220 protein-coding genes and 1 pseudogene (2 of these 221 cut by a window edge) are annotated in these 230686 nt (G+C 68.5%); 92 read left to right on the top strand and 129 right to left on the bottom strand.

The window, feature by feature from the left end:
- Positions 1–1019 carry the 5' portion of an ATP-binding protein gene (locus ACY466_RS08900; protein WP_463252194.1) on the bottom strand. 337 nt of this gene lie to the left of the window's left edge, so only the first 1019 of its 1356 coding nucleotides appear in the window; its start codon is at positions 1017–1019; its stop codon lies off the left edge, out of view.
- Between the two features lie 151 nt (positions 1020–1170).
- Here ACY466_RS08900 and ACY466_RS08895 point away from each other — a divergent pair, with 151 nt between their 5' ends.
- A complete protein-coding gene (locus ACY466_RS08895) occupies positions 1171–2430 on the top strand; it encodes a PspC domain-containing protein (protein ID WP_463251748.1) in 1260 nt (419 codons plus the stop codon).
- Positions 2423–2644, top strand: coding sequence for a hypothetical protein (locus tag ACY466_RS08890; RefSeq protein WP_463251746.1), 222 nt, complete (start codon positions 2423–2425; stop codon positions 2642–2644). Before ACY466_RS08895 ends, ACY466_RS08890 begins: the two co-directional genes overlap by 8 nt.
- 15 nt (positions 2645–2659) lie before the next feature.
- Here ACY466_RS08890 and guaA read toward each other — a convergent pair whose 3' ends face one another.
- The 4 genes from guaA to guaB form a co-directional block, all read right to left on the bottom strand.
- Positions 2660–4231: a glutamine-hydrolyzing GMP synthase gene (gene guaA, locus ACY466_RS08885; RefSeq protein ID WP_463252193.1), complete on the bottom strand. Its 1572-nt coding sequence runs from the start codon at positions 4229–4231 to the stop codon at positions 2660–2662.
- Between the two features lie 73 nt (positions 4232–4304).
- On the bottom strand, positions 4305–6062 hold the full coding sequence (locus ACY466_RS08880; RefSeq protein WP_463251744.1) for an FAD-dependent oxidoreductase: 1758 nt from the start codon (positions 6060–6062) through the stop codon (positions 4305–4307).
- 117 nt (positions 6063–6179) lie between these two features.
- Entirely contained in the window at positions 6180–7319 is a 1140-nt protein-coding gene (locus tag ACY466_RS08875) for a GuaB3 family IMP dehydrogenase-related protein (protein WP_463251742.1), read from the bottom strand.
- A gap of 40 nt (positions 7320–7359) precedes the next feature.
- On the bottom strand, positions 7360–8916 hold the full coding sequence (guaB, locus tag ACY466_RS08870; RefSeq protein WP_463251740.1) for an IMP dehydrogenase: 1557 nt from the start codon (positions 8914–8916) through the stop codon (positions 7360–7362).
- Between the two features lie 226 nt (positions 8917–9142).
- Here guaB and ACY466_RS08865 point away from each other — a divergent pair, with 226 nt between their 5' ends.
- Positions 9143–9547 (top strand): DUF5319 domain-containing protein, encoded by a 405-nt coding sequence (locus ACY466_RS08865; RefSeq protein WP_463251738.1) that lies wholly within the window; start codon positions 9143–9145, stop codon positions 9545–9547.
- A gap of 151 nt (positions 9548–9698) precedes the next feature.
- Here ACY466_RS08865 and ACY466_RS08860 read toward each other — a convergent pair whose 3' ends face one another.
- The 3 genes from ACY466_RS08860 to ACY466_RS08850 all read right to left on the bottom strand — a co-directional run bounded on the left by ACY466_RS08860 (position 9699) and on the right by ACY466_RS08850 (position 12192).
- Complete coding sequence (locus ACY466_RS08860) at positions 9699–10718, bottom strand: anti-sigma-D factor RsdA (RefSeq protein ID WP_463251736.1); 1020 nt, start codon at positions 10716–10718, stop codon at positions 9699–9701.
- Positions 10711–11289: a sigma-70 family RNA polymerase sigma factor gene (locus ACY466_RS08855; RefSeq protein ID WP_463251734.1), complete on the bottom strand. Its 579-nt coding sequence runs from the start codon at positions 11287–11289 to the stop codon at positions 10711–10713. Before ACY466_RS08855 ends, ACY466_RS08860 begins: the two co-directional genes overlap by 8 nt.
- Before the next feature lie 129 nt (positions 11290–11418).
- Positions 11419–12192, bottom strand: a complete 774-nt coding sequence (locus ACY466_RS08850) for a hypothetical protein (protein WP_463251732.1) — start codon at positions 12190–12192, stop codon at positions 11419–11421.
- 317 nt (positions 12193–12509) lie between these two features.
- On the opposite strand from ACY466_RS08850, the gene ACY466_RS08845 reads away from it, so the two are divergent.
- Positions 12510–12803 carry a WhiB family transcriptional regulator gene (locus ACY466_RS08845; protein WP_463251730.1) on the top strand — a complete coding sequence of 98 codons (294 nt, stop codon included), beginning with the start codon at positions 12510–12512 and terminating at the stop codon, positions 12801–12803.
- Positions 12804–12896: 93 nt separating this feature from the next.
- On the opposite strand, the gene groL is transcribed toward ACY466_RS08845, so the two are convergent.
- Both groL and groES read right to left on the bottom strand, forming a co-directional pair.
- Complete coding sequence (gene groL, locus ACY466_RS08840) at positions 12897–14510, bottom strand: chaperonin GroEL (protein WP_463251728.1); 1614 nt, start codon at positions 14508–14510, stop codon at positions 12897–12899.
- Between the two features lie 88 nt (positions 14511–14598).
- The gene (groES, locus tag ACY466_RS08835; protein WP_027503792.1) at positions 14599–14898 is read right to left on the bottom strand and encodes a co-chaperone GroES; all 300 of its coding nucleotides are present in this window, start codon (positions 14896–14898) and stop codon (positions 14599–14601) included.
- Positions 14899–15404: 506 nt separating this feature from the next.
- Here groES and ACY466_RS08830 point away from each other — a divergent pair.
- On the top strand, positions 15405–17027 hold the full coding sequence (locus ACY466_RS08830) for an Hsp70 family protein (RefSeq protein ID WP_463251726.1): 1623 nt from the start codon (positions 15405–15407) through the stop codon (positions 17025–17027).
- A 69-nt stretch (positions 17028–17096) separates the two neighbouring features.
- Here the strand turns inward: ACY466_RS08830 and tsaD are convergent, their stop codons facing one another.
- From tsaD to ACY466_RS08795, 7 genes are all read right to left on the bottom strand, one after another.
- Positions 17097–18143: a tRNA (adenosine(37)-N6)-threonylcarbamoyltransferase complex transferase subunit TsaD gene (gene tsaD, locus ACY466_RS08825; RefSeq protein WP_463251724.1), complete on the bottom strand. Its 1047-nt coding sequence runs from the start codon at positions 18141–18143 to the stop codon at positions 17097–17099.
- Positions 18140–18628 (bottom strand): ribosomal protein S18-alanine N-acetyltransferase, encoded by a 489-nt coding sequence (gene rimI, locus ACY466_RS08820; protein ID WP_463251722.1) that lies wholly within the window; start codon positions 18626–18628, stop codon positions 18140–18142. Before rimI ends, tsaD begins: the two co-directional genes overlap by 4 nt.
- Positions 18625–19269 carry a tRNA (adenosine(37)-N6)-threonylcarbamoyltransferase complex dimerization subunit type 1 TsaB gene (gene tsaB / locus ACY466_RS08815; RefSeq protein ID WP_463251720.1) on the bottom strand — a complete coding sequence of 215 codons (645 nt, stop codon included), beginning with the start codon at positions 19267–19269 and terminating at the stop codon, positions 18625–18627. The genes rimI and tsaB overlap by 4 nt, the downstream gene beginning before the upstream one ends.
- Positions 19270–19280: 11 nt before the next feature.
- A complete protein-coding gene (tsaE, locus tag ACY466_RS08810) occupies positions 19281–19727 on the bottom strand; it encodes a tRNA (adenosine(37)-N6)-threonylcarbamoyltransferase complex ATPase subunit type 1 TsaE (RefSeq protein ID WP_463252192.1) in 447 nt (148 codons plus the stop codon).
- Between the two features lies 1 nt (position 19728).
- Entirely contained in the window at positions 19729–20802 is a 1074-nt protein-coding gene (locus ACY466_RS08805; protein ID WP_463251718.1) for an alpha/beta fold hydrolase, read from the bottom strand.
- Positions 20799–21956: an alanine racemase gene (alr, locus tag ACY466_RS08800; RefSeq protein ID WP_463252191.1), complete on the bottom strand. Its 1158-nt coding sequence runs from the start codon at positions 21954–21956 to the stop codon at positions 20799–20801. The genes ACY466_RS08805 and alr overlap by 4 nt, the downstream gene beginning before the upstream one ends.
- An 80-nt stretch (positions 21957–22036) precedes the next feature.
- Positions 22037–23479 carry an NAD(P)H-hydrate dehydratase gene (locus ACY466_RS08795; RefSeq protein WP_463251716.1) on the bottom strand — a complete coding sequence of 481 codons (1443 nt, stop codon included), beginning with the start codon at positions 23477–23479 and terminating at the stop codon, positions 22037–22039.
- 23 nt (positions 23480–23502) lie between these two features.
- Here ACY466_RS08795 and ACY466_RS08790 point away from each other — a divergent pair, with 23 nt between their 5' ends.
- Positions 23503–23856: a cupredoxin domain-containing protein gene (locus ACY466_RS08790; RefSeq protein WP_463251714.1), complete on the top strand. Its 354-nt coding sequence runs from the start codon at positions 23503–23505 to the stop codon at positions 23854–23856.
- A 19-nt stretch (positions 23857–23875) separates the two neighbouring features.
- On the opposite strand, the gene glmS is transcribed toward ACY466_RS08790, so the two are convergent.
- Positions 23876–25738 (bottom strand): glutamine--fructose-6-phosphate transaminase (isomerizing), encoded by a 1863-nt coding sequence (gene glmS, locus ACY466_RS08785; protein ID WP_463251712.1) that lies wholly within the window; start codon positions 25736–25738, stop codon positions 23876–23878.
- Positions 25739–25788: 50 nt separating this feature from the next.
- Between glmS and ACY466_RS08780 the strand changes: the two genes are divergently transcribed.
- A complete protein-coding gene (locus tag ACY466_RS08780; RefSeq protein WP_463251710.1) occupies positions 25789–26655 on the top strand; it encodes a dienelactone hydrolase family protein in 867 nt (288 codons plus the stop codon).
- On the opposite strand, the gene ACY466_RS08775 is transcribed toward ACY466_RS08780, so the two are convergent.
- The 3 genes from ACY466_RS08775 to ACY466_RS08765 are packed head-to-tail and all read right to left on the bottom strand — an operon-like array spanning position 26628 to position 29106.
- The gene (locus tag ACY466_RS08775) at positions 26628–26924 is read right to left on the bottom strand and encodes a hypothetical protein (RefSeq protein ID WP_463251708.1); all 297 of its coding nucleotides are present in this window, start codon (positions 26922–26924) and stop codon (positions 26628–26630) included. The genes ACY466_RS08780 and ACY466_RS08775 overlap by 28 nt on opposite strands.
- Complete coding sequence (locus ACY466_RS08770) at positions 26921–28777, bottom strand: hypothetical protein (RefSeq protein WP_463251706.1); 1857 nt, start codon at positions 28775–28777, stop codon at positions 26921–26923. Before ACY466_RS08770 ends, ACY466_RS08775 begins: the two co-directional genes overlap by 4 nt.
- Complete coding sequence (locus ACY466_RS08765) at positions 28774–29106, bottom strand: hypothetical protein (protein WP_463251704.1); 333 nt, start codon at positions 29104–29106, stop codon at positions 28774–28776. Before ACY466_RS08765 ends, ACY466_RS08770 begins: the two co-directional genes overlap by 4 nt.
- A gap of 173 nt (positions 29107–29279) precedes the next feature.
- On the opposite strand from ACY466_RS08765, the gene ACY466_RS08760 reads away from it, so the two are divergent.
- Positions 29280–30320 (top strand): LLM class F420-dependent oxidoreductase, encoded by a 1041-nt coding sequence (locus ACY466_RS08760; protein WP_463251702.1) that lies wholly within the window; start codon positions 29280–29282, stop codon positions 30318–30320.
- On the opposite strand, the gene glmM is transcribed toward ACY466_RS08760, so the two are convergent.
- The 8 genes from glmM to eccCa form a co-directional block, all read right to left on the bottom strand.
- Complete coding sequence (gene glmM, locus ACY466_RS08755) at positions 30301–31650, bottom strand: phosphoglucosamine mutase (protein WP_463251700.1); 1350 nt, start codon at positions 31648–31650, stop codon at positions 30301–30303. The two genes, ACY466_RS08760 and glmM, sit on opposite strands and share 20 nt — an antisense overlap.
- A gap of 124 nt (positions 31651–31774) precedes the next feature.
- Entirely contained in the window at positions 31775–32263 is a 489-nt protein-coding gene (rpsI, locus tag ACY466_RS08750) for a 30S ribosomal protein S9 (protein ID WP_463252190.1), read from the bottom strand.
- A gap of 50 nt (positions 32264–32313) precedes the next feature.
- Positions 32314–32757 carry a 50S ribosomal protein L13 gene (rplM, locus tag ACY466_RS08745; protein WP_463251698.1) on the bottom strand — a complete coding sequence of 148 codons (444 nt, stop codon included), beginning with the start codon at positions 32755–32757 and terminating at the stop codon, positions 32314–32316.
- 174 nt (positions 32758–32931) lie between these two features.
- Positions 32932–33303: a TraR/DksA family transcriptional regulator gene (locus ACY466_RS08740; protein WP_463252189.1), complete on the bottom strand. Its 372-nt coding sequence runs from the start codon at positions 33301–33303 to the stop codon at positions 32932–32934.
- 178 nt (positions 33304–33481) lie between these two features.
- On the bottom strand, positions 33482–33760 hold the full coding sequence (locus tag ACY466_RS08735) for a WXG100 family type VII secretion target (protein ID WP_463251696.1): 279 nt from the start codon (positions 33758–33760) through the stop codon (positions 33482–33484).
- A 104-nt stretch (positions 33761–33864) separates the two neighbouring features.
- Complete coding sequence (locus ACY466_RS08730) at positions 33865–34167, bottom strand: WXG100 family type VII secretion target (protein ID WP_463251694.1); 303 nt, start codon at positions 34165–34167, stop codon at positions 33865–33867.
- A 138-nt stretch (positions 34168–34305) separates the two neighbouring features.
- On the bottom strand, positions 34306–35790 hold the full coding sequence (locus tag ACY466_RS08725; protein WP_463251692.1) for a type VII secretion-associated protein: 1485 nt from the start codon (positions 35788–35790) through the stop codon (positions 34306–34308).
- A complete protein-coding gene (eccCa, locus tag ACY466_RS08720) occupies positions 35787–39707 on the bottom strand; it encodes a type VII secretion protein EccCa (protein ID WP_463251690.1) in 3921 nt (1306 codons plus the stop codon). Before eccCa ends, ACY466_RS08725 begins: the two co-directional genes overlap by 4 nt.
- A gap of 325 nt (positions 39708–40032) precedes the next feature.
- On the opposite strand from eccCa, the gene eccD reads away from it, so the two are divergent.
- Both eccD and mycP read left to right on the top strand, forming a co-directional pair.
- Entirely contained in the window at positions 40033–41550 is a 1518-nt protein-coding gene (gene eccD / locus ACY466_RS08715; protein ID WP_463251688.1) for a type VII secretion integral membrane protein EccD, read from the top strand.
- Between the two features lie 53 nt (positions 41551–41603).
- A complete protein-coding gene (gene mycP, locus ACY466_RS08710) occupies positions 41604–42962 on the top strand; it encodes a type VII secretion-associated serine protease mycosin (RefSeq protein ID WP_463251684.1) in 1359 nt (452 codons plus the stop codon).
- Here mycP and eccB read toward each other — a convergent pair.
- Entirely contained in the window at positions 42926–44368 is a 1443-nt protein-coding gene (gene eccB, locus ACY466_RS08705) for a type VII secretion protein EccB (protein WP_463251682.1), read from the bottom strand. The two genes, mycP and eccB, sit on opposite strands and share 37 nt — an antisense overlap.
- Before the next feature lie 173 nt (positions 44369–44541).
- On the opposite strand from eccB, the gene ACY466_RS08700 reads away from it, so the two are divergent.
- Positions 44542–46131, top strand: a complete 1590-nt coding sequence (locus tag ACY466_RS08700) for a type VII secretion protein EccE (RefSeq protein WP_463251680.1) — start codon at positions 44542–44544, stop codon at positions 46129–46131.
- Here the strand turns inward: ACY466_RS08700 and ACY466_RS08695 are convergent.
- Together ACY466_RS08695 and ACY466_RS08690 are read right to left on the bottom strand one after the other, a co-directional pair.
- Positions 46119–46670: an NADPH-dependent FMN reductase gene (locus ACY466_RS08695; RefSeq protein ID WP_463251678.1), complete on the bottom strand. Its 552-nt coding sequence runs from the start codon at positions 46668–46670 to the stop codon at positions 46119–46121. The genes ACY466_RS08700 and ACY466_RS08695 overlap by 13 nt on opposite strands.
- Positions 46671–46680: 10 nt before the next feature.
- Positions 46681–47196 carry a winged helix-turn-helix transcriptional regulator gene (locus ACY466_RS08690; protein WP_463251676.1) on the bottom strand — a complete coding sequence of 172 codons (516 nt, stop codon included), beginning with the start codon at positions 47194–47196 and terminating at the stop codon, positions 46681–46683.
- Positions 47197–47277: 81 nt separating this feature from the next.
- On the opposite strand from ACY466_RS08690, the gene ACY466_RS08685 reads away from it, so the two are divergent.
- Complete coding sequence (locus ACY466_RS08685; protein WP_463251674.1) at positions 47278–48639, top strand: MFS transporter; 1362 nt, start codon at positions 47278–47280, stop codon at positions 48637–48639.
- Between the two features lie 12 nt (positions 48640–48651).
- Here ACY466_RS08685 and truA read toward each other — a convergent pair whose 3' ends face one another.
- The 8 genes from truA to infA all read right to left on the bottom strand — a co-directional run bounded on the left by truA (position 48652) and on the right by infA (position 53470).
- Entirely contained in the window at positions 48652–49500 is an 849-nt protein-coding gene (truA, locus tag ACY466_RS08680; protein ID WP_463252188.1) for a tRNA pseudouridine(38-40) synthase TruA, read from the bottom strand.
- Positions 49501–49634: 134 nt separating this feature from the next.
- Complete coding sequence (gene rplQ, locus ACY466_RS08675; RefSeq protein WP_463251672.1) at positions 49635–50225, bottom strand: 50S ribosomal protein L17; 591 nt, start codon at positions 50223–50225, stop codon at positions 49635–49637.
- 45 nt (positions 50226–50270) lie between these two features.
- On the bottom strand, positions 50271–51332 hold the full coding sequence (locus ACY466_RS08670; RefSeq protein WP_463251670.1) for a DNA-directed RNA polymerase subunit alpha: 1062 nt from the start codon (positions 51330–51332) through the stop codon (positions 50271–50273).
- Between the two features lie 113 nt (positions 51333–51445).
- Entirely contained in the window at positions 51446–52051 is a 606-nt protein-coding gene (rpsD, locus tag ACY466_RS08665; RefSeq protein WP_463251668.1) for a 30S ribosomal protein S4, read from the bottom strand.
- A 19-nt stretch (positions 52052–52070) separates the two neighbouring features.
- The gene (gene rpsK, locus ACY466_RS08660; RefSeq protein WP_463251666.1) at positions 52071–52484 is read right to left on the bottom strand and encodes a 30S ribosomal protein S11; all 414 of its coding nucleotides are present in this window, start codon (positions 52482–52484) and stop codon (positions 52071–52073) included.
- Positions 52484–52858 carry a 30S ribosomal protein S13 gene (gene rpsM, locus ACY466_RS08655; protein WP_463251664.1) on the bottom strand — a complete coding sequence of 125 codons (375 nt, stop codon included), beginning with the start codon at positions 52856–52858 and terminating at the stop codon, positions 52484–52486. Before rpsM ends, rpsK begins: the two co-directional genes overlap by 1 nt.
- Before the next feature lie 180 nt (positions 52859–53038).
- The gene (gene rpmJ / locus ACY466_RS08650; protein WP_013127970.1) at positions 53039–53152 is read right to left on the bottom strand and encodes a 50S ribosomal protein L36; all 114 of its coding nucleotides are present in this window, start codon (positions 53150–53152) and stop codon (positions 53039–53041) included.
- A 96-nt stretch (positions 53153–53248) separates the two neighbouring features.
- Positions 53249–53470 carry a translation initiation factor IF-1 gene (infA, locus tag ACY466_RS08645; RefSeq protein ID WP_005140011.1) on the bottom strand — a complete coding sequence of 74 codons (222 nt, stop codon included), beginning with the start codon at positions 53468–53470 and terminating at the stop codon, positions 53249–53251.
- Between the two features lie 259 nt (positions 53471–53729).
- On the opposite strand from infA, the gene ACY466_RS08640 reads away from it, so the two are divergent.
- From ACY466_RS08640 to ACY466_RS08620, 5 genes are all read left to right on the top strand, one after another.
- The gene (locus ACY466_RS08640) at positions 53730–54464 is read left to right on the top strand and encodes a hypothetical protein (RefSeq protein ID WP_463251662.1); all 735 of its coding nucleotides are present in this window, start codon (positions 53730–53732) and stop codon (positions 54462–54464) included.
- Between the two features lie 76 nt (positions 54465–54540).
- Positions 54541–55536, top strand: a complete 996-nt coding sequence (locus ACY466_RS08635; RefSeq protein WP_463252187.1) for an ABC transporter ATP-binding protein — start codon at positions 54541–54543, stop codon at positions 55534–55536.
- On the top strand, positions 55533–56321 hold the full coding sequence (locus tag ACY466_RS08630) for an ABC transporter permease (protein ID WP_463251660.1): 789 nt from the start codon (positions 55533–55535) through the stop codon (positions 56319–56321). The genes ACY466_RS08635 and ACY466_RS08630 overlap by 4 nt, the downstream gene beginning before the upstream one ends.
- Positions 56322–56333: 12 nt before the next feature.
- Positions 56334–60188 (top strand): ABC transporter ATP-binding protein, encoded by a 3855-nt coding sequence (locus tag ACY466_RS08625; protein ID WP_463252186.1) that lies wholly within the window; start codon positions 56334–56336, stop codon positions 60186–60188.
- A 127-nt stretch (positions 60189–60315) separates the two neighbouring features.
- Positions 60316–64143 carry a multifunctional oxoglutarate decarboxylase/oxoglutarate dehydrogenase thiamine pyrophosphate-binding subunit/dihydrolipoyllysine-residue succinyltransferase subunit gene (locus tag ACY466_RS08620; protein WP_463251658.1) on the top strand — a complete coding sequence of 1276 codons (3828 nt, stop codon included), beginning with the start codon at positions 60316–60318 and terminating at the stop codon, positions 64141–64143.
- A gap of 155 nt (positions 64144–64298) precedes the next feature.
- On the opposite strand, the gene ACY466_RS08615 is transcribed toward ACY466_RS08620, so the two are convergent.
- On the bottom strand, positions 64299–65330 hold the full coding sequence (locus ACY466_RS08615; RefSeq protein WP_463251656.1) for a beta-ketoacyl-ACP synthase III: 1032 nt from the start codon (positions 65328–65330) through the stop codon (positions 64299–64301).
- A gap of 55 nt (positions 65331–65385) precedes the next feature.
- Positions 65386–66060, bottom strand: coding sequence for a TetR/AcrR family transcriptional regulator (locus ACY466_RS08610; protein ID WP_463251654.1), 675 nt, complete (start codon positions 66058–66060; stop codon positions 65386–65388).
- A gap of 76 nt (positions 66061–66136) precedes the next feature.
- Between ACY466_RS08610 and ACY466_RS08605 the strand changes: the two genes are divergently transcribed.
- Genes ACY466_RS08605 through ACY466_RS08595 form a run of 3 tightly spaced genes read left to right on the top strand, consistent with a single transcriptional unit; the run spans position 66137 to position 69479 of the window.
- Positions 66137–67726, top strand: coding sequence for a flavin-containing monooxygenase (locus ACY466_RS08605; RefSeq protein ID WP_463251652.1), 1590 nt, complete (start codon positions 66137–66139; stop codon positions 67724–67726).
- Complete coding sequence (locus ACY466_RS08600) at positions 67723–68556, top strand: SDR family NAD(P)-dependent oxidoreductase (RefSeq protein ID WP_463251650.1); 834 nt, start codon at positions 67723–67725, stop codon at positions 68554–68556. The genes ACY466_RS08605 and ACY466_RS08600 overlap by 4 nt, the downstream gene beginning before the upstream one ends.
- An 8-nt stretch (positions 68557–68564) precedes the next feature.
- Positions 68565–69479: an alpha/beta hydrolase gene (locus tag ACY466_RS08595; protein ID WP_463251648.1), complete on the top strand. Its 915-nt coding sequence runs from the start codon at positions 68565–68567 to the stop codon at positions 69477–69479.
- A 94-nt stretch (positions 69480–69573) separates the two neighbouring features.
- On the opposite strand, the gene ACY466_RS08590 is transcribed toward ACY466_RS08595, so the two are convergent.
- Positions 69574–70419, bottom strand: coding sequence for a glycine betaine ABC transporter substrate-binding protein (locus ACY466_RS08590; RefSeq protein ID WP_463251646.1), 846 nt, complete (start codon positions 70417–70419; stop codon positions 69574–69576).
- A 165-nt stretch (positions 70420–70584) separates the two neighbouring features.
- Here ACY466_RS08590 and ACY466_RS08585 point away from each other — a divergent pair, with 165 nt between their 5' ends.
- From ACY466_RS08585 to ACY466_RS08570, 4 genes are read left to right on the top strand one after another with little or no spacing between them, the layout of a single operon-like run.
- Positions 70585–71511 carry an ABC transporter substrate-binding protein gene (locus tag ACY466_RS08585; RefSeq protein ID WP_463252185.1) on the top strand — a complete coding sequence of 309 codons (927 nt, stop codon included), beginning with the start codon at positions 70585–70587 and terminating at the stop codon, positions 71509–71511.
- A complete protein-coding gene (locus ACY466_RS08580; RefSeq protein ID WP_463251644.1) occupies positions 71508–72650 on the top strand; it encodes an ABC transporter ATP-binding protein in 1143 nt (380 codons plus the stop codon). Before ACY466_RS08585 ends, ACY466_RS08580 begins: the two co-directional genes overlap by 4 nt.
- Positions 72650–73333: an ABC transporter permease gene (locus ACY466_RS08575; RefSeq protein WP_463251642.1), complete on the top strand. Its 684-nt coding sequence runs from the start codon at positions 72650–72652 to the stop codon at positions 73331–73333. The genes ACY466_RS08580 and ACY466_RS08575 overlap by 1 nt, the downstream gene beginning before the upstream one ends.
- A complete protein-coding gene (locus tag ACY466_RS08570) occupies positions 73330–74022 on the top strand; it encodes an ABC transporter permease (protein WP_463251640.1) in 693 nt (230 codons plus the stop codon). The genes ACY466_RS08575 and ACY466_RS08570 overlap by 4 nt, the downstream gene beginning before the upstream one ends.
- A 7-nt stretch (positions 74023–74029) precedes the next feature.
- Here ACY466_RS08570 and ACY466_RS08565 read toward each other — a convergent pair whose 3' ends face one another.
- The 4 genes from ACY466_RS08565 to ACY466_RS08550 form a co-directional block, all read right to left on the bottom strand.
- Positions 74030–75178: an NAD(P)-dependent malic enzyme gene (locus tag ACY466_RS08565; RefSeq protein ID WP_463252184.1), complete on the bottom strand. Its 1149-nt coding sequence runs from the start codon at positions 75176–75178 to the stop codon at positions 74030–74032.
- Between the two features lie 265 nt (positions 75179–75443).
- On the bottom strand, positions 75444–75701 hold the full coding sequence (locus ACY466_RS08560) for a hypothetical protein (RefSeq protein WP_463251638.1): 258 nt from the start codon (positions 75699–75701) through the stop codon (positions 75444–75446).
- Positions 75698–76597 (bottom strand): PHP domain-containing protein, encoded by a 900-nt coding sequence (locus ACY466_RS08555; protein ID WP_463251636.1) that lies wholly within the window; start codon positions 76595–76597, stop codon positions 75698–75700. The genes ACY466_RS08560 and ACY466_RS08555 overlap by 4 nt, the downstream gene beginning before the upstream one ends.
- A 37-nt stretch (positions 76598–76634) precedes the next feature.
- On the bottom strand, positions 76635–77225 hold the full coding sequence (locus ACY466_RS08550; RefSeq protein ID WP_463251634.1) for a suppressor of fused domain protein: 591 nt from the start codon (positions 77223–77225) through the stop codon (positions 76635–76637).
- Between the two features lie 40 nt (positions 77226–77265).
- Here ACY466_RS08550 and ACY466_RS08545 point away from each other — a divergent pair, with 40 nt between their 5' ends.
- Both ACY466_RS08545 and ACY466_RS08540 read left to right on the top strand, forming a co-directional pair.
- Positions 77266–77985, top strand: coding sequence for a metallophosphoesterase family protein (locus ACY466_RS08545; RefSeq protein WP_463251632.1), 720 nt, complete (start codon positions 77266–77268; stop codon positions 77983–77985).
- Positions 77975–78823: a chromosome partitioning protein ParB gene (locus ACY466_RS08540; protein WP_463251630.1), complete on the top strand. Its 849-nt coding sequence runs from the start codon at positions 77975–77977 to the stop codon at positions 78821–78823. Before ACY466_RS08545 ends, ACY466_RS08540 begins: the two co-directional genes overlap by 11 nt.
- 33 nt (positions 78824–78856) lie before the next feature.
- Here the strand turns inward: ACY466_RS08540 and ACY466_RS08535 are convergent, their stop codons facing one another.
- From ACY466_RS08535 to ACY466_RS08510, 6 genes are all read right to left on the bottom strand, one after another.
- Positions 78857–80020, bottom strand: a complete 1164-nt coding sequence (locus ACY466_RS08535; protein WP_463251628.1) for an ABC transporter ATP-binding protein — start codon at positions 80018–80020, stop codon at positions 78857–78859.
- A 4-nt stretch (positions 80021–80024) separates the two neighbouring features.
- The gene (locus tag ACY466_RS08530; protein WP_463251626.1) at positions 80025–80855 is read right to left on the bottom strand and encodes a carbohydrate ABC transporter permease; all 831 of its coding nucleotides are present in this window, start codon (positions 80853–80855) and stop codon (positions 80025–80027) included.
- Between the two features lie 3 nt (positions 80856–80858).
- Positions 80859–81803 (bottom strand): carbohydrate ABC transporter permease, encoded by a 945-nt coding sequence (locus tag ACY466_RS08525; RefSeq protein WP_463251624.1) that lies wholly within the window; start codon positions 81801–81803, stop codon positions 80859–80861.
- Positions 81800–83173 (bottom strand): extracellular solute-binding protein, encoded by a 1374-nt coding sequence (locus ACY466_RS08520; protein WP_463251622.1) that lies wholly within the window; start codon positions 83171–83173, stop codon positions 81800–81802. The genes ACY466_RS08525 and ACY466_RS08520 overlap by 4 nt, the downstream gene beginning before the upstream one ends.
- A gap of 212 nt (positions 83174–83385) precedes the next feature.
- Positions 83386–83877 carry a YflT domain-containing protein gene (locus ACY466_RS08515; RefSeq protein ID WP_463251619.1) on the bottom strand — a complete coding sequence of 164 codons (492 nt, stop codon included), beginning with the start codon at positions 83875–83877 and terminating at the stop codon, positions 83386–83388.
- Positions 83878–83928: 51 nt separating this feature from the next.
- On the bottom strand, positions 83929–84888 hold the full coding sequence (locus tag ACY466_RS08510; RefSeq protein WP_463251617.1) for an HpcH/HpaI aldolase/citrate lyase family protein: 960 nt from the start codon (positions 84886–84888) through the stop codon (positions 83929–83931).
- Between the two features lie 57 nt (positions 84889–84945).
- Between ACY466_RS08510 and ACY466_RS08505 the strand changes: the two genes are divergently transcribed.
- From ACY466_RS08505 to ACY466_RS08485, 5 genes are all read left to right on the top strand, one after another.
- Entirely contained in the window at positions 84946–86223 is a 1278-nt protein-coding gene (locus tag ACY466_RS08505) for a magnesium transporter MgtE N-terminal domain-containing protein (protein ID WP_463251615.1), read from the top strand.
- Complete coding sequence (locus ACY466_RS08500; RefSeq protein ID WP_463251612.1) at positions 86216–86818, top strand: DUF1003 domain-containing protein; 603 nt, start codon at positions 86216–86218, stop codon at positions 86816–86818. Before ACY466_RS08505 ends, ACY466_RS08500 begins: the two co-directional genes overlap by 8 nt.
- Before the next feature lie 65 nt (positions 86819–86883).
- The gene (locus tag ACY466_RS08495) at positions 86884–87981 is read left to right on the top strand and encodes a lytic transglycosylase domain-containing protein (protein ID WP_463251610.1); all 1098 of its coding nucleotides are present in this window, start codon (positions 86884–86886) and stop codon (positions 87979–87981) included.
- Between the two features lie 169 nt (positions 87982–88150).
- A complete protein-coding gene (locus ACY466_RS08490) occupies positions 88151–89002 on the top strand; it encodes a lytic transglycosylase domain-containing protein (protein ID WP_463251608.1) in 852 nt (283 codons plus the stop codon).
- Between the two features lie 26 nt (positions 89003–89028).
- Positions 89029–90165 carry an Mrp/NBP35 family ATP-binding protein gene (locus ACY466_RS08485; protein ID WP_463251606.1) on the top strand — a complete coding sequence of 379 codons (1137 nt, stop codon included), beginning with the start codon at positions 89029–89031 and terminating at the stop codon, positions 90163–90165.
- A gap of 41 nt (positions 90166–90206) precedes the next feature.
- Here ACY466_RS08485 and tatB read toward each other — a convergent pair whose 3' ends face one another.
- The 4 genes from tatB to sigE all read right to left on the bottom strand — a co-directional run bounded on the left by tatB (position 90207) and on the right by sigE (position 93408).
- Positions 90207–90647, bottom strand: coding sequence for a Sec-independent protein translocase protein TatB (tatB, locus tag ACY466_RS08480; RefSeq protein ID WP_463251604.1), 441 nt, complete (start codon positions 90645–90647; stop codon positions 90207–90209).
- A 21-nt stretch (positions 90648–90668) separates the two neighbouring features.
- Positions 90669–92186, bottom strand: a complete 1518-nt coding sequence (locus ACY466_RS08475) for a S1C family serine protease (RefSeq protein WP_463251602.1) — start codon at positions 92184–92186, stop codon at positions 90669–90671.
- A gap of 49 nt (positions 92187–92235) precedes the next feature.
- Positions 92236–92592, bottom strand: coding sequence for a hypothetical protein (locus ACY466_RS08470; RefSeq protein ID WP_463251600.1), 357 nt, complete (start codon positions 92590–92592; stop codon positions 92236–92238).
- Between the two features lie 159 nt (positions 92593–92751).
- On the bottom strand, positions 92752–93408 hold the full coding sequence (gene sigE / locus ACY466_RS08465; protein ID WP_463251598.1) for an RNA polymerase sigma factor SigE: 657 nt from the start codon (positions 93406–93408) through the stop codon (positions 92752–92754).
- A gap of 200 nt (positions 93409–93608) precedes the next feature.
- Between sigE and ACY466_RS08460 the strand changes: the two genes are divergently transcribed.
- Positions 93609–94226, top strand: coding sequence for an O-methyltransferase (locus ACY466_RS08460; RefSeq protein WP_463252183.1), 618 nt, complete (start codon positions 93609–93611; stop codon positions 94224–94226).
- Positions 94227–94239: 13 nt separating this feature from the next.
- Here the strand turns inward: ACY466_RS08460 and glgC are convergent, their stop codons facing one another.
- On the bottom strand, positions 94240–95454 hold the full coding sequence (gene glgC, locus ACY466_RS08455; protein ID WP_463251596.1) for a glucose-1-phosphate adenylyltransferase: 1215 nt from the start codon (positions 95452–95454) through the stop codon (positions 94240–94242).
- A gap of 77 nt (positions 95455–95531) precedes the next feature.
- Here glgC and glgA point away from each other — a divergent pair, with 77 nt between their 5' ends.
- A complete protein-coding gene (glgA, locus tag ACY466_RS08450; protein WP_463251594.1) occupies positions 95532–96695 on the top strand; it encodes a glycogen synthase in 1164 nt (387 codons plus the stop codon).
- Here glgA and ACY466_RS08445 read toward each other — a convergent pair.
- From ACY466_RS08445 to dapE, 10 genes are all read right to left on the bottom strand, one after another.
- Positions 96674–97546, bottom strand: a complete 873-nt coding sequence (locus ACY466_RS08445) for a putative RNA methyltransferase (protein WP_463251592.1) — start codon at positions 97544–97546, stop codon at positions 96674–96676. The two genes, glgA and ACY466_RS08445, sit on opposite strands and share 22 nt — an antisense overlap.
- A gap of 88 nt (positions 97547–97634) precedes the next feature.
- Complete coding sequence (locus ACY466_RS08440; protein ID WP_084346353.1) at positions 97635–97802, bottom strand: DUF3117 domain-containing protein; 168 nt, start codon at positions 97800–97802, stop codon at positions 97635–97637.
- A gap of 155 nt (positions 97803–97957) precedes the next feature.
- Positions 97958–98539 carry a DNA-3-methyladenine glycosylase I gene (locus tag ACY466_RS08435; RefSeq protein ID WP_463251589.1) on the bottom strand — a complete coding sequence of 194 codons (582 nt, stop codon included), beginning with the start codon at positions 98537–98539 and terminating at the stop codon, positions 97958–97960.
- Positions 98536–98940, bottom strand: coding sequence for a DivIVA domain-containing protein (locus ACY466_RS08430; RefSeq protein WP_463251587.1), 405 nt, complete (start codon positions 98938–98940; stop codon positions 98536–98538). The genes ACY466_RS08435 and ACY466_RS08430 overlap by 4 nt, the downstream gene beginning before the upstream one ends.
- A 40-nt stretch (positions 98941–98980) precedes the next feature.
- Entirely contained in the window at positions 98981–99916 is a 936-nt protein-coding gene (locus ACY466_RS08425) for a glucosyl-3-phosphoglycerate synthase (RefSeq protein WP_463252182.1), read from the bottom strand.
- An 11-nt stretch (positions 99917–99927) separates the two neighbouring features.
- Positions 99928–100824: a dihydropteroate synthase gene (gene folP, locus ACY466_RS08420; protein WP_463251585.1), complete on the bottom strand. Its 897-nt coding sequence runs from the start codon at positions 100822–100824 to the stop codon at positions 99928–99930.
- 69 nt (positions 100825–100893) lie between these two features.
- Entirely contained in the window at positions 100894–102669 is a 1776-nt protein-coding gene (locus ACY466_RS08415) for a long-chain-acyl-CoA synthetase (protein ID WP_463251583.1), read from the bottom strand.
- Between the two features lie 146 nt (positions 102670–102815).
- On the bottom strand, positions 102816–103355 hold the full coding sequence (locus ACY466_RS08410; RefSeq protein ID WP_463251581.1) for an LOG family protein: 540 nt from the start codon (positions 103353–103355) through the stop codon (positions 102816–102818).
- Positions 103352–104104: an LOG family protein gene (locus ACY466_RS08405; protein ID WP_463251579.1), complete on the bottom strand. Its 753-nt coding sequence runs from the start codon at positions 104102–104104 to the stop codon at positions 103352–103354. The genes ACY466_RS08410 and ACY466_RS08405 overlap by 4 nt, the downstream gene beginning before the upstream one ends.
- Before the next feature lie 15 nt (positions 104105–104119).
- The gene (dapE, locus tag ACY466_RS08400; protein ID WP_463251577.1) at positions 104120–105217 is read right to left on the bottom strand and encodes a succinyl-diaminopimelate desuccinylase; all 1098 of its coding nucleotides are present in this window, start codon (positions 105215–105217) and stop codon (positions 104120–104122) included.
- 75 nt (positions 105218–105292) lie between these two features.
- Between dapE and dapD the strand changes: the two genes are divergently transcribed.
- The 5 genes from dapD to ACY466_RS08375 all read left to right on the top strand — a co-directional run bounded on the left by dapD (position 105293) and on the right by ACY466_RS08375 (position 112279).
- A complete protein-coding gene (gene dapD, locus ACY466_RS08395) occupies positions 105293–106243 on the top strand; it encodes a 2,3,4,5-tetrahydropyridine-2,6-dicarboxylate N-succinyltransferase (protein WP_463251575.1) in 951 nt (316 codons plus the stop codon).
- A gap of 84 nt (positions 106244–106327) precedes the next feature.
- On the top strand, positions 106328–106942 hold the full coding sequence (locus ACY466_RS08390; protein ID WP_463251573.1) for a TetR/AcrR family transcriptional regulator: 615 nt from the start codon (positions 106328–106330) through the stop codon (positions 106940–106942).
- On the top strand, positions 106939–108570 hold the full coding sequence (locus tag ACY466_RS08385; protein WP_463251571.1) for an acyl-CoA dehydrogenase family protein: 1632 nt from the start codon (positions 106939–106941) through the stop codon (positions 108568–108570). The genes ACY466_RS08390 and ACY466_RS08385 overlap by 4 nt, the downstream gene beginning before the upstream one ends.
- 105 nt (positions 108571–108675) lie before the next feature.
- The gene (locus ACY466_RS08380) at positions 108676–110469 is read left to right on the top strand and encodes an ABC transporter ATP-binding protein (protein WP_463251570.1); all 1794 of its coding nucleotides are present in this window, start codon (positions 108676–108678) and stop codon (positions 110467–110469) included.
- Complete coding sequence (locus ACY466_RS08375) at positions 110462–112279, top strand: ABC transporter ATP-binding protein (protein WP_463251568.1); 1818 nt, start codon at positions 110462–110464, stop codon at positions 112277–112279. Before ACY466_RS08380 ends, ACY466_RS08375 begins: the two co-directional genes overlap by 8 nt.
- 521 nt (positions 112280–112800) lie before the next feature.
- On the opposite strand, the gene ACY466_RS08370 is transcribed toward ACY466_RS08375, so the two are convergent.
- The 9 genes from ACY466_RS08370 to ACY466_RS08330 are packed head-to-tail and all read right to left on the bottom strand — an operon-like array spanning position 112801 to position 122180.
- The gene (locus ACY466_RS08370; protein WP_463251565.1) at positions 112801–113976 is read right to left on the bottom strand and encodes a lipase family alpha/beta hydrolase; all 1176 of its coding nucleotides are present in this window, start codon (positions 113974–113976) and stop codon (positions 112801–112803) included.
- Between the two features lie 56 nt (positions 113977–114032).
- Positions 114033–115049 (bottom strand): NADP-dependent oxidoreductase, encoded by a 1017-nt coding sequence (locus tag ACY466_RS08365; protein ID WP_463251563.1) that lies wholly within the window; start codon positions 115047–115049, stop codon positions 114033–114035.
- A 31-nt stretch (positions 115050–115080) separates the two neighbouring features.
- The gene (locus ACY466_RS08360) at positions 115081–116478 is read right to left on the bottom strand and encodes an acyl-CoA synthetase (RefSeq protein ID WP_463251561.1); all 1398 of its coding nucleotides are present in this window, start codon (positions 116476–116478) and stop codon (positions 115081–115083) included.
- A gap of 42 nt (positions 116479–116520) precedes the next feature.
- Positions 116521–116754: a hypothetical protein gene (locus tag ACY466_RS08355; RefSeq protein ID WP_463251559.1), complete on the bottom strand. Its 234-nt coding sequence runs from the start codon at positions 116752–116754 to the stop codon at positions 116521–116523.
- A gap of 55 nt (positions 116755–116809) precedes the next feature.
- Positions 116810–117349, bottom strand: coding sequence for a DUF6584 family protein (locus ACY466_RS08350; protein ID WP_463251556.1), 540 nt, complete (start codon positions 117347–117349; stop codon positions 116810–116812).
- A 4-nt stretch (positions 117350–117353) separates the two neighbouring features.
- Complete coding sequence (gene dapC / locus ACY466_RS08345) at positions 117354–118442, bottom strand: succinyldiaminopimelate transaminase (protein WP_463252181.1); 1089 nt, start codon at positions 118440–118442, stop codon at positions 117354–117356.
- Between the two features lie 23 nt (positions 118443–118465).
- Positions 118466–118789, bottom strand: a complete 324-nt coding sequence (gene fdxA, locus ACY466_RS08340) for a ferredoxin (RefSeq protein ID WP_463251554.1) — start codon at positions 118787–118789, stop codon at positions 118466–118468.
- A gap of 11 nt (positions 118790–118800) precedes the next feature.
- Positions 118801–119601 (bottom strand): hypothetical protein, encoded by an 801-nt coding sequence (locus tag ACY466_RS08335; RefSeq protein ID WP_463251552.1) that lies wholly within the window; start codon positions 119599–119601, stop codon positions 118801–118803.
- Positions 119598–122180, bottom strand: a complete 2583-nt coding sequence (locus ACY466_RS08330; RefSeq protein WP_463252180.1) for a bifunctional FO biosynthesis protein CofGH — start codon at positions 122178–122180, stop codon at positions 119598–119600. The genes ACY466_RS08335 and ACY466_RS08330 overlap by 4 nt, the downstream gene beginning before the upstream one ends.
- Before the next feature lie 94 nt (positions 122181–122274).
- Between ACY466_RS08330 and ACY466_RS08325 the strand changes: the two genes are divergently transcribed.
- The 3 genes from ACY466_RS08325 (at position 122275) to ACY466_RS08315 (ending at position 125110) form a co-directional block, all read left to right on the top strand.
- Positions 122275–122820 (top strand): PH domain-containing protein, encoded by a 546-nt coding sequence (locus ACY466_RS08325; protein WP_463251550.1) that lies wholly within the window; start codon positions 122275–122277, stop codon positions 122818–122820.
- Between the two features lie 80 nt (positions 122821–122900).
- Positions 122901–124349 carry a PH domain-containing protein gene (locus tag ACY466_RS08320; RefSeq protein WP_463252179.1) on the top strand — a complete coding sequence of 483 codons (1449 nt, stop codon included), beginning with the start codon at positions 122901–122903 and terminating at the stop codon, positions 124347–124349.
- Positions 124346–125110, top strand: coding sequence for a uracil-DNA glycosylase (locus ACY466_RS08315; protein ID WP_463251548.1), 765 nt, complete (start codon positions 124346–124348; stop codon positions 125108–125110). Before ACY466_RS08320 ends, ACY466_RS08315 begins: the two co-directional genes overlap by 4 nt.
- On the opposite strand, the gene ACY466_RS08310 is transcribed toward ACY466_RS08315, so the two are convergent.
- From ACY466_RS08310 to typA, 5 genes are all read right to left on the bottom strand, one after another.
- The gene (locus tag ACY466_RS08310) at positions 125107–125526 is read right to left on the bottom strand and encodes a hypothetical protein (RefSeq protein ID WP_463251546.1); all 420 of its coding nucleotides are present in this window, start codon (positions 125524–125526) and stop codon (positions 125107–125109) included. The two genes, ACY466_RS08315 and ACY466_RS08310, sit on opposite strands and share 4 nt — an antisense overlap.
- An 11-nt stretch (positions 125527–125537) precedes the next feature.
- A complete protein-coding gene (locus ACY466_RS08305; protein WP_463251544.1) occupies positions 125538–125690 on the bottom strand; it encodes a hypothetical protein in 153 nt (50 codons plus the stop codon).
- Between the two features lie 151 nt (positions 125691–125841).
- Positions 125842–126699, bottom strand: coding sequence for an N-acetyl-1-D-myo-inositol-2-amino-2-deoxy-alpha-D-glucopyranoside deacetylase (gene mshB, locus ACY466_RS08300; protein WP_463251542.1), 858 nt, complete (start codon positions 126697–126699; stop codon positions 125842–125844).
- Positions 126696–128441 (bottom strand): ABC transporter family substrate-binding protein, encoded by a 1746-nt coding sequence (locus ACY466_RS08295; RefSeq protein ID WP_463252178.1) that lies wholly within the window; start codon positions 128439–128441, stop codon positions 126696–126698. Before ACY466_RS08295 ends, mshB begins: the two co-directional genes overlap by 4 nt.
- Positions 128442–128529: 88 nt before the next feature.
- Positions 128530–130461, bottom strand: a complete 1932-nt coding sequence (gene typA, locus ACY466_RS08290) for a translational GTPase TypA (RefSeq protein WP_463251540.1) — start codon at positions 130459–130461, stop codon at positions 128530–128532.
- A 188-nt stretch (positions 130462–130649) separates the two neighbouring features.
- On the opposite strand from typA, the gene ACY466_RS08285 reads away from it, so the two are divergent.
- The gene (locus ACY466_RS08285; RefSeq protein ID WP_463251537.1) at positions 130650–130826 is read left to right on the top strand and encodes a hypothetical protein; all 177 of its coding nucleotides are present in this window, start codon (positions 130650–130652) and stop codon (positions 130824–130826) included.
- Between the two features lie 22 nt (positions 130827–130848).
- Here the strand turns inward: ACY466_RS08285 and ACY466_RS08280 are convergent, their stop codons facing one another.
- A complete protein-coding gene (locus tag ACY466_RS08280; RefSeq protein ID WP_463251534.1) occupies positions 130849–131232 on the bottom strand; it encodes a (deoxy)nucleoside triphosphate pyrophosphohydrolase in 384 nt (127 codons plus the stop codon).
- A 47-nt stretch (positions 131233–131279) separates the two neighbouring features.
- On the opposite strand from ACY466_RS08280, the gene ACY466_RS08275 reads away from it, so the two are divergent.
- Positions 131280–131582: a 4a-hydroxytetrahydrobiopterin dehydratase gene (locus ACY466_RS08275; protein WP_463251531.1), complete on the top strand. Its 303-nt coding sequence runs from the start codon at positions 131280–131282 to the stop codon at positions 131580–131582.
- Here the strand turns inward: ACY466_RS08275 and ACY466_RS08270 are convergent.
- Positions 131569–132870 carry a mannosyltransferase gene (locus tag ACY466_RS08270; protein ID WP_463251528.1) on the bottom strand — a complete coding sequence of 434 codons (1302 nt, stop codon included), beginning with the start codon at positions 132868–132870 and terminating at the stop codon, positions 131569–131571. The genes ACY466_RS08275 and ACY466_RS08270 overlap by 14 nt on opposite strands.
- Positions 132871–133192: 322 nt before the next feature.
- Here ACY466_RS08270 and ACY466_RS08265 point away from each other — a divergent pair, with 322 nt between their 5' ends.
- Entirely contained in the window at positions 133193–133987 is a 795-nt protein-coding gene (locus ACY466_RS08265) for an Rv1157c family protein (protein WP_463251526.1), read from the top strand.
- A gap of 324 nt (positions 133988–134311) precedes the next feature.
- Here the strand turns inward: ACY466_RS08265 and ACY466_RS08260 are convergent.
- From ACY466_RS08260 to ACY466_RS08200, 13 genes and pseudogenes are all read right to left on the bottom strand, one after another.
- A pseudogene (locus tag ACY466_RS08260) lies at positions 134312–135028 on the bottom strand (DUF1906 domain-containing protein); the annotation flags it as partial.
- Between the two features lie 201 nt (positions 135029–135229).
- Positions 135230–135997: a site-2 protease family protein gene (locus tag ACY466_RS08255; RefSeq protein ID WP_463251524.1), complete on the bottom strand. Its 768-nt coding sequence runs from the start codon at positions 135995–135997 to the stop codon at positions 135230–135232.
- Between the two features lie 2 nt (positions 135998–135999).
- A complete protein-coding gene (locus ACY466_RS08250; protein ID WP_463251522.1) occupies positions 136000–136848 on the bottom strand; it encodes a WS/DGAT domain-containing protein in 849 nt (282 codons plus the stop codon).
- Positions 136766–137356, bottom strand: coding sequence for a wax ester/triacylglycerol synthase domain-containing protein (locus tag ACY466_RS08245; protein WP_463251520.1), 591 nt, complete (start codon positions 137354–137356; stop codon positions 136766–136768). Before ACY466_RS08245 ends, ACY466_RS08250 begins: the two co-directional genes overlap by 83 nt.
- Positions 137353–139497 (bottom strand): molybdopterin-dependent oxidoreductase, encoded by a 2145-nt coding sequence (locus tag ACY466_RS08240; RefSeq protein WP_463251518.1) that lies wholly within the window; start codon positions 139495–139497, stop codon positions 137353–137355. Before ACY466_RS08240 ends, ACY466_RS08245 begins: the two co-directional genes overlap by 4 nt.
- Positions 139498–139519: 22 nt before the next feature.
- On the bottom strand, positions 139520–139885 hold the full coding sequence (locus ACY466_RS08235) for a VOC family protein (protein ID WP_463251516.1): 366 nt from the start codon (positions 139883–139885) through the stop codon (positions 139520–139522).
- Positions 139886–139919: 34 nt separating this feature from the next.
- Complete coding sequence (locus ACY466_RS08230) at positions 139920–140501, bottom strand: class I SAM-dependent methyltransferase (protein WP_463251514.1); 582 nt, start codon at positions 140499–140501, stop codon at positions 139920–139922.
- Positions 140498–140782, bottom strand: a complete 285-nt coding sequence (locus tag ACY466_RS08225) for a hypothetical protein (protein WP_463251511.1) — start codon at positions 140780–140782, stop codon at positions 140498–140500. The genes ACY466_RS08230 and ACY466_RS08225 overlap by 4 nt, the downstream gene beginning before the upstream one ends.
- 21 nt (positions 140783–140803) lie before the next feature.
- Positions 140804–142099 carry a glycerate kinase family protein gene (locus tag ACY466_RS08220; RefSeq protein WP_463251509.1) on the bottom strand — a complete coding sequence of 432 codons (1296 nt, stop codon included), beginning with the start codon at positions 142097–142099 and terminating at the stop codon, positions 140804–140806.
- Positions 142100–142127: 28 nt separating this feature from the next.
- Complete coding sequence (locus ACY466_RS08215; RefSeq protein WP_463251507.1) at positions 142128–143729, bottom strand: SLC13 family permease; 1602 nt, start codon at positions 143727–143729, stop codon at positions 142128–142130.
- Positions 143726–144382 (bottom strand): response regulator transcription factor, encoded by a 657-nt coding sequence (locus ACY466_RS08210; protein ID WP_463251505.1) that lies wholly within the window; start codon positions 144380–144382, stop codon positions 143726–143728. Before ACY466_RS08210 ends, ACY466_RS08215 begins: the two co-directional genes overlap by 4 nt.
- A complete protein-coding gene (locus ACY466_RS08205) occupies positions 144379–145842 on the bottom strand; it encodes a sensor histidine kinase (protein ID WP_463251501.1) in 1464 nt (487 codons plus the stop codon). The genes ACY466_RS08210 and ACY466_RS08205 overlap by 4 nt, the downstream gene beginning before the upstream one ends.
- The gene (locus ACY466_RS08200) at positions 145835–146167 is read right to left on the bottom strand and encodes a hypothetical protein (RefSeq protein ID WP_463251499.1); all 333 of its coding nucleotides are present in this window, start codon (positions 146165–146167) and stop codon (positions 145835–145837) included. The genes ACY466_RS08205 and ACY466_RS08200 overlap by 8 nt, the downstream gene beginning before the upstream one ends.
- A 101-nt stretch (positions 146168–146268) precedes the next feature.
- On the opposite strand from ACY466_RS08200, the gene ACY466_RS08195 reads away from it, so the two are divergent.
- Entirely contained in the window at positions 146269–147450 is a 1182-nt protein-coding gene (locus ACY466_RS08195) for a lipase family protein (protein ID WP_463251497.1), read from the top strand.
- 3 nt (positions 147451–147453) lie between these two features.
- Here the strand turns inward: ACY466_RS08195 and ACY466_RS08190 are convergent, their stop codons facing one another.
- Positions 147454–149379, bottom strand: a complete 1926-nt coding sequence (locus ACY466_RS08190) for an alpha-amylase family protein (RefSeq protein ID WP_463251494.1) — start codon at positions 149377–149379, stop codon at positions 147454–147456.
- Between the two features lie 117 nt (positions 149380–149496).
- Here ACY466_RS08190 and ACY466_RS08185 point away from each other — a divergent pair, with 117 nt between their 5' ends.
- Both ACY466_RS08185 and ACY466_RS08180 read left to right on the top strand, forming a co-directional pair.
- Positions 149497–150516: an LLM class flavin-dependent oxidoreductase gene (locus tag ACY466_RS08185; protein ID WP_463251491.1), complete on the top strand. Its 1020-nt coding sequence runs from the start codon at positions 149497–149499 to the stop codon at positions 150514–150516.
- Positions 150517–150598: 82 nt separating this feature from the next.
- Positions 150599–150799, top strand: a complete 201-nt coding sequence (locus tag ACY466_RS08180) for an SDR family oxidoreductase (RefSeq protein WP_463251489.1) — start codon at positions 150599–150601, stop codon at positions 150797–150799.
- A 7-nt stretch (positions 150800–150806) separates the two neighbouring features.
- Here ACY466_RS08180 and ychF read toward each other — a convergent pair whose 3' ends face one another.
- Positions 150807–151886: a redox-regulated ATPase YchF gene (gene ychF / locus ACY466_RS08175; protein ID WP_463251487.1), complete on the bottom strand. Its 1080-nt coding sequence runs from the start codon at positions 151884–151886 to the stop codon at positions 150807–150809.
- Between the two features lie 182 nt (positions 151887–152068).
- Here ychF and ACY466_RS08170 point away from each other — a divergent pair, with 182 nt between their 5' ends.
- The 4 genes from ACY466_RS08170 to ACY466_RS08155 all read left to right on the top strand — a co-directional run bounded on the left by ACY466_RS08170 (position 152069) and on the right by ACY466_RS08155 (position 156955).
- Positions 152069–154354 (top strand): carbon starvation CstA family protein, encoded by a 2286-nt coding sequence (locus ACY466_RS08170; protein ID WP_463251485.1) that lies wholly within the window; start codon positions 152069–152071, stop codon positions 154352–154354.
- A gap of 13 nt (positions 154355–154367) precedes the next feature.
- Positions 154368–154547: a YbdD/YjiX family protein gene (locus ACY466_RS08165; protein WP_463252177.1), complete on the top strand. Its 180-nt coding sequence runs from the start codon at positions 154368–154370 to the stop codon at positions 154545–154547.
- 25 nt (positions 154548–154572) lie between these two features.
- Entirely contained in the window at positions 154573–155481 is a 909-nt protein-coding gene (locus ACY466_RS08160; RefSeq protein ID WP_463251482.1) for a DNA-3-methyladenine glycosylase family protein, read from the top strand.
- 124 nt (positions 155482–155605) lie between these two features.
- Complete coding sequence (locus tag ACY466_RS08155) at positions 155606–156955, top strand: AI-2E family transporter (RefSeq protein WP_463251479.1); 1350 nt, start codon at positions 155606–155608, stop codon at positions 156953–156955.
- Between the two features lie 20 nt (positions 156956–156975).
- On the opposite strand, the gene ACY466_RS08150 is transcribed toward ACY466_RS08155, so the two are convergent.
- Together ACY466_RS08150 and ACY466_RS08145 are read right to left on the bottom strand one after the other, a co-directional pair.
- Positions 156976–159957: an AAA family ATPase gene (locus tag ACY466_RS08150; RefSeq protein ID WP_463251476.1), complete on the bottom strand. Its 2982-nt coding sequence runs from the start codon at positions 159955–159957 to the stop codon at positions 156976–156978.
- Positions 159954–161138: an exonuclease SbcCD subunit D gene (locus tag ACY466_RS08145; RefSeq protein ID WP_463251473.1), complete on the bottom strand. Its 1185-nt coding sequence runs from the start codon at positions 161136–161138 to the stop codon at positions 159954–159956. The genes ACY466_RS08150 and ACY466_RS08145 overlap by 4 nt, the downstream gene beginning before the upstream one ends.
- Before the next feature lie 98 nt (positions 161139–161236).
- Here ACY466_RS08145 and ACY466_RS08140 point away from each other — a divergent pair, with 98 nt between their 5' ends.
- Both ACY466_RS08140 and ACY466_RS08135 read left to right on the top strand, forming a co-directional pair.
- Complete coding sequence (locus ACY466_RS08140; protein ID WP_463251471.1) at positions 161237–162370, top strand: DNA recombination protein RmuC; 1134 nt, start codon at positions 161237–161239, stop codon at positions 162368–162370.
- A gap of 67 nt (positions 162371–162437) precedes the next feature.
- Positions 162438–163487, top strand: coding sequence for a DUF6542 domain-containing protein (locus tag ACY466_RS08135; RefSeq protein ID WP_463251469.1), 1050 nt, complete (start codon positions 162438–162440; stop codon positions 163485–163487).
- Here ACY466_RS08135 and ACY466_RS08130 read toward each other — a convergent pair whose 3' ends face one another.
- Positions 163488–164537, bottom strand: a complete 1050-nt coding sequence (locus ACY466_RS08130) for a 4-hydroxy-3-methylbut-2-enyl diphosphate reductase (RefSeq protein ID WP_463251467.1) — start codon at positions 164535–164537, stop codon at positions 163488–163490.
- Positions 164538–164626: 89 nt separating this feature from the next.
- On the opposite strand from ACY466_RS08130, the gene ACY466_RS08125 reads away from it, so the two are divergent.
- The 3 genes from ACY466_RS08125 (at position 164627) to ACY466_RS08115 (ending at position 166753) form a co-directional block, all read left to right on the top strand.
- The gene (locus tag ACY466_RS08125) at positions 164627–165220 is read left to right on the top strand and encodes a lipid droplet-associated protein (protein WP_463251465.1); all 594 of its coding nucleotides are present in this window, start codon (positions 164627–164629) and stop codon (positions 165218–165220) included.
- Positions 165217–166464 carry an exodeoxyribonuclease VII large subunit gene (gene xseA, locus ACY466_RS08120; protein ID WP_463251463.1) on the top strand — a complete coding sequence of 416 codons (1248 nt, stop codon included), beginning with the start codon at positions 165217–165219 and terminating at the stop codon, positions 166462–166464. Before ACY466_RS08125 ends, xseA begins: the two co-directional genes overlap by 4 nt.
- A gap of 79 nt (positions 166465–166543) precedes the next feature.
- On the top strand, positions 166544–166753 hold the full coding sequence (locus ACY466_RS08115; protein WP_463251461.1) for an exodeoxyribonuclease VII small subunit: 210 nt from the start codon (positions 166544–166546) through the stop codon (positions 166751–166753).
- Between the two features lie 3 nt (positions 166754–166756).
- On the opposite strand, the gene ACY466_RS08110 is transcribed toward ACY466_RS08115, so the two are convergent.
- The gene (locus tag ACY466_RS08110; RefSeq protein WP_463251458.1) at positions 166757–167332 is read right to left on the bottom strand and encodes a DUF4245 domain-containing protein; all 576 of its coding nucleotides are present in this window, start codon (positions 167330–167332) and stop codon (positions 166757–166759) included.
- 209 nt (positions 167333–167541) lie between these two features.
- Between ACY466_RS08110 and glpX the strand changes: the two genes are divergently transcribed.
- Together glpX and ACY466_RS08100 are read left to right on the top strand one after the other, a co-directional pair.
- Positions 167542–168576 carry a class II fructose-bisphosphatase gene (gene glpX, locus ACY466_RS08105; protein WP_463251456.1) on the top strand — a complete coding sequence of 345 codons (1035 nt, stop codon included), beginning with the start codon at positions 167542–167544 and terminating at the stop codon, positions 168574–168576.
- A gap of 50 nt (positions 168577–168626) precedes the next feature.
- A complete protein-coding gene (locus ACY466_RS08100; protein WP_463251454.1) occupies positions 168627–170027 on the top strand; it encodes a class II fumarate hydratase in 1401 nt (466 codons plus the stop codon).
- Between the two features lie 120 nt (positions 170028–170147).
- Here ACY466_RS08100 and ACY466_RS08095 read toward each other — a convergent pair whose 3' ends face one another.
- Both ACY466_RS08095 and ACY466_RS08090 read right to left on the bottom strand, forming a co-directional pair.
- Positions 170148–171011: an acyl-ACP desaturase gene (locus ACY466_RS08095; RefSeq protein WP_463251451.1), complete on the bottom strand. Its 864-nt coding sequence runs from the start codon at positions 171009–171011 to the stop codon at positions 170148–170150.
- Between the two features lie 156 nt (positions 171012–171167).
- Positions 171168–172493 carry a PhoH family protein gene (locus ACY466_RS08090; RefSeq protein ID WP_463251448.1) on the bottom strand — a complete coding sequence of 442 codons (1326 nt, stop codon included), beginning with the start codon at positions 172491–172493 and terminating at the stop codon, positions 171168–171170.
- A gap of 302 nt (positions 172494–172795) precedes the next feature.
- Between ACY466_RS08090 and ACY466_RS08085 the strand changes: the two genes are divergently transcribed.
- Positions 172796–173620 (top strand): alpha/beta hydrolase, encoded by an 825-nt coding sequence (locus ACY466_RS08085; RefSeq protein ID WP_463251446.1) that lies wholly within the window; start codon positions 172796–172798, stop codon positions 173618–173620.
- Here ACY466_RS08085 and ACY466_RS08080 read toward each other — a convergent pair.
- Genes ACY466_RS08080 through ACY466_RS08070 form a run of 3 tightly spaced genes read right to left on the bottom strand, consistent with a single transcriptional unit; the run spans position 173604 to position 176963 of the window.
- Positions 173604–174401 carry a carbon-nitrogen hydrolase family protein gene (locus ACY466_RS08080; protein WP_463251443.1) on the bottom strand — a complete coding sequence of 266 codons (798 nt, stop codon included), beginning with the start codon at positions 174399–174401 and terminating at the stop codon, positions 173604–173606. The genes ACY466_RS08085 and ACY466_RS08080 overlap by 17 nt on opposite strands.
- Positions 174402–174407: 6 nt before the next feature.
- Positions 174408–175712 (bottom strand): serine hydroxymethyltransferase, encoded by a 1305-nt coding sequence (glyA, locus tag ACY466_RS08075; RefSeq protein WP_463251441.1) that lies wholly within the window; start codon positions 175710–175712, stop codon positions 174408–174410.
- Between the two features lie 57 nt (positions 175713–175769).
- Positions 175770–176963, bottom strand: a complete 1194-nt coding sequence (locus tag ACY466_RS08070; protein ID WP_463251439.1) for a DUF885 domain-containing protein — start codon at positions 176961–176963, stop codon at positions 175770–175772.
- A gap of 107 nt (positions 176964–177070) precedes the next feature.
- Here ACY466_RS08070 and coaA point away from each other — a divergent pair, with 107 nt between their 5' ends.
- Entirely contained in the window at positions 177071–178003 is a 933-nt protein-coding gene (gene coaA, locus ACY466_RS08065; protein ID WP_463251437.1) for a type I pantothenate kinase, read from the top strand.
- A gap of 41 nt (positions 178004–178044) precedes the next feature.
- Here the strand turns inward: coaA and ACY466_RS08060 are convergent, their stop codons facing one another.
- The gene (locus tag ACY466_RS08060) at positions 178045–178812 is read right to left on the bottom strand and encodes an isoprenyl transferase (RefSeq protein WP_463251436.1); all 768 of its coding nucleotides are present in this window, start codon (positions 178810–178812) and stop codon (positions 178045–178047) included.
- Between the two features lie 167 nt (positions 178813–178979).
- On the opposite strand from ACY466_RS08060, the gene ACY466_RS08055 reads away from it, so the two are divergent.
- Positions 178980–180587 (top strand): phytoene desaturase family protein, encoded by a 1608-nt coding sequence (locus ACY466_RS08055; protein WP_463251434.1) that lies wholly within the window; start codon positions 178980–178982, stop codon positions 180585–180587.
- 32 nt (positions 180588–180619) lie between these two features.
- Complete coding sequence (gene trhA, locus ACY466_RS08050; protein WP_463251432.1) at positions 180620–181285, top strand: PAQR family membrane homeostasis protein TrhA; 666 nt, start codon at positions 180620–180622, stop codon at positions 181283–181285.
- Positions 181286–181312: 27 nt separating this feature from the next.
- Here trhA and ACY466_RS08045 read toward each other — a convergent pair whose 3' ends face one another.
- Together ACY466_RS08045 and mca are read right to left on the bottom strand one after the other, a co-directional pair.
- On the bottom strand, positions 181313–181582 hold the full coding sequence (locus tag ACY466_RS08045; RefSeq protein ID WP_463251429.1) for a hypothetical protein: 270 nt from the start codon (positions 181580–181582) through the stop codon (positions 181313–181315).
- Positions 181579–182451 (bottom strand): mycothiol conjugate amidase Mca, encoded by an 873-nt coding sequence (gene mca / locus ACY466_RS08040; protein ID WP_463251425.1) that lies wholly within the window; start codon positions 182449–182451, stop codon positions 181579–181581. The genes ACY466_RS08045 and mca overlap by 4 nt, the downstream gene beginning before the upstream one ends.
- A gap of 157 nt (positions 182452–182608) precedes the next feature.
- Between mca and ACY466_RS08035 the strand changes: the two genes are divergently transcribed.
- The 3 genes from ACY466_RS08035 to ACY466_RS08025 all read left to right on the top strand — a co-directional run bounded on the left by ACY466_RS08035 (position 182609) and on the right by ACY466_RS08025 (position 184582).
- Entirely contained in the window at positions 182609–183061 is a 453-nt protein-coding gene (locus ACY466_RS08035) for a DUF4307 domain-containing protein (protein WP_463251423.1), read from the top strand.
- A 157-nt stretch (positions 183062–183218) separates the two neighbouring features.
- Complete coding sequence (greA, locus tag ACY466_RS08030) at positions 183219–183713, top strand: transcription elongation factor GreA (protein WP_463251421.1); 495 nt, start codon at positions 183219–183221, stop codon at positions 183711–183713.
- Between the two features lie 167 nt (positions 183714–183880).
- Positions 183881–184582 (top strand): FAD:protein FMN transferase, encoded by a 702-nt coding sequence (locus ACY466_RS08025; protein WP_463251419.1) that lies wholly within the window; start codon positions 183881–183883, stop codon positions 184580–184582.
- 85 nt (positions 184583–184667) lie between these two features.
- Here ACY466_RS08025 and ilvA read toward each other — a convergent pair whose 3' ends face one another.
- Genes ilvA through ACY466_RS08010 form a run of 3 tightly spaced genes read right to left on the bottom strand, consistent with a single transcriptional unit; the run spans position 184668 to position 188507 of the window.
- Positions 184668–185885, bottom strand: coding sequence for a threonine ammonia-lyase (gene ilvA, locus ACY466_RS08020; RefSeq protein WP_463251416.1), 1218 nt, complete (start codon positions 185883–185885; stop codon positions 184668–184670).
- Positions 185886–185913: 28 nt separating this feature from the next.
- The gene (locus tag ACY466_RS08015) at positions 185914–187086 is read right to left on the bottom strand and encodes a cystathionine gamma-synthase (RefSeq protein ID WP_463251414.1); all 1173 of its coding nucleotides are present in this window, start codon (positions 187084–187086) and stop codon (positions 185914–185916) included.
- Positions 187087–187121: 35 nt separating this feature from the next.
- Positions 187122–188507: a cystathionine beta-synthase gene (locus ACY466_RS08010; RefSeq protein ID WP_463251411.1), complete on the bottom strand. Its 1386-nt coding sequence runs from the start codon at positions 188505–188507 to the stop codon at positions 187122–187124.
- A gap of 63 nt (positions 188508–188570) precedes the next feature.
- Between ACY466_RS08010 and ACY466_RS08005 the strand changes: the two genes are divergently transcribed.
- Positions 188571–189527: an SGNH/GDSL hydrolase family protein gene (locus ACY466_RS08005; protein WP_463251409.1), complete on the top strand. Its 957-nt coding sequence runs from the start codon at positions 188571–188573 to the stop codon at positions 189525–189527.
- An 80-nt stretch (positions 189528–189607) separates the two neighbouring features.
- A complete protein-coding gene (locus ACY466_RS08000; protein ID WP_463251406.1) occupies positions 189608–190825 on the top strand; it encodes an acetyl-CoA C-acetyltransferase in 1218 nt (405 codons plus the stop codon).
- A 64-nt stretch (positions 190826–190889) separates the two neighbouring features.
- On the opposite strand, the gene ACY466_RS07995 is transcribed toward ACY466_RS08000, so the two are convergent.
- A complete protein-coding gene (locus ACY466_RS07995) occupies positions 190890–191738 on the bottom strand; it encodes a Bax inhibitor-1/YccA family protein (protein ID WP_463251404.1) in 849 nt (282 codons plus the stop codon).
- A 204-nt stretch (positions 191739–191942) separates the two neighbouring features.
- On the opposite strand from ACY466_RS07995, the gene ACY466_RS07990 reads away from it, so the two are divergent.
- Positions 191943–192368, top strand: a complete 426-nt coding sequence (locus ACY466_RS07990; RefSeq protein ID WP_463251402.1) for a hypothetical protein — start codon at positions 191943–191945, stop codon at positions 192366–192368.
- 28 nt (positions 192369–192396) lie between these two features.
- Here ACY466_RS07990 and ACY466_RS07985 read toward each other — a convergent pair whose 3' ends face one another.
- Complete coding sequence (locus tag ACY466_RS07985) at positions 192397–193548, bottom strand: class I SAM-dependent methyltransferase (RefSeq protein WP_463251400.1); 1152 nt, start codon at positions 193546–193548, stop codon at positions 192397–192399.
- A 71-nt stretch (positions 193549–193619) separates the two neighbouring features.
- Here ACY466_RS07985 and ACY466_RS07980 point away from each other — a divergent pair, with 71 nt between their 5' ends.
- From ACY466_RS07980 to ACY466_RS07940, 9 genes are all read left to right on the top strand, one after another.
- Positions 193620–194621, top strand: a complete 1002-nt coding sequence (locus tag ACY466_RS07980) for an NAD-dependent epimerase/dehydratase family protein (protein ID WP_463251398.1) — start codon at positions 193620–193622, stop codon at positions 194619–194621.
- Between the two features lie 98 nt (positions 194622–194719).
- The gene (locus ACY466_RS07975; RefSeq protein WP_463251396.1) at positions 194720–195310 is read left to right on the top strand and encodes a biotin transporter BioY; all 591 of its coding nucleotides are present in this window, start codon (positions 194720–194722) and stop codon (positions 195308–195310) included.
- Positions 195307–196434, top strand: coding sequence for a thiolase family protein (locus ACY466_RS07970; protein WP_463251394.1), 1128 nt, complete (start codon positions 195307–195309; stop codon positions 196432–196434). Before ACY466_RS07975 ends, ACY466_RS07970 begins: the two co-directional genes overlap by 4 nt.
- Positions 196431–197111 (top strand): energy-coupling factor ABC transporter ATP-binding protein, encoded by a 681-nt coding sequence (locus ACY466_RS07965; RefSeq protein ID WP_463251391.1) that lies wholly within the window; start codon positions 196431–196433, stop codon positions 197109–197111. The genes ACY466_RS07970 and ACY466_RS07965 overlap by 4 nt, the downstream gene beginning before the upstream one ends.
- On the top strand, positions 197108–197791 hold the full coding sequence (locus ACY466_RS07960; protein ID WP_463251388.1) for an energy-coupling factor transporter transmembrane component T family protein: 684 nt from the start codon (positions 197108–197110) through the stop codon (positions 197789–197791). Before ACY466_RS07965 ends, ACY466_RS07960 begins: the two co-directional genes overlap by 4 nt.
- Positions 197788–199200, top strand: a complete 1413-nt coding sequence (locus ACY466_RS07955; protein WP_463251386.1) for an AMP-binding protein — start codon at positions 197788–197790, stop codon at positions 199198–199200. The genes ACY466_RS07960 and ACY466_RS07955 overlap by 4 nt, the downstream gene beginning before the upstream one ends.
- Positions 199201–199361: 161 nt before the next feature.
- Positions 199362–200369, top strand: a complete 1008-nt coding sequence (locus ACY466_RS07950; RefSeq protein ID WP_463251384.1) for a substrate-binding domain-containing protein — start codon at positions 199362–199364, stop codon at positions 200367–200369.
- A 137-nt stretch (positions 200370–200506) separates the two neighbouring features.
- Positions 200507–201151 carry a class I SAM-dependent methyltransferase gene (locus tag ACY466_RS07945; RefSeq protein WP_463252176.1) on the top strand — a complete coding sequence of 215 codons (645 nt, stop codon included), beginning with the start codon at positions 200507–200509 and terminating at the stop codon, positions 201149–201151.
- 122 nt (positions 201152–201273) lie between these two features.
- Positions 201274–202926, top strand: a complete 1653-nt coding sequence (locus tag ACY466_RS07940) for an SLC13 family permease (protein ID WP_463252175.1) — start codon at positions 201274–201276, stop codon at positions 202924–202926.
- A 52-nt stretch (positions 202927–202978) separates the two neighbouring features.
- Here ACY466_RS07940 and ACY466_RS07935 read toward each other — a convergent pair whose 3' ends face one another.
- A complete protein-coding gene (locus ACY466_RS07935; protein ID WP_463251381.1) occupies positions 202979–203806 on the bottom strand; it encodes a PIG-L family deacetylase in 828 nt (275 codons plus the stop codon).
- 94 nt (positions 203807–203900) lie between these two features.
- On the opposite strand from ACY466_RS07935, the gene ACY466_RS07930 reads away from it, so the two are divergent.
- The 4 genes from ACY466_RS07930 (at position 203901) to nadE (ending at position 207156) form a co-directional block, all read left to right on the top strand.
- On the top strand, positions 203901–204275 hold the full coding sequence (locus ACY466_RS07930; protein WP_463251379.1) for an STAS domain-containing protein: 375 nt from the start codon (positions 203901–203903) through the stop codon (positions 204273–204275).
- Positions 204276–204370: 95 nt separating this feature from the next.
- On the top strand, positions 204371–204841 hold the full coding sequence (locus tag ACY466_RS07925) for an ATP-binding protein (protein ID WP_463251377.1): 471 nt from the start codon (positions 204371–204373) through the stop codon (positions 204839–204841).
- Positions 204842–204937: 96 nt separating this feature from the next.
- Entirely contained in the window at positions 204938–206281 is a 1344-nt protein-coding gene (locus ACY466_RS07920; RefSeq protein WP_463252174.1) for a PP2C family protein-serine/threonine phosphatase, read from the top strand.
- A gap of 50 nt (positions 206282–206331) precedes the next feature.
- Positions 206332–207156, top strand: coding sequence for an ammonia-dependent NAD(+) synthetase (nadE, locus tag ACY466_RS07915; protein ID WP_463251375.1), 825 nt, complete (start codon positions 206332–206334; stop codon positions 207154–207156).
- Between the two features lie 67 nt (positions 207157–207223).
- Here the strand turns inward: nadE and ACY466_RS07910 are convergent, their stop codons facing one another.
- A complete protein-coding gene (locus tag ACY466_RS07910; RefSeq protein WP_463251373.1) occupies positions 207224–208201 on the bottom strand; it encodes a ferritin-like domain-containing protein in 978 nt (325 codons plus the stop codon).
- A 153-nt stretch (positions 208202–208354) separates the two neighbouring features.
- On the bottom strand, positions 208355–208819 hold the full coding sequence (locus ACY466_RS07905; RefSeq protein ID WP_463251371.1) for an NUDIX domain-containing protein: 465 nt from the start codon (positions 208817–208819) through the stop codon (positions 208355–208357).
- A gap of 486 nt (positions 208820–209305) precedes the next feature.
- Between ACY466_RS07905 and ACY466_RS07900 the strand changes: the two genes are divergently transcribed.
- The 5 genes from ACY466_RS07900 to ACY466_RS07880 are packed head-to-tail and all read left to right on the top strand — an operon-like array spanning position 209306 to position 213670.
- Complete coding sequence (locus ACY466_RS07900) at positions 209306–209563, top strand: BatC protein (protein WP_463251369.1); 258 nt, start codon at positions 209306–209308, stop codon at positions 209561–209563.
- A complete protein-coding gene (locus ACY466_RS07895) occupies positions 209560–210870 on the top strand; it encodes a cupin domain-containing protein (RefSeq protein WP_463251367.1) in 1311 nt (436 codons plus the stop codon). Before ACY466_RS07900 ends, ACY466_RS07895 begins: the two co-directional genes overlap by 4 nt.
- Entirely contained in the window at positions 210858–211457 is a 600-nt protein-coding gene (idi, locus tag ACY466_RS07890) for an isopentenyl-diphosphate Delta-isomerase (protein ID WP_463251365.1), read from the top strand. The genes ACY466_RS07895 and idi overlap by 13 nt, the downstream gene beginning before the upstream one ends.
- Positions 211458–211514: 57 nt before the next feature.
- On the top strand, positions 211515–213212 hold the full coding sequence (locus ACY466_RS07885; protein ID WP_463251363.1) for a phospholipase D family protein: 1698 nt from the start codon (positions 211515–211517) through the stop codon (positions 213210–213212).
- Between the two features lie 35 nt (positions 213213–213247).
- Positions 213248–213670, top strand: coding sequence for a ChaB family protein (locus tag ACY466_RS07880; RefSeq protein ID WP_463251360.1), 423 nt, complete (start codon positions 213248–213250; stop codon positions 213668–213670).
- A 25-nt stretch (positions 213671–213695) separates the two neighbouring features.
- Here the strand turns inward: ACY466_RS07880 and ACY466_RS07875 are convergent, their stop codons facing one another.
- Together ACY466_RS07875 and ACY466_RS07870 are read right to left on the bottom strand one after the other, a co-directional pair.
- Entirely contained in the window at positions 213696–214889 is a 1194-nt protein-coding gene (locus ACY466_RS07875) for an acyl-CoA dehydrogenase family protein (protein ID WP_463251357.1), read from the bottom strand.
- 94 nt (positions 214890–214983) lie between these two features.
- Positions 214984–215694: a hypothetical protein gene (locus ACY466_RS07870; RefSeq protein ID WP_463251355.1), complete on the bottom strand. Its 711-nt coding sequence runs from the start codon at positions 215692–215694 to the stop codon at positions 214984–214986.
- 345 nt (positions 215695–216039) lie between these two features.
- On the opposite strand from ACY466_RS07870, the gene ACY466_RS07865 reads away from it, so the two are divergent.
- On the top strand, positions 216040–216654 hold the full coding sequence (locus ACY466_RS07865) for a sugar O-acetyltransferase (protein WP_463251353.1): 615 nt from the start codon (positions 216040–216042) through the stop codon (positions 216652–216654).
- A gap of 65 nt (positions 216655–216719) precedes the next feature.
- On the opposite strand, the gene ACY466_RS07860 is transcribed toward ACY466_RS07865, so the two are convergent.
- From ACY466_RS07860 to ACY466_RS07840, 5 genes are all read right to left on the bottom strand, one after another.
- Positions 216720–218204 (bottom strand): FAD-dependent oxidoreductase, encoded by a 1485-nt coding sequence (locus ACY466_RS07860; RefSeq protein ID WP_463251350.1) that lies wholly within the window; start codon positions 218202–218204, stop codon positions 216720–216722.
- A 16-nt stretch (positions 218205–218220) separates the two neighbouring features.
- Positions 218221–219135, bottom strand: coding sequence for an AurF N-oxygenase family protein (locus tag ACY466_RS07855; protein ID WP_463251347.1), 915 nt, complete (start codon positions 219133–219135; stop codon positions 218221–218223).
- 138 nt (positions 219136–219273) lie between these two features.
- Positions 219274–219972: a TetR/AcrR family transcriptional regulator gene (locus ACY466_RS07850; RefSeq protein ID WP_463251345.1), complete on the bottom strand. Its 699-nt coding sequence runs from the start codon at positions 219970–219972 to the stop codon at positions 219274–219276.
- Positions 219973–220035: 63 nt separating this feature from the next.
- Complete coding sequence (locus ACY466_RS07845) at positions 220036–220959, bottom strand: GGDEF domain-containing protein (protein ID WP_463251343.1); 924 nt, start codon at positions 220957–220959, stop codon at positions 220036–220038.
- Between the two features lie 330 nt (positions 220960–221289).
- On the bottom strand, positions 221290–222432 hold the full coding sequence (locus tag ACY466_RS07840) for an acyl-CoA dehydrogenase family protein (RefSeq protein WP_463251341.1): 1143 nt from the start codon (positions 222430–222432) through the stop codon (positions 221290–221292).
- Positions 222433–222522: 90 nt separating this feature from the next.
- On the opposite strand from ACY466_RS07840, the gene ACY466_RS07835 reads away from it, so the two are divergent.
- Positions 222523–223134: a TetR/AcrR family transcriptional regulator gene (locus ACY466_RS07835; RefSeq protein WP_463251339.1), complete on the top strand. Its 612-nt coding sequence runs from the start codon at positions 222523–222525 to the stop codon at positions 223132–223134.
- Here ACY466_RS07835 and ACY466_RS07830 read toward each other — a convergent pair.
- Entirely contained in the window at positions 223131–223328 is a 198-nt protein-coding gene (locus ACY466_RS07830) for a hypothetical protein (RefSeq protein ID WP_463251337.1), read from the bottom strand. The two genes, ACY466_RS07835 and ACY466_RS07830, sit on opposite strands and share 4 nt — an antisense overlap.
- Before the next feature lie 58 nt (positions 223329–223386).
- Between ACY466_RS07830 and ACY466_RS07825 the strand changes: the two genes are divergently transcribed.
- A complete protein-coding gene (locus ACY466_RS07825) occupies positions 223387–224178 on the top strand; it encodes an IclR family transcriptional regulator (protein WP_463251335.1) in 792 nt (263 codons plus the stop codon).
- Positions 224179–224183: 5 nt separating this feature from the next.
- On the opposite strand, the gene ACY466_RS07820 is transcribed toward ACY466_RS07825, so the two are convergent.
- A complete protein-coding gene (locus ACY466_RS07820; protein WP_463251333.1) occupies positions 224184–225392 on the bottom strand; it encodes a lipase family protein in 1209 nt (402 codons plus the stop codon).
- Between the two features lie 311 nt (positions 225393–225703).
- Between ACY466_RS07820 and ACY466_RS07815 the strand changes: the two genes are divergently transcribed.
- Together ACY466_RS07815 and ACY466_RS07810 are read left to right on the top strand one after the other, a co-directional pair.
- Positions 225704–228001, top strand: coding sequence for a transketolase-like TK C-terminal-containing protein (locus ACY466_RS07815; protein WP_463252173.1), 2298 nt, complete (start codon positions 225704–225706; stop codon positions 227999–228001).
- Positions 228002–228121: 120 nt separating this feature from the next.
- Entirely contained in the window at positions 228122–229366 is a 1245-nt protein-coding gene (locus ACY466_RS07810; protein WP_463251331.1) for a lipase family protein, read from the top strand.
- A gap of 66 nt (positions 229367–229432) precedes the next feature.
- On the opposite strand, the gene ACY466_RS07805 is transcribed toward ACY466_RS07810, so the two are convergent.
- Positions 229433–229924, bottom strand: a complete 492-nt coding sequence (locus tag ACY466_RS07805) for an SRPBCC family protein (RefSeq protein WP_463251329.1) — start codon at positions 229922–229924, stop codon at positions 229433–229435.
- A 215-nt stretch (positions 229925–230139) separates the two neighbouring features.
- Between ACY466_RS07805 and ACY466_RS07800 the strand changes: the two genes are divergently transcribed.
- A protein-coding gene (locus ACY466_RS07800; RefSeq protein WP_463251326.1) for an ABC-F family ATP-binding cassette domain-containing protein crosses the window boundary here: on the top strand, positions 230140–230686 show its beginning. It continues 1049 nt past the right edge of the window; only the first 547 of its 1596 coding nucleotides appear in the window; the start codon lies at positions 230140–230142; its stop codon lies off the right edge, out of view.

Here is a 230686-nt window from a genome sequence, read left to right as displayed (position 1 = left end):
TCCCGGGTCGCCCCCAGCAGTGCGGTGGCGGCCTCGCGACTCAACCCGGACGTCCGAGGCGACTCGTCCAGGGCCACGTCCCCCACCGTCACGGGGTCGACGGTCACGCCGTAATGGTCCTCGACCTCGCCCGCGATGGTGGCCAGTGCGCGCGTCAACGATGCGTGATCGGCGTCGCCGCCGCCGAACAGCCATCGCCGCAGTTCCCTTTCCTGGCTTCGGGCCAGGCGGGCGACGGCGGCGGAATCGGTGGACTGCTTCTGGATCAGGGCGAGAGTCTGCAGCACCGAATCGTGCAGATGCGAGGCGATGTCCTCGCGCTCCTCGTTGCGCACTCGGGCGGCACGCTCGTCACCGAGAGCTCGCCACAGCCGCATCCACAACGGAACGGTCAGCAACACGGCGCCGATCACGGTCACCACGACGGCCAGGAGGGAGGACTGCAGCGCCCGCATGTCGACGCGCGACAACACCACCACGAACAACCCGATCACCACGAGCGTCACGCCGGCGACGATGCGCGCCCAGCCCAGTACCGTCGCCCGGCCGGCGGGCCTGCTGGTGAGGCGAGCGCCCGACGCACCGAGACCGGACTCGGCCGAATCGACCCCGGCCGTGTCGAACTCGCGCCACACCAGCGTCGCACCGATCGCCACGACGACCAGCGGAACGATCACCGAGGAGGGACTGCCCGTCAGTCCCCATCCCAGCGCGATGGCGGCGCCGACGCCGATCGCGGCCAGACCGATGGCCCGACGGCGCTCGGTTCCCTCGGCCTTGCGGACGTCCGACCCCGCCGGGGTGAAGATCCACAGAAGCCCGTAGGCCGCGATACCCGCTCCGGCCATGGCGGAGAGAATCGCGAAGACGAGCCGCACGCGGAAGACCTCGACCTGGAGATGGTCCGCGATGCCGCCGGCCACTCCGCCGACGATCCGACCGCCGGACCGACGATGCAGAACCGGGGTCGGGAAAGCGGGCGCCGCCTTCTCGGACGGAACCGACACGGAGGCGGGCAGGGTGGACACCGCTCGATCCTGACACGGACGACGCCCGCGCGGTATCGGGGTTCACCCCCATCTTGCCGACACCGGCCGGCTGCCCGGACACCGCGAAGATCAGGGTCCAGCCCTGATGTGTCCCCGGCCGGGCACGAGCAGAGTGGGCGCCATGAGCACAACCAACGCCACCGTCCAGCTCTCCGACATCTGGCGCACCCGTCCACTCCGGCTCCCCGACCAGGGTCCCGGAGCGGGCGTCGCGGCCGGTATCGGCTTCCGCTACGGCGTCGATCCGGTCCTCGTCCGCGTCGCCTTCGTGGTGTCCACCGTCTTCGGCGGCGCCGGACTCCTGCTGTACCTGTTGGGCTGGTTCGCGTTCACCCGCGTCGGCGATCAGGTCTCCCCCGCCGAGTCGATGATGGGCCATGGTCAGAGCTCACTGTCCAGCACAGGCCGCACCTGGCTGCTGATCGCTCTGCTCGTCGCGGTGGCCGGCTCCGGTCCCGTCGGATTGGGTACGGGGGGTTCGGGTCTCGTGTCGATGGGGCTCATGCTCGCCGGGTGGTACCTACTGCACCGTCGCACTCCGGAGCCGCCGACGATCGCCGCCGGCCCCGCCACCACCACGCTCGCATCGGTACCGCCCGCCTGGAGCCCGTACACGACCCTGCCCGAGCGGTACACACCGGACACACCCACCGTCGATCTGACGAAGAGCAGTTCCCAGCACGCGCCGGAACCGGCGCGGCCGCCCGCATGGGACCCGCTCGGGGTCGCCCCGTTCGCGTGGGACCTGCCCTCGCCGCCGTCGCCCGCACCGGTCCCACCACCGGCGTCGCCGCGGAACTCCAGTCGGTTGACGACCACCGTCATCGGACTCGCGATCATCGCCGCCGCCGTGGCGGCGATGATCGGCCACAAGACGGGCAGTTCGTTCTTCGATCCCACCCGCATCGCGGCGATCGCTCTCGCGGTGGTGGGCGTGGGTCTGCTGATCGGCGCCTTTCTCCGCCGCGGCTACGGACTGCTGGTGGTCGCCGCGCCGCTTGCCGGATTCGTCGTCGTGAGCTCGCCGATCATCGTCTCCGATCCACCCTCGAGCTCGTTCGGCAACGTCGAGGCCGCTCCGACCGTGCTCACGGAACGGGTAACGCCCTACAGCGCCGACCTGGGCAACATCGACCTCGATCTGCGGGGGCTGGAACTCGACGACGATCGGTGGATCACCCTGGATCTGTTCGCGGGCAACGTCGACATCACTCTGCCCCCGGATCTGGACGTGATCGCACACTGCACCGCCGACCTCGGAAACGTGACGTGCCCCAACGAGGGTGGCGTCGACGGCGGGTCCGACGGCATGAACGGCGGCCCCGTACTCACCATCGACGCTCGCACATCACTCGGAAACGTGGAGGTTTCTCGTGGCTGACCGATCCGATCGCGCCCGCGGCTTTCCCTCGATCCCCCTGCTGCTCGCCGGCCTCGCCGCGTCGGGACTGTCGGCCCTCGCGCTGCTGGGCGTCGACCTCACCGCACTGTTGAGCGGCGACGGAGCGGGATGGTTCCTGATGATCCCGGCCATCGTCGTCGGCGTCCTGCTCTTGCTGATCCCGGGGCGCTCGCGCCGCCGCCGCACCGATTGACGGTGCGGCCGCGGCTCATTCCCACTCGATGGTGCCCGGGGGCTTGCTCGTGACGTCCAGGACGACACGATTGACCTCGGGCACCTCGTTCGTGACCCGGGTCGAAATGCGTTCCAGGACGTCGTAGGGCAGACGTGTCCAGTCCGCCGTCATGGCGTCCTCGCTGGAGACGGGACGCAGCACGATCGGGTGCCCGTAGGTACGCCCGTCACCTTGGACGCCGACGCTGCGCACATCGGCCAGCAGCACCACCGGACACTGCCAGATCTGCGCGTCGAGCCCGGCCATCGTGAGTTCCTCTCGGACGATGGAGTCCGCGTGGCGCAGGGTGCGGAGGCGTTCACCGTCGACCGCGCCGATGATGCGGATCGCCAGACCGGGACCGGGGAACGGCTGGCGCCCCACGATGTCCTCGGGGAGACCGAGTTCGCGGCCCACCGCACGCACCTCGTCCTTGAACAGAAGCCGGAGCGGCTCGACGAGAGCGAACTGCAGATCGTCCGGGAGTCCGCCGACGTTGTGGTGACTCTTGATGTTGGCCGTGCCGCTGCCGCCACCGGACTCCACCACGTCCGGGTACAGCGTGCCCTGGACCAGGAATTCGACCGTGTTGCCCTCGGCAGCCGTCTCGCCCAGCACCTCGGACACCGCACCTTCGAAGGAGCGGATGAACTCGCGCCCGATGATCTTGCGCTTGGTCTCCGGATCGGTCACGCCGTCGAGTTCGCGGAGGAACGTCTCCGTGGCCTCGACGGTGACCAGCCGAGCACCGGTCGCCGCGACGAAGTCCTGCTGGACCTGCTCCCGCTCCCCGGCGCGCAGCAGACCGTGATCGACGAACACGCACGTCAATCGATCGCCGATGGCGCGCTGCACCAATGCGGCCGCCACGGCGGAGTCCACTCCACCCGACAGTCCGCAGATGGCCTGGCCGTCACCGACCTGCTCGCGGATTCGGTCGACGAGAGCGTCGGCGATGTTCGCGGCCGTCCAGGTGGGGGCGATCCCGGCGATGTCGTGAAGGAAGCGCGAGAGGATGTGCTGGCCGTGCGGAGAGTGCAGTACCTCCGGGTGGTACTGGACACCGGCCAGGCGTCGGGCGCGGTTCTCGAATGCGGCGACGGGAGCCCCGGCACTGGACGCGACGACCTCGAATCCCTCGGGGGCCTCGGTGACGGCGTCACCGTGACTCATCCACACCGGCTGGGTCGCCGGAAGTCCGTCGTGCAGCGAGCCGCCGGAGACCGACAGTTCCGTGCGTCCGTATTCGCGAGTCCCGGTGTGACTGACGGTCCCGCCCAGCGCGCCCGCCATGGCCTGGAAGCCGTAGCAGATACCGAACACGGGAACGTCGAGATCGAACAGTGCCGGATCGAGCGCCGGGGCACCGTCCGAGTACACGCTCGACGGACCGCCGGACAGGACGATCGCGGCGGGGCGCCGTTCCGCCATCTCCGACACGGTCATCGTGTGGGGTACGACCTCGGAGAACACCCGCGCCTCGCGCACCCGACGGGCGATCAGCTGGGCGTACTGGGCGCCGAAGTCGACCACCAGTACGGGATTCTGCTGGGTCGGATCGGGCAGCGAGGAGTCGGTCACGCGCACAGTCTAATGACGCCGACCGAGGCGAATCCCCGGGTGGTCGCGGGCCGTCGTCTCACGCGGGAGCGGACGGCGCCAACGACCTTCCCGACGACGTGATGTCCACGATCGGCAACACGAGTGCACCGGGAGCATGGGCAGGAACCACCGGGCTGCGCGGCGCGATGGGCTCGAGCCGCACGTAGTCCTCCCCCTGCGCCGGACGCCGGTCCAGCTCCCCCTTGTTGGGCCACAGCGACGCGGCCCGCTCGGCCTGGGCGCTGATGGTCAACGACGGGTTCACCCCGAGGTTCGCCGAGACGGACGACCCGTCGACGATGCTCAGCGTCGGGTACCCGTGCACTCGCTGGTACGGGTCGATCACTCCGTGCTCGGGGTCGGAGGAGATCACGCAGCCACCGAGGAAGTGTGCGGTGAGGGGGACGTTGAAGACCTCGCCCCAGGTACCTCCCGCGATGCCGTCGATCTTCTTCGCGATCCGCCGGGTCGCCTCGTTGCCCGCCGGAATCCACGTCGGGTTCGGCTGCCCGTGCCCTTGCTTCGAGGTGACGCGGCGGCCGAACGGACCCCGCTTGGTGTACGTGGTGATCGAGTTGTCGAGGTTCTGCATGACGAGCGCGATGATGGTTCGCTCGCTCCACCTGCTCGTGTTGAGCATGCGCAGGAACTTCGCCGGGTTCTTCACCACCAGCGCCAGGAACTTCAGCCACCGCGGCATCCGGCCGCCGCCGTCGGTCATGAGCGTCTGCAGCAGCCCCATGGCGTTGGATCCCTTGCCGTAGCGGCAGGGCTCGATGTGTGTGTCCGCCGTCGGATGGAACGACGACGTGATCGCGACACCGCGCGTGAGGTCCATCGACGGATCGACCTTCAGGCGACCCGCGCCGACGATCGATTCGGAGTTGGTACGCGTGAGCTCGCCCAACTTCGGCGACAGCCGTGGCAGCGATCCGGTGTCCTTGAGCTTGTGCAGCAGCTGCTGAGTGCCCCAGGTTCCGGCCGCCAACACCACGTTCGACGCCCGGAACGTCTTGCGTCCCTTGCCGATCCAGGCACCGGTGCGCTCGGTCGCGACCTCCCAGCTGCCGTCGGCCCGCGGGGTCAGATCGGTGACCGTGGTCATGGGCACGATCTCGACGCCCGCGCGCTCGGCGAGGCCGAGGTAGTTCTTGAGCAGCGTGTTCTTGGCGCCGTGTCGGCACCCCGTCATGCACTCACCGCACTCGATGCAGCCGGTCCGATCCGGTCCGACGCCACCGAAGTACGGGTCCTTCACCGTCTCACCCGGCTCGGCTCCGAAGAACACCCCGACCGGGGTCTGGATGAACGTGTCCCCCACACCCATGTCCTCGGCGACGGACTTCATCACGTCGTCCGCAGGCGTCATGTGCGGGTTCTGCACCACCCCGAGCATCTTCTGCGCCTGCTCGTAGAACGGGGTGAGCTCGCTGTGCCAGTCGGTGATGTGCTTCCACTGCTTGTCCTCGAAGAACGACAGCGGCGGCTGGTACAGCGTGTTCGCGTAGTTCAGCGAACCGCCGCCGACGCCCGATCCCGCCAGGATCAGGCAGTCGCGCAGGAGGTGGACGCGCTGGATTCCGAAGCATCCGAGCTTGGGCGCCCAGAGGAACTTCTTGAGGTCCCAGCTGGTCTTGGCGAACTCGGCGTCCTCGAATCGGCGACCCGCTTCGAGGACTCCGACGCGGTACCCCTTCTCCACGAGGCGCAGCGCGGTGACACTGCCACCGAACCCGGACCCCACGACGAGGACGTCCCAATCGAGTCCGTCCCCGTTCACCCGCTTGCCGCTCATGCACGCCTCCGCTCGTAAAGCACACCGTCGATTGTGACTGCGACCACCAGATTACCGTACGTGTAACAAGCAGTGACAGGAAAACGACGGGTGCCCTACCGACGGAGACTCACGTTCTCAGCCGCGGATGTTGAGGCCCACCTTCTGGAACTCCTTGAGGTCCGAGTATCCGGCCTTGGCCATGGAGCGTCGCAGACCACCGACCAGATCCAACGAACCGAAGGGATCGTTCGACGGGCCGGTCAGCACGCGGTCGAGGCTCGGCCGCTCGCCGAACGAGACGGGAAGCAGCGCGCCGCGCGGCATGGACGGATGCGCCGCGGCCGACGGCCAGTACCACCCGCGCCCGGGCGCCTCCGCCGCGAGCGCCAACGGCGCACCCAACACCACGGCGTCGGCGCCGCACGCGATCGCCTTCGCGAGGTGACCCGACGTCGTGATGTCGCCGTCCGCCAGAACGTGCACGTAACGGCCGCCGGTCTCGTCGAGGTAGTCCCGACGCGCGGCCGCGGCGTCGGCGATGGCCGTCGCCATCGGAACCCCGATACCGAGAACCTCGCCGGTGGTGGTCGCACCCTCGGTGGAGCCGTAGCCCACGATCACGCCCGCTGCTCCGGTGCGCATCAGGTGCAGCGCCGTCCGGTGATCGCTCACGCCGCCGGCCACCACGGGCACGTCGAGCTCGGCGATGAACGTCTTGAGGTTCAGCGGCTCCGCGCCGGCGACCGCCACGTGCTCGGCGCTGATGATGGTGCCCTGGACCACGAGCAGATCGACACCGGCGGCCACGAGCGCCGGGGTCAACGACCGCGCACTCTGCGGACTCACCCGCACCGCCACGGTGACTCCGGCGTCACGCACCTGCGCGACGGCGGCGGCGAGCAGATCCGGTTGCATCGGTGCCGCGTGCAGCTTCTGCAGGAACTCCACCGGGGCGTCGGCATCGACGTCGGACTCGGCGATGTGCACCAACTGCTCGATCTTCGACCCGACATCCGCGTGCCGGGCCCACAGGCCCAGGCCGTTGATCACGCCGAGGCCGCCCCGTTTACCCAGCTCGATGGCGAACGACGGTGACACCAGGGCATCCGTGGGATGCGCGAGGATCGGGACGTCGAACCGGTACGCGTCGAGCTGCCATGCCGTCGACACCTCCTTCGACGAGCGAGTGCGTCGGGACGGGACGATGTCGACGTCCGCGAGTTCGTAGGTTCGACGGGCCGTTCGGCCCATGCCAATTTCCACCAGGTCGCGCACGCGCGTCCTCTCTTTCGGTTCGTGTGACGGGACGGGCGACTCAGCGAACGGTGTAGTTCGGTGCCTCGACGGTCATCGTGATGTCGTGCGGATGGCTTTCCTTGAGTCCGGCCGAGGTGATCTGGACGAACTGCGCTTCCTGCAGGTCCTCCACGCTCGTCGACCCCGTGTAGCCCATCGCGGCGCGAAGACCACCGGTGAGCTGGTGGATGACCTGCGACAGCGGACCCCGGAACGGCACTCGACCCTCGATACCCTCGGGAACCAGCTTGTCCTCGGCGAGCACGTCGTCCTGGAAGTAACGGTCCTTCGAGAAGGACTTGGCCGCCCCCCGGCCCTGCATCGCACCCAGCGAACCCATGCCGCGGTAGCTCTTGAACTGCTTGCCGCCCACCAGGATCAGCTCCCCCGGAGATTCTGCGGTACCGGCCAGCAACGACCCGAGCATCGCCGTCGACGCCCCGGCCGCCAGCGCCTTCGCGATGTCACCGGAGAACTGCAGTCCACCGTCGGCGATCACCGGGACCCCGGCCGGCTTGCACACGGCGACGGCTTCCATGATGGCGGTGATCTGCGGGGCTCCGACCCCGGCGACCACGCGCGTGGTGCAGATGGATCCGGGCCCGACGCCCACCTTCACGCCGTCGGCACCGGCCTCGACCAGCGCTCGGGCCCCGGATCGGGTCGCGATGTTGCCGCCGATGACCTGGACCCGGTCCCCGACCTCACCCTTGACCTTGCGGACCATCTCGAGCACTTGCGAGTTGTGACCGTGGGCGGTGTCGACGACGAGGACGTCGACGCCGGCGTCGGCGAGGGACATCGCGCGCGACCAGGCGTCGTCACCCACACCGACCGCCGCTCCGACGAGCAGACGGCCGTCCCGGTCCTTGGTGGCCAGGGGGTGCTGCTCGGTCTTCACGAAATCCTTGACGGTGATGAGGCCGGTCAGGGCGCCCTGTCCGTCGACGATCGGCAATTTCTCGATCTTGTGGCGCCGCAGCAGGCCCAGTGCCGCGTCGGCGGTGACGCCCTCACGCGCGGTGACCAGCGGAGCCTTGGTCATGATCTCGGAGACCCGTCGGTTCTGATCGACCTCGAAGCGCATGTCGCGGTTGGTGATGATGCCGACGAGTGCGCCGGTCTCGTCCGTGACCGGAAGGCCCGAGATCCGGAACTTCGCACACATCGCGTCGACCTCGGCGAGAGTGTCCGACGGCTTGCAGGTGACCGGGTTCGTGACCATCCCCGCCTCGGAACGCTTGACCACCTCGACCTGCGCGGCCTGATCCTGCGCCGACAGGTTCCGATGCAGCACACCCATACCCCCGGCGCGCGCCATGGCGATCGCCATCCGCGCCTCGGTGACGGTGTCCATCGCGCTGGACACCAGCGGGACCCGGAGGCGGATGTCGCGGGTCAACTGGCTCGAGGTGTCGACCGTGCTGGGAATCAGATCCGACGCGGCCGGAATCAGGAGAACGTCGTCGAAGGTCAGACCGAGCATCGCGACCTTGTTCGGGTCGTCGCCGCCGGTGCGTACACGGCCGCCGACCTCGTCGCTGTCGTGGACGCCGGAACGGTCTGGGTTACTCATACGAAAGGGGCCCTCCTGAGCTGGTGAAACACCATCGAAACGAACGTTGGTGAGGTGAAGCCGATCCGTTGCGCTCGGACTCGTGAGTGCGTACGGACGCGATCACGGCAGTGTCGCCACGTGCACGAATCCTTCCGGGCGCTCGCGGTACATGGTATCGGCTGCGCAGAACGATCGATGCACGTACCGCTGGCGCAGACCGCCCATCGCTGCGTACCGTGGAGCCGTGCGCGATCAACTGCCTCCAGGTCTGCCGCCGGATCCCTTCGCCGGTGACCCCGCCGACCCCTCGGCCGCTCTCGACGCCATCGAGCCGGGCCAGCCTCTCGACCCGCAGGAACGGCTCGCGGTCGAGGAGGACCTCGCCGATCTCGCGGTCTACGAGGCGCTCCTCGCGCACCGCGGCGTCCGCGGACTCGTGGTGTGCTGCGAGGACTGCCAGCAAGACCACTACCACGACTGGGACATGCTGCGCGCGAATCTCCTGCAGCTCCTCGTCGACGGCACGGTCCGCCCGCACGAGCCCGCCTTCGATCCCATTCCGGACGCGTACGTCACGTGGGACTACTGCCGTGGTTACGCGGACGCATCGATGAACGACGCGCTGCACGCCGACGGTTACGACGCCTGAGCCGTCCCCTTCGAACGGCCTTCCGCCGACCGAACCTGCGATAGAACGAAACTTCGATAGAACCGCACAGACACCACCGACGCCCGCCGAATCATTCGGCGGGCGTCGGTGTGATCTGTTGTGGCGGGTCAGTTGCCGCCGTCCGGCTGTGTCAGTTGGAGCCGTCCGGCAGCGGTAGCGGCACCGACAGAGTGGGGGTCGACGCCGGAACACGCAGAATGGTGAGCGGAGACCCGGTCGTCGTCGGAGCCGGTGTGGTCGGCACCGTCTGCTCGGGCGGGAAGAATGGCGGCAATTGCAGATCGGTCGGCAACTGCAGGGTCGTCGGCAGCGGCCACGACGGGATCACGGGAGGCGCAACCGGAGGTACCTCGGGAAGCGAAGGAATCACGTCACCCGGTACGGACGGCACCGTGGGCACGACGGGAGCCCGGGTCGGCGCCGTCGAGGTGGGCGCCGGGGGTGCGGGCGGGGGCGGAGGAGGCGTCAACCGCGAGAGCTCCGAGCTCAGCCGGGCCCACCAGCTCTCGATCTGTGCACGCTGCTCCTCGTCGCGAATGGCGGGAGCGCGCTCGGCGGCCTGCGCCAGACGCGTCGTCGCCACCTGTGCGTCGCCGCGGGCCAGGGCGGCCTCGACCTCTTCGAGTGCGTTCGTCGTGTCGACTCGAGCCACGGTCGAGTCGGCCTGCTGGGTGAACACGACCTCCTTGACCTTCCAGAGCGGATCGCCCGGCACGGCGCTGTAGGAGAACGCGGTCATGCCGCCGATGACGAACGCCACGGCCGCAGCGGCGCCGGCGACCGGGCGCAGCAGGCGTAACCGGTTACGGGTGCGCCGGCGATGCAGCTCGTCGGCCGCGATGACGGCCTCGACGGCGGCGGCGACCTCGTCCAGATCGGGACGCTCGGGGAGCGGCGCAGCCATCAGTTCACTGCGCCAGTCGGCCAACAGCCCGGCCAGGAGGTATTCGTCGTCGCTGTCCGTCGACACGGGTCCGTCGCCGGCGATCGCGTCGATGAGCGCGTCGTCACGGCGCACGGCCATGATGTCGACCGGATCCATCGCGTCCTCGTGGTCCGCGTCACCCGAGTGATCTCGGCGATCCGCGCGACCGGCGTCGGCGTAGGGGTCGGCGCGGCGTGCGTCGTCACGATCGAAGTCCCTAGCCATATTTGTCACCTGCTCCCGTTACTACTGTCTTCAATTTGGCGATCGCCCGGTGTTGCGCCACACGAACGGCTCCCGCCGTACTACCCACCACCGCGGCAGTTTCCTCGGCCGACAGCCCGGCAACCAACCGGAGAACGAGGATCTCGCGGTGCTTGTCGGAAAGAGTGGACAGCAGTTCCGTCATGCGACGTCCTGCCTCGGAATCGAGGGCCCGTTGCTCGGGCCCTTGGTCCGTGGACATGACATCCGGTACATCGGCCATCGGATCGGATTTGTTACGGGAGGAGCTGCGATGGGCGTCGGCCACCTTGTGGGACGCGATTCCGTAGACGAACGCCATGAAGGGCCGGCCTTGGTCCTCGTAACGCGGGAGCGCCGTCATGACCGCGATGCACACTTCCTGGGCCACGTCGTCGGCACTCGTCTGCCCGCGCTCACCCGCACCGACACGGGCTCTGCAGTAACGAACCACGGCGGGACGAATGGTCTCGAGAACGGTCGAGAGCGCACCCCGGTCACCGCGAGCAGCGGCCGCGACAGCGGAGTCCAACCCCTCACCCGTGACACTCATCGTCAGTGCGTTTCCCCGCTCGCGAACGGCCCACCCCGGCTTCGGGCGCGCTTCCACCGACCGGCGGAACGTGTCAAGGATAGTCGGGTCGGGCGTTCACCCGGTCCAGACCGTCCGGTCCGGCCGGTTCTACGTCCGAAATATCCCGCCTCGTTGCCGAATCGCAACCTCGGCACGCCCCCTTCGGTCGGCGGCATCGGTGACACCGACGGCGTCGGCCACCGCTGCGGCCGCCCAGGCGAGTGGGAGGAACCCGTGATTCTCGCACTCGTCCAGGACGTCCACCGACAGGGTTCGGGCCCGAGCGGCGTGGCCCGACACGAGATGAGCCGCGGCGAGGACCAGATCGGACTTGAGGAGATGACGCGCAGAAGACGTCGCCGCCGCCTGTTCGACCGCGGCGGTGGCGAACAGGACCGCCGCCGAGCCGTCGCCTCCCGCCATCGCGATCTCCGCGGCGACCCAGTTGATACGAATCGCCGACCGATCGAATCCGTCCGCTCCCCCGGACCCCGGTCGCCTCGCCGCTCGGGCGCGCTCGAGCAGGACGGCGGCCCGTTCCAGTCGCATCGGACCGATCGAATCGGCCGCGAGTCCCACCAGGGCGTCCGTGACCGCGTCGACCGATCGCGGTGAGTGGTGCGGACCGAGTCCGATGGTCGTCAGCGCGCGCCCGTCCGCGACCGACGCCGACGCGTGTCGACCCAACTGGCGCAGCAACGACGCCTCCAACGACCACGCGAGCGACCGCACGGCGGTATCGGAACAGTGACGCAACGAGCGTGCTCCGGTGAACGCAGCGGCATATCGACCGGTGGCGCCGTCACCGACGGCGCGATGCCACCGACCGACCGACGTCGGGTTCGGGTCGAGAGAGGCATCGAGGACGTCGGGATCGGCCATGGGGAAACACGGTAGACGTCGGTAGTTTTCCGCAATGTAACAATCGGTTCGAACCGCTCGATTCGACCGTGAAGTTTCGCATTCTTGACGGGTGTGTGACGGCCCGGTTACCGAACACGGCGAATCGACCCGTTTCACCACAACTATGACACCTGAGTTAAATAACTGCAGGTCGAACTATGTATCTCACCACGAATTCGGTCTATTGACTGGTCTTCCGGCACCGCTCTACCGTGAAACCCAGTTCGTGAAGCCCACCGGAAAACCACCCGAGCCAGCACGAACGTGCCGCATGCGGAGAGTCGTAGGAGTACACAATGCCCCAGCCGAATCACCTTCCCGGTCCCAATGCCGACATCTGGGATTGGCAGATGCACGGATCCTGCCGCGGCGTCGATTCCGCCATGTTCTTCCATCCCGACGGTGAACGCGGCCGGGCCCGCGCCCAGCGCGAGCTGAAGGCGAAGGAGATGTGCCGCGCCTGCCCGGTCCTCGCCCAGTGCCGCAGCCATGCCCTCGCAGTGTGCGAGCCGTACGGCATCTGGGGCGGGATGTCGGAGACGGAACGCGAGGCCTTCGCACGACGAAACCGTCGACGCCTGGCGTCGTGAGAGACGAACGAGGGCCCCACCGGACGTACCGGTGGGGCCCTCGTTCGTGGGTGGAGAAGGCTCGGCGCCGAGCAGGGTCAGCGCCGAGTGCGATCAGTGGCTGTGGCCGTGACCGTGTCCCTCGTCCTCCGCCTCTTCGGGCTTGTCGACGATGGTCGATTCCGTCGTGAGAATCATCTTCGCGACGGAAGCCGCGTTGACCACTGCGGATCGGGTGACCTTGACCGGATCGATGACACCCTCGGCGACGAGGTCCCCGTAGGTGAGCGTCGCCGCGTTGAATCCGGTGTTGTCGTCGGCCTCGACCAGCTTTCCGACGACGACGCTGCCCTCGACACCGGCGTTGGTCGCGATCCAGAACATCGGGGCACGCAGCGCGATACGCACGGCCTCGACGCCGATGGCCTCGTCGCCGGTGAGCCCCAGGTTGTCCTTCAGTCCACGGCTGGCGTGGACCAGGGCGGCTCCACCTCCGGACACGATGCCTTCCTCGACGGCCGCCTTGGCCGCGTTGACCGCATCCTCCACGCGAAACTTTCGCTCCTTGAGGTCGGTCTCCGTGGCGGCACCGACGCGAATGACCGCGACGCCGCCGGCCAACTTGGCGAGCCGCTCCTCGAGCTTCTCGCGGTCCCAGTCGGAGTCCGTCGCGTCGATCTCACGGCGCAGCTGTCCGACCCGATCGGAGATGGCCTCCGACGTTCCCGCACCCTCGACGATCGTCGTGTTGTCCTTGGTGACGACCACACGACGTGCACTACCGAGCAGGTCCAGCGTCGCCTCGCGCAACGTCAGGCCGATGTCCGAGTTGATGACCGTGGCTCCGGTGACGACGGCGAGGTCCTCGAGGAACGCCTTGCGACGATCGCCGAAGAACGGTGCCTTGACCGCCACGGCCTTGACCGTCTTGCGGATCGAGTTGACCACGAGGGTCGACAGTGCTTCGCCTTCGATGTCCTCGGCGATGATCAGAACGGGCTTGCCCGCCTCCGCGATCTTCTCGAGCAGCGGCAGGAAGTCGGGCAGCGAGCTGATCTTGTCGCGGAACAACAGGACCTGTGCGTCCTCGAGTACCGCTTCCTGGGTGTCGGTGTCCGTCACGAAGTACGGCGAGAGGTAGCCCTTGTCGAACTGGACGCCCTCGGTGACCACCAACTCGGAGACGAGCGAGCTCGACTCCTCCACGGTGACGACGCCGTCGGTGCCCACGCGGGTCAGCGCTTCGCCGACCATCTCGCCGATGATCTCGTCTCGCGACGACACGGTGGCGACCTGGGCGATGGACTTCTGTCCCTCGACCGGCACCGCTGCGGCCAGCAGGGCCTCCGTCACGTGATCGACGGCCTTGGAGATGCCGGCACCGAGCGCAATGGGGTTCGCACCTGCGGCGACGTTCTTCAGGCCGACCTTGACCAAGGCCTGGGCGAGCACGGTGGCCGTGGTGGTGCCGTCGCCGGCGACGTCGTTGGTCTTGGTGGCGACGCTCTTCACCAGCTGCGCGCCGAGGTTCTCGAAGGGGTCCTCGAGGTCGATCTCACGCGCGATGGACACGCCGTCGTTGGTGACGGTCGGGCCACCGAAGGCCTTGGCCAGCACCACGTGGCGACCGCGTGGGCCGAGGGTGACCTTGACGGCGTCGGCCAGCTGATCGACACCGCGCTCGAGGCTGCGTCGGGCTGTCTCGTTGAATTCGATTTGCTTTGACATGTGGCTTCGCAGAGCTCCTGGTTGGACGGCAGAAACGCACTCCGCCCCGGGTCCTCAGTCGAAGACGCCGGGGCGGAACACGTAGGGCTTACTTGGAGATGACTGCCAGCACGTCGCGTGCGGACAGGATCAAGTACTCCTCGCCGGCGTACTTGATCTCGGTGCCGCCGTACTTGCTGTAAATGACGGTGTCACCTTCTTTGACATCGACGGGAATGCGATTCCCCTTGTCGGTCACGCGGCCTTCGCCGACTGCGACCACGGTGCCCTCTTGGGGCTTCTCCTTGGCCGTGTCGGGGATGACCAGACCGGAGGCGGTCGTCGTCTCGGCCTCTACGGCCTGGACGAGGATCTTGTCCTCGAGCGGCTTGATGTTCACGCCTGCCACGATGAGCCCTCCACTTTCACGAATTGTCGGGCCGAGGCTCGTCCTCGGCACCTGATTGTTCTGTTCCGTACTGGTGTTTCAGGTACCTGGTGCTTATGTACCTGATGTGTACCTGATGGTGCATGTCGTGCCGGTGATGCTGGGACATCCGATCCGCTTCCCGTCGTCGCGGGTGCCGGGAGGCCGACCGGGTATCTCACTGGCACTCTATACGTGCGAGTGCCAGCACTCAACCGCCACGGCTGCGAGAGTTTTCGCCGTGTCCCGACAGCCCACCCGATCGTCCATCCGGCGGCATCCGCAACACGGAATCGACCGTCGAGCCGGGCGACGGCAGAACAGGCCCATGGTTTCCGAGAAATTGTCGCCGCCGAACGCACTGGTAGAGGCAGCATCCACTGCCGTTGCTGTCCGCGACGACGCGAAGGCAGGCGATATTTCGCGCCGCTATAGGTAACATTCGGATAACGCCACGACGTACCGGACAGTCCGAAAGGGGGCACACGATGAGTGAGAGGACCACCGGCGAGCAGAATGCTGCGCCGCCCACGGTCTCCATCGGCGTGTCCGCCGGCTCCGAAGTCGCCTGTTGCGCGGTTCTCACCACGGCGTCGGACGGCACCGAGACCTTCGACTACCGCACGATCACGTCCGACGGAGGTCGTGTCGACACCGGCGAGATGGTCGCCACCTCGCTCGATCTCGCGGCCGAGCACCTCCTCGACCCGAGCGATTCCGCCTCGACGCTGCATCCGCAGCGGCACATCGCGGTCGCCTACCGAGCCGAGGGACGCTCTCGATCCATCCTGACCGCGGCACGCCGTCGAGGGTTGGCGCTCGAATCGGCCGACCTGCTGTCCGAGACCGACGCCGCCCTGTGGTGGTTGCGCCACACCGGTGAGGTCGCCCGCTACTCGACCGTCGCCATCGTCGACATCGGTGCCGCGGGCACCAGCGTGAGTGTGGTCGACCAGGTCGACGGAACCGAGTTCTCCTCCATCCGCACCGATGCCGTCGGCGGTGTCGCGCTGGATCGCAGCCTGCTCGCGTCGCTCAGCCCTCGCCTGCCGGCAGCCAAGGCGAGCGACCGCGTACTGCTCGCAGCACGGCTTCGCACCGCGAAAGAGCAACTCTCCCTGCGGGACCGCGTCACCGTCGACCTCGCGGGCGACGACACCCTGACCGTGACGCGGGCGGAGTTCGACACGGCCGCGGCGAACGCCGCCGCCGCGCTCGGCGCAGCGGTGCGGCACGCCGTCGCCGCTTCCGGCCGCACCCCCGACGCCGTTGCGGTGGTCGGAGGCGGAGCGCACGTGCCCGTTCTGATCGCCGCCGTCCGCCGAGCAGTGCCGGCGACGCTCATCGTGGCCGACGAACCGGACTCCGCCGTCGCCAAGGGAGCAGCTCTCGCCGCCCGAGCGTCGGCGCGGCCGATACCCGGCTCGGTACGCACGTCCGGTGCCGCCGTCGGTGTCGGTGTGCGCACCGTCGGCCTCGTCGCTGCGGCCTGCACGGCCATGGCCGTCGTTCTCGCGTACGGCGTTCAGGCCCTGGTGCCCGAGCGCAGCGGAGACGTCTCCCCCACCTCGAGCGACGTGACGGTGATGGACGTGCCGTCACCGCCGGCGCCGACAGCACCCGAACTCACGGGCGGCTGGGGTGAGGCCGGCGACTGGGCCGCGACACGCGGACCGGCCGAGCCACCCGAGGTGCGGACCTGGTCGACACCGGGCCGTTCCCCCGAAGCCTCGACACCGACCTGGACTCCTCCGGCTCTCCCGGTCGCGCCCTCGACGTCCGACGTGGCGCCCGAACCGGCCGAGCCGACTCCGAGCCTTCGTCCGGCTCCGGACCTCCCGACGATCGTCCTACCGCCGCTGCCGACCGTGCCGCCGTGGTTCCCGGAGTTGCCCGAGGGCCCGCCGGTCGGCGAGACGCCGAACCCGGAGACGACGACCGATCCGGCGACCCCCGGGGAGGGAACCACGCCGCAGCCCTCCGAGCCCGCCCTGCCGTCGTCGGAACCCCTACCGGGGGTGGCCCCGACGCCCACCACGAGCGCCGAGGAGTCGACGGACGGTGGGATCGACGGCGCCGCCTCCCGATCCGCGCCGACCCCCACGGGCTGACCCCCCACCGGCTGATTCCTGCGGGCCGACCCCTGCGGACCGACCGGAAGCCTTCGCCCCGCGAAGGTGTCAGCTCACCTGGCTGACGGAGACCGGCAGTCCGGGATCGGTGGCGGCGGTCAGCGCGGACGGTTCGGCCCCACCGGCCGCGATGTGCGCTCCCAGCGTCGCGATCATGACGCCGTTGTCGGTGCACCGTCGCGGCGTCGGAACGCGCAGCGTGATGCCGGCTTCGGCGCACCGTTCCTCGGCGAGGGATCGGATCCGCGAGTTCGCGGTCGCGCCACCGCCGAGTACCAACGTACGAACGTCGTGATCGCGGGCTGCACGCACGGCCTTCATGGTCAACACATCGGCCACGGCCTCCTGGAAGGACGCGGCCACATCGGCCACCACCATCTCGGTTCCCGCGCGTCGTGCGGACTCGACGTGGCGTGCGACCGCGGTCTTGAGCCCGGAGAACGAGAAGTCGTACCGCGCGTCGCGCGGACCGGTCATCCCGCGCGGAAACGCGATCGCGGTCGGGTCACCCTGCGCGGCAAGAGCATCGAGCACCGGTCCGCCCGGATATCCGAGACCGAGCAGGCGAGCGACCTTGTCGAACGCCTCGCCCGCGGCGTCGTCCACGGTGCTTCCCAACTCGACCAGAGGTTCCGCGAGGTCGGTGACCTGCAGCAGGTGCGTGTGACCGCCCGAGACGAGCAAGGCGATGCATTCCGGCATCGGACCGTGTTCGAGCGTGTCCACCGCGACGTGGCCACCCAGGTGATTGACGGCGTAGAACGGCACGTCCCATGCCGCTGCGTAGGCCTTGGCGGCGGCCACACCCACGAGCAGAGCGCCGGCCAGTCCGGGCCCGATGGTGACGGCGATGGCGTCCGGCCGGGACACCCCGGCCGCCGCGAGGGCACGGCGCATGGTCGGAACCATCGCCTCCAGGTGCGCACGGGACGCGATCTCGGGAACCACGCCACCGAAGCGGGCATGCTCGTCGACGCTCGACGCCACCTCGTCGGCCAGCATCTCGCACGTTCCGGCGCTCGGACCGTTCTCGTGGTAGCGAACGATCCCCACCCCGGTCTCGTCACACGAACTCTCGATCCCCATGACGATCATCGCTCTGCCACCTTCGGCGTCGTGGGAGCGGCGTCTCGACGCATCGTGAACGCGTCCGCGCCGCTCGGTTGGTAATACCTCTTCCGCGTCCCCACCACCTCGAACCCCTCGCGGAGGTAGAGCTCGATCGCCGCCTCGTTGTCCGTGCGTACCTCCAGGAACACCGGGCCACCGTGGGCGTCGGACTCGGCCAGCATCGCGGAGAGCAGCACGGCCCCGATTCCGCGTCGCTGCCGGGCCGGGTCCACCCCGATGGTGTGGACCTCCGACTCGGTGTTCGGCGCGGAGCCCAGCAGCGCGATGCCCGCGTACCCGGCGACGGTGCCGTCGTCGTCGCGCACCACGAAGTAGCGGGAGTGCGGCGCGGTGACCTCGGCGACGAAGGCCGACGCGGGCCACGGTCCGTCGGTGGGGAACAGCAACGTCTCGAGGTCCGCGCACCGTTCGGCGTCGGTGACGCGCATGGGCTCGGCTCGCGGTGTCATCGAACCCGGTCCGCCGTGGCGACGGCGTCGGGTCGGCGCAAGTACTGCGGAATCATCTCCGCCGGCGGGTCTCCGCGTCGCACCGCGTCGGCGGCCACTGACACGAGCGACACCGGGGACGGGCTCTCGATCGGCTCGACCGGTAGGTCGACCATGTCGACGTGGGATGCGGATCCGGCCACCACCTCGCAGTCGCGTACGTCGACGTCCGACGGGGCGCTCACGTGTGGGCCGTCGATGCAGCTGCCGTCCCGGAAGCGGGCCCAGTACACCTCTCGTCGTCGCGCGTCGGTGAGGACGAGCACCGGCCGGTCACCCGGAACCGACGCGGCGATCGCGTCCAGGCTGCCCACCGGGTACACCGGGATGCCGAGAGCGTCACCGAAGGCGGCCGCGGTCACCATGCCGACGCGCAACCCGGTGAAGGGTCCGGGCCCGTTCCCCACCACGACGGCGTCGAGATCGGCGGGCGTGACGTCGCCCTCGGCAAGGCATTCCAGGATGTTGGGGGTCAGCACCTCCGCGTGCAGACGCGGATCGACGGTGACGCGCGTGGCCACCGACTCCGGTGCGGCCTCGGTCAACCGGACGAGTCCGGCGGTGACCGCGGGGGTGGAGGTGTCGATCGCGAGAACAAGCACGGGCATCGAGGCTACTCGCCTTCCGGAATCCACTTCCACGACGCGGTCCGGACGTCCGACTCCGGTTCGCGTCGCAGCCGCACCAGCAAGTGACGCTCGACGAGGCCGTTCACCAGGTCCTCACCCCACTCGACGACCACCACGGAATCGGTGAGTTCGGTGTCGAGGTCGAGCGCGTCGAGCTCGTCGAGGGGCGAGGCGCCGGTGCCCAGGCCCAGGCGGTAGGCATCGACGTGAACCAGTCCCACGGTCGACTGCCCCGGCCGGTGTGTACGCGCGATGACGAACGTCGGCGAGCTCACCCGGCCGATCACCCCGAGGCCGCGGGCGATGCCTTTGGTGAGCGTGGTCTTTCCGGCGCCGAGCGGACCGTCGAGCACGATCACGTCGCCCGCGGACACCTCCGCCGCCAGTCGTTCACCGAGGCGCTCGGTGTCCTCGGCGGTGGACAGCACCATCTCAGCCAACGGTCCTCCTCGCCGGGTCGGCAGGACGCCGCCCCGACCGTGCTCGGGTCACCAGTCTGTCGATCGCGTCGTTCACCGCGTCCGGGAATTCGAGCTGCACCAGGTGTCCACCGTTGCGCACGCGGACCATCTCGCTGTTCGGGAGGTGGTCCGCGAGCTCCACGGACTTCCCGAACGGAATCACCCAGTCGTCGTCACCGCACAGCACCAGGGTCGGCACATCCGCGATCACGGGTAGAGCCTCGAGTTCGTCGTGGATCTCCAGGGCCTCGAGGAAGTTGACCATGGTCACTACCGAGGTGTCGTGAATCATCTTCTCCGCGAACGAGACCAACGCCGGCGAGACCTCGGTACCGAAGGACGCGGCCCGCAGAACCGGCGCGATGATCGATCGCGCGACGCCTCGACCGAGCTGAACGGCGCCGGGCGCGGTACGCACCGCGAGCCGAAACCCGTCCACGACGGGATTGCGGAGGTTGCGGCCCAGTCCGGAGGTCGCGAGACCCGCCGCGGTCGTCGAGAGCAGGGCCAGGCCCGCGACGCGTTCGGCCACCGCGTCGGGGAACTGCCGACAGGCGGACAGGAGCGTCATCCCGCCCATCGAGTGACCGACGACGATCAGCGGCCCCGTGGGCGCGACCGCACGGACGACGGTCGCGAGATCGGCGCCGAGCTGCTCGATGGTGCAGTCCTGCGGTGCGGACTCCCCGGAGCGGCCGTGGCCACGCTGGTCGTAGAACACCATGCGGACCTCGTCACCCCACCGGCGGGCGAGCTCGCGTCGCTGATAGTGCCAGCACTCCATGCGAAGGCAGTAGCCGTGCACGAAGATCACGGTCGTCGGAGCGGTGCGGGGACCGACTTCGCGTACCGCGAGCGGCAGTCCATCGTTCGTGGTCACGATACTTCCGCGATCGCTGTCCATGAGGCCGTAATCCTCGACGCGCCACGTCGTCGACGCCGGTGCGGCGACGCGGCGACGCACCGCCGCCATGCCCGCCACCGCGGCCACGGCGGCCGCGGATGCGAGTCCACCGGTCAGCCCGGCCAGCCGCGCGGGGATCATCCGACCACCCCGACCGTCGTTCGCACGACCCGTCCCCGAATGCCGGTGACCACCTCGTAGGTGATCGTGTCGAGGGCGTCGGCCCATTCCTGGACGTGGGACTCACCGTGATCGCCCGGACCGAAGAACCAGGCGTCGTCGCCCTCGTCCACGTCCGTGTCGGCGCCCAGATCGACCACCACCTGGTCCATGCTGACGCGCCCCACCCCGGGGCGACGCACCCCCCGAATCGCGACGGAGAAGCGGTTCTTCAGGTGGCGAGAGATCCCGTCGGCGTACCCGACGGGGATCAGGGCGACGGTGGTGTCCGTCGCCGCCGTCCACTCGTGCCCGTAGGACACGCTCTCCCCCGCCGCGACTCGCTTCACCAGCGCCACGGTGCCGCGGAGAGTCATCGCCGGGCGGAGCCCGAAGGTGCCCCGCTGCGGAGCGGGCGAGAGTCCGTACAGGGCGATGCCGGGCCGCACGAGATCGTAGGCCAACTCCGGATGCAGCAGCGCCGCAGCGGAATTGGCCAGATGGCGGACCTGCGGCGGGACACCCGCGCGGACCATGGTCGCCGTCGCGGCCTCGAACCGCCGGCGCTGGAGATCGGTGTACGGATCCGCGGGCTCGTCCGCGGACGCGAGGTGAGAGAACAGTCCGTGGACGTGGAGGGTGCCGGCGCGCTGCTGCCGCGCGAGAGCGTCGACGGACGCCTCCCACTCGGCCGGACCGACACCGCCACGATTCATCCCCGTGTCCACCTTCACCGACACGACCGCCGGGGTCCCCGCCCGACGGGCGGCCGCGGCGACCTCGTCGATCTGGCGGGGCGAACACACCGCGATCTCGACGTCGGCCGCGAGAGCCGCCGCGTAGTCCGTGCCGGGAGCGTTCAGCCAGCTCAGCACGGGCGCCGAGATCCCCGCCGCCCGCAGGGCGAGCCCCTCGGACACGGTGGCGACACCCAGCGACGTCGCACCGGCGTCGAGCGCGGTGCGGGCAACGGCAACGGCGCCGTGGTTGTACCCGTCGGCCTTGACGACGGCCATGAGCCCGGCGGAGCCCGCGGCCTCGGCAAGAATGCGGGTGTTGTGCGCGACGGCACCGAGATCGACGACGGCCTCCGCCTGGGGGCGGGTCCGGGGAGGAGCCTCCGTGGCCACATCCATTCCCTCCGGTGCACCGTTCACCGCTGCCATTGTGCCATTCGGGCCGTCGATCGAACCCGACACCCGCGACCGACGCGGACTCACGGGCGGCCCCGAGCGGCCGCGGCCCGCAGGTCGGCGATCGCGGCGGGAACCGCTGCGAGGAGCGGCGAGGCCGAGATCGGTGCGCCGACGACATCGTCGCGAGTGGCCGCGAGCAGGGCCGCGCGCGAGTGAGCTCGCGCCGCGGCGGCCGCCGCCGAACGCGGCTCGAGGCCCGCCGCCAGCAGCGCACCGAGCATCCCGGACAGCACGTCGCCGGACCCCGCCGTGGACGACCACGACGATCCGGCGTCGTCGATGCTCACCCGGCCGTCGGGATCGGCGATCACGGTCGCGCGCCCCTTCAGCAACACCGTCACGTTCCATCGCGCCGCGAGTTCGCGAACCGACCGCACTCGGTCCGAGCCCGGCCCCTCACCGGTGAGCCGAGCGAACTCCCCCGCGTGCGGTGTCAGCACCGTCGGGGCCTCGCGCCCGGTCAGCAGATCCGGTTGCTCGGCGAGGACGGTCAGCGCATCGGCATCGATCAGCACCGGCACCGGCATGGCGAGCGCGGCCCGAAGCCGTTCCACCGCATCGTCGTCCGTGCCGAATCCCGGACCCACCACCCAGGCCTGCACCCGTCCGGTGCCCTCGACGGTGCGCGAGGTGACCACCTCCGGGGCGTGCGCGAGCACGTCGCTGCCTCCGGTCCCGACGTACCGAACCATGCCGGAGGTCGCCGCCACCGCTGCGCCCGTGCAGAGCACCGCGGCACCCGGATAGCGTGCGCTGCCGGCGATCACCCCGACGACACCCTGCGAGTACTTGTCGTCCGCGGGCCCCGGCACGGGCCACCGGGCGCCGACCTCCTCGTCGTCGACGCTGTCGAGGTCGGATCGAACCGACCCGAGACCGATGTCGACGAGGTGGACCTCCCCGCACCACGACCCCGCGAGAACGTGCACCGGCTTCAGCGCTCCGAACGTGACGGTCAGCGCGGCCCGGACGGCCGGTCCGTCGACCGCGCCCGTGTCCGGATCGACACCGGAGGGTAGATCCACCGCCACGATCGGGGCGTCGACGGTGGCCACCAGCGCAGCAGCGGCGGCGCGCAGCGGCCCACGGGCCGAGAGTCCGACGATCCCGTCGAGCACCAGGTCACACGAATCGAGCCTCGAGCGCACCCGACCTCCGGCGGACCGAAACGCCGCGAGCGCGGCGGGGTGCGCGCGGTCGGGGGTCAGCAGAACCGCCGTCACCTCCACGCCGCGTCGGCGCAGAGCGGCCCCGGCGAACAGGGCGTCGCCGCCGTTGTCACCGGATCCGACCATCAGACCGACGCGCCGGCCGACGGTCGCTCCGGTGCGGCGGAGCAACTCCCGTGCGGTCACCACGGCGACGCCGTGTGCGGCGCGCTTCATGACGGCGTACTCGGGCGCGGACGACACGACGGGCGCCTCGGCGGCGCGGACCTCGGCTGCGGTCAGGAAGTAGCGCATCTCGACGACGGTAGCGTGGAGCCATGGTTCGACGCTTCTCCTCCGCGGCACTCGTTGCCCTGTCCGCTCTGGCCCTCACCGCCTGCTCCACCACCGACGAGCCGGCGGCGGTCGCGCCCACCGGGCCGAACGTGGTGACCGTCGCCGACATGGCGTACTCGCCCGCCGCACTGACGATCGAGGCCGGCGAGACCGTCACGTGGTTCTTCGACGACACCGTGCAGCACGACGTGGTGGGTCTCGACGACGCGTCGTCGCTGCTGAACTCGTCCCTGATGACGACGGGCGAGTACAGCCAGACCTTCGACGAGCCCGGCACCTACGAGTACGTGTGCACCATTCACCCCAACATGACGGGGACCGTGACGGTGCTGTAGTCGGAGGGCGACGCCGGGGTCACTCGACCGTGACGGACTTCGCCAGGTTGCGAGGCTTGTCCACGTCGTAACCGCGCGCCTGCGCCACCTCTGCCGCGAACACTTGCAGTGGAACGGTGGAGAGCAGCGGCTGCAACAACGTGGGTGCGGCGGGGATCTCGATGAGGTGGTCGGCGAACGGACGCACCGTCTCGTCTCCCTCCTCCGCGATCACCACGGTCCGGGCGCCGCGTGCCTGGATCTCGCGAATGTTGCTGAGCAGCTTCGAATGCAGGACCGCGCGGCCCTTGGGTGAGGGCATCACGACGATGACGGGGAGGTCGTCCTCGATGAGCGCGATCGGACCGTGCTTGAGTTCACCGGCGGCGAAACCCTCCGCGTGCATGTACGCCAGCTCCTTGAGCTTGAGCGCACCTTCCAGCGCGACCGGGTACCCCACGTGGCGGCCGAGGAAGAGCACCGTCGGTGACGTCGCGAGCTCCCTCGCGAGAGCGCGTACCGGCTCCACCGTCTCGAGCACCTTGGCCACCAGCGCCGGCATCGCCTCGAGGTCCGCGTACTCGCGGGCCACCTCGTCCGGGTACTTGGTCCCTCGGGCCTGCGCGAGCGCCAGACCGACCAGATAATTGGCCGTCACCTGCGCCAGGAACGCCTTGGTCGACGCGACGCCGATCTCCGGTCCCGCGCGGGTGTAGAGGACGGCGTCGGCTTCGCGCGGGATCTGCGAGCCGTTGGTGTTGCAGACGGCCAGTACGCGCGCCTTCTGCTCCTTGGCGTGACGGACGGCTTCGAGGGTGTCCGCGGTCTCCCCGGATTGCGAGATCGCCACCACCAGTGTCGATCGGTCCAGCACCGGGTCTCGATAACGGAACTCGCTGGCCAACTCCACCTCGACGGGGAGCCGGGTCCAGTGTTCGATCGCGTACTTGGCCAGCAGTCCCGAGTGGTAGGCGCTGCCGCAGGCCACCACGAACACCTTGTCGACGTCACGCAGTTCCTGATCCGACAGCCGCTGCTCGTCGAGGACGATGCGACCGTTGGTGAAGTGGCCGAGCAGAGTGTCCGCCACGGCGGCGGGCTGCTCCTGGATCTCCTTGAGCATGAAGTAGTCGTGGCCGCCCTTCTCGGCGGCGGCGAGATCCCAGTCGATCCGGAACGGTCGGCCCTCGGCCTCGGAACCGTCGAAGTTCATGACGCGGTAGCTGTCGGCCGTGATGACCACCACCTGGTCCTGACCCAGTTCGACGGCGTCGCGGGTGTGCTCGATGAAGGCGGCGACGTCCGAACCGAGGAACATCTCACCCTCGCCGACACCGATCACCAGGGGCGTCGATCGCCGGGCCGCAACGATGGTGCCGGGGTGATCGACGTGGGTGAACACCAGGGTGAAGGCACCCTCTAGTCGTCGCAGCACCGACAGGGCGCTGGCTTCGAAATCACCGGCCGTGGGCCCTTCGGCGTAGGCGGCGGACACCAGATGGACCGCGACCTCGGTGTCGGTGTCGGAATGGAACTCCGTTCCCGCGTTCTCGAGCTCCGCGCGCAGCGGTCCGAAGTTCTCGATGATGCCGTTGTGGACCACGGCGACCGTGTCGGCGGCATTGCGGTGCGGGTGGGCGTTCCGGTCGGTCGGACGGCCGTGGGTCGCCCACCGTGTGTGTCCGATCCCGCTGGTACCGACGAAGGTGTCGCGACCCAGATCGTCGAGTTCGGCCTCGAGGTTCGACAGTTTTCCGGCCTTGCGCTCGACGGCCATCGACCCCGCGCCGTCCAGGATCGCGATCCCCGCCGAGTCGTACCCCCGGTATTCCATCCGTCGCAGCGCTTCCACCACGACGGGCAGCGCTGGACGATGACCGACGTACCCGACGATTCCACACATGGGCGACAGCCTACTGGGGTGAGCCTCGCCTTTCCGATACGGTCTAGAGCGTGCCGAAGCCCCAGAAGCTGCTCGCTCAGCTCACCAAAGCAGGTCCCCACAAGGTTCTCCGTGGAGACCTCGCTCTCGCCGGTGTGCCTGGTGTGATCTACACCCCCAGCGAAGGCCTCGGGCTTCCCGCCATCGCGTTCGCCCACGGATGGATGACGGGGGTCGAGCACTACGCGTCGACCCTGCGGCACCTCGCCTCCTGGGGAATCGTGGTGGTCGCACCGAACACGCAGCGTGGCCCGGTCCCGTCCCATACCGCCCTCGCCAGCGACGTGCTCGTCTCTCTCGACGTGGCCACCGGCGTCCGACTGGGAGTGGGCGACATCAGTGTCGATCCTGCGCGTCTCGGGGTGGTGGGGCACGCGATGGGCGGCGGAGTGGCCGTCATCGCGGCGGCCCAGCGGCCCTCCATCGCCGCTGTGAGCGCCCTTTACCCGGCCCCGACGGCACCCCGCGCCTACGACGCCGGTATCGCCGAGTCGGTCACCGCGCCCGCTCTGGTCATCGCCAGCCCTACCGAGTTGACCTCACTCACCGCGGACGGATTGGCCCTGGCCGGCGCGCTCGGCGGATCCACGGTGGTGCGCGCGGTCGACAAGTCCGTGAGCGACGGCATCGTCGAGGGGCGGAAGATCCTCGGTTTCCTCGGCGTCGGCAATGCGCAGCCGAAGACTCGCAAGTACGTCCGCGCGGTGCTGACCGGCTTCCTGCTGCATCGGCTCACCGACGACGACACCTACGCGGAGTTCTCCGACCCCGCCACCGCGCTCAAGGGCAGTCACGTCGTCGACCCGTCCGAGCCCGACGCAGATGCTCCGTCGAACGGCAGCGGGATCCGTCAGATCAGCCAGCTGCTGGGTCGCTGACGACGTTCTGTTTCCTCGACGCCGCTCGCGGCATGCGGCGCCGACTCGTCGAGCTCCTCGTGTACGGCGACGGGTTCGTCCGGGTCGGTGACCGACCGCATGACTCTGCCCGCCGAGAAGCGCCGGTACTCCGGCACCCGCACGTGTCGAGCGGCGTCGGCGGTCCGCGCGATTTCGGCATCGGCGAGGCGCCGACGTATGCGCTGCGTCGCCCGACGGTGGTCGGTCACGATGGCGTCGATGATCTCGGCGACGTTGCGTCCGTTCACAACGGACCGGCCTCGGCCATCTCGGGTGCGGGCTCGAGCGGCTCGGCCGGTTCGGGCGTAAGGGGTTCGGGCGCAGGGGGTTCGGGCTCTGCTGCTGCCGGCGCCTGATCGCCGAGCGGACGCTCCACGTACGCGGTCGACGGTCCCCCGGTCGCGGGCGGCGGAACCGTGGGAACACACTCCGGTGAGGTGGAATCGGCGGTGTCGGCCGTATTCGAACCGATCTCCGGACCGGGCGGATCCACCTGATCGACGGGTGGGCCCTCGGGCGACGGTTCGGCAGGAATTTGTCGGGCAGGAGTCGGTTCGGTGGCAATCGGTTCGGTGGCAATCGGTTCGGTGGGAATCGCTGCCGCGGGAGTCGCTTCGGCGGGAGTCGGTTCGACCGGCCCGTTGTCGTTGCCTCCCGGTGAAACCTCGTGTATCTCCGGCAGCCCGTGGGTTCCGAGACGAATCTCGAAAGTTCTGGAGTGCCCGCCGGCCTCGGTATCGATCTCGACGGTGCCGTCCGACGCCACGTCCATCCGTAATCGCGTGTCGCCGAGAGCGGCCTCGATGTGGCCCGACTGTCCTGATCCGGCACGAACCTCGTCGGCACGGACTTCGTCGGCACGAACGTCGTCGGCGCAGACGTCGGGGCCCTGCGTAGCGGGCGGTGAGGCGGCAGAGTCGTCGAAGGCGGCAGGACCGACACCCACGGGTGATGTCCGGTGTCGCTGGTCGAGCGCAACACGCACGGCCTCGGCGACGACCTCGGCCAGAGCGGACCTACGGGTCGACACAGTCTCTGGCGCGCACGGGGCATCCGACGGCGGAGAGACGGTCGTCGCGGCTGGGTCGGTCGGTAGGGCGGGGTGCAGCGGATAACTGGGGTGCAGCGGCGAATCGGAGTGCAGCGGCAGCGCTGTCGTCGGCCGTACCGTCTGCGAGACAGGAGCGTCCGGGGCCGTTGTGTGCGGGTTGCTCTCCGCTGCCGATTCCAGCACGCCTGCGGGCCGCGTCGTCGCTGCCGCGTCGGTGTCGCATCCGCAGTCGGCCGGGCCCGGGTAGGGGTCCGTCGGGACATCGTCGACCGTGGCGCCCATCGCACGGAAGATTTCGGACACTGCGGAATCGGTTGCTGCGCAAAGCTCATCGAATCGGGTGATCCGCTCGGTGACCGTCGGGACGAACACCGTCTCCAACCACGAGCGGCACTCGGCGGCCACGCGGTCGGAGATCACTCGCACATCGGACGTCGACGGCCTCGCCGCAAGAAGAGCATCGCCCAACCCGGGAAAAACCGTCGCCAGGGTGAGCAGGTCACCCTCGCCCCACTCTCGAAGGTTCGACGTCGCTGCGGACACGATGGCCGCGACCTGTTCGGCGTCGCGTCCACCGACGTCGGACCGTGCGAAATCCGCCGCCGTTTTCACCTTGTCCGTCACCACCGCTCGCAAGGCGGGCGCCCCCGCCTCCACCGCCGTGGCCGCGGCCTCCATCCGCTCGACGTCGCCGCCGCACCGATCGAGTTGCGCATCCATGGTCGCCAACGCAGCGTCGGCTGCCGGCCCGCCCCAGCTCGCCGCGACATCGGTCCGGCAAACCGTCTGCGCATCGAGTTCCTCGCGAAGCCCGTTCGCAGCCTGCCGAAGACGAACCGCATCGTCCTCGAGCGCACGGAGATCCAGTCCACGCTGCTGATCGTGCAGGGCGCACAGCTCGTCGTACGTTCGGCTCGGCGGCGTCCCGGTCCGCTCGAGCAAGGGCAGGAAGGCCGCGAAGAACGTCAGTCCGCGAGCGCCGAAATCCAACAGGTCGTCGACCGAATCGGTGTCGGGTGTGGAGGCATCGGAGCCGAGGCCGGAGGTCACGACGGGCCCTCGCCCGCTGCGGTCAACCCCGAGGCGGACACGACATCCGTTGCGAGGGACTCCTCGACGCTGCGCCGGATCGCGGACACGGTGGCTCGACTCGCGGCCGACCACCCGTCGAGGGCACGCGTCACGCCGTCGATACCGTCTGCCAACGCTGCGGCCTCGGTCCGATAGTTGCGTCCCGCCAGATCCGGGCCGAAAGCTCGGCTCGCGACCGCGGCAGAGGCCGAGTGCACCCGCTCCGACGACGACCGGAGGCCGTCCACCGCTCTCCGTACCGCGTCGGCGTCCAGCGTCGTGCCCCCACCCGCACCGTCCCCACTCACCGCGCCCCCTTCGTCGACGTCGGAAGCATTGGACGCACCCGCCTCGCCGAGCGTTCCGCTCCGACCGCCATCCGTGCGTGTCTGTGATCACCGCTAGCGGTAACGTCCGCAGTAGCGTCCGCACCACACATAGACACCGACACCGTCGGCACCACACAACCCCAGGGAGCATCGTGCGCATCGGTATGCAGCTGAACTATTCGGGTGGTTTCACCGAAACGGTGGAGGAGGTCGGTGCCCTCGAGAAGGCGGGCATGGACATCGCTTTCGTCCCCGAGGCGTACTCGTTCGACGCCGTGAGCCAACTCGGTTTTCTCGCGGCCAAGACCTCCACGATCCAGCTCGCGTCGGGCATCTTTCAGATCTACACGCGCACACCGTCACTGCTCGCGATGACTGCGGCGGGTCTGGACTTCGTCTCCGAGGGCCGATTCGTCATGGGCATCGGCGCCTCCGGCCCGCAGGTCATCGAGGGGTTCCACGGAGTCAAGTACGACGCTCCGCTGGGACGCACGCGGGAGATCGTCGACATCTGCCGCCAGGTCTGGCGCCGCGAGAAGGTCCAGTACGAGGGGAAGTACTACCAGATTCCGCTTCCCGCGGACAAGGGGACCGGACTCGGCAAGCCCCTGAAGCTCATCAATCACCCTGTGCGCGAGAAGATCCCGATCGTCATCGCGTCGCTAGGGCCCAAGAACGTGGCCTTGACCGCGGAGATCGCCGAGGGCTGGGAGCCCATCTTCTTCCACCCGGAGAAGGCGGAATCGGTGTGGGGCGAGTCCTTGGCGGCCGGCAAGGCCAAGCGTGACCCGTCGCTCGGCGACCTCGAGGTGTACGCGAGCCCGGTCGTGGCCATCGGTGACGACGCCGACCAGTTCCTCCCGCACATCAAGCCGCAGCTGGCCCTCTACATCGGAGGCATGGGCGCGAAGGGCAAGAACTTCTACAACGATCTCGCGGTGCGCTACGGCTACGAGGAAGAGGCCGAGAAGATCCAGGACCTGTACCTGGGCGGCAACAAGGAGGACGCCGTCGCCGCCGTGCCGGACGAGCTGGTGCGCGCGATCTCGCTGATCGGTACCGAGAGCTTCGTCAAGGAACGCCTCACCGCGTTCGAGGCGGCAGGCGTCACGGCCCTCAACATCCACCCGATCGCGGGCGACACCGCGGGTCGAGTGGCTCAGGTGGAGAAGCTCAAGTCGCTGATGAGCTGACCGTTCGGGCGGCGCCGACCATGTCCGCGATGTGGTCGGCGAGCCGCCGAGCGGTCTCCTGCTCCCCCGCCTCGACCATGACGCGGACCAGCTGCTCGGTACCGGACGGGCGGAGCAGGACTCGACCGTTGTCGCCGAGTTCCGCCTGAGCCTGCTCGACCGCCTCGATCACGGCGGGAGCAGACGTCGCCAGCTCTTTGTCGTCGACCCGTACGTTCACCAGCACCTGCGGCAACGTCCGCATGACGGAGGCGAGATCGCGCAGCGTGGAGCCGGTCTCCGCCATTCGAACCATCAATCTGAGTCCGGTGAGGACTCCATCGCCCGTCGGCCCGAACGACGGGAGCACGATGTGCCCGGATTGCTCCCCGCCCAGACCGAACCGGTGAGCACGCAGTTCCTCGAGCACGTACCGATCCCCGACTGCCGTGGTGCGTACCGTGATTCCGGCCGCGCGCATCGCGATGTGCAGGCCGAGGTTGCTCATCACGGTGGCAACGAGCGTGTCGTCCGCCAGTTCGCCGGCGTCTTTCATGGCGACGGCCAGCACGGTCATGATGGCGTCACCGTCCACGATCGAGCCGGTGTGATCGACGGCCAGACAGCGGTCGGCGTCACCGTCGTGCGCAAGACCCAGATCGGCGCCGTGCTCGAGAACCGCGGCCTGAAGAACGTCGAGGTGGGTCGATCCGCAGGCGTGGTTGATGTTGAGACCGTCGGGCTCGGCGTTGATGGCGATGACGGTCGCTCCCGCAGCCCGGTAGGCGTCGGGCCCGGGAACGGACGCCGCGCCGTGTGCGCAGTCGACGACCACCGTGATGCCGTCGAGCCGCGTCGTGACAGCGGTCGCGAGATGGGCTTCGTAGCGGGAGAGTGCATCCGCGGCGACACGAACTCGGCCGATTCCGGCCCCCACGGGTCCCGTGGCGGGAGCATCGAGCAGGGCTTCGATGCGGTCTTCCTGGTCGTCGCCCAACTTGTGCCCACCGGCGGCGAAGAATTTGATGCCGTTGTCGGGCATCTCGTTGTGCGAAGCCGAGATCATCACCCCGAGATCGGCGCCGTACGCACCGGTGAGGTGGGCGATGGCGGGCGTCGGAAGCACACCCGCCACCAGCACGTCCATGCCGGCGGACGACAGGCCGGCCACGACCGCGGCTTCGAGCATCTCGCCGCTGGCGCGCGGATCCCGGCCGACCACGGCGAACGGGCGGTCGGCGTCGGACCGCAACACCGACGCGGCTGCGCGCGACAGTCGCAGTGCGAGATCCGCCGTGACGTCGCGGTTGGCGAGGCCTCGAACTCCGTCGGTACCGAACAGACGTGCCATGAATTCCTCTTTCGAACGCGGTCGAGACGCGCCGGGGCGGCGTGGCCACCCGGCAGAACGAAAACAGGCGTTCGCGGCGGCCTGTGAGGACCAGCCGGAACGCCTGCTTCCGATGAACTTCAGGTCAACGCTTCGAGTACTGCGATGCCTTACGTGCCTTCTTCAGACCGTACTTCTTGCGCTCCACGGCACGCGGGTCACGCGTGAGGAAGCCGGCCTTCTTGAGGGCGGGACGATCGTCCGGGGTCGCCTCGATGAGCGCGCGGGCGATGGCCAGGCGCAACGCACCGGCCTGTCCCGACGGGCCACCACCGTGCAGCAGGCCGACGATGTCGAAGCTGTCGGCGCGCTCGACGGTCACGAACGGCGACTTGATGAGCTGCTGGTGCACCTTGTTGGGGAAGTAGTCCTCGAGGGTGCGGCCGTTGAGCTTGAAGTCTCCGGTGCCGGGGGTGAGCCGCACGCGAACGACGGCTTCCTTACGACGTCCGACCGTGGTGATCGGGCGGTCGATGTAGACGGCGGGACGCGCGGCGGCTTCGATCTCCGACGCCACCTCGGGGTCTTCGACGGACACGAACTCGTCCGAGGCGATCTCCACGGACTCACCGATGGACTGAGTCTCTTCACCGGTCTCGGTCACGACGTTGTCTTCGGGTGAAGTCACTGGGACACCTGCTTGATCTCGTACGGCACGGGCTGCTGAGCCGCGTGGGGGTGATCGGGGCCTGCGTAGACCTTGAGCTTGCCGGCGATGGCGTTGCCCAGCTTGGTCTTGGGGATCATGCCCTTGATGGCCTTCTCCACGACGCGGTCGGGGTTCTTGTCGAGAACCTCACCGATGCTGCGCGCGCGGAGACCACCGGGGAAGCCGGAGTGGTGGTAGTGGAACTTGTCGGTCCGCTTGTTGCCACTGATCGCCACCTTCTCGGCGTTGATGACGACAACGAAGTCCCCACCGTCGAGGTTGGGGGAATACGTGGGCTTGTGCTTGCCGCGGAGCAGCGTTGCTGCCTGCACGGCGAGGCGGCCGAGAACGACGTCGGTGGCGTCGATCACGTGCCAGGTCCGGGTGACATCCCCGGCTTTTTGGCTGTACGTGGACACAGAACTTCCTTGTCTCATCGCTGATTTTGCTGGCCAGGCGAACCGTGAAGCCCCTCGGCGGCCAGTGGGGACCCGAGGGACTCGTCTATCGGTCGTGCATGACGACTCGATGTACCGAACGCCAACGGGATACGTTACCGCCCCCGGCAACCGCAGGTCAAAAGCGGTGCTCGGTCATCGCCTCGCCGACGTGCAGGTGATGCACCGACGGGCAGTCGGCAGGGCCTCGAGCCGGGGCTCGCCGATGGCTCGGCCGCACCGCTCGCACCGGCCGTACGTTCCGTCCTCGATCCGTTGCTCCGCGGCGTCGAGCTCGTCCAGTTCGTCGCGAGCGTCCCGCGACATGGACGCCACGGCCGCGCGCTCGAAGGCGATGGTCGACCCCTCGGGATCGTGCTCGTCGTCGTCGGTGGTCCACCGGGAGCCCTCCACGATGGCGTCGTGCTGGGCACCGAGCGAGGCGATGCGACGGAGAGTCGCGGTTCGCGCGTCGACGAGGGCCGCGCGAGCCGTGTGCAGTTCGGCCGGCGTGAGCGGGGTCCACATGCCTGCGCCGGACGCTGCAGTCCGGGACGGTGTCGATGGACGATCGGTCACGGTGCCTCACCCCTTCTCCTCGCACCATCCTCCCCTCCGAGCAACAGGAACGCACGGACACCCGACGGGCTCTCCTCCCGTCGGGTGTCCGTGCGTTCGCGCCGTCCTGCGGCGACCACTCATGGGATCAGGCGAACATCCCCCGGTTGGCGGCCTCCCGCGCCTGCATGTCGGCGTTTCCCTGGCCCACCGCGTTGCCGACCGACTCCAACACCTGATTCAGCTCGAGCGCTGCGGTGTCCCATTGCCGCTGCTTGTCCTGGTAGGACTCCGACGCCGCACCCTCCCAGTCGGCGACGAGCGGAGCGATGATCTGCTTCAGCTCGTCGAGCTTGCCGTTGAGCGTTGCTTGCTTGGCGTCGATCTGAGCGGTCATCTGATCGATCGCTCCGAATACGTACCTCATGCGAAACACCTTTCTGGTGATGTGGATTCGTCGAAGACGAGATGAGCAATGCCTCGAAAGTCTCTGTGCGATAGTCGATCCTGATCGACCGCACGCGGGCCGAACTACAGGGACAGCGCGCCGCCCGCCGCACCGACCGCGCGGGTGTTGTCGTCGTCCGCCGCGCCGTACGCCGTGCCGCTCGACTTGATCGAGTCACCGATGGAACCGAGGGCGACCTGCAGCTTGTTCGCGCTGGTGTCCCAACGGTTCATCACGTTCTGGAACGCCACGGCGGCCGCTCCCTCCCAGCTGCCACCGACCGCGTGAACGTCACCGCGCAGCTGATCCAGCAGTCCCTTGATCTCCATGGTCAAACCGTCGACCTTGCTCGCGGTGACCTGCATGGTCTCGACGGTCGTCTTCATCTGTGACATGTGATTCGATACCCCCTCGGTACGTACCGTCGCCGGTTCCGGCGACGAAGAGTGCGATCGCGGTGCGATTCCCCCGCACATACTTGGACGCAACGACCCGAGCGCAGGTTCCGTGAGCTGAGCACCTGTTCACCCGAACTCGACGGTCGCCAACACCGCCGCGCACAGCTCCGTCATTCGGTCCGCCATCTCGACGGCACTCTGGCACCCCACACTCGTCTGCAACCTGTCGGTGACCAGGACGCTCCAGTGCACCGTGGATCCGTCGACAGGCCGCTCGACGTAGGACATGGACTCGTGGCCGGCCACGATGTTTCCGATTCTCAGGTCGGAGAATCGCTCGGACTGTTCTCCGTCGACCCGACTCCGCACCGTGTCGATCACGTCCGGCGTGGTCACGCCGGCGCCGAGTTCGCGACTCACCAGAACCACCCGCATTCTCGACCCGTCGTCCGGACGCAGCAGTACGCGTTCCTCTCCCGGCTCCACGTGCCACTGCGGCGGCACCGTCAGCGAGAGCGTTCCGACGCTGAACCTCTGTCCGACCTCGGCCTCCGGGCCCGGTTCGATCTCGGTGTCCGTCCCTGTGACCTCGTCCTCATCGGCGACCACCGCTTCCTGCGCCCGCGGAGGTGCCGTCGACGGGATCGTCGGACCGAACGCCACGAGCGCGGCCCCGATCGCCACGGCCGCGACGAACACGGCTCCGACGGCCACCCCGGCGCCACGCCCGACGCGACGGCGGCGTGGAGCGGCCTCCAGATTCATCCGGCCGAGCCAGGCTGCCGACCGAACCGGCTCGCCGCCGAGGGTCGCCGGCGCCGGTGCCCACCCGTGGTCCTCGACTTCGGGTGCCGGCCGGTCGGCCGGCGTGGACGATGCGATCGACACGAGCTCCTCGTCGGTCACGACCGTCACCGGCATGTCGACCACCTGCCGCACACCCGTCGTGGACACGGTCTCCTCCGGGCCGTGCATCACCACCCGTCGCGGCAGCATGGTGGGTTCCGACTCACCTATCGAGGACGCGATCCGGTCGAGCAACGCGCCGGGATCGCGGTCGACTCCGGCGATCACCGGGTCGAGCAACCGACATGTCATCGGTGTGACCGTGCGACCGGCGACCAGGAGATCGGTGACGGTCACCCGGCCCTCGGTGCGATCGATGACCATGACGCTTTCGTCCGTCGGAGCCGACGTCACAGCAGCAGAATCGACCCGAACGGCGACCTCTGCCGACGACACCACGGTCACATCGGCGGCGATCTCGGTGCCCGCCGCCCTGAGCACCCCGCGACGGGTCGCGCCCCAGTGCGGCGGGCAGAGAACGACCACCTCCGACGGGTCGATGCCCGCCGCCCGGACGGACTCCGAGAGGAACGCAGCAAGCAAAGTCACCGTGTCGACTTCCGAATCGAGCCCACACTCCACCGACTCGTCGTCGATGTGGCGCATCACGTCGACCGGGCCCACGCAACCGGCAACCTGCCGAGCCGCGGATCCGCACAGAACGTCGCCGTCCACGGCGACCACGAAAGTCGGGGTCTCGTACACCCGGCCGTCCACCCCGCTCAGGACGGAGCCAGGGGTGAGGTGCACCCAGACCGCAGTCACGATTCCTCGATTCGCGCAACCTGGACCAGCACGGACGTACCCCGGCCGACCAGTTGACCCCGCCCCGAGGGCTGCTCGGTAGGACGGACGTTGCCGAGGAGTACGCCCTCGTCTCGATTTCCACTCATGACGAGGCCGGGTGACGTCAGATCCCGCAGCCGTCCGAGAACCGGCTCGTACATCGCCCGAGCCGCGCCTCCGCACCGCCGCGCGACGACCAGGTGGACTCCCACATCCCGCGCCTGGGACAAGACGTCGAGGAGTTCGGTGAGCGGATTACCGGTGGGCGTCACGACCAGGTCGTAATCGTCGACCACGACGAACACCTCGGGACCCGTCCACCACGACCGAGCGGCCAGTTGGGCACGCGTGGTGTCCGGTCCCGGTCGCCGTGCTCGCAGTCGTGCGCCGAGTTCCGTCGTCAGAGCGGCGGCGCCCGTCGAATCGGACGCGTAACCCGCAAGATGGTCGGGCGGCACGGAGTCGAACATCGTGCGGCGGTAATCGATCAGAACGATCTTGGCCGCCGACGGCGCGTTCGTGTCGACGATTCCGGCGCAGATCAGCCTCAGGAGGTTGGTCTTGCCGCACCCGCTGTCGCCGAGTACGACGAAGTGGGGAAAATCGTCGAAGTCGACGAACACCGGTCCCATCTCCAGTTCGTCGACTCCGATCGGTACGGCCAGGCGTCGGGGTGGGCGCCCCGCCATCGCGGTCAGAGCGGCCCGGTCGAGTCGCGTCGGTAGCAACTCGATCGGTCGTGCCGGCGGCGTGGCGCACCGATCCGCGACGGCACGGACGGCGGCCTGCGTTCCCGCTGCGAGGTCGTCCATCGAACGGACCCCGTCCGTCCGTGGGAGTGCCACCAGCAAGTGAAGGCCGTCGCGGGTGATTCCCCGGCCCGGCCGTCCCTCGGGGACCGATCCTGCGCGCAGTCGGCCGGCCTCCGAATCGGATGGATCACCCAGTCGCAGCTCGACTCTGGAGACCAGCAGGTCCTTCAGGGCAGGTCGGATGTCGGCCCAGCGGCCGGCCCCGAGCACGACGTGGACGCCATAGGACAAACCGGTGGCCGCGAGTTGCGCGACCGACGTCTCCAGCGCGTCGAATTCGGCCCGGAACGCCGCCCAACCATCGATGACGAGAAAGACGTCCGCTGTCTCCCCCGTGAGTACTGCCGGACCGTCGACGTTTCGAGACCTGCGCTGACGGACCTGTGTCATCGAGTGCAGGCCTGTCGACTGGAACAGTCGCTCGCGACGGCGCACGAGGGCCGTCATCTCGGCCACGGTTCGACGGACGCGGTCGACCTCACCGCGCGCGGCGACGGTTCCGACGTGCGGAAGGCCCGACAGCGTCGACAACGAACCGCCACCGAAATCCAGGCAGTAGAAGGCGACCTCCGTCGGCGCGTGCGCAGTGGCCAGAGACAGTACGAACGTCCGCAGTGCCGTCGACTTCCCCGATTGCGGCCCTCCGACGACCGCGACGTTTCCGCTGGACCCGGTCAGATCGAGTACGAGAGGATCTCGGCGTTGATCGTAGGGGCGATCGATCAGTGCGACGACTGCGGTCAGCGCACTCGTGGACGGCGCGGCGTTCCGCTGCACCTCGTCCAACGGAACAGCGCCGTCGAGCGGGGGAAGCCATACACGGTGGGCCGCGGTTCCCTGTCCGTGCAGTCGATCGACCACGGCGTCGAGGACGGTGCTCACCTCGCCCGCGGACTCCCCGTACCCGGACACGTCGGCAGCCGGTGCCGGCGCGCGGTCCCGGTCCGACTCGTGGCCCCGGCGTCGATCGACGACGATCCCACTCGTGAAGGGACGCACCGACGCTCGGGCGACGTCGGCGGTAGCAGCACCCGCCGACCTCACCGACACCGGTGACCACCGGCCGGAGACGTACGCGGTGGAGAACCGAACGATCTCGGTCGAGTCCGTCTTGAGGTACCCCCCGCCCGGGGTGCCCGGGAGGTGGTACGCGTCGGTGACTCCGAGGACGGACCGAGACTCACCGGCCGAGAACGTCTTGAGACCGATGCGATACGACAGATGACTGTCCAGTCCGCGCAGCCGACCTTCGTCCAGGCGTTGGCTGGCCAGAAGGAGATGGATGTGCAGCGACCGACCCAGACGGCCGATGGCGACGAACAGGTCGGCGAATTCCGGATACTGGCTCAACAGTTCGGAGAACTCGTCGACCACCACGAACAGGGCCGGTAGCGGGGGTAGCAACGCCCCACCCTCACGCGCCCGCGCGTAATCGGAGACGTTGGCGAAGTTGCCGGAGGCGCGAAGTAGTTCCTGACGTCGGTTCATCTCCCCCGCGAGCGCATCGCGCATCCGCTCGACCATCGACGCTTCGTCGGCGAGGTTGGTGATGACCGCGGCGACATGAGGGGCCCGCTCGAGTCCGAGGAACGTGGCGCCGCCCTTGAAATCGACGAGGACCAGATTCAGCACCTCGGGGGCATGCGTCGTGACGAGGCCCAGAACGAGGGTTCGCAACAATTCGGACTTGCCGGATCCCGTTGCACCGATACACAATCCGTGCGGACCCATGCCGCCTTCCGCGGCTTCCTTCAGGTCGATCTCCACGACGTGCCCGTCCGCACTCCACCCGATCGGAACCCTCAGGCGTGATCGACCCACACGAACGGTCCAATTTCGAGCGGCGTCCAGATCCGCCGGGTCGCACATGCCCGGAAGACGGTGCCAGGCGTCGGACACCACGACCTCTCCTCCCCCGTCTCCGCGACGAGAGTCGCTGTCGAAGGGGGCGAGTGCCCTCGCACACGACGACGCCGTTCTCGACGACATGTGGTCGGCGGTGCCGAACATCTCGACGCCGACCGAACTCCTGGCACCGAGCCTCGATCCGTCGACGACCAACCCCAGCCCCGTGTCCTCGGCGCGCGCACCGAGGACACCCAGCAGATCGACGACGGTGACCGACTCCAGATTCGACCAGGACTCGACGGAGGCGGCGTCGTGCACTTCTCCGTCGAGAACCACCACCAGGTGTGGTCCCCCTCCGGATCCGTTGCGCACGAACGGTCCTCGTTCGGCGAGAAGGTGGCCGGCGGACGTGTTCGCGTCGGACACCGAGGCGTAACTCATGCGCCCCCACCCCGCCGCGTCGACATCGCCGGCGTGGCGGTGGTGCGGCAACCATTTCACCCAGTCCCAGTCCGCCGCCACATCCGCACCGCGAACCACGATCAGCCGAAGATCCGCCGGATGGTGGAACATGCACAGCTGCAGCACCATCGAACGTACGAGCGCCCGTACGGTGAGCGCGGGACCGTCGACCGTGACACTGGAGAACGCCCGAAGCGACACCGCCGTGGGAAGGTCCGGCACGATGGAGTGTGTTCGCACGAAGGCCCGGAGCGAGAGCGCCGAGACCGGGTCGAGCGAGTCGACCGGACCGGTTTCCGGCGAAACCAGACGCGTCGCCAATCGCTGGTCCCCGGTGCCGACCCGCACGTGCGCGAAATCCGCGTCGCTCGTTCGGCGTTCCCACATGCGATCCGTTCCGGCCGATGCCGCGAGGTCGTCGGGTGCGGGGTGTGCGAAGCGCATCGCCGAACGTTGTGCCCGCGCCGTTGCCGCGACGTCGCGACGCACGCGGTCGAGGTACGCCAGATAGTCGGATCGGCTCTCCTCCAATTCGGCGCTGCGTGCACCTCCACTGCGCCCGCCCCCGGCGAACATGCCGAGCATCGACACCATCATCATGGCCGGGAACAGCAGCGTCATGGGGTTGGTGGCGGCACCCGAAGTCACCAGGAGCACAACCATTCCCACCATTGCCACCACCATGACCAGCGGCAACATCTTGAGCAACGGGTTGCCCGGCACCACGCGTGGAACTTCCGGCGGCGCCTCGATGTCGATATCGCCTGCGGGCACCCTCGGTGCCTCCGGCCGCGGTCGCGCGGCGAACACCTCCAGGTGCCGTATCGACGATCCGGTCGAATCGATGTCTGCGGTCACTGCTCTACCCCCGTAGCGCTCGCCGCCCCGTTCGGCGAGATGGTCGAGACGCTAGCGCGCCCCACCGACGCGGTGGAAGACCCCGGCCAATGAACCCGGGGATGAACGATCGGACCCGTTCCGTGTCGATGCACGCGACCGACACCGGTCGCAGTGCTGCCCTATAGTGCTGTCAGCACTGGCTCGGGGGAGCGAGTGATCGGGCCGGCGAGATCCGGCCGGGAGTTCGGGGGGACTTTCCATGAGTGTGACGACACCGGGGTCGACCGGGGCCGCCGAGACATCAGGATCCAGCGAGAACGAGTCGGCTCGACGTCGAATCGCGGAGGGGACCGTTCGGCTCACCGTCGTGGCCGAGAACGCCGAAGTCGATCTCGCCTTGCCGATCGGGCTGCCGCTCCTCGCACTGCTGCCCTCCATCGCTGCCGTGATCCGGGACCGTCCACCGACGGAGTTCGCGGACGAGCGACACTCGCCGCAACCGTCCGTGGGCCTCTACTCGGTCGTCGGCGAACCGTACGACCCACGAATGTCTCTCGCCGAGCACGGTGTTCGAGAGGGAGCGATCCTGCTGCTGCGAGAACGTGACGAGGCTCCTGCTCCACCGTTGTTCGACGACGTCGCGATCGCCGTCGCCGGTGTCGACGACACTCCGACGTGGAGCAGCGGTTCCGCTCGCACGGCCGCCTGCGGGACGGTGACAGCCGCCTCTGCCGCCACCGCCGTGGTCCTGGTGGTGGCGGGAGGGATCGGCGCGGCAATCGTGGCCGCGGGACTCGCGCTCGTGCTGATCGTGTCCGGTTGTGTGGCCGGGTCACTCACCGTCGCGGACGACGTCGCGACGTCCGTACGAGTGAGCGCGGTGGTCACCGCATTCGCCACCGGCTGGCTGCTGGTACCCGGCGGCGACCTGGCCGCGAATGCGGTTCTGGGCTTCGGCGCGGCCGCCACCGCATCCGTGGTCTGCTCAGCCTTCGCCTCCGGGGTGGGCCGGCGCTGGTTCACCGCTGTCACCTCCGTGGCTCTGATGATGTGTGTCGCGTCCGCGGTTCGCGCACTGACGTCGGTGCCTGTGCACTACATCGGAGCGGTGGCCGCCTGCCTGTGTGTCGTCGCCTTCACGTGGGCTCCGCGACTGTCCGCGGCTCGAGCCGGAATCCGGGTTCCGCCGGTTCCGTTGGCGGATGCTGCCGATTCGCTCGACCGCCCGGGTCGACCGGGCCGCCTCGCTGCACCGTCGTCCGCAACGCGCGCAGCCGCGTGGGAGTCCGCCCTCGCCGACTTCGACGTCGTTCAGGAGAGAGCACGGGCCGCGCAGAACTATCTGACCGGATACTTCGCGGCACTGTCCGTCGTCGGTGCCGTGGGGGCGACCGTGTGCGCGATTCCGCTCGGCGGTGCGGCGGTCGATGCGGTGCGGCTGGTGTTCGCTCTGCTCGTGACCGTCGTGCTGTGTCAACGCGCCCGCATGCACACCGATCGTGTTCGGGTTGCCACCGGCGTGGTGTGCGGCGCGGGCTCGGCGATCACCCTCGTCGTCGCCTCGGGTCTGTCTCGGCCCGACCTGTGGCCTCTGTGGGCAAGCATAGGAGTGGCTACAGCGTTGGTCGCGGTACTCGTAGGGTCGATCGCACCGCATGTGACGTTCTCGCCCGTCGTCCGGCGAACGGGTGAACTGGCCGAGTACGCCGCCATCGTGAGCATCCTGCCCCTGGCGTGCGTGATCGTCGGAGCGTTGACCCTGGTTCGCGAACTGTGAAGCGGCACAATGCCCTCCGAATTCTGTGGGTAATCGCGGCAACGTTCGTGGCAATGGCTCCCGGTGCTGCGGCACAGCCACTCGTCGACCCCGCGGCGTTGCCTGCGCAGTCACGTCCCTCCCCTCCCGAACCGACCGAACAGCGAACGGAGTGCGCCCGGCCCGCTCCCACACCGGCTCCGACCGCGATACCTCTCGAACTCCGGCAACTTCGATTCGCGGACGTGTGGCCGCTCACCCGAGGGGCCGGTCAACTGGTCGCGATCATCGACACCGGAGTCACCCCGCACCCACTCCTTCCGAATCTCGTCGCGGGCGGTGACTACGTGTCCACCGGGGACGGACTGGACGATTGCGACGCCCACGGGACCGTCGTCGCCGGTCTCGTTGCCGGGCAGGCCTCTCCCGCTTCCGGTTTCGCGGGAGGCGCGCCCGATGCGTCGATCCTCTCGATCCGGCAGTCCAGCAGCGCGTTCGCTGCGGCCGACACCGCGGAAGTCGACGAGGTGGGCGCGGTCACCTCGGTCGGATACGGAGACGTCGACACCCTGGCTGCCGCGGTCCGCACGGCCGCCGACTCCGGCGCAACGGTCATCAACATCTCCGAGGTCGCGTGCGGACCCGCCGTCGCCGGAGACGACGCGTCCCTCGGAGACCGTGCTCTCGGCGCGGCCGTACGGTACGCCGCGGTGGACCGCGACGTCGTCGTGGTCGCCGCCGCAGGAAATCTCGACGGGCGTCGGTGCCGGGAGCAGAACCCCGTGTCGCACGGCGTGAGTACGAGGTGGTCGACCGCCGTGTCCACGGTCGCCTCCCCGGCGTGGTTCGACGACCTCGTCCTGACGGTTGCCTCACTCGATCCGGACGGCCGTCCGTCGTCGTTCGGACTTGCCGGACCGTGGGTCGACGTCGCTGCGCCGGGCACCGACCTCACCTCGACGAGCTCCTCGGGAACCGGCATGTCGTCCGGAGTGTTCGACACGGAGGGGCGAGTGTCGCCGTACAGCGGCACCAGTTTCGCCACTCCGCTCGTCTCGGCGACGGCCGCTCTGATCCGAGCACGATTCCCCGACATGTCCGCCCGTGACGTCGTCGCGCGTATCGAGAGGACCGCCCACTCCCCGGCCGGCGGGTGGAACAGTGCCGTGGGGTTCGGCGGTATCGACCCGGTGGCCGCCGTCACCGGCACCGCGTTCGCGAGCGCGGCGGGGACCGGGCCGGTCTCACTGGGCGACAGACCCGTGGCGGTCACGGTCGATCGCGGACCGGGACGACTCGCGATCGCCGCCGCGATCGCCCTGATCGCTGTGGCCACCGTGATCTCCGGGGGTGCCGCGGTGCATCGCACCCGTCGTCGAGGCGTCGTCGGCAGGGCTCAGGGTGTACCGACGTCGGACATCAGGCCGTCGTGAGTCCGGCGAGCAGCGTCGACGGTCAGGACGGGACCTTCCGGGAGCAGGCCGAGCACCGGCCACGGTGCGCGCTCCGCCTCGCCGGCTCCGAGGGCATCCAGACCGTCGGTCTCCGGCACTCCGTACCGAACGCCGACGTCGTCCACCAGAAAATGGGAATCTCGGCGCACGTCGGCGATCGACATTCCGGTCGTGACCACGTGGAGCATCGTTCCCGGAGGCGCCGCGAACGCATCGAGAGCCTCGCCGCCGCCGTCGGCCCCGGCGAGACGCACCGGAGGACGGTCCACCGCACCCGGAACTCCGGCACCGAGGGTGACGCGCACGTCGACCCGACCCTCGGTGTCGGAGGCCCACGTCGCGCAGGTCACCGACCCGTCGACGCCGCCGAGTACCCGCATGGGTCGCTCCGGAAATGTCGAGACCGCAAGAGGCGCGGCGGTTTCCGGCGCACGCGCCACCACATCGGGTGCGATCGAGTCCACCCCGACCCGTCCCGCGGAATCACTGAACCTCAGCAACTGCGCGGTGGCCGCGCCGATGGATTGAACACCGTCCCGCAGGGCGACGTAATGCTCGCTGCGGTCACCCAGATCGACGGTGACCACCGACCCCACCGGCCGACCGCCGAGATCGTAGTCGGTGGCCGATCCGGCCCCCTCGACGAACGGCGCCGTGACCGCGGGCACCTCCGGAACGGCATCGAACACTCCGGCGCTCACCGGAACGGGCTCCTCACCGTCGATGCCCAGCGCCCGCGTCACCACCGTGTCCGTGAGATCGACCTGCGCTCGCGTTCCGCCGTACACCAGATACGTTGCCTCGGAACGGGTCCACAGCAAGGCCTCGTCATCACCGAGAACCCGGTGCCCGGTCTCGGGCACACCCGACACGTCCGCCACGGGCTCCACGACCACCGTCGTCGAGGGACCTTCCGACTCGCCCGTGTCGGCGTCGCACACCGACCACGACCGACCTCCGCCACGGACGTACGGCAGGGCGCGTGGCGCGCCGTCGATCCCGACGGCGGTACCGCGCGGATACCGGGCGAGCTCCTCCTCCGAGACCATGACCGGATCGTCGGGTCGGCCGACGAACAGCCGAGCGGACGCCAACCCCGGCACCGGACGAAGGACGCCCTCCTCGACCACGAACATCGCGCCGGACTTCTCGTCGGCCACGATGCTCGCATCCCCGACCGTGGTGGCCGGACGCACGAACGCCAGAACCGCACATCCCGCGAGCACGATCGACGCGACCAGCACACCGATCATCGACGCGCGGAACCGCGACCGCAACGGGTCGGACTTCAGGCACGTATCCCGGTGCACCAGTGCGTGATCGAGCCGGCGCACCAGGTACCGATGGGCACCCACCTGCCACCGCGTCGTCGGTGTCCACCCCATGACTCCCCCTGCCGACGACGTCCGCCACGACCCCCCAGCCGTGAACAGCGAACGCCTCCTCGTGGGGGCACAGTACCGCCGAATCCGCGATGCGGCCCCCTCCGGTCGATCGGAGTCCGCGCGTGAGCGGCCGTGATCGTCGACGGCGCGTTCCCGCCACGGTGTCGGCGATCGTGACTGCACAGGCGATCGCGATCGTCGTTTTCGGGGTCCTCGTCCGGACTCCGGCGGGTTCGGTGATCGCTGCGGCCGCGGCGGTGGGCGCCTTCGTCGTCTCGGTGGTTCCCGTCGGAGGTCGCACGCTCCCCCGATGGCTGGTCCATCTGTCTCCGCGGCTGCGATCCGACCCCTACCGTGACCTCCCGCGGGCAGTGTTGTCGTGTCCCCGCGCTCGCCGCGACACCGGCTTCGTCTGGGACGGTGCGCGATTGTCGGCCGGTGTGGACGTCGTGGTCGCCGTGCAGACCGGATGGACCACGGTCGATTCGTCGGGTTCGCGGCCCGACGCGGTGGTGCCGCTTCCCGATCTCGTCGAGGCTCTGCTCGTTCGATCGGACGCCGCGACCACTCTGGACGTGTGTACGGTCGGTTTCCGACCGATACCCGGCTCGCCGGCCGCGGACGCCTACCTCGACCTGGCAGGCCCACTCGTCGGCACAGCCGTTCGGCGCACGAGGCTGATCGTGTCCGTGGACGCGTGCGACGTGACCCGCGCGGCCCGACGACGAGGCGGGGGAATGCCCGGTGCGATGCGCGTTCTCGTGAGCCGACTCGACCGTGTCGAACGGGTACTTCGCGACGCCGGTCTCGGATGCGAGAGGCTCACGCCCGATCACCTCCGATGCGTCGACGTCGATGTCACGCAGGGTTATCCCCCGGCGGGGTCCATCCAGTCGCGGCGTCACTTCACCCTCGGGCCACATCGTTGGTCGGCCTGGGCCGTTCCGGCCACCCGGATGTCGCCGTCCACCACCGACGGTGTCTGGGCCGAGTCCGCGGCTTCCACCGCGACGACCCTGCGGGTGACGGTCGAGCCCGGACGAGGAGCCACCGTGGGTTACGCCTTCGCCCTGGAGAACTCGGCCGAGGACCGCTGCACCGTCTCCGGGGCGGTCCGGTCGCGAGGAAGCAGGCGTGGGTTCGGACTGTTTCTGCCGTCGATGGTGGCGGCGACACCCGACCCGCTCGGAACGGCAACGGTGTCGATGGACGAGCTCTCTCGCTTCGTCGGGCCCGTCGCCGGGTGCGGCCAATTGGTGGGAGTGGACGGCGACGGCGCTGCCGTGGCCGCCCGTTTGTTCGGCCCCGGAGCCGGCACGGTCCACGTTCGAGGCGAACTGTACGTGGCTCGGCAGGTCGTGTTCCGAGCCATCGCCACCGGCGCTCGGGTCCTGATCGCGACGGACCGTCCGCAGGGGTGGCACGGTGTGGTCGGTGCGGCCGGCCCGGCGCACTGTGCACTCGCACCGCCCGGGGCGATGATCGACCGGCACCACCCACCCGACATCGTGGTGGTCGACCACGCCGAGAGGCACCGACCCGACCCCGACGTGACCACGATGTTCGTCACAGCGCCGGAGCAACCGTCTCCCGTGGTCGACGTCGATGTGAGCCTGGACCAACTCGGCGGGTCCGGCGAACATGTCGTACTCAGCACAGGCGGTTCGTCCATCGATCTGACGTTGGTGACGACCGGGGCGGAATCCGCCGTTCTGGGACGGCCCGGTCCGCTCCCCGTTCGGGGCCGTCGTCAGCCGGGGTAGGCAGGGGCGGACGCCGTGGCATCGACCCACCACCGCAGCTGCGCGAGCATGCGAGCCGCACCGTCGTGTGCAGGGCCGTCGCTGGTGTGTCCCCGATCGTCGAAACTCTTGCGGACGCGGGCGAACATCACCGCGTCGCGCACCGTGACCATGTGCAGCTCGGCCGCGACCTGCCGCAGTTGTTCCACCGCGCGTACACCCCCGGCGAGTCCGCCGTAGGACACGAATCCCAGTGCCTTACCTCGCCATTCGTACTTCGCGCCGTCGAGAGCGAGCTTGAGCGAGGCCGGGTAGCCGTGGTTGTACTCCGGGGTCACCACGACGAAGGCGTCGGCGTCGGCGATCTGTGTGCGGTAGCGCTCGGTCGCATCGTTCTCCGAGAGGTCCGGCGGGAGATCGATCGAGGCGAGATCCAGCAACCGAACGTCGAATTCGCTCTGCCCGCGTGCGACGGCCTCGAACCAGCGGGCGACCACCTCGCCGATACGCCCGGAGCGCACACTGCCGACGATCACGAGGAGTACCGGGGAGGAGGTCATGGTGCCGACCCTAACGAATGGGATCGAGCAAGCGGCGCGGAGAGCGAAGGGCGGCCGACACCACGTTCGAGCGAGGCGGCCCGGACGTTCCCGGTCCCGGTCGCATCTCGACGTCTCTCACGCCCGGGACAAGGTCGCACGACGGGCACGCTCCGGTCTCGGTGAGCAGCGTGGCGCACCGATGGTGGCGATATTCGCGGCGCGGGCCGCCGTCGGCGGGCCGCATGGACTCGCCCCACCGCATCAACGCGTACATCGCCGGCCACAACCCCTCCAACGCCGCCGTCGGCAGGTACTCCTCTCGCCCACCGGCGGGACGACGCTCGAGCAAGCCGTACTCCACGAGAGCGGTCAACCGTTGCGTCAGCACGGCTTTGGACAGTCCGAGGTGCTGGTGGAAGTCGGTGAAGCGGCGAACGCCGAAGAACGAGTCGCGGACGATCAGCATCGTCCACCGTTCGCCGACCAGTTCCAGTGCGCGGGCGAGCGAACACTCCTGCTGGTGGTAGTCCGTACCGAGCGCCATGGACCGATACTACCCGAATGGTCTGTTGACCGAACCGAAAGATTCCGGTTACAGTCCGAGCACCGTATTCGAGGGAGACCCATGACCACCGCGACCACCCCGGCCCTGTCGTCACGACCTCTGGTGATCACCTCGCTGGGCACGCTCGTCGCCCTGGCTGCGTTCACCGCGCCACTGGCCACCATCACCAGTACGGCGGCCGATTTCGGTAGTGACACCGCCGGCACCACATGGATCCTCAGCTCGATGAGCATCGGACTCAGCGCGGCGCTGCTCGTGTCGGGTGCACTCGCCGACGACATCGGACGGCGACGCACCTTCGCCATCGGGCTGGCACTGCTGGCGCTGGGTTCGGCGGCCGGCGCGATCGCCCCGTCGACCTTGGTCTTCGTGATCTCGCGTATCGCGCAGGGCATCGGCGCCGGCGCCGTGATCGCCGCCAGCCTCGGGATCAATGCCGCCGCATACCCCCCGGGTCCACGGCGAGCCCACGCCAGCGGAATGTGGGGAGCGGCTCTCGGCGCCGGCATCACCGTCGGACCGTTCCTCACCGCCGGTCTCGACCGCGTCACCACCTGGCGCGACGCCTACTGGGTCCTGGGAGTCGCCGCGGCCGTGCTGGCGATCGCTGCGCGCGTCGCTCTTCCCGAATCGCGGTCCGACGCACCGCGCGGTATCGATCTGCTCGGGGCTCTCACGCTGTCCACCGGTCTCGCCGCCGTTCTCGCCGCACTCGTCGAAGGTCGAACCGGTTGGCTGCAGCCCGTCACACTGGTGCTGTTCGGCGTCGGGATCGTTCTGTTGGCGGCGTTCGTCGTCGTCGAACGCCGCTCGTCGGCACCGATGCTCGACCTCGCGTTGCTGCGCCGACCCGCCTTCGCCGCCGCGACGGTCGCCGCACTCGCCACCGGCGCGGGCATCATCGCGCTGATGTCGTTCCTGCCAGGGTTCCTCGGCCGTGCCTACGGTCTCGACGGATGGGACAGCGCCTGCCTCCTCGTCCTGTGGTCGGCGACGTCGGTGATCACGTCCTTGCTCGCGCGCCGCATCTCCGACCGGATCAGCGGTCGAGTCCAGCTCGCCGCTGCCCTTTCCGGAGTCGCAGCGGGGCAGTTGCTCATGCTCGGCATGGCGGAATCCTCATCGGTCGTGCGGTTGCTTCCGGGGCTGCTGGTGGCCGGCATCGCCAGCGGAGTTCTCAACGCCGCCCTGGCTCGGGAAGCGGTGGCCAGCGTTCCGCCCGGTCGCGCGAGCATGGGCAGCGGCGCCAACAACACCGCTCGATATCTCGGCTCCGCCGTCGGCGTCACCGTGGTGGCCGTCGTCGCGTCACCCGTGGGCGGCGGCCCGTTCGACGGATGGAATCACGCCGTTCTGGTCGCCGCGGGGGTGTCGCTGGTGGGCGCGGCCGTGGTGGCGACCACGTTGCTCGGCCGCGACTGAGGGTTCACCGCGTCAGTCGCCGCAGCAACCGGAAGCTTCGGGCGCCGACCGGGTCGCCCGCGTCGCCAGGTTGCGCGAACCCAGTTCCTCGTCCGCGGGGTAATCGACCCGTGTCAAGGACAATCCGTGCGCGGGCGCCACGGTGATCGCACTCGACCGCTCCGTGTTCGACAACAGCCCTCGCACCCACTCGGAGTCGCGGCGGCCCTCCCCCACGGCCAACAGCGCTCCGACCAGTGACCGCACCATGGACCAGCAGAAGGCGTCGGCGCTCACGTGCGCGGTCAGCGCGGAACCGTCTGTCGTCCACTCGAACCGCTGCAGGTCGCGCACCGTCGTCGCGCCGTCGCGTCGTTTGCAGAACGCAGCGAAATCGTGCAAACCGATCAACACTCGCGACGCCTCGCGCATCGCCGCGACGTCCAGGGGCCGTGACCACGGAACCACCTCGCGGGCCCGCAAGGGTTCGACGCCGAACGGGGCCGTCGACAGGCGGTACTCGTAGTGTCGACGAAGCGCGGAGAAGCGCGCGTCGAACTCCGCGGGGGCCGGTGATACCCGAAGAACTCGGACGTCCGCGGGCAGAAAGCGCGCCAACCGTCGGACCAGGAGATCGGCACTCGCCGGGCGCTCCGGGTGATGCGGGTCGATGCGGCTCATCGCACTCACCGGCACGTCGACGTGCGCCACCTGGCCGGCGGCGTGCACTCCGGCATCGGTCCGACCGGCCACGGTCAGCTCGAGCGGGGTACCGAAGATCGCCGACAGTCGGTGTTCGAGTTCCCCGCAGACCGTTCGCTGATCGCGCTGACGCGCCCAGCCGGAGAAATCGGTCCCGTCGTAGGCGACGTCGAGACGCAGTCGAACGACATCGGAGGAGCCATGTGACAGTCGAACGACGTCGGAGGAGCCGTCTGACAGACGGACGAGCCCGCCACCCTCGATCGGGGTGACGGGCTCGTTCGTCGAATTCGTGCTGTTCAGGACACGAGTCCTTACTTCTTGTCTTCGACCTCGTCGGCGTTGGCCGCGTGTGCGTCCTCCGCCTCGATGCCCTCGACGACGGCGTCCGCGTTCTCGACCTCGGCGTCGGTCGCATCGGCCTTGACCTCGGCGACGACGTTCTGGTCGGCTGCGGCCTCGTCGGCGGCGGTCTCGTCGTTGGTCGCGGCAGGCGCCGTCTGCGATGCCTGCACACGACGTGCGCGATCCGCCTCGGAGGTCACCGTCTGCTCTCGAACGAGCTCGATGATCGCCTGAGGTGCATTGTCACCCTTGCGGGGGATGGTCTTGATGATGCGCGTGTAGCCACCCGGACGCTCGGCGAAGTGCGGGCCGATCTCGGCGAACAGGGTGTGAACGACGTCCTTGTTGCGGATGTCCTTCATGACCTCACGACGGTGAGCCAGCGAACCGGCCTTGGCGTGGGTGATGAGCTTCTCCGCGTACGGACGCAGACGCTTGGCCTTCGACTCGGTGGTGGTGATCCGGCCGTGCTCGAAGAGCGCGGTGGCCAGGTTGGCCAGAATCGCTTTCTGGTGCGACGCCGAACCGCCGAGACGGCGACCCTTGGTGGGCTTGGGCATGTCAAATTCTCCTGATTAGGTGCTCGTGACGCGGTGAGGCGTGCGTCAGAGCTGTTCGGTCTCGGCGTAGTCCTGCTCGGCGCTGTCCGGTTCCCCTGCGGCGCTGTCGGTGTCGCTCCACGTTCCGGTGGCGGCGTCGTAACCGGCAACGGTGCTCGGATCGAACGTCGCGGGGCTGTCCTTCAACGAGAGGCCGAGCGAGTGCAGCTTGACCTTGACCTCGTCGATGGACTTCTGTCCGAAGTTGCGGATGTCCAGCAGATCCGACTCGGTGCGGCCGACCAGCTCGCCGACTGTGTGAACACCCTCGCGCTTGAGGCAGTTGTAGGACCGGACGGTGAGGTCCAGATCCTCGATCGGCAGACCGAAGGAAGCGATGTGATCGGCCTCGGCGGGTGAGGGTCCGATCTCGATGCCTTCTGCTTCGACGTTCAGCTCACGGGCGAGGCCGAAGAGCTCAACCAGGGTCTTGCCCGCCGAGGCGAGCGCATCCCGCGCGGTGATGGAGTTCTTGGTCTCCACGTCGAGAACGAGCCGATCGAAGTCGGTGCGCTGCTCGACGCGGGTGGCCTCCACCTTGTAGGTGACCTTCAGAACGGGCGAGTAGATCGAGTCGACCGGAATGCGGCCGATCTCGGCACCGGATGCCTTGTTCTGCACGGCCGGCACGTATCCGCGGCCACGCTCGACGACGAGCTCGATCTCGAGCTTGCCCTTGTCGTTCAGGGTCGCGATGTGCAGATCGGGGTTGTTCACCGTGACGCCCGCCGGGGGCACGATGTCGCCTGCGGTCACAGTGCCGGGGCCCTGCTTGCGGACGTACATGGTGACCGGCTCGTCCTCTTCGGAGCTCACGACGAGGCCCTTGAGGTTCAGGATGATGTCGGTGACGTCTTCCTTGACTCCGGGGACCGTGGTGAATTCGTGGAGAACGCCGTCGATGCGGATGCTGGTGACAGCAGCGCCGGGGATCGACGAGAGCAGGGTACGACGGAGCGAGTTGCCGAGGGTGTACCCGAAGCCAGGCTCGAGGGGCTCGATGACGAACTTCGAGCGGTTGTCAGCGATGACCTCTTCGGTCAGCGTGGGTCGCTGAGAAATGAGCATTGATTGTCCTCCTGTAGGAACGTCCGCTATTTGACGCTCGCGATGGGGCGGTCAACGCCCCGTGCGCCTCGCGCACACCGGAGGGTGTGAACGAGGCGCACGGAGCCGCTGGCCTACTTCGAGTAGTACTCGACGATGAGCTGTTCGGTGAGCGCGATGTCGATCTGCGCGCGCTCCGGCTCCTGGTGGACCAGGATGCGAAGGCGGTTGGGAACGACCTGCAGCCACCCGGGCACGGGGCGATCGCCCTGGGTTTCGCGTGCGATCTCGAACGGCAGCGTGCTCAGCGACTTCTGCTTGACGTCGATGATGTCGTACTGCGAGACGCGGTAGCTGGGGATGTCGACCTTCTTGTTGTTGACCAAGAAGTGGCCGTGCGTGACCAGCTGACGGGCCTGCCGACGCGTACGAGCGAGGCCCGCGCGGTAGACGACGTTGTCGAGACGCGTCTCGAGGATGCGCAACAGGTTCTCACCCGTCTTGCCCTTGAGGCGGTTCGCTTCCTTGTAGTACAGCGAGAACTGCTTCTCCATGACGCCGTAGGTGAAGCGAGCCTTCTGCTTCTCCTGCAGCTGGAGCAGGTACTCGCTCTCCTTGATCCGCGCGCGGCCGTGCTGGCCGGGCGGGTAGGGGCGACGCTCGAAAGCCTGATCGCCTCCGACGAGGTCGACGCGCAGTCGACGCGACTTGCGGGTGATGGGTCCGGTATAACGAGCCATTTTCTAGTTTTCCTTCCCGCTAGACGCGACGGCGCTTGGGCGGACGGCAGCCGTTGTGCGGCTGGGGGGTGACATCGGAGATGGTGCCGACCTCGAGGCCTGCCGCCTGAAGCGAACGAATCGCGGTCTCGCGGCCGGAGCCGGGACCCTTCACGAAGACGTCGACCTTCTTCACACCGTGCTCCTGCGCCTTACGGGCAGCGGACTCGGCGGCGAGCTGGGCAGCGAACGGAGTCGACTTGCGCGAGCCCTTGAAGCCGACGTGTCCCGAGGACGCCCAGGAGATGACGTTCCCGGACGGGTCGGTGATCGACACGATCGTGTTGTTGAACGTGCTCTTGATGTGGGCGGATCCGTGCGGGACGTTCTTCTTGTCCCTGCGACGCGTCTTCTGCGTCTTCTTCGGACCGGCGGTGCGTGACTTGGGGGGCATTACTTCGCCTTCTTCTTGCCGGCAATGGTGCGCTTCGGTCCCTTGCGGGTGCGCGCATTGGTCTTCGTGCGCTGTCCACGTACGGGCAGACCACGACGGTGGCGAAGGCCCTGGTAGCAGCCGATCTCGATCTTGCGACGGATGTCGGCCTGCACCTCGCGGCGCAGGTCACCCTCGACCTTCAGCGACTCCTCGATGTACTCGCGGAGCTTCGTCAGGTCTTCGTCCGTGAGGTCCTTGCTTCGCAGGTCGGGGCTGACGCCCGTCGCCGCGAGGATCTCGTGGGAGCGGGTACGGCCGACGCCGTAGATGTAGGTGAGTGCGATCTCCATGCGCTTCTCGCGCGGAAGATCCACACCGGCTAGACGTGCCATGTGGCGGTTCCTTCATTCGTGCGGAGGTCTGCTCCCAGTCCGTCCCCGTAGGCGTCTTCACGTTCTTCGTGGGGCCCCGGCCTCCGCGGCCGAGGGTGTACTGCCCGCGTGTGGGCAGCTGGTGCTGGGAGGTCTTCTTCTGGCATGTGCAGCCAAGTAGATCTTCGAGAAAAGGGGTGATCAGCCCTGACGCTGCTTGTGACGCAGGTTGTCGCAGATCACCATGACCCGGCCGTTGCGGCGGATCACTTTGCACTTCTCGCAGATCGGCTTGACGCTGGGGTTGACCTTCACGTCTGTTCGATCTCCTGGTCGTGTTCGCGGGCTGCATCTCTCGACGCGACCTGCGGACATGGATGAACCCCGGCCCGTGAGAGCCGGGGACGAGTGCTACTTGTAGCGGTAGACGATCCGTCCGCGAGTCAGGTCGTAGGGAGACAGCTCGACCACGACGCGATCCTCGGGAAGGATGCGGATGTAGTGCTGCCGCATCTTGCCGCTGATGTGGGCGAGCACCTTGTGACCGTTCTCCAGCTCGATGCGAAACATCGCATTGGGCAGGGGTTCGACTACTCGGCCCTCGACCTCGATTGCGCCGTCCTTCTTTGCCATATCCTCCGCGATCCCGGCTCGTCACACCTGATTGACTTCTCGTGTACCACTTGCAGTCGACGCTGCGCGTACTGCTCCGCAGCGCATCGAGGCACGCCGAAACGCACCGACGTTCCATGATACCGGGTCGGGTCGACCAGTCCAAATGACGGTCGAGGCTCCACGACGGTAGAACGGACAGCGACCGCGGCGCATCCGAATCGCACGACACCGACCTTCCATCGCACGACAGTTGTTTCCGACCCGAGGAGAACCCCACATGGCCGCCGATTCCGGACGCATCGAGAAAGCCCTGGTGTCGATCCTCGACAACGGCAGCAGATTGCAGGGCCCCGCCGTCGAGAAGTACGTGTGGCGCATCCGGCGCGCGCATCCCGACGAATCACCCGCCCAGATCGTCGAGCGGCTCGAGAAGATCTTCCTCAAAGCCGTGACGGGCAGTGGTGGTGCCGCCGGTGCCACCGCAGCCGTTCCCGGCGTCGGCACCATGGCCTCCGTGGCCGCCGTCGGCGCGGAGACGACGTTCTTCGTCGAGGCGTCGGCTCTGTTGACCCTGTCCGTCGCATCGGTCCACGGCATCTCCGTCGAGGACCACGAGCAGCGTCGCGCCCTGGTGCTCGCGGTGGCGCTGGGCGAATCCGGTCGGCAGATCGTTCATCGTTCGTTGGGATCGCCGGGCAACATCGGCCGAGTCATCACCAGTGCGACGCCCGGCAAGAACCTGGGGAACCTGAATCAGATGCTGCTGAAGAAGTTCGTGGCCAAATTCGCCGCGAAGCGCGGTGCGGTGATGCTGGGAACTCTCCTGCCGGCCGGCATCGGGGCCGTGATCGGCGGAACCGGGAACCGGGCGCTCGGCCGCGGCGTCGTGAAGAATGCCCGCGAGACGTTCGGCGCGGCTCCCGCCCGATGGCGAGATGCGAACACCGTGATCGACACCGACGACGACACCGACGACGGACACAGCGGCCGTGCTGTCGGTGCACGGCAGTAGCTTCATCGGCCACGCACAGTCCGGCGGTCGCGACGAGAGAACGCCCGCGGCGAGAAGGAGATCACCCGTGAGTTCGATGCCGTCGAACGGTCCGCCCGCGCTCGAGGCGCGCGGTCTGAGCAAGTCCTTCGGGCCGGTGCGTGCGGTCGACGACGTGTGGTTCACGGTGGAACGCGGATCGATCACGGGGTTCCTGGGACCCAACGGGTCGGGCAAATCGACGACGCTCCGCATGATGCTCTCGCTGGTGCGCCCGGATGCCGGCATCGCACTGGTCGACGGCGTGGCGTTCGCCGACCTCCCGCGTCCGGCCCGCGTTCTCGGGGCCGTGCTGGACGCGCAGAGCGCCCACCCCCGACGCACGGCCCGTGATCACCTACGGACGTACACCCCGGTTCTCGGACTACCGGATTCCCGCGTCGACGCCGTTCTGGCCCTGGTGGGGCTCACGGACGCGGCGGACCGCCCGGCGGGGCAGTTCTCGCTGGGGATGCGGCAGCGCCTCGCTCTGGCGACCGCGCTGCTCGGCGAACCCGACATCCTGGTCCTCGACGAGCCGGCCAACGGTCTCGATCCCGAGGGCATCGCCTGGCTTCGGGAGTTCCTTCGCTCGTTCGCGCGATCCGGACGCACCGTCCTCATCTCCTCGCACGTCATTCGAGAGGTCGAGCAGATCATCGATCACGTGGTGGTCCTCGACGCCGGGTCCGTCGTGTTCCACGGAACCACGGACGCCCTGCGCAACACTCGACCGCGGCAGGTGCTGGTCTCCTGCTCGAACCCCGCCACGCTCGCCCTCGGTCTCGTGGCCGCCGGAATGCCCGACGCCGTCATCGGCACCGACGGTCGACTGATCGTCACCGGCGCCGACGAGTCGACAATCGCCTCGATCGCGTCGTCCGCCGGAGTTCAGGTGTTCGGCATGTCCGCGACCGCCGTGGACCTCGAGCAGATCTTCCTGTCCATGACGCGAGGACACCACGCCGCAGCACCTCCCCCGCAGTACGGCCCACCCCAGCAGTACGGCCCACCCCAGCAGTACGCGCCCTACGAACAGCGAGGTCACCGATGAGCGTCGGCACCGAGAAGGTCCCGTCCGGCTCCGTCGTGTCCGGCGTCCTGTCGTCGGAGTTCCGCAAGGTGACGTCTCTGCGGGCGTGGTGGGCTCTGGGAATTCCGCCGATCCTCATCGGGTTCTTCGCCAGTGCTCTGTACGCGGGCATCTCCACCACGCTCGATGTCGCCGAGGCCGAGGAACTCGACGGTCTCGTCGTGCTGATCGGATTGTTCGTGGCCATCGGCGCGGCCGTTCTCTTCGCCGCCGTGTTCGCGGCGGTCACCACGGCGTCGGAGTTCCGCTACTCGACGTCGACCGCCACGTTCCTGACGGCGCCGAGCCGTACCGTCGTCGTCGCCGCGAAACTGGCCGTGGGAACGGGGTACGGGCTCGCGGCGATCGTCACCAGCCTGATCTCGATCGCGCTCTTCGGCGGGGGTTCCTCTGCCGTCGACGGAGTCGTGAGGATCTGTCTGCTCGGCCTCGTGGCCACTGCGCTGTGGAGCCTCGTCGGCGGGGGCCTGGGCCTCCTGATCGGCTCGCCCACGTGGGCCGCGGTCGCCCTGGTCGCGTGGGTTCCGGTCGGCGAACTCGTCGTGCTCGCCGTGGTCCACGGGATCGGTGCGGGCGCACTCGCCGCGCTTCTGCCGAACCGGGCCAGTTTCGTCATGATCGCCGGCGGAAACATCGACACTCTCGACGTCATGCACTGGGCCGCGGCCCTGTCGGTCGTGACGGCGTGGGCGGCGGTACTCTCCGTCGGCGGTTGGTGGCGCACCCGGTGCCGAGACATCACGTGATCGGAGCCCTTCATCACTGACCCCGGACCGACACCGGATCGTCGCGGATGGGTTCGCCGGCTGACCGCCGATTGCTTCCGGCACCGACGCGTCGCCGTGGGGGCGTTGCTCGTCACCTTCGTCGCCGCAGCCATCGACATCGCCTTCCCCCTGTTGACGCGCGCGGCGGTCGACGACGCCACGCTGTCCCGCACCGACCGGATCTCCCTGGTCGTGGGGGCCATCGTGGCGCTCGGAGTGGTGCGATTCGCGTGCCAGTTCGGCCGTCGACTGCTCGCCGGGAAACTGTCCATCGACGTGCAGCACGATCTGCGCCTGCGCGTCCTGTCGTCACTGCACCGGCTGGACGGTGCTCGGCAGGACGATATTCGCGTCGGACAGGTCGTGTCCCGCTCGATCTCCGACCTCGCGTTGGTTCAGGGCTTGCTGGCCATGGTTCCGCTGTCCGCCGGAGCTCTCCTGCAGTTCGTCCTGGCGCTCGGTGTGATGCTCTATCTGTCCCCGCCGCTCACGTTGGTCGCCCTCGGCGTGGTGCCGATGATCGTCGTTCTGGTCACCCGGATGCGGCCACGGCTCTACGCGGCCACCTGGTCCGCGCAGCAACGAGCCGCGGAGCTCGCCGGGCACGTCGAGGAAACCGTCACCGGTGTTCGGGTGGTGAAGGGGTTCGGTCAGGAATCACGTGCGGTGGACACCCTCGAATCGCTGAGCCGGCGGCTCTACGCCGAACGTCTTCGGGCCGCGGTGATCAACTCGGGCTTCGCGCCCGCGATGGGGGCGCTCCCCCAACTCGGCCTCGTCGGCGTCATCGGCGTCGGTGGGTATCTCGCGCTGGACGGCTCCATCACCGTGGGGACGTTCCTGGCCTTCGCGAGCTACGTCGTCACGCTCACCGCGGTGACCCGCACCCTCACGTCCGTACTGGTGATGGCACAACTGTCGAGGGCGGCGGTCGAGAGGGTGTACGACGTCATCGACACCCAACCCGCCCTTGCCGAACCTCGGGACCCTCTCCCCCTCCCCGACGGCCCGCTGGGAGTGCGACTCTCCGGTCTCCGTTTCGGCTTCGATCCCGATCGCCCGGTGCTGTCCGGAGTCGACCTGACGGTCGCACCCGGGGAGACCGTCGCGCTCGTCGGACCGTCGGGAAGCGGTAAATCGACGCTCTCGATGCTGCTTCCTCGGTTCTACGCTCCGGACGCGGGCACCATCGAGTTCGTCGGCGTCGACGGTGCTGCCGTCGACATCGCGGCCGCCGCCTCCGACGATCTCCGGTCGGCCGTCGCGGTCGCCTTCGACGAACCCTTCCTCTTCTCGGACACCGTCGGAACGAACATCGCCCTCGGTCGTCCCGACGCCACCGCCGAGCAGGTCCGCGACGCGGCCGAGCGTGCCATGGCCCACGGTTTCGTCACCGATCTTCCGGACGGATACGAGTCCACGGTCGGCGAGCGCGGCCTGACCCTGTCCGGCGGACAACGCCAGCGGGTCGCTCTCGCCCGAGCCCTGGTGAGCGCGCCCCGCATTCTGGTGCTCGACGACGCGACGTCGGCGGTGGACGCCGAGACGGAAGCGTCGATCTTCGACGGCCTGCGATCGGACGCCGACCGCACCACGATCGTCCTCGCCCACCGTCGGTCCACACTGTCGCTCGCCGATCGCATCGCCGTGCTCGACGGGGGCCGCATCGTCGACGTCGGCACCGAGGCGGAACTGGACGAACGGTGTCCGTTGTTCGTCGCGCTGTTGTCCGGTGCCGCCGCCGACGACGGCGCGACCGACCTCACCAAAGACACTCGGGGCGTCGAATCCGGCCCGCCGCCACGATCGCTGTGGCCGGACGACACCGACGCCACCACCTTCGACGTCGACCCGGCTCGCTCCGAGAACGCCGACGCCGGAGGAAGCGGCGGGCCGCCCGGGCCCGGCGGCCACCTCGGGTCGGCGCTCGGGGCGAGCGCGCAGACGCCGGCGATCACCGCCGCACTGGATCGCCTTCCGCCCGCCGACGCGAGTCCGGGGCTGGACGCGACGTCGCTTCGCCGCGAGGACTCGCAGTTCTCGTTGCGAGGACTCGTGACACCGGTGCGCCTCCTGCTCGCCGCCGTCGTGGCGTGTCTCGCCTTCGACTCCTTCACCACCATCGCGTTCCCGTCGATCGTGCGGTTCGCGATCGATCACGGTGTCACCGACGGCTCCACGGCCGTCCTGGCGACCGTCGCCGGGTTCGCCCTCGTCCTCGTCCTGGTCAACTGGTTGGTGGTGCGCGCGATGACCGTGCTGACCGCGAAGGCCGGGGAACGCGTGCTGTTCGGATTGCGGGTTCGCAGCTTCGCGCATCTGCAACGGCTCGGTCTCGACTACTACGAACGCGAGCTCTCCGGACGCATCATGACCCGCATGACGACGGACGTCGACGCGCTGTCCTCGTTCATGCAGACCGGGTTGTCCACCGCGGTGGTGAGCGTGCTGACCATTTTCGGCGTCTCGGTCGCGCTCCTGCTGACCGATCCGGTGCTGGGGCTTGTCGCACTGACGGTTCTGCCGATTCTGACGGTCGCGACGGTGGCGTTCCGGCGCGTGTCGTCCCGCGCGTATTCGGTGTCGCGAGAACGGATCTCCGCCGTGAACGCCGACTTCCAGGAGAACGTGACCGGGCTGCGGGTCGCGCAGGCCTATCGCCATCAACCGACCGCGATGGCCCGGTTCGTCCGCGGCGCGGATGCCTACCGCCGCAGCCGGATGCGGTCTCAGCGCGCGATCTCGATCTACTTCCCGTTCATCACCTTCCTGTCCGATCTCGCGCTCGCGGCCGTGGTCTACGTCGGAGCGACGCGGGTGGCGAACGGTGAGACCTCCACCGGCGCCCTCGTCGCCTTCGTGCTGTACCTCGGACTGCTGTTCGGTCCCATTCAGCAGCTCTCCCAGGTGTTCGACGGATACCAGCAGGCGTCGGTGGGTCTGACGAGAATCGGCGCGTTGTTGGCGACCGAGAGTTCGATCGAGCAACGCGCCGCCGCGCGCATCGTTCCGGTACCCGCGCGCCTGCGGGGAGAGCTCCGACTCGACCACGTCGGATTCCGGTACGCCGGAGCGGATCGCGACGCGCTGTCGGACGTCGATCTGACGATCCCGGCGGGATCCACGGTCGCCCTCGTCGGACGTACCGGTGCCGGCAAGTCCACCATCGTCAAACTTCTCGCTCGGTTCTACGACCCCACCTCGGGTGAGGTACGCGTCGACGGCGTCGCGCTGCCGTCGTTCCCGCTGCGCGACTTTCGGCAGCGGCTGGGGGTCGTCCCCCAGGAAGCTCATCTGTTCGCCGGGACGGTGGCGTCGAACATCGCCTACGGACGTCCGGGCGCGGGACGCGACGAGATCGAGGCGGCGGCGGCCGCGGTGGGCGCCCTACCGATGATCGCCGACCTTCCCCGTGGCATGGCGACCCCGGTGGGCGAGCGAGGCCGAGGTCTCGCGGCCGGCGCGCGACAGTTGATCGCCCTGGCGCGGGCCGAGTTGGTCGACCCGGACATCCTTCTCCTCGACGAGGCAACCGCGACTCTCGACCCGGCGACCGAGCGTGCGGTGCTCAGCGCGGGGCGCTCGGTGACCCGCAGCCGGACGTCGGTGATCGTGGCCCACCGACTGGCGACCGCAGCGGCCGCGGACCTCGTCGTGGTGGTCGGCGACGGCCGTATCCTCGAGTACGGATCCCACCGCGATCTGCTCGCGTTCGGCGGGCACTACGCCGCGCTGTGGGCATCGTCGGAGGGTGTGCGTGAGCACGATCACACCGAGGCTCCGGCGACGATCGAAGCACATTTCGGTGAAAGCGATCACAAGAGCACGGCGACGGCGCGGTCGTAGACCGGAAGGTCTAACCTGGTGGGTGCCGTTGCGCTGAGCGAGATCGAAGAAGGAAACGAGGCGAACACCTGCCGTGAGCAGCAGTTCTACAACCCAGTTCGGACAAAACGAGTGGTTGGTCGAAGAGATGTACCAGCGTTTCAAGACCGACCCGTCCTCGGTCGACGAGAGTTGGCACGAGTTCCTCGCCGACTACACCCCGGAGCAGTCGGGGGGCGGCGACCCCGCTGCCTCTGCCGAATCGGGCGCTCCTGCAGCAACATCCGGTAACGGTGCGGCCTCGACCGGCAACGGCAAGGCCCCGGCGAAGGCCGACAAGGCTCCCGCGAAGGCGGAGAAGGCTCCGGCCGAGGCGGACAAGGCTCCGGCGAAGGCGGAGAAGTCCGCCCCCGAGGCCAAGCCCGCCGCGGACACGAGGCCCGCCGAGGACAAGAAGAAGGCCGCGTCGACCGAATCGGCTCCGAAGTCGGACAAGCCCGCATCGGCCCCGAAGGCGGTCGCGGCGAAGTCCGCAGCCGCCGGCGGACCCACCCCCGCGAAGTCCGCTCCCGCCGAGGCAACCGACAAGGACACCCCGGAGGAGGACACCACCAAGGTGCTCCGCGGAGCCTCCGCCGCGATCGCGAAGAACATGACCGCGTCGCTGCAGATCCCGACGGCCACCAGCGTCCGCGCGATCCCCGCGAAGCTGATGATCGACAACCGCCTGGTGATCAACAACCACCTCGCGCGCACCCGCGGCGGGAAGATCTCGTTCACGCACCTCCTCGGCTACGCCATCGTGCAGGCCGTGAAGTCCTTCCCCGGCATGAACACCCACTTCGCCGAGATCGACGGCAAGCCCAATGCGGTGTCGCCGGCCAACACCAATCTCGGTCTCGCGATCGATCTGCCCGGCAAGGACGGTTCTCGGTCTCTGGTGGTCGCCGCCATCAAGGGGTGCGAGAAGTTCACGTTCACGCAGTTCCACTCCGCGTACGAGGACATCGTCCGGCGCGCCAGGGACGGCAAGTTGACCGGTGCGGATTTCAGCGGCGTGACGATCTCGCTGACCAACCCGGGCACCATCGGCACCGTGCACTCGGTTCCGCGTCTGATGCAGGGCCAGGGCACCATCGTCGGCGCCGGCGCCATGGAGTACCCCGCGGAGTTCCAGGGTTCGAGCGAGGAGCGTCTGGCCGAGATGGGCGTCGGCAAGCTCATGACGCTGACCTCGACGTACGACCACCGCATCATCCAGGGTGCGGAGTCCGGCGACTTCCTGCGGACCATCCACAACCTGCTGATCAGCGACGAGTTCTACGACGAGATCTTCCACGGTCTCGCCATCCCGTACGAGCCGATTCGCTGGCGTCGTGACCTGCCCGCCGGCACCGTCGACAAGAACACCCGCGTGCTCGAGGTCATCGCGGCGTACCGCAATCGCGGGCACCTGATGGCCGACACCGATCCGTTGATGTTCACCCGCGACAAGTTCCGGATGCATCCCGATCTCGACGTCATCAGTCACGGTCTGACGCTGTGGGATCTCGACCGCGAGTTCAACGTCGGCGGGTTCCACGGCCAGGACAAGATGAAGCTGCGCGACGTGCTGAGCGTCCTGCGCGACTCGTACTGCCGCCACGTGGGTGTCGAGTACACCCACATTCTCGAGACCGACCAGGTCGGCTGGCTCCAGGAGCGCGTGGAGGCCAAGCACGTCAAGCCCACGGTCGCCCAGCAGAAGTACATCCTGAGCAAGCTGAACGCGGCCGAGGCGTTCGAGACCTTCCTGCAGACCAAGTACGTCGGGCAGAAGCGGTTCTCGCTCGAAGGCGCCGAGTCCGTCATCCCGATGATGGACTCCGTCATCGACCAGTGCGCCGAGCACAGCCTCGACGAGGTCGTCATCGGCATGCCGCACCGCGGTCGGCTCAACGTGTTGGCGAACATCGTCGGCAAGCCGTACTCCAAGATCTTCACCGAGTTCGAGGGCAACATGAACCCGGCGGCCGCTCACGGCTCCGGCGACGTGAAGTACCACCTCGGTGCCGAGGGCAACTACATCCAGATGTTCGGTGAGAACGACATCGCGGTGTCGTTGACGGCGAACCCGTCGCATCTCGAGGCGGTCGACCCCGTGCTCGAGGGCCTGGTCCGCGCGAAGCAGGACCTGCTCGACAAGGGCGACGGCTCGAACGGCTTCAGCGTTCTCCCGCTGATGCTGCACGGAGACGCCGCCTTCGCCGGTCAGGGTGTGGTCGCGGAGACGCTCAACCTCGCCTTGCTGCGCGGATACCGCACCGGCGGAACGGTGCACATCGTGGTGAACAACCAGGTCGGCTTCACCACCGCCCCCGAGCACTCCCGGTCCTCGGAGTACTGCACGGACGTCGCGAAGATGATCGGCGCTCCGATCTTCCACGTGAACGGCGACGACCCCGAGGCCTGCGCCTGGGTGGCCCGCCTGGCGGTCGATTTCCGTCAGACGTTCCACAAGGACGTCGTCATCGATCTGATCTGCTACCGCCGCCGCGGCCACAACGAGGGCGACGACCCCTCGATGACGCAGCCGGCCATGTACGACGTGATCGACACCAAGCGCAGCGTGCGCAAGAGCTACACCGAGTCGCTCATCGGCCGTGGCGACATCTCGCTCAAGGAAGCCGAGGACGCGCTCCGCGATTACCAGGGACAGCTCGAACGCGTCTTCAACGAGGTTCGCGAGCTCGAGAAGTACACCCCGGAGCCGAGCGAGTCGGTCGAGCTCGACCAGCAGTTGCCGGCCAAGCTCACGACCGCGGTGGACAAGTCGGTGCTCCATCGCATCGGCGACGCGTTCGTCGACATCCCCGACGGCTTCACCGTGCACCCGCGCGTGCAGCCCGTCCTGGACAAGCGTCGCGAGATGGCCTACGAGGGCAAGGTCGACTGGGCGTTCGGCGAGCTGCTCGCGTTGGGCACTCTGATCGACGAGGGCAAGCTGATCCGCTTCTCCGGTCAGGACACCCGCCGCGGCACCTTCACTCAGCGCCACTCGGTGATCATCGACCGAAAGACGGGCGAGGAGTACACACCGCTGCACAACATCGGCAGCGACAACCCGGGCAAGTTCCTGGTGTACGACTCCGCCCTGAGCGAGTACGCGGCCGTCGGCTTCGAGTACGGCTACTCGGTGGGCAACCCCGACGCGCTCGTGCTGTGGGAAGCGCAGTTCGGCGATTTCGTCAACGGCGCGCAGTCCATCATCGACGAGTTCATCTCGTCCGGTGAGGCCAAGTGGGGTCAGCTCTCCGACGTCGTGCTGCTGTTGCCACACGGCCACGAGGGTCAGGGCCCGGACCACACCTCGGGTCGCATCGAGCGCTTCCTCCAGTTGTGCGCGGAGGGGTCGATGACGGTCGCCGTACCGTCGACGCCCGCGAACTACTTCCACCTGCTGCGTCGCCACGCTCGCGACGGCATCCAGCGTCCCCTGGTGGTGTTCACGCCGAAGTCGATGCTGCGCAACAAGGCTGCGGTCAGCAACATCGAGGACTTCACGGACAACAAGTTCCACTCGGTGTTCGACGAGCCCACGTACGACACCGGCGACGGCGACCGCAAGAAGGTCGAGCGCGTGCTGATGGTGAGCGGCAAGCTGTACTACGAACTGCTCGCCTACAAGCAGAAGAACAAACGCGACGACGTCGCGTTGGTGCGTGTCGAGCAGCTCTACCCGATCCCGCATCGACGCATAGCCGAGGCGCTCGACGGCTACCCCAACGCCACCGAGTTCCGCTGGGTCCAGGAAGAGCCGGCCAACCAGGGTGCGTGGCCGACCTTCGGCCTCGCGTTCCCGGAGCTGCTACCGGATCGGCTCAGCGGCATCAAGCGCGTCTCGCGGCGTCCGATGTCGGCGCCGTCGTCCGGTTCGACCAAGGTGCACGCGGTCGAGCAGCAGGAGATCATCGACACCGCGTTCAACGGTAAGTAGTCCGCCGGTCGAAGCCGCACCGACAACCGGGCCGATGTCACGTCAGTGACATCGGCCCGGTTCTCGTCGCACGCACTTCGGGCGCGGACACGACGAAGCGCGGGGGTCGACGATGTCCGTCGACGCCCCGCGCTGGTTCGTTCTACGTGTGTCGGTTACTCGGTCGGTCCGGCCGGAAGAGTGACGACCTGGCCGGCGTAGGACAGCCCCGCGCCGAAGCCGAGCAGCAGCGCCGTGTCGCCCTTCTTCGCCTTGCCGGTGCGCAGAACTTCCTCCACCGCAAGGGGAATGGAGGCAGCGGAGGTGTTGCCGGCCTCCGCGATGTCGTTGGCCACCGGGACGTGCTCCCCCAGTTCGAGACTGCGGGCGAGAAGGTCGGTGATGCGCGAATTCGCCTGGTGCGGAACGAACACGTCGAGATCCGCGGGCGTCATCCCCGCCTTGTCGATGGCTTCGCGCGCCACCTTGGCCATTTCGAAAGCGGCCCAACGGAAGACGGCGATACCGGTCATCGCGATCCAGGGGCGATCCGCGTTGGGATCTTCCTTCAGGTCGGCGAAGTACTGCATCCAGTCCTTGTCCTGCTTGATGGCGTCGGACTGCGATCCGTCCGACCCCCACACCATCGGACCGATCCCGGGTTCGTCGCTCAGGCCGACCACCATGGCGCCGGCGCCGTCACCGAAGATCATCCGGGTGCCGCGATCGTCGGGCCTGGTGGTGACCGAGAGTTCCTCGGTTCCGATCACGAGGACCTTGTCCTCGGTCCCGCTGCGGATCATGTCCGAGGCGAGTCCGAGCCCGTAGCAGAACCCGGCGCACCCCGCGCCGAGGTCGAAGGCACCGGGGCCACCGGTTCCGAGCTTGTCGGCGACGATCGACGCGGCCGGCGGGGTGAGCAGCAAGTGGGTGGAGGTCGCGACGATGACGCATCCGATCTCGGCCGGATCGATCCCCGCGGCGTCGAGGGCGCGTCGTCCCGCTTCGATGGACATGGTGACGACGTTCTCGTCCTCACCGGCGAAACGTCGACTCTCGATGCCGGTGCGCGTGCGAATCCACTCGTCGCTCGAGTCGATGAATTCGCAGATCTCCTCGTTCGTGACCACCCGCTCCGGGCGGTACGCGCCGAGGCTCAGAATGGCGGAATGCCGTGGTTCGGTCGAAATGGAGATCTTCGCACCCATCGAAAAGCCGTCCTCTCGTGCTGCATCCCGCGACCGGTCGCGGGGTATCGTCGTCCTACGTTACTGGTGCAGCAGCGCCGAACGGATCTGGTGTCGATTCGACGTCCCCGTGTCGCGCGAGCGGATACTCCGCCAGCAGAGCCGATGCCGCGTCCGGCGGCAGCACCACCGCGGGAAGAGCGCGAGCGAGCAAGGCGATCAGGTCCTCCCGTTCCATGGCCGCCGGCTCGCGCAGCCAACTGATGGTGACCTCCTCGGTGAAGGCGATCCACCCCCGCACGGCGAGCACGATCTCCCGGGTGCGTTCGAGACCCAGCCGGGGCAACTGCGAGAGCGTCCGATCCACCATCCGGTTCCGGGTGTCCTCGAAGACCGCCCGCATGTCGGGATCGCCGCTGGCCGTTCCCCTCAAAAGCGAGACGTAGCTCGAACTCTCGGTGACGACGTAATCCACGTAGGACGTCAGCGTCACCAGCAGGGTCGAGAACGGGTCGAGACCCTCGGGCGGCTCGGTGCGCTCGAGCATCTCCCGGCTGGTGTGCCGCACGATGGCGACGTGGAAATCGTGCTTCGAGTCGAAGTAGTGGAACAGCAGACCGCGCGAGACCCCGGCCTGGTCCGCGATGTCCTCGACCGAGATCTGATCGAGGGGACGATCGCTGAGCATGGTCACGCCGAGCTCGATGAGCTGCGCGCGGCGCTGGTCGGGCGTCAGCCTGGTTCGCTTCACCCTTCCATGAAAACACGCTGTTGAACGTTGATCAACAACTGTTGACTCGCACTCAGTAAGGCCTTACGCTCACTGCATGAGTCTTCCGGTTACAGATACCGACACTGCGGCGGCGCCCGCCCGGTACGTCGACACGATCATCATCGGCAGCGGATTCGCCGGCCTGGGGGCCGCGATCAAGCTCAGCCAGCAGGGTCGCACCGACTTCCTCGTTCTCGAACGGGGCAAGGACGTCGGCGGAACGTGGCGGGACAACACCTACCCCGGCGCGGCGTGCGACGTGCCGTCCCACCTGTACTCGTACTCGTTCGCGCTGAACCCGCACTGGACCCGCTCGTTCTCCAAGCAGCCGGAGATCCAGAAGTACATCACCTCGGTCGCGAACAAGTACGACGTCTACGGACGCCACGTCTTCGGCTGCCACGTCGAGTCCGCCCGGTGGAACAACGACACCTCGCAGTGGGACCTGGTGACCAGCACCGGCAACTACACCGCCAAGAAGCTGGTGTCCGCAGTGGGAGCCCTCGCCGAGCCCAACCTGCCGAACATCACCGGCATCGAGTCGTTTCGAGGCGAGGTCTTCCATTCCGCGCAGTGGAACCACGACGCGGACCTGACGGGCAAGCGCGTGGCCGTCATCGGCACCGGCGCCTCGGCCATCCAGATCGTGCCCGCCATCGCGAAGGACGTCGCACACCTCGACGTCTATCAGCGCACCGCTCCCTGGGTGCTGCCGCGCGCCGACCGCGAGTACACCGGCATCGAGAAGTTCGCCTTCAAGTACGTCCCCGGTTTCCAGCGGCTCGCGCGTGCCGGCATCTACGCGACCCGTGAGACGCAGGTCGTGGGCCTCACCAAGATCCCGTTGTTCATGAAGCCGCTCGAGATCGCAGCGCGTCGCCAGATCAGCAGTCAGATCACCGACCGCGCGCTGCGGGAGAAGGTCACCCCGAACTTCCGGATCGGCTGCAAGCGCATGCTCATCTCCAACGCCTACTACCCGGCCCTGGATCGTCCGAACGTCGACCTGGTGACCGACGGCATCGCCGAGATCACGGCCGACTCGATCGTCACGAAGGACGGTACCGAGCGGAAGATCGACGCGCTGATCGTCGCGACCGGATTCCACGTCACCGACTCCCCCACGTTCCAGGGCATCTACGGCAGGCACGGACGCTCGCTCGCGGACGTGTTCGACGAGGGGGGACAGCAGGGATACAAGGGCGCCGCCATCGCCGGCTTCCCCAACCTCTTCTTCCTCGTCGGCCCCAACACCGGACTCGGCCACACCTCGATGGTGTTCATGATCGAGAGCCAGTTGAACTACCTCGTCGACGCTCTGAACACGATCGACCGCCACGACCTCGGCGTCGTCGAGGTGCGTCAGGACAAGCAGGACGACTACAACCGCTACCTGCAGGAGCGACTGTCCACCAGCGTCTGGATGAACGGTGGATGCGCCAGCTGGTACCTCGACAAGCACGGGAACAACACGACGCTCTGGCCCGGATTCACCTTCGAGTTCCGTAAGATGACCCGCAACTTCGATCTGGACGCGTACACCAGTGTCCCGGCCACGGACGTCTCGCGGCCGCGGGCGGTCGCGGACACGTCGCCGGTTCCGAACGACACGCGCAACGACGACGAGAAGGTGACCAGCCGATGAGTGAATTTCGTGGACGTGTGGCGGTGGTGACCGGGGCCGGTTCCGGTATCGGACGAGCCCTGGCCCTCGAACTGGCTCGCCGCGGCGCGAAGCTGGCGCTCTCGGACGTCGACTCGATCGGCCTCGCGCAGACCGTCTCGGCCGTCGAGGCTCTCGGCGGTACGGTGCGCAGCGATCACCTCGACGTCAGCGAACGTCAGTCGGTCTGCGACTACGCCGACACGGTGAAGGCGCACTACGGAAAGATCAACCAGATCTACAACAACGCCGGTATCGCGTTCCACGGTGACGTCCTGAAGTCCGAGTTCAAGGACATCGAGAAGATCATGGACGTCGACTTCTGGGGAGTCGTCAACGGGACCAAGGCGTTCCTTCCGCACATCGTCGAGTCGGGCGACGGCCACGTCGTCAACATCTCGAGCCTGTTCGGCCTGCTGTCCATTCCGTCTCAATCGGCCTACAACGCAGCGAAGTTCGCGGTGCGCGGGTTCACCGAGTCGCTTCGCCAGGAAATGCTCATCGGCAAGCTGCCGGTCCGTGTCACCTGCGTGCATCCCGGCGGCATCAAGACCGCCATCGCGCGCAACGCCACCGTGGCCGACGGGCAGGACCAGAAATCCGTGGCCGAGCTGTTCGACAAGCGACTCGCGATCACCACACCCGACGAAGCGGCGCAGGTCATCCTGCGCGGCGTGGAGAAGAACAAGGCGCGCGTGCTGATCGGCCGGGACGCCAAGGCTCTGGACCTCCTCGCTCGCGTCACCGGATCGAAGTATCAGGACCTGGTCGTACGCGTGGCGGGCCGAGTTCTCCCGCGCCCGGCGGCCTGAGCCGGGCGATGTCGATACTGTCCCGCGTCCTACGCCCCGTCGAGTTGCCGCGTCGCGCGGTCGCGGCCGCGCTGTCGCCGTTCTACCGTGTGGCGCTCGACGGTCGGGTTCCGGTCGGCGTTCAGCGATCGTTGTTGAATGCCGTCGCCGGACTGCAACCACTTCCCGACGGGACGGTCACCCGACGCGAGCACCTCGGCGGCGTACCCGTCGAACGGGTCACCGTGGGCGCGACGGAACGACGCACCGTGGTCCTGTATCTACACGGCGGCGCCTACATGTCGGGGTCGCCGCAGACGCACCGCGCCTTCACGGCGTCCCTCGCGAAGGCAAGCGGCTCGGTGCTCGTCGTGGCGGACTATCGACTCGCCCCGGAGCACCCGTACCCCGCGGCGCTCGACGACGCCGAGGCGGTCTTCGACGCGATCGTGGCGAACGGAACGGACCCGTCCCGCATCGCGATCGCGGGCGATTCCGCCGGGGGCGGGCTCGCGGCCGCGACCGTGCGGCGCCTCGTCGATCGCGGCATCGTGCCGGCTGCGCTCGCGCTGGTGTCGCCGTGGGTCGACCCGTCCGATCAGGACTTCCCGGCCCCGCGCGACATGCTGTTGACCGACCGGTGGCTTCGGCGTTCCGCGGACCGCTACCGCGGCGCCGCCGACGCGCTCGATCCGGGCTACGCACCGGCACGGGGCTCGCTGAGCGGCTTCCCCCCGACCCTGGTGCACGTCGCGACGACCGAAATCCTCCACCCGCAGGTGATCGCCTTCGTCGAGGCCCTGCGACTCGCGGGTGTCGACGTCGGCTGCACCGAGCTGCCGCAGTTGTGGCACGTCGCGCATCTGCAGGCGACGATGATGCGCGAGGCGGCCGAGGCCACCGACGAGCTCGGCGCGTTTCTCGCGGAGCGTCTGGCCCGGTGACCGCACGAGTCCCGTAGCCGCACCAGTTACGTAGTCGCACGAGTTACGTAGTCGCACGAGTCCCGTGTCTGCGACGAACCCTGCCTACGCCCGGTCAGAGCGTCCGGGTGTCGAGCCACCGGTCCGCCGCGACCGCGGCGCTCTCCCCGGCTCGCACCCGAACCACCAGATCGGCCACGTCCGCCGTGGTCAGTTCACCGGCAAGAGTGGTCAACGCCGTCGAGTTCCTCTCGGACAGAAGCCCTTTGCGAAACAGTGGAGTCACGTTCCGCGCCGTGTACGCCTGATCGGAATCGGCCAGCGTGACCGTGTCGGCGTCGGCGTCGTCGCTCCCCACCTCGGTCGCCGGCACGACGGTCACCGTGGTCGCGTCGGGTTCGGGTGTTCCCGACGCCACGATCGTGCTCGCGAATCGGCAACCGTAGACCTCGGCGAGCGGCTCGACCGCCTCCTCCGGTGACAGCCCGGACCCGACCGCTGCGACCAGCGATCCGCAGAGCGGCGCCAGCCCTGCCATCGTGGCCTCGTCGAGGGCACTCGCGGTCGACGACGAGACCGACACGGTCTCGCGATTCTCGGCGGCCGCGTAGTCCGACACCGACAACCACTCCGGCAAGGATCGGGCCAACGCCTCGAAGACCGCGTCCGGTTCCGTCGCGCTCGACGCCGGGTCCAATTCGGCCAGCAGGTCCCCGGAGAAATCGGCGAGCAACGAGATGGATCCATCGTCGAGTCCGGTCAGAGCATCCTGCCGGTCGTCGACCTCCACGACGGAGGTCTCGGCACCGGTTCGCGCCAGCGCTCCGGAGTACAGGTAGGCGAGAACGGCCGAGACGTCGGAGTCCGTCGCGGCCACCGTGAGGGCACCCGTTCCCACCGAGTCGGGATCGGGCGCGCTCGCGCATCCGGCGACGAGGACCGCCGTCAGGGCCGCGACCACGACCCCCCTGGCCGGACGTGCACCGCCACACCGACTCCGCGTCACATCATCACTCTCGTCCGTTTGTCGTGAGCCCGGTCCGATTCGTCGGTACGTCGGGTTCGTGTCCGCCCCTATCGTTACACTCGGCCGGTGAACAAGACACGCAGCGCCACCTCGCGCCGGATCGCCGCCACCGCCGTCGTCGCGGTCGGCGCCCTCGCCCTGTCCGCCTGCGGCGGGAACTCCGATCCGCTGAGCAGTGGGGGCGGCGGCTCCACCGACCCGAACACCATCGTGGTGGGGTCCGCGAACTTCACCGAGTCCGAGATCCTGGCCAACATCTACGCAGAAGTGCTGTCCGTCAACGGGTTCGATGCCAGCACTCGCCTGTCCATCGGTAGCCGCGAGGCCTACATTCCCGCTGTCCAGGACGGCTCGATCGACATGATCCCGGACTACACCGGCAACCTGGTGCTGTACTTGGACCCGGAGTCCACGGCCACCGCACCCGCCGACGTCGACGCCGCGCTGGTCGAGGCCCTCGGCGACGATCTCGCGTCGTCCACCCCGGCCCCGGCCGAGAACAAGGACGGCGTCGTCGTCACCCGCGAGACGGCCGAGCGGTGGAACCTCACGAACATCTCGGACCTCGCTCCGTACGCGGGCGAGATCCAGTTCGGCGGCCCGCCGGAATTCGCCGAGCGTCCCGTCGGTCTCCCCGGCCTGCGTGATCTGTACGGCGTGGACATCCCCGAGGCCAACTTCGTGCCGATCGCGGACGGCGGTGGCCCCGCCACCGTCGCTGCTCTCGCGTCGGGCGACATCGACGTGGCGAACCTGTTCACCACCACGCCGGCCATCGCGGAGAACGATTTCGTGGTCCTGGGCGACCCGGACAACAACTTCCCGGCCCAGAACGTCGTTCCGGTCTTCAACCCGGCGAAGTCGACGCCCGAGCTGATCGCCGTGCTCGACGCCGTGTCGGAGAAGCTCACCACGGAGGAGCTCCTGGAACTGAACGCCGAGGTCTCCGGCGGGGCGCGCACCGAACCGGCGGCGGCCGCGCAGGCCTGGATCGCCGAACAAGGCCTGGATCAGCCGATCTCGTGATCTCCTTCGAGCGGGTCACCAAGGCATTCGCCGGTGGCACCACCGCGGTCGACTCGCTCGACCTCGAGATCGACGCCGAGTCGTTCACCGTGTTCGTCGGTCCGTCCGGCTGCGGCAAAACCACCTCGATGCGCATGATCAACCGGATGATCGAGCCGACGTCCGGGACCATCACGGTGGACGGCCGCGACATCGCCGGCGTCGATGCCGTCAAGCTGCGGCTGGGCATCGGATACGTCATCCAGAGTGCCGGCCTGCTACCCCACCGCACGGTGGTGGACAACGTGGCCACGGTCCCGGTGCTCACCGGTACGTCGCGGCGCACGGCCCGCAAGCAGGCGATGGAGGTCCTCGAACGGGTGGGGCTCGACCCCGCGCTGGCCAACCGGTACCCGGCACAGCTCTCGGGCGGTCAGCAGCAACGGGTCGGCGTCGCACGGGCGCTCGCCGCCGACCCCCCGATCCTGTTGATGGACGAACCGTTCAGTGCCGTGGACCCGGTGGTGCGCGAGGACCTGCAGACGGAGATGCTTCGGCTGCAGGCCGACCTGAAGAAGACCATCGTCTTCGTCACCCACGACATCGACGAAGCCATCAAACTCGGTGATCGGATCGCCGTGTTCGGTACGGGCGGCCGACTGCAGCAGTACGACACCCCGGAGGTGGTCCTGTCCTCCCCGGCGACGGATTTCGTCGCGTCGTTCGTCGGTCGGGATCGCGGGTACCGGGGGTTGTCCTTCCGAGGTGCCCACGACGTGCGGATCCACGAGATCCGCACCGGTACCGATCGGGATCTGGAATCGGTGCGACTGGAATCCGGCGAGTGGATTCTCGTCGTCGGGGACGACGAGCGGCCCCGCGGGTGGATGGACGTCACCGGGCTCGAGGGGTTTCGGTCCGGCCGTGATCTCACCGAGTGCACGTCCGCGGGCGGGTCGCTGTTCCCCCGCGGCGGGGATCTGCGGCAAGCGCTGGACGCGGCGATCTCGTCGCCGTCGGGAATCGGGGTCGCCATCGACGACGACGGTCGGGTGGTCGGGGGCATCGACGCCACCGAGGTGATCGCCCTCCTCGCCGAGCAGCGGCGCGCCGAGGACGAGGCCCGCGGTAGGACGTTCTTCGACGGGTCGACGCCCTGATGCGCTGGCTCATCGACAACTTCGAGATCGTCCTCGACCTCACGCGCACGCATCTCTACCTCGCGCTCGTTCCGCTCGCGGTGGGCCTGCTCGTCGCGATTCCGCTGGGAACCGCGGTGCGGTCGGTGGCCTGGTTGCGTCGACTCACTCTCGTCGTGGCCAGCGTCGCGTTCACGGTGCCCTCGCTCGCCCTGTTCGTCACCATCCCCTCCATCGTGGGCCTGCCCATCCTGGATCCGCTCAACGTGGTGATCGCTCTGTCGGTCTACTCCACCGCTCTGCTGGTTCGCGCCGTGCCGGAAGCACTCGATTCGGTGTCCCCGCACGTCGTCGACGCCGCCACGGCCGTCGGGTACGGAGCGGTGCGGCGCGCCGCGACGGTCGAACTGCCCCTGGCGCTTCCGGTCCTCGTCGCCAACATCCGCGTCGTGGCCGTCACCAACATCTCCATGGTGTCCGTGGGATCCGTGATAGGTATCGGCGGGCTCGGCGTGCTCTTCACCCAGGGGTATCAGCGCGACTTCCCCGATCAGATCCTGGCCGGCATCATCGCCATCGTCGTGTTGGCCTTGTTCTTCGACGCCGTCCTCTACTTCCTGGGCCGAGCACTCACGCCGTGGACCCGGGCGGGATCGGCCGCTGCACCCACCGAACCCCGCGTCGTTCAGGGGCACTCGGCATGAGCATCTTCACCGAAGCCTTCGACTACATCGCGACGGGTGCGAACTGGTCCGGAGCCACCGGCATCGCCACTCGTCTGATGGAACACCTCTACTACAGCCTGCTCGCGGTCCTGCTGTCCGCGGTGGTGGCGATCCCGCTGGGCCTGGCCATCGGGCACCTGCGGCGCGGCGAGGTCGCCCTGGTCGGTGCGGTGAACGCGTTGCGGTCGCTGCCCACCCTGGGCATCTTGACGTTCCTCGTCCTGCTCCTCGGACTCGGCCTGGTACCGCCGCTCATCGCGTTGGTCCTGCTGGGGATTCCCCCCATCCTGGCCGGTACCTACGCGGGTATCGCGAACGTGGACGCACCCGTGGTCGATGCCGCCCGCGCGATGGGCATGAAGGAACGGCAGGTGCTGTTCCGCGTCGAAGTTCCCAACGCCCTTCCGCTCATCGTCGGCGGCATCCGGAACTCGACGCTGCAGGTCATCGCGACCGCCACGGTGGCCGCATACGTCAACCTCGGCGGCCTCGGTCGCTACATCTTCGACGGGTTGGCGCTGTACAGCTACGACCGGGTATTGGTCGGCGCCATCCTCGTCGCGGCCCTCGCGCTGGTGGTCGACGGCCTGCTGGCCCTCGCGGTGTGGGCGTCGGCGCCGGGCACGGCCCGGTTGCGCCCCACCCCGAAGGTCCCCAGCACCCCCTGAGCCGCGGTCAGACGACCCCGTCGGCGCGTGCCGCCTCGGCGACCGCTTCCGCGACCGCCGGGGCCACCCGCGGATCGAGCGGGCTCGGAACGATCATGTCGACCCCGAGATCGTCACCCACCACCGACAGGATCGCCTGCGCCGCGGCCAGCTTCATGTTCTCGGTGATGCGACGCGCGCCCGCGTCCAGCGCCCCGCGGAACACGCCAGGGAAGGCGAGGACGTTGTTGATCTGATTGGCGTAGTCGCTTCGACCGGTCGCGACGATCGCGGCGTGCTTGCGCGCGACGGCCGGGTGGATCTCGGGGTCCGGGTTGGACAGTGCGAAGACGATGCTTCCCGACGCCATGGACTCGATCAGATCCTCCCCGATGGTCCCGGCGGACAGGCCGAGGAACACGTCGGCGCCGTTCAGTGCGTCGGCGGCGCTGCCGTCGAGCCCCCGCGGGTTCGTCCGCGAGGCGAGATCCTTCTTGACGGGGTTCAGGTCGGTGCGTCCCGGTCCCACGATGCCCTTGGAATCGAGAACCACCACGTCGCGGACCCCCGCCAACAGCAGCATGTTGGCGCATGCCACCCCGGCTGCCCCCGCTCCGGAGATGACGATCGACAGGTCGGTCACCTCCCGGCTCTGGACCTTGGCCGCACCCATCAGCGCGGCGAGCACCACGATCGCCGTGCCGTGCTGATCGTCGTGCATCACCGGGCAATCGAGCGCTTCGATCACCCGCTGCTCGATCTCGAAGCAACGCGGCGCCGAGATGTCCTCCAGGTTCACGGCACCGAAGGAAGGCCGCAGGCGAATCAGCGTCTCGACGATCTCGTCCGGATCGTTGGTATCGAGCACGATGGGGATCGAGTTCAGACCGGCGAACTTCTTGAACAGCGCCGACTTGCCTTCCATCACGGGCAGCGAGGCGCGGGGACCGATGTCGCCCAGACCCAGGACGGCGGAGCCGTCGCTGACCACGACGACCAGACGCTCGGTCCAGGTGTAGCGGGACACGAGGTCCTGGTCCGCGGCGATGGCCCGGCTGACGGCCGCCACTCCGGGGGTGTAGGCGATGGACAGATCGCGCTTGGTCTCGAGGGGGCCGGTCAGCTCGACGGAGAGCTTCCCCCCGGCGTGCGCGGCGAAGATCTCGTCCTCGGTGATGGTGGTCAGGTCGTCGGACCCGGCGACGGTCGGCCGGTCGGTGGAGGCAGGCACTGCGAACTCCTTCTCGATCCGCGAATCACGCGCGGGGAGGGACGGTCTCGCACGAGACGGCGCGCGGCGGGTCAGCCGGCGCTCGTGCGATTCGACGCTCTCGAGATTCGAGGAGACGAGAATTCGACGCAGTGGTGGCGCGACGAACTGGTGTCGTCAGTCTGCCATCGGCGTCGACACGCGTGCAAACGACCCGTCGATCGAGGTCGGATCAGTTCCACCACTGTGTCCACAGCAGGGCTCCGGCCACCACCAGGACTCCGAGCGATCCCAGGAACGACACCGCTCGGTGTCGATGATCGGCCACGGCCTGGAGGATCAACGCACCGACACAGGCCGCCACGTGCCAGGCGATGGACGCGGTTCCGGGGCCCGGGAAGCCGCGGTCCTCCCCCAGGATCGACGCCGCGATGACCAGCGCGGTCAGCACCACCAGACCGGCCGCGACACTTCCACTGAGCGCCCTCATCTGCGCTCGCGCTCCGACCCGGCCGATGCGCTGCCGGACAGTACCGGGACGCCGGTGGCGCGCTGGACGAGTTTCTCGTACTGGTCCGGCGCGGTGGTACGCAGTGCGATGGGCGTCGTCTTGTTGCTGCCGTGGTAGTCGGACGACCCGGTCACGATCAGGTCGTATCGAGCCGCGATGTCTCTCAGGAACCCGGCGTCCTCCGGCGTGTGATCGGGGTGGTCGACTTCCAACCCGTGCAACAGCGACGACCGGGCGAGTTCGTGGATGTGGTCCTCGTGGAGCAATCGACCCCGGGTGCGCGCGCGGGCGTGCGCGATCACGGACACCCCACCGGCGTCGGCGATCATGCGGACGGCATCGGCCAGCTCGGTGTCCTCCTTGTCTCGGTAGAACCGGCCGCCCGTCTTCAGCAGGTCGGCGAAGGCCTCGTCGACGCTGCCGACGACCCCCGCCTCCACCAGTGCCCGAGCGAGGTGTGGGCGACCCGCGGCCGGACCGGCGGCCGCGAGGATCGCGTCCGGGTCGAGCCGGTAGCCGGCGGCCTGCATCAGCTCCATCATCGACCGCAGCCGGACGGTGCGCTCGTCGCGTAGACGTCTGCGCTCCGCCGCGAAGCGCTCGTTGCCGGGGTCGAAGAGGTATGCCAGCAGGTGCACCGTGACCGGCTCGCCGTCCTCACCTCGCCCTCGGCACGACATCTCCATGCCGCGGACCAGATCCGGCGACAACGGCACGGTCGCGAGCGCAGCCGCCGCCGCGTCCCATCCGGACGTCGTGTCGTGATCGGTGAGCGCGACGACGTCGAGTCCGGCGGAGGCAGCGGTCGCGATCAACTCGGCCGGGGACTCGGTTCCGTCCGATGCCGTCGAATGGGTGTGGAGGTCGATACGCACATCGCCGAGTCTTTCAGATGCCGACCTCCCCCGGCTCCTACAGTCGGGCCGCGGCTCGATTCGGATCGAGCACGTCGATCCCCGCCTCGGCCCAGGCGTCGCGCAGTGCGTCCGCCCCGCGCAGGCGAACCCAGGCGGCCTCGGTGCTGGTGATGGGAACGATGTCGAAGAAGTGAACCGGATCGTACGGCTCGTCGAGCACCAGTTCGGGGACGGTCCGGCCCTCGGTCACCAGTACCGCGGTGAACGGGGCGCCGTTCCACAACGGCTCCCCCAGATCGATCAACGCGTCGGGAACGAAGACGACGCCCTCGACCGCCGGTGACGCCGCGAGGATGGCGAAGGCCGTCTTGACCGTCGTCACCGTCGGATCGCGGGTGCGCAGTCCGAGGACCAGTTCTGCCCGCGGACCGCGGTGGGGGTCGGCCACCATCGCACCCGGATCGGTCATCGGGTGACGGGAGCATCCGACCGAGGCGAACCTGATCACGCCCGCGTCGTCGGGCCGAAAGCGCAGGATGTCCATCGGCTCGAGTCCGAGGAACGTCACGGACGCCGTGCCGGGGTTGTCGTCGCCGAGTTCGGCACGCAGGTGTGCCCGTACTCGCTGGACCACGTCGTCGCTCACACGGTCCATCCAACCATCGCCTACCGGTACGGTCGCGGGTGTGGTGAAGGTACTGACCGTGTCGGACGAGGTCGTCGAGGGCCTGTGGAGCGGGCGCGACAAGCCGTTCGACGCCGACGTCGTTCTCGGCGCCGGCGACCTGCCGTTCGACTACCTCGAACACCTGTCCGACGTGTTCGACGCGCCGTGCGTCTTCGTCCCCGGAAATCACGACGCCGATCTGACCGGCTATTCGGCGGGACGCGCCGGGTGGATGCGTGCCGGTCTCCCGAGCTCGTGGCCCGGTCCGGACGGCGCGATCAACGCCGACGGCCGAGTGGTGACGGTCGCCGGTCTGCGGATCGCGGGGCTGGGCGGCTCGATCAAGTACCGCGACGGACCCAACCAGTGGACCGAACGGCAGCAGAAGCGCCGAGCGGCGCGGGTCGTGCGCACGCACCGGTGGCATCCCGCCCTTCGCCGAAGCCCGAACGGCGGCTCCGGTCGCACCATCGACGTGCTCCTGACCCACAGTCCGCCCTTCGGCGTCGGGGACGGCGACGACGCACCGCACCGCGGTTTCCGGTGTCTCGATCCGCTCACCGAGGCCCTGCGGCCCCAACTGCTCGTCCACGGCCACATCCATCCGCACGGTAGAGTTCCGGCCGATCTGGAGTTGCACGGCGCCACCGTGCTGAACACGGTCGGCTACGCCCTGCTCGACATCACCCCGGGTGGCGCCACGGCCCCCATCATCGGAAGACGACGCCATGGTTCGTGACACCGGCTTTCCCGCTGCGGACGCGCAGAACGACTTCAGTCGGCAACGGCGACGCGCCGACGTCGCACGTCTCGTCGGGTGGCTCCGTCGCCAACCCGACGACATCAACACCATCCTGCCGTTCGACGAGGTGGTGGCCGCCCTCGGCAAGCTTCGCGAGCGTCGAGTGGGGCTCGAGGTCATCCGGGTCGACTCCATCGTCGGCAGCGTGGACCGCACCCGCGACTTCGATCGGTATTTCCGGCCCACCTCGACCCGCACCCGTGAGCGGTGGCAGCGCCTGGCCACCGCCTGGCGACGCGGCGAGTCCATGCCGCCCATCGAGGTGTACCGGGTGGGGCAGATGCATTTCGTGATCGACGGTCACCACCGGGTGTCCATCGCCTGCGCGATGCACTCGACCCTCATCGAGGCCCACGTGACGGAGATCGTCACCCGCATCTCGCCCGACGGCATCGCCACCAAGGGCGATCTGCTGGTCAAGGACCACCGCCGCATCTTCCTGTCGCGGGTTCCGCTCACCGGCAAGGCCCGCGACGCCATCGAGTTCGCCGACCCGTGGCAGTTCGCCGAACTCAGCGATGCGGTCGAGGCGTGGGGCTTTCGCCTCATGCAGGAGCGGGGCGAGTTCGTCGATCGCAACACGGTGGCCCGGCGCTGGTTCGGCGAGGAGTTCCTGCCCGTCGTGCGCATGGTGCGGTCCGTCGGCGGGATGCTGACCCGCCACACCGACGCCGAGGCCTACCTGTGGGTCGCGCGCGAGCGGTACCGCCTCGTGCGCAGCCACATCTGGAACGATCAGATCATCGCGCAACTGAAAGAAGCGGCGCCGGACTGAGTCCGGGCGCCGCTTCCGTCGGTGTACGTCGAGCTACAGCGTGAGGTTCGCGCCGGATTCCGCGTCGAACACCTGAACGCGCTTCGGGTCGAACCACAGGTCGATGGACTCACCGACGCGCGCGGCAGACTCTGCGGACAGTCGAGCCACCATCTGACCGCCGGAGTCGGTGCCGGAGTCGGCGGCGAGTTCGTCGAGCTCCTTCGACTTCACCTTCGGACCGTCGCCGGTGAAGTAGACGAACTTGTCCGAGCCCATCGACTCGAGCACGTCGACCCGAGCGGAGAAGGTCGTTCCGGAGATGCGCTGGTACGACTCCATGAGGGCCGCGTCGTCGAAGTGCTCGGGACGAATGCCCACGACCACGTCGCGTCCGGCATTGTGTCCCGAGATCTTCTGCCGTGCCTCGTTTTCCAGCGAGATCTCACCGAGTGCGGTGGTCACCCCGGCCTCGGACAGTCGACCCGGCATGAAGTTCATGGAGGGCGACCCGATGAATCCCGCCACGAACAGGTTGCGCGGACGGTCGTAGAGCTCCTGCGGGGCGCCGATCTGCTGCACGAGCCCACCGCGCAGCACCACGACGCGATCGCCGAGAGTCATGGCCTCGGTCTGATCGTGCGTGACGTAGACCATCGTGGTCTCGAGGCGACGCTGCAACTGCGCGATCTCGGTCCGCATCTGCACACGCAGCTTCGCGTCCAGGTTCGACAGCGGCTCGTCCATGAGGAAGGCCTTCGGGCTGCGCACGATCGCGCGCCCCATCGCCACGCGCTGACGCTGACCACCGGACAGGTTGGACGGCTTCCGGTCGAGGTGCTGCGTGAGGTCGAGGATGCTCGCGGCGTTGTCGACCTTCTTCGCGATGTCCTCCTTGCTCATCTTCGCCAGCGTCAACGGGAACGCGATGTTGTCGCGCACCGTCATGTGCGGGTAGAGGGCGTAGGACTGGAACACCATGGCGATGTCGCGATCCTTGGGCGCCTTCTCGTTGACCCGCTCGCCGGCGATGCGGAGCTCACCGCTCGAGATGTCCTCGAGCCCGGCGATCATGTTGAGCGTGGTGGACTTTCCGCACCCCGAGGGTCCGACGAGAATGATGAATTCTCCGTCGGCGATCTCGATGTCGACGTCACTGACGGCAACGGCTCCGTCCGGGTACAGCTTGGTCACTTTGTCGAGAACGATTTCGGCCATTGACTTATCCCTTCACTGCGCCGGACGTCAGGCCCGCCACGATACGACGTTGGAAGAACAACACGAAGATGATGATCGGGATCGTGATGACCACGGCCGCGGCCGCGATCGATCCCGTGGGCTCCTCGAACTGGGAGCTACCGGTGAACTGCGAGATCGCGGCCGGCACGGTCACCGAGCGTTCGGTGGCGGTCAGCGAGATCGCGAGCAGCAGGTCGTTCCACGCGAAGATGAACACCAGGATGGCGGCGGTCACGATGCCCGGTGCGGCGAGCGGCGCGATGACCTTGCGGAACGCCTGCCCCGGGGTGGCGCCGTCCATCTTCGCCGCCTTCTCGAGCTCCCACGGGATCTCCCGGAAGAACGCCGAGAGGGTGTAGATCGCCAGCGGCAGCGCGAAGGTGATGTACGGCAGGATCAGACCGGGCCAGGTGTCGAACAACCCGAGTGCTCGCGAGATGTCGAACAGCGGTGTCACCAGCGAGATCTGCGGGAACATCGCGATGAGCAGCGCCGAGGCGACGAGCAGCTTCTTGCCCGGGAAGTCCAGTCGCGCAATGGCATACGCCGCCATCGTGCCGATCACCACGGCGATGGCCGTCGTGATCAGACCGATGCCGATCGAGTTGAACAGTGCGCTCGTGAACTGGGACGTCTGGAAGATGCCCGTGTAGTTGTCGAACGTGAACGAGGCCGGGATGAACCGGCCGTCGGCGATGTCCGACGCCGGCTTGAAGGACAGGCTGATGATCCAGACCAACGGGATCAACGCGTACAGCAGCACCAACAGGTTGACGATCGACCATCCGGCCTTGCGCTTCGGAGAATCCGACATGATTTATCGCCTTTCCGAGTCGGAGCCGGGCGCAGAGGCACCGAACAGCTTGATGAAGATCGCGGCGATGATGGCGACACAGATGAAGATCAGCACACTGATCGCCGACCCGAGTCCCAGGTTGAACGCTCCGAACAGGTTGTTGTAGCCCAGCACGGACACCGATCCCGTGCCGTTGCTCCCTCGGGTCAACACGTAGATGTTGTCGAAGATGCGGAATGCGTCGAGCGTGCGGAACAGCAGCGCGACCAGAATGGCGGGCTTCATCAACGGAAGGATGATGCGCGTCAGGCGGGTCCACGCTCCGGCGCCGTCCACCTGAGCGGCCTTGGTCAGATCGTCCGGCACCAACGCGAGCCCGGCGAGCAGCAGCAGCGCCATGAACGGCGTCGTCTTCCACACCTCGGCGAGCACGATGATCGCCAGCGAGGGCAACTGTTGGGTCAGCGGCGCACTGCCGTCGGGTAACAGGTTGGCCAGATATCCGGTCTCCGGGGTCCACGCGTAGTACCAGCTGTAGGCCGCGGCGACCGTCACGATGCCGTACGGAATGAGCACCACGGTGCGCACGAGTCCACGCCCGAAGATGGTGCGGTGCATCACGAGTGCGATCGCGAGGCCCAGGACGAACTCGATGGCCACCGAGACGACGGTGATGCCCACCGTCACCGAGAACGCGGTCCACCAGTAGCCGTCGCTGAGCACGGACACGTAGTTGGTGAAACCGACGAACTCCCGGTCGTCCGGGAAGGCCAGGTTGTATCGCTGCAGGCTCAACCAGAACGCGTAGATGATCGGGTAGGCGGTCACCGCGATCATCAGGATGGCGGCCGGAGCGATCAGCAGCAGGCCCAGACGCTTCTCGGCCTTCTTGCCGTCCGAGACCGCCTTCACCGCAGCGCGGTCCGGCTCGGGACGAGGATCCACCTCGGCAGTGGGCGCGGTCATGGGATCAGCCCTTCGGAGTTGACGGCCTGGGTGACCAGGTCGGCGAGCCGGTCGACATCGCCCACGGGGTCGATGTCCTGAGGTGGGTTCAGTGCGTCGGTGAGAAGGATCGAGATCGACTGGTACGCCGGGGTCACCGGGCGCACGGCGGCGTTCTGGATCGAGTTCAGCACGCCCTCCCACGCGGGGTAGGCGGCTTGGAACTCCGGGTCCTCGTACAGGGACTCGAGGACCGGGGGGACACCACCGTCGACCGCGTTGTTGCGCTGGTTCTCCTCGTTGGTGAGGCAGCGGACCGCGTCCCACGCCTCGTCCTCGTACTGCGTGGTGCTGGCGACGCCGATGTTGAATCCGCCGATGGTCACCTGTGCGGGGGTGCCCGCTTCCACGGCCGGGTACGGACCGCTGCGGAACACCTCGTTCACCGCGGCGTCCTGCTGGTCCTCGGGCACGCCGGTCAGATCGAGGAACGACACACCGCCGGCCGCCGCGTTCTCCTTGATGCCGGGGAGCACGAACGGGTAGTTGACCTGAGCGAACATGTTTCCGGCTTCGAGTCCGAGGCGGGCGGTGCCCTCGTCGCTCTGCGAGATCGACGGATCGCGGCCCTGGGCCGTCGCCACGTCGCGAATGATGGTCAGTGCGCGCTCGGTGGCCGCCCGGTGTTCCGGGGTGTCGTTGAGCGTGACGGTGGTGCCGTCCTCACCGACGACGGATCCACCGGCACTTTCGAGGACCGTGTTGAACCACACCATGTAGCCCTCGTATTGCCGAGCCTGCACACCGATCTGGGCCGGCAGGCCCTCGGCCGCGTTGCTCTCGGCCACCGCGATCAGCTCGTCCCACGTGGCGGGCGGCTCACCGTTCGGCACGAGATCGGGCCGGTACCACAGCAACTGGGTGTTCGAGTTCAGCGGAACGGCGAACAGCTTGTCGCGCTCCTGCGTCTCGGGGTCGATCCATTCCGCGGTGGCGAGCGGACCGGGAAGGGTACCGGCGGCGCGAAGCTCGTCGGACAGGTCGTCCGGAACCGGAAGCGCCCATCCGGCTTCGGCGAACTCGGCGGTCCACACCACGTCGAGCGTCATCAGATCGAGCGACCGATCGTTGCCCGCGAGTCGACGTGCGAGCTGCAGCCTCTGATCGTTCGCGCTGCGCGGCAGCGTGAGTTGCTGGATTCGGTACGCGCCGCCCGATTGCTCGGTGCACAGCGCGGCCGACGCGGCGTACTGCTCGGCGCCGTCGGCCGCGGTGTAGAAGCTCAACACCACACCGTCGTCGTCGGATCCACACCCCGCCAACAGCGGACTCGCCACTATCGCAGCGGCACTCAGAACGGCGAGTTTCCTCGCTCTGTACCTCTTCGGCACAACCGCCTCCTTCTCCCGCGACAGAAGGCACCGTGAACAGGCCCCGACTGCGCAGCGCGTACATCGATGGACACGCACTTGCCCTTGCGAGTGCGAACGCTAGTCGATGACGAAAAAGAAATGTGACGGTTGACGCAGTTCCGTGACGCTATCGGTACGAGAGGGCGGTCATCACCGCACGATTCGGCACACGGCGATCACGGCCGGGTGGATCAGATAGCGAGTTTCGCGAGCAGATCGCGTGCCTTCTCGGCACTCTTGGGCTCGCACAACACGTCGTACCGACCGGCCACCAACTGCATCGTGGTGGCGAAGTCTCGCTGTCCCTTGGTCGCCGCGTAGGGGATGGACGCGGAGATGAGGCCGAACACCACACCACCGAGAACACCGACGAGCAACGCGCTGAAGTAGTTGGTGTCGGTGATGATCGCGAGGATCAGACCGAGGAAGACACCGAGCCAGGCACCCGAGATGATGCCTCCACCAATGACTTTGGGCCAGGTGAGTCGACCGAGTACCCGTTCGACCTGCATCAGGTCGACGCCGACGATGGTGACGTCCTGGACCGAGAACTGCTGGTCGGAGAGATAGTCGACAGCACGCTGGGCCTCGGCGTAGGTGGGGTAGGAACCGATGGGCCATCCCGACGGCGGCGTGGGCAGGCCCCCACCCGGACGGGACTGGGAGGACAAGGGATTCGTCATCCCTCCATTGTGCCTCGTGATCGGCCTCGTCGTCCCTGCGGTCGGACCGCCCTATCGGTCGCTGCGTTGCATGCCCGCCGCTCGGCCCGCCACCGCGATCGCCAGAGCCATCTTGCGGCCCGCCTCGTCGACCATCTCGTCGCCCACCATCACCGCTCCCCGGGCGCCGCCCTCGGCGGAACGGTGGAACTCGTACTCCTCGAGGATCGCCTCCGCCCGATCGAAGTCCCGCTGCGTCGGAGCGAACACCTCGTTCGCGATGTCGATCTGCGACGGATGCAGGACCCACTTCCCGTCGAACCCCAGCGCCGCCGACCGTCGCGCCGCGCGCGCGAAACCGTCGGTGTCACGCACCTGGACGTACGGCCCGTCGATGGCCTGGAGTCCGTGGGCCCGCGCCGAGACGAGAATCGACATCAGAACGTGATGGTAGGCGTCCCCCGGTTCGTAGCCGGGCGGTTGTTCGCCGACCGTCAGCGTGCGCATGCCGAGGTCCGCCATGAAGTCACCGGGCCCGAACACCAGTGTCTGCACTCGCGGCGACGCGGCGGCGATGGCGTCGATGTGGAGCAGACCGCGCGCGTCCTCGATCTGAGGCTCGATGCCGATGCGGCCGACGGGGAGCTGCGCCTCGTGTTCGAGTTGCGTCACGAGGAGATCGAGCGCGACCACCTCGGCCGCCGACCGCACCTTCGGCAGCACGAGCGCGTCGAGATGTCGCCCGGCCGTGGACACCACGTGCGCGACGTCTCGGAACGTCCAGGCGGTCGTCCAGTCGTTGACCCGAACCAGGCGCAGTTGTCGTGCCCACCCGTCCGCACCCAGCGCGACGGCGACGTCCACGCGAGCCTGCTCCTTGGCCGCGGGAGCCACCGCGTCCTCGAGGTCCAGGAAGACCGCATCGGCGGGAAGACCGGCGGCCTTCGCCATCATGCGCGCATTGCTTCCGGGGACGGCGAGAACGGATCGGCGCAGCGCACCGGCCGATCGAGGGACGTCGAGAGCGTTCATCCGACGGACGATATCCGCGGGCGGAACCACCCGCTCGGTGCGGCTAGTCTTTCCGCCATGGCAGCAGTGAGCAAAGTGTTCGCCGCCAGGCTCGCGGGCCTGGTGGTCCTCGGACCGGACGGTGAATCCATCGGCCGGGTGCGCGACATCGTCGTCACCGTTCGGGTCGGAAAATTGCAGCCTCGGGTGCTCGGCCTCGTCGTCGACCTCGCCACGCGTCGCAAGATCTTCGTGCCGATGCTGCGCGTCACCGCGATCGAGCCGGCGTCGGTCACTCTCACCACGGGGAACGTCAGCATGCGGCGCTTCGTCCAGCGCCCGGCCGAAGTACTCGCCCTCGCACAGGTTCTCGATTCGCGCGTGCGCGTCGACGATCCGGACGCCGAGGAACTGCACGACATCGACACCGTGGTGGTGGATCTGGGGATCGAGCAGCTGCGCACGCGGGACTGGGTGGTCTCGCGGGTGGCGGTGCGCCCACACCGCGGCCGACTCGGCCGACGCGGCAGCATCAGCGTCATCGACTGGCAGCACGTGCAGGGGTTGACGCAATCGAGCCTCTCGCAGCCCGGTCAGGGTGTCTCGCAGTTGTTGCAGCAGTTCGAGGGCATGCGGCCCGCGGACGTCGCCGACGCCATCCGCGATCTCCCGGAGAAGCGACGGCACGAGGTCGCGTTCGCCCTGGACGATCAGCGGCTGGCCGACGTGGTGCAGGAGATGCCGGACGACGACCAGATCGAACTCGTGCAGGCGATGGCTCCGGCGCGTGCCGCCGACGTTCTCGAGGCCATGGACCCCGACGACGCGGCCGATCTCCTCGGCGAACTACCGGACAAGGAAGCGGAATCGCTGCTCCGCCTCATGGATCCGGAGGACTCCGAGCCCGTCCGGCGACTTCTCGAACACTCCCCCGATACGGCCGGTGGTCTGATGACGCCGGAGCCGGTGGTCCTCAATGCGTCGGCAACGGTGGCGGAGGCGCTTGCTCGCGTACGCAACCCGGATCTGACGCCGGCCCTGTCGTCTCTCGTGTTCGTGGTCCGCCCGCCCACCGCGACTCCCACGGGTCGGTATCTGGGGTGCGTGCACCTGCAGCAACTGCTCCGCGAACCGCCGGCGACGCTGGTGGGCGGGGTCATCGACACCACCCTGTCGTCGCTCTCGCCGGACGACAGCCTCACGGAGGTCACGCGATACTTCGCGGCGTACAACCTGGTCTGCGGTCCCGTGGTCGACGACGAGGAACACCTGATCGGGGCCGTCACCGTCGACGACGTCCTCGATCATCTACTGCCGGACGACTGGCGCGAACAGGAGCACGTGGGACATGAGTGACAAGTCGACCGCGACCGCACGTCAACGGCTCGACACCCCACGAGGATCTCGCAGACTCAAGTTCGAGATCGACGTCGATTCGGTCGGCCGCACCGGCGAGAACATCGCCCGCTTCCTGGGAACCGGGCGCTATCTGGCCATTCAGACCGCCCTCGTCATCGTCTGGATTCTTCTGAACGTGTTCGCCGTCAGCCTGAGATGGGACCCGTACCCGTTCATCCTTCTCAATCTGGCGTTCTCCACCCAGGCCGCCTACGCGGCGCCGCTGATCCTGCTCGCGCAGAACCGTCAGGACGACCGGGACCGGGTGTCGCTCGAGGAGGACCGCGCCCGCACGGCGCAGACGAAGGCGGACACCGAATTCCTCGCGCGCGAGCTCGCCGCGCTACGCATTGCCGTCGGTGAAGTCGCGACGCGCGACTATCTCCGCCGCGAACTCGACGACCTTCGTGCTGCCCTCGCCGATCCTGCGACCGCAGCCGCGGACGATCAGAAGCCACGCAAGAAGGTGCGCAAGAAGCCGGTCGAGGATTCGTTCGGTACGGGGTCGTCGGATACGCCTCGTTCCGAACACGGCCGGGACACGTTTATGTAACCTCGGACACACTGTGCGTCGGGCATGTGAGGGTGCACGGACTTTCGGTGGTGGGGGTTCAGCGTATGCGCGTCGGCAGCGTCGTCTCGGCGTCGGTTCTGGTTCTGAGCGCGGTGGCTCTGTCCGCGGGTTCGGCGACGACCAGCGCCGCGATCGAATCACCGGTCGCTCTGTCCGGCGCAGCCGTCGACGCGGCCGAACCCTCGCGAGACACGATCCCGGGGCTGCTTCCGTCGCCGACGCGACCGCCCGTGGCGTTCCGCTCGGCCGCGGCCGCGGCCGCCGGTGCGCCGGTCGCCGCACCGGGCACTCCGGCCGCACCGGCGGCCGACATTCTGGTGGGCGCACTCGGAATTCCGGAGTTGGTGTTGCAGGCGTACCGCGACGCGGAGGCGACACTCGCGACCACCACGCCGGGGTGCCGTCTGCCCTGGCATCTGCTCGCCGCGATCGGTCGTATCGAATCCGGACACGCGGGTGGTGGCCGCACCACCGTCACCGGCACCACCGTGTCCCCCATCCTCGGCCCCGTGCTCGACGGTCGCTCCGCGGCCGACGCCGTCATCCGGGACACCGACGGCGGTGTGCTGGACGGTAATCCGGACTTCGACCGCGCGGTGGGCCCCATGCAGTTCATCCCCGGCACCTGGGCGTCCTATGCGGCCGACGGGAACGGGGACGGGGTCAGCGATCCGAACAACGTGTTCGACGCCGCCCTCGCTGCGGGCAACTATCTGTGCTCGGGCGGTCTGGACATGGCGAATCCGGCCGACGCGACCGTCGCCGTCCTGAGGTACAACAATTCGGCGGCGTACACCTCGAACGTCCTCGCGTGGTCCGCCGCGTACTCCGGCGGGGCCGCGCCGGTGGTCGGCGCGATCGGAGAAGCCGATCCCGTGGTTCCCGGCCCGGACCCCATCGAGGTCGCCGCCTCCGCTGCCGCCTCGGCCGAACTCACCGTTCCGCCCACCGATCCCGCCGCCGACCCCGAGGCCGGTGTCGACGACGCCCTGCCCACCACCCTCGCCCCGGCACCCGAACCCGCGTTCGGAATCCCGGGATTGCCCCCGCTGCCCACGTTCGAGCCCCCGCCGCCGCTCGTGCTGCCGACGCTGCCGTGTGTCGTCGCGTGTCCGCCGGTCGAACCTCCTCCGGCTCCGTAGCCGATCACCACCGATCAGCGCCGATTACCTCGTCGATCACAGCCCGGTAACGGATGGGCAACGGATCGGGTACTGTCGCGCACGGACAGAATTCGAGCCGATCCTTCGTGATCCGGCATGACAGTCGTCGCCTCGACACAATCGAGCGGGGGCGAGGAGGTTTACAGGCGTGGGTCGGCACCGCAAGAGATCGTCATCCAAGCTCAAGCGGAACACCGTGGTGGCCCTCACCGGGCTGATTCCCGCCGGCGCCGTCACCATCGCGAGCGGGTACGGCGCGAGCGCCGAGATCCCGTTCCTTCAGACCCAGAGCACGGCGAAGCAGACCGCGATCGAGCCGCGTGACCCCGCCGTGGTGTCCGTCGCGGCCGACGCGAGCGAACCGGCCGGCACGGTGGAGACACAGACCCCCGCGGCACCCGCCGCACCCGCGGTCGAGCCGGCACCCGCCGAACTGCCCGCCGCCGGGCCGCTGGCCGTACCGAATCTCAACGGATCCGCCTACCGCACGGCCGAGCGCATCCTGGCCGAGACCGATCCCGGCTGCAACCTGCACTGGTCGCTGCTCGCCGGCATCGGCCAGGTCGAGTCCAGCCACGCCCACAACGGTCAGGCCGCCGCCGACGGCACGCTGCTCGCGCCGATCATCGGCCTTCGACTCGACGGCTCCCTGCCCGGCAGCAACGTGATCATGGACACCGACGGCGGTGCGCTCGACGGTGATCCCGTCTACGACCGCGCGGTCGGACCCATGCAGTTCCTCCCGCAGACGTGGAACCACTACGCCACGGACGGCAACGGCGACGGCACGGCCGACCCACAGAATCTGTACGACAGCGCTGCGACCACCGGAAAGTACCTGTGTGACGGTGGCCTGAACATGGAGGATCCCTTCCAGGCCACGCAGGCCATCCTCCGATACAACAACTCCATGGCGTACGTCGCGAACGTGCTCGCGTGGTCGGTCGGCTACTCCACCGGCATCGTGCCGCTCGAATCGCAACTCCCCCGCATTCACTGACATTTCACCCGAACTACCATCGAGTCATGCCAGTTGTGACCGAGTCCGATGTTCGTAGTGCCCTCGGCCGGGTCCAGGACCCCGAGATCCGCAAGCCCATCACCGAGCTGGGAATGGTCAAGAGTGTCGCCCTGAGCGACGACGGTTCCGTGGACATCGGCATCTTCCTCACCACCGCCGGGTGCCCCATGAAGACCGAGATCACCGAGCGTGTCCGCAAGGCCGTCGCCGATGTCGAGGGTGTCGCCGACATTCGCGTCGAGCTCGACGTCATGGACGACGAGCAGCGCACCGAGCTCCGCAAATCTCTGCGCGGTGACTCCGCGGAACCCGTCATCCCGTTCGCGCAGCCGGGCTCGCTGACCCGCGTGTACGCGGTGGCGTCGGGCAAGGGCGGAGTGGGCAAGTCCAGTGTGACCGTGAACCTGGCCGCGGCGATGGCCGCCCGCGGACTGTCGGTGGGCGTGCTCGACGCCGACATCTACGGCCACTCGGTTCCCCGCATGCTCGGCACCGACGCCCGCCCCACCCAGGTCGAGCGGATGATCATGCCGCCGGTCGCACACGACGTGAAGATGATCTCGATCGCGCAGTTCACCCAGGGGAACACCCCCGTGGTGTGGCGCGGACCCATGCTGCACCGCGCCCTCCAGCAGTTCCTCGCGGACGTGTTCTGGGGGGACCTCGACGTACTGCTCCTCGATCTGCCGCCGGGCACCGGTGACGTCGCGATCTCCGTGGCCCAGCTCATCCCCGGCGCCGAGATCCTTGTGGTCACCACCCCGCAGCAGGCCGCGGCCGAGGTCGCCGAGCGAGCAGGTGCCATCGCGTTGCAGACCCGTCAGCGCGTGGTCGGTGTCGTGGAGAACATGTCGTGGCTCGAACTGCCCGACGGCACCCGCATGGACGTCTTCGGCACCGGAGGTGGCCAGGCCGTCGCCGAGCGCCTGACGGCCGCGGTGGGCGCCAAGGTGCCGCTGCTCGGTCAGATCCCGCTCGACACCGCCGTGCGCGAATCCGGAGACGACGGCATTCCCATCGTGTTGAGCGCACCGGAAACCCCCGCCGCGACCGCCCTCATCGACATCGCGGAGAAGTTGTCCATCCGTAGTCGAGGTCTGGCCGGAATGAGCCTGGGCATCGACACCACCCGCCACCTGTAGCGGGCCGGGCCCCTACGTCGCGTCGATACCGTGGGACGCGACTAGGTCGCGTCGATATCGATGGGGGGCCGGTCTGCGGGCACCGCATCCGGCGTGGCGGATGCGACCGCGGACGAGTCCTTCTTGGTCAGGTTCGGAGCCGGGGCGGCCGCACCGGGCTCGGCGGACTTCGGCTTGACCTTGGGCTCGTCGAACTTACCGGTGAAGATCGAATCGTCGCCGTCGAGCAGGTGTTTCGTGATCACCGCTCGCGGAGTCATGCCCCGGAACTGATTGAGATCGGCGAGCGGTTTACGCAGATCGTCGAACTCCGGTCCCAGCTCGTCCTTCAACTGCTGACTGGCTCCGGTGGCGTACTCGCGGACCTGGCGCAGCGACTTGGTGACCCACGTGATGGCACCGGGAAGGCGATCCGGACCGATGACGACGAGCGCGACGATGAGCAACACCATCATCTCGCCCCAACCGACGTTGCTGAACACATCTACACCTTACGTCGGACGTCAGTCCGATACCGGGGTGACGGTCAGGTCGACGGTCCGCCCGGACCGCACGATCTGCACGTCGACCGATTCTCCGATGGTCTGCTCCTGGACGGCCACCACCAACTCGTCCGCGCCGGCGACCGACCGATCGCCGACCCGCACCACCACATCGCCCTCGACCATGCCCGCCTGCTGAGCGGGCCCACCGGACACCACGTTCGCGATCTGAGCTCCGGTCAGAGCGTCGTTGACGACGGTGCGAGCGTTGACGCCGATGTCCGGGTGATTCATCTCCCCGGTTCGGATGAGCGACTCCACGACCTCGGTCACGTCGTCGATGCCGATCGCGAAACCGAGACCGACGGACCCACCGCTCTCACTGCGGATGGCGGAGTTGATGCCGATCACGCGGCCCTCGGCGTCGACCAGTGGCCCGCCGGAGTTCCCGGGGTTGATGGCGGCGTCGGTCTGGACGGCGTCGATCACCGCATCGGTGTCGGTTCCCTCGCCGGACAACCGGACCGGCCGATCGAGAGCGCTCACGATGCCGCGGGTGACGGTCTTGCTCAACCCGAGGGGCGATCCGACGGCAACGACGTCGTCACCGACGGAGACGTCTTCGGAACGTCCGAGTTCGGCGACCGCGAGATTCGCGACGTCCGTCCGGAGCACCGCCAGGTCGGTCTTGGTGTCGCGGCCCACGATCTCGGCGGGGACCTTGGTGCCGTCGTCGAACGTGACGGTAAGGGTCGCACCCGGATTGGTCGCCGCCATCGAGATGACGTGATTGTTGGTCACGATGAAGCCCGCGCCGTCCACCACCACACCGGAGCCGGTGCCGGCGGAGTCACCGAGGGTCGCCTGCACGGACACCACGGCCGGCAGCACGGCCTCGGCGACCCGAGCCACCTGGCCCTCGGCGAGATCGCTCCCGCCCTGAGCGAGGGACACCCGCGAACTGGTCAAGGAGCCACCGAGGTCCGCCGCCACGCTCCCGACCACGGCGCCGAGCAACCCCACCACCAGAGCCGCCGCGCCGAGCGCGGTCAACGCCTTCGGAGACACGCGGCGCCCGAAGAGCACGTCGCGCACCCCCAGCTTCTCGCCTCGGGTGAACGGACGCTCCGGTTCGTCGCCGACGGCCGCGTGGCCGAGCGTCACCGGTGTCGCGGGATCGCGCCACGGGTCGCTCGGCTCCGTCGGGCCGTCCTCCGCGCTCTCGCCCCCGGGTTCACGGACGAGCGACTCGGTCACACCGTCCGGTCGACCGAACGCCTCGGCCAACACCGGGTCCGGGTCACCGATCACCAGAGTCGACGACGGTCGGGCTCGGGACGAGAGGTCACCGAAGGAGTTGCGTACCCCGTCCGGCCGTCCGAAGGCGTCGCTGTCTCGGGGGTCGATCCGGGGCCGGTACAGCGGACGCGGCGGAAGGCGGGGGGCGTCGTCCTCGGAGCGTGCGTCGTCGGAGCGTGTGTCGTGGGAGTGTGCGTCGTCGGGGGATGCGGAATCCGGGTCGAACTCGGCTGGAGTCACGCGCGAACTGTCCCCTCGTCGGTACTGGCCACGAACCTGTCGCCGAACACTACCGACGACGGAATCGTGCGGAGACCGCCGACCCCAAACCGTGTCGCAGACCGGTGCCGGGGCCCCTCGTGTCGTCGGTGTCCGAGGACGCACACGGGAACTGATGCTGGGTGGGAATGCGATGGAGCGCGCCGAGCAACGACGACGGCATCGACATCTCGGACGACGCGCGCAGGGCGATCCGGGCCTGTTGCTGCGCGTCGACCTCGGCCATGCACAGCGTGCACTGGGTGAGGTGATGGGCGGCGCGCAGGTAGGCGTTCATGCGCAGTTCGCCGTCGACGTAGGCGGCGATGGCCTCACTGGCGAGGTGTTCGGTAGGACTGAACTGCCGTGCATCGCGTGACCGAGTCACCCGCACCTCCTCCTTCCGCGCCGACCGCGTCACCGCGTCGGAATCACTCTCGCTACGTCGGTCCGTCCACTGCGTCCGACCTACTGTTCGAAGATACCGGCGCGCCGACGTTCGTGCTCGAAACAGCAGGTCGAGATCGTGCGAACCGGGATTCGGCGGTCAGTACGCCGAGGTGAACGTCTCGTTCTCGATCTTTCGGGCCGCCAGGAAATCCCGCAGCGCTTGACGGCCCCGGTGGATCCGGCTGCGGACGGTGCCGAGCTTCACGCCCAGGGTGCGGCCGATCTCCTCGTACGACAGCCCCTCGATGTCACACAGGACGATCGCCGCGCGGAACTCGGGGGCGAGGGAGTCGAGAGCGGCCTGCAGATCCGGATCGAGGCGCGCGTCGTGGTAGATCTGCTCGGGATCCGGTGTGCCGGACGGCACGCGGTCGTAGTCCTCCGGGAGGGCCTCCATACGGATACGGCTCCGGCGCCGCACCATGTCGAGGAAGAGATTCGTCGTGATCCGGTGCAGCCAACCCTCGAAGGTTCCGGGCTGGTAGTTCTGCAGCGAACGGAAGACGCGGATGAAGGTGTCCTGGGTCAGGTCTTCGGCGTCCTGGGCGTTGCCCGACAGTCGGTAGGCAAGCCGGTAGACGCGGTCGCCGTGTTCGCGGACCAGTTCGTCCCAGCTCGGCATCGCCGTCTGATCACCGGTGGCGTCGAAGACGGCGGTTCCGGAGAGATCGTCGACCGAGACCGGTGCGTCGGCAGCGGTGTCACGCGTGGACGGCGTCGTGAGAGCGGTGTGTTCACGCGGGGTGTTGATCATGCGGTCGGTGCATCCTCCTGGTCGTGAACCGAGTACCCGGTGGAACGTTGTTCACGCCCACGAATTCCCGGTCCGTCGAACTCGCTGCACTCACTCTGTCGCGGTGACGTGTGCGAGCCGTGTGAAGAGCCTGAGTGGGACCTGAGAGTTCTCGCCGCGCGTCCGATAACCTCGCCTACGTGCCTGTCGACGCTGCCAAGATGCTGTCCTACGCCGAGGAGTCCGTGGTGGAGGACGAGATCCTTCTCGCGGCCCGCGAACGTGCCGTCGATCTGGGGGCAGCACCCGTGCCGCCGGCCGTCGGTGCGGTCCTGAGCATGATCGCCCAGCTCTCCGGCGCTCGCACGGTGGTGGAGGTCGGCACCGGCGCCGGGATCAGCGGCCTGTGGTTGCTGGACGGGATGCGCCCGGACGGGGTTCTCACCACGATCGACACCGAGCCCGAGCATCAGCGGGCCGCGAAGGAGTCGTTCCGGGCGGGCGGCATCAGCCCGTCCCGCACCCGGCTCATCAACGGCCGCGCGCTCGACGTGTTGCCGCGTCTGGCCGACGCGTCGTACGACATCGTGTTCGTCGACGCCACTCCTCGCGATCATCCCGGCTTCGTGGCGGAGGGCGTGCGCATGCTCCGCCCGGGCGGGGCCTTGATTCTGCACAACGCGCTGTTGGGGGGCCGGGTCGCCGACCCGTCGGCTCGCGACGACGCATCGGTCGCGGTGCGGGCGGCGGCGCGCGCGATCGCCGAGAACGACGCGCTCACCGCCGTCCTCTTCCCGCTCGGCGACGGCCTGCTCTGCGCGTCCCGCGCCCTGGACTGAGCGCAGGCCGGAACTAGAGCCAGACACCCTTGCCGACGGCGACGACGCCGTTGGCGCTGACGTTGAACCGATCGGCGTCGCGCTCGTGGTCGACTCCGATGATCTCGCCGTCGCCGACGACGACGTTCTTGTCGAGGATGGCGTTGCGCACGACCGCGTTCTTGCCGATGTGCACGCCGGGCATGATGACGCTGCCCTCCACGGTCGCGCCGGCGTCGACGATGACCGACGAGCTGAGCACCGAGTTGCGCACCGTCGCGCCGGACAGGATGGACCCGGCCCCGACGATCGATTCCTGCGCGAGACCGCCCTGGACGAACTTCGCGGGAGGAAGGTTGTCCGCCGACCCGCGGATCGGCCACCGCTTGTTGTAGAGATTGAAGATCGGGTGCACGGACACCAGATCCATGTGCGCGTCGTAGAAGGCGTCGAGCGTTCCGACGTCACGCCAGTATCCGCGATCCCGCTCGGTGGCACCGGGAACGACGTTGTCCTTGAAGTCGTACACCGACGCCATTCCGGCCTCGACGAGCGCGGGGATGATGTTGCCGCCCATGTCGTGATCGGAGTCGGTGTCTTCCGCGTCCGCCTTGATCGCGTCGACCAGCACCTTGGTGGTGAACACGTAGTTGCCCATCGACGCGAACGTCATGGTCGGGTCGTCCGGTGTCCCCGGCGGATCCGCGGGCTTCTCGAGGAACTGCGTGATGTTGCCCGACGCGTCGGCGTCGATGCAGCCGAAGGCGGTCGCCTCGTGGCGCGGCACCCGGATGCCGGCGACGGTCACGCCCGCGCCGGAGTCGATGTGTTGCTGAACCATCTGCTCGGGGTCCATGCGGTACACGTGGTCCGCACCGAACACCACGATGTACTCGGGGTCCTCGTCGTAGACCAGGTTCATGGACTGGAAGATCGCGTCGGCGCTGCCGGTGTACCACCGGGGCCCGAGTCGCTGCTGGGCCGGCACCGGGGTGATGTACTCCCCCGCGAAGCCGGACAACCGCCAGGTCTGCGAGATGTGCCGATCGAGAGAATGCGACTTGTACTGGGTCAGCACGCACAGGCGTAGATAGCCCGCGTTGACGAGATTGCTGAGCACGAAGTCGATCAGACGATAGGCGCCCCCGAAGGGCACGGCGGGTTTGGCGCGATCTGCGGTCATCGGGTAGAGGCGTTTGCCCTCACCGCCGGCGAGCACAATTCCGAGTACGTGCGGCTGGGTCCTCACGGAAACCAATCTAACGGGTCTGTCGCGGTGGCGGCGAGATATAGGCCCAACGCGCCGAGAAGGGTTACGTTCCTCTCATGCGAGTCGCGATGATGACCAAGGAATACCCCCCGGAGATCTACGGCGGCGCAGGGGTCCACGTGACTCAACTCGTCGACCGGCTGCGCCGACTGTGCGACGTGGACGTGCACTGCATGGGTGCCCCACGGGACACCGCGACCGTGCACGATCCCGATCCCGCTCTCGCCGGTGCCAACGCCGCCCTGGTCACGCTGTCCGCCGAGCTGCGGATGGCCGCCGCCGCGGACGGTGCGGACGTGGTGCACTCGCACACCTGGTACACCGGACTCGCCGGTCACCTGGCCGCCGAATTGTTCGGCGTGCCGCACGTGCTCACCGCGCATTCCCTCGAACCGCGTCGGCCGTGGAAGGCCGAGCAGCTCGCCGGCGGGTACCGCATCTCGTCGTGGTCCGAACGCAACGCCGTCGAGTACGCGGACGCCGTCATCGCGGTCAGCGACGGCATGAAGCTCGACGTGCTGGACTGCTACCCCCAGCTCGACCCGGCCCGGATCCACGTCGTCCGCAACGGAATCGACACCGACGTGTGGCACGCGGGCGGGCCCGAGGGCGCCGAGTCGGCGTTGGAGCGCATCGGCGTCCGGACGGACGCCCCCATCGTCGCCTTCGTCGGTCGCATCACCCGCCAGAAGGGCGTCGGCCACCTAGTCGCCGCCGCGCACTCCTTCGATCCGTCGATCCAACTGGTGCTGTGCGCCGGCGCCCCCGATACCCCGGAGATCGCGGCGGAGACCGAGCGCGCCGTCGCCGAGCTCGCGAAGACCCGCGGCAACGTGTTCTGGGTGCGCGACATGCTGCCGACCGAGCAGATTCGCGAGATCCTCTCGGCGGCCACGGTCTTCGTCTGCCCGTCGGTGTACGAACCCCTCGGCATCGTGAACCTCGAGGCGATGGCGTGCGAGACCGCCGTGGTGGCCTCGGACGTCGGCGGCATCCCCGAGGTCGTCGCGGACGGGCGCACCGGCTCGCTCGTGCACTACGACGCGTCGGATCCGGCCGCGTTCGAGGCGGACCTCGCCGCGGCCGTCAACGCTCTCGCCGCCGACGCCGAGCGCGCTGCGACGATGGGTACCGCAGGTCGCGAGCGCGCGGTCGCGGAGTTCTCCTGGGAATCGATCGCTCAGCAGACCGTGGAGGTCTACACCGCAGCGTCGGCCTGACCCGATAGCGGTTCGTACACGGCGACCACGACGGACACCGTGACCCGCACCGGCTCGGCCGACGCCTCGATCCTGGCTCGGCGGTCCGCCGCCGTGGAGTGCCGTGCCGACGGTCCCATGTCGACGACGGCGGCCACTTCGTCGTGCGTGAGGTCGACGGTGTAGTCGAGCGCCCGGCGCTCGACGCGTTCGAAGAGACCGGACAGCGACGCCCCGAGCCGTTGCGGCTTGCGTTCGTCGACGCCGATGAGATCGAGAGCCGCCACCAACTCGCCCAGGTGGCGTTCGGTGGGGGTCACCACGATCAGACGCCCGGTCGGGGCGAGGATCCGGCGAAGCTCGGCCGGGTTGCGCGGCGAGAACACGGACAGGACCGAGTCGACCGCTCCCGTACGCACCGGCAACCTGTCCCAGACGTCCGCAACGACGGACACCAGTCGAGGGTGCGCCCGCGCAGCCCGTCGGGCCGCCGATTTCGACACGTCGACCCCGATGCCGACGGCCTCGGCCACGCCGTCGGCCCGCAGGTGATCGAGCGCGCGGGCCAGGTAGAAGCCCGTCCCGGTGCCCACGTCCACCACCCGCGGCCCGACGACGACAGCGGCCAGGGCATCCGCGACGGCGTCGTAGTGGCCCCGGTCGAGGAAATCGGCACGCGCGGTCACCATCTCGGCGGAGTCGCCGACGATCCGGCCCGCGGACCCCGGCAGCAGACTGACGTACCCCTGACGGGCGACGTCGAAGGTGTGCCCGCGGGAACACAGCAGCGTCGTCGCGGGTCCGGCGTCGTCCTGGTCCAGCTCGTCACCACAGTGCGGGCAGATCAGAAGCGCGAGCGCGTCGTCGAGCACGGCGGCCTCCCCTCGGGCGTCGTAGAGATGAGAACAGCCCCACCGACGGGGTCGGTGGGGCTGTCACGGGTGGAACCGCGGCCGATGGTCAGCCGGTCACGCCCCTCAGTTCCTCGCCCAACGCAGCTGCCTCGTCGGGTGTGAGCTCGACGACCAGACGTCCTCCGCCTTCGAGTGGAACCCTCATGACGATTCCTCGTCCTTCTTTGGTCGCCTCGAGCGGACCGTCCCCGGTCCGGGGCTTCATGGCCGCCATTCTCGCTCCCTCCAGATCCGCGCCGACCTGCTCTGCGCGTCGACATGAACTCGACTCCCCCGTCGACAACCGACGAGGTTCGACTCCTTATTCTTCCCTATCCTGTCGAGTCGACGGGAATCGGACCACCTGCACGGTCGTCGACCACGGCGTGCTCACCGAGGTTCGACCCAGCACGAGGTCAGGTGATCGTCGACCATTCCCGTCGCCTGCATGAGCGCGTACGCGGTCGTCGGACCGACGAACGACAGCCCGATCTTCTTGAGCGAGCGAGCCATCGCGGTCGATTCCTCGGTGACGGCCGGCACCTCGGCGAGGCTGCTCGGGCGAGCGCGCCGCGGAGGCGCGAAGGACCACAACAGCGCGTCGAGATCCAGGTTCTCCGTGACGATGACCTGCGCATTACGCACCGCAGCAACAATTTTGGCGCGATTACGGATGATCGTCGGATCGGCCAGCAGTCGCTCGACGTCCTGGTCGCCGAAGTCCGCGACCCGATGGGGATCGAACCCGGCGAACGCCGACCGAAACGCCTCGCGTTTGCGCAGAACGGTGATCCACGACAGGCCCGATTGAAATGCCTCGAGGGTCAACCGCTCGTAGAGTGCATCCCGCCCGCGTACGACCCGTCCCCATTCCTCGTCGTGATACTCGGCGTACAGCGGAGACGACGCCGGATCACCGGCCCAGCCGCACCGCGCTCGTCCGTCGGCCCCGACGACCAGATCGTCGCTCACGCGCGGTGCGAAGAGTTGGGCACGCCGTCCCCGGACTCCGCCGTCTCACCGAGATCGTGCGTCCCGAGTTCCTCGGTACCGTCCGCGACTGCGTGTGCGCCGGTTCCGCCGCGCACGTCCGGTTCCCGATCGTCCAACCGCGCTCGCAGGCCGTCGATCTCGCCGGCCAGCCGATCGAGGGCCCAGTCGACCTCCCGCGCGTCGTAACCGCGCAGTGTGAGCCGGAACCGCAGGGCGCGAACATCGCGGCCGGTGACCCCTCGGGCCGGAAGCGCCGTGGCCGTGGTGCCCCGGGGCAGCGGTTCCATCTCCTCGCCGCGGCCGAACAGCAGCACGGCGAGGAGAAAGAGCAGCGCCGCCACCACGGCGACCACGACCACGTAGGCCAGGATCGTCAGCATGTCGCCGAGTGTGCCAGAACCCGCCGACCTCGCCGATGCGTCAGCTCTCGTCCGGCATCACGCGCAGCGGACGCAGTGTGCGCATCGGGGGCCGGTCGTCGAGGGACACGTCCGTCACCGACGGCACGAACGAGTCGCCGTCGAGCAGGAACTGCGTCAGTCCGACGCCCGAGTCCGGCACGCCCGCCCGGCCGAGCATCGTGCCCACGATCTGCCGACTCATGGCACCCAGTTCCACCAGGGGCCGGTTGCGGTGGCGCCGCACCCCCAGGTTGACCTGACCGATCGCGCCGAGGCCCCACCGGTCGTACGTGTCCATCAGCAACCCGATCTCGACGCCGTAGCCCGGTGCGAACGGCACCGACGACAGCAGTTCGCGAGTGCCGGCGTACTCACCTCCGAGCGGCTGGATGACGTTGCTCAGTTCCGGCCGCAGAGCGGCCAGCAGCGGCCGCGCGACCAGCTCGGTGACCCGGCCTCCCCCGTGGGCGTCCGACGACCCCGTCAGCGGACGACGGTAGTACCCCTTCACCAGGTGCAGACCGTTCGTGGTGAGCAGCGGTCCGAGCAGGTTGGGGACGAACGCCGGATCCGGATCGATGAGGTCGGAGTCGACGAATGCGATGAGATCGCCCGTCGTCGCGGCCACCGCCCGCCACAGAACCTCACCCTTGCCGGGAGCCGGGGTCAGTTCCGGAACGGCTTGCTCGCGGGAGATCACCGTGGCTCCCGCCGCCGTGGCGCGCACGGCCGTGCGGTCCGTCGATCCGGAGTCCAGCACGACCAACTCGTCGACGATGCGGCCGAGCAGCGGCGTGATCGACTCGATCACACCCGCCACGGTGTTCTCCTCGTCCAACGCGGGCAGCACGACGGACACGGTGCGGTCCCCTTTCGCCGCCTCGAGCTCGGCGATGGTCCACCGCGGTCGGTCCCACGTGTTGGCCAGCTCCCACGTCTCGGCGGGATCCGCCATGTTCGCCGCGGTCACGCCAGACCGCGCACGGTTCGTGCCGGGACTCTGGTCCCCGCGATCGCTGCCACCATGTCGACCACCCGTCGTGTTGCTGCCACCTCGTGCACCCGGAACATGCGGGCGCCCTGTGATGCGGTCAAAGCTGTTGCGGCCAACGTTCCCTCCAAGCGCTCGGAAAGTCCTACACCCAGAGTCTCCCCGATGAAATCCTTGTTGCTCAGCGCCATCAGGACAGGCCATCCGGTGTTTACAAGACTGTCGATCCGACGCAACAGTTCGAGCCCGTGATAGCTGTTCTTGCCGAAATCGTGGGTCGGATCGACCAGAATTCCGTCCGCGCGCACGCCCGCCGCGAGGGCCGCGTCGGCAGCGCGGGTCGTCTCGGCGACCACGTCGGCCACCACGTCGGCGTACCGGACGCGGTGCGGACGGGTGCGGGGCACGGCGCCCCCGGTGTGCGAGCAGACGATGCCCGCACCCAGTTCGGCAGCGACCGACACCAGGTCCGGGTCGGCCCCGGCCCACGTGTCGTTGACGAGGTCGGCGCCCGCGCCGCACGCACGCCGGGCCACCTCGGCTCGCCAGGTGTCGATGCTGATGATCAGATCGGGGTAGGCGTCCCGGATCGCCGCGACGAACGGCACCACCCGGCGGGTCTCCTCCTCGGCGTCCACGGTTGCGCCAGGACCGGCCTTCACCCCGCCGATGTCCACCACGTCCGCGCCCTCGTCGACGGCCCGGTGCACGGCATCCATGGCGGCGCGGTCCTCGAACGTGGCGCCGCGATCGTAGAAACTGTCCGGGGTTCGATTGACGATGGCCATCACCAGGGCACGGTCGACGGCGACCGGCCTACCGCACAGCGTGGCGGCGGGCGTCGGGACTGAAGTTGCGCTCACGTCCTCCATGATGGCCGAACGGGCGCCCGCGCTGTGCGCGGACGCCCGTTCGAGGAGGTCAGCCCCGTAGCCGAGGGGTCAGCCCTTGGGAAGCTTGCCCGCGCCGACCTGGTCCGCGTAGTCGTCGTACGCCGGCACGTAGCCCTTCGAGCGGCCCTCGAGCACGTACAGATCGCCCTCGCCGTCCATGTCGTAGCCGGTCTTGCGCAACTCGACCTTCTTGCTCTTGAAGGTGGACGTGGCTTCGAGGGACTCCACGACGCGCACGAACAACGGGATCGCGTAGGGCGGCAGGCTCGAGTAGGCGTGCTCCGCGAGATCCGAACCGTCGAACTCCTTGCCGCTCCGGAGCTTCACCACGGCCATACCGGCCTTGCCGTCGGTGTCGGGAACGTCGACGCCGAACACCACGGCCTGGTCGACGCTCGCGTGCGAGCCGATGGCGCCCTCGACCTGCGTGGTGGCGACGTTCTCGCCCTTCCATCGGAAGGTGTCACCGAGTCGGTCGACGAACGCGACGTGCCGGAATCCCTGCTGGCGCACCAGATCGCCGGTGTCGAACCAGCAGTCGCCGTCCTTGAATCCGTCTTCGAGGAGCTTCTTCTTGGTCGCTTCCTCGTCGCTGTACCCGTCGAAGGGGGCGCGATCGGTGATCTTGGAGAGCAGCAACCCGATGCCCCCGCTGGGGACCTTCTTCAACCGGCCGTCGGACCCGCGCTTGGCCTTGCCGGACTCGTCGTCGTACTCCACGACCGCGTACGGGAGGGGGCAGAAACCCGCCGTGCGGTCGAGGTTGAAGGCGTTGATGAACGCGATGTTGCACTCGCTGGCACCGTAGAACTCGGCGACCCGGTCGATGCCGAAGCGGGTGGTGAACTCGTGCCAGATCTCCGGTCGCAGGCCGTTGCCCACCACGAGCCGAATGCTGTTGTTCCGATCATCCGGCTTCTCGTCCTGGGTGAGCAGGTAGCGGCAGAGCTCACCGATGTAGGTGAAGGCGGTCGCCTCGTTGACACGGACGTCGTCCCAGAACTTGGACACCGAGAACTGGCGGCCGATGGCCATGGTGGCGCCGGACGCGAGCACCGAGGACAGCGACACCGTGAGAGCGTTGTTGTGGTAGAGCGGCAAGCAGCAGTACAGGACGTCGTCCTTGTTCAGACGCACACCCATGCTGCCGAGCCCGGACATCGACTTCAGCCACCGGAAGTGGCTCATCAGGCTGGCCTTGGGCATGCCGGTGGTGCCCGAGGTGAAGATGTAGAACGCCTTCTCCTTGGCCTTGATCTCGGTGGTCGCGGCCGGGTTCTCGGTGCTCGCGGACGCGGCCTTCGCGTCGAGGTCACCGGCGTGCAGGATCACCTTCTCCGGGAGCGCCTCGTCGAGCGAGTCGAGCGCCTCGAGGCAGTCCTCGTCGACCACCAGTACGCGGCTGTCGAGAATGCCGAGGCTGTGCTCGAGTACCTCACCGCGCTGGTTGAAGTTCAGCATTCCGGCGGTGGCTCCGAGCTTGACGGCCGCCAGGGCGATGAGAAGCGTGCGCGCCGAGTTCTTCGCCAGGACCCCCACCACGTCGCCGCGCGTCACGCCGCGGTCGGTCAGGACGGACGCGTACTGATTGACGCGGTCGTTGGCCTCACCGTAGGTCAGGGTGTCGCCCTCGAACCGCAGGAACGGATGATCGGGCGTCTTGCCGGCCGCGCGCTGGAAGATGTGGCCGATCGACTCCTTGTCGTCCGGCTTGCGCAGAAAGCCGGGCACTCCCCGGATGACACTGGGAAGCGCCCCGGTCATCTTCGGCAACGATCGAGCCATGTCGAGCAATCCGACGGTGTGACGAGCCTCGGCGACCATGTAGTGCTTCCTCCCCGTAGAGCGGGCCGCTCCTGCAGCCCGTAGAGCGGGCCGCTCCTGCAGCCCGATGTGACGACGCTTACCCTACTGAATAGTAATAACCAGTGGTCGACTCGGACTCGAAACTCGACGCCCCCGCCGAAACCTCACAAACCGCACGCGTCGAGGGCGGCGTCGATGTCGGTGGTCACCACCAGTCGTCGCAACGACGCCGGCGAGACGAAACCCGTACCGGACAGCGACTGCAACCAGTCCAGCATCGGCGCGAAGTGTCCGGACGGATCCAGCAGCACGACGGGCTTCTCGTGCATGCCGAGATACCCCGCGGTCCACGTCTCGAACAGCTCCTCGAGCGTGCCCAGGCCGCCCGGCAGGGTGAGGAACGCGTCGGCGCGGTCGTCCATCACCTGCTTGCGCTCGCGCATCGTGTCGGTCACCACCAACTCGTCCGCGTCCACGTCCGCCACCTCGCGGTGGACCAGCGCCTTGGGGATGACCCCGACCGTCCGGGCGCCGGCCGTGCGCGCGGACGCTGCGACCGCGCCCATCATCGACACGTTCCCGCCGCCGGACACCAGGGATCCGCCGCGGCGCCCGATCTCGGCTCCGACGGCGCTCGCGAGCGCGATGTGCTCCGGTTGCACCGGCCCCGACGCGCAGTACACACAGACGGCGAGCGGACTCATGCCGTCGTGCTCTCGTCGATCCACCGCACCGCTTCGGCGACGTCGTCCGTGCACCGGATCAGCTCCAGATCGTGTTCCGACACCGTGCCCGACGCCACGAGGGTGTTCCTGATCCACTCGAGCAGGCCGGACCAGAACTCCACGCCGAACAGGATGATCGGGAACCGAGTCACTTTGCGCGTCTGCACCAGGGTCAGCGCCTCGAACAACTCGTCGAGGGTGCCGAAACCACCGGGGAGGCAGACGAATGCCTGCGAGTACTTGACGAACATGGTCTTGCGAACGAAGAAGTATCGGAAGTTGACGCCGAGATCGACCCACTCGTTGAGGGACTGCTCGAACGGCAACTCGATGCCCAGGCCCACCGAGAACCCGCCTGCCTCGCACGCACCACGGTTCGCCGCCTCCATCGCTCCGGGTCCGCCGCCCGTCACCACGGCGTAGCCGGCGTCGGCCAGTCGAGCGCCGAGTTGCACCCCGGCCTCGTACTGCGCACTGTCGGGCTTCGTGCGGGCGGAGCCGAACACCGTCACCGCGCGGGGAAGCTCGGCCAGTGCGCCGAAACCTTCGACGAATTCGCTCTGGATCCGCAACACGCGCCAGGGGTCGGTGTGCACCCACGCCGACGAACCCCGCGAATCCAGCAGGCGCTGATCGGTGGTGGATCCCGCGCTCTCCCGACGGTCCATGATCGGGCCGCGATAGTTCGCGGTACGGGCGGGCGTCTGGTCGCCGGTGTCCGATGCCATGGTGACGAGATTAGGTCAGGGCGCCGACAGGTAGCGCCGCAGGACGTCGGCGACCTCGGTGATCTGGCGCACCGGGACCCTCTCGTCGCGCTTGTGCGCGAGGTTGGGATCTCCGGGTCCGTAGTTGACGGCCGGGATGCCCAGGGCCGAGAACCGGGACACGTCCGTCCAGCCGTACTTCGCCCGGAACTGTCCCCCCGCGGCCGCCACCAACGCCGCGGCAGCGGGAGCCGACAGACCGGGCAATGCCCCCGGCGAACGGTCCGTCACCTCGACGGCGAGGTCGAGGCCGTCGGTCACGCTCAGGACGTGCTCGACGGCCTGTTCCACGGAACGATCCGGCGCGAACCGAAAGTTGACGTCGACTCCGGCCTCGTCGGGAACGACGTTGCCCGCGACTCCGCCGTGGACCCGAACTGCCTGCAACCCTTCGCGATAGACGCACCCGTCGATGTCCACGCTCCGAGCCTCGTAGGCGGCGAGCCGATCGAACAGCGGACCGAGTTTGTGGATCGCGTTGTCGCCCAACCACGATCGCGCCGAGTGCGCTCGGGTTCCGGCGGCGGTGAATCGCAATCGCAGCGTGCCCTGACATCCGCCCTCGATGAACCCGCCCGTCGGCTCCCCCAGGACGGCGACGTCTCCGCGCAACCATTCGGGCAGATCGCGTTCGATGCGACCGAGCCCGTTTGCCGACGCCTCGATCTCCTCGCAGTCGTAGAAGACGAGGGTCAGGTCCGCGGTGGGATCGGCCACGGTTGCGGCGAGATGCAGGAACACCGCATCCCCGGACTTCATGTCGACCGTCCCGCATCCGTGCAACACGTCGCCCTCGTCGGCCGTGGTCTCGCGACGGCTGGGGACGTTGTCGGCGACGGGAACCGTGTCGAGATGCCCGGCCAGGATCACCCTGGTGGGCCGGCCGCGATTCGTTCGCGCGAGCACCGCGTTGCCGCTGCGGATCACCTCGAATCCCGAGGTCTGCTCGCGAAGCGCGACCTCGACGGCGTCGGCGATCACCGACTCGTTGCGCGACACGCTCTCGATATCCACCAGCGCGGCGGTGAGGTCGATGGGGTCGGCGGTCAGGTCCAGCGAAACGGATGCGCTCACCGCACCGACTCTAGAGCCCGCCGGACACCCCGGCCCGACGCGTCGGCGAGGGGCCCGGCCGATACACTCCGGGCCGTGACTTCAGGAGCTTCGGCAATCGGCATCGCCCACATCACGGACTCCGGAACGGTGCTCGACACCTGGTTCCCGGCGCCGGAACTCGGTTCGTTCGACGAGTCCGGAACCACGCGTCTCTCCGGATCCGACGTGCCCGCGGAACTCGCGTCGCTGGTCGGGTCGGACGAGGCCCGAAGCCTGCAGATCGTGGCCGTGCGCACCACGATCGCCTCCCTCGACGAGGCCCCGACCGACGCGCACGACGTCTACCTGCGTCTGCACCTGATCTCCCACCGACTCGTCCGGCCGCACGGGGTGAACCTCGACGGTCAGTTCGGCCTGCTGGCCAACGTCGTGTGGACCAACTTCGGTCCCGCCGCCGTCGACGGCTTCGAGACCACACGGGCCAAGCTGCGTGCCCGCGGGCACGTCACAGTCCTCAGCGTGGACAAGTTCCCCCGCCTGGTCGATTACGTGGTGCCCACCGGCGTCCGGATCGGTGACGCCGACCGCGTTCGACTGGGTGCCCACCTGGCGTCGGGCACGACGGTCATGCACGAGGGGTTCGTGAACTTCAACGCCGGCACGCTCGGATCGTCGATGGTCGAAGGCCGCATCTCGGCCGGCGTCGTGATCGACGACGGCACCGACGTCGGCGGCGGCGCATCGATCATGGGAACCCTGTCCGGCGGCGGCAAGGCCGTCATCTCCGTCGGACAGCGGTGCCTCCTCGGGGCGAACGCCGGACTGGGCATCTCGCTGGGCGACGACTGCGTCGTCGAAGCAGGTCTCTACATCACCGCGGGCACCAAGGTCACCGGACCGGACGGCACCGTGGTCAAGGCCGCCGACCTCAGCGGCAAATCCAATCTGCTCTTCCGGCGCAACTCGGTGTCCGGTGCCGTGGAAGTGGTCCCCTGGAAGGGAACGGGCGTCGAGCTGAACGCGGCACTGCACGCGAACGACTGACCGGCGGAGCACACGAGGACGGTCCCGACACGGGTCACGATCCTTGCCTTGACAGCAAGAAGTGAATGCGTGTTCACTTCTTGAATGGCCTACCGACGGACCCCTGCCGTGCAGGAGCGCATCGACGCCTCGCGCACCGGGCTGGTGACCGCCGCGACCCAGCTCGTCGGCGAGCGCGGGTACGCGGGATGCTCCGTCGCGGAGGTCGCCGCGCGCGCAGGCGTCGCCACCGGGACCGTGTACCGGCACTTCCCCACCAAGGGCGAACTGTTCGCCGAGGTCTTCCGCGGCGCGTGCCGCCGAGAGGTGGACGCGGCGACGGCCGCCGGCGCCGCCGCCCGCACGCGGGTCGATGCGGTCCTGGCCACCGTTCGCACCTTCGCCGACCGGGCCCTGCGGGCCCCACGGTCGGCATACGCGCTGCTCGCCGAACCGGTCGATCCGCTCGTCGACGCCGAACGCCTCGTGTTTCGCGAAACGTACGCCGACGTCATCGCCGCGCAGATCGCGGCCGGTGTCGCCGCGGGCGAGATTCCCGAGCAGGACCCCGCTGTGACCGCGGCCTGCCTCGTCGGCGCCATCGGCGAGGCCCTGGTCCTTCCCTTGGCGCGCGGAATTGCGGATCCCGACATCGTCGCCGCCCTCGAACGCTTCACCCGACGCGCCCTCGGCACCTCCACGGATGGGAATGCACCATGACCGCAACACACACCGTCACCAACCAGGTTCCACCCCTTCTCGGTCACGATGTCGCGGAGTATTCGGTGATCCTGGAGGCCCTGCAGCGCGACGGTGCGCACGACGCGGTCGACGACCTCCACCGCATCGGCCGACTCGCCGGAAGTGCGGAGGCCCAGAGATGGGGCGACCTGGCGGAAGAGCACCCACCGGTGCTGCACACCCACGACCGGTTCGGGAATCGGATCGACGAAGTCGTCTACGACCCCAGCTATCACCGGTTGATGACCACGGCAGTGGAACTGGGCCTGCACGGTGCCCCGTGGCGCGAGGAGTCCCCGCACGCCCACCTCGTTCGAGCCGCGAAGTCCAGCGTGTGGGGCACCGTCGATGCCGGGCACGGCTGCCCCATCTCGATGACCTACGCCGTCGTCCCCGCTCTGCGCGCGAACGCCGACCTCGCCGCACAGTACGAACCGTTGCTCACCAACCGCTCCTACGATCCGAGTCTGCGCGCGCCGCTCGAGAAGACCGGGCTCACCGCCGGTATGTCGATGACCGAGAAGCAGGGCGGGTCCGACGTGCGAGCCAACACCACCACCGCGACACCGCAGTCGGACGGCACGTACCGCATCACCGGCCACAAATGGTTCACCTCGGCTCCGATGTCCGACATCCTGCTGGTGCTCGCGCAGGCCCCGGGCGGCCTGTCCTGCTTCTTGCTCCCCCGCGTAATGCCGGACGGCACTCGCAACCACATGGCGATCCAGCGGCTCAAGGACAAACTCGGCAACCACTCCAACGCCAGCAGTGAGGTCGAGTACGAGAACGCGGTGGCGTGGCTCGTCGGCGACGAGGGGCGCGGAGTTCCGACCATCATCGAGATGGTGAACATGACCCGGCTCGACTGCACACTCGGGTCGGCCACGGGAATGAGAGCCGGAACGGCGATGGCGATCCATCACGCGACGCACCGGCGCGCCTTCGGCAAGGCCCTCGTCGATCAACCGTTGATGCGCAACGTTCTCGCCGACCTCGCGGTCGAAGCCGAAGCGTCCACCACCGTCGGATTGTGGTTGGCCGCGCTGACCGACGACGCCGCGGCCGGGGATGCCCGAGCCACGGCGTTGCGTCGGATCGGTCTCGCGGTGAGCAAGTACTTCGTGTGCAAGCGCGGGCCCGCCCACGCGGCCGAAGCCCTGGAATGCTTGGGCGGCAACGGATATGCGGAGGAATCGCGGATGCCGAGGCTCTACCGCGAGGCTCCACTTCTGTCGGTGTGGGAGGGATCCGGCAACGTCGCCGCTCTGGACACCCTCCGTGCCGTCGCCCGGCAACCGGAGACCCTGGGCGTGTTCTTCGACGAGTTGGATTGCGCCGCAGGCGCCGACGCACACCTCGATCGAGCCGTGCGGGTACTGAAGAAGTCCTTCGACGATCCGGACACCCTCGAACACCGCGCCCGACGCGTCGTCGGCGATCTCGCTCTCGCGCTTCAGGGTTCCCTGCTGGTGCGCCACGGACACCCGGCCGTGGCCGACGCGTTCACCCGCAGCCGCCTCGGCGGCGACTGGGGCAGCGTGTACGGCACGTTGCCGACGGGCGTCGACACCGCAGCGATCATCGAGCGGTCGACACCGAAGGTGTGATCGTCACCGAGCGAGGCCGGTCCGGGAATCCGGGGAGCGATAAATCGGTTGGTTCCTTCGGCGACCGATGACACGATCGTCAGTCGCCGACCCAAGGAGTCGCCAGTGTCCACGGGAGTGCTCGATCCTCCGTCCCCGACCGCGGATCGGCCGTACCCGAACGAGGACACACCGGTGTCCTCACTGCGGCGTTTCGCGCCCTTCCTTCGCCCCCACCGGTGGTCGTACATCGGCGCCGTCGTGGTCGCACTCGTCGCGACGCTCACCGGCCTCGCGATTCCCCTCGTCATCCAGACGGTCGTCGACGGACCCATCGCGGATCGTGACTTCGACGCCGTCTGGTGGCCGGCCGCTCTGCTCCTCACGCTCGGCACCGTCGACGCCTTCGGTATCTGGCTCCGGCGCTTTCTGGTGTCCGGACCGTCGAGCCGATTCGAGGTGACCGCTCGCGCAGCGGTATTCGCGAAGCTGCAGCGCGTGTCGGTGTCGAGTCACGACAGTTGGGAATCCGGTCAGCTCCTCTCCCGCGCCATTTCGGATCTGTCGTCCCTGCGCCGCTTCGTTGCGTTCATCGGTCCGTTCCTGATCGTCAACGCGGTGACCCTGGTGGTCGGTCTGGTGATTCTGCTGGTGCAGGCGTGGCAGTTCGGGGTGATCATGCTCGTCGTCTCGGTGCCGCTGGTCGTCGCCTGCGTTCGTTTCGAGGAGCTCTATCGCGTGGTCGCGCGAGACGCTCAGGATCAGGTCGGTGACGTCACCACCACCGTGGAGGAGTCCGTCCAGGGCATCCGCGTGCTCAAGGCCTTCGGCCGCAGCGCTCATCTCGGTCGCAAGTTCCTGTCCAAGGCATCGACATTGCGCACGACCGAACTGACCAAGGTGCGCTACCTCGCCGTTCTCTGGACGATCATCGTCGGGCTGCCCCCGATCGCGATCGGCGCGATGCTGGCGTTCGGCACGTACTCCATCGTCGGAGGGACCATGACGCCCGGCGTCCTGGTGGCCACGATGGCGATCGTGGCATTCCTGTTGTGGCCCATCGAGTCCTTCGGCTTTCTGCTGGCGGAACTGAACAACGCCCGAACCGCCGCGGACCGCTACTGGGAGATCATGGACACCCCGGACACGATCACGGACCCCGACGCTCCGGTCGATCTGCCCGATCCACTTCGTGGTCATCTGACCATGAATCACGTCGCGTTCCGCTTTCCCGACGCTCCGACGGCGCTTCTTCGCGATGTCGACATCTCCGTGGCGCCGGGTGAAACCGTGGCGCTCGTGGGCAACACGGGCAGCGGCAAGACCGTGCTCACGACACTGATCCCGCGCCTGTTCGACGTCACACGAGGCTCGATCACCGTCGACGGCGTCGACGTGCGCGACCTTCGCCTCGCCGACCTGCGGTCCGTCCTCGCCGTGGCCTTCGAGGATCCGGTGTTGTTCTCCGCCAGCGTTCGCGAGAACGTCGCGCTCGGACAGCCCGACGCCACCGACGACGACGTACGCGAGGCACTCGACGTCGCGCACGCCACCGATTTCGTCTCGGATCTGCCCTGGGGGCTCGACACCCGGATCGGTGAGCAGGGAATGAGCCTGTCCGGTGGACAACGTCAGCGACTGGCGCTGGCTCGTGCCGTACTCGGGCGACCCCGCATCTTGGTTCTGGACGATCCTCTGTCCGCCCTGGACGTCGACACCGAGGCGAAGGTGCAGCGAGCGCTGCGCCGAGTCCTGACCCATTCCACGACCGTGCTCGTGGCCCATCGACCCTCGACCGCCGCGCTGGCGGATCGAGTGGTTCACCTGGAGAACGGAACCGTGGTGGAAGAGGGAACGCACGAGCATCTGCTCGCGACGTCCGCGAAGTATCGCTACGTCATGGGGTCGGTCGATGGCTGATCCACAGACCGACTGGCGGGGCGTCGGCGGCGAGGAGGCCGACATCGACCGCACCGGAAATCTGGTGCTGGCCGGACGTTCTCGGGCCCTGCTGCTGTCGTTGCTACGACCGCACCGGGCGCGGACCGCGGTGGCCCTCGCCATCATCTTCCTCGACAATCTGGCCTTCGTCGCGGGTCCGCTGTTCATCGCCTACGCCCTGGACAACGGCGTGTCGGCGGCCGTCGACGGGCGGTGGGCCCCACTGGTCTGGGCGATCGTCGGATACGTCGGCGTCGGGTTCCTCGGCAGCGCCACGACGTACGCCTTCCTCATGGTGTCCGGGCGGCTGAGCCAGGACATTCTGTTCGACCTCCGTGAACGGGTGTTCCGCCACACCCAGAGCCTGTCGCTGTCGTTTCACGAGAAATACACGTCGGGCAAAGTCATCTCGCGGCTGACCAGTGACGTGGAGTCGCTGCAGACTCTCCTCGAGAGCGCCCTGAACGACGCCTTGACCGCCATCCTGTCGGTGGTCTCGATCGCCGTCATTCTGGTGTATCTCGATGCGCCCCTTGCCGCCATCGTGCTCGTCGGGTTCGTACCGCTTCTGCTGGTGACGCGGTGGTCCCAGCGTCGGCAACGGCAGGGATACCGTCGTACCCGGGTCTCGATCGCGAAGGTCGTCGTCCACTTCGTCGAGTCCATGGTGGGCATTCGCGCGGTGCAGGTGTTCCGCCGCGAGAAGCGCAACGAGGACATTCTGTACGCCGAGGACTCGGAGTACCGCGACGCGACCACCACCTCGCTGCGCAGCATGGCCACCTACAGCGGGCTGGTGCGCTGGATCGGCAACGTGACCCTTGCGGTGATCGTCGTCGTCGGCAGTTGGCGCGTGATCGACGGGCAGCTCGAGATCGGAGTCCTGACGGCCTACGTGTTGTATCTACGTCGGTTCTACGGCCCGCTGGACGAGTTGGCCCAGGTGTTCAACGCCTACCAGTCGGCGGCCGCCGCACTCGAGAAGATCTCGGGTGTGCTGGAGGAGACGCCGACGGTGCCCGAGCCGGCCGACCCCACACCCCTCGGAATCGCCTCCGGGACCGTCGACTTCGACGACGTCCACTTCGCCTACTCCGAAGGCGCCTCGGTGCTGCCGACCTTCTCGCTCCACGTCCCCGCGGGGCAGGTGGTGGCGATGGTCGGCGCCACCGGAGCCGGGAAGTCCACGTTGGCAAAGCTTCTCGCTCGCTTCTACGACCCGAGCGACGGCGCCGTTCGGCTCGACGGAACCGATCTACGCGAGCTCGCCGACGAGGATCTGCGTCGCAACGTCGTCATGGTGACGCAGGAATCGTTCATGTTCTCCGGTTCCATCGCCGACAACATCCGACTCGGGCGACCCTCCGCGACGGACGACGAGGTACGCGGCGCCGCGGCGGCGGTCGGCCTCACCGACTTCGTCTCCACCCTGCCCGACGGTCTCGACACCGACGTCCGCAAACGAGGAGGTCGGCTCTCGTCGGGTCAGCGTCAGCTCGTCGCATTCGCTCGGGTCTTTCTCGCCGCACCGTCGGTGATCGTGCTCGACGAAGCGACCTCGAGCCTCGACATCCCTGGCGAGCGACTCGTGCAGCAAGCCCTGGAGACCATTCTGCAGGGCCGGACCGCGCTGATCATCGCGCATCGACTCTCCACCGTGGCGATCGCCGACCGCGTGCTGGTGATGGCCGACGGCGCGATCGTCGAGGACGGGACGCCGGACGCCCTGATCGCCGCGGACGGCAAATTCGCGCACCTCGACGCGGCGTGGCGGGAGAGCCTGGTCTAGCTCCCGCCACCCGATTCTGCGACCGAAACGTGCACCCGCGAACGACATTTCGCGCGCAGTCGACCATTTCGGTCGCAGAATCGAGCGCGTGGGAGCGGGCGGACGGTCAGGCGTCGACCAACTCGGCCCAACCGCGCCCGCGACGCTTCGCTGGTCGCCAACGCCCGGTCGAGCTCCGCCCACGCCCGACGCAAGCGCTCCTCGTCCCGCCTGGCCTGCTTCTGCGCCGCGTTCAACCGCTTACGTTGGGAGGCAAGCACTCTCGCCTCGCGATCCGCGACCAGCAGATTCCAGAACACGATGGGGTCGTTGTGCACGATGCCTCCTCCTCGATGTCGTCGTTCGGCGTGATCGAGAGCAAGCATGACGGGGCGCGACGAGAAGCGATACCGATTTTTCCCCGGATGCCGTCGATCCGCACCCCTTACCCACAGCACACACCCCCTGCAGCACACTGCAATCGGTGCGAATCCCTACAACCAGTGCGAACCGGGGACCGCCCGACACAACGCGAGGAGCGTCTAGGTCTTCTGCACGTCCCGCCCGTGCGTGATCTTCTTGGGCGACGAATCCGCCATCAGCTCCACCAGCACATCGGCCACGCGCGGATCCGTCAGCAACGCCAGGTGTCCCGTCCCCGGCAAGGTGTACACCTCGTCGATCGGACCACGAGCGCTGCGCAGCGTCACCAGGCCGTCACCCACCGCATCGGCCCACCAGGCGTGCGGATCCGCGGCCAGGGTGGCGCCGATCGCGACGTGTCGCACTCCCTCGGCCAGGGGAACATTCGTGGCACGCCGAAGATCGTCGATCCCTTGACTGCGCACATCGATCAGGTCCGCCCACGACGTGGTCTGCGGCACCTTGCGCAACGCGTTCGCCAACTTGTAGGCACCGTCGGCCAGCGGCGCACCCTCGTGCGGCGTGCCGAGGTAGCTCGCGGTGCGCACCAACGGCAACCACGCCTTCGCCGAGGGTTCGGCGCACGCACGCCGCAGCACCAACCCGCCCATCGAATGCCCGACGAGGTCGATGCGGGTCACCGGAACGGGCCACACCGAGACCAGCTCCCCGACCAGCGACGCCAGCGCAGCGCCGTTGTCGACGATGCCGGTACCGGTGTTGTATCGCAGCGCCACCGCGCTGACTCCGTGCTCGGCCAGTATCTCCCCGTAGCTCCCGCGACCGCCGTGGCGGTAGTACCAGGCTTGTTCGGTCTCCCCCAACCCGTGGACGAGCACCGCGATGTGACCCGTCGCCATGGGAAACGCAGCGGTGAGCACGGCGGTGTCGTTGGCCACCACTCGCCGCTGGTGGTGCGGGCCGAGCTCGACGGCCAGATCGTTACCCTCGGCGACGAGCCGATCCCCCAGCAGTCCGTTGACCGCTCCGACCAGCACCGATCCGGGTGCGGACGACGTCACGGCGTGCGACACGGCCTCGGGCGGCAGCAGGGTGGAGCCCGCGGCCACCGCTTTCGCCGCGACTCGTCCCCCGCCGCGCACCATGGCGTAGACCGCGTCGGAGATCACCTCGTTCGCCACACGGACGGGTGCGGCCGGCGGTCCCAGAATGCCGAACACGATGCCGTTGATCGCGCGATGGGTCCCCTGCACGGGCCGGCTGATCTCGGTGATGGCCGACGCCACCACGTCGGCCGCACCCGCCACTTCGTTACGTCCCCCTGTTGAGTGCACACTTGTACTCTAACCCGACGGCCGCGCGGCAGTACAGGTTCTCCGAGCGCCCAGCGTCAGGCGACCTTGACGACCAGCTTGCCGAAGTTCTTGCCCTGCAACAGGCCGAAGAACGCCTCGGGCGCGTTCTCGAGCCCCTCGACCACGTCCTCGCGGTACTTGAACTCGCCGGACTCGACCCATCCCGACACGTCGCGCAGGAAGTCCTTGTACAACTCCGCGACGTACTCGTTCTGGATGAAGCCTCGGATGGTGAGGCTCTTGGTGAGCACACGGGTGAAGAAGCCGGGGAGCCGGTCGGGTCCTTCCGGTGCCTGCGTGTCGTTGTACTGCGCGATCAGGCCGCAGACCGGGATGCGCGCATACAGGTTGAGACGCGGCAGAACCGCCGCCGCGACCGCGCCGCCCACGTTCTCGAAGTAGACGTCGATGCCGTCGGGGGTCGCGGCCTTCAGCTGCGCCCGGAAGTCCTCGGCCCGGTGGTCGATCGCCGCGTCGAAGCCGAGCTCGTCGATCAGGTAGGCGCACTTCTCGGGTCCACCGGCGATGCCGACCGCGCGGGCGCCCTTGACCTTGGCGAATTGGCCGACCGCGGACCCGACGGGGCCGCTGGCGGCCGCCACCACGACGGTCTCGCCCGGTTTCGACTGCCCGATCTTGGTCATGCCGGAGTACGCGGTGAACCCGGGCATCCCGAGCACACCGAGCGCGGTGGACACCGGCGCTGCGGACGAGTCGAGGACGCGCAGCTGCTTCGCGTCCGCGACGTCGTGGGTCTGCCACCCCGAGTACGACTGCACGGTGTCGCCGACCTTCACCCGGTCGCTGCGTGATTCGAGAACCTCGCTCACGGTGCCACCGACCATGGTGTCGTCGACGGCAACCGGCTCCGCGTAGGACTCCGCGTCGCTCATCCGGCCCCGCATGTACGGGTCGAGCGAGAGATACAGGGTCTTCAACAGCACCTGTCCCTCGCCCACCTCGGGTAGTTCGGCGGTCTCGGTACGGAAGTTCTCGGCGGACGGAGTTCCGTGGGGGCGGGAGGCGAGCACGATGCGGGTAGTGGTGGTCATCGTCCCGACGCTACTCTTCGGGGCTCGCGGATCAGGACAGCAGGTTCTTGCGGACCTTACCCATGGGATTGCGAGGCAGTTCGTCGACGACGCGCACCTCCCGCGGCCGCTTGTGCACCGACAACTGTTGTGCCACATGAGAAACCACGGCATCCGGATCCACATCGCCGACCACGAACGCCACGATGCGCTGCCCGAGATCCTCGTCGGGAAGTCCGACCACCGCCACCTCTCGAACCCCGTCCACGCCGAGTACGGCCGTCTCGACCTCCCCGGCGCCGACCCGGAACCCGCCGGTCTTGATCAGGTCGGTCGACTCCCGACCGACGATGCGATGGAACCCGTCGCCGTCGATGACGGCCGCATCGCCGGTGACGAACCAGCCGTCGTCGGTCCACGATGCCGACGTGGCCTCCGGCCGATTCAGATACCCGTCGAACAACTGCGCCCCTCGCACCTGCAGGCTGCCGATGCTCTCGCCGTCGTGCGGAACCTCGTCGCCGGACTCGGACCGCAACCGGGTCTCCACCCCGCGCACCGGAACGCCCACCCACCCGGGACGACGCTCTCCGTCGGCGCGGGTGCTCAACGTGATCAGGGTTTCGCTCATGCCGTAGCGCTCGACGGGTTCGAGCCCGGTGGCCGCGGACAGGGCCTCGAACACGGGCACCGGGAGCGCGGCGCTCCCCGAGACGAGCAACCGGGCGTGGGACAGGGCGCGAGCCGACTCGGGATCGGACACCACGCGCGACCACACCGTCGGCACCCCGAAGTAGATGGTGCCGCTCGCTGCCGCGTAGTTCTCGGGGGTCGGCCTGACGGTGTGGATCACCCGGCTGCCGATGCGCAGCGGTCCGATCAGCCCGAGAAGGAGACCGTGGACGTGGTAGAGCGGAAGACCGTGCACCAGAACGTCGTTCGCCGTCCATCCCCAGGCCTCGGCGAGAGCGTCGAACCCCGTCGCGATCGCGCCGCGGCTCAGGACGACGCCCTTCGGCGGGCCGGTGGTTCCGGAGGTGTACAGAACGAAGGCGGTCGCCTCGGAACCCGCCTCGGGATAGCTGTGCCATGACCGCGCGTGCATCCGGACCGGCACCGCCGGTAATCCCCCGGAGTGTTCCGGAACCGCGCCGAGCCACGCGCGCGCACCCGAGTCTCCGAGGATGTGGTCGATCTCGGCCGGGCCGGAATCCGGCGGGACGGGGACCACGGGCACACCCGCGATGAGGGCACCCACGATCGCGATCACCGTGGATGCCGTCGGCTCGGCCAGGACGGCCACTCGATCGACACCCATGATGCGTTCGGCGACCGAGGTGCCGGCGCCGATCAGATCGCTGCGCGAGAGCACGGTCTCACCGACCGTGACGGCGTCCTCGAGATCGGATCCACGAGCGACGGCATAGGAATTCAGAGACCTGAGCAGCACTCGACGAGTCTGTCACAGGGGCCACCGGGACGACGGCGGCGATCAGGACGCGCGAGCGAACAGGTCCGCCTCGGCACACGAACATCCGCCGGCGATCACGGAGCAGTCCACGACGAGGGAGTGCCGCACGAGGTGCCAGTGCTCGCACTCTCCGTCCGTGCACTCGACGATGTCGGTGCTGTGCACCACCAGGGTGCCGTGGCAGTGATCGAGGGCCCCGTCGCACTCGGCGCACCGGGTGGTTCGCGATGTGATGGCGTCACTGACTGTGTTCATACGTCATGACTACCACCGCACCCCGACACGAACGGGGTCCCGACACGGCTCGGAATCAGAAGAACACGGTGAGAATCGTCGCGATCGTCGCCGTGCCGAGCATGGCGACCACCAGAACGGCCGCGACCAGCTTGATTCCGGACTGCGAGGACCGCTCGTCGGTTCCCCACTCCTCGAACGCGTCCACGTCGACGCCGTCCTCGGCGAAGTAGTGGACCTCGCCCGGCGGCTCCCACTCCGCGCCGCTCGCGCGGATGCGCGATTCCAGAACGGCCAGTCGCTCACGCACGCGCGGCGGGTACGCACGGGAGGGGGCGTTGATCGGCAACCGATTGGCCAGCACCAACGGGGTCGGGCACGACGCCACGAATTCGTCCAGGGCCGAACGCACCAACGGGTCGGTGTCGTCGCGATCGGTGAGGAACCACGCGGCCCCCGCGCCGATCCGGTCGTCCATCGCCAGGCAGGTGTAGCCGAGCAGATCCAGTACCGGTTGCGACGCGGCGTCCTGCTCGAGCAGCGAGGTCAGCCGCTTGCGCGCGTTCCACGGTTCGCCGCGGGCGAGATCTTCCTGCGCTCGATCGATGGAGGCCACGGTGTCAGACCGTCAACCGGGCGACGGCCGCGGCGATGCGCTCGTCCGTCGCCGTCAGGGCGATGCGGACGTGGTGCGCGCCGGTCGGACCGTAGAACTCGCCCGGTGCCACGAGGATGCCCCGCTCGGCGAACCAGCGGACCGTGTCCCGGCACGGTTCGTCGCGGGTCGCCCACAGGTACAGGCCGGCTTCGGAATGATCGACGCGGAAACCGGCGGCGACCACCGCGGTCAGCAGCGCGGTGCGGCGATCCCGGTAGCGAGCGCGCTGATCGCGTTCGTGCGCGTCGTCGGAGAGGGCCGCAGTCATGGCGGCCTGCACGGGCAGCGGAACCATCATCCCCGCGTGCTTGCGCACCGCGAGCAGCTCGGACACCAGCGCCTGATCGCCGGCGACGAACCCGGCGCGGTAGCTGGCGAGGTTGGAGGTCTTGGACAGCGAGTGCACGGCGAGCAGACCGGTGTGGTCACCGCCGGAGACCTCGTCGGCGAGGATCGACACGGCGGGGCCGTCCCAGGACAGACCCAGATAGCACTCGTCGGACACCACCACGGTGCCGCGCTCGCGGGCCCACTCGACCACCTTGCGCAGGTGCGCCGCACCGAGCACGCGGCCGCTGGGATTGGCAGGTGAGTTCACGTACATCAGCGCCGCACGCTCGGGACCGAGCCGCGAGACCCCGTCGGCGCGCAGCACTCGCGCACCCGCGAGCAACGCCCCGACCTCGTAGGTGGGGTAGGCCAACTCGGGCACAACCACCAGGTCGTCGGATCCGAGGGCCAGCAGAGTGGGAAGCCAGGCGATCAGCTCCTTGGTGCCGACGACGGGCAGGATCGCACTGTCCGCGACGCCGTCGACGCCGTACCGGCGAGCCAACGCGGAGGTGGCGGCCGCTCTCAGTTCCGGGGTGCCGGCGGTGGTCGGGTAACCCGACTCCCCCGACGCTCGCGCGAGCGCATCCCGAATGACGTCGGCAACCGGGTCGACGGGGGTTCCCACCGACAGGTTCACGATGCCGTTGGGGTGCGCTCGCGCGAGCACGGTGACGTCCGCAAGGGTGTCCCACGGAAAGTCGGGCAGAACGCCCGACAGACGCCGAACGGTAGGGCTCGAGGTCAACTCTCGCCCATCGGCGGGAGTGCCTTGATGAAGGGCGGGTCGAAGTCCGTCTTGCCCACCTTGGCGGCGCCGCCGGGCGACCCCAGGTCGTCGAAGAAATCGATGTTGGCGCTGACGTAGGCGGACCACTGCTCGGGGACGTCGTCCTCGTAGAAGATGGCCTCGACCGGGCAGACCGGTTCACACGCTCCGCAGTCCACACACTCGTCGGGCTGGATGTAGAGCATCCGGCCGCCCTCGTAGATGCAGTCCACCGGGCATTCCTCGATGCAGGCCTTGTCCAGGACATCGACGCACGGTTCGGCAATCGTGTAGGTCACTGACGTTCTCCTCAGACTCTCTTCGCTGCGCGTGGATCGGTTCCGTTCGCGCTCTGCGCGTCCCGGTCGATCCATTGCCGCCCCTGTTTGGCGGCCCGGGAAAGAGCACCACGTTCACCGAAGTACCCGGCTACAGCTCCCACTACAGGCAGGTTACCGAGCCATCGGTAAACGGTACGGCTGCGGGGTCGCTTGTCCAATTCGCCGCTCACGGCACGCAGAATTTTGGTGACCGACCACAGCGCGGACAGAAGTGCGAACGGAGACCGGGACAGCTTCCCGGACTTGTCGGTCGCGTCGTCGTCGAGGTCCGCGTTCGGCTCGGGCGCGCCCACCGACGTCCCCGGCGTCAGTTCTCGGTTGCACAGCACCGAGGCGAGGAGGCGCACCTGACGATCGTCGTCGTGGATACCGCACTCACGGGCCACGGCGACGAGAACGATGGCCTGGTTGGCGAAACCGAGCAGGTCGCCCAGGGGAAGCCGTCGGGCGAGGACGCCGAACACGCCCGGAAACGCCACGGCCACGTTGCCGATGCCGCCGACGCGGCGAATCCACCACTGGATGCGCTGGTCCAAGGACATCGATTCCCACGACTTGGTCCCGGGTGCGTGAGCCGCGTCGAACACCTTCGCGACGGCGTCGAGCGCGGCGTCCACCGTCGAGGTCGAACCCTCGTCCACGGCGAAGGTGCGCTTCTTGATGCCCAACGGATCACGGTCGGCGAGAAGTTCGAGAACCGGATCGATGACGTGCACCGCGGCCTTGAGTACCCCGGCGACGCGCTCGTCGCCCAGATGATCGGTGCTCATGCCGCCGTCCGATCGCCGTAGGCGGTGGTGCGTTCCACGGCGCGGCGGCCGATGCCCTCCGCGATGGCGCGTAGCTCGTCCACGGTTTTCTCCGATCCATGTTGCGATCCCGCCATCCGCGAGATCGTCTCTTCCATCAGCGTGCCGCCCAGATCGTTGGCGCCGCCGTTCAGCATGACCCGTGTACCCGTGGTGCCGAGTTTCACCCACGAGGTCTGGATGTTGTCGATGCGGCCGTGCAGCATGATGCGCGCGAGGGCGTGCACGGCACGGTTGTCGCGCTGCGTCGGTCCGGGCCGCGATGCGCCGGCCAGGTACAGCGGCGAGCTCTGGTGCACGAACGGCAGCGGGACGAACTCGGTGAAACCGCCGGTCCGATCCTGGATGCGCCGCAGCACGTTCAGGTGTCCGACCCAGTGCGACGGGTTGTCGACGTGGCCGTACATCATCGTCGAGCTCGACCGCAGGCCCACCTCGTGCGCGGTGGTGACCACGTCGATCCACGTCTGCGCGGGCAACTTGCCCTTGGTGAGCACCCAGCGCACCTCGTCGTCGAGGATCTCGGCCGCGGTGCCGGGAATGGTGTCCAGTCCCGCCTCGCGGAGTTCGACGAGCCAGTCGCGCACCGACTGACCACCGCGCGAGGCCCCGTTGACGATCTCCATCGGCGAGAACGCGTGCACGTGCATGCTCGGCACGCGCTTCTTCACCGCGCGCACCAGGTCGGCGTATCCGGTGACCGGAAGTTCGGGATCGATCCCGCCCTGCATGCAGACCTCGGTGGCGCCGAGAACGTGTGCTTCCCACGCACGGTCGGCGACCTCGCTGGTCGAGAGCGAGAACGCGTCCGCGTCCCCCTTGCGCTGCGCGAACGCACAGAATCGGCACCCGGTGTAGCAGATGTTCGTGAAATTGATGTTGCGGTTGACGACGTAGGTGACGTCGTCCCCGACGACGTCGCGGCGCAACCGGTCGGCGAACGCCGCCACGGCGTCCAAGGCCGAACCGTCCGCCGTCGCGAGGGCCAGATACTGCTCGTCGGTGAGTCCACTCGGATCCTTCTCCGCCGCACGCAGAGCAGCGGCGACGTCCCGATCGACGGACTCGAGCGCGGTCAGTCCGGCCACCTGCTCCCGAATCGACTCCCAATCACCGAAGGCCGAACCGATGTCGCTGCGGGTGTCGGTGTTACGGCCGTCGGTGTCGATCTCGGTGTTGAGGTCGACCCGGCCGGTGGACTCCCACACCTCGTCGGGCTCCTGCCAGGGCAGACCCACGGGAACGACGCCCACGGCCGCCAACCCGGTCTCCGGATCGGACAGCGCCCGCACGTGGGCCGCGATGCGTGGATCGATCCACGGGCTGCCGGCCCGTACGTACTTCGGCTGCGCCGCAGTACGTTCGGTGAGCACGAAGCCCGCCGACGCGCTCATCTCGGCGAGGGTGTCCAGGTTCGGCCAGGGGCGTTCGGGGTTGACGTGGTCGGGGGTCAGCGGCGACACGCCGCCCCAGTCGTCGACGCCCGCGGCCAGCAGAGCCCGGCACTCCTCGACTGACACCAGATTCGGCGGCGCCTGGATCCGCATGGCCGGGCCCATGAGGATTCGGGTCACCGCGATGGTGGCCAGGAACTCCTCGAGACCGGCGTCGGGAGTCGACCGCATCGCGGTGTCGTCCTTGGCGAGGAAGTTCTGCACGATGACTTCCTGCACGTGCCCGAAGGCTTTGTGCGAGGCCCGAATCGCCATGATGGACTCGGCACGATCACGAATCGTCTCACCGATGCCCACGAGGATGCCGGTGGTGAACGGCACCGTCAGCCGACCCGCGTCGGTCAACACACGCAGCCGTACCTCCGGGTCCTTGTCGGGGCTGCCGTAGTGCGCTTGGCCCTTCACCTCGAACAGTCGCCGCGAGGTGGTCTCGAGCATCATTCCCATCGACGGGGCAACGGGTTTGAGCCGCGACATCTCCTCCCAACTCATGACGCCGGGGTTGAGATGGGGCAGCAGCCCCGTCTCCTCCAACACGCGGATCGACATTGCGCGGAGGTAGTCGAGCGTCGAGTCGTAACCGCGGGCGTCGAGCCACTCCTGAGCTTCCGGCCACCGGGCCTCCGGACGGTCACCGAGGGTGAACAGTGCTTCCTTGCACCCCATCTCGGCACCGCGGCGGGCGATGTCGAGCACCTCGTCCGCTTCCAGGAACATGCCGTGTCCGGCGGCGCGCAGCTTTCCGGGAACCGTGACGAACGTGCAGTAGTGGCACGTGTCGCGGCACAACCGCGTCAGCGGGATGAACACCTTGCGGGAGTACGTCACCGTGCCGGGACGGTCCTCGGCCGCCAGGCCGGCGTCGCGCACCCGCGCAGCGGAGGCACCGAGGTCCTCGAGGTCGGCGCCGCGCGCATGCAACAGCACCGTCGCCTCGTCGACATTGAGGGCCACGCCGTCGCGGGCTCGCCGCAGAGCTCGTCGCATGGCGGACGCGCCAGGAGGCGGCTCGGGAGCTGCAGACGAGTCGTGGGTGGTGTCCGCTGACGCGGTGGGGCGCGCGGACGCGGTCGGGTCGGGCAACATCGTCACCCACCGATCATGCGCCACCGGTCGACGCCGGTGCCACCGCAGGGGCGGCGGACACGATCGATCCGCCCTCCCCGCTCCCCCGGATAGGGTGGATCACATGTCCACCGGCCCGTCCGATCTCGGTTCCCCCGGCCCGGCCGGCGACGTCTCCCGGTCGGTCGTCGAACCCGCCCACCGACCGAGCCCCAGAGCCGTGAGTCTGTGGGCCGTCAACGCCGCCCTCGCGTGGGTCGTGCCGGTGATCGCCCAGATCGTCTGGTTCGTTCTCGACGGCACCCCGCGGTGGCCGCACCTCCTGGTGGCGGCGCTGACCCTGCTCCTGGCCGGATTCCACATCGTCGTCGTTCCCCGCTGGCGGTTCGCCGTGCATCGGTGGGAGATCAGCGACACCGCCGTCTACACGCGCACCGGCTGGTTCACCCAGGAACGACGCATCGCTCCGATCACCCGGATGCAAACCGTGGACACCGAGCGCGGACCGCTCGACCGACTCTTCGGCCTGTGCACCGTGACGGTCACGACGGCCTCGGCCGCCGGTGCGGTGAAGATCACCGCACTCGACAACGAGACCGCGGACCGATGGATCGCCGTCCTCACCGAGATCGCCGGGCGTGACGGTCGAGACGCGACGTGACGCTCCCACCCCCGCCCGCCACCGGGCCCGATGCTGAGGAGCGAGAGGAACAGCTTCCGTGGTTGCGCCTGGACCGGCGCATGCTGCTGATCCACCCGATCACCGAGCTGGTGCGCTTCGTCCCGGTTCTGCTGGTCTCGGTCTTCGCCGGGGGCAGCACCGGGAACTACTGGTTCTCGCTCGTGGTGATCGCGTTCGTCGTGATGTCGGCCCTGGCCAAGTGGTTCACCACCGGGTATCGGCTCGGACCCGTGCACGTGCAGCTGCGCACCGGGCTGTTCCAGAAGAAGATGCTCTCGATTCCGCGTACGCGCATCCGCAGCGTGGACCTCGAGGCCGGCGTGATGCATCGGGTCCTGGGACTGACGATCGTGCGGATCGGCACCGGTCAGCGTCTCGACAACAACGACGCGCGGTTCGAACTCAACGCCCTCGACACGTCCATCACGCCCGCACTGCGCGACGAGCTCATGGCCGCATCCCTGGTGGGAGACCGGCCGGCGGACCGTGATCCCGACGCTCCTCCTCCGGCGCCCGCCTCGGACATTGCGGGGTTCCGGTGGTCGTGGGTACGTTTCGCACCGCTCTCGGCAACCGGAGTCGCCACCATCGCGGCGGCGGGCGGGCTCCTGGTGCAGTCCGGACTCGGTAACGCGGTCCGCAGCTCGGAGGCCGTCTCCGAGACCGTGCGGACCGCGGAGCGCCTCGGGGTCGTCGTCGCGGTGGGTGCGGCGGCCGTCGTTCTGCTGATCGCGGCGAGCGCACTGGCGTGCGTGCGCTACCTGCTGGTCTACGGAAACCTCACCGTCACCGATTCCGGTTCCACGGTCCGCATCGGTCACGGTCTTCTCCGCACTCGCCAGGCCACTCTGGACTCCGAGAGGCTGCGCGGCGTCACCGTTCACGACCCGCTGTTGCTGCGCCTCGCGCACGGGGCCGCGCTGGACGCGGTCATGACCGGGGTGAGCGCGGAGAAGGGCGAGTCCTCCCTCGTTCTGCCCAGTGCACCCCGGTCCGACGTCAGCCGAGTCGCCGCCCGCATCGCCGCGAACCACGACGTCCCGAATCCGTACGCGGCGCGGTTGCGTCGGCACGGTGCCGTGGCGCGGCAACGGCGCTACGTCCGAGCCCTGGTTCCGGTGGCGGTACTGATCGTGGCCCTCGTTCCGATCGATCGCGTCGTGCGACCGCTGCCGTTCGCGGTGTGGCCCGCGCTCGCCGTCCTGATCGTCGCCGCGGTCGCCGTCGCGGCGGACCGCTACCGCAACCTCGGCCACGACGCCGGGGCCGGGTGGCTGGTGACCCGTCAGGGGTCCCTCGACCGCCGATGCGACGCGATCGACGGGGACGGTGTCGTGGGGTGGACGGTGCGTCAGACGTTCTTCCAACGCCGAGCGGGCGTCGCCACCCTGGTGGCCGCGACCGCGGCCGGGCGGGGTCGGTACGAGGTGATGGACGTACCGGAAGACGTAGCGTGGGGAATCGCCGAGACGGTCCGGCCGGGCGCAGGTGACGTGTGGACGCGGTGACCGCCCGTACGGTCGCCGAGCTCGATCGTCAGGTCTGCGAATGTCGGGCGTGCCCGCGGCTCGTGGCGTGGCGCGAGGAGGTGGCCAGGGTCAAGCGTGCCGCGTTCGCGGATCAGACCTACTGGGGGCGGCCCGTTCCCGGCTTCGGACCCGACGACGCCCGGCTGCTCGTGGTGGGCCTCGCGCCGGCCGCGCACGGCGCGAACCGGACGGGCCGAATGTTCACCGGCGATCGCAGTGGAGACGTGCTCTACGCGGCGATGCACGCCGTGGGACTCGCCTCCCAGCCGACGTCGACGCATGCGGGCGACGGACTCGAACTGTACGGAACGCGCATCACGGCGCCGGTGCACTGCGCCCCACCGGACAACGCACCCACTCCGGACGAGCGGGATCGGTGTCGCACCTGGCTCGAGGCCGAGCTGCACCTGCTCGCACCCACCGCGCGGGCGTTGGTGGTGCTCGGCGGATTCGGCTGGCAGGCAGTGTTTCCCGTGCTGGCAGCGGCGGGATGGGCGGTGCCGCGGCCCCGCCCGAAATTCGGTCACGGCGCTCACGTGGTTCTCGAACCGAGTTCGGCCGACCGGCAGCCTCTCCACGTGTTCGGTTGCTATCACGTCAGCCAGCAGAACACCTTCACCGGGCGGCTGACTCCGGCCATGGTGGAGGAGGTGCTCGCCGCCGCAGCGGGCGCCGCGGGCCTCGAACTCGATCCACCGACGCGGGTCGATTCACCGACGCGGCCCGATCCACCGATCTAGTCGGAGAGGCGAATCGCGAACAGCTGTGCCACCGGCGGAAGCAGTCCACCCGCGAGAAGCAACAGAACCCGCCAATCGGCCGCCAGGAGAACGTCGCCACCGGGGCCGCCCATCATGCACACGAGCAGACCCGCGAAGAACGCGAGCAGAGGAAGTGACGCCCGAAAGACGGTGTGCGACACCGAGTACGCGACCCTGATCAGCAGAACGTTCACGGCCCCGGCGAGAATCGCGCTCACCGGCGCCTGAACCGGACCCACGTAGAGGGGCAGGAACAGGACGGCCAGCACAGCACAGAGGAAGCCGTCCAGGATCAACGCGCCGAGAATGGACACCTTGATCCCGGCGACCAACTTCTCGCCCGGATGGGTGGTGGACGACGACACCGACGGGCCGTCGGCGATCGCGTGGGTCACGACGGCGTCCGTCAGCGCGGCGGGAAGCCGATCGAGGTGAGGAAGTTGCTGACCGTGGCGGCGAAACCACCGACGGCGTCCAGATAGATCTGGCGCTGGATGTCCGCGGTGGGACGAAGGGAATCCACGAACGCCACGATCGCGTTCTGCAGGTCAAAATTCATCGAGCAGGCTCCTCCGGATCGACCGCTCCCGGTGTGACGCACACCGGTGCGGGGCACACCGCGGACGTCCGACCCCGCGCGGTGATGCCGACCACAGTGTAACCCGGCACCGTCCCGGTTTCGGACCGGGACGGTGCGATCCGGTCGACGGTCACAACAGTCCGGCGAACAGGCTGTTCTCGCGACCGCTGCCGTCCCTGGGCCCGAGCGAGCCCCGCACCAACACGTACTGCTCCTCCTCGAACACGGGCTGGGCCACGTCGTTCGACAGGGCGTATGCGCGCCCCGACGCGGACACGGTCACCTGAGTTGCGTGCGCGCGCAACGCTCGTCGCTTCGCCGACAGCACCGACCGGACGTCGACGGAGGTCGTCACGTCGGCGTCGGGAACGCTCGGCAGCTCACCCGGCACCGGCATGCGCCACGAGGGAAGAAGGTCGTCGTATCCCGCGAGCCGATCGACTCCCGTCGTCAGCTGCTTCTCCCCCGTGACCGTCCAGTACGTCTTCGTCACGGCCCACTCCGCGGCCTCCACACCTCGGGTCGCCAGGCGATGGACCTGCATGTGATCGGGATGGCCGTACCCGCCGTGCGGATCGTAGGCCACCACCACGTGCGGACGAACGTCCTCGATCACCGACACCACGGCGGCGAGGGCCTCGGCGGGGTCGGCGTTGACGAACGCGCGCGGGTGGTCCGCGGCCGGGGTGCCGATCATTCCGGAGTCGCGCCATCGGCCGGCTCCGCCGAGAAATCGCGGCCCGCGGCATCCCAGTGCATCCAGGGCTCCGGTCAGTTCGTGAATCCGGTATCCGCCCAATTGATCCGCTCGATCGGCGACCAGGCCGGCCCAGGTGTTCCCGATGACCTCGCCCTCCTCGCCGAGGGAGCACGTCAGCACCGTCACGTCCACACCCTCGGCGGCGGCCAGCGCGATGGTGCCGCCGGTGGTGATCGTCTCGTCGTCCGGATGGGCGTGCACGAGGAGCAGACGACGCCGTTCGGTCACCGGGTCTGCCTCGTCCACTGATCGGCATCGCCGTAGATCCCGGCCTCGACCGGGCCGCTCAGCCCGACGCCCGTCACACCCGGCCCGGTGGCGACGACGGACGCGTCCTGGACGATCGGCAGCACCACAGCCAGGTTCCACAGCTCGTCCTGAGCCGCCAGCACGGTCGATGTTCCGTCCGCGTCGCCGCGCATCGCCGCGGCGATCGAGGGTTCGAGAGAGGGGTCGCAGATGCCGGAGATGTTGCGCGGCGACACCGTACCCGGAATCGAACTGTCCTCGGTCGTGGCCGCACCGGGAACGAATTCGGTTCCATCGCAACCGAATCGCGAGGACAGCGCCGTCGCGGGGTCGCTACCGGCATGCGTCCAGCCGACGACGGCGTCCACCTCGCCGGTCTGCAGTGCCGTTCCGTACAGCTCCTGAGGGTCCGTCGGAGCCACTCGGGCGTCGATACCCGCTGCGCGTAACTGATCCGCCGCGGTGTTGGCCACCGCGAGGGCGATCGTGTCGGTTTCCGGCGCGCCGATCACCAGCGTCAACGCGTCGTCTGCGGGCGAGGACGGTGTGCCCGACCGGGACGGAGCGGTGGTCGTGGTGGCCGCCGCGGTCGAGGGCTCGAGGGCCGGCGGAAGCGGCACGGGTGTGTAACCCGCCGACGCCAGGCGGGCGAGCGACTCCTCGCGGCCGAGCGGCTCGGGTGCGGAGACTTCGTAGCCGGGCTGCGACGGCGTGAGTACCTGCGCGCGTGTGGGTTCGACGAACGCACCGCTGCCCGCGGCGACCCGCGAGAGCAGTTCGACGTCGAGCAGACCGAGAACACCTCGCCGCACATCCACATCGCTCAGTTCCGCCGACCGGCCGTTCAGCGTCAACTCCAGGGCACGCGGGCGCAACCGCGTGTCGGTGCGGACGTCCGGTATCGCCCCCAGCTGTTGGAGGGTGGTGGCGCCGCCGCGAATCTCGACCACCTGCGCGTCACCGGATCGCAGCGAGTCCGCGGCCTGCGCATCGGTCCCGGCGCGGCGCAGCAGGATCTCGTCCGGCGTGGCGGGTTCGCCCCAGTACCGATCGTTGCGCTCGAGCAGTACCTCGTCGCGACCACGGTCGACATCCTCGATCCGAAAACGGTTGCCGGACACCGGAACGTTGTCGCGGAGTCCGCGCTCGAATCCGCCCGGCGAATCCTTCAGCAGGTGCGACGGCAACAGCGAGGAGAAGAGCTGACGCCACGCCGGGTAGGGCTGGTTCATGACCACCCGCACGGTCTTGCCACCGTCGGTCGAGAGCACGTTGTCGATCGCGGCGTAGCCGGCGGAATCCACGACTCCCGGCTCGGTGATCATCTGTTGCCAGAGATAGACGAAGTCCTCGGCCGCGATCGGCGCGCCGTCCGACCACTGGGAGGTGTTCCGCAAGCGGTACTCGACGGTGAACGGTTCCTCGGAGATCACCTCGGCCGACACGAGCAGCGATTCGTCCGGAACCCATTGCGTTCGTTGCGGATCCGCGGGATCCACGACCGCCAGAAACGGTGACGGGAGCACCAGGGACGACACCGCGAGGTTCGCCGGCGACTGGTCCGCCAACAGATGCGGATTGAATCCGGTACCCACGTCGTCGACCGCGACCACCACCGGATTCCCGGTGGTGGCCGGAGCCGCGGGGGGCGTCGTGAACGCCGACGTCTCGGCACTCTCGATCGGTGGTGGCGGATCGGCAGTGCACCCGGACACCACCATCACGACGGCGGCGACAGCGCCGCCGATCCGGAGTCCGACACTCGGCGTGCGTACACGCACCGACCGCACCTGTTCGATCCGACGACTCTTAGAGCGAAGCCTTGTCGCGCGACTTGCTGCGCGACTGCTCTCGCCGACGCTCGTTGGAGTCGAGGTGCACCTTGCGCACGCGGACCACCTCGGGGGTGACCTCGACGCACTCGTCGCCGGCGCAGAACTCCATCGCCATCTCCAGGTCGAGCTTCTTGGGCTTGGCCAGGGTCTCCATCACATCGGCCGAGGACTGACGCATGTTGGTCAGCTTCTTCTCGCGGGTGACGTTGATGTCCAGGTCCTCCTGGCGCGGGTTGATGCCCACGACCATGCCCTCGTACGTGTCCGCACCGGGCTCGACGAAGAACGTTCCGCGGTCGGCCAGCTGGATCATGGCGAACGGCGTGACGCTTCCCTGGCGGTCGGAGACGAGCGAGCCGGTGTGGCGGGCACGGATCTCTCCGGCCCACGGCGCGTAGCCGTGGAACACGGCGTTGGCGATGCCGGTGCCGCGCGTGTCGGTGAGGAAGTCGGTACGGAAACCGATGAGACCGCGCGAAGGAACGATGAACTCCATCCGAACCCAGCCGGCGCCGTGGTTCGTCATCTGGACCATCTTGCCCTTGCGGGCGGCGAGCAGCTGGGTGACGCCACCGAGGTACTCCTCCGGGGTGTCGATGGTCAGCTCCTCGAACGGCTCGTGCAGCTTGCCGTCGACCTGCTTGGTGACCACCTGCGGCTTGCCCACGGTGAGCTCGAAGCCCTCGCGACGCATCTGCTCGACGAGGATGGCGAGTGCGAGCTCTCCACGACCCTGGACCTCCCAGGCGTCGGGGCGCCCGATGTCGAGCACCTTGAGCGAGACGTTGCCCACCAGTTCCTGATCCAGGCGGGCCTTGACCATGCGCGCGGTCAGCTTGTGGCCGCTGACGCGGCCCACGAGCGGACTAGTGTTGGTGCCGATCGTGACCGAGATGGCGGGCTGATCGACGGTGATGCGAGGCAGAGCGACGGGGCTCTCGAGCTCGGCGAGCGTGTCACCGATCATGATGTCCGGGAATCCGGCGACGGCCACGATGTCGCCGGCGACACCCTTCTGGCCGGGCACGCGCTCGACGCCGATCGTGGTGAGGAGCTCGGTGATCTTGGCCTTCTGCACGACGGGCTCGCCGTCGACCTCGCGCATCCAGCTGACGGTCTGACCCTTGTTCAGCTCGCCGTTGTGGATGCGCACCAGAGCCAGACGGCCCAGGAACGCGGAGGCGTCGAGGTTGGTGACGTGCGCCTGCAGGGGCGCGTCGATGTTGCCCTTGGGGGCGGGGATGTAGCTGAGGAGGATCTCGAAGAGCTCGTCGAGGTTCTCGGCGTCGGGAGCGTTGCCGTTCTCCGGCTGCTTCGTCGATGCCTTGCCCTCGCGGCCCGAGGCGTACAGAACGGGAAGATCGAGCGCCAGCTCGGCTGCCTCGGAGGCCTCGTCGTCGAGATCGGACGCCAGGTCCAGCAGCAGGTCGTGGCTCTCGGAGACGACCTCCTCGATGCGCGCGTCGGGACGGTCGGTCTTGTTCACGACCAGGATGACGGGCAGCGACGCGGCCAGGGCCTTGCGCAGGACGAAACGGGTCTGGGGCAGTGGGCCCTCCGACGCGTCGACGAGCAGTACGACACCGTCGACCATCGACAGTCCGCGCTCGACCTCGCCACCGAAGTCCGCGTGGCCGGGGGTGTCGATGACGTTGATGACGGTGGTGCTGCCGTCGGGGTTGCGCTTGTGCACGGCCGTGTTCTTGGCCAGAATCGTGATGCCTTTTTCCTTCTCCAGGTCACCGGAGTCCATCACGCGATCGATGGCCTCGGCGCGCTCCTCGAAGGCGCCGGACTGCCGGAGCATGGCGTCGACGAGGGTCGTCTTGCCGTGGTCGACGTGCGCAACGATGGCGACGTTGCGGAACGTGGTGGGGATGGTCTGCTGATCGGTGGGGCTGGACACGCGAAGAATTCTCCTGGGTCGGGTTCGGGGTGGAGAGCTAGCGGCTTCCTCTCCCAGAGAGCGCGCTGCGTCGCGACGAGCCTGCGACCGGGACAGTTTACCGGGTCGACCGAGGTGACCGTCGTCACGCGCCGAAGCGCAGCAACGGTGCGACCGCTCGCCGTACCTCCTCAGGATACCCTCGCATCGTGTCGTCCTCGACCGCAGCGAAGGTTGCGCAGCGAAAACCCAAGAAGAAGTGCTGTCGCTCGGAGCCTCGATGCCTGAGTTGCCCGGTGGTCGTCGCTCGAATGAAGAAGCTGCAGCAGAGCGGGGCCGGCGACAAGCAACTGAAGAAGGAGCTGAAGAAGGCTCGGCGCGCCTGACCGGCGCGAGAGCCGACTCCGATCACCGCAGCAGCGGTGCCAGATCCTCCAGCCACGCTCGGTCGGCCGGCACCAGGTCGCTCGCGCGCAGTGCGGCCGCATCGACCCACCGAAGCGCCGCGTGTTCCAGCGCAACGGCGGTTCCGGACGTTCGGTCCACTCGGTACGCCCGCAACACCAGACCCGGCCTCGGCTCGACCTCCACTCCGATCGGCTCCCCCACCTCCACCTCGATCCCCAGCTCTTCTCGCAGTTCGCGCTCGAGCGCGCGGCCGGGCTCTTCGCCCGGATCGACCTTGCCGCCGGGAAGCTCCCACAATCCGGCCAACTCGGGCGGAGTGCGCCGCTGGGCGAGAAGAAGACGGCCGTTCTCCACCAGCGCTCCCGCCACGACGAGCGTCGGCATCACGCGTTCTCGATGCGGGTCGAGGCGGTCGGTGGCACCATCGAAGTATGGCCCAACTGCTGACCGATTCCGAGATCGCCGACGCCCTCACTCGGCTGCCGGAGTGGCGACACGACGGTGATTCCGTGGTGCGCGTGATCGAGTCCGCGTCGTTCGCCGACGCCGTCGCGCTCGTCGTCCGCGTCGCCGAGGAGGCGGACACCGCGGATCACCACCCGGACATCGACATCCGGTACACCTCGGTGACCTACCGTCTGTCCAGCCACTCCGACGGCGGCATCACCGGCAAGGACATCCTGTTGGCCGGGACGATCGATCGACTGGCGAAGGACGCCGTCACGCCCTCCTGAGCCGTCTGGAGCCGACCACGATCCAGCAGAACAACGCGAAAGTCCCCACGGCGTAGACGGTTCCGGCGACCGACAGCGCCAACGGCCGTTCGATGACCCAGATCGACGGTTGCGCGAAGCTCAGAATCCACGGGATCCCGATGATGGTGGCCGCCGCCCAGAGGCCGACCAGGATCCTGGTCCCGAGCAGCGAGCCGAGCGGGCCGTGGATCGCCCAGATCATCATCGGCACCACCCACACCCAGTGGTGCGACCACGAGATCGGCGAGATCGACAGCCCCACGAACGAGACGATCACCAGCGTTCCCAGGCGGTCCGAGGGTTCCAGTGCCCGGTACGCCAGGAAGGCGAGGGCGAGGAACACCGCGGTCACGAGGATCCAGATCGGCCCGTGACCGACGTCGTGTCCGACGAGTCGGCTCAGCGCCCCGCGCAGGGACTGGTTCCACACCGACCCCACCGGTCCGATGCGGTCCGCGTCGCCGAGCAGCGTGGTGAAGTATTCCCGAGTGGCGGATCCGGCGATCGCCCACATCAGTCCCACCGTGGCGACGAACGCGACGGCCGAGAACGCGGCAGCGGCCCATCTGCGGCGGGCGAGGAAATAGAGTCCCGTGATGGCCGGGGTGAGCTTGATCCCGGCCGCCAGCCCGACGATCGCTCCGGACAGCCACCACCGAGTGCTTCCCGCGGCGACGAGCGTGGCGAGCACCAGGAACACGTTGACCTGGCCGTAGTCCAGCGTCGTGCGCATCGATTCCGTCCACAGACCGACCGTGGTCCACAGCAACGCGGCGCGCCGCCAGGCGGCGGAGTCGGCCCGGTTGCGGTCGACGAGTCGCATCGACACCCGAACCACCGCGTACAGCGCGAGCACGGTGGCCGCCTGCCAGATCAGCCCGACGGCGAAGAAGGGCAGAAAGTGCAGGGGGTAGAACACCAACGCGGCGAACGGCGGATAGGTGAACGGCAGCGGGAAGTCAGGGGTCTGTTCCGAGTAGGTGAAGTCGTAGAGATCACCGGCGAACAGACGCGCGGACCCCTCGACGTACACGTGAAGGTCGACCCAGTTCGATCCGTTCTCGGTGGCGACGGTCCACACGACACGAAACGCCAGCGTCAGAACGAGAAGAAGCGGGGCCGAGCGGAGCAGGGCGTCGACGACGCGGCCGGTGGGCTGCTCGACCGACGACGGGGACGCGGAGGACGACCGGGACACGGCAGGCGGGGGGCTCTCTCGGTGGGCGACGTCTGGAGAACAGTGAATCCGGCGGCGGAGTCTGGGCATGTTCACTGCGCAGCCTAACGGCCGTCGAGACGGAACCCGAGCGAGCGCAACTCACACAGGTCACAATCGAATCACCTTCACCATTGGCCTCAATAGTCACTCCAATAACAGACTATGGTCGGGATGTCACCGACCGACACGGGCTCGAAGCCCCGGAGGTCGCTGTACAACCGACATTCCGGGTACATAGAGTGACGCGCGTGCGCCATCCTCCACATGGGGTGGCGCGCGTTCGTCACCTCATGTGACGTGCCGGCTCGAGTGCGTGCGCCGATCGACGAGACTTCGTCGACGTGCGCACCGTGATTTCTATGGGGGTTCGATGCAGATCGACGACACGACGACGACTCCGGTGAGGTCGCGTTCGCGCGGCCGCTCCCTGACCCGGATGGTCGCGTCCGGTGCCGCACTCGCGGCCACCTGCTCCCTCGCGCTCCCCGCCGTGGCCACGGCTCAGCCCGCACCTCCGCAGTGGCCCCTGCCGATCGCCGCGCCCGTCGTCCCCGGATACGAGGCGCTGGCCGCGCTGGCACCCTCGATCGCCGGTTCCGTCGCCACCGATGCGGCCTCGCCACAGGGCCAGGCCATCGCGCAGGTACGCGCGCTGCTCGCCACGGCACCCCTCTCCCCCGAAGTCAAGGCCCTCCTCGAGCGCGTCCTGACGTTCCTCGACGGCAGCGGCGGCGGTGGACCGGAGATTCCGCAGAACGGTCCCGTCATCTCGCAGTTCCTCTACCCGACCATCGGCCAGGGCTGCATCTCGGCCGACGCCGATTCCGTCGGTGCGGCACTCGCCGTACCCGGGCCGGCCGACCTCCCGCCGCCCGGCCCCGGAGTCGGCCAGGCCGGGTTCGTCTTCACCGCCCTCGGCACCGCGCCGCTGGCCGCCACCCAGGTCGCGCCGCTCACCGCCACCTGGATCAACATCGACAACGGGCGCACCGGTGCCACCACGCTGACCGGCGAGGCGAACATCAACCCGGACGGCCCGGCGACGCTGTCGGGTATCGCCGACACCGGTCCCGGCCGGGTCTTCGCCGTCGTCGCCGGGAGCATCAGCACTCAGGCGGGTATCACCTGCAACTTCCTGCCAACCATCGGGTTGACGGTCGTCTGACCCCCGATCCGACACGACGAAAGCCGGACCCCACCGTGTGGGGTCCGGCTTTCTCGGTTGATCCTGCGGAGGTGACGCCCGGGCCCGGGCACACCGGGCCTCGGGCAACCGGACCTCAGGACCCGAAGATCACCGACAGCTGCGTGTAGATGCTTCCGGCCAGGCCGTAGAGAATATCGATCAGGATGTCCATGGGAACTCCTCTCTGGATGCTCGTGCGGTGGGTGCAGGTGTGGTGACGGGTAAGGGCGCCGAGACCTGCGTCGCGGCGGGAACCGGCGGCGTGGCCCCCGCAGGACCGATCGGCGCGGCCCCCGCCAGGGACCATTGGCCGTAGTCCTCCGCGAGGACGTTGTTCACGTCGATACCGACGCCGTCGAGGGACCGCTTGTCGATCTCGATCTGGTGCAGGTGGGCGGCCGGGTGCACGTACCCGGCGGGTGTTCCCCAGTTGTGTTGCCAGTACCAGGATCCGAGACCCGCGGTCACGAGACGGTCGATGGTCGGCGAGTTGGCGTAGACACCGGTGTTCTCGAGGCCGGCGACCGATTGCCATCCGAGCAGGTAGGGCGCGATCATCGACACGAACTCGGCGGAGGTCGGATTGTCGTCGATCGCCGCATAGATGGGTCGGTTCTCCGGGCCCCCGGCTTCGACGTGCAGTTCGATCGCTCGGGTGGCGTGGCGGACGCCGGCAGCGAAGCCGCCGCGCCAGTCGGCGGTGTCCTCCTTGCCGTACTGGTAGCAGGACACCACCTGCAGCCCCCCGGCGGTGAGGGCGGACGCCTCGGCCGCGGTCATCGGCTTTCCCGTCATCCACGTCGCGCCGGGCCGACGGTCCGATACGTAGCGAATGGCGCCGAGATGCCCGGCGGCGGCGATGGAGGCCGCGGACGGCACACCCCCGGCGAAGTCGACGATGGTGCCCAGCACGCGCGGATTCGCGGACGCCACCGCGCCTCGGGTGGCCGCCGCCGTCAGCCTGAGGGTGACGGATCCCGCCGCGGCGAATCGGAACAACTGTCGACGCGAAACCTGCACTGCGAACTACCTCTCGGTGACGACGGACCACCGAGATCGGCCGCAGACCCTCGGCGCGTCGTGCCCGCCCTTCGTTCCGCGACTGCTATCTTCGGCAGTCTTGCGTTCACATTGCAACACAGACAACACTGACCCCGCCAGTCACTTGCGACATTCGGTGCTCAGCGACATCACGTGTCGCATCGTCGGGCCCCACGGGGGTCAGTACCACTGCGTCCAGAACCGGGTCAGCGCCCCGCCGTACTGTGCCCAGATCGCGGGTACTCCGGACAGCTCGAACAGTGAGTAGACGGAACCGAAGAACACGCGATTGACGGCGGGAACGAAGAGCAGGGCGATGACGATCAGCACCCCGTAGGGGCCGATCCGCCCGAACGATTTCCGTGTGGACGGCGAAAGATACGGCTCGAGCGCTCCGTAACCGTCGAGCCCCGGCATGGGAATCAGGTTCAGCACCACCGCGATGATCTGGAGCAACGCGAGAAAGCTCATGCCGAACCAGAACGCCTGGCGGGTACTGCCGGGTGCGTAGGTCACCACGACCGCCAGCAGCACGACGGCCAGGATCGCGTTGGCGAGCGGTCCGGCCAGCGACACCATCGTGCGCTGTCGGCGCGACATGCCCGCCGTGTTCAGCCACACCGCTCCGCCGGGAAGCCCGATGCCGCCCAGCGCGACGAAGAGCAGCGGCAGTGCGATCGACAACCCGGGTACCGCGTACTTCAACGGGTTCAGCGTGAGGTAGCCGCGCGCCGCGGTGTCGTGATCACCGAATCGCCAGGCCGTCACCGCATGACCGAACTCGTGGAGGCACAGCGAGACCACCCACCCACCGATCACCAGGACGAAGACTCCGGCGTACGCCAGCGCGCCCCCCACCTCAGCGTTCCACGCCATGATTCCGCCGATCACGGCGACGGCGACGACGCCGAGAAAGACGGGACTGGGCCGTACCGAAGTCGATCGCACGATCACGAGGGTAGGTCGCCACCCCAGTTCCGGGCGCAGCCCAGTTCCCTACGCACCCGTTCGGCCGCTGCTCGGACCGTCTCCGCGTACTCGTCGATGTCCGCCATGACGCCGACCGTGCTCACGATCGACAGCGTGATCGCGTCGCCGATCCCGTGCACACCGTGCGTCACCCCCATGGCCGGCGACAGAGCCGGGAATCCGGCCGTCATCGCCACCGCAGCGCCACCGAACGTGAGATCGGCCGGTCCGCGGAAGACACTGGAGAGCACCGTGTGACCGTCGACGGTCCGGGGCGGAGCGTGGAGTTCCGCGGACCGCACGTCCCGGCGCACGAGCCAAGCGGGGGTTGCGTCGGTGGCCAGGTCGCCGATGCCGAACGATCCGTGCGCGAGGCGCCGCCGCCGCTCGTCGAGGGACCGCGCGATCAGGACGGCCCGCTCGCGCAGATCCGCCACCGACGGGTGCAGATCCACCCCGGCAGTGTGAAAGGCGTTCGCGGATCGCGTGGTTCGCGCCTCGTCCGCGATCGCGACGGTGGTGGTCGCGGCGAAGTCGTCGGGTACCGGCAGCCCCCGGTCCGTCAGGTAACGCGGGAGAGCCAGCGAGACCACGAGTGCCGCGAACACGGTCGCCGTCAGACGTGTGGCGGTGACGTCGGTGCGATCGAGGCTCACGCATCGCACCAGCACGCGGCCGGTGGGCTGCCGCGAGAGGGCGCCCGGTGAGCGCGCGGGGGCGGGAGCGGGAATCGATCCCGACGCGGTGTCACACGCCCGGTCTCGCGCGGCGGTCGCGGCCGCCCGGCCCCGGCGCAGCAGAGTCACGATCTGCGCGGGGAGACGCACCACGCCCCACACCGTCGCCGGCCCGGCCGGCAGCGTTCCGCGGCGCGTGGCCGGACCACGACGTGACCCGCCGAACACTGCGCGCGATGCGACTCGAACCCCGGCCGTCGGCCAGGGCGTGCGAGATCTGCAGGACGATCACCGTGGCTCGCGGGCCGCAGCGTGGAACGCCGGCGACACCTGTGAACACGTGCATCCGCCAGGGCGAATCCCGGGGATCGACCGGCTCCCCGATCAGCTCCCCCACGCGATCCAGGCAGTGCGCCCAGTCCGTCGCGGAGTGAGATCGCACGTGATCCGCGGTCGGCTCCATGGGGACCCAGTACGGGTGGTCGACGGTGCCCGGCGTCTCGCGAAGCCGAAGCCGCAGCTCGTCGACGCTTCGTGCCCTGTCCACCAGGTCGTCGGCTCCCTCGCCGTCGAAGGCGAGAAGAACGAATTGATCGAGAGGGATCCGCGTCGACAGCCAGTACAGGCGAGCATCGATGGCGGTCAGACGGCCGGGGGTCATCCGCCCAGTGGGGAGACGGTCACGGGCACCCCGTTGAAGACGGCGGCACCGGAGACGGAGTCGGTGACGCTCGGATCGGTGAGATCGTTGGCGCTCGGGCCCGGCCGGGTGGTCGCCACGGACATACGGACACCGACGCGACCCGGTTCGAACCCGTGCGGAAGGCTGACCACCCCCGTCGTCATCGCGCCGTCCGCACGCACGCACGCCTCGACCGACCCGGACGCGGAGGTCACCCGCACCCGAGCGCCGTCCGTGACACCGTTGGTCGCCACGTCGTCCGGATGCATCAGCAGAACGGTCCGGTCGGGGCCCTTGCTCATGCGTGCCGAATTGCGAAGCCAGGAGTTGTTGCTGCGTAGATGTCGACGGCCGATCAGCAGAAGTGTCGGCGCCGAGGGACCGTCGTCCAGCCCGAGCGTTCGCACCGCCGTCGCGAGGGCCGTCGGCAGGAGGTCGATGCGGTGGTCGGCGGTGAGCAATCGGCCGGGCAGGGACGGCGCCAGCGGCCCGAAATCGATTCCGTGCGGATCACGACGCAGGGTCTCGACCGTGACCGGTGGACGAGAACGCCGCCGTGACAACCGGAGCAGCACCGCGAGGATGCGTGTGGGCGAGGCGGCGAGTCGCGCGTGCAGCGACAGTCCGGCCGGTGACACCGACCGGATCAGGTACGACGCCAGGGAGCCGCGGCGACGCAGATACGCCCGTGCGATCCCTCGGTAGATCTCCCAATCGTGGCGCTCGTCGGCCGATCGGGGCAGTGGCGCCGGCGAGAACTTCGCGGTGTTGCGCACGGCGAAATGATGGTGGAAGAGGTCGTAGTGCTCGCGCTGCAGATGGGACGTCGGGGGAAGGATCACGTGAGCGTGGCGCGTCGTCTCGTTGACGTAGAAATCGACGGCGGCCATGAAGTCGAGACCGTCGAGTGCCGAGTCGAGTCGGCGCCCACCCGGCGCGGACAGCACCGGGTTACCGGCCAGCACCAGAAGCGACCGAATCCGATCGGGTTCCGGTTCCGCCATCGCGGAAGCGAGCGACGCCGCGGACCGCTCCCCCGCGAAGGTGGGCAATCCGTCTGCAGCCGTGCCGAACTCGCCGCGCGAGATGACGTCGGTGTCGATCAGGTTCACCACCGGGTCGGTGAACAGCACCCCGCCCTCGACGTCCAGGTTGCCCGTCACGATGTTCAGGACGTTCAGTGCCCACTGACACACCGTGCCGTACCGCTGCGTCGACACCCCCATTCGGCCGTGGACCACCGCACGGGGCGCCGCCGCGAGATCGCGCGCGAGTCGGCGGATGACGTTCGGCGCGATGCCGGTTCGGTCCGCCACCGCCTCCGGAGTGAACCGGTCGACGAGCTCCGCGACCGCCGCGACCCCGTCGACGTAGGACGGGGCGGTCGCGGCTCCGTCGCCGAGGACGGTGCGAATCATGGCGAGCAGCAGGAACGCGTCGGTACCGGGCGTGATCGGTACGTGTTCGTCGGCGACCCTCGCGGTCTCGGTACGGCGAGGATCGACCACCACCAGGCGCCCACCGCGGGCGCGCAGTGCGCGCAACCGATTCCCGATGTCCGGAGCGGACATCATGCTGCCGTTCGACACCGACGGATTCGCCCCGAGGACCAGGAGATGATCCGTTCGGTCGATGTCCGGCACGGGCGCCAGCAGCCGGTGTCCGTAGAGGAGGCGATGAACGACGAAGTGCGGCAACGAATCCAGAGAGGTCGCGGAGAACACGTTGGCCGTCTCCAGCGCGGGAACCAGAGCGCCGACACCGTGAGTGAGCGCACTCAGGCTGTGCGCCATGGGGTTTCCCCAATAGACACCCACGGCGTCGGGCCCGTGCCGACGCTGCGTTCGGCTCAGTCCGTCGGCCACCAGATCGAACGCCTCGTCCCAGCCGATCTCCTCCCACCGGTCGCCGACGCGCCGCACGGGGTGACGGAGCCGATCGGCATCCTGGTGAACATCGACCAGCGCCAGGGCTTTCGGGCAGATGTGTCCACGCGAGAGCGGATCGTCCCGGTCACCGCGGACGGACAGGTTCGGTCGATGGTCGGCGTCGCCCTCGATCGTGATCTCGATCCCGCACATCGCCTCGCACAGCGTGCACGTCCCCCACCGCACGACCATCGCTAGTGTCCGCAGCCGGACATCAGGTCCGGGCGCACAGGCAGAACAGGTGGCCCACCGGATCGAGCAGAACCCGGAACGACGGGTGCTCGGCGTCGTCGTCCATCACCCGCGCGCCGAGGCTCTCCGCGAACTGCGTCGAGGCATCCATGTCGTCCACCACGAGATCGAGGTGACTGCGAATACCCTCGCGGGGCCAGTGCAGCGGGACGAAATCCGTGGCTTTCTGGAACGCCAGTCGCATCCCGTTCGACCCCTGCACCACCGTCCAGTCCTCGTCGTCGCCGACCGTCTCCCAACCCAACAATTCGGTGTAGAACGCGGCGAGCTTCCGCGGGGACGGACAATCGAGCACGGTGTAGTCCAGATCGATCTTCGGTCGCGTCATGTTCGACGACTCTACGGTCGTCGCGCCGGGCCGGTCAGGCTTTTCGCGCGATGTGGACCACCCAGTCCGATTCGCGCGAGCAGGGGTGGAAGGTCCAGGTCGAGAACGATTGGACCTCGGCGAATCCCGCGTCGATCGCCTCGGCGACGAAGGTCTCGGACCGGTACTCCCGGTCCAGGGCGAACCCGACGACGAACAGGCCACCGGGCCGCAGGTGCCGAAAGCTGCGGGCGATCACGGCACTCTCCGTCCCCGGCTCCAGGAACACCATGACGTTCCCCGCTGCCACCACCGCGTCGAACGCGCCGGAACCGGCGTCGAAGGTCACCAGGTCGCTCCGGTACACGGTCAGCGCGGGGTCGCGTCGGGCCTCGTCGACGAGGACGGGATCGAGGTCCACGGCGGTCACGCGATGACCGCGCCGCGCCAATTCGCTGCCGAGCCGACCGGTGCCGCACCCGGCGTCGAGGACGTCCGATCCACGCTCCAACAAGGCATCGACGGCTCGGGCCTCACCGTGCAGGTCGGCGCCGGATGCCGCGAGTTCCGCGAAACGCGCGATGTACTCCCGCGAGTCCGCTGCGGACCGTTCGCGCTGCCAGCGTGAGGAACTCACCCGCGGTCGAGGTAGAACTGGGCGGTCTCGGTGGCGACACCGGAGACCACCGCCGCGAGGTCCGCCTCCGTGCCGTCGGCGATCAGGGCTTCGGTGAGGTCGGCGCCGCGCAGCTCACGGGTGCGCAGGAGTTCCCAGGCCGATTCCACCAGCCGTACGGACGTGGGGTGATCGAGATCGGGGCGGTTGGACCGCAGGGCCGTGGCCGCCCAATCGGCGTCGAACGTTCCCCGAGGGGGTCCGAAGACGCGCTCCCCGGACGAGTAGCTCTGCGGGTCCACCTCTACAAAACTACCCGGACGTCACGCGACCGCGAGCGCGGCCCGCTTGCGCTCGGACTTCCGTTCCTTCTTCCGATCCTTCTTGTCGGCCTTCGCCCGGTCCTTCTCGCGGGCCTTCGCCCGCGCCGTACTGTCCGCGGCGAACGCGACCCCCAGCAGCACGGTGCGCATCGTCCTCTCGGCCGCGTCGATCAACAGCTGCTCGCCGTTCGCCACGGCGTCGGCCAGGGGCATCGGAACCGTCATGATGGACGCGATCGCGCCGATACCGATGTCGTGAACCGCCGGCGCACCGGAACCGAGAGACCCGGCGATCGCGAGAACCGGCACCCCTGCCACCCGGGCGCGGCGAGCGATCTCGGCCGGAACCTTGCCGTGGGGAGTCTGGAAGTCGATGGCGCCCTCGGCGGTGATCACCAGATCGGCCGTGTCCAGCAGACCGTCGAGATCGATTCCGGACAGCTCGCTGTCGAGCAGGGCCTCGAACCGGGGAACCAACCGGGCCCCGAGTACGGCAGCCAGCCCCGCGCCCAGCCCACCCGACGCCCCGGTTCCCGGACCGTTCCGCCAGTCCTTCTGCGGCGCATGGTCGGTCAGCAGATCCGCCCATACGTCGAAGCCCTCGGAGAGCCGGTCCACCTGCTCCGGCGTGGCCCCTTTCTGGGGCCCGAACACTCGGGCCACACCGCCGTCCCCGCACAGCACGTTGTGCTGGTTGCACGCGAGGACGATGTCCACCTCCCGCGCCCGTGGATGCAGACCCGACGTGTCGATGACCCGAGCATCGCGCAGATGCGCACCGCCGTCGGCGATCTCGCGACCCTTCGCGTCCAGGATGCGCACCCCGAGGGCCTGCAGCGCGCCCGCGCCGCCGTCCGACGTGCCGGAGTCACCGCATCCCACGAGGACGCGTGTGGCTCCGTCGTCCAGTGCCGCCGCGATCAACTCCCCCACCCCGCGGGTAGTGGTCGAACCGGGATCGCGGCGATCGCGGGGAACGAGGGACAGACCGGCAGCACTTGCCATCTCGACCATGGCGGTACCGGTTCCGGCACCGCCGAGTCGCGCCCAGTGGGAGTCGACCGGAGCTCCCACGGGACCGGTGACGACCGCGGGAACCAGTTCGCCACCGGTCGCATTCGCCAGAATGCGCGCACTACCCTCGCCGCCATCGGCGATGGGGGCGACGTCGACGCGGACGCCGGGGATCGCACGCCGAACGCCGGTTGCGATCGCGGAGGCAACCGTCTCCGCACTCAGGCTTTCCTTGAATCCGCTCGGGGCGACGAGGACGCGGTGGGGAATGGTCATGGACATGTCGAACTCCTCCGTGGGAGAAAGGGACTCAGGTGGTCAGGGACAGGCCGAGCAGCGGCCAGAGGTACAGAGCGAACACCATCAGCAGCGCCACCGAGACGGGCGCGAGGGCCGCCGAGAGCCGCAACAGATGCGACGGGGTGAACCCGGGGACGCCCTCGACCGCGGCGAACATCGCCACCGGTTTCGCCGAGCTGGTCAGCGTGAGGCAGAAGCCGGCCGCGGCGGTCGAGACGAACGCCGCCGCTGCGGGATCCACCCCGACCGACGGCGACACCGCGATCACGAGCGGAACGATCACCGCCGACCGCGCGGACCGTGACTGCACCACCAGGTGCGCGGCGAGCGAGAGCACCACGACGAGCAGCACGAAGATCACGACGGCCGAACCGCCGGACGGGACGACGTCGAACACCTTCGCCGCCGACCACTCGGCCGCTCCGGTGCTCACCAGCGCTCCACCGATGGCCAGGGTGGCGGCGAGGAAGAGCAGCAACGACCACGGGATCGTCTTGACGGCAGCGCCGATGGTCGTTGCCCCGATCCGGGGCGCCACCGCCGTCAGGGCTCCCAGCAGGGCCACGAGCGCGGGGTCGAGCCCGTGGAACGGCTCTGTGCACCACAGCACGACGACGGCGACGAGAACCGTGCTCATGCGCCGGCGGGCACCCGCGGACGCGGTCTCGGGCAGTGCGGATTCGGCATCGCCCACGTCGAGACGCTCGGCACGATCGGCGCGCGAGGTGAACAGCAGCAGAACCACCTCGGCCGCCAGGTGCGACCACACGATCGCGAGCGGCAGCCCGAGGACCATCCACGACAGGAACGTGAACCCCTCACCCGTCGCGGCCGTCACCAGCTGGCTCGTGATGATGTGCGCGCCGGCTCCGAGCAGCGATCCCACCGCCGAGAGAAGGATCACCGTCGGGAAGAGCACCGCGAGCGCGACCACCAGGCGCGGCGAACGACGAAGCGCCGCAGCCAGACCCAGGAAGATGGGTACGGCCAGCGCCGCGCGGCCCGACGTCGAGGGCACCGCGAACGCCGTCAGGATCAGCGCCGCGCACACCAGGTGGAACAACTGGCGCGGGGTGCGAGCGCGAGCGACGATCCGGCCCGCCACCTTCGTGGGCAGACCCGACGCCGTGAGCCCTGCGGCCAGGACGAAGGCACCGACCAGCAGCCACACCAGCTGATCACCCAGGCTGTCGAAGAACGTCTCGGTCTCGATCGGCCCGGTCAGAACCAGCGCCAGGGCGGCGCCGAGCGCAACGTACGTGTCGTCCACGGGTGCGCACACCCACACCCACACCGCGATCACGAAGATCGCGAGGGTGATCGCCGCGTCGGTCGAGAGGGTGGCGTCGGTCGCGGCGGCATAGGCGATGGCTCCGCACACCAGAACCGCGACGACCAGACCCCATGCGGCCCGAGCGGTGATCGCGCTGCCCGCTCCGGACCGCTCTCGATCCGGGACCGGCCTCCGGCCTCCCCGCCTCTCACTGCCGACCGGCCTCCGGCCTCCCCGCTCGTATTCACCGACCGGCCTCCGGCCTCCCCGCCGCTTACTGCCGACCGGCCGCCGGCCTCCCCGCCGCGGCGGAGTGGTGGCGTATTCCGTGACCGTCACTTCAATCGGTATCCCGCGCCGCGGACCGTCTCGAGGCGGTCGGTCCCGATCTTCGCGCGCAACGCACGCACGTACACGTCCACCACGTTCGACGCGGGATCGAAGTCGTAGCCCCACACGTGTCCCAGGATCTGGCCCCGGGAGAGGACCTGATCCGGATGGCGCAGAAAGACTTCGAGCAACGAGAACTCGCGGGCGGTCAGGTCCACGGTCTTCTCTCCCACCCGCACGCGTCGCGACCGCAGGTCCAGACTCAGGTCGCGGTGGGCAACGGTGTCCGAGGTGGTCACCACCTCGTCCTGCAGACGCAGGCGAATGCGCGCCAGGAGTTCGGCGAACTGGAAGGGCTTCGTCACGTAGTCGTTGGCGCCGCCCTCGAGGCCGGCCACCATGTCGTGCACCGAATCTCGCGCGGTCAGGACCACCACCGGTGTGGTGACACCCTCCCCACGAAGTTGGCGCAACACCGAGAATCCGTCGAGACGCGGCAAGCCGATGTCCAGCACCACCATGTCGAAACCGCCACCGCGCGCAAGCATGAGGGCGGTCTCGCCGTCACCCACCGACTCGGTGGTGTATCCGGCTGCACGCAAACCCTTCTCGACGAAGGAAGCGATACGGGTGTCGTCCTCGGCGATCAGAATGCGACTCATCGGTCCTCGCTCTCGGGGGTGGGAATGGTCAGTCCGAAGGTCGCGCCCTCGCCGTACACGCTGCGGACCCAGGCCGACCCGTCGTGTCCGTCGGCGATCGCCCGGACGATCGCCAGGCCCAGTCCGGCGCCCATCCGCTCGACGGTGGTGGTGCGATCGGACGCACCTCCGCGCTGGAAGCGCTCGAAGATCATCGCCGCGTCGTCGGGCGTGACACCCGGACCGGTATCGGTGACCCAGATGGCGAGTCGGCGCGCCGCACCGGAGTCGAAGAACTTGGCCCCCAACTTGATCGGTGATCCGGGCTGGGTGTGCTGCACCGCGTTGGCGGCGAGCTGCAGCATCGCCTGCGTGACACGTTGGGCGTCGAGCGGCGCCGAACCCTCGGCAACCTCCATCAACAGCCAGCGACGGTCTCCGAGAGACTGCATCTTGGACTCGATGTCGAGAATCAGAGACGCGACGTCGGTGGACCGAGGAACCACGAAGTCCGGCTGCTGGGCCTTCGCGAGCATCAGCAGATCACTGACGATCCGGCCCATTCGAGCGAGTTCCTCGTCGACCAACCGAAACGTCTCGGCCCGCTCGACCGGATCATCCGAGATCAACTCCAGGTGTCCCCGCACCACCGTGATCGGGGTGCGCAGCTCGTGCCCCGCGTCGTCGACGAAACGACGTTGGGTGACGTAGGCGTTCTCGAGCCGATCGAGCATGTCGTTGAACGTCGCGGCGAGATCGGCGATGTCGTCGTGACCCTCCACCGGCACGCGGGCGCTCAGATCGGTCTCGCCGATTTCCTCGGCCACCTTTCGTACACCGCGCACCGGCGCGAGAATCCGACCGGCAACCAGGTACGCCGCCCCGGAGGTCAGAGCAAGTCCGATGGTGCCGACCGTGGCCACCGTCGCGATGGTCGCATCGACCAGGGCGCGCTCGCCGCGGGTGAACACCGCGACGACCAGCTGGCCCTGCTGGCCGTTCTGCGTGCCGACGGCCACCCGGCCCCACCGCATCGGTCCGTACGGAGTGGCGGCCACGCCGGCGGCCTCCGGCGCGTTCACCAGGCTCGCCACCAGCGCGGCGTCGGAGGTGAAGTCGACGGTGCCGTCACCGACGCCCGTGCGTCCCTCGATGTCCAGGACCACACCGTCGACCGACGCGAACAGCAACTCCCCCTGGCTCGGAGACTGCCGAAGCAGGTAGACCTCGAGCATGCGGGTGACCGATGCGAACGGGCTCGCCGTCGTGGGGTCGACGCCGGTCGCCGCGAAGGCGCGGAACTCCTCCACCTCCTGCACGACGTCGGCGTTGGCACGCACCTCGACGTCGCGCAGGAGCAGCGTGCGCGCCGTGGCCACCACCACGAGGAGCAGGAGCAGCGTCACGAGCATGATCCACCCGGTGATGCGCCACCGAGCCGGCAGGGCCGACGGGCGCAGGCGTGCGCGGCGGTCACCCATCGTCGTCCCCGTCGTCGATGTCGTCGCCGATGTCGTCGCCGATGTCGTCGCCGATGTCGTCGTCCGGGACCGGTGGCTGCGGTGCCGGTGGGAGAGGAACGGGCGAGGGGGCCACCGGGGCCTGCGGCGCAACCGCGGGCGGGTCCTGCGGGGCGGGCGGCGGAGGCGCCGATGCAGTCGGCGTCGGCTCGACCGAGACGACGACGGGCGACGTGCCCACCGTGGGAGCCTCCGGCGTCGACGTCAGCACGGTCAGCGCGAGCACCGTGACGGCAACGATCGCCGCGAGGGCGGCGGCGAGAGCGATGCGGGTTCGGATGGGCACGACGATCATCGTGCCTGCTCCACATGATCCCTTCGTGAGGACTTCGTGAAAGAACCTTCATCGAAGCGTGCGCTGCTACCGTGCTCGCGGGGGGTGAGGCGATGAACGTGGTGGACCTGTTGGATCGCGCGGCCGCGCGAGGCCTGTCGCAGTCGGCGCTCGACGACCCGTATGCGGCGATCCTGCCGACACCCGTCGACGACGACGATTTCTTCCTCGCCCCGGCCGATGTGTCGCGGCTCGAACCCGGCGACCTCGTCCGCACCCGGCAGGTGCGCGGGGTGCTGCCCCGGCCCCGCACCCGGTTGCGCCAGTTCATGGTCCGCTCGACCGACGCGCGCGGACTTCCCGTGGCCGTCACCGCCACCCTCATGGAACCGAAGGCGCCGTGGACCGGATCGGGGCCGAGACCGGTGCTGGTCCACAACGTCGCCATCGATGCCCTCGGGACCAAGGCGACCGCGTCGTATCGCATCGTGCACGGGCTGAGTCAGGACTTCCCCACCGTCGTGCCGCTGTGGCTCGCCCGCGGGTATGCGGTGCTGATCCCCGATCACGAGGGTCCGCGTATGGCCTACGCCGAGGGCACCATGGCGGGACAGGCGGTACTGGACGCTGTTCGCGGTCTTGCCGCACTCGACGCGTCGTACCGGGAGAGTCCGACGGTGCTGTACGGCTACAGCGGTGGGGCCATAGCCACGGTGTGGGCCGCCCAGCTGCAACCGTCGTACGCGCCGGAGCTCACCCTGGCCGGGGCCATCGCGGGCGGGACGCCGACGGACTTCACCCTGCTCCGCGACTCGATGAACGGCACCATCGCGGCCGGTCTGCTCGGCGCCGCCACGATCGGTATCGCACGCGAGCATCCGGAGATGGTCGAGCTCTTCGGCCCCAGCGGGTTGTGGGCCGCGACGCGCATCCGGAACCTGTCCGTGGTGCCCCTGGCTCTGGGCGGACTCGCTCGGATCCGCCTCGAGCAGCTGTCCATCGATCCCGACGCCTTCGAGTCCGAGATCGCACAGCGGGTCATCGCACAGAACATGCCGGGAGCGGCGGCGCCGTCGGCCCCGTTCGCCTTCTATCACGGCTCGCGCTACGCCCGGTTCTCCGATCGATGGATCCCCGAACGCGGCGCGCTCGAACTCGCCGAGCGGTGGCGGGCGCTGGGAGCGACCGTGGAACATCGATCGGTGGTCGGTGACCACTTCGTCGGTGCCGTCACCGGGCTGCCCTTCGTGCTGCAGTGGGTGCACGACAGGTTCCGGGGTCGGCCGGTGGCCTGATCGTCAGGAACGCGGTTCGTCCACGATCCACCACGCCGCGTGGGGCGGCAACCAGAGCTCCCCGTGTTCGTTCACGTCGAGATCGTGCTGGGACAACACCTCCCGAGGTGCGAGGACCCCGTACTCGCCGAGTCGCGCGTAGGGGAACGGTCGGTGCTCCGCCGTCACGTTGAACAGTCCGACCAGGGTTCCGCTGGGGTGACGCCGCAGGACGGCCAACACTCCGTCGTCGACGTCGGCCGGAACGTCCACGGGCGCTTCGGCGTGCAGCATCGGCAGGCCGGCCCGGATCTTCGCGATCCGCGCGATGCCGTCGAACACGCGCTGGGCGTCGCTGCCCGGCTCGAAGCGGCGGGCGCGATCGGCGTCGGTGACCCGGGGCCGGTGAAGCCACCGATTGTCGTCCTCGTGCCCGGGCTCGCTCGCCCAATCGGCGTCGCCCGGCGAGCCGAGTTCGTCCCCACTCCACACGACCGGGATGCCGCCCCACACCGCGACGATCGCATGCGCGAGAAACAGCCGCCCGAACGCGCCGTCCGGATCTCGACGCGAGAACCCCAGGCCCGTGAGCGCAGCGGCGGTGCCGCTGATCCGCCGATCACCGGTCTCGGGGTTGTACTGGAAGACGGCGCCTTCCGACCAGGACCCGTCGAACTCGCCGGAGTACCAGTCCGCGAGAAAGTTCCGGTGGCCGGCACCGGTGAGTCCGAGGGCGTCGGCGTCGGCATCGTCGATGGCCCAGCCGATGTCGTCGTGACACCGCACGTAGGTGACCCACGTGCCGCTGGGCGGGGTGGGCGGCAGCGTTCCGAGCGCCTGGCGAGCCAGATCCGTTCGGCCGGTGGCCAGCATCGACCACACCTGCACCATGAGGCTGTTGTGGTACGCGATGTCCGAGACCTTGCCGGTGTGATCCCCGGAACCCAGGTAGGGCAACAGGTCTCGGGGACCGACGATCGCTTCCGCCTTGAACAACGTCGCCGGTGCAGCGAGGCGCGTGGTGGCGCGGAGGGCCTGGGTGATCGCGTGGACCTCGGGCTGGTTCTGGCAATTCGTTCCGAGCCGCTTCCAGAGGAACGCGATCGCGTCGAGACGCAGCACCTCGATACCGAGGTTCGCGAGATGGGTGACGATCGAGGCGAATTCGAGAAGCACGTCGGGGTTGGACCAGTTCAGGTCCCACTGCCACTCGTTGAAGGTCGTCCAGACCCACTCCCCCAGTTCGTCGTCGAAGGTGAAGCTGCCGGGCGCGAAATCGGGGAAGACCTCGGGCAGTGTCTTCTCGTAGGCGTCGGGCTGCTCCCGCACGGCGAACAGGTGGAAGTAGTCGCGGTATCGCCGATCTCCCGCCCGCGCCTTCTCCGCCCACTCGTGTTCGCGAGCAACGTGATTGAGAACGAGATCGATCACGGGGCTGATTCCGCGTTCGCGGAGCGTCGACGTCAACGCGCGAAGATCCTCGGTGGTCCCGAGGTCCGGACGGACGGTGGTGAAATCCATGACGGCGTAACCGCCGTCGTTGTCCCCCGGCCGTGGTTGCAGGAGCGGCATCAGATGCAGGTACGTGACCCCGAGATCGGTGAGGTGATCGAGACGCTCCCCGAGCCCGGCCAGCGTCTCGCCGTACCGATCGACGTAGCACGCGTACCCGAACATGTCGGGTCGCTGGAACCAGTCCGGGGTGAGCAGGCGGCGATCGTCCAGTTCGTGGAGCTCGGCACTGCGATCACGGAATCCTCGGGCGGCGACCGCAACCAGTGCCGCCGCCGTCTCGTCCGGATCGGGGTACACCGCCGCAACTGCCTCGTGCAGATCGGGCCACCACCGCTCGAGCCGCAGGACGAACGTCGCGCGTCGATGCTCGGGCAGGTCACCCAGGACGTGTCGGACGATGTCGTGAACCGCGTCGGGCAGTGCGAGGCGCGCCATGCCTGCATCCTCGCACGTGCCCCACACGCGGCCCCCGCCGGAATCGGACACCGACCGGACGGCGCCGGCGTTTCCGATCGCGGGAAGCAAACGACGGCCACGCAGGTTGAACGAGTCATGAAGAACATCGGTTTCCTGTCGTTCGGGCACTGGTCGGCCTCCCCGCACTCGCAGACGCGGTCGGCGTCCGACGTGTTGCTGCAGTCGATCGACCTGGCGGTCGCCGCCGAAGAACTCGGCGCGGACGGCGCGTACTTCCGGGTGCACCACTTCGCTCAGCAACTCGCGTCACCGTTCCCGCTGCTCGCCGCCGTCGGCGCGAAGACCGATCGGATCGAGATCGGCACCGGCGTCATCGACATGCGATACGAGAACCCGTTCTACATGGCCGAGGATGCCGGGTCCGCGGACCTCATCTCCGGGGGACGACTCCAGTTGGGCGTGAGCCGCGGATCGCCGGAACAGGTCGTCGACGGCTTCCGGCACTTCGGCTACGCACCTGCCGACGGGACCGACAGCGGTGACCTGGCGCGCGAGCACACCCGAATCTTCCTCGAACTGCTCGAGGGCAACGGGTTCGCCGAGCCGAACCCGTCTCCGATGTTCCCCAATCCCCCGGGCCTCTTGCGGCTCGAACCGCATTCGGACGGACTGCGGCGGCGAATCTGGTGGGGCGCCGGCACGCGCGCGACCGCCGAGTGGACGGCCCAGCAGGGCATGAACCTCATGAGCTCGACGCTTCTCAGCGAGGACACCGGCGTTCCGTTCCACGAGCTGCAGGCCGAACAGATCGAGCGTTTCCGCAAGACCTGGTCCGACGCGGGCCACTCCTTCGAACCGCGAGTATCGGTCAGCCGCAGCATCTTTCCCGTCGTAGACGATCGCGACCGTGCGTACTTCGGACGCGAGGGACGTGGCGGTGATCAGGTCGGTTACATCGGCGGCGGCATCGCTCGCTTCGGCAAGACGTACGCGGGCACACCCGACCGCCTGATCGAGGAGCTCGCAAAAGACGAGGCGGTCGCGGCCGCCGACACCCTGCTGCTCACCGTTCCCAACCAGCTCGGGGTCGAGTACTGCGCGCACCTGATCGAGTCGGTGCTGACCCACGTCGCCCCGGAGCTCGGCTGGCGCTGATCGCGGTGGGTGCTCTCGGCCGCGGTCACCGCGGCCGAGAGCACCGAACTCGCAGCACACGCCCTGCGTTTCGGATCGGGTGATGATCGCCGAGTTCGGATCCCAGCTGGCCAGGATGGGCAGGATCTGGGCGGTGCTGGAGCCGTCCCAGACCGTCTACACGATCAGGCTGTCGCCACAGGACATCGCGAACGGCGTGTTGTTCCTGGTTTCCGACGACGCCTCGATGGTCCACGGGACGACCCCCTACGTGGACGGTGGCATCTCGGTCACGCGCGGCTGAACCGGGTTCACACGTTGAAGCGGAACTCCACCACGTCCCCGTCGGCCATGACGTATTCCTTGCCCTCGATGCGCACCTTGCCCGCGGACTTGGCGGCAGCCATCGACCCGGCGGCGACGAGATCGTCGTACGACACGACCTCGGCCTTGATGAAGCCCTTCTCGAAGTCGGTGTGGATCACGCCCGCGGCCTGCGGAGCCGTGTCGCCCTGGTGGATCGTCCACGCGCGTGACTCCTTGGGGCCCGCCGTGAGGTAGGTCTGCAACCCGAGGGTGTGGAAGCCCGCCCGCGCGAGGGCGTGCAGCCCCGGCTCGGCCTGCCCGATGGACTCGAGGAGTTCGAGGGCCGACTCGTCGTCCAGCTCGACCAGTTCGGATTCGATCTTGGCATCGAGGAACACCGCGTCCGCGGGGGCGACCGACGCCTTCAGCTCGGCGACCTTCGCTTCGTCGGTGAGGATCGACTCGTCGGCGTTGAAGACGTAGAGGAACGGCTTGGTGGTCAGCAGGTTCAGCTCGCGCAGCAGTGCCGTCTCGATCTTGTTCTTCACCGAGTACAGCGTCTTGCCCTCGTCGAGGAACGCCTGCGCCTCCTTCGCGGCCGCCACCATCGGGGCGCGGTCCTTCTGCGTCCGCATCTCCTTCTCGAGGCGCGGAATGGCCTTCTCGAGGGTCTGCATGTCCGCGATGATCAGCTCGGTCTCGATGACCTCGATGTCGGCGGCCGGGTCGACACGACCGTCGACGTGCACCACGTCGTCGTCGGCGAACACGCGTACCACCTGGCAGATGGCGTCGGCCTCGCGGATGTTGGCCAGGAACTTGTTGCCCAGACCGGCGCCCTCGGACGCGCCCTTCACGATTCCGGCGATGTCCACGAAGGTGACCGGCGCGGGAAGGATCTTCTCCGAGCCGAAGATCTTCGCGAGTTCGCTCAACCGTGGGTCCGGGAGCGCCACCACGCCCTCGTTGGGCTCGATGGTGGCGAACGGGTAGTTCGCGGCCAGCACATCGTTGTTGGTCAGCGCATTGAACAGAGTGGACTTGCCGACGTTGGGTAGTCCGACGATTCCGAGGGTGAGGCTCACGATCGATGGAGTCTACGTGTTCGCCCGCGCGAACCCCGTCCGCACGTTCGGCGCAGAAAACCGACCGTTCGGCGCATCGGTTTCCGCAGATTCACTGTGCTCGGGGCACAACTGTTCTTACATCTGCTAAGAGTGACTGCGGTCACATCGACCGCACACCACATCCGCCAGGAGCGTTGTAGATGACTGCAGTGTCCGAGAACCGGGATTCCCATGTGGAATTCCAGAAGACCGACGAGAACCTGCCACCCGTGGGCATCGTCGATCGCAGCCCCATGTCGATGCCCAAGCGCATCTTCTTCGTCTTCATCGGCATCCTGGGCGGTATCGCCTGGACCGTCGTCGCCATCGTCCGCGGAGAGAACCCGAACGCCGTCTGGTTCGTCGTCGCCGCCGTCTGCACCTACATCTTCGCCTTCCGCTTCTATGCCCGGCTGATCGAGAACCGCATCGTCCACCCCCGCGACGATCGCGCCACTCCGGCCGAGATCCTCGAGAACGGCAAGGACTACATGCCGACGGATCGGCGGGTGCTGTTCGGGCACCACTTCGCCGCCATCGCCGGCGCCGGTCCGCTCGTCGGGCCGGTTCTCGCCGCCCAGATGGGCTACCTGCCCGGGACGCTCTGGATCATCATCGGCGTCGTCTTCGCCGGTGCCGTGCAGGACTTCCTGGTCCTCTGGATCTCCACGCGTCGCCGCGGACGCAGCCTCGGCCAGATGGCCCGCGAAGAACTCGGCGTCGTCGGCGGTACCGCTGCCATCATCGCGGTGTTCGTCATCATGATCATCCTCATCGCGGTGCTCGCCCTGGTCGTGGTCAACGCACTCGCGGAGAGCCCGTGGGGCGTGTTCTCGATCGCTCTGACCATTCCCATCGCGCTCTTCATGGGCGTGTACCTGCGGTACCTCCGGCCCGGCAAGGTCTCCGAGGTCTCGCTCATCGGCGTCGTCCTGCTTCTGCTGGCGATCATCGCCGGCGGTTGGGTGGCCGAAACCGACTGGGGCACCGACTGGTTCACCCTGTCGAAGGTCACGGTCGCCTGGCTGCTGATCGCCTACGGCCTCGCCGCGTCGATCCTTCCCGTCTGGCTGCTGCTGGCGCCACGGGACTACCTGTCGACGTTCATGAAGATCGGCACCATCGTGCTGCTCGCCGTCGGCATCCTCATCGCCCGCCCGGTCCTGCAGATGCCCGACGTCACCAGCTTCGCCAGCGCCGGAAACGGCCCCGCCTTCTCGGGTTCGCTCTTCCCGTTCCTGTTCATCACCATCGCGTGCGGCGCGTTGTCCGGGTTCCACGCCCTCATCTCGTCCGGAACCACGCCCAAGCTTCTCGAGAAGGAGAAGCAGATGCGGATGATCGGGTACGGCGGGATGCTCACCGAATCGTTCGTCGCGATCATGGCGCTCATCACCGCGTGCATCCTCGATCAGCACATCTACTTCGCGCTCAACGCGCCCACGGCCCTGACCGGAGGAACTCCCGAGACCGCCGCCGCCTACGTCAACGGACTCGGCCTCTCCGGCGGAGACATCACCGCGGCGGAACTGCAGCAGGCCGCGACCGACGTCGGCGAGGAATCGATCATCTCCCGCACCGGCGGTGCGCCGACGTTGGCGTTCGGAATGTCCGAGGTGTTGCACCAGGTGTTCGGCGGCGAGAGCCTCAAGGCCTTCTGGTACCACTTCGCGATCATGTTCGAGGCCTTGTTCATCCTCACCACCGTCGACGCGGGCACCCGCGTCGCCCGATTCATGCTGTCGGACTCCATCGGCAACCTCGGCGGCCGCGCGAAGAAGTTCCAGGACCCCTCGTGGCGAGTGGGCGCGTGGATCTGCTCGATCGTCGTGGTCGGCGCGTGGGGCGCGATCCTGCTGATGGGTGTCACCGACCCGCTCGGCGGCATCAACACGCTCTTCCCGCTGTTCGGAATCGCGAACCAGTTGCTCGCCGCCATCGCCCTCACGGTCGTGCTGACGGTGGTCATGAAGAAGGGCCTGTTCAAGTGGGCCTGGATCCCCGGTGTTCCGCTGGTCTGGGACCTCATCGTCACGATGACCGCGTCGTACCAGAAGATCTTCTCCTCGGTCCCGTCCATCGGCTACTGGGCACAGCACAGCGACTTCCGCGACGCCAAGGCGCAAGGGCTCACCGAGTTCCGGACGGCCACCTCGACCGACGCCATCGACGCCGTCATCCGCAACACGTTCATCCAGGGCACCCTGTCGATCGTGTTCGCCGGCCTGGTCATCATCGTGGCCGTGGCGGGCGCCATGGTGTGCGTCAAGGCCGTGCGCGAGGGTGGACTTCCCGGCAGCGAGGAACCGGACGTTCCGTCGAAGATCTTCGCTCCCACCGGGTTCGCGATGACCCCGGCCGAGAAATCCGTCCAGGCGGAATGGGACGTTCTCATCGAATCCGGCGAGGTACGGCGACCCGGCAGCGCACACGGCGGAGGTCACTGAGGTGCTCACCGTCCTGAAGTCGGCGAAGGCGGCGAAGTGGTGGATCACCTCCCTCATGGGAGACCACGACTACAGCCGCTACGTCGAACATCTCCGGCGCACACACCCCGACGCCGTCGTTCCCTCCGAGCGCGAGTACTGGCGCGCTCGGTACGCGGAGGCCGACGCGAAGCCGGGTCCTCGCTGCTGCTGAAAGGCAAGCGGGCACGATGGCCGTCGTGACCTCACCGCCGTGGAGCGCCTTGTCGGTCGAACTGCCGTATCGAACCCCGTACGACGTCGGCTGGATGGAGTGGTTCCTGTCGGGTCACGCCGTCCCCGGGATGGAGACGTTCACGGGCGGCACCTACCGACGGTCCCTGCGGCTCGCGCAGGGTCCGGCCGTCGTGACCTGTCGGTTCCGCGCGTCCGACGACGGGACCGGTGTGGTGGAGACCGAGGTCCGGGCGCAGCACGAGTCGGATCTCGCCGAGGCGGTGGACCGCGTCCGCTCGGTCCTCGCCCTGGACGTGGACACCGCGCCCGCGGACCGGGCCCTGTCCGCCGATCCCCGGCTCGCCCCCTGTGTGGAGGCGGTGCCGGGGATTCGCGTTCCCGGTGCCTTCGACTCGTCGGAGGTGCTGCTGCGCACCATGATCGGACAGCAGATCTCACTGGGCGCAGCCGCGACGCACACCGCGCGCCTGGTGGCCGGGCTCGGCGACCCGGTGGGCGACGAGGCCGGGGTCGGTGAGCACGGCATCACCCACCTGTTCCCGACGAACGACGCGATCGCCGGACGCGGGCCCGAATTCCTCACCGGGCCCGCCCGACGCATCGCGGCCATTTCCGCGACCGCCGGGGCCCTGGCCGACGGCGCTCTCCACATCGGTCGGCACCGCACCGCACCCGAGCAGGAGAAGGCGCTGACCGCGCTGAAGGGGGTCGGGCCGTGGACCGCTCGCTACGTCTCCATGCGCGTGCTGCGCGATCCGGACGTGTTGCTCGACACCGATCTCGTGGTGCGTCAGGGAGCCCGACTCCTGGACGTCGACCTCTCCGAGTCCGAGCGCTGGTCGCCCTGGCGTTCGTTCGTGTCGATGCATCTGTGGCGGGCGGCTCTGGCGGCCCGCGGCGTCTACCCGTGACGAACGGCATACGATCCCCCGCGCGGACGAGGGGTGAGACTCGCGGCCCCGGGTACAGTCACATCGTCCGATCGTGACCCGGAACGGTCCCACCACATCGCACGACCCTCGAGAAGGACACTTCGTGACCGAGAACGCCGCCGGCACCGCCATCCGTGAACGAGGATCCCTGATCGCTTCCGGGGCCGTCTGGCTCGCCAAGGCCTCGGCCGTCTTCGTCGCCATCGCCGCGGCCCTCTACCTCATCGGCTGGTTGATCGGTCAGATGTGGGTGATCGTGCTACCGGTGCTCCTCGCCCTCATCGTCGCGACCGTTCTGTGGCCGGCCACCCGGTTCCTGCGTCGCGTCGGGTTCCTGCCCGCCCTGGCCGCCATCACCTCGCTCCTCGCGTTCCTCGCCATCCTGGCCGCGGTCGTCGCGTTCATCGTCCCGTCCGTCGCGGAGCAGGCCCCCGAACTCGCCGACAGCGCCACCCTGGGTGTGTCCCAGGTCCAGGACTGGATCGAGGGCCCGCCGCTCAATCTCGAAGCCGAACAGATCGACAACGCGGTCACCGTCATCATCGACAGCCTGCAGGACAGCGGAACCGCCATCGCGTCGGGCGTCTTCGCCGGTGTCACCACGGCCGGATCGATCCTGGTGACGCTGGCACTGACCTTGGTGCTCACGTTCTTCTTCATCAAGGACGGGCCGCGCTTCCTGCCGTGGATCCACGGCCTCGCCGGTGGCCGGGCCGGGCGGCACGTCGCCGAGGTTCTGGACCGGATGTGGAACACCCTCGGCGGGTTCATCCGGACGCAGGCCGTGGTCAGCGCGATCGACGCTCTCTTCATCGGTGCGGGTTTGCTGATTCTCGGGGTCCCGCTGGCGCCGGTCCTGGCGACGCTGACCTTCCTCGGTGGTTTCATCCCCATCCTGGGCGCGTTCGTCGCCGGAGCTCTTGCCGTTCTGGTCGCGCTGGTGGCGAACGGATTCACCACCGCGCTGATCGTGCTCGCCATCATCGTGGCGGTGCAGCAGCTCGAGGGGAACGTGCTGCAACCGTTCCTGCAGAGCAAGTCCATGAATCTGCACGCCGGCGTCGTGCTGCTCTCGGTGACGGGCGGCGCCTCGGTGTTCGGGATCATCGGCGCCTTCCTGGCCGTACCCGTCGCGGCCGTTGCCGCGGTGCTGTTCCGGTACGTCAACGAGCAGGTCGAGCGCAAATCCGACGAGGACCCCGACGCCAACACCATCGCCGCCAAGGTGCACGCCAAGCTGGGAACCCCCGGTGAAGACGACGCCCCCACCGTGGTGGACGACGAGCCGGATCGAGCGGATTTCCTGGACGATCAGGACCGAGACGGCGCCGGTCCGGACCGAAGCACGACGAAGGATGCCGGGCCCACCCCGTACGGGCCCACCCCGGACGGGAACACGTCGGATGGGAACACGTCGAGCGGGGACACCCACACGAGCTCCGACCGACCCTGAGGCGCAGCGTCTTCTCGGCCTCAGACCCCGGCGTGCACACGCACGGTCGAGCCGTGCCGTTGCCGGATCACGTGGAGCCGTGACGGCACCCGATCCCGAATCTCGTCGACATGGCTGACGATGCCGACGGTGCGACCGCCGGAACGCAGTTCGTCGAGCACGCCCATCACCGAGTCCAGTGACTCCGCATCGAGCGTGCCGAAGCCCTCGTCGATGAACATGGTGTCGAGGGTGACGCCACCGGACTCGGCTGCCACCACGTCGGCGAGGCCCAACGCCAACGCCAGCGACGCGCAGAAGGATTCGCCACCGGACAGCGTGCCGGCGGCGCGGACCACACCGGTGTAATCGTCGCGGATGTCGAGCCCCAGACCACCTCGGGTTCCCCGTGGACCGGCCTCGTCCGAGTGAACGAACTCGTACCGCCCGCCCGTCATCCGCCCGAACCGTACGGACGCCGCCACGGCGACCTCTTCGAGGCGCGCCGCGAGAACGTAGGACCGCAGCGACATCTTGCGACTGTTCTGCCCCCGGCCGTTGACCACATCCGCCAGCTGTTGCAATTCCGCGTGTGCCGCGCGGACGGGTTCGAGTCTCTCGGCGGCCGCCCACAGTTGCGTCACCAACGTTTCCACCTTGACTCGCCGTTCGTCGGCCGAGTGCTTCCGGGTCAACGCCTCTTCCATGACCTCCCGCAGCTCGCGTTCGGTGCGCACCAGCGGGTCGACGTCGACCTCCGGACCGGCGAGCGCGGCGACGACCGTCGGCTCGGCCAGAACCGCGGCGGCCGCTGCGCGCTCGGATTCGGCGTCGGTGCGGCGCTGCTCCAGCGCGGCGATACGTCGAGGCTCTCGCACCGCCGATCGGGCGTCGACCGGATCGACGAACCCGGCGTCGGTGGACTCCTGCTCGAGTCGCCGCTCGAGCTCGGTCACTGTTCTACGAGCGTCCGCGGCGGCGTGTCGCGCATCCCGCAGCGACACCACGGCGGCGATCGCGCCGTCGAGTTCGGCTCGCCGTGCGCGCGCGGATCCGAGGGCTCCGACGGCGCCGTCTATTCTCGCCGTCGTCTCGGCGATACGCACGTCCAGTGACTCGAGGTGGGCGCGGTGCGATTCGAGCTCCGCGACGCGTTCCGAGATCCGTGTTCGCAGGTTCTCCGCCTCGGCCTGCGTCGCCGCGCGCCGCCGAGCCACGTCCTCGGCACGACCGGCGCGCGCCGTCGCTGCGTCGAGCTCCGCGGTCGCCGCGTCCAGTGCCGCAGACAATTCGCCGGCCGGGCGGGTACCACCCCGTGCGGCGAGCACGTCCATCTCGCGACGCCGAGCGTGCAGTTCCTCCTGGACGGCGTCACGGCGGGCACCGGCGACATCGACCGCGTGACGGGCCTGATCCTCGTCGTCTCTCGTGACCGATTCGCCGGAACTGCGCGCCGGCGCGGGGTGCTCGACCGCGCCGCACACCTCGCACGGTTCGCCGTCGCGCAATCGGGTGGCCAGCTCCGCGGACATTCCCTCGAGACGTTGCTCGCGCAACTCCAGGAACAGCTCGCGCAGCTCCTGATGCTTGGCCGTCGCGGCCAGGACTTTCTTGTCGGCCGCCTCGGCAGCGGCGGTGGCGCGACGATGCTCGATCGCGGCGGCGACCGCGTCGGCCGCGGCGGCGTGCCGCGTCGTCAATGCGTCGAGCGATGCCTGCGCCTGCACGCAGAGGGTGTACTCCCGGTCGAGGTCGACCATCGTCTCGGGCAGGGTGGACCGGCGCTGCGTCAACGCGGCGACGTCTGTGTCGATGCTCGCGACGATGTCGGCACGTCGGCGTCGGTCGGCGACCAGATCGTCGCGTGCCGATTCGTCGGCGGCTATCCCGTCGAGCACCGCGCACTCGCCGCTCCATCGCTGAACGGCGGCATCGACCATCGCGGCGTCGTCCGGTGCCGGGGGCCAGGACAGAGACGCGGCGACGTCCGCGGCGACCGTGTGCGCGGCGTCGGCGGACCGCGCCTGGACGACGGCGTCGGCGGCATCGGACCGTCGACGGGCATCGTCGAGTTCGTGGCGGCGACGCTCCACCGGCGCCGCGGCGGTTGCGCGGGTCAGCTCCCGGACCTCGGCGGCGCGCGCGTCGGCGGTCTCCTCGAGAGCGGCCAGACGGTGCCGCGCGGCCGCACCGCGCGCGCGAGCCTCGGCCGCGGACCGCGCCGCTCGCACGGCGTCGACCGCGACGGTGTGCTCGGCCCGCGCCGCCTCCAGTCGAATTCCGTCCACCTCGGCCTCGCTCCGCGCCGACTCGACCAGGGCGGTCGCCCAGGGCAGCACCTCCGGGTCGGTGCACAACTCGACCCCGGCGGCCGACGCGACCTGCGCCGCGATCCGGTCGGCGCTCTGGGTTCGGTCCGCCAGCGCCTCGGCGCTCACGCGACGCCGCTCGGCGAACCATTCCTCGATGTCCGAGAACCGATCGGTGTCGAAGAGCCGCTCGAGCAACAATCCACGCTCGTCGTTCTTCGCCCTGAGAAAGCGAGCGAAGTCACCCTGCGGGAGCAGCACCACCTGGAAGAACTGATCGACTCGCATGCCGAGGAGCCGTTCCACCTCCGTCGCGATCTCGTCGATCCGGGTCAGGTTCTCCCCTCGGCCGTCGAGCCAGGTGAGAGTGGCTTTGGCGTTCTGTTTCGTCGTTCCCTCGCCACGCAGCTTGGGGCGGGCGTACTCGGGACTGCGGACGAGTTTCAGACGTCGCCCCCCGAGCGTCGCCACGAGCTCGACCGAGGGTGGGACGCCGGGGGCAGCGTGATCGGACAGCAAACGCTTGGTGTCGCGGCGAGCGCCGGGGACCACGCCGTAGAGCGCGAACGCGATGGCGTCCAGGATCGAGGTCTTTCCGGCGCCGGTCTGCCCGTGGAGCAGGAACAACCCGTCGGCACCGAGCTCGTCGAAATCGACGGTGACCGTGCCGCCGAACGGTCCGAAGGCCGTCACGGCGAGCGAGTGCAGCCTCACGCCGAGCGTTCCCACCGCGACTCGCCGACGCTGCGCTCCCGGTCGAGCTCGGCCTCGACTCCGACCGACCGCACCGCCGTGCGCAGCAGTGCGGTCTCGGACGTGGTGGGAGCGCTCCGGACGTCGGTCAGAAAACTCGTCACGATCTCGACGTCCGACCGGCCGACGACCTTGTCCCGATACCCGGCGTCGCCGACGCGTGCCGGCGGCGACCACTCGAGGTGGACGGCGAACGGGTACCGATCCTGCAGCCGGCGCATCGCGTCGATCGGCCGCACTGCGTCCGTGAGGACCGCCGACACGTAATCCTCGACGTGTGCGTCGGACTCGTCCGCGCACAACTCGTTCAGAGTCCCCTCGAGCACGCACAGGCCCCGAACCACGGGGAGGTCGACGCGGGTCACATCGATCTCCCCTCCCGCCGCCATGTCGACGAGCCAGGCCGCCTTGCGGTGGGAACGCTCGCCGAACGAGTACGGCAGCGGCGATCCGGAATAGCGGATGCGAGGACCGATGGTCTGCGGAGAGTGCAGGTGGCCGAGGGCGACGTACTCGACACCGTCGAAGCTCGCCGCCGGAACGGTCTCGACCCCACCGACCGCGATGGAACGCTCGGACCCGGTGCCCTCGCCCCCGACCACGAACGCGTGCGCGAGGACCACCGAACGTGCGTTCCGACCCCGAGTGGCGACGTCCGCCCGCACTCGGGTCATCGCCGCCGCCAGCACGTCGGCGTGCGAGCGGGCGTCCGCGATCCCGAGTTCCACCCGCGTGGTCTCCGGTTCGAGGTACGGGATCCCGTAGAAGGCCACCTCGCCGTGCTCGTCGGGGATCAGGATCGGGCGATCCACCGCGGCGACGGTGGTGAACAGGTGCAATCCGCCCGCGGAGGAGAACGCAGCGCCGGCACCGAGGCGAGCCGGTGAATCGTGGTTGCCCGAGGTGGCGACGATGACGGCCCCGGCCTCACGAATGGCCTCGAAGCCGGCGTTGCACACGCGCACCGCGTCGGCGCTGGGAACGGCGCGGTCGTAGATGTCCCCCGGAATCACGACGACGTCGACCGCGTGTTCACGGACCGCGTCGGCGATCGCGTCGAGGGCACGCCGCTGATCGGCGAGCAGGTCGACACCGTGAAAGGTGCGACCGATGTGCCAGTCGGAGGTGTGCAGGATTCTCATGATCGCGACGCTAACGGAGGTGTCCGACAAACTCGTCCGCACCGCCCGCGTGTCGGTCGGCGCCACGGTCTGTCGGTGGTCGCCGCCATGATGGCGGCATGAACCTGCTCACGGTGGCGTCGGTACTCCTCACCCTCGGACTCGGGGTGCTCCTCGGGTGGCTGCTGCGCGGAGCCCGCGGCGACGTCGAACTCGCGAAGGCCACCGAACGGCTCGCGGTGTCGGCCGACAACGAGGAGACGCTCCGCCGATCGATGGCGCTGCTCAGCGAGGATTCCGCGCGCCGCCACTCCGGGGCGATCGGCCAGCAGGTCTCCCATCTGGTCGGCCCGCTCAAGGACTCGGTCGATGCCCTGGAAGAGCACGTGCGGTCGGTCGAGCGCGACCGGGTGCAGGCGTATGCCGGGCTGACCGAACAGGTCGCCGGCATGCACCGTGCGTCGCGGCAGCTGTCGTCGCAGACAGACCAGCTGGTGACGGCGTTGAGAGCACCTCAGGTCCGCGGCCGGTGGGGAGAGATCCAGCTCGAACGGGTCGTCGAACTCGCCGGGATGACACGGCACTGCGATTTCGACACCCAGGTGGTCGCCGACGGCGTTCGACCCGATCTGGTCGTGCGACTGGCCGGCGGCAAGCGCATCGTCGTCGACGCGAAGGTGCCCCTGGTCGCGTTCCTCGACGCGACCGCCGAGAACGATCCGGAGACCGTCGATCGACATCTCGCGCGGCACGCCCGGCACCTGCGCACCCACGTGGACCAGCTGGCGGACAAGAAGTACTGGCGAGCCTTCGAACCCTCGCCGGAATTCGTCGTGCTGTTCGTCCCGGGTGACCCCTTCCTCGACGCCGCGTTGATCCGTGATCCCGCACTGCTCGAGTACGCGTTCGCCCGCAACGTCGTGCTTGCGACGCCCACCACGTTGATCGCCCTCCTGCGCACCGTCGCCTACACCTGGAAGCAGGAGTCGCTGGCCGCCGATGCCGCCGCGGTGCAGGTGCTCGGACGGGAGTTGTACGAGCGCATCGGCACGGTCGGCGCGCACGTGGACCGACTCGGATCCCAGCTCGGCAAGGCGGTGGACTCCTTCAACGCCGCCGCCGGGTCGCTCGACGCTCGGGTGTTCGTCACGGCGCGAAAGATGCACGAGATGGCGCTCTTCGACGGTGACCCGCCCTCCGTCACCCGGCTCGACCAGCGGCCGAGGTTCATGGGGCCTCGCGTGCCGATGTGAGCAGCGAATCGCCGCGGGACGGGCACGCCAACGGCGCAAGTTGATCGTCGGGCGCTAACCTCGCAGGGTGTCGTCACTGCAATTCGCTCGATCCGGAGTGCCTCGGGACCAGCGGTCCGCCGTGCCCACCGTTCCGGGAATTCCGGCGTGGGCCGCCGTCGTGGTCGCCGTGGGTGCCTGCGTTCTCGGCTTTCTCGTCGATGCGATCCGCGGTTCCGAACTGTCGGCCACGTTCGCCGTGATGTACGTGCTCGGGTCGTTCATCGCCGTGGTCGCGGTACGCCATCGCGGTCTGTTCACGGCCGTGGTGCAGCCCCCGCTCATCATGTTCTTCGGTGTCCCCATCGCGTACCAGTTGCTCGCGACCGACGCCGGACTCTCGCTCCGGGACATCGTTCTCACCGCCGCGGTTCCCCTGGTCGACCGCTTTCCGCTGATGTTCTTCACCACCCTGCTGGTACTCGTGATCGGCGGGGTCCGACTGGCTCTCGAACGTCGACCGCAACCGGCCACGGCGTCGGCGGCCAAGGACCGCGCCGCGCGCGCCCGCCGCGCCCCGGACAGCACGAAGCGTGCGCCCACCACTCGAGCCGGATCGACGTCCTCGGGACGGTCGGCGGACACCGCGGGTCGCCCGACGGACCGGCCGGACCGCCGGAACAGTGCGGGCCGCAGAGACGGTTCGGGCCGCAGAGACGGTTCGGGCCGGGGAGACAGGTCGGCGCGCAGAGACGGATCGGAGCGCTCGGATCGCGCTCAGGATCCGCGCGGGCGATCCTCCGATCACGGCCGTTCCGGACGTCGTCACGCCGAAGACGCCACGAGCACCGGTGGGCGCTCGCCGCAGCCGTCGCGCCGCGATGCGCGTATCGGTCGACCGGACCAGCCCGCCGCCCCGCGCCGACGCGTCGACGAGTCGGATTCGGGCGCCCACTCACGCGTCGCCCGGCGCACCGACGAACCACGGTCGAGCAACCAGCGGGTGCGCTACGGACATTCGGACGATCGCGGTGACACGACCGCGTACGAGCCGCGTCGCGCGGCGCGGGCAGCCCGCGACACCCCGGCCCGCGCGCCGTACCCGCCTCCCGGCGTGCGGTACCGCGACCGCGACTGATCAGACCGTGCTGTGCGTGCGCAGCTCACGGGGCAATGCGAACACCAAGGTCTCGTTGGCCGTGGTGACCGACTTGACGTCGCCGAAACCGTGCTGCTCGAGCAGATCGAGCACTCCGCGCACCAGGACCTCGGGGACGGACGCTCCGGACGTGATTCCCACGGTGCGCACGCCGTCGAGCCACGCCGTGTCGATCTGCTTGGCGTAGTCCACGAGGTAGCTGGCCCGAGCCCCGGCCGTGAGCGCAACCTCGACGAGCCGCACCGAGTTGGACGAGTTCGTCGATCCCACGACGATCACCAGATCGCATTCCGGCGCCATGGCCTTCACCGCGACCTGGCGGTTCTGCGTGGCGTAGCAGATGTCGTCGCTGGGCGGATCCTGCAGCAGCGGGAACTTCTCGCGCAGCCGCGCCACGGTCGTCATCGTCTCGTCGACGCTGAGCGTCGTCTGCGACAGCCAGATGACCTTGTTCTCGTCGCGGACCGTGATGGCGTCGACCGACTCGGGTCCGTCCACCAACTGAACATGGTCGGGCGCCTCGCCCGCGGTGCCCTCGACCTCTTCGTGTCCCTCGTGGCCGATGAGCAGGATGTCGTAATCGTCGCGAGCGAACCGCTTGGCCTCCTGGTGGACCTTGGTCACCAGAGGGCAGGTCGCATCGATCGTCCGCAGGTTGCGGGCGGCCGCGGACTCGTGCACGGCGGGCGAGACTCCGTGCGCCGAGAACACCAGAAGTGCGCCCTCGGGGACCTCGTCGGTCTCCTCCACGAACACGACGCCCTGATCGGACAGGGTCTCGACCACGTGCCGGTTGTGCACGATCTCCTTGCGCACGTAAATCGGCGCACCGTGCTTCTCGAGGGCCTTCTCCACCGTCTCGACCGCTCGGTCGACGCCCGCGCAGTACCCGCGGGGCTCGGCGAGCAGGATGCGCTTGGGCCCGTCGTATTCGGCCGCGGGACCGGCCTTCTTGGCGATGCCCAGTTCGAGCGGAATCACCGAGGACTCGCGGGGCGAGAGGGACTGGGGAGGTACGGCCGCAGACATGACTCAAGGATACGGGTTCGGTCGGCGTCGTCGACGCCCGCAGCGCACCCCGACTGGGAAAAACCGCAGCCTCGAGGCAGTCTTGCATCATGATCCGTCCTCCGTTTGCAGCCCGTGTCGCGCTCGGCCTCGCCGTGACGGTCGTGGAAGAGGCTCGCCGCCTACCCACCACCGCCGTCTCACTGCCGATGACCGCGGTGAGCCAGATGCTGCAGAACGCGATGCGGTTCCAGCAGACGGTGACCGAATTGGCCATCAAGGGTGACCAGGTCTTCTCGTTCATCGGCAGCCGTCCCCAGGAGCAGCCGTCCTGGGCGACGTTCGACGAGGACGAGCCGTCCTCGAGCCCCGCGCCCACCCCTCGACCTGCACCCGAGCCGGCCGCCGGTCACGACGACGAGGCCACCCCCGCGGGCCGCTTCGCCCTGTACTCCACCCCTCCCCACGAGGTCGAGACCGCGCCCAGCGCATCGCCCGCGCTGGCGGCCGCACCCACCGCCGTGCCGGAGATCGTCGAGTACCTCGACTACGAATCGCTGACACTGGCGCAGTTGCGCGCCCGTCTGCGGACCCTGTCGCTCGAGGATTTGGACGCACTGCTCGACTACGAGGTCGCGTCCGCCGATCGCGCGCCGTACCGCACGATGCTCGAGAACCGGATCACCACCGCCCGCGCCAAGTGACGTCCGACGCCACCACCTCGGGCGGCAGCAGCGCGGAGAATCCGTGGCCGGTGCGCACGGTTGCCACCAAGGTCGCAGGGTGGATCGATCGTCTCGGCAGTGTCTGGGTCGAGGGCCAGATCACCCAGATCAACGTGCGTCCCGGAACTCGCACCGCATTTCTCGTCCTGAGGGATCCGTCGGCGGACATGTCGCTCTCGGTGACCTGCTCCCCGGCGTTGATCCAGAGCTCGCCGGTCCCCCTCGTCGAGGGTGCTCGCGTCATCATGTTCGGCCGTCTGTCCTTCTTCACCGGGCGGGGCACCCTATCGCTGCGCGCGACGGACATCCGCGCCGTCGGGGTCGGAGAGCTGTTGGCCCGCATCGAGCGGCTGCGTTCGCTTCTCGCCGCCGAGGGCTTGTTCGATCCTCGACTCAAGCGCCCGCTCCCGTTCCTTCCTCGCACCGTCGGGCTGATCACCGCGCGCGCGAGCGCTGCGGAGAAGGACGTTCTCAGCGTCGCCCGGAAGCGGTGGCCGGCGGTGACCTTCGAGGTTCGACACACTCCGGTCCAGGGCCCGCAGGCCGTGCCCGGCATTCTCCGGGCGCTGACCGAGCTGGACCGCGATCCGGCTGTCGACGTGGTGGTCCTCGCTCGAGGCGGGGGCAGCGTCGAGGATCTCCTGCCGTTCTCCGACGAGGCGTTGTGCCGCGCCATCGTGGCCGCGACGACACCGATCATCAGCGCGATCGGGCACGAGCCGGACAGTCCGCTCAGCGATCACGTCGCCGACGTGCGTGCCGCCACCCCGACCGACGCAGCCAAGCGCGTCGTGCCCGACGCGGTGGCCGAACTGGAGCTCGTCGGCTCCCTGCGAGCCCGCAGTGCGGCGGCGCTCCGCAGCTGGGTCGAGCGGGAAGCGCGCGCTCTCGACGCCGTTCGGCAGCGACCGGTGCTCGCGGACCCACTCGGCGAGGTTCGCCGCCGCCACGACGAGATCGTCGAGATGCGCCGCGTGGTGCGTCGCGACGTCGAACGAGCGCTGGTACGCGAACAGACGTCGATCGACCACATGCGCGCCCGGCTCACGGCGCTCGGCCCGGCCGCGACGTTGGCCCGGGGTTATTCGGTGGTGCAGCGCGTGGTGCCCGGCTCGGATCACGAGGTGTTGCGCTCCATCGACGATGCTCCGCCGGGAACCCAACTCCGGGTCCGGGTCGCGGACGGCGTGGTCTCGGCGGTCACCATGGGTCGCAGCAGCTGACGGACGTCCCAGCAGCCGACCGGTCCCAGCAGCAGCCACCCGTATGCGACCCCCCGGACCCGTCGGCGACAATGGGCACATGAGCGAGACACCGGTGACCGAACTCGGCTACGAGGACGCACGCGACGAGCTGGTGGGTGTGGTCAAACTGCTGGAGCAGGGCGGCCTCGACCTCGATGCGTCGCTCGCATTGTGGGAGCGCGGCGAGGCGTTGGCCACCCGGTGCGAGGAACAGCTCGCCGGCGCTCGGGCCCGCATCGAGAAAGCCCTGGCGCGCGACGACGACTGATCGTCAGGAAGCCTCGACGATCGGAGCATCGCCCACGGCTTCGGCGAGCGTCACGAACTCGTCCGGGGATCCCGACCCGGTGATCGCCACTCGGGTTTCGCCCAGGTCGGCCACCCACACCGGCTCGGAGTTCTCCTCGTCGTAGACCACCCAGTCGACGTCGCCGACGGTCTCGGCACCCGTGGGCGCCTCGAGACGGGCACCCCGCGCGCGGTCCAGCGCGAGCTCCTGCTCGGGCGCATCCGTCTGCGTGAACGAGAGGAAGGTGCCGGCGTCGGTCACGAAACCCACTGTGCTGCCGGCGACCGATGCACCCCGAATCTCGGGTTGCGAGGCGGAGTTGGGGATCCATCCCTCGGGAACGGCGGGCTGCCTGATGGGGAAAGGAACGGCGTCGGCATCGACCTGGAGCGTGGCCGCGAGGTCGATGCGCGGCACCTCGCCCGCCTCGGGCCCACCGACCCGCAGCGAGCACTGCCCGGCGACGGCCGCGATCAGCAGACAACCGAGAATGAGCGGGATCAACGACCAGGCCATGTCCTTGTTGTTCTGCAGGATCCTGGGTTTCTTGTCGGCCATATCCTCCAGTAAAGCACCGACCCGCTCCGCCCCGGTCGCTGCAGGTTCACGAGGTCGACCGCCCGTGGGGTCGACGGTGATGCAACAATCACTTCACGTTCTTTGTGAGTCGATGTTCACTCTGCGTGGCACGGATCTTCGACGCTCGGCGCACCATCGGTCGAACGGCGAGCCGCGACCCGCGTCATGTGCAAGGAGGCACTCCCCCGATGACGGCCGACATTCCCACACGCATGGCACCAGATCGCAACCTGGCGCTCGAACTCGTCCGCGTCACCGAAGCCGGTGCACTCGCCTCCGGGCGTTGGGTCGGCCGCGGCGACAAGGAGGGCGGCGACGGTGCGGCCGTCGACGCGATGCGTCAACTAGTCCGGTCCGTGTCCATGAAGGGCACCGTGGTCATCGGTGAGGGCGAGAAGGACGAAGCGCCGATGCTCTACAACGGCGAAGAGGTCGGCAACGGCAACGGCCCCGAGGTGGACTTCGCCGTCGATCCCGTCGACGGAACCACGCTCATGGCCAAGGGCATGCCGAACGCCATCTCGGTGCTCGCAGTGGCCGAGCGCGGCGCGATGTTCGATCCGTCGGCGGTGTTCTACATGCGCAAGATCGCCGTCGGGCCGGATTTCGCCGACGCCGTCGACATCTCGGCACCGGTCGCGGAGAACATCTCCCGCGTTGCCAAGATCAAGAAGGGGTTCACCTCCGACGTCACCGTCTGCATCCTGGACCGGCCTCGGCACGCAGAGCTGATCCAGCAGGTTCGCGACACCGGTGCCCGCATTCGCCTCATCTCCGACGGTGACGTCGCCGGCGCCATCGCCGCGGCCCGGCCCACCTCCCCCATCGACATCCTGATGGGCACGGGCGGAACTCCCGAGGGAATCATCGCCGCCGCGGCCATGCGGTGCATGGGCGGCGCGCATCAGGGCATTCTCGCTCCCACGGACGACGACGAGCGCCAGAAGGCCATCGACGCCGGACACGATCTCGACCGCGTTCTGAACACCGAGGACCTGGTGTCGGGCGAGAACGTCTTCTTCACCGCGACCGGCATCACCGACGGCGACCTTCTGCAGGGTGTTCGCTACGCGGGCGGCGGAGCACACACTCAGTCGATCGTCATGCGATCCAAGTCCGGCACGGTGCGCATGATCGATGCGTACCACCAGTTGAACAAGCTCAAGGAGTACTCGTCCGTCGACTTCGACGGCGACACCTCCGGCGAGATCCCGTCCTTCTGACCGAGCGGCCCACAACCCGCTGACGAGACAATCGAAACGGCACGAGGTTCATGACAGACAACGATCAGCAGTTCCGTATCGAGCACGACACCATGGGAGAGGTTCGCGTCCCGATCGACGCGCTGTGGCGGGCCCAGACCCAGCGCGCCGTCGAGAACTTCCCCATCTCCGGCCGCCCCCTCGAGCGCACCCAGATCCGCGCCATGGGTCTGCTCAAGGCCGCCTGCGCACAGGTGAACAAGGACCTGGGCCTGCTCGACGGTGACAAGGCGGACGCCATCGTCGCGGCCGCGAGCGAGATCGCCGACGGCAAGCACGACGATCAGTTCCCCATCGACGTGTTCCAGACCGGGTCCGGTACCAGCTCGAACATGAACGCCAACGAGGTCATCGCGAGCATCGCCAAGAACGCCGGCGTCGAGGTGCATCCCAACGACCACGTGAACATGTCGCAGTCGTCCAACGACACCTTCCCCACCGCCACGCACGTAGCCGCCACGGAGGCGGCCGTGACGGACCTGATTCCCGCCCTCGAGTACCTGCACGAGGCGCTGGCCGCGAAGGCGTCGGAATGGAAGACCGTGGTCAAGTCCGGTCGCACGCACCTCATGGACGCCGTGCCGGTCACCCTCGGGCAGGAGTTCGGCGGATACGCCCGGCAGATCGAGGCGGGTATCGAGCGCGTCCGGTCCACCCTGCCGCGGCTGGGTGAGCTGCCCATCGGCGGCACCGCCGTCGGTACCGGACTGAACGCCCCCGACGGTTTCGGGCCCAAGGTCGTCGCGGAACTGGTCAAGTCGACCGGGGTCGACGACCTGACGCCGGCCAAGAACTCGTTCGAGGCTCAGGCCGCACGCGACGGACTGGTCGAGGCATCGGGCGCTCTGCGCACCGTCGCGGTGTCGCTGACGAAGATCGCGAACGACATCCGCTGGATGGGATCGGGCCCGCTGACCGGTCTGGGCGAACTCGCACTCCCCGACCTGCAGCCCGGCAGCTCGATCATGCCCGGCAAGGTCAATCCGGTTCTCCCCGAGGCCGCCACGCAGGTCGCGGCGCAGATCGTCGGCAACGACGCAGCCATTGCCTGGGGCGGTGCGGCCGGCGCGTTCGAGCTCAACGTCTACATCCCGATGATGGCCCGCAACCTTCTCGAATCGTTCAAGCTTCTCGCGAACGTCTCGCGGCTGTTCGCCGACAAGTGCGTCGTCGGTCTCGAGGCCAACGTCGATCACCTCAAGACCCTCGCCGAGTCGTCGCCGTCGATCGTGACGCCGCTGAACTCCGCGATCGGCTACGAGGAGGCCGCCGCCGTGGCCAAGCAGGCGCTGAAGGAGAAGAAGACGATTCGCGAGATCGTCATCGCGCGCGGACTCGTTCCGGAGAAGTTGTCCGAAGAAGAGCTCGACAAGCGTCTGGACGTGCTGGCCATGTCCAAGGTTCAGGACTGATCGCTCCACCCACTGATCGCTCCACCCACCAACGAGTCAGGGGCACCCTCGGTCGCGCAGACGGACCGGGGGTGCCCCTGACTCGTACCGGGAGCGAGACTCGTACCGGGAGCAAGCAGATCAGCGCGAGGCCGACACCACCGCGTCGAGTTCGGCGCGAGCCGCCAGCCCGTCCTCGCCCAGGCCGTCGCGGCCGGCCACGTTCCACCGCTCGAGCAGCGGACGGATGACGTGCTCGAGCTCGATGTCGCGGTCGTACAGACCGGCGTCGGCCAGCAGCGCGTTGCTGTTTCCGCGGCCGGGAAGGTCGACGGACGGCGCCTCGAAGGACGCGACCGAGTCGGCGATCGCCCGCATCGTGTCGTCGAGATCGGAATTCAGCGCGGCGTCGACCAGGTCGGCGAAGAGCGCCCCCTGCAACTCGTCGTCCTGAGCGATCCGCGCGAAGATGCTGGCGAGGAGCGCGTCCTCGCAAGCATCGGCCGCGCGGCGGTGACGGACGGCGGCGGACCGCTCGTCCAGCGCGAACTTCACCAGAATGTGCAGCGCGTGCAGCGACGGCGCCGAGTAGCCGGTGGTCATGTGCTCGATGCGGACACGCTCGAGGTCGATCGGATCCACCGAGCGGGTGGTCATCAGGTAGTTGCGGAGCACGATCGCGTGCCGGTTCTCCTCCGCGGTCCAGCGTCCGACGAACTTCCACCAGGTGTCGTTGGACCGGAGGGCGAACGCCAGATCGCGGTGGTACTCGGGGAAGTTGTCCGCCAGCAGCACACCGACGGTGGCGGCCAGCACCTCGACGTCGGTGATGGTGACCTGGTCCGCGGACCAGTCCTCGCCACCCAGAAACGCGAAGTTACGACCGGAATCCCACGGAACGAAATCGTGTGGCTGCCACTCCTGCGCAGCCTCGATGTGCCGTTCCAACGCCTGTGCGACGTCGGGTTCCAGCTCGTTCAACAGGTCCTTGTCGGTTTTCGGCATCTTTGCAGCATAACGGCCCACTCACCGACCCCCACCCGACGCGGACCCCCGCGACCGGGATTCATGCCATGTCACTATTCGCGGCGGGCGCGATCGTGCACACACCGAAGAGCGCGGCCGGACCAAGGGACCGCCCGGCCGCGCTCGGACGGGAGATCAGGCCGGTCCGAATTCCTCGAGCATCTCGGTCACCAGCGCGGCGATCGGTGACCGCTCGGACCGCGTCAGGGTGATGTGCGCGAAGAGGGGGTGCCCCTTCAGCTTCTCGATGACCGCGGCGACGCCGTCGTGCCGGCCGACCCGGAGGTTGTCGCGCTGCGCCACGTCGTGGGTCAGCACCACTCGCGATCCGGTGCCGAGCCGCGACAGCACCGTGAGCAGCACGTTGCGTTCGAGGGACTGCGCCTCGTCGACGATGACGAACGAGTCGTGAAGCGACCGACCGCGGATGTGAGTCAGCGGGAGCACCTCGAGCATGCCGCGAGCGGAGACCTCCTCGATGACCTCGGGACTGGCGAGACCGTCGAGCGTGTCGAAGACCGCCTGTGCCCACGGACCCATCTTGTCGCTCTCGCTACCGGGCAGATACCCCAGTTCCTGACCACCGACGGCGTAGAGCGGGCGGAACACGACGACCTTGCGATGAGTGCGGCGTTCGAGCACGGCCTCGAGTCCGGCGGTCAGCGCGAGAGCCGACTTACCGGTACCGGCCTTGCCGCCGAGCGAGACGATCCCGATGCTCTCGTCGAGCAGCAGGTCGAGAGCGACGCGCTGCTCGGCCGAGCGTCCGTGCAGTCCGAAGGCCTCCCGCTCCCCTCGCACCAGCTGCACCTGCTTGTCCGGGGTGACCCGACCGAGGGCACTCGACGATCCGCCGAGCAGGCGCACGCCGGTGTGGCACGGCAGGTCCCGGGCCTCGTCGATGTCGGCGACACCGTCGGCGAAGAGGGCGTCGATGGTGGCGCGCGTCGATTCGACCTCCGCCATCCCGGTCCACCCCGACGGCACGACGTCGTGAGCGTGGTACTCGTCGGCGGGCAGTCCCACGGCCCCGGCCTTGACCCGAAGCGGAATGTCCTTGCTCACCAGCACCACGTCGCGTCCCTCCGCGGCGAGGTTCAACGCGCACGCGAGGATGCGGGAATCGTTGGTGTCGGTCCGGAAACCCACCGGGAGCACGGACGGGTCCGTGTGATTGAGCTCGACCTGCAGCGTTCCTCCCTCGGTGCCGATGGGCACCGGCTGGTCGAGTCGACCGTGTTCGACGCGCAGATCGTCGAGCATGCGCAACGATTCCCGGGCGAACCAGCCCAGCTCGTGGTGATGTCTCTTGCCCTCGAGCTCGCCGATGACGACGAGGGGCAGGATGATCTCGTGTTCCGCGAAGCGGATCACGGCCCAGGGGTCCGAGAGCAGGACCGAGGTGTCCAGCACGTACGTGCGGACGGAAGCAACGGTGGAGACGGAGCGAGCTGCGGTCACGTGGGGCTCCTAGCAATGCGCGAGAAACGCACATCCGTCGATCTTCGAGGACCGGTCGGCTCCGACGTCGCGGGGCCGGGACCGGCCCCTCGCAACTGAAGAATCAGTCATGTCGAAAGGCCTCCCGTACGGATGGCTTCCCCGCCACCCGCGACTTCGACGCTACTGCCGGTGCACCGCTCCGGCGCGCTGATCGCCGTTGGCGTGTCGATGAACAGCGCGTAACGAACGGCTCACCGCAGGCGCTCACCCGTCCGCCCGTTTCGCATTCCCCGCGTCGGGTCCGGTGTTAGCTTCGCCCGATGCAGAACGCTCAGGAGATGACGACGATCGACGGCACGCGCGGAACGGTGAAGTACCGCTCCTGGCCGACCACCACCCCGCGATTCGTCGTGGTGATCGCGCACGGGTACGGCGAGCATTCCGGGCGGTACGGGCACCTCGCCTCGACACTGACGGCCGCCGGCGCCGCGGTCTACGCGCCCGACCACCACGGGCACGGCGAGTCCGACGGCGATCGGGCGGTGATCCGCGATGTCGAGGCGATCGTGGCCGACGTACACGCGATCGCCGACATCGCTCGCGGTGAGCATCCGGATCTGCCGGTGGTGCTCGTCGGCCATTCGATGGGTGGGTTGATCGCGACCCGGTTCGCGCAGACCCATCCCGGCGAGTTGGCCGCGCTGGTGCTGTCGGGTCCGCTGGTGGGCAAGAACCCGGCGTTCGCGATGCTGCTGTCGATGGACGAGATTCCCGACGTCCCCATCGATCCCGAGGTCCTCTCCCGCGACACCGCCGTCGGTCAGGCCTACCTGGCCGATCCGCTCGTGTACCACGGCCCCTTCGCACGGACCACGCTCGAGACGTTCGACGCCGCGATCGAGACGGTCGCCGAGTCCGGATCGCTGGGCGACCAGCCGACCCTGTGGCTGCACGGCGGGGACGACCAGCTGGTTCCCCTCGACGCGACGACCGCCGCGATGACGTCGCTGCGTGGGCCGAACTTCGAGGAGAAGGTGTATCCCGGTGCGCGGCACGAGATCTTCAACGAGACCAACCGCGCGGAGGTGGAGCAGGACGTCGTCGACTTCCTCGACCGCGCCGGTCTGATCACGATCGAGGACTGACCACCGGGCCGTACAACTCGGGACGACGGTCCGTGAGATACGGGTTGGCCCGACGCGCTGCATCGACGATCTCGGTGTCGACGGTTGCCGTGATCGGACCGGTTCCGGTGACGCGACGATCGAGGACGACGGCGTCGGGGCCGACGATGCTGCTGCGCCCGACGTAGGTGGTCTCGCCTTCCGCACCGACGTGATCGACGTAGGCCACGTACATCTGGTTCTCCCAGGCGCGCACCGGGATCACGACGTCGGCGACGAACGCGAACGGTTCCATCAACGCTGTGGGGACCACGAGTACGTGTACCCCGGCGAGCGCCGCCGCACGGACGTTCTCGGGGAACTCCACGTCGTAGCAGATCAGCACCCCCAGTCGCACACCCGCGACATCGACGACGGTCACCGAATCGCTTCCCGCGGTGTAGAACTCGCGGTCGAGCGCACCGAACAGGTGCGACTTGCGATGCTGCGCCGTCACCGTTCCCTCGGCATCGATCACGACCGCGGCGTTGTAGAGGGCGTCGCCGTCCACCACGGGGAGACCGGCGACGATCGCGACGCCGTGGCGCCGACAGATCGACGCGACGTCCTCGATCAGGTCCGGGCGTGCCAGATCCCGTACGGCGGAACCGATGTCGTACCCCGTGACGAACATCTCGGTCGTGACGAGGAGATCGACCCCCGCAGCCGCGGCGTCACGCGCGGCCGCGTCGAGTTCGGCGAGGTTCGCCGGGACGTCACCCGGCGTACCCGCCGACTGCAGACCTCTGATGGTCAGCTTCACGGGGCGTCAGCCGAGCAGGCCCCAGTCCTCCAACCCCTCGTACAGGGGCAGGCTCTTCGCGAGGGTGCCGACGCGAGCGCGGAGCGAATCCGAGGCCTCGCCGGTGGCCAGCGCCGTCGCGATGATGTCGGCGACCTCCGTGAACTCGGCTTCGCCGAATCCCCGGCTGGCGAGGGCCGCCGTGCCGATGCGCAGACCGGACGTGACCATCGGCGGACGGGGGTCGAAGGGAACGGCGTTGCGATTGACCGTGATCCCGACCTCGTGGAGCAGATCCTCGGCCTGCTGGCCGGTCATCTCCGAGTTGCGCAGGTCGACCAGCGTCAGGTGGACATCGGTTCCGCCCGTGAGCACCGACACGCCCTGGCCGGCGACATCGGAGCCGGTGAGCCGGTCCGCCAGCAACGACGCGCCGAGGAGGGTGCGTTCCTGACGCTCCCGGAATTCCGGGGTGGCCGCGATCTTGAACGCGACGGCCTTGGCGGCGATCGCGTGCATCAGCGGTCCGCCCTGCTGGCCCGGGAAGACCGCGGAGTTGAGCTTCTTGGCCCACTCCTTCTTGGCCAGGATGATGCCCGAGCGCGGGCCACCGAGCGTCTTGTGCACGGTGGAGGACACCACGTCCGCGTACGGAACCGGGGACGGGTGCACGCCCGCGGCAACGAGGCCCGAGAAGTGCGCCATGTCGACCCAGAGGAGAGCGCCCACCTCGTCGGCGATGGAGCGGAACGCCGCGAAGTCCTGATGGCGGGGGTACGCGGACCAGCCGGCGATGAGCACCTGCGGTCGCGCGGCGAGCGCCTGCTTGCGGACCTCGTCCATGTCGATGCGGTGATCTTCCTTGCTCACACCGTAGGACTCGACCTCGTAGAGCTTGCCCGAGAAGTTGAGCTTCATACCGTGGGTGAGGTGACCACCGTGTGCGAGGTCGAGGCCCATGATCTTGTCGCCGGGCTCGATGAGGGCCATCAACACGGCCGCGTTGGCCTGCGCACCCGCGTGCGGCTGCACGTTGGCGAACTCGGCGCCGAAGAGTTCCTTCGCGCGGTTGCGCGCGAGGTCCTCGATGACGTCGACGTGCTCGCACCCGCCGTAGTACCGGCGTCCCGGGTACCCCTCCGCGTACTTGTTGGTCAGCACGCTGCCCTGGGCCTGCAGGATCGCGCGGGGCACGAAGTTCTCGGACGCGATCATCTCCAGCGTGTCGCGCTGGCGACCGAGCTCACCCGCCATCGCCGCGGCGACCTCCGGGTCCAGCTCGGACAACGGGGCGGAGTCGATGTTGGTTCGGGACACGGGGGCGGCAGTCATCGCAGAGATCTCCAGGAACGAGGGGCGAGCAGTCGCGATCCAGTCTAGGCCGATCGATCAGCGTAGTTGCGACGGGATCAGCGGCTCGTCCAGCAGACGCTCGAAGCGGTCGCCGCGCTCCTCCGGCGAGTCCGCCCGGTCCAACCACGAGTGGAGCAGCCGGTATCCCTCGACGTAGGTACTGGTGTAGGCCCGCCACAGGGGCGAGGACAGGAAACGAAGCATCTGCCGTGATCGCTCCGGAGTCGCGAGCGACCAGCGTTGCAGGAACGCGGCGACGTCGTCCTGGCTGCTCTTGCTGTCGTGCAGCAGCAGCGCGGCGTCCTGGCGAACTCCGAGCAGCTTCGCCGACGCCGTGGACAGCGCCTCCGCCCGTTCGCCGTCGAAGCGGAGTCCGAGATCGGCGTAGATCTCCTGCGCCCACACTCCCCAACCGGGTCCGACGATCGCGTCGAGTGCGAGGTCCGCGAGCCCCTCGGCCATGAGACATTGCGGGGTGTTGACCACGAACAGCGTCTGTTCGGCCTGACCGCCCGCGTGGACGAGACCGGCCTCCTTCCGGCAGTGCTCGGTGTGGTGACCGGGGTAGGACTCGTGGGCGATGAGGTGCGGAAGGTGCGCCATGTGTTGTTTCAGGTCGGAGTTGATCGCCACCGTCGACCGGTAGTCACCGAGGTAGTAGTTGAATCCCGACCACGGCTTGTCCCCCACCACCTCGTAGGTCACCTGCTCGTGGTCGGGCAGCGGGAACCGGGAGCGCACCCGCTCGCGCAGGGCCGAGGAGAAGGCGAGCACGCAGTCCTCGAGCCGTTCCGGCGGTATCTCGTCGGCGGCGCGATGAGCCCGCACTCGGTCGGCGAGCGGGCCCGACCCCGGCAGCACCTCGTCCATCGCCCGATGCGCCTGCCGGTAGTCCTCGGGATCCCCCGCGGTGATGCGAACGTCGAAGTACGCCTGCACCTCGTCGACGAAACCGATGTCCTCGCCGCCGAGCTTGCGCGCCGAGCACTCGAGCGCACGCAGGTGCACCTCCAGAAATGCGGTGCGATCGGCGGACAGATCCGTCGACGTCAACTCGGCGCGGAGTTCCGCAGCGCGCCGCGCGAGAGCCGCCGGCTGCGGCGGCGGCGCGTTCTCCACCTGCCGGCGCAGGGCCGGATCACCGGTGTACGCGTCGACGAAGCCGTTCTCGATGCGGTCGAAGGACAGACCGAGCAGGAGATACTCACGAACCAGAGTCGCAGCGTGCATGGTTTTCGACACTAGTCCTCGTGATCGGTGACGGTGTCGGGCCGATGCGCCCCACCCGAGTGGTCACTCGGGTGGGGCACCGCGCACAATTCCCCCATGGAGACAGCGTGTCCCGAGTGAACGAGTCGAGTCCGTACGTGGAATTCGACCGCCGTCAATGGCGCACCCTGCGCAATTCGACGCCGCTCGTGCTCACCGAGGACGAGCTGACCGGACTCCGTGGGCTCGGCGAGCAGATCGACCTCGACGAGGTCGCGGAGGTCTACCTGCCTCTCGCGCGTCTGATCCACCTCCAGGTCGCCGCCCGGCAACGATTGTTCGCAGCCACCGCGACGTTCCTCGGCGAGAAGACTCCGGACCGGCAGGTCCCGTTCGTCATCGGCATCGCCGGGTCGGTCGCCGTCGGCAAGTCGACGACGGCCCGTGTGCTCCAGGCCCTGCTCGCCCGGTGGGAGCACCATCCTCGGGTCGACCTCGTCACTACCGACGGTTTCCTCCACCCGACGGCCGAGCTGATTCGGCGAAACATCATGCATCGCAAAGGTTTTCCCGAGAGCTACGATCGTCGCAAGCTGCTCCGGTTCGTCACCGAGGTCAAGTCCGGCTCGGAAGCGGTTCGGGCGCCGGTCTATTCGCACATCTCCTACGACATCGTGCCCGGTGAATTCACCGAGGTGCGCCAGCCGGACATCCTCGTCATCGAGGGTCTCAACGTCCTGCAGACCGGCCCGCGACTCATGGTGTCCGATCTGTTCGATTTCTCCATATATGTCGACGCACGGATCGAGGACATCGAGAAGTGGTACGTGGACCGATTTCTCGCGCTCCGAACCACCTCGTTCGCCGACCCTCGGTCGCACTTCCACCATTACTCCGGACTGTCGGACGAGCACGCACGCCTGGCCGCCGCCGACATCTGGCAGTCGATCAACCGACCTAATCTGGTGGAGAACATCCTTCCCACCCGACCTCGCGCGACGCTCGTCCTGCGCAAGGACGCCGACCACGCCATCAATCGGTTGCGACTGCGAAAGCTCTGAGCGAGGCGGCAGCAGCGGACGGCCGAGTCGAACCGGGTCGGTCAGGCGCCGAAACGGCGGTGCCGCGCGGCGAAATCACGCAGCGCGCGGAGGAAGTCCACGCGGCGGAACTCGGGCCAGTAGGCCTCGGTGAACCAGATCTCCGAGTACGCGCTCTGCCACAGCAGGAACCCGGACAGTCGCTGCTCTCCGGAGGTGCGAATCACCAGATCGGGGTCCGGCTGCCCCGAGGTGTAGAGATGGGCGTCGATGCCCTCCACCGTGACGGCGTCGACCAGATCGCCACCCTCGGTTCCGCGCTCGACCTCGTCGACGAGGAGCGAGCGGACGGCGTCGGCGATCTCCTGCCGACCTCCGTATCCGACGGCAACGTTCACGTGGGTGCCGGTGCGCCCCCCGGTCCCGGCCGCGGCGTCACGGAGTCGGCGCGCGGATTCCGCCGGTAGCAACTCCATCGTGCCGACGATCTTCACGCTCCAGTTCTTGCCCGGACCGCTGATCTCCTCGACGACGTCGGTGATGATCTCGAGCAGGGAATCGAGCTCGTCCGGGGTACGCCGGAGGTTCTCCGTGGAGAGAAGGTAGATCGTGGCCATCTCGATCCCGGCCATGTCGCACCAGGTGAGGAGTTCGGCGATCTTCAGCGCCCCCATCCGGTGGCCGTGACTGACGTCGGTGAACCCGTTCTCCCTGGCCCACCGCCGATTTCCGTCGCACATGACCGCGACGTGTCGGGGTTGCCGAGCGCCCTCGAGCTGGCGCAGGAGCCGCCGCTCGTACAGCGAATAGAGCAGACCGCGAGCCTTCACTCAGGTCCCCGCTTTCGCCGTTGTCGACACGGAGGACCACCATACGCCCGGATCGGTTTCCCTCCGGTGCGCCCGGGTACTCGCCCGAGGACCGGTGGAACGGAAGATCGGCACAACCGCCGAGCAGCCGAACCCCAGACCAGCCGAACCGCAGACCAGGAGAACCCATGAGCGTGACCTCCGCGGACGCGGTGGTGATCGGCGCCGGGCACAACGGGCTGGTGGCCGCCACCGCCCTCGCCGACGCCGGCTGGGACGTCGTCGTCCTCGAAGGACAACCCACCCCCGGCGGCGCGGTACGCAGCGCCGAGCTCACGGACGGCTACGTCAGCGACCTCTTCAGCGCCTTCTACCCGATGGGCGTCGCCTCCCCCGCCATGACCGCGCTCGAACTCGATCGCGTGGGACTGCGGTGGACTCACTCGCCGACCGTCTACGGCCACGCTCGACACGCGTTCGACGAGGACGCGCCGGTGGTGCACCACCGACCCGAGGACACCGCGGCCGTTCTCGCCGCCCACGATCCGCGGGACGGCGATGCCTGGATGGATCTTTTCGAGCAGTGGAACCGCATCCGCGACCCACTGCTCGCGTCGTTGTTCGGCGCGTCGTTTCCGCCCGTGCGCGGCGCGGCCCGCCTCTTCCGCGAGCTCGGTACCGCGGACACCGTTCGCTTCCTGCGGTTCGCCCTGCTCCCCGCACGCGCGATGGCGCACGAACTCTTCCACAGCGAGGCCGCACGGGTTCTGCTCCTGGGAAACGCCATGCACACCGACGTCCCGACCGACGCTCCGGGCGGCGGAATCATGGGCTACCTGCTGACGATGCTCGCGCAGGACAGCGGGTTCCCGGTACCGGTGGGCGGGGCCGGAGAACTGACAGCGGCAATGGTGCGTCGGGCCGAGTCCGCCGGCGCTCGGGTGCTGTGCGATCAGGACGTCGTCGACATCGAGGTCCGCGGCGGAACCGCGGTCGCTGCGCGGACGTCCTCCGGGGACACCTTCCGCGCCCGGCGAGCCATCGTCGCGGACGTCTCCGCACCCGCCCTGTACTCGTCTCTCCTTCCGTCGGATGCCGTTCCTTCCGCGTTGCGTCGCGAACTCCGCACGTTCGAGTGGGACACCCCGGTGGTGAAGGTGAACTACGCGCTCTCCGAGCCCATTCCGTGGCGGTCGCCCAGCCTGCAGGGTGCCGGCACCGTACATCTCGGGGCCGACGACGACGGCCTGGTGCGCTGGAATGCCGACCTCGTGACCGGGCGCGTCCCGGACCGTCCGTTCATGCTGTTCGGCCAGATGACGACCGCCGACCCGACGCGGTCACCGGCGGGGACCGAGAGCGCATGGGCGTACACGCACCTCCCGCGGGGCGTGGTCGACGACGCCTCGGCGGACACCCTCGCCGACCGCGTCGACGCGGTTCTGGAGGAACACGCGCCCGGCACGATGTCCACCGTCGTGGGTCGACACGTGCAGCGGCCGAGCGATCTGACCGCTCACGACGCGAACCTGGTCGGCGGAGCGGTGAACGGTGGCACGTCGCAATTGCAACAGCAACTGGTGTTCCGGCCCACGGTGGGTCTGGGCCGAGCCGAGACCCCGATCCGGAACCTGTTCCTGGGCAGTGCCTCGGCGCACCCGGGGGGCGGGGTTCACGGTGCGCCCGGCCTCAACGCCGCTCGATCCGCGCTGCGGCAGCACGGGCCGGCCGGGCGGATTCATCGCCGGGTGACCAGCACATTGCTGGATGCGGTGATCGGGGATCGGTCACACTGAGCGGATGACCAACTTACGGTAGCGTAACTTCCGTGACTGTCTTCGGGCTCGACGAACTACCCGTCAAGCCGCGAATGCGGGGGTGGATCCACCTGTACGCGTTCGCGGTGTCCGTCGTGTGCGGCATCGTTCTGGTGACGCTGGCCTTCACGCTGGGTTCCGTGCGCGCAGGTCTCGCGGTGACGGTGTACGCCGTCACCACCTGCCTTCTGTTCGGTGTCAGCGCCACGTATCACCGCGTCACGTGGCGCACGCCGGCCAGCCGGATCTGGATGAAACGCGCCGACCACTCGATGATCTTTCTGTTCATCGCCGGCAGCTACACGCCCTTCGCGCTGCTGGGGCTCTCTCCCTCGACCGGCGACACGATCATGATCGTGGTGTGGGCCGGCGCGCTCGGCGGCGTCGCTCTCAAGATGCTGTGGCCGACCGCGCCCAGCTGGGTCGGCGTACCGCTGTACCTGATCCTCGGATGGGCCATCGTCCCGGTCGCCGGACAACTGACCGCCACGATGGGCGTCGCGCCGATGGCGTTGCTGGTGGCCGGCGGCGTGTTCTACAGCGTCGGAGCCGTTCTGTACGCCACCAAGTGGCCCAATCCGTGGCCCGGCACCTTCGGGCACCACGAGTTCTTCCACGCCGCGACGGTCATCGCGGCTCTGTGCCACTACATCGCGGTGTGGCTGCTCATCTTCTGACCGCGAGCCGACACGCGTCGGATGCGATCAGGTCGGTCGACGGTCGATTCCGTCGCGATCGGTCCCCTCGTCGGCCACCTGATCGGGGGTCGGGTCGTCGGGCTCGAACGATGCCGGCAGCTTCTTGAAGCGACTGTTCATGGACCGCACCAGAAATGCGGTGCCGACCAGCAACAACAGGATGATGACCAGTCCCACGGGTGAGGCCTTGCCGAACTCCGGGCCGGTGCTCTGCTGAGCGTGCAGCACCACGTCGGAGGCCTGCGCGAGCCACAGCGCGTTCGTCACCGTGTTCATGCGTCACCACCGACGCCGACGAACAGGTCGGTCTCCGGCATGGACGTCCGCACGCGGGTGCGGGCGAGCTCGTACTCCTCGGTGGGCCACAGCTTCTGCTGGACCTCGATCGGCACGGCGAAGAAGCGTCCGTTGGGATCGATCTGCGTGCGGTGCGCGCGCAGCGCGTCGTCACGCTGCTGGAAGAACTCCGAGCATTCCACCTGGGTGGTGATGCGCTCCATGATCTCGTCGCGATCCGCCGACCAATTGGCGAGCCACTCCGTGTAGGGACCCTCCTCGCCCCGCGCGATGACCTCGTCGTTGAACAGCTGCATCCGCTTGCGGATGAATCCGTGCGAGTAGTACAGCTTGGAGACCTCCCAGGCCTCCCCCGTGTCCGGGTACTGCTCGGGGTCGGCAGCCGCCTCGTACGCGGCGACGGACACCTCGTGGCAGCGGATGTGATCCGGATGCGGGTAGCCACCCTTCTCGTCGTACGTCGTCATGACGTGCGGCTTGAAGTCACGCACCACCTTCACGAGCGCCTCGGTCGACTCCTCGAGCGGGACCAGCGCGAAGCAACCCTCGGGAAGCGGTGGGAGCGGGTCCCCCTCCGGTAGGCCGGAATCCACGAAACCCAACCAGGTCTGGTCCACGCCCAGGATCGCGGCGGCAGACGCCATTTCTTCCCGGCGCACCTCGGACAGGCGTTCCCGGATTCCGGGAATGTCCATCGCGGGATTGAGGATGTCGCCGCGTTCGCCGCCCGTCAGCGTGACCACCAGAACCTCGTGGCCCTCCGCCGCATAGCGGGCCATCGTGGCCGCGCCCTTGCTGGATTCGTCGTCGGGATGGGCGTGCACTGCCATCAACCGCAGTCCGCTCACGTGTTCCTCACTTCGGTTCTCATCGCTGTCCATCGTGCCACTGACGTCCATGGTCCCACTTCTCGGCAGCCGCACCGACCTCCGGTCCGCCCACACGACGCAGATCACGTTCGCGTGCGGCAAGGACCTCCTACAGGCCGGGTACCGTGGATGTCCTATGAGCAAGTCGACACCGGCGGGACCGACTGCGTCCACGCCGCTCCCCGAAGGTCGTTATCCGTCGGGACACAGCGCCACCCCGTCGCGAATCCTCGCGATCGCGCTGACCGCGCTCGTCATCGCCCTCGGCGGCGCCGTCGCGTACCTCGGCTACACCAAGTTCACGAACAACGACGTCGAGGGAAACCTGGTGTCCTTCGACATCGTCGACGACAGTTCGGTCGACATCCTCCTCACCGTCACTCGTGACGATCCGTCGCAACCCGCCGTCTGCATCGTCCGGGCGCGGTCCCGGGACGGATCGGAGACCGGTCGCCGGGAGGTCGTGGTTCCCGCGTCGGATTCGGGCAGCGTGGAGATCCGCACCACCGTCGTCACCTCGGCTCCTCCCGGCATGGCCGACCTGTTCGGATGCGGTCTGACCGTTCCGGGGTACCTGTCCGGACGGTGACCTCCACGCGGACGGCGGGAAACAGTCCGGGCGTTCCGTGGTAAATTGTCCAGGTACACGGCTCACCTTGTGGTGCCGTGTATTACTGCATTTCCGGGCGTGCGCAGGCAGTTCGCCGCACCCCGGCCCCCGCTTTTCCGAGCAAGGAGTGATCGAGATGACCGAGACCCAGGTGACGTGGCTGACCCAGGAGTCGCACGATCGGCTCAAGGGCGAACTCGACCAGCTCATCGCGAACCGACCGGTCATCGCCGCCGAGATCAACGAGCGGCGTGAAGAGGGCGACCTCAAGGAGAACGGTGGCTACCACGCCGCCCGTGAGGACCAGGGTCAGCAGGAAGCGCGTATTCGCCAGCTCCAGGAACTGTTGAACAACGCCAAGGTCGGCGAGGCACCCACGCAGTCCGGCGTCGCACTGCCCGGATCGGTCGTCAAGGTCTACTACGACGGTGACGAGTCGGACTCCGAGACCTTCCTCATCGCCACCCGTGAAGAGGGCGCCCGCGACGGCAAGCTCGAGGTCTACTCCCCCAACTCCCCGCTCGGTGGCGCGCTCATCGACGCCAAGGTCGGCGACACCCGGGAGTACACGCTGCCCAACGGAAAGACGATGAAGGTCACACTCGTCAGCGCGGAGCCGTACCACAACTGATCCGCACAACCCGCTCGACCTGCACCGTCTCCGTTCGGAGGCGGTGCAGCGTCGTGTCCGGACCTCTCGTTGCGCTTCTCGGACGGGAATACCCGTGGGGTTCCCGGGCGCTGCGTGTAACGGCCGGTCACCCGAGAAGCGATGTCAGGAGCGGAGGTGCAACAACAATGAGTCTTGCAACCAAGGCATTCGCAGGTTTCGACATCGACGGCATGCACGTACGCCTCGTGGTCACCGATTCCTCCTGCGTCCGCGACGCGGCCGAGGCCGCTCGCGTCGAACTCGATGCTTCGCTGGACGTCACCTCGTCCGACCGCCCGAACTCCGAGCTCAGCACCCTGAACCGCTCGTTCGGGCGCACCGTCCGCATCTCCCCCGCGCTGCGCACCCAACTGCAGCACGCCCTCGACGCCGCCGCGCTGACCGCCGGTGCCGTCGATCCGGTCCGCACCTCGTCCGCGTCGAACGACGCATCCTGGGACGAGATCGAGCTGGACGCCACCACCGTCCGCCTCCCCGCCTGGTGCACCGTGAACCTCGACGCCACCGCGCTCGCCGTCACGGTGGACCGCATCACCTCCTCGCTCGCGGCCCGCTTCGGTTGCGGCGTTCTCATCTCCGTCGCCGACCACGTCGCCGTCGCCGGACCGAACCCCGTCAGCGGCTGGCAGGTCTCGCTCGCCTCGGGTCAGGTGTCGATCACCTCGGGCACGACACTGGTCACCCGCAGTGCCGCCGCGACGGCGACCGTCACGGCATCGTCCGCCGTCGTCGCCGCAGCTCTGTCGGACGCAGCCGCCCACGGGGACATCGAGTCCCTCGCCGGCACCGCCGAGCGGGCGTCGGCGCAGTTCGTCACCGCGGCCTGACCACCGTTCGTCACCGCGGTCCGGCCGCCGGTCGTCACCGCGCCCCGGCCGCCGACCGTTACCGCGGCCCGGCCGCAGCGTACCGTTACTCCTGGACCTGCACGTCGTAGCCGCTGTCGCTCAACGCGGCCAGTACCGCCGCGCGGTGGTCGGGCCCACGAGTTTCCAGCGTCATCATGATCTCGACCTCGTCGAGCGCCAGCCGGTCCGCGGTGCGGGCGTGGATCACGTCGACCACGCTCGCCGCCGTGTCCCGGACCACGCCGAGTACGCCGACCAGCCCACCGGGACGATCGGGGATGACGATCCGAACCGCCAGGTAGCGGCCGGCCGCCCGCAGTCCGTGCGCCACGACATGGGTGAGCAGCAGGGGATCGATGTTGCCACCGGACAGGACGGCCACGATCGGGCCGTCACCCGCGAACCGACTCGGGTGATCCATCAACGCGGCCGCCGCCGCGGCGCCTGCGGGTTCGACGATCAGTTTGGCCCGCTCCATGCACAGCAGCAGAGCGCGCGAGAGCGCATCCTCGCTGACCGTGACGACCGAATCCACGAGTTCGTCGACGTGGGCGAACGGAACGTCGCCCGGCATTCCCACGGCGATCCCGTCGGCCATCGTGGACATCGACGTCGCTCGGACCGGTGTCCCGGCCTTCAGCGAACCCGGCCACGCCGCCGCCTGTTCGGCCTGCACACCGACCACGCGGACGTCCTTGCCGCTGAGCGCGACCGCGGCCGCGACGCCGGCCACCAGACCCCCACCGCCGGTGGGCACCACGATGGTGCCGACGTCCGGCATCTGGTCCAGGATCTCGACTCCGACCGTGGCCTGCCCGGCCACCACGTCGATGTGATCGAACGGGTGGATCAGGACGGCCCCGGTCTCGTCGGCGAAGTCACGCGCAGCCACCAGTGCGTCGTCGACGGTGGTGCCCACCTGGTGGATCTGCGCGCCGTACGCCTTGGTGGCCACCACCTTGGGCAGCGGCGCACCGATCGGCATGAACACCGTCGAGGACGCGCCGAGTTCCGATGCCGCCCAGGCCACCCCCTGCGCGTGATTGCCCGCGCTGGCGGCGACCACTCCGCGAGCCCGTTCGGCGTCGGTCAACCGGGCGATGCGGTTGTACGCACCGCGCGGCTTGAACGAGCCGGTCCGTTGCAGGTTCTCGCACTTGAGCCAGACCTGGCGGCCGGTTCGATCGCTGAGCACACGAGAGGCGACCAGCGGGGTTCGCCTCATCACCGGACCCAGCAGGGCCAGCGCTCGATCGAGCTGGTCCTGCGTCACGAGGTTCATCGTCCGAGGATAAGCCGGATCGGTCGAATCAGCCGAGGGCCTGCTCGATGTCACCCACCAGATCGGCGCCGTCCTCGATGCCGACGGAGAACCGGACCAGATCGTCCGGGACCTCGAGCTTGGATCCGGCCGTCGACGCGTGGGTCATGGCACCGGGGTGCTCGATGAGCGACTCGACACCGCCCAGCGACTCGGCCAACGTGAAGATCTCCGTGCGTGCGCACAGATCGAGAGCGGCCTGGCGTCCCCCCGCGAGGCGAGCCGACACCATGCCGCCGAAGCGGCGCATCTGCTTCGCCGCGACCGCGTGGGACGGGTGCTCGGGCGATCCGGGGTAGATCACGCTCGACACGGCCGGGTGCGAGTTCAGCAGCTCGACCAGCATCTCGGCGTTGTCGCTGTGCCGCTCCATGCGCAGTGCCAGGGTCTTGATCCCACGCAGTGTGAGGAAGGCGTCGAACGGCCCCGGAACGGCGCCGGCCCCGTTCTGCAGGAAGGCGAACCCGGCGTCGAGTTCCTCGTCGTTCGTCACCAACGCGCCGCCGACGACGTCGGAGTGCCCACCGATGTACTTCGTGGTCGAGTGCAGGACGATGTCCGCGCCCAGCGGGATGGGTTGCTGGAGGTACGGGGACGCGAACGTGTTGTCCACCAACAGCTTCGCACCGGCCTCGTGGGCCACGCCCGCGAGCGCCTCGATGTCTCCCACGTTCAGCAACGGGTTGGTGGGGGTCTCGACCCACACCAGCTTGGTGTTCGGTCGGATCGCCTGCCGGACGGCGTCGACGTCGGACACCGCGGCGACCGAGTACTCGATGCCCCACTGGGTGAAGACCTTGTCGATCAACCGGAACGTGCCGCCGTAGGCGTCGTCGGGGATGACCAGGTGGTCACCGGGTCGCAGCACGGTGCGCAGTACGCAGTCCGTCGCCGCCATGCCCGACGCGAATGCGCGGCCGAAGTGGCCGAGTTCGAGAGCCGCCAGGTTGGCTTCGAGCGGTCGGCGCGTCGGGTTTCCGGTGCGTGCGTACTCGAAGCCGTTCCGCATCCCTCCGACGCCGTCCTGTTGGAACGTGGAGCTGGCGTAGATCGGGACGTTGACCGCCCCGGTCAGCGCATCGGGTTCGTATCCCGCGTGTACGGCGCGCGTGGAGAAACCCTGCCAGGACGAGGTGTCGGACTTGCTCCGCTGCTCACTCATACCGATCAGCCTATCGGCGCCGACAACCCCGGCGGTCAGGAGGCGGCGTTGACGAACCCCAGCAGATCGTGGCGAGTGATGACGCCCACGGGCTTTCCGTCCTCGACCACCATGAGGGCGTCGGTCTCGCCGAGCATCTTCGTCGCCGTCGACACCAACTCGCCGGCACCGACCATGGGGAACGCCGCGCTCATGTGCTTCGACACGGCGTCCGACATGGCCGCCCGCCCCTCGAACACCGCGCTCAGCAGGTCGCGCTCGCTGACGCTGCCCGCAACCTCACCGGCCATGACGGGCGGTTCCGCACCGACCACCGGCATCTGCGACACGCCGTACTCCTGCAGGATCTCGATCGCGTCGCGCAACGTTTCGGAGGGGTGGGTGTGCACCAGGTCGGGCAGGTCGCCGGACTTGCCCCGCAGCACGTCACCGATCAGCGGTTCGGTCTTGTCACCGTCGAGCGGGGTGCGCAGGAACCCGTAGGAACTCATCCACTTGTCGTTGAAAATCTTGCCGAGGTAACCGCGGCCACCGTCGGGCAGCAACACCACCACGAGTGCGTCGGGACCTTCGCGCTCGGCGACCTCGAGCGCGGCGACCATGGCCATACCGCAGGATCCACCCACCAGCAGCCCCTCCTCGCGGGCGAGACGGCGGGTCATCTCGAACGAGTCGGCGTCGGACACGGCGATGATCTCGTCGGGAATGGCGGGGTCGTACGCGCTGGGCCAGAAGTCCTCGCCCACGCCCTCGACGAGGTAGGGCCGGCCGGTGCCGCCCGAGTAGACCGAACCCTCGGGGTCGGCTCCGATGACCTTCACGGTCCCGCCGGACATCTCCTTGAGATACCGGCCCACTCCGGTGATGGTTCCACCGGTGCCGACACCCGCGACGAAGTGCGTGATCTTGCCGTCGGTGTCGTTCCAGATCTCGGGTCCGGTGGTCTCGTAGTGGCTCTCGGGTCCGGCGGGGTTGGCGTACTGGTTGGGCTTCCAGGCGCCGTCGATCTCCCGCACCAGACGGTCGGAGACGCTGTAGTAACTGTTGGGGTCCTCCGGTGCCACCGCGGTGGGGCACACGACGACCTGGGCGCCGTACGCCCGCAGCACGTTGCGCTTGTCCTCGCCCACCTTGTCCGGGCACACGAACACGCACTTGTACCCGCGCTGCTGCGCGACCAGAGCCAGGCCGACTCCGGTGTTCCCCGACGTGGGCTCGACGATGGTCCCACCGGGGCGGAGCTCGCCCGATGCCTCGGCGGCGTCGACCATCTTGACCGCGATGCGGTCCTTCGCGCTCCCGCCGGGATTGAGGTACTCGATCTTCGCGGCGAGGGTGGCCGCCCCCTCGGCCACCACCGAGTTCACCTTCACCAGCGGGGTGTTGCCGATGAGGTCGACGACGTGGTTCGCAATGCGCATGGCACCATTCTCCCAGACGGCCGCCGACCCCTCCGACCCGGACACCGCCCTAGAATCGAGAGCGTGACACAGGGCAGTTGGAGAAGCGCGGCACGCGCCGGTGCGGCCACCGTGGTCGCCGGATCCGGTGCGGGCACGCTGTCGTGGGCCGCGTACCGCCACCTCATCGGACAGGCGACGACAGCGCGCACCGTCATCGGTCGAACCACGGCCAAACCACCCGAGGCCGACGGCGTCTACACCGCCGGGTGCGACGCCCCACAGAGGTGGCGGCGTGGCGTGGAATGCGACATCCATCTCATGATCTTCGGTGATTCGACGGCCGCCGGGATCGGGTGCCTCGTCGCCGACGAGGTTCCCGGGGTACTGGTCGCGCGTGGCCTGGCCGAGGAGACCGGAAAACGAATTCGGTTGAGCACGAAAGCCATTCCCGGCGCCACGTCGAAGGGCCTGGAGGGCCAGGTCGACGCCATGCTGATCGCCGGTCCACCGCCGGACGCCGCCGTGATCTTCATCGGGGCCAACGACGTCACCAAGAAGCACGCGGTCTCGTCGTCCGCGGAACGTCTGGGCACCGCGGTCTCCCGGTTGCGCGACAAGGGCACCGTCGTGGTCGTCGGAACCTGTCCCGATCTCGGCGTCGTCACCGCCATACCCCAACCCCTGCGCAGCGTCGTCCGCACGTGGGGACACCGTCTCGCACGCGCCCAGACCTCGGCCACCCTCGCCGCGGGCGGCCATCCCGTCGCTCTCGCGGACCTGCTCGCGCCGGAGTTCCTGGCCGCGCCCGATCGCATGTTCTCCGCCGACCGCTTCCACCCGTCCGCGGCCGGGTACGAGCTCGCCGCGCAGCAGGTCCTCCCCGTGCTCGCCGCCGCGCTCGGCGAGTGGGCCGGTGGTCCGCTTCCCACCCTGCCCACCGTGTCGGACGTCGCCGAGTCCCGTCGGTTCGTCGCGCGCCTCACCGACGCCGCCAACCGGCACGTCATGCGCCGGGAGCCCCGAGCCGACCTGCCGTAGGCGACCGGGCGGAGGGGGCGCCGTGTACGAGGAATGTCACACTCAGGACGAATGCCCCCACCACACGAGGAGTTCCGCACATGCCAGAAGCAGTGATCGTGTCCATCGCACGCTCTCCCATCGGCCGCGCCATGAAGGGGTCGCTCGTCAGCATGCGACCGGACGACCTCGCGGCACAGATGGTGAAGGCCGCCCTGGACAAGGTTCCCGCCCTCGACCCCACGCAGATCGACGACCTGATCATGGGCTGCGGTCTTCCCGGCGGCGAGCAGGGCTTCAACATCGGCCGCAACGTCGCGATTCAGCTGGGGTATGACTTCCTCCCCGGCACCACCGTCACCCGGTACTGCTCGTCCTCGCTGCAGACGACGCGCATGGCGCTGCACGCGATCAAGGCCGGCGAGGGTGACGTGTTCATCTCCGCGGGTGTCGAGACCGTGTCCCGCTTCGTCAAGGGCAACTCCGACTCGTTGCCGGACACCCAGAACGCCGTCTACGCCGACGCGCAGGCACGCACCGCGAAGCTCGCCGAGGGCGGCGAGAAGTGGGTCGACCCTCGCGAGTCCGGCAATCTGCCCGACGCGTACATCGCCATGGGTCAGACGGCGGAGAACGTCGCGCAGGTCACCGGCATCTCCCGCGAGGAGCAGGACCGGTGGGGCGTGCGGTCGCAGAACCGCGCCGAGGAGGCCATCGCCAAGGGTCACTTCGCCAACGAGATCACCCCGGTCACCCTGGCCGACGGCACCGTCGTCAGCACCGACGACGGTCCCCGCGCGGGAACGAAGTACGAGGTGGTCAGCCAGCTCAAGCCCATCTTCCGGCCCGACGGCACCGTGACCGCCGGCAACGCGTGCCCGCTCAACGACGGTGCCGCCGCCCTGGTGATCATGTCCGACACCAAGGCCAAGGAACTCGGCCTGACCCCGCTGGCGCGCATCGTGTCCACGGGTGTCTCCGGTCTGTCCCCCGAGATCATGGGCCTCGGTCCGATCGAGGCGTCGAAGAAGGCCCTCGCGCTGGCCGGCAAGACGATCGACGACATCGATCTGGTCGAGATCAACGAGGCCTTCGCGGTGCAGGTCATCGGTTCGGCGCGCGAGCTGAAGATCGACGAGGACAAGCTCAACGTCTCCGGCGGCGCGATCGCCCTGGGCCACCCGTTCGGTATGACGGGCGCTCGCATCACCGCGACCTTGCTCAACAACCTGCAGGCGCACGACAAGCAGTTCGGTCTCGAGACCATGTGCGTCGGTGGCGGACAGGGCATGGCGATGGTGCTCGAACGCCTCAGCTGAGTTCTCCCGGACGACGAGAAGGGCCCCGAGCGCGTGCGCTCGGGGCCCTTCTTCGTGCGGACTGCTAGTCGTTGTTGAAGTAGCTCAGCAGACGCAGGATCTCGACGTACAGCCACACCAGCGTGATGGTCAGGCCGAGAGCGACACCCCAGGCGGCCTTCTCCGGCGCCTGCGCGCGGATCAGCTGATCGGCCTGGTCGAAGTCCAGCAGGAAGCTGAACGCGGCGATACCGATGCACACGAGGCTGAAGACGATGGCGAGCGGGCCGCCGTCACGCAGGCCGAAGCCGCCGTCCATGAAGAAGCTGGCGATCAGGTTGCCGAGCATGAGAACCACGACACCGATGAGCGCGCCGACGATCATGCGGGTCAGGCGCGGCGTCACCCGGATGGCACCGGTCTTGTAGACGACGAGCATGCCGAAGAAGACACCGAAGGTGCCGAGGACGGCCTGGGCGATCAGCGCACTGCCACCCACTCCGCCGAACGCCACGTTGGTGAACATGAGCGACAGCGCACCGAGGAACACACCCTCGGCGGCGGCGTAGGCCAACACGATGCCGGGGTTGTCCATCTTGCGGCCGAACACGGCCACGAGCACCAGGACGAGTCCGATGATGCCGCCGCCGATGACGAACAGCGGTGCGAGCGACGGATTGTTGCTCGCCATGACGTAGGAGATGATCGCGGTGACCGTGAGCACGCCGAGCGTGGTCGCGGTCTTGGTGACCACGTCGTCGATGGTCATCGCGCGAGGCGCGTCACCGGTCTGGTAGGGCTGCGGAGCGCTCTGGGGTGCTCCGTACTGCTGGGTGACCGCGCCGGCACCGGCCGCGGCGGATCCGAACGAGGCGTAGCCGCCGCCCCCCTGCTTGGGCAGATTGCGGAACACCGGGTTGCTGGAACTGCGCACCGTGTCTCATCCCTTTCGTATGTACTCGAGTCGTGGAACCACCCGAGAAACCTCGATCCGAGCCGTATTGACTAGGACCTTCTATCTCACCAACGAGTACGCGGGCGTCAGAAGTTCCCGCCGCACGGAATCGTTCGGACAAAACGGACTCTACCGGTCTCCCGGCGGTGTTTCGCACCGAACACTCGGGGGAAGACAACCGGCATGAGCATCGAAGACGGACCGGGTGACACGCTCGACCAGAGCGAGAGCGTCGACTCGAACGAAGTGGGAGTGGGCGACGACGTGGTGACGCCGCCAGACTCCTGGAGTGAGGCGAACAAGTTCGGCACCACCGAGCGCGAGGCGCTCGAAGGCGAAACCTTGGATCAGAAACTGGCCGAGGAAGTACCCGACGTACCGCTCGAGGACGATCTGGCCGATCCGGTGTCCGTGACACCCGACAGCGACCTCACCGAGGACCTGGTCGACCGTGTGATCGACAGCGACGACGAGAACGACTATCTCGCGGCCGATCGAGACGACGCCAAGGACGCCGACGTGGTCGACGGCACCATCGTCGAGAACTCCGCGACGCACCGCGGCCAGATCGACGGCACCCCGGAGGACGACGGCTCCTTCTACTCCTGACCGATCGTCGGCACGCCCCGGTTCACCGTCACCTGATCGTTCGGGTGACGGTGAACTTGTCGTTGCGGCCGACGACCTCGGTGGGTCCGACCATGCGAGCCAGCATCGATCGGAACCGCAGGTGCGTGTTGTGTACCGCCCACAACTCGCCGCCGGGCCGCAGGACTCGGCGGGACGCGGCGAACAGTTTCTCGGCACCCCCGGTGTGCACCGCAGCGTTCTCGTGGAACGGGGGGTTGCACACGATCAGATCGACGCTCGCGTCCGGTTCCGCCGACATCGCGTCGTCACGACGCGTGAGCACCTGCACGCCGTTGGCCGCGGCCGTCGCGGCTGCCGACGCCACCGCGGCGGAGGACCGATCCGTCGCGACGACGGTGGCGGTGGGTCGCAACTGCGCCATGCGAACCGCGAGGATTCCGGAGCCGCAGCCCAGATCGACGATCGATCCGGCGTGGGAGGGCGTGCGGTCGAGGAACGAGCAGAGGAATCGCGTACCGAGGTCCAGCCGTTCGCCCGAGAACACGGCCCCGTGCGCCACCACGGTGAGACCGAGATCCGCGTGATGCGAGGTGGCCGGGAACCTCGAATCCTCCGGTGCCCGGGGACCGGTGATGCGGGGACCCGTGGTGCGGGGACCCGTGGCGATCAGCCCTCGGGACTTCTGCACCGCACGGGTCACGGACACCGTCTCGAAGTGTCGCCCCAACACGTCGTTCATGGTGCGGGACATGTGCTTGAGGCGCCCCGCTGCGAACACCTGCACCGAGGGGTCCGCCCAGCGGGCCACCGCCTCGGCCATCTCGTCGAGCTCGGCGAGAGCCCGCGGCAACTGCAGCAGCACCACCCGAGCCCCGGTCAGCAGGCTCTCTCCGAGTTCGTGATGGGTGAACCGGTCGGTGAGGCCCAGGGCCGCCGCGTTGCGATTCGTCGCGATCTCCGAGGTGATCGGATCCTGATACACCCGTAGGGCCGAGAAGCCATGCGCCACGGCAGCTCCCAGCGTCAGCGCGCCGTAGCGGTCACCGATCACCGCCACCGAACCGTCGGGCGCGGCGGACAGCGCCGTCGATGCCTCCGCGAGCACCAGGCGATCGGAGGCGTCGACGGCGTGCAGATTGGGAGCCTCGACATCGGGGGCTCGCCGCAGTGATTCGAAGATGGTTTCCGGGTCCGACACCGCGACAGTCTCTCACTGTTCGCGAGCAGACCGGCCCCGGTCGCGACCGAGGTGGGGCATCATTGCCGGACATGGGACTGACTGTGGCGATCACCGGCCCGACCGGCGACATCGGTATCTCGGCCGTGGACGAACTCGAACGCGATCCGAGGGTCGACAGGATTCTGGGAATGGCGCGGCGGCCGTTCGATCCGTCGGCCCACGGATGGACCAAGACCGTGTATCGGCAGGGCGACATCCTGGACCGGGATGCGGTCCGCGATTTCGTCGCCGACGCCGACGTCGTGGTCCACCTCGCCTTCCTGATCATGGGATCGCGGTCGGAGAGCGCCCGGATCAATCTCGCCGGCACTCGGAACGTCTTCGAGGCCGCCGTGGCGGCCGAGAGGCCGACCCGGTTGGTCTACACCTCGTCCGTCGCCGCGTACGGCTATCACGCGGACAATCGGGTGCCGCTCACCGAGGACACACCGACGCGCGGATCGGCGGAGCACTACTACTCCGAGCAGAAGGCAGAGCTCGAAGAGGTACTGCACGAGGTCACCGACGGATCAGGCCTCGAGGTGTACGTTCTGCGGCCGTGCATCGTGGCCGGACCCAAGGCCCGGACCCTGGCGGACTCGATGCCGTGGCGGGCGGTCGCCGAGCAGTTGCCTCCCGCCGTCTCCGGCGCAATCGCGGCGATTCCGTTGTTGCGCCCGGTGTTTCCCGACCCCGGTCATCCTCTGCAGCTGATCCACCACGACGACGTGGCGTCGGCGATCGCAGCGTGCGCCACCACCGACGCCGCACCGGGGGCGTTCAACATCGCGGGCGACGGGGTGGTGAGTCTGTCTCGGGTCGCGTCCGCCCTGGGAGCGATTCCCGTGCGGGTGCCCGCGGCGGTCGGATCGGCGGCGTCCGCGATTCTGAAGCGATTGCCGCTGGTTCCCGCCGCCGCGGAGTGGGTGCACGTCGGTCGCACGTCGGTGGTGATGGACACCTCGCGCGCGAAGCACCTGCTGCAGTGGCATCCGCGACACACCAGCGCCGCCACCCTCGACGCCATGGTGGAGGCACTGGACCGACGGTGATTTGCGCACCCGTCGCCGTCCGGTTAATTTGAGTCCGTTCCCGAACTTGAACACCGTTCAATTCGGGACAGAAACCTCGAAGATCAGGAGACGACACGGTGCGTTCGAAGACGTTCTCGGCACGGGATCTGGCGCAGGTCGCGGTGTTCGCCGCCCTCATCGCCGCCCTCGGCCTGCCCGGTTCCATCACGGTCGGCATCAGCGGGGTACCGATCACCCTGCAGACCCTCGGTGTGATCCTGGCCGGCGCCGTGCTCGGCGCGCGCAAGGGTGCGGCGTCGGTTCTCGTTCTGCTCTTCCTGGTGGCCATCGGCCTCCCGCTGCTCGCCGGCGGTCGTGGGGGGCTGGGCGTCTTCGCCGGCCCCACCGTCGGATACCTGGTGGGGTGGGTCTTCGGCGCGTTCGTCATCGGACTGCTCACTCGCCTCGTGCTGCCGAAGTACTCGCTGTGGAGCGGCCTGCTGATCAACGCGGTCGGCGGCATCGTGGTCATCTACGCCTTCGGCGTTCTCGGTCTGCTGCTGCGTACCGACCTGGGTGTCGGCGCCGCGATCGCGACCAACGGCGCCTACGTCCCGGGTGACGCGATCAAGGTCGTCGTCGGCACCGTCGTCGCCACGGGCGTGCACCGCGCCTACCCCGGCCTGATCGCACCTCGGCGCAGGTCGGCCGCCGCGACCGCGGGGTGACGGCCGCGCACCGCGACCCCGTCCTGGTGGCCGCGCGGCGAACCCCCATCGGGACCGCCGGCCATGCATTCGCCGACGCGACCGCGGCCGATCTCGCTGCCGTCGTTCTCGCCGACGTGGCCGAACGCGTTCGCGACCTGGGCCCGATCGACGACGTCGTGCTGGGGAACTGCGTCGGTCCCGGCGGCAACATCGCACGCGTGTCCGCCCTGCAGGCCGGTCTGGGCGTCGGCGTTCCGGGCGTGACCGTCGACCGGCAATGCGGATCCGGTCTCGACGCCGTCGTGACGGCCGCGATGAGGGTGCGCGCCGGGGATGATCTGATCCTCGCCGGCGGGGTCGAGTCCGCGAGCACCGCACCGTGGCGGTTCGTCCCCCCGTCCGCCGGGCGTGACCCCGTTCGCTACACCCGAGCGCCCTTCACCCCCGCGAACACCCCCGATCCGGACATGGGCGTCGCCGCCGACGACCTCGCCCGAGATCTGGGCATCGACCGCGAGCGCCAGGATCGATACGCCGCGCGGTCGCACCGCCTCGCCGCGGCCGCCGACTTCTCGGCCGAGATCGTCCCGACGTTCGGCCGAACCACCGACGAGCGAATCCGACGCGGTCTGACCGTCGACAGGCTCGCCCGGCTCCGCCCCGCGTTCGATCCCGCCGGCACCGCCACCGCCGGGAACTCGTGCGGCATCTCCGACGGCGCCGCCGTGCTCGCCGTCACCACCGCCGAGCGCGCCCGAGGCCGACCCGCGCTGCGCGTCCTCGGCTCGGCCGTCGCCGCGACCGATCCCGCACTGCCCGGACTGTCCCCCGTCCCCGCCATCCGGGCCGCGGTCGCCCGGAGCGGGCTCACCCTCGCCGACATCGGCGTCGTCGAGATCACCGAGGCCTTCGCCTCCGTCGTCCTCGCCGTCGTCGATGCGCTGGACCTCGATCCCGAGCGGGTGTGTCCCGACGGAGGCGCGATAGCGATGGGTCATCCGTGGGGCGCGTCGGGCGCCGTTCTGCTCGTACGGTTGGCTGCTCTGATGTCCCGTGACGATTCCCCCGAGTTCGGTCTCGCGGCCTGCGCCATCGGCGGCGGCCAGGGCGTGGCGATGGTCGTGCAACGGACCACCGCGTGAGCGTCATCCGGTTCGAGAAGGTCTCCCACTCCTACGGAGACCGGTCGGTGCTGCGCGACATCGATCTCGAGATCACCGAACGCCGAGTCGGCATCGTCGGCTCCAACGGGTCCGGCAAATCCACGTTGGCCAGGATGATCAACGGGTTGGTCACCCCCACCTCCGGGACGGTCACGGTCGACGGTCTCGACGTGGCCCGCAAGGGCGGCCGCGTGCGGCGGAAGGTCGGCTTCGTCTTCACCGATCCCGACAACCAGATCGTCATGCCCACCGTCGGCGAGGACCTCGCGTTCTCGCTGCGTCGGACGAAGCTGAGCAAACCGGAGGTCGCCGCCCGCGTCGCGCGCATTCTCGACCGGTTCGGTCTGGCGTCGCACGCCGACCATCCGTCGCATCTGCTCTCCGGCGGACAGAAGCAGATGCTGGCCATCGGCGCCGTACTGATCGGCGAGCCCGAGGTGCTGGTGGCCGACGAGCCGACCACCCTGCTCGATCTGCGCAACACCCGGCTCGTCAGTGGCGTTCTCGAGGGCCTCGACCAGCAGGTCGTCGTCGTCACCCACCATCTGTCGCTTCTCGGTCGATACGACCGCGTCGTCGTCGTGCACGAGGGCACGATCGCCTTCGACGGTTCCCCGGCGGATGCCGTTCCCGCCTACGAGGCGCTGCTCTCGTGATCGGTCTCTTCCGTCCGGGAACCTCCGTTCTGCATCGGCTTCCGGCCGGTGCCAAGTTGCTGGGATTGATGATCGCGATCATCGCCGTGGTCGCGACGGTGCGGCGCCCGCTCGACGTCGCGATCGCCGCTCTGCTCGTCGCCGTTCTCTACGGCGTCGGTCGTATCGGCCCTCGCGTCGCTCTCGCGCAGTTGCGTCCGCTCGTCTGGATGATCGCGATCATCGCCGTCTTCCAGGTGATCATCACCTCGCCGTCCCGCGCCGTCGTGGTCTGCGGTGTGCTGCTGCTCTCCGTGTCCCTGGCGGCGCTGGTGACCGTGACCACGAGGGTGACCGAGATGCTCGACACCTGTGGGCGGGTCATGCAACCGTTACGGCGATTCGGGGTGGACCCGGATCGGGTGGGATTGCTTCTGGCACTGACCATCCGGCTGGTCCCCCTGCTCACCGCGGTCGTCCACGAGGTCTCCGATGCCCGCAAGGCCCGGGGCCTGCAGTGGTCCGTCACCGCATTGGCGACACCCGTCGTGGTGCGGGCTCTGCGCACCGCGGACGCGCTGGGCGAGAGCCTGGTGGCGCGCGGGGTGGACGACCCCGACGAGCCCGACGAGCAGGGCGACGACAGCGGCGAGCAGGGCGACGACCGAATCGAGGACGAGGCGAACCGGGGATCCCGATGACCGACTCCGTCCCCCTCGTCGAGCGCATCGAGCGACGCGTCGCGGCCGACCCCGACTCCCCCGCCCTCGTCGCGGCGGACGCAGTGATGACGTACCGCGAACTGTGGGAGCACTCGGGGGCCGCCCGGTACGGTCTGCCCGGGACCGGTCGAGTGGCCGTGTTGCCGATTTCGGACGTGGGTTCGGTGGTCGTGGTGGTGGCCGCGATTCGCGCCGGACGCAGTGTGTTGCTGCTGCACCGGCACGTTCCCGCGGACCATCTGCGGGAGGTTCTGCGTCTCGGCGGCTGCGACCACGTCGTCGCCTCCTCGAGAGTGCATGCGCGATTACGCCGACTGGGCGTCTCCGGGCCGATCACGACGCCCGACGACGTCGTCGCACTCGGCACCCGGACCAGGGCATCGCAGGAGTTCGCTCCGCCCGAGGACGCCGAGCTGCTCGCGGGACTGACGTCGGGGACGTCGGGGCGACCGAAGCTGTTCGTGCGAGACCGTCGGTCGTGGTCACGCACGCTCGATCGATCCGACGAGGAGTTCACGGTGGATCACCGCTCGACGGTGGCGGCGCCCGGGGTGCTCGACCACACCCACTTCCTGTACGGCGTGCTCCACGGCCTCACCCGAGGCGCGACCGTCGACGTCCGCCCGCTGTCCGCCTGGCCCGCGTCGGGGTTCTCTCCCACACACGTCTACACGGTGCCCACCATCGCCCACGATCTGGTTCACGGTCGTGCGCCGGTACCGCCGTCGATCCGAGAAGTGTTGTCCTCCGGCGCATTCTGGCCCGACGCAGCGCGTCGGGCATTGGTCGCCGCCGTGCCGGGAGTGACCACGGCGCACTACTACGGGGCGTCCGAGCTGTCGATGGTGGCCCTCGGACTCTCGACCGAGAACCCCCCACCGGACTCCGCGGGACGACTGGTCTCCGGTGTCGACGTCGACGTCCGGGACGGCATCGTTCACGTACGCAGCGACATGCTCTTCGATGGCTATCTCGATCGCGGCACCGTCCGGGACGGACCGGAGAACGGGTGGATGTCGGTGGGAGACCGAGGCCTGGTTCGCGACGGGTGGTTGTTCCTGGCCGGGCGCCGCAGCGAGACCATCGTTCGCGGCGGCCTCAACGTCGAACCGACCGATGTCGAACGTGCGTTGCTCGAATTTCCGGGCATCGACGACGCTGCCTGCGCAGGAGCGCCGGACCCTCGGATGGGACACGTGCCCGTGGCCGCCGTCGTCGCGTCCGCACCACCGGACTGGTCCGCATTGCGGCGGCACCTCCGCGCGCGCCTCGACGTCGCCGCGGTTCCCACCCACATCTCGATCGTGGATCGGTTGCCGCGCACGGCCCGTGGCAAACTCGATCGGCCGGCGGTGGTCGATCTGGTCGTGGACCGAGCCTTGCCCTGAGACCTCCGGCTGTAGTCATATTGTCTGGACAAACTATTGACATAGCTTGTGATCTGGATTACAAATTAGGCCGTACCGTGGCCGGCGCGGCACGGGTTCGACCCCCAGCTCGACACCACCGCTTCACCGGCCCCCGCTCGGGCGTTCGAGAAAGAGACCACATGAATCGACACATCCCCCGCCGACGTTCGGCCGCGGCCGCCGCCATGGCGCTCGGCCTCGCACTCGCGGCCGGGTGCTCCAGTTCCGGCGGGGCGCCGCAGTCCTCCGGCGACGACGGCGCGAACGCCGGCACGGCCGACACCCCGCGCGCGGTCGTCGCCATGATCACGCACGAGGTTCCGGGCGACTCGTTCTGGGACCTGATCCGCAAGGGCGCCGAGGCGGCCGCCGCGAAGAGCAACATCGAGCTGCGCTACTCCGCCGACCCCGAGGCACCGAACCAGGCGAACCTGGTGCAGAGCGCCATCGATTCCGGCGTCGACGGAATCGCGGTCACCCTCGCCAAGCCCGACGCCATGGCGCCGGCCGTCGAGGCGGCGGAAGCGGCCGGCATCCCCGTCGTCGCTTTTAACTCCGGCTACGACACCTGGCAGGAGCAGGGGGTCCAGCAGTACTTCGGCCAGGACGAGGTCATCGCCGGCAACGCCGTGGGAGCGCGACTGACCGAGGAGGGCGCGCAGAAGACCCTCTGCATCATCCAGGAACAGGGCCAGGTCGCACTCGAATCACGCTGTGCCGGAGTGACTCAGGGCTTCACGGGTGGAACCACCGAGATCCTCAACGTCAACAGCCGGGACATGCCGTCCGTCGAGGCCACCATCACGGCCAAACTGCAGCAGGACCCCACCATCGACCACATCGTCGCGCTCGGTGCCCCCATCGCGCTGACCGCAGTGCAGTCGAAGAACAACGCGAACTCCGACGCCACGGTGGTCACGTTCGACACCAACGCCGCACTCGTCGGTGCCATCGAGAGCGGCGACGTCGCGTGGGCCGTCGACCAGCAGCCCTATCTGCAGGGCTATCTCGCCATCGACTCCCTCTGGCTCTACCTGAACAACGGCAACACCATCGGCGGCGGCAACCCGGTTCTCACCGGTCCTGCCTTCATCGACTCGACCAACATCGACTCGATCGCCCAGTACGCGGAGGCCGGCACACGCTGACCTGCGTCACCCGCCGACCTGCACCACCCGACGCGCGCCCCGACCGGATCCGACGGTCGGGGCGCGCGCCGCGTCGCCGGTTCCCGGCCGCCTCGGGTCGGTACGCTCACACGGTGACTTCCGACTCCCCGCCCATCATGGATCCCGCTCTCCTCGACATCGCCGAGGCGGCAACGGGTTTCATGCCGACCGACGAGGGTCTCGGGCTCTTCGAGGCGACGTCGGAGTTCCTCGGCGCGGGCGTCGCGGTCGAGATCGGCAGCTACTGCGGGAAGTCCACCGTCTTTCTCGGGGCCGCGGCTCGGGCCACCGGCGGCCGCGTAGTCACCGTCGATCACCACCGCGGATCCGAGGAACACCAACCGGGATGGGAGTACCACGACACCTCCCTCGTCGACCCCGCATCCGGGTCCCTGGACACCTTGGGCCGCTTTCGCCGCACCATCGCCGATGCCGGTCTCGAGGACATCGTCGTCGCCGTGGTGGGGCGATCGGTCGACGTGGCCGCACTCTGGCACCATCCCGTCGCCGTGCTCTTCGTGGACGGCGGGCACACCGACGAGGCCGCCGCGGCCGACTTCGAGGGGTGGGCCAAATGGGTGGCGCTCGGCGGGGCGCTGCTCATCCACGACGTGTTCGCCGATCCCGCGGACGGGGGTCAGGCTCCGTATCGGATCTACCTGCGCGCGTTGGCCACCGGCGAATTCGAGGAGGTCCGCCGCGTCGGATCTCTACGGGTGTTGACGCGAAGCTCCGGCCAGCCGGGCCGACTCGTCGGCTGACCACGGCGCGTCACGGCCCGACGCCACCCCCGTCCGACTCACCGTCGTCCGGCAAACGGGACTTTTCGGCAATACGAGGCGCTACGCTGACCCGACGCCGAGCACGAGGAGGACCGACCGTGGTGCAGCTTGGCCCCGAGGATCAGGGGGGCCGGACAGCCGACCCCCGCGAGAACGACGAGATCGACCAGCGATCGGCCGGTGAACGCGCCGACGAGGTGAAGCCGGGCCGTCGAACCCGTCAATGGGTGGGTCTCGGCGCCGGTGTGGCACTGGCGCTTCTCGTCTACGCGATCATGCCGAACGACGTGGAGCCCGCAGCTCGACTGACTGCGGCGACCGCGGTGCTCATGGGCATCTGGTGGATGACCGAGGCGATTCCGATTCCCGCGACCGCACTGTTGCCGCTGATCATCTTCCCCGTTCTCGACGCGGACGTCGTCGTCAACGACGTGGGCGCCTCCTACGGTAACAACATCATCTTCCTGTTCATGGGCGGCTTCCTCCTCGCCCTGGCCATGCAACGGTGGAATCTGCACCGACGGATAGCCCTCCTCACCGTCAACGCGATGGGCACGCGACCACCGATGGTCATCGCGGGCTTCATGATCGCGACCGGCTTCCTCTCCATGTGGGTGTCCAACACCGCCACCGCCGTGATGATGATTCCCATCGGCGTCTCGGTTCTGGTGCTGGTTCTCGACATCGGCAAGAAGGCCGGCGCGGTCCCGAATGCCGATTCGACCGAGACGGTCGGCAACGCCGAGGCCCGCACCGAGAAGGCCGACGCGAACGACGACGTACCCGACGACGCGACCATCACCGAGGCCGTGATCAAGAGCAACTTCGGTACCGCCCTCATGCTGGGCATCGCGTACGCCGCGTCGATCGGTTCGCTGGGCACGATTATCGGCACCCCACCCAACACACTGCTGGTGGGATACCTCGAAGGCCAGGGAATCACCATCGGATTCCTCCAGTGGATGATCGCGGGTGTCCCGCTCGCCGTCGTCCTGCTGGTCATCACGTGGTTCCTGCTGACCCACGTTCTGTTCAAGCCCGAGATCGACGACATCCCCGGCGGCAGACAACTCATTCGCGGCGAATTGAACTCCCTCGGAACGATGTCGCAGGGCGAGATCCGCGTCGCGATCATCTTCTGCCTCGCCGCCGCGTCGTGGGTCGGGGTTCCTCTCCTGTTCGAGGATCCCCCCATCTCCGACACCGGTATCGCGATGGCCGCGGCGCTGCTGCTGTTCCTGCTGCCGAGCGGGAGCCGCAAGGGGGTGCGCCTGATCGACTGGGAGACCGCGGTCAAGCTTCCCTGGGGCGTGCTGTTGCTCTTCGGCGGCGGACTCGCCCTGTCGTCTCAGTTCGAGTCCAGTGGTCTGACCGAATGGATCGGCAGCGTCGCCGGTGGGCTGGACACGATCCCGGTCGTCCTGTTGGTGGTCGTGGCGACGGCGGCGATCATCTTCCTGACCGAGATCACCAGCAACACGGCCACCGCGGCGACGTTCCTGCCCGTGGCGGGCGGCGTGGCGATCGGCATGGACATCGACATCCTGATCCTGACCGTCCCGGTCGCACTGGCCGCGACCTGCGCCTTCATGCTGCCGGTCGCGACACCGCCCAACGCGGTTTCGTACGCGAGCGGGTACATCACCATCGGTCAGATGATGAGGGGCGGTGTGTGGTTGAACCTGATCGCGATCGCTCTCATCACCCTGGCCGCCTACACCGTGTTCGCGTGGTCCCTGGGTATCGCGTTCTGATCCGACTGCGTTCCGATCCGACTGGGTTCTGATGCGACTGCGGAGTGACCGACTAGAGCGGGAAACGAGTCTCTCGCTCGGTGAACGGCTCCGGGTACGCGGGGACGAGGCGACGGAACCATTCCGTACCGAATGCGGCGGCGAGACCGTCGTCGGGAAGGTCCATGAAGGGCCCGAAGTCGTTGATCTGGGATTCGTGCGCGCGCATGGCAGCACGCTTGGCTCCCAGCACGGCGGTGACGTCCACCGCCGTCGTCAACTCGCTCTCCGGGCGCCCGAACTTCTCGAGATCCATCTCGGGCGGCGGTCCCGTCCGGGGCTCGTCGGCGTTCGACGACGCGTCCCCGGGGTCGGCCCACGAGGGATTCGCGGCCATGAGCGAGAGCATGTGGTCGCGGTTCATCGTCGCCTCGTACACGTACGGAACCTGCGCCAGTGCCCCCGCGCGTACACCGACGTGATGAACCTGGATGTGGTCCGGATGTCCGTAACCACCGTTGGGGTCGTACACGGTGAGCACGTCGGCGCCCTCCTCGCGGAGAATGTCGGCAAGACGCGTCGCCGCCGACTCGACGTCGACGTTGGCGAAGGCGTCCGGATGCGCGTTCCCCTCGGTTCCCGCCATGCCGGAGTCGGCGTACCCCAGCATCACCACGCGGGAAATTCCGAGGGCCTCGGCCGAGCGGACGAGCTCGACGCGTCGACGCTCGGTCAGGTTCTCGCCGTCGGCCAACAACCCGTCCGGAACCTCACCGAGGGCTCCGTCGGTGGCGGTCACCAGGATCACCCGATGACCCGCGTCCGCGGCACCGCGCATGACACCGCCGGTTCCGAAGACCTCGTCGTCGGGATGGGCGTGAAAGCACACCAGAACACTCATCGGCAGATGGTCCCACGGCGGCGCCGACGACGGTGACCGGGCGGCCTGGTTGAATTGCACCCGAGCCCTGACGAAGAAAGGTGGGCGCGCGGAGATGTCGACAGACAACGGCACCACGGACGAATTTCGCGTGGATACGGAATGGTTCGACGGCACAGCGGTTCTCACGGTCGCGGGTGACCTCGACCTGTCCACGGTGGCGGTGCTGCAGGACGCCGTCGACGCCGTCATCGGGTCCGAGTTGGCGTCGCTGATCATCGACCTCACCGGCGTGGACTTCCTCGCGTCCGCCGGAATGACGGTGCTGGTCACGTCGCACCAGTCCGTGGGCGAACGGCCGTTCTCGGTGGTCGCTCACGGAGCGGCGACCGCACGTCCGCTGCAACTCGTCGGACTCGACGAGGCGTTCGCCATCCACCCGACTCGTGACGACGCACTCTCCGCGGTCGGCGGATCCGTCGGTTCCTGACCGGAGGGGCCCGCAACCGAACGAATCCTCATCCGAAACGAATTCGACGGGGGTCGAGTGTGCAGAGACGTGGTCGACTGGGTACCCGCTTCGATGTGACTGACGACGGCCCCGAGCAAGTGCGCCAGGAGTCGTCCCACTTCAGCATGGACGACGTGCCTGCCGACGCACATCGCATCACCGACGTGCGCAAGAGCTTCGGGTCGTGGGTCTCCGCGCGGACCGCTTTCGACGCCACACGTGCCTACGACATCGTCCTCGCCGTGTACGAGGCGATGGCCAACGTCGTCGAGCACGCGTACACCGACACCGCGCCCACCGACCACGAGGTGTTCGACGTCCACGCCCGCGTCGAGCCGTCGGCCGGAAGCCTCCAGGTCACCGTCGCCGACCACGGCAGTTGGTCCGATGCCGAACCCGGACCGATGCGAGGTCGCGGCCTGCCCCTGATCGAAACGCTCGCGGACGACCTGACGCTCTCGTGCGGCGCGGACGGAACCGAGGTCACCATGATCTGGAAGATGAACTCGTCGGGTGGCCTGCACGCGACGCGCTCCATCTCGTAGACTGATACAAGATTTCCGACTTCCGAGTCGGACTCCTCCAGCCCCGGGGAGATCGCACGTGCACCTTTCTCGATCTTTCCCGGAGGCTCTGTGACCATGGCCGGACCGTCGTCCGTTCCCCGCGCGTCGACCCTGAACGGGTGCGACGTGAAGCCGGTCGACCCGACCGTGGGCACCGACGATGCACTTGCCGAGGTGGCGCGAGTCGCGGCCCTCGCTCGATACGACGTCCTTCGCCAACCCGTCGACAGCTCGTTCGATCGCCTCGCCCGGATGGCCGCGCGGTGGCTCCGCACGCCCTTCGCCTCGGTCACCATCGTCGATTCCGATCACATCTGGTTCCGGGCCGGTCACGGCTTCGATGCGCCCACCAGGATCGACCGGGAGGGCGGATTGTGTGTCTCCGCCATCGCCGCGGACGGACCGTACGTGGTGACCGACGCGTCCACCGACCCGGGAGCGATGCACAACTCGCTGGTCACGGGCGAGATCGGGATCCGCTTCTACGCCGCCGCACCCATCGTGACCTCGGACGGACATCACCTCGGCACCGTCAACGTCTTCGACACGGCGCCACGTGACTTCGACCCGAGCGACGCGACCGTGCTGACCGAGTTGGCGGCCGTGGCGATGGACGAGCTGGAATTGCGCATGTCCGCGATGACGACGGTGCGCACCGAGCGTGCACTGCGGGCCAGGGCGGAACAGGATGCAGCCGTCATCGGTGAGTACGCGGCAGTGTTGCAGCGCACTCTGCTGCCGCCCTCGCTTCCGCACATCGAGGGCCTGAGTCTGGCCACCCACTATCACGCGGCATCGTCGTTGCAGGTCGGCGGGGATTTCTACGACCTGTTCGCCGTCGGCAAGGATCGGTGGGCGTTCTTCCTCGGCGACGTACAGGGCCACGGAGTCGGAGCGGCGGCGGTGACCTCGCTGGTGCGATACACCCTTCGGTCGGCCGCACTGCACCACGACAACCCGGTGGACGGGCTGGCCGAATTGAACCGCGTCCTCATGATGGACGCGGATCAGAAACGGTTCTGCACCGTCCTGTTCGGCATTCTCACGCCCGACCCCGATGGTGGCTTCCGGGTGACGCTGGCGACGGGCGGACACCCGCCGGCGCTGTTGTCGGATCCGTCGGCCGGACTCGTGCACGAGATCCGGTCGGATGTCGGCATGTTCGTCGGAGCGCTCGACGACGCCGTGTTCGGGGCGTGCAGTTTCCGCCTGACCCGCGGTCAGACCCTGCTGCTGTACACCGACGGCATCACCGAGGCCCGACCCGACGGCCGGACGATGTTCGGCGAGGACGGGCTCGCGGACTTCGCCCACCGTCGGATCGGGATGTCGGCCACCGACCTGGTCGACGATCTCGCCGACCTCATCCCGACGCTGGCGCCGATCGACGACATCGCGCTTCTCGCGTTCGGCGCCTGACCGGCGTCGCTCGCGCTGTCACTCGGCCCGAAAAGCGCTAGCTTGGAGACATGTCCACTCTTCGCGATTCCATCCGAGAAGAACTCCGGGTCGAGCCCACCATCGACCCTCGCTCCGAGGTCGACTCTCGCGTGTCCTTCCTCGTCGATTACCTCGCCGCCACCGGCACGGCCGGGTTCGTGCTCGGGATCAGCGGTGGCCAGGACAGCACGCTGACCGGTCGGCTCTGCCAACTCGCCGCGGAACGGGCGCGCGAGTCCGGGCACGACGCCTTGTTCGTCGCCGTGCGTCTGCCCTACGGAACGCAGGCCGACGAGGCCGACGCGGCCATCGCACTCGATTTCATCGCGCCGGATCGGACCGTCACGGTCGACATCAAGCCGGCCACGGACGCCGCCGCCGCCACGGTTGCGGCTGCGCTCGACACGGAGCGGTTGAGCGACTTCGTGCGTGGAAACCTCAAGGCCCGCCAGCGGATGGCGGCACAGTACGCGATCGCCGGCGAGTCGAACCTGCTGGTGGTGGGCACCGACCACGCGGCGGAAGCGGTCACGGGGTTCTTCACCAAGTACGGCGACGGCGGAGTCGATCTCACTCCGTTGACCGGTCTGACGAAGCGGCAGGGAGCGGCTCTGCTGCGCGAACTGGGCTCGCCGGACAGCACGTGGAACAAGGTGCCCACCGCCGACCTCGAGGACGACCGTCCGGCGCTGCCGGACGAGGAAGCTCTCGGTGTCACCTACGCCGAGATCGATTCCTACCTCGAGGGCGCGGAGGTGTCCGACGACGCGGCGAACACCATCGAACGCTGGTTCCTGCGTACCCGGCACAAGCGGACGACGCCGGTCACTCCGGACGAGAAGTGGTGGCGCTGAGCCCGTGGACACGAACGCGCCCCCGAGAGCGAGAGCTCTCGGGGGCGCAGTCGTGAGTCGGGGGTGATCAGCCGAGGCCGACCACGTCCTTCGCGACGTCCGCGAGGCGGGTCTGCACGGCGGAGACCACGCTGTGGCGGTTCTTGTTCCGCTCCTCGTAGGCCATCACGGCGCGCAAGTCGGCCGGATCGCCGAGCTCCTTGATCGCGGCGACGGCGTTGGTCACGTTCAACGAGTCGTACTCGGCCACGGGCAGTTCGCTCTCCTCGAGCGTTCCGCTCGCGGCACGCGTGCGGTGGATGGCCTCGGCGACGGTGGTCGCGCCGCGGTCACGGGTGACCTCCTCGGCGGTCTCCAGGGCGGCGTCACGGCTCGCGGCCAGTGTGTCCACGGCGACGTCGCCGGCGCGCGCCCCGCGACCGATGAGGTCGTTCACCTTCGACGGAACTTCCTTCGCGGTACCGATGGCGCGGTCCACGCCGCGGGCCGTGATGGTGGCCGGGGTGTTGATCAAGCGCACCGCTGCACCGGTTGCGGCCTGCAGCGGAGTCCGGCGCAATGCGGTCGGGCCGCCGAGGGCATCCTCCGCGAGGACGATGGTGAGCCACTCGACGGTGGCGGTGTGGGCTTCGATCAGCCGGTCGGCGAGGGCCACGACGGAATCGTCCTTGGCCACGGTCGCCAGCGCCTTCGTGTACCGCGAGCGGTCGAGCAGCTGGTGCTCGAGCACGAGGTCACCGAGCAGCGCCTCGTCCAGCGGCTGCGCCTGCTCGGCGATGGTCTTGACCAGTGCGGTCACGCGGCCGACGGCGGGCGCGACGATGTCGGGGAAGCTGCCCAGTTCGCGAATCGCGGACTGGATGGCGCGGGCGCGCTCCCGACCGTTGGCTGCGTTCTCGGACAGCTCGGTGCGTACCGCTTCGGTGCGGGCCTGAACCGTGCGGGTCTCGGCGACCTGGATCTCGGTGTTGGTCAGCGCGAGCAGGGCGCGAAGCTGGGCGGCCAGTGCGCCTCGGGTGGCGTTGCGTGCGATATCGGTTGCCATGGTCGTTCGCTCCTTATCCGTGGGCGTTCGAACACTCGGCTGTGGTACCGAGCGCTACTACTTATGGTTACCCGACGGTAAGGAGACATAACACCGACGTGATGCGTTCAACACATGTCACTGCACGCCGAAGCACTACGGACCGAGGAAGCACTACGGACCGAGGACCGCGCCGAGTGCGTCCAGTGCGGGACGCTGCCCCGCGAGAATCTTGATCCGCGCCCGATCCAGCGCGAACCACTCGATGCGATCGACCTCGGGGAAGGACACCGTGCGCCCCGAGCGGGGCGGCCACACCATCTCGACCCGCAGTTCGGTCGTCACCACCGGATCGAAGTCCGCCGCGACCGCGAAGACGTGGACCGACTTCGCTCGCGATTGCTGCACGATGCCCAGGTCCGTCCACGGCCCCTCCGGAACGTCGGCACCGATCTCTTCGCGGAATTCGCGAGCGGCGGCGGACATCGGATCCTCGGCGGCGGGATCGAACTCGCCCTTCGGCACGGACCACGCCCCGTCGTCGCGGCGCGCCCAGAACGGCCCGCCCGGATGCGCGAGCAGAACCGAGACGGCCCCCGCGACGCGTCGGTACAACAGGATTCCCGCGCTGGTCTTCATCGCGACATCATGACTGCCCTTCCGGCGCGAGTACGCCTGCGTCTCTGTAGTGAGTGGACGGTCGGTGAAATGGCGGTGTCTTTTCTGTGGACAACCGATACCGGGGTGATTATCGTGATGAGTGCAAGCGAACGGATCGAATGTCTTCATACGAGGCAGGTGGTGCACATCAACTCGAATTCGACAGCACATCGTGTTCCTTCCACCGCGACGGGCCGCTCCCGGTAGAGGTAAGTGCGCGCAATGATCAACGCCTCCTTGCCATTCGGCGTGGATCCGCAAGCACCTTCCACCGGAGAACACCGTTCGTCGCAACACTTTGTCCGTCGACCCCGGCACCCACGCGGTGCCGGGGTCTTCTCGTCGTGCAGGGTCCGTTCCGGGTTTGAGTGACCGCGAAAACGTGTACCTATAATCGTGAGGGTCGTACCGGTCCCGGCAACGGGTTCGCGGCACGGCCGAGCACTACTACCGAGAGGGCACACGATGGCTATCAACGACGACGACATCACGACATCCGGAGCCACAGGCGGCGAAGGTCCCGCCGACGGCGGATCGAACCCGCAGGGGCACGACGGCGGCGCCGACGGCGCAGCATCGCCCACCGAGGGCCCGGCCGACGGCGGATCGAACCCCGGTGGCCACGACGGCGGCGCTGACGGTTCCGCAGCCAAGGGCGAGGGGCCTGCCGACGGCGGCTCCAACCCGGACGGCCACGACGGCGGTGCGGACGGCACGGCTTGAGCCGACCGGCCTCGGGCGAGCGCGGACCGGTCACCCGGTCCGCGCTCGCTCGTCTCGTATCCGTCGACGAACGCACGTTCGCCGACACCCACTGGGGAGCGGCTCCCCTTCTCACCCGTGCCGCGGATCTCCCCGCTCCGTTCACCGATCTGCTGACTACCGATGCCGTCGACGAACTGGTGTCCGAGCGAGGCGTGCGCACACCGTTCGCCCGCATGGCCAAGAACGGATCGCTGACCGATCGATCGTCTTTCACCGCGTCCGGCGGTTTCGGCGCCGAGGTCACCGACCAACTGGACTCGGCCGGCGTGCTCGCCGCGTTCGCCGACGGTCACACTCTCGTGCTGCAGGGCCTGCACCGGCTGTGGCCGCCGATCATCGATTTCACCACCGAGCTCGTCCGCGACCTCGGCCATCCCGTTCAGGTCAACTCGTACATCACTCCCGCGTCCTCGCGCGGATTCGATCCGCACTACGACGTCCACGACGTCTTCGTGCTGCAGATCTCCGGCGAGAAGCGATGGATACTGCATCCACCGGTACATCCGCACCCCCTGCCCGATCAGCCGTGGTCGGACCGGCGTGACGCGGTCACCGCGATGGCGCAGACCCCCGCGACCATCGACACCGTTCTGCGCGAGGGCGATTCGCTGTACGTCCCCCGCGGATGGATCCATTCGGCCGAGGCGCTCGGCGACACCTCGGTGCACCTGACCGTGGGCGTCTCCGCCGCCACCCGCCACGACCTGGTCCGGTTGGTTCTCGATGCGCTCGGCGACGGCGAGACGTTTCGCGCTCCGCTCCCCGCCGGTCTCGACCTCACCGACGCCGACGCCGTGGCGCCGCACGTGCGAGCGTTGCTCGAGGACCTGTCGGCGGCACTCACCTCGACCTCGGCGGCCGAGGCCCTCGTTCCGAGTGTGACCGACGGTGTGCGTCGGCGGTTCGACGCCATGACTCGCCCCGAACCGGTTCGTCCGTTGCGCACCGTGGCCACCATGTCCGCGCTGACGCCGTCGTCGACGGTGACCTGGCGGCGCGGACTCCACGCCCGCGTGACCGTGGATCCCGAACGAGTTCACGTTACGATGCGCACCAAGACCGTGTCGCTGCCGGCCTCGTGCGCGGAGGCCGTGTTCGCTCTGCACGCGGGCAAGCCGTGCACACTCGCCGATCTCCCCGCTCTCGACGCCGACGACGCGGTGGTCGTGGTGCGTCGATTGCTGAGGGAAGGCATCGTCACCGCCGTTCCCGCGCCGGGGGGCGATACCGCGACCGAGGAGGGTGCGACACCGTGGAGAAAGTAGTTCTGCTCGACGAGGACGGACGCGCCACGGGAGTCCACGACAAGGCCACCGTCCATCACCGTGACACTCCCCTGCACCTGGCTTTCTCCAGCTATCTCGTCGATCCGGACGGACGGGTCCTGATCACGCAGCGAGCTCACGAGAAAACGACGTGGCCCGGTGTCTGGACCAATACCTGTTGCGGACATCCCGCGCCCGGCGAGCCGCTGGATCGTGCGGTGTTGCGCCGCCTCGAACACGAGCTGGGAATCACCGCGTCGTCCGCGGAACCCGTCCTCCCCACGTTTCGCTACCGCGCGGTGATGGACAACGGCGTCGTCGAGAACGAGATCTGCCCGGTCTTCCTGGTTCGCCACGACGGCCGCGACATCGATCCCAACCCGGACGAGGTCGCGTCCTATCGGTGGGAACCCTGGGCCGACTTCGCGAGCAGTGTGCTGGCGGGCACCAGCGACATCTCGCCGTGGTGCCAGGACCAGGTGCGCGGTCTCCACGAACTGGGGCCGGATCCGCGGCGCTGGCAGCCGAGTTCCGTCGACGCCCTGCCCCCCGCCGCCCGCGAAGCCGACGGCCGTTGGATCCCGTGACGGACGGGAATGGTCCGTGCCGACGTGGGCGCGGATCCGAAATGCCATTATTTACCGGTGAACGAACGTAACACCGTCTCGATCCCGGGCCACGGCAATCTCGCGCTACGCCTCCTGGACCGCATCATCGTCGCATCGGGTCGCCCCACGCTCTACGATTTCGAGTTCGATCGGACCCACCCGTGGTTTCTCACGGAGGACGAACGCGCGAACGACGCCACTCGTATCCGAGCGTGGACCGACGGCAACGATTGCCGACCGTTGGTCCACGGAGCCGTCTACTTCCGGGTGCTGAACGATTACCTCGATCGCGCCGGTCCGGACGATCTCGTGCTCTTCACCGACTGGCGCGGAGACTCGGAGCAGCTTCTGGTCGAGGGTGGCCCGACGGTCGAGCACGCGCTGGTGGACACCGCGAAACGTGGAGCCACCGTTCGTGGGCTGCTCTGGCGTTCCCATGTGGATTCTCTCGGATACACGGGGTCGAAGAATCGCGAACTGGCGCTGGCGCTCGAGGAAGTCGGAGGCGAGGTGGTCCTCGACCAGCGAGTGCTCGCCTTCGGGTCCCATCATCAGAAGCTGGCGGTGTTTCGCTCGAGCCGACCCGACGGCAACGTCGCGTTCGTCGGCGGGATCGATCTCGCCCGGTCCCGACGCGACGATCACCGGCACCACGGCGACCCCATCTCGCGAGCCTTCCCCCCGGAATACGGCGACACGCCGGCCTGGCACGATCTGCAGGTCGAGATCCACGGTCCTGCCGTACGCGACCTCGAGGACACGTTTCGTGAACGGTGGGAAGACCCCGCCGCTCTGTCGCGTCTTCCGTGGCACGTGGTGTCCGACTGGATCCATCGCACTCGGCGCGAACCGACGATCCTGCCGAACCCGCTACCGGATCCGCCCGAGACGGGCACGTGTTCGGTCCAGCTCCTGCGGACGTATCCGCGCCGACGGCCGAATTACCCGTTCGCTCCCGACGGCGAGCGCAGCGCCGCGCGCGCGTACGCCAAGGCGATCGGTCGGGCCGAGCGTCTGATCTACATCGAGGATCAGTATCTGTGGTCCGTGGACGTGGCGCGGGTCTTCGCCCGCGCACTGCGCCGGGCCCCGAATCTGCGCATGATCGTCGTCGTTCCGCGCTTCCTCGACGACGACAGTGACTTCACCATCCCGCCGGCGCTGCTGGGGCACGCCGCGGCGTTGAACCTGATCTTGGAGGCCGGACCCGGCCGCGTACAGATCCTCGACGTCGAGAACGAGGCGGGCGTTCCCATCTACGTGCACTCCAAGGTGTGCATCGTCGACGACGTGTGGGCGGCCGTGGGCAGCGACAACTTCAATCGCCGGTCGTGGACCCATGATTCGGAACTCACCGCCGCCATCGTCGACACCGAGCGCGACCCGCGAGAGCCGACGGATCCGAGCGGCCTGGGCGACGGCGCTCGGGTGTTCGCGCGCGATCTCCGGCTCGAGCTGATGGCCGAACACCTCGGGCGCGGGCCCCTCGCCGACGCGGACTGCAGCGACATCATCGACCCGGATCATTGTTTCGACACCGTCGCGAACAGTGTCGATCGCCTCGACCGGTGGTACGAGGATCAGCGGGTGGGCGAGCGACCGTCGGGCCGGCTTCGCCGTCACCACATCGAGGTCCCGGCCCGGTGGAAGCGTCGGCTTGCCTCGGTGGTCTACCGACTGGTGGTCGACCCCGACGGCCGACCGTGGCGGCTGCGTTTCACCCGGCGCTTCTGACGTTTTCCACTCTGCCCTACGGGTATCCGACGGGCATGGCGAAGACCGACGGGCAGGGCCGACCGATCGAGGACGAACTTCCGTCCACCCTGCGGAAGTCCGAGGAGAAAGCGCAGCGCACCTTCGCGAAGGCGCACGATTCGGCGGAGGAGGAGTACGGGGACGAGTCCCGTGCGCACCGCGTCGCCTACGCCGCGTTGAAGCACACCCACGAGAAGGTCGGCGACCACTGGGAGCCGAAGGACGAGGCAGGACCGTCGGACGAGCGCGCCGAATCCGGCGGTCCGAACCCCAGTGGTGCGAGTGCCGGTGGCGTGGACGCTCGGGCGACCAAGGAGCACCTGCTCGACATCGCCCGTCGCCTCGACGTCTCCGGTCGGTCCACCATGACCAAGGACGAGCTGGTCGAGGCCATCGACCGGGAGAACGCACGCCGAACCGCGAAGAACCGCGACTGACGTCCGGCGGCGTCCGCCGGACCGACTAGCGGAAGGCCTGGTGTCCGGTGAGAGCCTTGCCGATGGACAGCATGTGCATCTCGCTGGTTCCCTCGTAGGTCAACACGGACTCCAGGTTGTTGGCGTGCCGGAGCGGAGAGTACTCGAGTGTGATGCCGCTGCCACCGAGAATGGTGCGGCACTCGCGCGCGATGGCGATGGCCTCGCGGACGTTGTTCAGCTTGCCCAAGCTGATCTGATCGGGCGAGATGGAGCCGGCATCCTTGATGCGGCCGAGGTGAACCGCGAGCAGGAATCCCTTGCCCAGCTCCAGGGTCATGTCGGCCAACTTCTGTTGTGTCAGTTGGAAACTCGACAACGGTCGATCGAACACCTCGCGGGATCCGGCGTAGTCGATGGCGACCTCCAGGCTGTCCCGAGCGGCGCCGAGCGCGCCGTAGACGATGCCGAAACGTGCCTCGTTGAGACACGACAGCGGCGCGCCGAGGCTCGTCGCACCCGGTAGCTGCGCCGAGGCCGGCAGTCGTACCCCGTCCAGCACCAGTTCCGACGTGATCGAGGCCCTCAACGACAGCTTGTTGTGGATGACGTTGGCGGTGAACCCGGGGGTATCGGTGGGAACGAGGAATCCGCGGACGCCGTCGTCGGTCTGAGCCCAGATCGTGGCCACGTCCGCGAGGTTGCCGTTGGTGATCCACATCTTGGATCCGTTCAGGATCCAATCGTCGCCGTCCTGCTTCGCCCTCGTGCGCATCCCGGCCGGATTGGATCCGAAGTCCGCCTCGGTGAGACCGAAACACCCGATCGCGTCACCGGACGCCAGCCTCGGCAGCCATTCCTGCTTCTGTTCCTCGGAGCCGTAGCGGTGAATGGAGTACATCGACAACGAGCCCTGCACCGAGACGAAGCTGCGGAAGCCGGAGTCGCCGGCCTCGAGTTCCATGCACGCCAATCCGTAACTGACGGCATTGGTTCCCGCACATCCGTATCCCTCCAGATGCATGCCCATCAGACCGAGGGAACCGAACTCCCTGGCCAACTCGCGCGGCAGACTGCCCGATTCGAACCAGGCCCCGACCTCGGGCTTGAGCCGTGTCTCCACGAACTTCCGCACGGTGGCGGCGATGTCACGCTCGTCGTCCTCGAGCAGGGTGTCGGCCCCGAAGAGATCGAGCGGACGCACCGGGCCGGTAGGGCGGGGGGCGGTGGTGGCACTCATCTGTACTTCCTCACGGCTGGATGTCGGCGGTATCGTCACTTTCCTCGAACGTACCGAATGCCCCATCACCGGGGCGCCGAATGGGGTCGCGCGATCACGCCGCGATCGTGGACCCCACACCGGTGAGGATCATCGCCTCGCGCATGATCTCGGACCACACCTCGGGAGCGACGTCGTCGGCGATGGTGAATCGGTCCCACCACATCATGCGGGTGCGGTAGCGCTCGTCGGGGTACGCGGCGGGCGCGATGTTCTCGGCGACCCGCCCACCGCCGGACTCCCAGCGGCGCAGCACGTGGTCCGCCGCCGTGGCGAGGACGTAGCGGGCGCCCGTGAACATCATGGTGGGCAACGCGGTTCGCGACAACAGGGCGGACAGCGCAGCGGGGCGCTCGGCGGCCGGGTCCACCCAGGCCGACTTCATCTCGACCACGCCGTCGGCGATGCGGCTGTCGATCATCGCGGCCACGTCGGCGCGCGCGGCGTTGCCCTCCCATTCCACGAGTGCGTGTGACTGCGCGGACCCGAGGTACGGCCCCTGGCCACGGACGCCGGCGACGACACGTCCGTCGGCGTCGACCGCCGCGTAGAAGACCGCGGTGTCGAGGCCGTCCGCCACGGAGTCGACGTCGAGGGCGATCTCGACTCCATGGCGGGCATACGTCCGCTCCGCGCCACCGAGGTATTCGAGCCACAACGCCGGGTCCATGGCGGGTGTACTCATCACCAGGCGCGTCTCGCTCGCCGAATCGGACAAGGTGGACAGACCGCGGGGCAACAAACGGGTGGGAGTGGACGTGGACATGTCGGATCACCTTTCTCGAAACGGAAATGCGGGTCGTCGATTCACGAGACCGTGTCGCGGAGCCGAGGAGTCGCCGGGGAGCGACTCCACCTGTAGATTGTCCCGCCATTATCGGCGAAAAGCGGATCGGGACCGGATCATGGTCGATTATCCCGCCGAGTGACCTGCACTCGGTACCCTTTTCGTACTCGAAGGTAAGTTTGCTCGAGCACAATTTTGGCAGACGGCGTTCCTGAAAACCCACCTCCTGGTGAGATCTCAGTACAATAAATAAGACGAATTGGGATATTTACCGAAACGCATTTCCGGTTATGCGATGCGAAGCAAGCGAAAGGACCATTGGATATGGCCGAAAAGTCCCACTCCGCCGACACCGAATTCGCCGCGGACACCGACACCCGGACGCAACTCGAGCGCATGAAGGCCGGCGATCCCTACCGGGGCGACGATCCCGAGATCCAGGCACTGCACCGACGCGCCGTGGTGCTCATGGCCGAGCATTCGGAGGCGTACCCGCACCGACCGGACGAGGCAGCACGGATCGCCGGAGAACTCATGGGGCGGTTGGGAGCGAACAGCGTGGTCCGAGCCCCCGTGTTCGTCGACTACGGGTTCAACATCGAGATCGGCGACGACGTCTTCGTCAACTACGGCCTGATGGCTCTGGACGTCGGCCGCATCGTGATCGGAGACCACTGTCAGATCGGCCCGAACGTCCAATTACTGACTCCGACTCACCCCGTCGAGCCCGGCCCGCGACGCGACAAGGTCGAATCGTCGGAGCCGATCACCCTCGGGGCCAACGTGTGGCTGGGGGGCGGAGTCGTGGTGCTGCCCGGCGTCAGCATCGGTGACGACAGCGTCGTCGGCGCAGGGTCCGTGGTGACCTCCGACATCCCCGCCGGCGTCGTGGCCGTGGGTAACCCGGCACGGGTCGTGAAGGCCGTCACCGACGGCTGAGACGAGGCGTTAGGCCGACACGAGGTGTCAGGTGCGCGACGAGGTGTCAGGTGCGCGACGAGGTGTCAGGTACGCGACGATCGAATCGGCAGCAGACCGCCGAGTCGTCGACCCGATCGTGCGGCAGGTGCGCCGGATGCGTCGGCGAGCATCGCATCGACGGTGGCTTCGGCGTCGGACTTGTTGTCGCCGATCCCGCCGGTGGCACCGCGCTTCGCCCACCCCACCACGTACGTTCCCGGCACCACCGACCCCTCGGCGGTGACGACGCGGCCGTCCACGTTGGACACCGTGCCGAGGGCCTCGTCGAACGGCAGGCCGGGCAGCGGGGTGCCTCGGTAGCCGGTCGCCTGGAGTACGAGCTCGGTGGGAACGGACACCGTGTCCGTATCGGAGCCGATCTCGAGGGAGGTCGCTGCGCCGTCGCCCCGGACCGCGACGGGGGCTCGACCGAACGCGAAGACGATGCGACGCCCGTCGCTCGGCGGCGGGCCGTCGATGTCGACGATGTCAGCCCCCTGGAGCGCGGAGGCGGGCGCCGAGAGCGGAAGGGTGTCGATGGCGGCGAGCACCTCGGGACGTCCCGCTACCGCGACGGGCGTTCCGGGCCTCACCACGAGAGCCTGGCATTCGGACCGAGTGAACGCGGCGTGCTCGGGTCCGCGCCGAGCGAGAACGACCACGTCACGAACAGCGTTGGTGCGCAACGCCCGAAGAGCGTGAGGAGCGATGTCGGTGCCGGTCAGATCGGAGGCGTCGGACGTGAGGATCCGGGCCGCGTCGAGCGCGACGTTTCCGTTCCCGACCACCACGACGCGGTCGATGCCGTCCAGCGAGATCGCGTCCGCGGGGACGTCGGGATGCCCGGTGTACCAACCGACGAGCGTGCGCGCACTGACCATGTTCTGCGTGCCCACGAGCGGCAGCGACTTGTCCGCGTCTGCACCCACCGCGTACACGACGGCGTCGAAGCGACGCGCCAGTTCTTCCGCGGTGACGTCCACACCCACCTCGACGCCCAGACGCATCGTGACGCGGGCGTGGTCGAACAGTGCGCGGAAGTGCTCGCCGATGCGACGCGTGCTGGTGTGGTCCGGCGCCACCCCGAACCGCGCGAGACCGCCCGGTACCGGCAGTCGGTCGTAGAACGTGATGCGCGCGTCCGTCTGACGGAGCAATGCACTGGCGGTGTAGCAGGCCGCCGGTCCGGTCCCGACGATCGCGACGGAGTCGAGCGTGACCTCGGCGATGTTCGGAAGGGGGAACCTCGGTGCGTCCCACCCCGGCTCGACCGGCTTGTCGCGGTAGTAGTCGGCGTTGATCTCCGCGTAGACCTGTTGCGACGGCGCCAATCGTGACACCCGGGTGATGGCGTCCACGGGGCACGCATCCGCGCACGCCCCGCAGTCGATGCAGGACCGTGGGTCGATGTAGAGCAGATCCGTCTTGCCGAAATCGGGCTCACCCGGAGTCGGGTGAATGCAGTTGACCGGGCACACCGAGAGGCACGATGCGTCGTTGCAACAGTTCTGGGTGATCGCGAACGCCATGACCGGTCTCCGTACGTCAGAGCATGTGCAGGCGACGGTAGATCGCCGCCGCCGGCTTGGTGACCAGGCCGGCATCGCTGAGGAAGGCCATCAGGTGCTGGCTGCTGGTGCGCATCATGACGTGGTGGTGAGTGTTGGCCTTGGCCTCGCGCACGGCGCGGTCGGTGTCGAGACCCGCGGCGGCGTAGACGTCCTTGTTCACCATGTTGGACACGATGACTCGCGCCGCGATGGCGATCAACAGGGCACTGGCCTTGCGGTGCGCGGTCCCGATGCCCTCCATGCGCTCACGCATCTGCTGACGCGCGAAGGTCATGTGGCGCGACTCCTCGACGACGTGGATCTTGCTGGTGGTGCGCACCAGCGGCAACACGTTCTCACCGCGCATCCAGTCACGTTGCATGACGTCGAGCACTTCCTCGGCGACGAGAATGCCGCCGTACGCCGCTTCCGACGCCGCGACCGACTTGAAGCCGCGTCCCAGCTCGACGCTGAGCCGGCCCGGGATGTAGGACTTGATCCCCATCTTGGTGCACGCACGCGCGAACATGAGCGAGTGGCGGCACTCGTCGGCGATCTCTGTGAGCGCGAACTGGAAGTCCGAGGTGGACGAGTCGCTGCAGTACTGATCGCGCAGCACCATCTGCTGCAGGATCATCTCGAACCAGATGCCGGTGCTCATGATGGAGCACACCTCGTGGCGTGTGAGAGTGACCCGCTGCTCCTCGGTCATCTCCTTCCACAGATCGGTGCCGTAGAGGGTGCTCCACTCCGGATTGAGTCCGTAGAGGGACGGGTCCAGGTCGGCGTCCCAGTCGACCTCTTCCATGGGGTCGTAGGAAAGCTTCGCGACCGAGTCCAGAAGGCGAGCCGACACGTCTTCGGTGTCGCCGTCCAGTTCGATGGTGCGGGATTCGACAGTGCTGGTCATGGCGGAACCCTTCCGTTGCGGCTGACGTCCGGACTAACTGTGAAAGACAGTATCAGGTACTCGCGGTAACGGGCCAGAAAAGCAGAGAAAGTCGACGACCAGGTGCGCGGTGAGAACGAGAGGGTCAGAGCGCCGGTGTCAGGCGCCGGTCGTAGGGCCCGTCGGAACGTCCGACGGCAGGTCCGACGGCAGGTCCCCGAGCTCCAGGTGGGCCAGCACCCGCGCCTCGTCGGCATCGAGACCGAACGATCGAACCAACTGCTCCGCGGCATCGTCGATGTCCGTGGGCGCCACCGACTCGGGATCCCGAAGCCACTGATGCACCAAGCCCAGCAGGCACCCACCGGTGATCGCGGTCGCCACCTCGACGTTGGCGATGACGAAGCGGCCGCGGGCCACCGCCGCCGTCAGATCACGGTGCGCTCGCGGACCCAGACCGGTCGGCGAGTCGAGCAGCGCGAACCCGGAACGATCGATGATCTCCGCCCCTTGCCGCGAGGAGACCGCCGCGCGGGCCGCCTGCCGAAACGAGGACAGGAAGACCTCGGCCGGATCCTCGGACGGGAGGACGACGGCGTCGAGCCAGTCCCCCAACTGCGAGACGATGTCGTCCAGAACGGCCGCGAACAACGCCTGCTTGTCCTCGAAATGGTTGTAGAACGAGCCGAACCCCACGTCGGCGGCGTCGGTGATGTCCGCGATGGTCGCGGTGTGGGAGCGGCCCTCCGCCGCCATGGCGCGTGCTGCGTCGAGAAGAGCCTGTCGCGTCCGCGCCTTGCGCCGTTCGAGCCTGGATTCCGGCTTCGCGGTGTCCGGCGTCGCGCCTGCTGCGTCCACCGTCGGAGTATAGGTCGGGCCGCAGTCCGTCTCGTCGCGCGTGCCCGCCGACACCGACCCTGCTCACGCGACGGCGCCCGCCTTCTTTCTGCTCTTCGCTCGATAGAGGTCCACGTCCGCCTCGGCCAGGATGCGACCGATCGCGGCGTGCACGTCGGTGTGGCGGTCGATGGCGGTCGACGACCGTCCGACGCTCACCGAGATCGGCGAGGTCCGCAGAACCACCGTGAGGTCGTCGACGAAGCGCCGCACGTCCGTCGCCACGGATGCAGCGGATCCCGCGAAGATGCACACGAACTCGTCACCGCCCGTCCGCGCGATGGCGCGAGCGGACGGCGCGAGCGCGGACACGTGTCCCGCGAACTCCACGAGCGCTTCGTCCCCCGCGAGATGCCCCCGTCGGTCGTTGATGTGCTTGAAGTCGTCGATGTCCATGCTCACGACGGCCACCGAGTCGAGGTTCACGGGGTCCCACGGCTGCTCGTCCAGAAGTCGCATCCGGTCGAACAGTCCACGCCGATTCGACAACCCGGTCAGCGGATCGAGCAGAGCGGAGTCCGCGCGAGAGCTCAACTCCATCACGTGGGTCACCACGATCACCGGCGTGCAGAACATCAGCAGCATCGTGAGGCTGTGCGCGGCGATCACCCAGCCACTCCCGGCGTCGCTGCCGGCGGCGCGCACGGCCAGCGCGCCCAGGAACAGGACCGAGAAGACCATGTGAACCGCGGACACCCGGATCGAACTGGCGACCGCGGCGAGGACGGCGACCACGGCGAACAGCACGGTGCCTCCGATCGCCATCAGATGCTCGACCTTGAGCCAGAGGGAGACCGCGATGGTGATGTCGGCGTACGCGACGAAACCCACGATCACCGACCGACGCGGCCACTCGCCCACGAACCAGACCAGCGAGACCGGGATCGACGACGCGGCGATGGCGACCACGATCCACACGCCGACACCGCTGTACTCCTCGGCCGACACCGCTGTACTCCTCGGATGGAGCGCTCAGCAGTCCGATGGCCCCGATGACCAGAGTGGCCGCACCCACCACATATTGCGTCAGCCGTCCGAGCGTCGCGCTGCGGTGTGGATGCGGTTCGTTCCGGCGATCGACCGCGAGCGCGCGAATGCCGCGCCTCGCCGTCGCCACGTGACGTCGGAAATTCTGCACACGCACTCCCCGGCTGGTCGACAGCGACGAACGAACCCCCCGGTCCACAAATCACGGTAACAGGAAATGGTCCCCATGTCGGGAATCCACCGAAGAAAAGCGACAAAGGATTGCTTTGCGCCGTGCGCTGCCGTGCGTCGTCAGCGACCGGCGAGCGACCGGCTGATGACCAGCCGTTGTATCTGGTTGGTGCCCTCGAAGATCTGCGTGATCTTGGCGTCGCGCATGTAGCGCTCGACTCGGAAATCGCGGGTGTAGCCGTACCCACCGAACACCTGCACGGCGTCCGTCGACACTCTCATCGCGGCGTCGGTGGCGACCAGTTTCGCGATCGAGGCCTGGCGCGAGTAATTCGATCCGGCGTCACGGCGACGGGCCGCGTCGAGGTAGGTCGCTCGCGCCGACTCGACGGCCGCGGACATGTCGGCCAACAAGAAGCCGAGGCCCTGATGATCGATGATCTTCTTTCCGAAGGTCGACCGCTCCTCGGCGTACCGCACGGCGTCGTCGAGCGCGGCCTGCGCGATGCCGACGGCGACCGCGGCGATTCCCAGCCGACCCGCGTCGAGGGCGCTGAACGCGATCGACAACCCTTGGCCCTCGGCGCCGATCCGACGCTCGGTCGGCACGAAGACACCGTCGTAGTGCGCCGCCGTGGTGGGCACGGCATGCAGTCCCATCTTCTCCTCGGGCCTACCGAAGGTCAGACCGTCCGCGTCACCGGGAATCAGGAAGCAGGAGATGCCTTTCGACCCCTCTCCGGTGCGCGCGAACAGGGTGTAGAAATCCGCGCGTCCACCGTGCGTGACCCATGCCTTGGACCCCGTGATGCGATACCCCCCGTCCACCGGGACCGCCTTGCACTCGAGGGCGGCGGCGTCGGATCCGGCCTGCGGTTCCGACAGCGAGTAGGCGCCGATCGTGGTCCCGCTCATCATCTCCGGTAGCCACGTCCGTCGCTGCTCCTCCGTACCGAAGGCCATCAGCGGATAGCACGACAGGCCGTGCACGCTGACGGCCACGGCCACGGCCGCCCAACTCGCACCGAGTTCCTCGAGCACCTGCAGATACACCTCGTAGGGCTGCTCACCACCGCCCCACTCCTCCGGATACGGGAGGCCGAGCAGCCCCGCCTCCCCCAACGTCGCGAAGAGACCCTCCGGGTAGGTCTCTCGGCGCTCGTGCTCGTCCACGATGGGATCGAGGACCTTCGCGACCAGGTCACGGGTCAGCTGAACGAGGGCGTGGGCCTCGTCGGTCGGCAGGAGTCGGTCGACGGTCATCGGATCCTTCGATGTCAGGGTGGCAGTACTGGAAACGCTCCAGCAGTACTACCGACAGTACTGTAACGACGCGTTGAGTACCATCGATCCGTGACCACCGGTGCGAACGTTCATGCGACCCCTCGACGAACGGAGTTGTTCGACCAGGTCACCACCCTCTTTCTCGCGGAAGGATTCGCCCACCTCACCCTGGAGGCGATCGCCTCCCGGCTTCGGTGCTCGAAATCCACCCTGTACACCCTGGCGAACAGCAAGGACGACCTGGTTCGTGCCGCCGTCGTGCACTTCTTCATCGGCGCCACGGCCGATGTCGAGGCCGCCGTGGCGAGAGAGCACGACACCCGATCGCGCATCTTCACGTACCTCGATGCGGTCGGCGCCGCCCTGGCACCGGCAACGGCGTCGTTCATGGAGGACGTCGCGGCGTTCGCGCCCGCTCGCGAGATCTACGAGCGCAACACCGGCCTCGCGGCGGATCGCATCCGCGGATTGCTTCTCGAAGGCTCGGCCCGCAGCGATTGCGGCCTGAGCGATTCCGAACCCCGTGTCCACGTCGACTTCGTCGCCGACGTGGTGGCCTCGTCCATGGTGCGCATTCAGTCCGGCGAGATCCGCGCGCGCACCGGTCTCGACGATTCGACCGCTTACCGCGAACTCGCGCGGATGGTCACGACGGCGACGGAGGGCGGGGACTGCCGCTAGTCGTCGGCCGCGAGTTCACGGGTCGCCATGCCACCACTGCCACCGGAATCGGTCGGTCCCGGCCGGCCACCGCGGGGTTCGTCACCGCGGGTTTCGTCACCGCGAGATTCGGCGCCGGACGAGTCCGAACCTCGGTCGGCGTCATCGGCGCTGTTCGAGTCGGAGGGATCGGCCGTGGCTCCTGCGTCGGTCATGGTTGCCGGATAACCGTTCGTCGGTCTCGCCAACCCGGCAACACCTACAGTGTCCTGCGTGACATCGCCGGGCACCCACCTCGTCGCCCGCACGGCGGCGGTTCTTCGCGCCCTGGCCGCGTCGATGCCCGACGGCCGCAGCACCACCGAGGTCGCCCGCGTGGCGGGGCTCGCTCGCCCCACGGCGCATCGACTCCTGATGTCCCTGTCGCGCGAGGGGTTCGTCGATCGGCACGAGCCCACCGGAACCTGGTACCTCGGCCCGGAGATGTACCTGCTCGGCTCGGTCGCGGCGTCTCGGTACGACGTCACTCACCACGCCCGGCCCAGCCTGCGCCGCCTCGCGGACGTCACCGGAGAGAGCGCCTTCCTCTCGGCCCGACGCGGTGACGAGACCGTGTGTCTCATGCGCGAGGACGGCAGCTTCCCCATTCGCTCGTTCGTTCTGTACGAGGGTGCGCGCTTTCCCCTCGGCGTCGTCTCGGCCGGTCTGGTGATCCTGTCGTTCCTCTCCGCTCGGGACATCGACGCCTACTTCGGCCGCGTGGACCCCAGCGCCGAGTGGGGACCCGGGCACGCGGAGGCCGCCGTCCGTGACCGCATCGCCCGCACTCGCGAACACGGATACGCCGTGAATCCGGGCCTGGTCGTCGAGGGCAGCTGGGGCATGGCGGCCGCGGTCTTCGATGCGCAGGGCGCGCCCGCGTGGGCGCTCACGCTGACCGGTGTCCAGTCCCGCTTCGCGGAGGATCGCATCCCGCAGCTCGGCCGACTGCTCTTGGACGAGGCGCACCGGTTGACCACCGCACTGTCCGCGCGGACGGGCCCGGGCGGACCGTCCGAGGCCTGAATCCGTCACCGACCGAAACTGCTGCACCCCACCGGCGCCGGAATCCCGGCGAGACGTTCGTCCAGCCACCGGAACGCCCCGAACGCGCCACTGCCGGCCACGATCGCGTGCTCGCCGACGTACTCCTCCAGTCGTACCGTCGCTCCGCGGGCGCACCACTTGTCGTACACCGCTTCCGGTCCCTCCTTGGGGATCCAGAATTCCTGCCGACCGTGATACATGAACACCGGCGCCGTGGGAGTTCCACCGTCGCCGAGCCGGTTGTCGTCGGCGACGGCCCGCGCGATCGGCGAATCGAACGCGGTCGGCGTGGCGGACAGAGATTCGATACGAATCGGAGCCACCAGTCCACCCGGTGCGAGCCCGGCGATGCACAGATCCTTCGACAGTCCCGCGAGGCGCCACCCGTCGTCGTTGTAGAGCGGCAACATCTCCGGGTACTCCCGGGCGACCCCCATGGCCGCCGCCAGGAACACGGTCGACGCCGCCGTACCGTTCATCGCCTCACGCAGAAGGTCGAAGTCGGTGGGAGTCCCGCCGAACGCCGCCCCGACGATGTTCAGTTCCGGCGCGTACGTCGGGGCCTGCTGCACCGCCCATCCCGACGCGATGGCCCCGCCGGAGTACCCCGTCATCGCCATCGGCGCGGCCCGATCCAGGCCGGTGGCATCGCTCGCGACGGCGCCGCGCAGCCCGTCGAGAACGGCATGAGCCGCCATACGCCCCGCCGCGTAGGCGTGGCGCGGCCCTTGATGATCGGTCACCACCACCGCGTATCCACGGAACAGCAGCTGCTGGACCGGTGCGATCTCCGGAGCGATCCCCCGCTGCATCGTCCAGGACGGCTCGCACGTGGCGCCGAGCGAATCGATCGCCATGTTGTACGCCACGACGGGCCGTGGCCCCGGTTTCGTCCACGGCGCGGTGGGCACGAGGACACTGGTGACAACGGCGGCCGGGCGGTTCTTGGCGTCGGTCGATCGCACCAGCAACTGGGTGGTGGTCACCGGCGTCACCAGCGGTCCGACGGTCACCGACCGCGTGTTCAGCACCGTTCCGGGGGTGGACGCCTCGTAGCCCGGGGGCGGGACCACCCACGGGTCGTTCAGCGGAGTCGCCGCGATGGACTCCGCCGTCCGCGGCGGATCGAGCAGATCACCGATCGGGTCCGCGGTGGCCGGCGATGCGGTTCCCAGTGCGAGAACCGCGATCACGGCTGCGACTCGCCGTGCCGTTCGGTCTGGACGGTGCCTCCGTGCCCGCCCTCGCTGTTCGCTCCAGTACTCGGCCACGAATGAACCCCCCGTTTTTCCCCGCCGAGACGAACCCGGCCCCCTGCCGCGAGTCTAGGGACGATGATCAGCGAGACCAGCGAAACCGCACGCACCCGCCGGTACGGTGGTCACCGTGCGCAATCTCGAAACGACCTGTTGCGCACCCGTCCTGTGACCTGGTCGACTCGAGGCCGCACTCACCACGGAGGAGCAGCGCCATGACCAGCCTCGTACCCACCGATCGCGCCTCGATGGACGGGAGCCGTGACGAGCTCCACGAGATCGCCGAGCGCGTCCTGTGGCTCTCGACGTCGATGATCCATCACGCGAACCGCGTGCGTCCCAATCCGTCCGGCATGAAGGTCGGCGGCCACCAGGCGTCCTGCGCGTCGATGGTGTCGATCATGACCTCGTTGTGGTTCGAGCAGCTGCAACCGGGAGATCGGGTCTCGGTCAAACCGCACGCGTCGCCGGTGCTGCACGCCATCAACTACCTGCTCGGTGAGCTCGACGAGAAATACCTCACGACTCTGCGCTCGTTCGGCGGTCTCCAGTCGTACCCCTCCCGTTCCAAGGACCCGGATCCCGTCGACTACTCCACCGGATCGGTGGGAATCGGTGCGACGGCGCCCATCTGGGGCGCGATGTCGCGCCGTTACGTCGAGACCAGCTTCGGTGGGGCCGGCACGGGTAGGCAGTACTCGCTCGTCGGAGACGCCGAGCTCGACGAAGGTGCGGTGTGGGAAGCCATCGTCGATCCCGGCGTCGCGGAACTCGGCGAGGTGGTCTGGATCGTCGATCTGAATCGGCAGTCCCTCGACCGAGTGGTGCCCAACATCGCGGCGCGGCGGCTCGAGAAGATGTTCGACGCGGCCGGGTGGCAGGTCATCACCGTCCGCTTCGGTCGTCTCCTCGAGGACCTGTTCGCCCGCACCGGTGGCGACGCCCTGCGTCGTCGCATCCTGGACATGCCGAATGCGGAGTACCAACGACTGCTCCGCTGCACGGCCGACGAGGTGCGCACTCGGCTTCCCGGCGGCGGTCCCGACGCGTCGGCCGTCGCCGAGCTGATCGCCGACCTCGACGACACGCTCCTCGTCGAGTCGATCCGCAACCTCGGCGGACACGATCTCCCCGCGCTCCGGGACGCCTGGTCACGCATCGAGGACGACCGCCCCACGGTGATCATCGCGTACACCGTCAAGGGATTCGGACTCCCCACCCAGGGTCATCCGCAGAACCACTCGTCGCTGTTGACCGCTCAGGAGTACACCGAGCTCGCGGCCACGCTCGGAACCGACCCCGATGCTCCCTGGGCACGGTTCGACCCCGACAGCGCGGCCGCGACACTGTGCACCGACGCCGCGAACAGGTTGCGGCGCAAGGATATACGGGTACAGAGCCCACCCGCCGTGCCCGAAGATTTCGGCCGCACCCCCAAGGGCACGGCGACCACTCAGGCCGCCCTGGGGCGAGTGCTCATCGATCTCACGCGGGAGGCCCCGGACGCCGCGGAGCGCGTCGTCACGGTCAGTCCGGACGTCAGTTCGACCACCAACCTCGGCGGGTGGGTCAACAAGGTCGGAGTCTGGTCCTCGCGGGAGCGTCGGGACTGGTTCGACGACGACGCGCAGACCATCATGCACTGGCGAGAGGACCCGTCGGGCCAGCACATGGAACTCGGTATCGCCGAGACCAACCTGGTCGGTCTGATGGGCGAGCTGGGTGCCACCTGGAGCCGGTGGGGTCAGCCGTTGTTCCCGATCGGCGTCATGTACGACCCGTTCGTCGAGCGCGCACTGGAGCCGTGGTCCTACGGGATGTATGCGGGCGGGCAGTCCATTCTGGTCGGCACCCCGTCCGGGGTGACGCTCGCCGCCGAGGGCGGCGCGCACCAATCGATCAAGACGCCCTCCATCGGACTCGAGCAGCCCGGGTGCATCACCTACGAGCCCGCCTTCGCCATCGACGTGGAATGGTCCCTGCTCGCGAGCATCGCGAAACTCGGTCGGCCCGAGGGCAGCTCGGCATACCTGCGGCTGTCGACCCGGCCGATCGACCAGTCTCTCGCGGCCGTCCCGAGCGACCCCGCAGCCCGCGAACGACGACGCCGTCAGGTGGTCGCGGGCGGGTACCCCCTCGTCCGCCGAGACGACGCGGTGGTCACCGTGGTGTCGATGGGCGCAACGATGTCCGAGGCCCTCGCGGCCGCCGAACGGCTGGACGGAATCGGGGTCGCCGCGGACGTCCTGTGCATCACGAGTCCGGGTCTGATCTTCGAAGCGCTACGGGCTCGGCAGGGGCACGGGGACGCCTCGACCTGGATTCTCGACCAGCTGCTGCCCGCGGACCGGGCGACCCCGATGGTGACGGTCCTCGACGGTCACCCGCACACGCTCGCCTTCCTCGCCACCGTGAACCGGGTACCGGCCACGACGCTGGGGGTCAGCGGTTTCGGTCAGGTGGGATCGCTCGAGGAGGTCTACCGCTACCACCGCATCGACACCGACTCCATCGTCGGTGCCGCACTGGACGTTCTCGGGCGCTGAGACTTCACGGGCGCTGAGACCTCTCTCACGTCCGATCCGATCCGTCGGCGCCCCGGCGCCGAAGGTTACGAAGAGCCATGTTCTTCGATGTGGCTCGGACGCGAACCAGCAGGGGGATTCATGAAGCGTGGCCTACGACGTGCAGCGGCGACCGTCGCCGCGGTGATGATCGCGACGGTCGGTGCGGGCCTCTCGTCCGGCGCGACCGCGGGGGCGGACCCGTTCGGTCCACTCCCGACCGACGAGCAGGCGTATCTGCCGACGCCGCTGGGCGATCCGTTCTTCGACGCACCGCCGGACTTCGCCGCGGCCTCGCCGGGAACCGTGTTCGGCACGCGCGGGGTCGCCATCCCGAACCTGCGTACTCCCGTGACCTCGAGCCAATACCTGTTCCGGTCCACCGATTCGAAGAACCGGCCCATCGTCGCGGCGACCACCCTGGTGGTGCCGACCGCACCGTGGGAGGCGGGCCCGCGCCCGGTGGCCGTCTACAACCCGGCGATCAACTCGCTCGGCAACACCTGCGCGCCGTCCTACACGCTGCCGCGCGGAAGCAACGCGGACTCCACCGCCGCCGTGCAGAGTCTGCTCGACCGCAACTTCGCCGTGGTGGTCACCGACTACCAGGGTCCGCGTCAGGCCTACTCGGCCGGCCGCGTCGAGGGGCACACCATCCTCGACTCGTTGCGCGCCGTGGTGAACGATCCCGCGACCGGCCTGGCCCCGGATTCCCCCATCGGCATCACCGGGTATTCCGGAGGCGCCATCGCGTCGGGCTGGGCGACGCAGCTCGCACCGTCGTACGCGCCCGAGCTGAACATCGTCGGTGCCGCGTTCGGCGGAACCCCGACCGATTACACCCTGCTCCGTGACTCGCTCGACGGACGCATCGGATCGGGTCTCTACCTCGCGGCCACCGCGGGACTGTCCCGCGAGTACCCCGAGCTTCGTCAGTTCCTCAACGACAACGGCCGCCGGGTCGCGTTGGCGCAGCGGGATCTGTGCGGGGACGTGCTGACCGCGAGCGGCCTGTTCCAGCTGCGGCAGTCGACGCTGCAGAACGATCCTGGCGCCTTCGACAACCCGGTCACGCAGCGCGTCATCGCCGAGAACCGCATGGGCGCACTGACTCCCACCGCGCCGACGTACCTCTACCACGGACTGCAGGACGACCTGATCCCCAAGCTGGGTGCGGAAAACCTGTACGACGAGTGGTGTGACGCCGGCGCCTCGGTCCGGCTCGAGGAGATCCCGGGCGATCACGATGTCGCCTCCCGCAACGGTCAGCCGGTCGCGTTCGCCTGGTTGGCGGATCGGCTCACCGGCATCCCCGCCGCGCCGGGATGCAGCAGCGTCGGACGCTAAGCTGGTTGGACGCCGAACCGGTCGGACGCCGAGCCGGGCGGAACCGAGCTTTCCGACCCGCCCGGCTCAGCCCTTCTCGGTGACGGCTCGTTCGAGCGCGTCCAGAGACCGGTGCAGGAATCCCCGACCGAACGGCGGCAGCGCGGGAAGGTCGGCGCGCGTCTGCGGCGGGGTTCGTGACCAGTCGTAGGTCAAGGTGACCGCGGTGCCGCCGTCGGTGGGTTCCAGACGGTAGTGCCACGTCCACCCGCCGGTCTGCAGTCGACCCTCCTCGCTTGTCGTGCCGGGCATCCACGCGATGACGCGGTCGGGTTCGAACTCGGTGACCTCGTTGTGCATCACGTAATCACCGCCGAGCATGTCGAGGTGCATGTTCATTCCGAACACCTGCCCGACGGCGGTGATCGGTGCGGCGTCGATCGCGTCGCGCACCCAGTCCCCCGGCTCGGTGTCGTGATGGCGTGACGGGTCGGCCAGCACCGCGAAGATCACGTCCGGCGTCGCGGGGACGACGTGAGTGACGACGAGTTGCTCCGCTCCCGACGGTTCCTGTGACATGTGGGTCTCCTTCACCTTTCGACAACGTCTTCGTCCGATCACAGCACTGTCCGATCACAGCACTGTCCGATCACAGCACTGTCCGATCACGGCACCGTCCGGCGGGCGACGGCGACCGGGCAGTCGCGTGGCGGACTGCGACGCCGCCGACGCTACAGTGGCAGGGCCCCGGGCAGGTCCGGGACCGTTGTTTACCGCGTGGAGAGTTGTTCGCCGTGAGCTGGATCCGTATGAACGACGTCGCGAAGACGTACGACGGTCGAACCGTATTGCGCGAGATCTTCTTTCGGCTGAGCGACGGTGACCGCATCGGACTCATCGGGCGCAACGGCAGCGGCAAGACGACACTGCTGCAGCTCCTGCTCGGTCGCGAGGTTCCCGATTCCGGCACCGTCGAGGTCACCGAGGGCGCCCGCATCGGGTACTTCTCCCAGTTCTCCGAGCTCGACGGCAACCGGTCGATCCAAGCCGAACTGGAGTCGCTGTTCGGCGACATCCGCGTCCTGGAAACGGAACTCACCGAGGTCGAGCAATCCCTCGGCGGTGACATCGACGAGGCACAGATGTATCGCCTCGTCGACCGGCAGGCCGAGCTCCTCGACGCGATGGAGGCCGGCGGCGGCTGGACGTATCACCAGCGCATCGACACCGTGCTGTCCATGCTCGGGTTCGACGCCGACCGACGCGAGCTCCCCGTCGACAAGCTCTCCGGCGGATGGCGCAACCGTGCGGCGCTCGCGCGCATTCTCCTCGAAGCCCCGG

The organism is Rhodococcus sp. K11/5 (assembly GCF_055193735.1).
Note: the sequence above shows the minus strand (reverse complement) of the source record. Positions and strands in the feature narration are given on the sequence as shown.

Bases quoted from the DNA above. Each gene is read 5' to 3' on its own strand.
- ACY466_RS08895 (WP_463251748.1), top strand. From the start codon at position 1,171: ATGAGCACAACCAACGCCACCGTCCAGCTCTCCGACATCTGGCGCACC.
- ACY466_RS08880 (WP_463251744.1), bottom strand. From the start codon at position 6,062: ATGAGCGGCAAGCGGGTGAACGGGGACGGACTCGATTGGGACGTCCTC.
- guaB (WP_463251740.1), bottom strand. From the start codon at position 8,916: ATGAGTAACCCAGACCGTTCCGGCGTCCACGACAGCGACGAGGTCGGC.
- ACY466_RS08860 (WP_463251736.1), bottom strand. From the start codon at position 10,718: ATGGCTAGGGACTTCGATCGTGACGACGCACGCCGCGCCGACCCCTAC.
- ACY466_RS08855 (WP_463251734.1), bottom strand. From the start codon at position 11,289: ATGAGTGTCACGGGTGAGGGGTTGGACTCCGCTGTCGCGGCCGCTGCT.
- ACY466_RS08850 (WP_463251732.1), bottom strand. From the start codon at position 12,192: ATGGCCGATCCCGACGTCCTCGATGCCTCTCTCGACCCGAACCCGACG.
- ACY466_RS08845 (WP_463251730.1), top strand. From the start codon at position 12,510: ATGCCCCAGCCGAATCACCTTCCCGGTCCCAATGCCGACATCTGGGAT.
- groL (WP_463251728.1), bottom strand. From the start codon at position 14,510: ATGTCAAAGCAAATCGAATTCAACGAGACAGCCCGACGCAGCCTCGAG.
- ACY466_RS08830 (WP_463251726.1), top strand. From the start codon at position 15,405: ATGAGTGAGAGGACCACCGGCGAGCAGAATGCTGCGCCGCCCACGGTC.
- tsaD (WP_463251724.1), bottom strand. From the start codon at position 18,143: ATGATCGTCATGGGGATCGAGAGTTCGTGTGACGAGACCGGGGTGGGG.
- rimI (WP_463251722.1), bottom strand. From the start codon at position 18,628: ATGACACCGCGAGCCGAGCCCATGCGCGTCACCGACGCCGAACGGTGC.
- tsaE (WP_463252192.1), bottom strand. From the start codon at position 19,727: ATGGTGCTGTCCACCGCCGAGGACACCGAGCGCCTCGGTGAACGACTG.
- ACY466_RS08805 (WP_463251718.1), bottom strand. From the start codon at position 20,802: ATGATCCCCGCGCGGCTGGCCGGGCTGACCGGTGGACTCGCATCCGCG.
- alr (WP_463252191.1), bottom strand. From the start codon at position 21,956: ATGGATGTGGCCACGGAGGCTCCTCCCCGGACCCGCCCCCAGGCGGAG.
- ACY466_RS08795 (WP_463251716.1), bottom strand. From the start codon at position 23,479: ATGCGCTACTTCCTGACCGCAGCCGAGGTCCGCGCCGCCGAGGCGCCC.
- ACY466_RS08790 (WP_463251714.1), top strand. From the start codon at position 23,503: ATGGTTCGACGCTTCTCCTCCGCGGCACTCGTTGCCCTGTCCGCTCTG.
- glmS (WP_463251712.1), bottom strand. From the start codon at position 25,738: ATGTGTGGAATCGTCGGGTACGTCGGTCATCGTCCAGCGCTGCCCGTC.
- glmM (WP_463251700.1), bottom strand. From the start codon at position 31,650: ATGGCACGTCTGTTCGGTACCGACGGAGTTCGAGGCCTCGCCAACCGC.
- ACY466_RS08740 (WP_463252189.1), bottom strand. From the start codon at position 33,303: ATGTGGACCCCGCTCACGCCGGCCGAACTGCACACGGCTCGCGCGGCC.
- ACY466_RS08735 (WP_463251696.1), bottom strand. From the start codon at position 33,760: ATGAGGTACGTATTCGGAGCGATCGATCAGATGACCGCTCAGATCGAC.
- ACY466_RS08730 (WP_463251694.1), bottom strand. From the start codon at position 34,167: ATGAAGACGACCGTCGAGACCATGCAGGTCACCGCGAGCAAGGTCGAC.
- eccD (WP_463251688.1), top strand. From the start codon at position 40,033: ATGAGTGTGACGACACCGGGGTCGACCGGGGCCGCCGAGACATCAGGA.
- mycP (WP_463251684.1), top strand. From the start codon at position 41,604: ATGGCTCCCGGTGCTGCGGCACAGCCACTCGTCGACCCCGCGGCGTTG.
- eccB (WP_463251682.1), bottom strand. From the start codon at position 44,368: ATGGGGTGGACACCGACGACGCGGTGGCAGGTGGGTGCCCATCGGTAC.
- ACY466_RS08695 (WP_463251678.1), bottom strand. From the start codon at position 46,670: ATGACCTCCTCCCCGGTACTCCTCGTGATCGTCGGCAGTGTGCGCTCC.
- ACY466_RS08690 (WP_463251676.1), bottom strand. From the start codon at position 47,196: ATGGCGCTCGGTACGGACTACCACCAGCAGGAGTGTTCGCTCGCCCGC.
- ACY466_RS08685 (WP_463251674.1), top strand. From the start codon at position 47,278: ATGACCACCGCGACCACCCCGGCCCTGTCGTCACGACCTCTGGTGATC.
- rplQ (WP_463251672.1), bottom strand. From the start codon at position 50,225: ATGCCCAAGCCCACCAAGGGTCGCCGTCTCGGCGGTTCGGCGTCGCAC.
- ACY466_RS08670 (WP_463251670.1), bottom strand. From the start codon at position 51,332: ATGCTCATTTCTCAGCGACCCACGCTGACCGAAGAGGTCATCGCTGAC.
- rpsD (WP_463251668.1), bottom strand. From the start codon at position 52,051: ATGGCTCGTTATACCGGACCCATCACCCGCAAGTCGCGTCGACTGCGC.
- rpsK (WP_463251666.1), bottom strand. From the start codon at position 52,484: ATGCCCCCCAAGTCACGCACCGCCGGTCCGAAGAAGACGCAGAAGACG.
- rpsM (WP_463251664.1), bottom strand. From the start codon at position 52,858: ATGGCACGTCTAGCCGGTGTGGATCTTCCGCGCGAGAAGCGCATGGAG.
- infA (WP_005140011.1), bottom strand. From the start codon at position 53,470: ATGGCAAAGAAGGACGGCGCAATCGAGGTCGAGGGCCGAGTAGTCGAA.
- ACY466_RS08640 (WP_463251662.1), top strand. From the start codon at position 53,730: ATGGCCGCCGATTCCGGACGCATCGAGAAAGCCCTGGTGTCGATCCTC.
- ACY466_RS08635 (WP_463252187.1), top strand. From the start codon at position 54,541: ATGCCGTCGAACGGTCCGCCCGCGCTCGAGGCGCGCGGTCTGAGCAAG.
- ACY466_RS08630 (WP_463251660.1), top strand. From the start codon at position 55,533: ATGAGCGTCGGCACCGAGAAGGTCCCGTCCGGCTCCGTCGTGTCCGGC.
- ACY466_RS08620 (WP_463251658.1), top strand. From the start codon at position 60,316: ATGTACCAGCGTTTCAAGACCGACCCGTCCTCGGTCGACGAGAGTTGG.
- ACY466_RS08615 (WP_463251656.1), bottom strand. From the start codon at position 65,330: ATGGGTGCGAAGATCTCCATTTCGACCGAACCACGGCATTCCGCCATT.
- ACY466_RS08605 (WP_463251652.1), top strand. From the start codon at position 66,137: ATGAGTCTTCCGGTTACAGATACCGACACTGCGGCGGCGCCCGCCCGG.
- ACY466_RS08600 (WP_463251650.1), top strand. From the start codon at position 67,723: ATGAGTGAATTTCGTGGACGTGTGGCGGTGGTGACCGGGGCCGGTTCC.
- ACY466_RS08595 (WP_463251648.1), top strand. From the start codon at position 68,565: ATGTCGATACTGTCCCGCGTCCTACGCCCCGTCGAGTTGCCGCGTCGC.
- ACY466_RS08575 (WP_463251642.1), top strand. From the start codon at position 72,650: ATGCGCTGGCTCATCGACAACTTCGAGATCGTCCTCGACCTCACGCGC.
- ACY466_RS08570 (WP_463251640.1), top strand. From the start codon at position 73,330: ATGAGCATCTTCACCGAAGCCTTCGACTACATCGCGACGGGTGCGAAC.
- ACY466_RS08560 (WP_463251638.1), bottom strand. From the start codon at position 75,701: ATGAGGGCGCTCAGTGGAAGTGTCGCGGCCGGTCTGGTGGTGCTGACC.
- ACY466_RS08540 (WP_463251630.1), top strand. From the start codon at position 77,975: ATGGTTCGTGACACCGGCTTTCCCGCTGCGGACGCGCAGAACGACTTC.
- ACY466_RS08535 (WP_463251628.1), bottom strand. From the start codon at position 80,020: ATGGCCGAAATCGTTCTCGACAAAGTGACCAAGCTGTACCCGGACGGA.
- ACY466_RS08530 (WP_463251626.1), bottom strand. From the start codon at position 80,855: ATGTCGGATTCTCCGAAGCGCAAGGCCGGATGGTCGATCGTCAACCTG.
- ACY466_RS08525 (WP_463251624.1), bottom strand. From the start codon at position 81,803: ATGACCGCGCCCACTGCCGAGGTGGATCCTCGTCCCGAGCCGGACCGC.
- ACY466_RS08515 (WP_463251619.1), bottom strand. From the start codon at position 83,877: ATGACGAATCCCTTGTCCTCCCAGTCCCGTCCGGGTGGGGGCCTGCCC.
- ACY466_RS08510 (WP_463251617.1), bottom strand. From the start codon at position 84,888: ATGAACGCTCTCGACGTCCCTCGATCGGCCGGTGCGCTGCGCCGATCC.
- ACY466_RS08505 (WP_463251615.1), top strand. From the start codon at position 84,946: ATGGCAGCAGTGAGCAAAGTGTTCGCCGCCAGGCTCGCGGGCCTGGTG.
- ACY466_RS08500 (WP_463251612.1), top strand. From the start codon at position 86,216: ATGAGTGACAAGTCGACCGCGACCGCACGTCAACGGCTCGACACCCCA.
- ACY466_RS08495 (WP_463251610.1), top strand. From the start codon at position 86,884: ATGCGCGTCGGCAGCGTCGTCTCGGCGTCGGTTCTGGTTCTGAGCGCG.
- ACY466_RS08485 (WP_463251606.1), top strand. From the start codon at position 89,029: ATGCCAGTTGTGACCGAGTCCGATGTTCGTAGTGCCCTCGGCCGGGTC.
- sigE (WP_463251598.1), bottom strand. From the start codon at position 93,408: ATGATCAACACCCCGCGTGAACACACCGCTCTCACGACGCCGTCCACG.
- ACY466_RS08460 (WP_463252183.1), top strand. From the start codon at position 93,609: ATGCTGTCCTACGCCGAGGAGTCCGTGGTGGAGGACGAGATCCTTCTC.
- glgA (WP_463251594.1), top strand. From the start codon at position 95,532: ATGCGAGTCGCGATGATGACCAAGGAATACCCCCCGGAGATCTACGGC.
- ACY466_RS08440 (WP_084346353.1), bottom strand. From the start codon at position 97,802: ATGGCGGCCATGAAGCCCCGGACCGGGGACGGTCCGCTCGAGGCGACC.
- ACY466_RS08430 (WP_463251587.1), bottom strand. From the start codon at position 98,940: ATGCTGACGATCCTGGCCTACGTGGTCGTGGTCGCCGTGGTGGCGGCG.
- ACY466_RS08425 (WP_463252182.1), bottom strand. From the start codon at position 99,916: ATGGCGGATCCCGCCGAGACGTGGGAGCTGGCCAACACGTGGGACCGA.
- folP (WP_463251585.1), bottom strand. From the start codon at position 100,824: ATGGAGGACGTGAGCGCAACTTCAGTCCCGACGCCCGCCGCCACGCTG.
- ACY466_RS08415 (WP_463251583.1), bottom strand. From the start codon at position 102,669: ATGGTCGCCGAGGCTCGTCACACCGTCGGATTGCTCGACATGGCTCGA.
- ACY466_RS08410 (WP_463251581.1), bottom strand. From the start codon at position 103,355: ATGAGTCCGCTCGCCGTCTGTGTGTACTGCGCGTCGGGGCCGGTGCAA.
- ACY466_RS08405 (WP_463251579.1), bottom strand. From the start codon at position 104,104: ATGGCATCGGACACCGGCGACCAGACGCCCGCCCGTACCGCGAACTAT.
- ACY466_RS08390 (WP_463251573.1), top strand. From the start codon at position 106,328: ATGGCCTACCGACGGACCCCTGCCGTGCAGGAGCGCATCGACGCCTCG.
- ACY466_RS08385 (WP_463251571.1), top strand. From the start codon at position 106,939: ATGACCGCAACACACACCGTCACCAACCAGGTTCCACCCCTTCTCGGT.
- ACY466_RS08375 (WP_463251568.1), top strand. From the start codon at position 110,462: ATGGCTGATCCACAGACCGACTGGCGGGGCGTCGGCGGCGAGGAGGCC.
- ACY466_RS08365 (WP_463251563.1), bottom strand. From the start codon at position 115,049: ATGACCACCACTACCCGCATCGTGCTCGCCTCCCGCCCCCACGGAACT.
- ACY466_RS08355 (WP_463251559.1), bottom strand. From the start codon at position 116,754: ATGAACACAGTCAGTGACGCCATCACATCGCGAACCACCCGGTGCGCC.
- ACY466_RS08335 (WP_463251552.1), bottom strand. From the start codon at position 119,601: ATGAGCACCGATCATCTGGGCGACGAGCGCGTCGCCGGGGTACTCAAG.
- ACY466_RS08330 (WP_463252180.1), bottom strand. From the start codon at position 122,180: ATGTTGCCCGACCCGACCGCGTCCGCGCGCCCCACCGCGTCAGCGGAC.
- ACY466_RS08320 (WP_463252179.1), top strand. From the start codon at position 122,901: ATGCTGCTGATCCACCCGATCACCGAGCTGGTGCGCTTCGTCCCGGTT.
- ACY466_RS08305 (WP_463251544.1), bottom strand. From the start codon at position 125,690: ATGAATTTTGACCTGCAGAACGCGATCGTGGCGTTCGTGGATTCCCTT.
- ACY466_RS08295 (WP_463252178.1), bottom strand. From the start codon at position 128,441: ATGGTGGTGTCCGGGTGCACTGCCGATCCGCCACCACCGATCGAGAGT.
- ACY466_RS08280 (WP_463251534.1), bottom strand. From the start codon at position 131,232: ATGCCGACGCTCGTCGTGGCGGGAGCGCTGGTGGAGAACGGCCGTCTT.
- ACY466_RS08275 (WP_463251531.1), top strand. From the start codon at position 131,280: ATGGCCCAACTGCTGACCGATTCCGAGATCGCCGACGCCCTCACTCGG.
- ACY466_RS08270 (WP_463251528.1), bottom strand. From the start codon at position 132,870: ATGCCCAGACTCCGCCGCCGGATTCACTGTTCTCCAGACGTCGCCCAC.
- ACY466_RS08265 (WP_463251526.1), top strand. From the start codon at position 133,193: ATGCAGATCGACGACACGACGACGACTCCGGTGAGGTCGCGTTCGCGC.
- ACY466_RS08245 (WP_463251520.1), bottom strand. From the start codon at position 137,356: ATGACCCCCGGCCGTCTGACCGCCATCGATGCTCGCCTGTACTGGCTG.
- ACY466_RS08240 (WP_463251518.1), bottom strand. From the start codon at position 139,497: ATGGTCGTGCGGTGGGGGACGTGCACGCTGTGCGAGGCGATGTGCGGG.
- ACY466_RS08235 (WP_463251516.1), bottom strand. From the start codon at position 139,885: ATGACGCGACCGAAGATCGATCTGGACTACACCGTGCTCGATTGTCCG.
- ACY466_RS08220 (WP_463251509.1), bottom strand. From the start codon at position 142,099: ATGTCCATGACCATTCCCCACCGCGTCCTCGTCGCCCCGAGCGGATTC.
- ACY466_RS08210 (WP_463251505.1), bottom strand. From the start codon at position 144,382: ATGAGTCGCATTCTGATCGCCGAGGACGACACCCGTATCGCTTCCTTC.
- ACY466_RS08205 (WP_463251501.1), bottom strand. From the start codon at position 145,842: ATGGGTGACCGCCGCGCACGCCTGCGCCCGTCGGCCCTGCCGGCTCGG.
- ACY466_RS08195 (WP_463251497.1), top strand. From the start codon at position 146,269: ATGAACGTGGTGGACCTGTTGGATCGCGCGGCCGCGCGAGGCCTGTCG.
- ACY466_RS08190 (WP_463251494.1), bottom strand. From the start codon at position 149,379: ATGGCGCGCCTCGCACTGCCCGACGCGGTTCACGACATCGTCCGACAC.
- ACY466_RS08185 (WP_463251491.1), top strand. From the start codon at position 149,497: ATGAAGAACATCGGTTTCCTGTCGTTCGGGCACTGGTCGGCCTCCCCG.
- ACY466_RS08180 (WP_463251489.1), top strand. From the start codon at position 150,599: ATGATCGCCGAGTTCGGATCCCAGCTGGCCAGGATGGGCAGGATCTGG.
- ACY466_RS08170 (WP_463251485.1), top strand. From the start codon at position 152,069: ATGACTGCAGTGTCCGAGAACCGGGATTCCCATGTGGAATTCCAGAAG.
- ACY466_RS08145 (WP_463251473.1), bottom strand. From the start codon at position 161,138: ATGAGAATCCTGCACACCTCCGACTGGCACATCGGTCGCACCTTTCAC.
- ACY466_RS08140 (WP_463251471.1), top strand. From the start codon at position 161,237: ATGAACCTGCTCACGGTGGCGTCGGTACTCCTCACCCTCGGACTCGGG.
- ACY466_RS08130 (WP_463251467.1), bottom strand. From the start codon at position 164,537: ATGTCTGCGGCCGTACCTCCCCAGTCCCTCTCGCCCCGCGAGTCCTCG.
- ACY466_RS08125 (WP_463251465.1), top strand. From the start codon at position 164,627: ATGATCCGTCCTCCGTTTGCAGCCCGTGTCGCGCTCGGCCTCGCCGTG.
- ACY466_RS08115 (WP_463251461.1), top strand. From the start codon at position 166,544: ATGAGCGAGACACCGGTGACCGAACTCGGCTACGAGGACGCACGCGAC.
- ACY466_RS08110 (WP_463251458.1), bottom strand. From the start codon at position 167,332: ATGGCCGACAAGAAACCCAGGATCCTGCAGAACAACAAGGACATGGCC.
- glpX (WP_463251456.1), top strand. From the start codon at position 167,542: ATGACGGCCGACATTCCCACACGCATGGCACCAGATCGCAACCTGGCG.
- ACY466_RS08100 (WP_463251454.1), top strand. From the start codon at position 168,627: ATGACAGACAACGATCAGCAGTTCCGTATCGAGCACGACACCATGGGA.
- ACY466_RS08095 (WP_463251451.1), bottom strand. From the start codon at position 171,011: ATGCCGAAAACCGACAAGGACCTGTTGAACGAGCTGGAACCCGACGTC.
- ACY466_RS08085 (WP_463251446.1), top strand. From the start codon at position 172,796: ATGCAGAACGCTCAGGAGATGACGACGATCGACGGCACGCGCGGAACG.
- glyA (WP_463251441.1), bottom strand. From the start codon at position 175,712: ATGACTGCCGCCCCCGTGTCCCGAACCAACATCGACTCCGCCCCGTTG.
- ACY466_RS08070 (WP_463251439.1), bottom strand. From the start codon at position 176,963: ATGCACGCTGCGACTCTGGTTCGTGAGTATCTCCTGCTCGGTCTGTCC.
- ACY466_RS08055 (WP_463251434.1), top strand. From the start codon at position 178,980: ATGAGCGTGACCTCCGCGGACGCGGTGGTGATCGGCGCCGGGCACAAC.
- ACY466_RS08045 (WP_463251429.1), bottom strand. From the start codon at position 181,582: ATGAACACGGTGACGAACGCGCTGTGGCTCGCGCAGGCCTCCGACGTG.
- ACY466_RS08035 (WP_463251423.1), top strand. From the start codon at position 182,609: ATGAGCAAGTCGACACCGGCGGGACCGACTGCGTCCACGCCGCTCCCC.
- greA (WP_463251421.1), top strand. From the start codon at position 183,219: ATGACCGAGACCCAGGTGACGTGGCTGACCCAGGAGTCGCACGATCGG.
- ACY466_RS08025 (WP_463251419.1), top strand. From the start codon at position 183,881: ATGAGTCTTGCAACCAAGGCATTCGCAGGTTTCGACATCGACGGCATG.
- ilvA (WP_463251416.1), bottom strand. From the start codon at position 185,885: ATGAACCTCGTGACGCAGGACCAGCTCGATCGAGCGCTGGCCCTGCTG.
- ACY466_RS08015 (WP_463251414.1), bottom strand. From the start codon at position 187,086: ATGAGTGAGCAGCGGAGCAAGTCCGACACCTCGTCCTGGCAGGGTTTC.
- ACY466_RS08010 (WP_463251411.1), bottom strand. From the start codon at position 188,507: ATGCGCATTGCGAACCACGTCGTCGACCTCATCGGCAACACCCCGCTG.
- ACY466_RS08000 (WP_463251406.1), top strand. From the start codon at position 189,608: ATGCCAGAAGCAGTGATCGTGTCCATCGCACGCTCTCCCATCGGCCGC.
- ACY466_RS07990 (WP_463251402.1), top strand. From the start codon at position 191,943: ATGAGCATCGAAGACGGACCGGGTGACACGCTCGACCAGAGCGAGAGC.
- ACY466_RS07980 (WP_463251398.1), top strand. From the start codon at position 193,620: ATGGGACTGACTGTGGCGATCACCGGCCCGACCGGCGACATCGGTATC.
- ACY466_RS07955 (WP_463251386.1), top strand. From the start codon at position 197,788: ATGACCGACTCCGTCCCCCTCGTCGAGCGCATCGAGCGACGCGTCGCG.
- ACY466_RS07950 (WP_463251384.1), top strand. From the start codon at position 199,362: ATGAATCGACACATCCCCCGCCGACGTTCGGCCGCGGCCGCCGCCATG.
- ACY466_RS07945 (WP_463252176.1), top strand. From the start codon at position 200,507: ATGGATCCCGCTCTCCTCGACATCGCCGAGGCGGCAACGGGTTTCATG.
- ACY466_RS07935 (WP_463251381.1), bottom strand. From the start codon at position 203,806: ATGAGTGTTCTGGTGTGCTTTCACGCCCATCCCGACGACGAGGTCTTC.
- ACY466_RS07930 (WP_463251379.1), top strand. From the start codon at position 203,901: ATGTCGACAGACAACGGCACCACGGACGAATTTCGCGTGGATACGGAA.
- ACY466_RS07920 (WP_463252174.1), top strand. From the start codon at position 204,938: ATGGCCGGACCGTCGTCCGTTCCCCGCGCGTCGACCCTGAACGGGTGC.
- nadE (WP_463251375.1), top strand. From the start codon at position 206,332: ATGTCCACTCTTCGCGATTCCATCCGAGAAGAACTCCGGGTCGAGCCC.
- ACY466_RS07910 (WP_463251373.1), bottom strand. From the start codon at position 208,201: ATGGCAACCGATATCGCACGCAACGCCACCCGAGGCGCACTGGCCGCC.
- ACY466_RS07905 (WP_463251371.1), bottom strand. From the start codon at position 208,819: ATGAAGACCAGCGCGGGAATCCTGTTGTACCGACGCGTCGCGGGGGCC.
- ACY466_RS07900 (WP_463251369.1), top strand. From the start codon at position 209,306: ATGGCTATCAACGACGACGACATCACGACATCCGGAGCCACAGGCGGC.
- ACY466_RS07880 (WP_463251360.1), top strand. From the start codon at position 213,248: ATGGCGAAGACCGACGGGCAGGGCCGACCGATCGAGGACGAACTTCCG.
- ACY466_RS07875 (WP_463251357.1), bottom strand. From the start codon at position 214,889: ATGAGTGCCACCACCGCCCCCCGCCCTACCGGCCCGGTGCGTCCGCTC.
- ACY466_RS07870 (WP_463251355.1), bottom strand. From the start codon at position 215,694: ATGTCCACGTCCACTCCCACCCGTTTGTTGCCCCGCGGTCTGTCCACC.
- ACY466_RS07865 (WP_463251353.1), top strand. From the start codon at position 216,040: ATGGCCGAAAAGTCCCACTCCGCCGACACCGAATTCGCCGCGGACACC.
- ACY466_RS07860 (WP_463251350.1), bottom strand. From the start codon at position 218,204: ATGGCGTTCGCGATCACCCAGAACTGTTGCAACGACGCATCGTGCCTC.
- ACY466_RS07855 (WP_463251347.1), bottom strand. From the start codon at position 219,135: ATGACCAGCACTGTCGAATCCCGCACCATCGAACTGGACGGCGACACC.
- ACY466_RS07840 (WP_463251341.1), bottom strand. From the start codon at position 222,432: ATGACCGTCGACCGACTCCTGCCGACCGACGAGGCCCACGCCCTCGTT.
- ACY466_RS07830 (WP_463251337.1), bottom strand. From the start codon at position 223,328: ATGACCGACGCAGGAGCCACGGCCGATCCCTCCGACTCGAACAGCGCC.
- ACY466_RS07815 (WP_463252173.1), top strand. From the start codon at position 225,704: ATGGACGGGAGCCGTGACGAGCTCCACGAGATCGCCGAGCGCGTCCTG.
- ACY466_RS07810 (WP_463251331.1), top strand. From the start codon at position 228,122: ATGAAGCGTGGCCTACGACGTGCAGCGGCGACCGTCGCCGCGGTGATG.
- ACY466_RS07805 (WP_463251329.1), bottom strand. From the start codon at position 229,924: ATGTCACAGGAACCGTCGGGAGCGGAGCAACTCGTCGTCACTCACGTC.